Source organism: Monashia sp. HAY1-11D (assembly GCF_056868035.1).
The window spans coordinates 57,138-287,823 of sequence record NZ_CP200320.1 but is presented as its reverse complement, the minus strand read 5'-3'; the positions used below and the strand labels follow the sequence as shown (position 1 = coordinate 287,823).

At 72.8% G+C, this 230,686-nt stretch carries 198 protein-coding genes, 2 tRNA genes, 1 pseudogene and 1 riboswitch (2 of these 202 only partly in view); of the genes and pseudogenes, 122 read left to right on the top strand and 79 right to left on the bottom strand.

Annotation, left to right across the window (positions count from 1 at the left end; genetic code table 11):
• Positions 1-959: the 5' portion of a phosphoenolpyruvate carboxylase gene (ppc, locus tag AC1VM9_RS01250; RefSeq protein ID WP_483120701.1), read on the bottom strand. Its footprint begins 1,879 nt before the window's first position; 959 of the gene's 2,838 nt are visible here — the first part of the coding sequence; it begins with the start codon at positions 957-959; its stop codon lies off the left edge, out of view.
• 135 nt (positions 960-1,094) lie between these two features.
• Between ppc and rsmI the strand changes: the two genes are divergently transcribed.
• Complete coding sequence (gene rsmI / locus AC1VM9_RS01245; protein WP_483120700.1) at positions 1,095-1,925, top strand: 16S rRNA (cytidine(1402)-2'-O)-methyltransferase; 831 nt, start codon at positions 1,095-1,097, stop codon at positions 1,923-1,925.
• 172 nt (positions 1,926-2,097) lie between these two features.
• Positions 2,098-2,526, top strand: a complete 429-nt coding sequence (locus AC1VM9_RS01240) for an OsmC family protein (RefSeq protein WP_481343484.1) — start codon at positions 2,098-2,100, stop codon at positions 2,524-2,526.
• A 98-nt stretch (positions 2,527-2,624) separates the two neighbouring features.
• Here the strand turns inward: AC1VM9_RS01240 and AC1VM9_RS01235 are convergent, their stop codons facing one another.
• Positions 2,625-3,056, bottom strand: coding sequence for an SRPBCC family protein (locus AC1VM9_RS01235; RefSeq protein ID WP_481343485.1), 432 nt, complete (start codon positions 3,054-3,056; stop codon positions 2,625-2,627).
• 89 nt (positions 3,057-3,145) lie between these two features.
• Between AC1VM9_RS01235 and metG the strand changes: the two genes are divergently transcribed.
• From metG to AC1VM9_RS01200, 7 genes are all read left to right on the top strand, one after another.
• Complete coding sequence (gene metG / locus AC1VM9_RS01230; protein WP_483120697.1) at positions 3,146-5,047, top strand: methionine--tRNA ligase; 1,902 nt, start codon at positions 3,146-3,148, stop codon at positions 5,045-5,047.
• Positions 5,044-5,952 carry a TatD family hydrolase gene (locus tag AC1VM9_RS01225; RefSeq protein WP_481343487.1) on the top strand — a complete coding sequence of 303 codons (909 nt, stop codon included), beginning with the start codon at positions 5,044-5,046 and terminating at the stop codon, positions 5,950-5,952. Before metG ends, AC1VM9_RS01225 begins: the two co-directional genes overlap by 4 nt.
• A gap of 185 nt (positions 5,953-6,137) precedes the next feature.
• Entirely contained in the window at positions 6,138-7,271 is a 1,134-nt protein-coding gene (locus AC1VM9_RS01220; protein ID WP_483120695.1) for a transglycosylase family protein, read from the top strand.
• A gap of 102 nt (positions 7,272-7,373) precedes the next feature.
• The gene (gene rsmA, locus AC1VM9_RS01215; protein ID WP_483120693.1) at positions 7,374-8,375 is read left to right on the top strand and encodes a 16S rRNA (adenine(1518)-N(6)/adenine(1519)-N(6))-dimethyltransferase RsmA; all 1,002 of its coding nucleotides are present in this window, start codon (positions 7,374-7,376) and stop codon (positions 8,373-8,375) included.
• Positions 8,376-8,396: 21 nt separating this feature from the next.
• Complete coding sequence (locus AC1VM9_RS01210) at positions 8,397-9,341, top strand: 4-(cytidine 5'-diphospho)-2-C-methyl-D-erythritol kinase (protein WP_483120691.1); 945 nt, start codon at positions 8,397-8,399, stop codon at positions 9,339-9,341.
• A 56-nt stretch (positions 9,342-9,397) separates the two neighbouring features.
• Positions 9,398-11,299, top strand: a complete 1,902-nt coding sequence (locus tag AC1VM9_RS01205; RefSeq protein ID WP_483120690.1) for an ABC-F family ATP-binding cassette domain-containing protein — start codon at positions 9,398-9,400, stop codon at positions 11,297-11,299.
• Positions 11,300-11,355: 56 nt separating this feature from the next.
• The gene (locus AC1VM9_RS01200; protein ID WP_483120688.1) at positions 11,356-11,733 is read left to right on the top strand and encodes a VOC family protein; all 378 of its coding nucleotides are present in this window, start codon (positions 11,356-11,358) and stop codon (positions 11,731-11,733) included.
• A gap of 38 nt (positions 11,734-11,771) precedes the next feature.
• Here AC1VM9_RS01200 and AC1VM9_RS01195 read toward each other — a convergent pair whose 3' ends face one another.
• The gene (locus AC1VM9_RS01195) at positions 11,772-12,311 is read right to left on the bottom strand and encodes a MarR family winged helix-turn-helix transcriptional regulator (RefSeq protein ID WP_481343542.1); all 540 of its coding nucleotides are present in this window, start codon (positions 12,309-12,311) and stop codon (positions 11,772-11,774) included.
• 55 nt (positions 12,312-12,366) lie between these two features.
• Here AC1VM9_RS01195 and AC1VM9_RS01190 point away from each other — a divergent pair, with 55 nt between their 5' ends.
• Together AC1VM9_RS01190 and AC1VM9_RS01185 are read left to right on the top strand one after the other, a co-directional pair.
• Positions 12,367-13,239 (top strand): methyltransferase domain-containing protein, encoded by an 873-nt coding sequence (locus AC1VM9_RS01190; protein WP_483120686.1) that lies wholly within the window; start codon positions 12,367-12,369, stop codon positions 13,237-13,239.
• 356 nt (positions 13,240-13,595) lie between these two features.
• On the top strand, positions 13,596-15,464 hold the full coding sequence (locus AC1VM9_RS01185) for a sigma-70 family RNA polymerase sigma factor (protein ID WP_483120684.1): 1,869 nt from the start codon (positions 13,596-13,598) through the stop codon (positions 15,462-15,464).
• A gap of 45 nt (positions 15,465-15,509) precedes the next feature.
• Here the strand turns inward: AC1VM9_RS01185 and AC1VM9_RS01180 are convergent, their stop codons facing one another.
• Positions 15,510-16,115 (bottom strand): TetR/AcrR family transcriptional regulator, encoded by a 606-nt coding sequence (locus AC1VM9_RS01180; RefSeq protein WP_481342728.1) that lies wholly within the window; start codon positions 16,113-16,115, stop codon positions 15,510-15,512.
• A gap of 289 nt (positions 16,116-16,404) precedes the next feature.
• On the opposite strand from AC1VM9_RS01180, the gene AC1VM9_RS01175 reads away from it, so the two are divergent.
• From AC1VM9_RS01175 to AC1VM9_RS01160, 4 genes are all read left to right on the top strand, one after another.
• Positions 16,405-18,246, top strand: a complete 1,842-nt coding sequence (locus AC1VM9_RS01175; RefSeq protein WP_483120682.1) for a sigma-70 family RNA polymerase sigma factor — start codon at positions 16,405-16,407, stop codon at positions 18,244-18,246.
• Between the two features lie 113 nt (positions 18,247-18,359).
• Positions 18,360-18,438: transfer RNA gene (locus AC1VM9_RS01170), tRNA-Gln, on the top strand.
• 207 nt (positions 18,439-18,645) lie between these two features.
• Positions 18,646-20,154 (top strand): bifunctional UDP-N-acetylglucosamine diphosphorylase/glucosamine-1-phosphate N-acetyltransferase GlmU, encoded by a 1,509-nt coding sequence (gene glmU, locus AC1VM9_RS01165; RefSeq protein ID WP_481344886.1) that lies wholly within the window; start codon positions 18,646-18,648, stop codon positions 20,152-20,154.
• Entirely contained in the window at positions 20,151-21,131 is a 981-nt protein-coding gene (locus tag AC1VM9_RS01160) for a ribose-phosphate diphosphokinase (RefSeq protein WP_481342718.1), read from the top strand. Before glmU ends, AC1VM9_RS01160 begins: the two co-directional genes overlap by 4 nt.
• 79 nt (positions 21,132-21,210) lie before the next feature.
• Here the strand turns inward: AC1VM9_RS01160 and AC1VM9_RS01155 are convergent, their stop codons facing one another.
• The gene (locus tag AC1VM9_RS01155) at positions 21,211-21,783 is read right to left on the bottom strand and encodes a CGNR zinc finger domain-containing protein (protein ID WP_481344885.1); all 573 of its coding nucleotides are present in this window, start codon (positions 21,781-21,783) and stop codon (positions 21,211-21,213) included.
• A gap of 115 nt (positions 21,784-21,898) precedes the next feature.
• Here AC1VM9_RS01155 and AC1VM9_RS01150 point away from each other — a divergent pair, with 115 nt between their 5' ends.
• The 7 genes from AC1VM9_RS01150 to AC1VM9_RS01120 all read left to right on the top strand — a co-directional run bounded on the left by AC1VM9_RS01150 (position 21,899) and on the right by AC1VM9_RS01120 (position 31,166).
• Positions 21,899-22,957: an EamA family transporter gene (locus AC1VM9_RS01150; protein ID WP_481344884.1), complete on the top strand. Its 1,059-nt coding sequence runs from the start codon at positions 21,899-21,901 to the stop codon at positions 22,955-22,957.
• Between the two features lie 9 nt (positions 22,958-22,966).
• On the top strand, positions 22,967-24,103 hold the full coding sequence (locus AC1VM9_RS01145) for a metallophosphoesterase (RefSeq protein WP_481344883.1): 1,137 nt from the start codon (positions 22,967-22,969) through the stop codon (positions 24,101-24,103).
• Between the two features lie 264 nt (positions 24,104-24,367).
• Positions 24,368-25,048, top strand: a complete 681-nt coding sequence (locus tag AC1VM9_RS01140) for a 50S ribosomal protein L25/general stress protein Ctc (RefSeq protein WP_481342722.1) — start codon at positions 24,368-24,370, stop codon at positions 25,046-25,048.
• Positions 25,049-25,115: 67 nt separating this feature from the next.
• Complete coding sequence (gene pth, locus AC1VM9_RS01135; RefSeq protein ID WP_481342723.1) at positions 25,116-25,706, top strand: aminoacyl-tRNA hydrolase; 591 nt, start codon at positions 25,116-25,118, stop codon at positions 25,704-25,706.
• A 137-nt stretch (positions 25,707-25,843) separates the two neighbouring features.
• Positions 25,844-29,518 carry a transcription-repair coupling factor gene (mfd, locus tag AC1VM9_RS01130; protein WP_481344882.1) on the top strand — a complete coding sequence of 1,225 codons (3,675 nt, stop codon included), beginning with the start codon at positions 25,844-25,846 and terminating at the stop codon, positions 29,516-29,518.
• A 32-nt stretch (positions 29,519-29,550) separates the two neighbouring features.
• Positions 29,551-30,138, top strand: a complete 588-nt coding sequence (locus AC1VM9_RS01125; RefSeq protein ID WP_481344881.1) for a SurA N-terminal domain-containing protein — start codon at positions 29,551-29,553, stop codon at positions 30,136-30,138.
• Positions 30,139-30,230: 92 nt separating this feature from the next.
• On the top strand, positions 30,231-31,166 hold the full coding sequence (locus tag AC1VM9_RS01120; protein ID WP_481344880.1) for a nucleoside triphosphate pyrophosphohydrolase: 936 nt from the start codon (positions 30,231-30,233) through the stop codon (positions 31,164-31,166).
• 190 nt (positions 31,167-31,356) lie between these two features.
• Here the strand turns inward: AC1VM9_RS01120 and AC1VM9_RS01115 are convergent, their stop codons facing one another.
• On the bottom strand, positions 31,357-32,838 hold the full coding sequence (locus tag AC1VM9_RS01115) for a sugar transferase (RefSeq protein WP_481344879.1): 1,482 nt from the start codon (positions 32,836-32,838) through the stop codon (positions 31,357-31,359).
• A 357-nt stretch (positions 32,839-33,195) separates the two neighbouring features.
• Here AC1VM9_RS01115 and eno point away from each other — a divergent pair, with 357 nt between their 5' ends.
• The 4 genes from eno (at position 33,196) to AC1VM9_RS01095 (ending at position 36,922) form a co-directional block, all read left to right on the top strand.
• Positions 33,196-34,497: a phosphopyruvate hydratase gene (eno, locus tag AC1VM9_RS01110; protein ID WP_481342248.1), complete on the top strand. Its 1,302-nt coding sequence runs from the start codon at positions 33,196-33,198 to the stop codon at positions 34,495-34,497.
• Between the two features lie 434 nt (positions 34,498-34,931).
• Positions 34,932-35,330, top strand: a complete 399-nt coding sequence (locus tag AC1VM9_RS01105) for an FtsB family cell division protein (RefSeq protein WP_483120676.1) — start codon at positions 34,932-34,934, stop codon at positions 35,328-35,330.
• 46 nt (positions 35,331-35,376) lie between these two features.
• Positions 35,377-35,955 carry a DUF501 domain-containing protein gene (locus AC1VM9_RS01100; protein WP_481347408.1) on the top strand — a complete coding sequence of 193 codons (579 nt, stop codon included), beginning with the start codon at positions 35,377-35,379 and terminating at the stop codon, positions 35,953-35,955.
• A complete protein-coding gene (locus AC1VM9_RS01095) occupies positions 35,948-36,922 on the top strand; it encodes a Ppx/GppA phosphatase family protein (protein WP_481347407.1) in 975 nt (324 codons plus the stop codon). Before AC1VM9_RS01100 ends, AC1VM9_RS01095 begins: the two co-directional genes overlap by 8 nt.
• Before the next feature lie 77 nt (positions 36,923-36,999).
• Here AC1VM9_RS01095 and mptB read toward each other — a convergent pair whose 3' ends face one another.
• Both mptB and AC1VM9_RS01085 read right to left on the bottom strand, forming a co-directional pair.
• Entirely contained in the window at positions 37,000-38,607 is a 1,608-nt protein-coding gene (gene mptB / locus AC1VM9_RS01090) for a polyprenol phosphomannose-dependent alpha 1,6 mannosyltransferase MptB (RefSeq protein ID WP_481347406.1), read from the bottom strand.
• Between the two features lie 218 nt (positions 38,608-38,825).
• A tRNA-Leu gene (locus AC1VM9_RS01085) sits at positions 38,826-38,900 on the bottom strand.
• A 148-nt stretch (positions 38,901-39,048) separates the two neighbouring features.
• On the opposite strand from AC1VM9_RS01085, the gene AC1VM9_RS01080 reads away from it, so the two are divergent.
• Both AC1VM9_RS01080 and AC1VM9_RS01075 read left to right on the top strand, forming a co-directional pair.
• Positions 39,049-39,918, top strand: coding sequence for a Bax inhibitor-1/YccA family protein (locus AC1VM9_RS01080; RefSeq protein WP_481347405.1), 870 nt, complete (start codon positions 39,049-39,051; stop codon positions 39,916-39,918).
• Positions 39,919-39,938: 20 nt separating this feature from the next.
• On the top strand, positions 39,939-40,229 hold the full coding sequence (locus AC1VM9_RS01075) for a hypothetical protein (protein ID WP_481342242.1): 291 nt from the start codon (positions 39,939-39,941) through the stop codon (positions 40,227-40,229).
• A 28-nt stretch (positions 40,230-40,257) separates the two neighbouring features.
• Here the strand turns inward: AC1VM9_RS01075 and AC1VM9_RS01070 are convergent, their stop codons facing one another.
• Positions 40,258-41,481, bottom strand: a complete 1,224-nt coding sequence (locus AC1VM9_RS01070) for an acetyl-CoA C-acetyltransferase (protein WP_481347568.1) — start codon at positions 41,479-41,481, stop codon at positions 40,258-40,260.
• Between the two features lie 263 nt (positions 41,482-41,744).
• On the opposite strand from AC1VM9_RS01070, the gene AC1VM9_RS01065 reads away from it, so the two are divergent.
• Positions 41,745-42,500 carry a hypothetical protein gene (locus AC1VM9_RS01065; RefSeq protein WP_483120672.1) on the top strand — a complete coding sequence of 252 codons (756 nt, stop codon included), beginning with the start codon at positions 41,745-41,747 and terminating at the stop codon, positions 42,498-42,500.
• Positions 42,501-42,569: 69 nt separating this feature from the next.
• On the opposite strand, the gene AC1VM9_RS01060 is transcribed toward AC1VM9_RS01065, so the two are convergent.
• Entirely contained in the window at positions 42,570-43,793 is a 1,224-nt protein-coding gene (locus AC1VM9_RS01060) for an SGNH/GDSL hydrolase family protein (RefSeq protein WP_483120669.1), read from the bottom strand.
• Positions 43,794-44,022: 229 nt separating this feature from the next.
• Between AC1VM9_RS01060 and AC1VM9_RS01055 the strand changes: the two genes are divergently transcribed.
• Positions 44,023-45,393, top strand: coding sequence for a cystathionine beta-synthase (locus AC1VM9_RS01055; protein WP_483120667.1), 1,371 nt, complete (start codon positions 44,023-44,025; stop codon positions 45,391-45,393).
• Between the two features lie 31 nt (positions 45,394-45,424).
• On the opposite strand, the gene AC1VM9_RS01050 is transcribed toward AC1VM9_RS01055, so the two are convergent.
• Positions 45,425-46,015, bottom strand: coding sequence for an HhH-GPD-type base excision DNA repair protein (locus AC1VM9_RS01050; RefSeq protein ID WP_481342237.1), 591 nt, complete (start codon positions 46,013-46,015; stop codon positions 45,425-45,427).
• A gap of 614 nt (positions 46,016-46,629) precedes the next feature.
• Here AC1VM9_RS01050 and AC1VM9_RS01045 point away from each other — a divergent pair.
• Positions 46,630-47,139, top strand: a complete 510-nt coding sequence (locus tag AC1VM9_RS01045; protein ID WP_483120666.1) for a DUF695 domain-containing protein — start codon at positions 46,630-46,632, stop codon at positions 47,137-47,139.
• A gap of 62 nt (positions 47,140-47,201) precedes the next feature.
• On the opposite strand, the gene AC1VM9_RS01040 is transcribed toward AC1VM9_RS01045, so the two are convergent.
• Together AC1VM9_RS01040 and AC1VM9_RS01035 are read right to left on the bottom strand one after the other, a co-directional pair.
• Positions 47,202-47,861 carry an IMPACT family protein gene (locus tag AC1VM9_RS01040; protein WP_483120664.1) on the bottom strand — a complete coding sequence of 220 codons (660 nt, stop codon included), beginning with the start codon at positions 47,859-47,861 and terminating at the stop codon, positions 47,202-47,204.
• Between the two features lie 6 nt (positions 47,862-47,867).
• On the bottom strand, positions 47,868-48,590 hold the full coding sequence (locus AC1VM9_RS01035) for a sirohydrochlorin chelatase (protein WP_483120662.1): 723 nt from the start codon (positions 48,588-48,590) through the stop codon (positions 47,868-47,870).
• Positions 48,591-48,749: 159 nt separating this feature from the next.
• Between AC1VM9_RS01035 and cobA the strand changes: the two genes are divergently transcribed.
• Both cobA and AC1VM9_RS01025 read left to right on the top strand, forming a co-directional pair.
• Positions 48,750-49,802: a uroporphyrinogen-III C-methyltransferase gene (gene cobA / locus AC1VM9_RS01030; protein WP_483120661.1), complete on the top strand. Its 1,053-nt coding sequence runs from the start codon at positions 48,750-48,752 to the stop codon at positions 49,800-49,802.
• Complete coding sequence (locus AC1VM9_RS01025) at positions 49,799-50,983, top strand: uroporphyrinogen-III synthase (protein ID WP_483120659.1); 1,185 nt, start codon at positions 49,799-49,801, stop codon at positions 50,981-50,983. The genes cobA and AC1VM9_RS01025 overlap by 4 nt, the downstream gene beginning before the upstream one ends.
• 214 nt (positions 50,984-51,197) lie before the next feature.
• On the opposite strand, the gene AC1VM9_RS01020 is transcribed toward AC1VM9_RS01025, so the two are convergent.
• A complete protein-coding gene (locus tag AC1VM9_RS01020) occupies positions 51,198-51,587 on the bottom strand; it encodes a winged helix-turn-helix transcriptional regulator (protein WP_481342231.1) in 390 nt (129 codons plus the stop codon).
• Positions 51,588-51,700: 113 nt separating this feature from the next.
• Here AC1VM9_RS01020 and AC1VM9_RS01015 point away from each other — a divergent pair, with 113 nt between their 5' ends.
• Positions 51,701-52,567, top strand: coding sequence for an SDR family oxidoreductase (locus AC1VM9_RS01015; protein ID WP_483120656.1), 867 nt, complete (start codon positions 51,701-51,703; stop codon positions 52,565-52,567).
• 111 nt (positions 52,568-52,678) lie between these two features.
• On the opposite strand, the gene nirD is transcribed toward AC1VM9_RS01015, so the two are convergent.
• The 6 genes from nirD to AC1VM9_RS00985 are packed head-to-tail and all read right to left on the bottom strand — an operon-like array spanning position 52,679 to position 61,072.
• Positions 52,679-53,182, bottom strand: a complete 504-nt coding sequence (gene nirD / locus AC1VM9_RS01010; protein WP_483120654.1) for a nitrite reductase small subunit NirD — start codon at positions 53,180-53,182, stop codon at positions 52,679-52,681.
• A gap of 49 nt (positions 53,183-53,231) precedes the next feature.
• Complete coding sequence (locus tag AC1VM9_RS01005; protein WP_483120652.1) at positions 53,232-54,467, bottom strand: (2Fe-2S)-binding protein; 1,236 nt, start codon at positions 54,465-54,467, stop codon at positions 53,232-53,234.
• Positions 54,464-55,780 (bottom strand): FAD-dependent oxidoreductase, encoded by a 1,317-nt coding sequence (locus AC1VM9_RS01000; RefSeq protein ID WP_483120651.1) that lies wholly within the window; start codon positions 55,778-55,780, stop codon positions 54,464-54,466. Before AC1VM9_RS01000 ends, AC1VM9_RS01005 begins: the two co-directional genes overlap by 4 nt.
• On the bottom strand, positions 55,780-57,423 hold the full coding sequence (locus AC1VM9_RS00995; RefSeq protein ID WP_483120649.1) for an FAD-dependent oxidoreductase: 1,644 nt from the start codon (positions 57,421-57,423) through the stop codon (positions 55,780-55,782). Before AC1VM9_RS00995 ends, AC1VM9_RS01000 begins: the two co-directional genes overlap by 1 nt.
• The gene (locus tag AC1VM9_RS00990) at positions 57,420-59,585 is read right to left on the bottom strand and encodes a molybdopterin oxidoreductase family protein (RefSeq protein WP_483120648.1); all 2,166 of its coding nucleotides are present in this window, start codon (positions 59,583-59,585) and stop codon (positions 57,420-57,422) included. The genes AC1VM9_RS00995 and AC1VM9_RS00990 overlap by 4 nt, the downstream gene beginning before the upstream one ends.
• Positions 59,582-61,072: an MFS transporter gene (locus AC1VM9_RS00985; RefSeq protein ID WP_483120646.1), complete on the bottom strand. Its 1,491-nt coding sequence runs from the start codon at positions 61,070-61,072 to the stop codon at positions 59,582-59,584. The genes AC1VM9_RS00990 and AC1VM9_RS00985 overlap by 4 nt, the downstream gene beginning before the upstream one ends.
• 277 nt (positions 61,073-61,349) lie before the next feature.
• Here AC1VM9_RS00985 and AC1VM9_RS00980 point away from each other — a divergent pair, with 277 nt between their 5' ends.
• Positions 61,350-62,183 carry an alpha/beta fold hydrolase gene (locus tag AC1VM9_RS00980; RefSeq protein ID WP_483120644.1) on the top strand — a complete coding sequence of 278 codons (834 nt, stop codon included), beginning with the start codon at positions 61,350-61,352 and terminating at the stop codon, positions 62,181-62,183.
• Between the two features lie 31 nt (positions 62,184-62,214).
• On the opposite strand, the gene AC1VM9_RS00975 is transcribed toward AC1VM9_RS00980, so the two are convergent.
• On the bottom strand, positions 62,215-62,928 hold the full coding sequence (locus AC1VM9_RS00975) for a LuxR C-terminal-related transcriptional regulator (RefSeq protein WP_481342510.1): 714 nt from the start codon (positions 62,926-62,928) through the stop codon (positions 62,215-62,217).
• Complete coding sequence (locus AC1VM9_RS00970) at positions 62,925-64,619, bottom strand: PspC domain-containing protein (protein WP_483120643.1); 1,695 nt, start codon at positions 64,617-64,619, stop codon at positions 62,925-62,927. Before AC1VM9_RS00970 ends, AC1VM9_RS00975 begins: the two co-directional genes overlap by 4 nt.
• Before the next feature lie 154 nt (positions 64,620-64,773).
• Here AC1VM9_RS00970 and AC1VM9_RS00965 point away from each other — a divergent pair, with 154 nt between their 5' ends.
• The 3 genes from AC1VM9_RS00965 to AC1VM9_RS00955 all read left to right on the top strand — a co-directional run bounded on the left by AC1VM9_RS00965 (position 64,774) and on the right by AC1VM9_RS00955 (position 68,964).
• A complete protein-coding gene (locus AC1VM9_RS00965) occupies positions 64,774-66,135 on the top strand; it encodes a PspC domain-containing protein (RefSeq protein WP_483120641.1) in 1,362 nt (453 codons plus the stop codon).
• Positions 66,132-66,857, top strand: a complete 726-nt coding sequence (locus AC1VM9_RS00960) for a hypothetical protein (RefSeq protein ID WP_483120639.1) — start codon at positions 66,132-66,134, stop codon at positions 66,855-66,857. Before AC1VM9_RS00965 ends, AC1VM9_RS00960 begins: the two co-directional genes overlap by 4 nt.
• 142 nt (positions 66,858-66,999) lie before the next feature.
• Positions 67,000-68,964, top strand: coding sequence for a M13 family metallopeptidase (locus AC1VM9_RS00955; RefSeq protein WP_483120637.1), 1,965 nt, complete (start codon positions 67,000-67,002; stop codon positions 68,962-68,964).
• 69 nt (positions 68,965-69,033) lie between these two features.
• Here AC1VM9_RS00955 and AC1VM9_RS00950 read toward each other — a convergent pair whose 3' ends face one another.
• Together AC1VM9_RS00950 and AC1VM9_RS00945 are read right to left on the bottom strand one after the other, a co-directional pair.
• The gene (locus AC1VM9_RS00950) at positions 69,034-69,507 is read right to left on the bottom strand and encodes an N-acetyltransferase family protein (RefSeq protein ID WP_481346308.1); all 474 of its coding nucleotides are present in this window, start codon (positions 69,505-69,507) and stop codon (positions 69,034-69,036) included.
• Complete coding sequence (locus tag AC1VM9_RS00945) at positions 69,504-69,971, bottom strand: SRPBCC family protein (RefSeq protein ID WP_481342504.1); 468 nt, start codon at positions 69,969-69,971, stop codon at positions 69,504-69,506. Before AC1VM9_RS00945 ends, AC1VM9_RS00950 begins: the two co-directional genes overlap by 4 nt.
• An 81-nt stretch (positions 69,972-70,052) precedes the next feature.
• Between AC1VM9_RS00945 and AC1VM9_RS00940 the strand changes: the two genes are divergently transcribed.
• A complete protein-coding gene (locus AC1VM9_RS00940; protein ID WP_481346306.1) occupies positions 70,053-70,940 on the top strand; it encodes an HAD family hydrolase in 888 nt (295 codons plus the stop codon).
• 18 nt (positions 70,941-70,958) lie between these two features.
• Here the strand turns inward: AC1VM9_RS00940 and msrA are convergent, their stop codons facing one another.
• The gene (gene msrA, locus AC1VM9_RS00935) at positions 70,959-71,636 is read right to left on the bottom strand and encodes a peptide-methionine (S)-S-oxide reductase MsrA (protein ID WP_483120634.1); all 678 of its coding nucleotides are present in this window, start codon (positions 71,634-71,636) and stop codon (positions 70,959-70,961) included.
• Positions 71,637-71,840: 204 nt separating this feature from the next.
• Between msrA and AC1VM9_RS00930 the strand changes: the two genes are divergently transcribed.
• The 6 genes from AC1VM9_RS00930 (at position 71,841) to AC1VM9_RS00905 (ending at position 77,897) form a co-directional block, all read left to right on the top strand.
• Positions 71,841-72,863 carry a GNAT family N-acetyltransferase gene (locus AC1VM9_RS00930; RefSeq protein ID WP_483120632.1) on the top strand — a complete coding sequence of 341 codons (1,023 nt, stop codon included), beginning with the start codon at positions 71,841-71,843 and terminating at the stop codon, positions 72,861-72,863.
• 162 nt (positions 72,864-73,025) lie between these two features.
• Positions 73,026-73,835, top strand: a complete 810-nt coding sequence (locus AC1VM9_RS00925) for an amino acid ABC transporter substrate-binding protein (protein ID WP_483120630.1) — start codon at positions 73,026-73,028, stop codon at positions 73,833-73,835.
• Positions 73,836-73,860: 25 nt separating this feature from the next.
• Positions 73,861-74,529 carry an amino acid ABC transporter permease gene (locus AC1VM9_RS00920; RefSeq protein ID WP_481342499.1) on the top strand — a complete coding sequence of 223 codons (669 nt, stop codon included), beginning with the start codon at positions 73,861-73,863 and terminating at the stop codon, positions 74,527-74,529.
• Positions 74,526-75,323 carry an amino acid ABC transporter ATP-binding protein gene (locus tag AC1VM9_RS00915; RefSeq protein WP_481342498.1) on the top strand — a complete coding sequence of 266 codons (798 nt, stop codon included), beginning with the start codon at positions 74,526-74,528 and terminating at the stop codon, positions 75,321-75,323. The genes AC1VM9_RS00920 and AC1VM9_RS00915 overlap by 4 nt, the downstream gene beginning before the upstream one ends.
• A gap of 42 nt (positions 75,324-75,365) precedes the next feature.
• Positions 75,366-76,544: a cystathionine gamma-synthase gene (locus tag AC1VM9_RS00910; RefSeq protein WP_483120628.1), complete on the top strand. Its 1,179-nt coding sequence runs from the start codon at positions 75,366-75,368 to the stop codon at positions 76,542-76,544.
• A 9-nt stretch (positions 76,545-76,553) separates the two neighbouring features.
• On the top strand, positions 76,554-77,897 hold the full coding sequence (locus AC1VM9_RS00905) for a glutamate mutase L (RefSeq protein WP_483120626.1): 1,344 nt from the start codon (positions 76,554-76,556) through the stop codon (positions 77,895-77,897).
• A gap of 242 nt (positions 77,898-78,139) precedes the next feature.
• Here AC1VM9_RS00905 and greA read toward each other — a convergent pair whose 3' ends face one another.
• Positions 78,140-78,628, bottom strand: a complete 489-nt coding sequence (gene greA / locus AC1VM9_RS00900; protein ID WP_481346571.1) for a transcription elongation factor GreA — start codon at positions 78,626-78,628, stop codon at positions 78,140-78,142.
• 224 nt (positions 78,629-78,852) lie between these two features.
• Complete coding sequence (locus AC1VM9_RS00895) at positions 78,853-79,221, bottom strand: DUF4307 domain-containing protein (protein ID WP_481346572.1); 369 nt, start codon at positions 79,219-79,221, stop codon at positions 78,853-78,855.
• Between the two features lie 247 nt (positions 79,222-79,468).
• Between AC1VM9_RS00895 and mca the strand changes: the two genes are divergently transcribed.
• Both mca and AC1VM9_RS00885 read left to right on the top strand, forming a co-directional pair.
• Positions 79,469-80,575, top strand: a complete 1,107-nt coding sequence (gene mca / locus AC1VM9_RS00890; RefSeq protein ID WP_483120624.1) for a mycothiol conjugate amidase Mca — start codon at positions 79,469-79,471, stop codon at positions 80,573-80,575.
• Complete coding sequence (locus tag AC1VM9_RS00885; RefSeq protein ID WP_481343566.1) at positions 80,575-80,892, top strand: hypothetical protein; 318 nt, start codon at positions 80,575-80,577, stop codon at positions 80,890-80,892. Before mca ends, AC1VM9_RS00885 begins: the two co-directional genes overlap by 1 nt.
• A gap of 80 nt (positions 80,893-80,972) precedes the next feature.
• Here the strand turns inward: AC1VM9_RS00885 and trhA are convergent, their stop codons facing one another.
• Positions 80,973-81,677: a PAQR family membrane homeostasis protein TrhA gene (gene trhA, locus AC1VM9_RS00880; protein WP_481343564.1), complete on the bottom strand. Its 705-nt coding sequence runs from the start codon at positions 81,675-81,677 to the stop codon at positions 80,973-80,975.
• A 242-nt stretch (positions 81,678-81,919) separates the two neighbouring features.
• On the opposite strand from trhA, the gene AC1VM9_RS00875 reads away from it, so the two are divergent.
• The 6 genes from AC1VM9_RS00875 to AC1VM9_RS00850 all read left to right on the top strand — a co-directional run bounded on the left by AC1VM9_RS00875 (position 81,920) and on the right by AC1VM9_RS00850 (position 87,765).
• A complete protein-coding gene (locus AC1VM9_RS00875) occupies positions 81,920-82,681 on the top strand; it encodes an isoprenyl transferase (RefSeq protein ID WP_483120621.1) in 762 nt (253 codons plus the stop codon).
• Positions 82,682-82,779: 98 nt separating this feature from the next.
• On the top strand, positions 82,780-83,742 hold the full coding sequence (locus AC1VM9_RS00870) for a WXG100 family type VII secretion target (RefSeq protein ID WP_483120619.1): 963 nt from the start codon (positions 82,780-82,782) through the stop codon (positions 83,740-83,742).
• Positions 83,743-83,907: 165 nt separating this feature from the next.
• Entirely contained in the window at positions 83,908-84,579 is a 672-nt protein-coding gene (locus AC1VM9_RS00865; RefSeq protein ID WP_483120617.1) for a hypothetical protein, read from the top strand.
• Positions 84,576-84,899 carry a hypothetical protein gene (locus tag AC1VM9_RS00860; RefSeq protein ID WP_483120615.1) on the top strand — a complete coding sequence of 108 codons (324 nt, stop codon included), beginning with the start codon at positions 84,576-84,578 and terminating at the stop codon, positions 84,897-84,899. Before AC1VM9_RS00865 ends, AC1VM9_RS00860 begins: the two co-directional genes overlap by 4 nt.
• A gap of 463 nt (positions 84,900-85,362) precedes the next feature.
• A complete protein-coding gene (phoH2, locus tag AC1VM9_RS00855; protein WP_483123944.1) occupies positions 85,363-86,598 on the top strand; it encodes an RNA 5'-3' helicase PhoH2 in 1,236 nt (411 codons plus the stop codon).
• A gap of 315 nt (positions 86,599-86,913) precedes the next feature.
• Positions 86,914-87,765, top strand: coding sequence for an aggregation-promoting factor C-terminal-like domain-containing protein (locus AC1VM9_RS00850; RefSeq protein ID WP_483120614.1), 852 nt, complete (start codon positions 86,914-86,916; stop codon positions 87,763-87,765).
• A 71-nt stretch (positions 87,766-87,836) separates the two neighbouring features.
• On the opposite strand, the gene coaA is transcribed toward AC1VM9_RS00850, so the two are convergent.
• Positions 87,837-88,835, bottom strand: coding sequence for a type I pantothenate kinase (coaA, locus tag AC1VM9_RS00845; protein ID WP_481346579.1), 999 nt, complete (start codon positions 88,833-88,835; stop codon positions 87,837-87,839).
• Positions 88,836-88,917: 82 nt separating this feature from the next.
• Between coaA and glmS the strand changes: the two genes are divergently transcribed.
• The 9 genes from glmS to tsaD all read left to right on the top strand — a co-directional run bounded on the left by glmS (position 88,918) and on the right by tsaD (position 98,281).
• On the top strand, positions 88,918-90,777 hold the full coding sequence (gene glmS, locus AC1VM9_RS00840; protein WP_481341770.1) for a glutamine--fructose-6-phosphate transaminase (isomerizing): 1,860 nt from the start codon (positions 88,918-88,920) through the stop codon (positions 90,775-90,777).
• 1 nt (position 90,778) lies between these two features.
• A complete protein-coding gene (locus AC1VM9_RS00835; RefSeq protein WP_481341771.1) occupies positions 90,779-91,129 on the top strand; it encodes a holo-ACP synthase in 351 nt (116 codons plus the stop codon).
• Between the two features lie 62 nt (positions 91,130-91,191).
• On the top strand, positions 91,192-92,853 hold the full coding sequence (locus AC1VM9_RS00830) for an NAD(P)H-hydrate dehydratase (RefSeq protein ID WP_483120611.1): 1,662 nt from the start codon (positions 91,192-91,194) through the stop codon (positions 92,851-92,853).
• Between the two features lie 73 nt (positions 92,854-92,926).
• Positions 92,927-94,216, top strand: a complete 1,290-nt coding sequence (gene alr / locus AC1VM9_RS00825; RefSeq protein WP_483120609.1) for an alanine racemase — start codon at positions 92,927-92,929, stop codon at positions 94,214-94,216.
• Positions 94,213-95,499 carry an alpha/beta fold hydrolase gene (locus AC1VM9_RS00820; protein ID WP_483120608.1) on the top strand — a complete coding sequence of 429 codons (1,287 nt, stop codon included), beginning with the start codon at positions 94,213-94,215 and terminating at the stop codon, positions 95,497-95,499. Before alr ends, AC1VM9_RS00820 begins: the two co-directional genes overlap by 4 nt.
• 3 nt (positions 95,500-95,502) lie before the next feature.
• Entirely contained in the window at positions 95,503-95,985 is a 483-nt protein-coding gene (gene tsaE / locus AC1VM9_RS00815; protein ID WP_483120607.1) for a tRNA (adenosine(37)-N6)-threonylcarbamoyltransferase complex ATPase subunit type 1 TsaE, read from the top strand.
• Positions 95,986-96,016: 31 nt separating this feature from the next.
• Positions 96,017-96,742 (top strand): tRNA (adenosine(37)-N6)-threonylcarbamoyltransferase complex dimerization subunit type 1 TsaB, encoded by a 726-nt coding sequence (gene tsaB, locus AC1VM9_RS00810; protein ID WP_481346695.1) that lies wholly within the window; start codon positions 96,017-96,019, stop codon positions 96,740-96,742.
• 5 nt (positions 96,743-96,747) lie between these two features.
• Entirely contained in the window at positions 96,748-97,242 is a 495-nt protein-coding gene (gene rimI, locus AC1VM9_RS00805; protein ID WP_481346696.1) for a ribosomal protein S18-alanine N-acetyltransferase, read from the top strand.
• Positions 97,235-98,281 (top strand): tRNA (adenosine(37)-N6)-threonylcarbamoyltransferase complex transferase subunit TsaD, encoded by a 1,047-nt coding sequence (tsaD, locus tag AC1VM9_RS00800; protein ID WP_481341778.1) that lies wholly within the window; start codon positions 97,235-97,237, stop codon positions 98,279-98,281. Before rimI ends, tsaD begins: the two co-directional genes overlap by 8 nt.
• 18 nt (positions 98,282-98,299) lie before the next feature.
• On the opposite strand, the gene AC1VM9_RS00795 is transcribed toward tsaD, so the two are convergent.
• Positions 98,300-99,322 (bottom strand): glycoside hydrolase family 3 N-terminal domain-containing protein, encoded by a 1,023-nt coding sequence (locus tag AC1VM9_RS00795; RefSeq protein WP_483120604.1) that lies wholly within the window; start codon positions 99,320-99,322, stop codon positions 98,300-98,302.
• A 392-nt stretch (positions 99,323-99,714) separates the two neighbouring features.
• Between AC1VM9_RS00795 and AC1VM9_RS00790 the strand changes: the two genes are divergently transcribed.
• The 4 genes from AC1VM9_RS00790 to AC1VM9_RS00775 are packed head-to-tail and all read left to right on the top strand — an operon-like array spanning position 99,715 to position 102,403.
• A complete protein-coding gene (locus tag AC1VM9_RS00790) occupies positions 99,715-100,716 on the top strand; it encodes a nucleoside hydrolase (RefSeq protein ID WP_481341780.1) in 1,002 nt (333 codons plus the stop codon).
• Complete coding sequence (locus AC1VM9_RS00785; protein WP_483120603.1) at positions 100,713-101,540, top strand: PfkB family carbohydrate kinase; 828 nt, start codon at positions 100,713-100,715, stop codon at positions 101,538-101,540. The genes AC1VM9_RS00790 and AC1VM9_RS00785 overlap by 4 nt, the downstream gene beginning before the upstream one ends.
• A gap of 48 nt (positions 101,541-101,588) precedes the next feature.
• Positions 101,589-101,915: an ArsR/SmtB family transcription factor gene (locus AC1VM9_RS00780; RefSeq protein WP_481341782.1), complete on the top strand. Its 327-nt coding sequence runs from the start codon at positions 101,589-101,591 to the stop codon at positions 101,913-101,915.
• The gene (locus AC1VM9_RS00775; protein ID WP_483120600.1) at positions 101,915-102,403 is read left to right on the top strand and encodes an SRPBCC family protein; all 489 of its coding nucleotides are present in this window, start codon (positions 101,915-101,917) and stop codon (positions 102,401-102,403) included. The genes AC1VM9_RS00780 and AC1VM9_RS00775 overlap by 1 nt, the downstream gene beginning before the upstream one ends.
• Before the next feature lie 233 nt (positions 102,404-102,636).
• Here AC1VM9_RS00775 and AC1VM9_RS00770 read toward each other — a convergent pair whose 3' ends face one another.
• Positions 102,637-103,899: a THUMP-like domain-containing protein gene (locus AC1VM9_RS00770; protein WP_483120598.1), complete on the bottom strand. Its 1,263-nt coding sequence runs from the start codon at positions 103,897-103,899 to the stop codon at positions 102,637-102,639.
• Positions 103,900-104,115: 216 nt separating this feature from the next.
• Here AC1VM9_RS00770 and groES point away from each other — a divergent pair, with 216 nt between their 5' ends.
• Positions 104,116-104,412 (top strand): co-chaperone GroES, encoded by a 297-nt coding sequence (groES, locus tag AC1VM9_RS00765; protein ID WP_481341785.1) that lies wholly within the window; start codon positions 104,116-104,118, stop codon positions 104,410-104,412.
• A 115-nt stretch (positions 104,413-104,527) separates the two neighbouring features.
• Complete coding sequence (gene groL, locus AC1VM9_RS00760; protein WP_481341786.1) at positions 104,528-106,144, top strand: chaperonin GroEL; 1,617 nt, start codon at positions 104,528-104,530, stop codon at positions 106,142-106,144.
• 129 nt (positions 106,145-106,273) lie between these two features.
• Here the strand turns inward: groL and AC1VM9_RS00755 are convergent, their stop codons facing one another.
• Entirely contained in the window at positions 106,274-106,561 is a 288-nt protein-coding gene (locus AC1VM9_RS00755) for a WhiB family transcriptional regulator (RefSeq protein ID WP_481346704.1), read from the bottom strand.
• A 371-nt stretch (positions 106,562-106,932) separates the two neighbouring features.
• On the opposite strand from AC1VM9_RS00755, the gene AC1VM9_RS00750 reads away from it, so the two are divergent.
• From AC1VM9_RS00750 to AC1VM9_RS00725, 6 genes and pseudogenes are all read left to right on the top strand, one after another.
• The gene (locus tag AC1VM9_RS00750; RefSeq protein WP_483123943.1) at positions 106,933-107,508 is read left to right on the top strand and encodes a sigma-70 family RNA polymerase sigma factor; all 576 of its coding nucleotides are present in this window, start codon (positions 106,933-106,935) and stop codon (positions 107,506-107,508) included.
• Positions 107,505-108,584 (top strand): hypothetical protein, encoded by a 1,080-nt coding sequence (locus AC1VM9_RS00745; protein ID WP_483120596.1) that lies wholly within the window; start codon positions 107,505-107,507, stop codon positions 108,582-108,584. The genes AC1VM9_RS00750 and AC1VM9_RS00745 overlap by 4 nt, the downstream gene beginning before the upstream one ends.
• A 154-nt stretch (positions 108,585-108,738) precedes the next feature.
• Positions 108,739-110,259 carry an IMP dehydrogenase gene (gene guaB / locus AC1VM9_RS00740; RefSeq protein ID WP_481341790.1) on the top strand — a complete coding sequence of 507 codons (1,521 nt, stop codon included), beginning with the start codon at positions 108,739-108,741 and terminating at the stop codon, positions 110,257-110,259.
• Positions 110,260-110,341: 82 nt separating this feature from the next.
• Positions 110,342-111,463: a GuaB3 family IMP dehydrogenase-related protein gene (locus AC1VM9_RS00735; protein ID WP_481341791.1), complete on the top strand. Its 1,122-nt coding sequence runs from the start codon at positions 110,342-110,344 to the stop codon at positions 111,461-111,463.
• Positions 111,464-111,776: 313 nt separating this feature from the next.
• Complete coding sequence (locus tag AC1VM9_RS00730; protein ID WP_483120593.1) at positions 111,777-114,425, top strand: bifunctional glycosyltransferase/CDP-glycerol:glycerophosphate glycerophosphotransferase; 2,649 nt, start codon at positions 111,777-111,779, stop codon at positions 114,423-114,425.
• A gap of 133 nt (positions 114,426-114,558) precedes the next feature.
• Positions 114,559-115,290 (top strand): annotated as a pseudogene (locus AC1VM9_RS00725) (glycosyltransferase family 2 protein); the annotation flags it as partial.
• Positions 115,291-115,499: 209 nt separating this feature from the next.
• Here AC1VM9_RS00725 and AC1VM9_RS00720 read toward each other — a convergent pair.
• A complete protein-coding gene (locus AC1VM9_RS00720; protein WP_483120591.1) occupies positions 115,500-115,916 on the bottom strand; it encodes a hypothetical protein in 417 nt (138 codons plus the stop codon).
• Positions 115,917-115,936: 20 nt separating this feature from the next.
• Here AC1VM9_RS00720 and AC1VM9_RS00715 point away from each other — a divergent pair, with 20 nt between their 5' ends.
• Positions 115,937-117,346, top strand: coding sequence for a CDP-glycerol glycerophosphotransferase family protein (locus AC1VM9_RS00715; RefSeq protein WP_483120590.1), 1,410 nt, complete (start codon positions 115,937-115,939; stop codon positions 117,344-117,346).
• On the opposite strand, the gene AC1VM9_RS00710 is transcribed toward AC1VM9_RS00715, so the two are convergent.
• Positions 117,262-118,941, bottom strand: a complete 1,680-nt coding sequence (locus AC1VM9_RS00710; RefSeq protein ID WP_481345250.1) for a glycosyltransferase family 2 protein — start codon at positions 118,939-118,941, stop codon at positions 117,262-117,264. The two genes, AC1VM9_RS00715 and AC1VM9_RS00710, sit on opposite strands and share 85 nt — an antisense overlap.
• A 247-nt stretch (positions 118,942-119,188) precedes the next feature.
• Here AC1VM9_RS00710 and AC1VM9_RS00705 point away from each other — a divergent pair, with 247 nt between their 5' ends.
• Together AC1VM9_RS00705 and AC1VM9_RS00700 are read left to right on the top strand one after the other, a co-directional pair.
• Entirely contained in the window at positions 119,189-121,339 is a 2,151-nt protein-coding gene (locus tag AC1VM9_RS00705; RefSeq protein WP_481345249.1) for an acyltransferase family protein, read from the top strand.
• A gap of 59 nt (positions 121,340-121,398) precedes the next feature.
• The gene (locus tag AC1VM9_RS00700; RefSeq protein ID WP_481345248.1) at positions 121,399-123,147 is read left to right on the top strand and encodes a GMC oxidoreductase; all 1,749 of its coding nucleotides are present in this window, start codon (positions 121,399-121,401) and stop codon (positions 123,145-123,147) included.
• A 244-nt stretch (positions 123,148-123,391) separates the two neighbouring features.
• On the opposite strand, the gene mnhG is transcribed toward AC1VM9_RS00700, so the two are convergent.
• The 7 genes from mnhG to AC1VM9_RS00665 all read right to left on the bottom strand — a co-directional run bounded on the left by mnhG (position 123,392) and on the right by AC1VM9_RS00665 (position 130,880).
• On the bottom strand, positions 123,392-123,769 hold the full coding sequence (gene mnhG, locus AC1VM9_RS00695) for a monovalent cation/H(+) antiporter subunit G (protein ID WP_481342251.1): 378 nt from the start codon (positions 123,767-123,769) through the stop codon (positions 123,392-123,394).
• On the bottom strand, positions 123,766-124,146 hold the full coding sequence (locus AC1VM9_RS00690) for an MrpF/PhaF family protein (RefSeq protein WP_481345247.1): 381 nt from the start codon (positions 124,144-124,146) through the stop codon (positions 123,766-123,768). The genes mnhG and AC1VM9_RS00690 overlap by 4 nt, the downstream gene beginning before the upstream one ends.
• Positions 124,143-124,919 carry a Na+/H+ antiporter subunit E gene (locus tag AC1VM9_RS00685; RefSeq protein WP_481345246.1) on the bottom strand — a complete coding sequence of 259 codons (777 nt, stop codon included), beginning with the start codon at positions 124,917-124,919 and terminating at the stop codon, positions 124,143-124,145. The genes AC1VM9_RS00690 and AC1VM9_RS00685 overlap by 4 nt, the downstream gene beginning before the upstream one ends.
• Complete coding sequence (locus tag AC1VM9_RS00680; RefSeq protein WP_481345245.1) at positions 124,916-126,637, bottom strand: Na+/H+ antiporter subunit D; 1,722 nt, start codon at positions 126,635-126,637, stop codon at positions 124,916-124,918. Before AC1VM9_RS00680 ends, AC1VM9_RS00685 begins: the two co-directional genes overlap by 4 nt.
• Positions 126,630-127,175, bottom strand: coding sequence for a Na(+)/H(+) antiporter subunit C (locus AC1VM9_RS00675; RefSeq protein WP_481345244.1), 546 nt, complete (start codon positions 127,173-127,175; stop codon positions 126,630-126,632). The genes AC1VM9_RS00680 and AC1VM9_RS00675 overlap by 8 nt, the downstream gene beginning before the upstream one ends.
• Positions 127,172-130,105: a Na+/H+ antiporter subunit A gene (locus AC1VM9_RS00670; protein WP_481345243.1), complete on the bottom strand. Its 2,934-nt coding sequence runs from the start codon at positions 130,103-130,105 to the stop codon at positions 127,172-127,174. Before AC1VM9_RS00670 ends, AC1VM9_RS00675 begins: the two co-directional genes overlap by 4 nt.
• Positions 130,106-130,181: 76 nt before the next feature.
• Entirely contained in the window at positions 130,182-130,880 is a 699-nt protein-coding gene (locus tag AC1VM9_RS00665; protein WP_481345242.1) for a hypothetical protein, read from the bottom strand.
• A 126-nt stretch (positions 130,881-131,006) separates the two neighbouring features.
• Between AC1VM9_RS00665 and AC1VM9_RS00660 the strand changes: the two genes are divergently transcribed.
• Genes AC1VM9_RS00660 through AC1VM9_RS00640 form a run of 5 tightly spaced genes read left to right on the top strand, consistent with a single transcriptional unit; the run spans position 131,007 to position 137,215 of the window.
• Positions 131,007-131,906 (top strand): SURF1 family protein, encoded by a 900-nt coding sequence (locus AC1VM9_RS00660; RefSeq protein WP_481345241.1) that lies wholly within the window; start codon positions 131,007-131,009, stop codon positions 131,904-131,906.
• Complete coding sequence (locus tag AC1VM9_RS00655; protein WP_481345240.1) at positions 131,903-132,277, top strand: DUF3817 domain-containing protein; 375 nt, start codon at positions 131,903-131,905, stop codon at positions 132,275-132,277. Before AC1VM9_RS00660 ends, AC1VM9_RS00655 begins: the two co-directional genes overlap by 4 nt.
• 45 nt (positions 132,278-132,322) lie before the next feature.
• A complete protein-coding gene (gene guaA / locus AC1VM9_RS00650; protein ID WP_481345239.1) occupies positions 132,323-133,906 on the top strand; it encodes a glutamine-hydrolyzing GMP synthase in 1,584 nt (527 codons plus the stop codon).
• On the top strand, positions 133,903-134,562 hold the full coding sequence (locus tag AC1VM9_RS00645; RefSeq protein WP_481345238.1) for a phosphatase PAP2 family protein: 660 nt from the start codon (positions 133,903-133,905) through the stop codon (positions 134,560-134,562). The genes guaA and AC1VM9_RS00645 overlap by 4 nt, the downstream gene beginning before the upstream one ends.
• A 10-nt stretch (positions 134,563-134,572) precedes the next feature.
• Complete coding sequence (locus AC1VM9_RS00640) at positions 134,573-137,215, top strand: asparagine synthase-related protein (RefSeq protein WP_483120584.1); 2,643 nt, start codon at positions 134,573-134,575, stop codon at positions 137,213-137,215.
• 50 nt (positions 137,216-137,265) lie between these two features.
• Here the strand turns inward: AC1VM9_RS00640 and AC1VM9_RS00635 are convergent, their stop codons facing one another.
• On the bottom strand, positions 137,266-138,087 hold the full coding sequence (locus AC1VM9_RS00635) for a PIG-L deacetylase family protein (protein WP_483120582.1): 822 nt from the start codon (positions 138,085-138,087) through the stop codon (positions 137,266-137,268).
• 34 nt (positions 138,088-138,121) lie between these two features.
• Between AC1VM9_RS00635 and AC1VM9_RS00630 the strand changes: the two genes are divergently transcribed.
• The 5 genes from AC1VM9_RS00630 to AC1VM9_RS00610 all read left to right on the top strand — a co-directional run bounded on the left by AC1VM9_RS00630 (position 138,122) and on the right by AC1VM9_RS00610 (position 141,703).
• On the top strand, positions 138,122-139,309 hold the full coding sequence (locus AC1VM9_RS00630) for a glycosyltransferase family 4 protein (RefSeq protein ID WP_481345237.1): 1,188 nt from the start codon (positions 138,122-138,124) through the stop codon (positions 139,307-139,309).
• The gene (locus AC1VM9_RS00625) at positions 139,306-140,022 is read left to right on the top strand and encodes an NUDIX domain-containing protein (protein WP_481342265.1); all 717 of its coding nucleotides are present in this window, start codon (positions 139,306-139,308) and stop codon (positions 140,020-140,022) included. The genes AC1VM9_RS00630 and AC1VM9_RS00625 overlap by 4 nt, the downstream gene beginning before the upstream one ends.
• 1 nt (position 140,023) lies before the next feature.
• The gene (locus AC1VM9_RS00620; RefSeq protein WP_481345236.1) at positions 140,024-140,386 is read left to right on the top strand and encodes a hypothetical protein; all 363 of its coding nucleotides are present in this window, start codon (positions 140,024-140,026) and stop codon (positions 140,384-140,386) included.
• Positions 140,387-140,409: 23 nt separating this feature from the next.
• Positions 140,410-140,619, top strand: coding sequence for a hypothetical protein (locus AC1VM9_RS00615; RefSeq protein ID WP_481345235.1), 210 nt, complete (start codon positions 140,410-140,412; stop codon positions 140,617-140,619).
• A 178-nt stretch (positions 140,620-140,797) separates the two neighbouring features.
• Positions 140,798-141,703, top strand: a complete 906-nt coding sequence (locus tag AC1VM9_RS00610; RefSeq protein WP_483120579.1) for a DUF559 domain-containing protein — start codon at positions 140,798-140,800, stop codon at positions 141,701-141,703.
• A 63-nt stretch (positions 141,704-141,766) separates the two neighbouring features.
• Here the strand turns inward: AC1VM9_RS00610 and AC1VM9_RS00605 are convergent, their stop codons facing one another.
• Genes AC1VM9_RS00605 through AC1VM9_RS00595 form a run of 3 tightly spaced genes read right to left on the bottom strand, consistent with a single transcriptional unit; the run spans position 141,767 to position 144,865 of the window.
• On the bottom strand, positions 141,767-143,359 hold the full coding sequence (locus AC1VM9_RS00605) for an amidohydrolase (RefSeq protein WP_483120577.1): 1,593 nt from the start codon (positions 143,357-143,359) through the stop codon (positions 141,767-141,769).
• The gene (locus tag AC1VM9_RS00600; RefSeq protein WP_483120575.1) at positions 143,356-144,348 is read right to left on the bottom strand and encodes a quinone oxidoreductase family protein; all 993 of its coding nucleotides are present in this window, start codon (positions 144,346-144,348) and stop codon (positions 143,356-143,358) included. Before AC1VM9_RS00600 ends, AC1VM9_RS00605 begins: the two co-directional genes overlap by 4 nt.
• 10 nt (positions 144,349-144,358) lie before the next feature.
• The gene (locus AC1VM9_RS00595; protein WP_481343907.1) at positions 144,359-144,865 is read right to left on the bottom strand and encodes an N-acetyltransferase family protein; all 507 of its coding nucleotides are present in this window, start codon (positions 144,863-144,865) and stop codon (positions 144,359-144,361) included.
• A gap of 105 nt (positions 144,866-144,970) precedes the next feature.
• Here AC1VM9_RS00595 and pcrA point away from each other — a divergent pair, with 105 nt between their 5' ends.
• Positions 144,971-147,499 (top strand): DNA helicase PcrA, encoded by a 2,529-nt coding sequence (pcrA, locus tag AC1VM9_RS00590; RefSeq protein ID WP_483120573.1) that lies wholly within the window; start codon positions 144,971-144,973, stop codon positions 147,497-147,499.
• Positions 147,500-147,708: 209 nt separating this feature from the next.
• Here the strand turns inward: pcrA and AC1VM9_RS00585 are convergent, their stop codons facing one another.
• On the bottom strand, positions 147,709-148,548 hold the full coding sequence (locus tag AC1VM9_RS00585; protein WP_483120571.1) for a M23 family metallopeptidase: 840 nt from the start codon (positions 148,546-148,548) through the stop codon (positions 147,709-147,711).
• Positions 148,549-148,675: 127 nt separating this feature from the next.
• Positions 148,676-149,686: a lipase family alpha/beta hydrolase gene (locus AC1VM9_RS00580; RefSeq protein WP_483120569.1), complete on the bottom strand. Its 1,011-nt coding sequence runs from the start codon at positions 149,684-149,686 to the stop codon at positions 148,676-148,678.
• 80 nt (positions 149,687-149,766) lie between these two features.
• Between AC1VM9_RS00580 and icmB the strand changes: the two genes are divergently transcribed.
• From icmB to AC1VM9_RS00555, 5 genes are all read left to right on the top strand, one after another.
• A complete protein-coding gene (icmB, locus tag AC1VM9_RS00575) occupies positions 149,767-150,189 on the top strand; it encodes a coenzyme B12-dependent isobutyryl CoA mutase small subunit (protein WP_481342799.1) in 423 nt (140 codons plus the stop codon).
• 269 nt (positions 150,190-150,458) lie between these two features.
• On the top strand, positions 150,459-151,394 hold the full coding sequence (locus AC1VM9_RS00570) for a type IV toxin-antitoxin system AbiEi family antitoxin domain-containing protein (protein WP_483120567.1): 936 nt from the start codon (positions 150,459-150,461) through the stop codon (positions 151,392-151,394).
• A gap of 375 nt (positions 151,395-151,769) precedes the next feature.
• Positions 151,770-152,945 carry an ADP-forming succinate--CoA ligase subunit beta gene (gene sucC / locus AC1VM9_RS00565; RefSeq protein ID WP_483120565.1) on the top strand — a complete coding sequence of 392 codons (1,176 nt, stop codon included), beginning with the start codon at positions 151,770-151,772 and terminating at the stop codon, positions 152,943-152,945.
• Positions 152,946-152,977: 32 nt separating this feature from the next.
• Positions 152,978-153,865, top strand: coding sequence for a succinate--CoA ligase subunit alpha (sucD, locus tag AC1VM9_RS00560; RefSeq protein WP_483120563.1), 888 nt, complete (start codon positions 152,978-152,980; stop codon positions 153,863-153,865).
• Between the two features lie 366 nt (positions 153,866-154,231).
• On the top strand, positions 154,232-155,455 hold the full coding sequence (locus AC1VM9_RS00555; protein ID WP_483120561.1) for a cell division protein PerM: 1,224 nt from the start codon (positions 154,232-154,234) through the stop codon (positions 155,453-155,455).
• Here AC1VM9_RS00555 and AC1VM9_RS00550 read toward each other — a convergent pair.
• The gene (locus AC1VM9_RS00550) at positions 155,442-155,846 is read right to left on the bottom strand and encodes a hypothetical protein (RefSeq protein WP_481345221.1); all 405 of its coding nucleotides are present in this window, start codon (positions 155,844-155,846) and stop codon (positions 155,442-155,444) included. The two genes, AC1VM9_RS00555 and AC1VM9_RS00550, sit on opposite strands and share 14 nt — an antisense overlap.
• 128 nt (positions 155,847-155,974) lie before the next feature.
• On the opposite strand from AC1VM9_RS00550, the gene purN reads away from it, so the two are divergent.
• Together purN and purH are read left to right on the top strand one after the other, a co-directional pair.
• Positions 155,975-156,640, top strand: coding sequence for a phosphoribosylglycinamide formyltransferase (gene purN, locus AC1VM9_RS00545; RefSeq protein WP_483120559.1), 666 nt, complete (start codon positions 155,975-155,977; stop codon positions 156,638-156,640).
• A 118-nt stretch (positions 156,641-156,758) separates the two neighbouring features.
• Positions 156,759-156,835: riboswitch (ZMP/ZTP riboswitch) on the top strand.
• A gap of 35 nt (positions 156,836-156,870) precedes the next feature.
• The gene (purH, locus tag AC1VM9_RS00540; protein WP_483120557.1) at positions 156,871-158,472 is read left to right on the top strand and encodes a bifunctional phosphoribosylaminoimidazolecarboxamide formyltransferase/IMP cyclohydrolase; all 1,602 of its coding nucleotides are present in this window, start codon (positions 156,871-156,873) and stop codon (positions 158,470-158,472) included.
• A 93-nt stretch (positions 158,473-158,565) separates the two neighbouring features.
• Here the strand turns inward: purH and bar are convergent, their stop codons facing one another.
• Together bar and AC1VM9_RS00530 are read right to left on the bottom strand one after the other, a co-directional pair.
• A complete protein-coding gene (gene bar / locus AC1VM9_RS00535) occupies positions 158,566-159,702 on the bottom strand; it encodes a barbiturase (RefSeq protein WP_483120556.1) in 1,137 nt (378 codons plus the stop codon).
• Positions 159,703-159,720: 18 nt separating this feature from the next.
• A complete protein-coding gene (locus AC1VM9_RS00530) occupies positions 159,721-160,722 on the bottom strand; it encodes a carbamate kinase (protein WP_481342808.1) in 1,002 nt (333 codons plus the stop codon).
• A gap of 227 nt (positions 160,723-160,949) precedes the next feature.
• Here AC1VM9_RS00530 and AC1VM9_RS00525 point away from each other — a divergent pair, with 227 nt between their 5' ends.
• On the top strand, positions 160,950-161,195 hold the full coding sequence (locus tag AC1VM9_RS00525) for a hypothetical protein (protein ID WP_481342809.1): 246 nt from the start codon (positions 160,950-160,952) through the stop codon (positions 161,193-161,195).
• A 33-nt stretch (positions 161,196-161,228) separates the two neighbouring features.
• Here AC1VM9_RS00525 and AC1VM9_RS00520 read toward each other — a convergent pair whose 3' ends face one another.
• The 9 genes from AC1VM9_RS00520 to AC1VM9_RS00480 form a co-directional block, all read right to left on the bottom strand.
• Positions 161,229-163,283, bottom strand: coding sequence for a hydantoinase B/oxoprolinase family protein (locus tag AC1VM9_RS00520; RefSeq protein ID WP_483120554.1), 2,055 nt, complete (start codon positions 163,281-163,283; stop codon positions 161,229-161,231).
• A 1-nt stretch (position 163,284) separates the two neighbouring features.
• The gene (locus AC1VM9_RS00515; protein ID WP_483120552.1) at positions 163,285-165,447 is read right to left on the bottom strand and encodes a hydantoinase/oxoprolinase family protein; all 2,163 of its coding nucleotides are present in this window, start codon (positions 165,445-165,447) and stop codon (positions 163,285-163,287) included.
• 145 nt (positions 165,448-165,592) lie between these two features.
• The gene (locus tag AC1VM9_RS00510; protein ID WP_483120550.1) at positions 165,593-166,516 is read right to left on the bottom strand and encodes a carbon-nitrogen hydrolase family protein; all 924 of its coding nucleotides are present in this window, start codon (positions 166,514-166,516) and stop codon (positions 165,593-165,595) included.
• A 3-nt stretch (positions 166,517-166,519) separates the two neighbouring features.
• On the bottom strand, positions 166,520-167,215 hold the full coding sequence (locus tag AC1VM9_RS00505) for an SRPBCC family protein (RefSeq protein ID WP_483120548.1): 696 nt from the start codon (positions 167,213-167,215) through the stop codon (positions 166,520-166,522).
• A complete protein-coding gene (cutA, locus tag AC1VM9_RS00500) occupies positions 167,212-169,662 on the bottom strand; it encodes an aerobic carbon-monoxide dehydrogenase large subunit (protein ID WP_483120547.1) in 2,451 nt (816 codons plus the stop codon). The genes AC1VM9_RS00505 and cutA overlap by 4 nt, the downstream gene beginning before the upstream one ends.
• The gene (locus AC1VM9_RS00495; protein ID WP_483120545.1) at positions 169,659-170,240 is read right to left on the bottom strand and encodes a (2Fe-2S)-binding protein; all 582 of its coding nucleotides are present in this window, start codon (positions 170,238-170,240) and stop codon (positions 169,659-169,661) included. The genes cutA and AC1VM9_RS00495 overlap by 4 nt, the downstream gene beginning before the upstream one ends.
• Positions 170,237-171,115 carry an FAD binding domain-containing protein gene (locus AC1VM9_RS00490; protein ID WP_481339441.1) on the bottom strand — a complete coding sequence of 293 codons (879 nt, stop codon included), beginning with the start codon at positions 171,113-171,115 and terminating at the stop codon, positions 170,237-170,239. The genes AC1VM9_RS00495 and AC1VM9_RS00490 overlap by 4 nt, the downstream gene beginning before the upstream one ends.
• A gap of 188 nt (positions 171,116-171,303) precedes the next feature.
• Complete coding sequence (locus AC1VM9_RS00485) at positions 171,304-172,788, bottom strand: uracil-xanthine permease family protein (protein WP_481339443.1); 1,485 nt, start codon at positions 172,786-172,788, stop codon at positions 171,304-171,306.
• Positions 172,789-173,007: 219 nt separating this feature from the next.
• Complete coding sequence (locus AC1VM9_RS00480) at positions 173,008-174,795, bottom strand: helix-turn-helix domain-containing protein (RefSeq protein ID WP_483120542.1); 1,788 nt, start codon at positions 174,793-174,795, stop codon at positions 173,008-173,010.
• A gap of 147 nt (positions 174,796-174,942) precedes the next feature.
• On the opposite strand from AC1VM9_RS00480, the gene AC1VM9_RS00475 reads away from it, so the two are divergent.
• The 8 genes from AC1VM9_RS00475 to AC1VM9_RS00440 all read left to right on the top strand — a co-directional run bounded on the left by AC1VM9_RS00475 (position 174,943) and on the right by AC1VM9_RS00440 (position 187,720).
• Positions 174,943-175,863: an oxamate carbamoyltransferase subunit AllH family protein gene (locus tag AC1VM9_RS00475; protein ID WP_483120541.1), complete on the top strand. Its 921-nt coding sequence runs from the start codon at positions 174,943-174,945 to the stop codon at positions 175,861-175,863.
• On the top strand, positions 175,856-178,870 hold the full coding sequence (locus AC1VM9_RS00470; RefSeq protein ID WP_483120539.1) for a bifunctional FdrA/YlbE family protein: 3,015 nt from the start codon (positions 175,856-175,858) through the stop codon (positions 178,868-178,870). The genes AC1VM9_RS00475 and AC1VM9_RS00470 overlap by 8 nt, the downstream gene beginning before the upstream one ends.
• A gap of 125 nt (positions 178,871-178,995) precedes the next feature.
• Positions 178,996-180,735, top strand: a complete 1,740-nt coding sequence (locus AC1VM9_RS00465; protein ID WP_483120537.1) for a sialidase family protein — start codon at positions 178,996-178,998, stop codon at positions 180,733-180,735.
• A 90-nt stretch (positions 180,736-180,825) separates the two neighbouring features.
• Positions 180,826-182,724, top strand: a complete 1,899-nt coding sequence (locus AC1VM9_RS00460) for an ABC transporter ATP-binding protein (RefSeq protein WP_483120535.1) — start codon at positions 180,826-180,828, stop codon at positions 182,722-182,724.
• A complete protein-coding gene (locus AC1VM9_RS00455; RefSeq protein WP_483120533.1) occupies positions 182,721-184,835 on the top strand; it encodes an ABC transporter ATP-binding protein in 2,115 nt (704 codons plus the stop codon). The genes AC1VM9_RS00460 and AC1VM9_RS00455 overlap by 4 nt, the downstream gene beginning before the upstream one ends.
• Positions 184,836-185,189: 354 nt before the next feature.
• Positions 185,190-186,452, top strand: a complete 1,263-nt coding sequence (locus tag AC1VM9_RS00450) for an NAD(P)/FAD-dependent oxidoreductase (RefSeq protein WP_483120531.1) — start codon at positions 185,190-185,192, stop codon at positions 186,450-186,452.
• 83 nt (positions 186,453-186,535) lie between these two features.
• Positions 186,536-187,390: a bifunctional methylenetetrahydrofolate dehydrogenase/methenyltetrahydrofolate cyclohydrolase gene (locus AC1VM9_RS00445; RefSeq protein ID WP_481339463.1), complete on the top strand. Its 855-nt coding sequence runs from the start codon at positions 186,536-186,538 to the stop codon at positions 187,388-187,390.
• Positions 187,391-187,399: 9 nt separating this feature from the next.
• Positions 187,400-187,720: a DUF3017 domain-containing protein gene (locus tag AC1VM9_RS00440; protein WP_483120529.1), complete on the top strand. Its 321-nt coding sequence runs from the start codon at positions 187,400-187,402 to the stop codon at positions 187,718-187,720.
• 289 nt (positions 187,721-188,009) lie between these two features.
• Here the strand turns inward: AC1VM9_RS00440 and AC1VM9_RS00435 are convergent, their stop codons facing one another.
• The 6 genes from AC1VM9_RS00435 to AC1VM9_RS00410 all read right to left on the bottom strand — a co-directional run bounded on the left by AC1VM9_RS00435 (position 188,010) and on the right by AC1VM9_RS00410 (position 193,900).
• Positions 188,010-188,999: a malate dehydrogenase gene (locus AC1VM9_RS00435; protein WP_483120527.1), complete on the bottom strand. Its 990-nt coding sequence runs from the start codon at positions 188,997-188,999 to the stop codon at positions 188,010-188,012.
• Between the two features lie 125 nt (positions 189,000-189,124).
• On the bottom strand, positions 189,125-190,093 hold the full coding sequence (locus AC1VM9_RS00430) for a rhamnan synthesis F family protein (protein ID WP_483120526.1): 969 nt from the start codon (positions 190,091-190,093) through the stop codon (positions 189,125-189,127).
• Between the two features lie 13 nt (positions 190,094-190,106).
• The gene (locus AC1VM9_RS00425; RefSeq protein WP_483120524.1) at positions 190,107-190,955 is read right to left on the bottom strand and encodes a hypothetical protein; all 849 of its coding nucleotides are present in this window, start codon (positions 190,953-190,955) and stop codon (positions 190,107-190,109) included.
• Positions 190,952-191,707 carry a SatD family protein gene (locus tag AC1VM9_RS00420; protein ID WP_483120522.1) on the bottom strand — a complete coding sequence of 252 codons (756 nt, stop codon included), beginning with the start codon at positions 191,705-191,707 and terminating at the stop codon, positions 190,952-190,954. The genes AC1VM9_RS00425 and AC1VM9_RS00420 overlap by 4 nt, the downstream gene beginning before the upstream one ends.
• Positions 191,708-191,741: 34 nt before the next feature.
• Positions 191,742-193,619 (bottom strand): hypothetical protein, encoded by a 1,878-nt coding sequence (locus AC1VM9_RS00415; protein ID WP_483120521.1) that lies wholly within the window; start codon positions 193,617-193,619, stop codon positions 191,742-191,744.
• Positions 193,616-193,900 carry a hypothetical protein gene (locus AC1VM9_RS00410; RefSeq protein WP_481339479.1) on the bottom strand — a complete coding sequence of 95 codons (285 nt, stop codon included), beginning with the start codon at positions 193,898-193,900 and terminating at the stop codon, positions 193,616-193,618. The genes AC1VM9_RS00415 and AC1VM9_RS00410 overlap by 4 nt, the downstream gene beginning before the upstream one ends.
• Positions 193,901-194,162: 262 nt before the next feature.
• Here AC1VM9_RS00410 and AC1VM9_RS00405 point away from each other — a divergent pair, with 262 nt between their 5' ends.
• Genes AC1VM9_RS00405 through AC1VM9_RS00370 form a run of 8 tightly spaced genes read left to right on the top strand, consistent with a single transcriptional unit; the run spans position 194,163 to position 203,158 of the window.
• Positions 194,163-195,983, top strand: a complete 1,821-nt coding sequence (locus AC1VM9_RS00405) for a polysaccharide biosynthesis protein (protein WP_483120518.1) — start codon at positions 194,163-194,165, stop codon at positions 195,981-195,983.
• Complete coding sequence (locus AC1VM9_RS00400) at positions 195,980-197,134, top strand: DegT/DnrJ/EryC1/StrS family aminotransferase (RefSeq protein ID WP_483120516.1); 1,155 nt, start codon at positions 195,980-195,982, stop codon at positions 197,132-197,134. The genes AC1VM9_RS00405 and AC1VM9_RS00400 overlap by 4 nt, the downstream gene beginning before the upstream one ends.
• Complete coding sequence (locus AC1VM9_RS00395; RefSeq protein WP_483120514.1) at positions 197,131-197,754, top strand: sugar transferase; 624 nt, start codon at positions 197,131-197,133, stop codon at positions 197,752-197,754. The genes AC1VM9_RS00400 and AC1VM9_RS00395 overlap by 4 nt, the downstream gene beginning before the upstream one ends.
• Complete coding sequence (locus AC1VM9_RS00390) at positions 197,751-198,986, top strand: glycosyltransferase family 4 protein (RefSeq protein WP_483120512.1); 1,236 nt, start codon at positions 197,751-197,753, stop codon at positions 198,984-198,986. Before AC1VM9_RS00395 ends, AC1VM9_RS00390 begins: the two co-directional genes overlap by 4 nt.
• A complete protein-coding gene (locus AC1VM9_RS00385; RefSeq protein ID WP_483120511.1) occupies positions 198,983-200,044 on the top strand; it encodes a polysaccharide biosynthesis protein in 1,062 nt (353 codons plus the stop codon). The genes AC1VM9_RS00390 and AC1VM9_RS00385 overlap by 4 nt, the downstream gene beginning before the upstream one ends.
• Entirely contained in the window at positions 200,041-201,150 is a 1,110-nt protein-coding gene (locus AC1VM9_RS00380; protein ID WP_483120509.1) for a polysaccharide biosynthesis C-terminal domain-containing protein, read from the top strand. Before AC1VM9_RS00385 ends, AC1VM9_RS00380 begins: the two co-directional genes overlap by 4 nt.
• Positions 201,144-202,277, top strand: a complete 1,134-nt coding sequence (gene wecB / locus AC1VM9_RS00375) for a non-hydrolyzing UDP-N-acetylglucosamine 2-epimerase (protein ID WP_483120507.1) — start codon at positions 201,144-201,146, stop codon at positions 202,275-202,277. Before AC1VM9_RS00380 ends, wecB begins: the two co-directional genes overlap by 7 nt.
• Positions 202,274-203,158 carry a glycosyltransferase family 2 protein gene (locus tag AC1VM9_RS00370; protein WP_483120505.1) on the top strand — a complete coding sequence of 295 codons (885 nt, stop codon included), beginning with the start codon at positions 202,274-202,276 and terminating at the stop codon, positions 203,156-203,158. The genes wecB and AC1VM9_RS00370 overlap by 4 nt, the downstream gene beginning before the upstream one ends.
• Before the next feature lie 36 nt (positions 203,159-203,194).
• On the opposite strand, the gene AC1VM9_RS00365 is transcribed toward AC1VM9_RS00370, so the two are convergent.
• The 9 genes from AC1VM9_RS00365 to rfbB all read right to left on the bottom strand — a co-directional run bounded on the left by AC1VM9_RS00365 (position 203,195) and on the right by rfbB (position 213,658).
• On the bottom strand, positions 203,195-204,532 hold the full coding sequence (locus tag AC1VM9_RS00365) for a lipopolysaccharide biosynthesis protein (RefSeq protein WP_483120503.1): 1,338 nt from the start codon (positions 204,530-204,532) through the stop codon (positions 203,195-203,197).
• Positions 204,529-205,839 (bottom strand): hypothetical protein, encoded by a 1,311-nt coding sequence (locus AC1VM9_RS00360; RefSeq protein WP_483120501.1) that lies wholly within the window; start codon positions 205,837-205,839, stop codon positions 204,529-204,531. Before AC1VM9_RS00360 ends, AC1VM9_RS00365 begins: the two co-directional genes overlap by 4 nt.
• A 4-nt stretch (positions 205,840-205,843) precedes the next feature.
• Positions 205,844-206,827 carry a Gfo/Idh/MocA family protein gene (locus tag AC1VM9_RS00355; protein WP_483120499.1) on the bottom strand — a complete coding sequence of 328 codons (984 nt, stop codon included), beginning with the start codon at positions 206,825-206,827 and terminating at the stop codon, positions 205,844-205,846.
• On the bottom strand, positions 206,827-207,915 hold the full coding sequence (locus AC1VM9_RS00350; RefSeq protein ID WP_483120497.1) for a DegT/DnrJ/EryC1/StrS family aminotransferase: 1,089 nt from the start codon (positions 207,913-207,915) through the stop codon (positions 206,827-206,829). The genes AC1VM9_RS00355 and AC1VM9_RS00350 overlap by 1 nt, the downstream gene beginning before the upstream one ends.
• Positions 207,916-207,964: 49 nt before the next feature.
• Positions 207,965-209,707 (bottom strand): glycosyl hydrolase family 28-related protein, encoded by a 1,743-nt coding sequence (locus AC1VM9_RS00345; protein ID WP_483120495.1) that lies wholly within the window; start codon positions 209,705-209,707, stop codon positions 207,965-207,967.
• A 101-nt stretch (positions 209,708-209,808) separates the two neighbouring features.
• Entirely contained in the window at positions 209,809-211,098 is a 1,290-nt protein-coding gene (locus AC1VM9_RS00340) for a nucleotide sugar dehydrogenase (protein WP_483120493.1), read from the bottom strand.
• Between the two features lie 24 nt (positions 211,099-211,122).
• The gene (locus AC1VM9_RS00335; RefSeq protein WP_483120492.1) at positions 211,123-211,722 is read right to left on the bottom strand and encodes an acyltransferase; all 600 of its coding nucleotides are present in this window, start codon (positions 211,720-211,722) and stop codon (positions 211,123-211,125) included.
• Between the two features lie 53 nt (positions 211,723-211,775).
• Positions 211,776-212,579 (bottom strand): dTDP-4-dehydrorhamnose reductase, encoded by an 804-nt coding sequence (rfbD, locus tag AC1VM9_RS00330; RefSeq protein ID WP_483123941.1) that lies wholly within the window; start codon positions 212,577-212,579, stop codon positions 211,776-211,778.
• A 65-nt stretch (positions 212,580-212,644) separates the two neighbouring features.
• Positions 212,645-213,658 (bottom strand): dTDP-glucose 4,6-dehydratase, encoded by a 1,014-nt coding sequence (rfbB, locus tag AC1VM9_RS00325; protein WP_481347140.1) that lies wholly within the window; start codon positions 213,656-213,658, stop codon positions 212,645-212,647.
• A 349-nt stretch (positions 213,659-214,007) separates the two neighbouring features.
• On the opposite strand from rfbB, the gene AC1VM9_RS00320 reads away from it, so the two are divergent.
• The 3 genes from AC1VM9_RS00320 (at position 214,008) to AC1VM9_RS00310 (ending at position 217,917) form a co-directional block, all read left to right on the top strand.
• Positions 214,008-215,753 (top strand): right-handed parallel beta-helix repeat-containing protein, encoded by a 1,746-nt coding sequence (locus AC1VM9_RS00320; protein ID WP_483120490.1) that lies wholly within the window; start codon positions 214,008-214,010, stop codon positions 215,751-215,753.
• A 78-nt stretch (positions 215,754-215,831) separates the two neighbouring features.
• Entirely contained in the window at positions 215,832-217,175 is a 1,344-nt protein-coding gene (locus tag AC1VM9_RS00315) for a UDP-glucose dehydrogenase family protein (RefSeq protein ID WP_483120488.1), read from the top strand.
• A gap of 130 nt (positions 217,176-217,305) precedes the next feature.
• Positions 217,306-217,917 carry an arsenate reductase/protein-tyrosine-phosphatase family protein gene (locus AC1VM9_RS00310; RefSeq protein ID WP_483120486.1) on the top strand — a complete coding sequence of 204 codons (612 nt, stop codon included), beginning with the start codon at positions 217,306-217,308 and terminating at the stop codon, positions 217,915-217,917.
• Between the two features lie 10 nt (positions 217,918-217,927).
• Here the strand turns inward: AC1VM9_RS00310 and AC1VM9_RS00305 are convergent, their stop codons facing one another.
• Complete coding sequence (locus AC1VM9_RS00305; RefSeq protein ID WP_483120484.1) at positions 217,928-219,523, bottom strand: tyrosine-protein kinase domain-containing protein; 1,596 nt, start codon at positions 219,521-219,523, stop codon at positions 217,928-217,930.
• A gap of 151 nt (positions 219,524-219,674) precedes the next feature.
• Between AC1VM9_RS00305 and AC1VM9_RS00300 the strand changes: the two genes are divergently transcribed.
• Genes AC1VM9_RS00300 through AC1VM9_RS00285 form a run of 4 tightly spaced genes read left to right on the top strand, consistent with a single transcriptional unit; the run spans position 219,675 to position 222,897 of the window.
• Positions 219,675-220,646 (top strand): hypothetical protein, encoded by a 972-nt coding sequence (locus AC1VM9_RS00300; protein WP_483120483.1) that lies wholly within the window; start codon positions 219,675-219,677, stop codon positions 220,644-220,646.
• A gap of 22 nt (positions 220,647-220,668) precedes the next feature.
• Entirely contained in the window at positions 220,669-221,547 is an 879-nt protein-coding gene (gene rfbA, locus AC1VM9_RS00295) for a glucose-1-phosphate thymidylyltransferase RfbA (protein WP_481340972.1), read from the top strand.
• A 58-nt stretch (positions 221,548-221,605) separates the two neighbouring features.
• Positions 221,606-222,214 (top strand): dTDP-4-dehydrorhamnose 3,5-epimerase family protein, encoded by a 609-nt coding sequence (locus AC1VM9_RS00290; RefSeq protein ID WP_483120481.1) that lies wholly within the window; start codon positions 221,606-221,608, stop codon positions 222,212-222,214.
• A gap of 59 nt (positions 222,215-222,273) precedes the next feature.
• Positions 222,274-222,897 (top strand): arsenate reductase/protein-tyrosine-phosphatase family protein, encoded by a 624-nt coding sequence (locus tag AC1VM9_RS00285; RefSeq protein ID WP_483120479.1) that lies wholly within the window; start codon positions 222,274-222,276, stop codon positions 222,895-222,897.
• Positions 222,898-222,914: 17 nt separating this feature from the next.
• On the opposite strand, the gene AC1VM9_RS00280 is transcribed toward AC1VM9_RS00285, so the two are convergent.
• Positions 222,915-224,051 carry an LCP family protein gene (locus AC1VM9_RS00280; RefSeq protein ID WP_481340975.1) on the bottom strand — a complete coding sequence of 379 codons (1,137 nt, stop codon included), beginning with the start codon at positions 224,049-224,051 and terminating at the stop codon, positions 222,915-222,917.
• A gap of 66 nt (positions 224,052-224,117) precedes the next feature.
• On the opposite strand from AC1VM9_RS00280, the gene AC1VM9_RS00275 reads away from it, so the two are divergent.
• Positions 224,118-224,702, top strand: a complete 585-nt coding sequence (locus tag AC1VM9_RS00275; protein WP_483120476.1) for a hypothetical protein — start codon at positions 224,118-224,120, stop codon at positions 224,700-224,702.
• On the opposite strand, the gene AC1VM9_RS00270 is transcribed toward AC1VM9_RS00275, so the two are convergent.
• Together AC1VM9_RS00270 and AC1VM9_RS00265 are read right to left on the bottom strand one after the other, a co-directional pair.
• Positions 224,695-225,810, bottom strand: coding sequence for a glycosyltransferase (locus AC1VM9_RS00270; RefSeq protein ID WP_483120474.1), 1,116 nt, complete (start codon positions 225,808-225,810; stop codon positions 224,695-224,697). The genes AC1VM9_RS00275 and AC1VM9_RS00270 overlap by 8 nt on opposite strands.
• 107 nt (positions 225,811-225,917) lie before the next feature.
• Positions 225,918-227,195, bottom strand: coding sequence for a glycosyltransferase family 4 protein (locus AC1VM9_RS00265; RefSeq protein ID WP_483120472.1), 1,278 nt, complete (start codon positions 227,193-227,195; stop codon positions 225,918-225,920).
• Between the two features lie 80 nt (positions 227,196-227,275).
• Between AC1VM9_RS00265 and AC1VM9_RS00260 the strand changes: the two genes are divergently transcribed.
• Positions 227,276-228,910 carry a lipopolysaccharide biosynthesis protein gene (locus AC1VM9_RS00260; protein WP_483120470.1) on the top strand — a complete coding sequence of 545 codons (1,635 nt, stop codon included), beginning with the start codon at positions 227,276-227,278 and terminating at the stop codon, positions 228,908-228,910.
• Between the two features lie 336 nt (positions 228,911-229,246).
• Here the strand turns inward: AC1VM9_RS00260 and AC1VM9_RS00255 are convergent, their stop codons facing one another.
• Positions 229,247-230,431, bottom strand: coding sequence for a glycosyltransferase family 4 protein (locus AC1VM9_RS00255; RefSeq protein ID WP_483120468.1), 1,185 nt, complete (start codon positions 230,429-230,431; stop codon positions 229,247-229,249).
• A gap of 158 nt (positions 230,432-230,589) precedes the next feature.
• Between AC1VM9_RS00255 and AC1VM9_RS00250 the strand changes: the two genes are divergently transcribed.
• A protein-coding gene (locus AC1VM9_RS00250) for a glycosyltransferase family 4 protein (RefSeq protein WP_483120467.1) crosses the window boundary here: on the top strand, positions 230,590-230,686 show its start. The gene runs 965 nt beyond the window's last position; only the first 97 of its 1,062 coding nucleotides appear in the window; the start codon lies at positions 230,590-230,592; the stop codon falls past the right edge of the window.

The window sequence follows — 230,686 nt, the reverse complement described above, 5'->3', positions numbered from 1 at the left end:
ACGCGGGTCGACGAGGACAGCTCGTGGAGCATGTGGTCGAGCTTGTCGACGAGCTCCTCGAGGCCCACGTCGTGCTGCAGGCCGATGACCTCCAGCGTCACCTCGGGCGTCACGTTGGGGTTGCCGTCGCGGTCACCGCCCGCCCAGGCGCCGAAGCGCAGCGGACGCGCGGACGCGGGCAGCTCGACGCCGATGCCGGCGAGGGTGCGGTCGAGCTCGCCGAGGAGGTCCGGCACGACCTGGGCGGCGAGGAAGCGCAGCGTGTGCATCGCGGTGCGCGCCTCGTCGGTGGGCTCGGGCCGCACGATGCGCAGCTCGTCGGTCTGCCACAGCATGTCGACGAGCTCGGCGAGGCGGCGCTCGGTGCGCGCACTCTCGGTGGCCGGGCGGCGCGGGTCCTCGAGCTCGGTGACGGTGGCCGCGATGCGCCGTAGGAGGTTCAGGACGGTCCGCCGGGTGGCCTCCGTGGGGTGGGCCGTGAAGACCGGCCGGTACTCGAGCCGGGCGAGGACGTCGTCGAGCTGCTCGCGCTCCAGGCTGCCGGACTCGAGCGCCTCCCCGATGCGCCGCACCGTCGCGGCGAGCGGTCCCTCGTCGACGGCGCTCAGCTCCTGCCACCGGTGCAGCTGCTCGGTGACGTTGACGAGCTGGAAGTAGCCGGTGAAGGCCCGGGCGAGCACGACGGCGGTCGGTGCGTCGACCCCCTCGAGGAGCGCACGCAGCTCGTCGTCCTCGGGCTGGCGGGCCAGACCACGGACCTTCTCGACGAGCTCGAGCAGCTCGGGTCCCTCGTGCCGCGTGAGCGCCTCGCCGAGGAGCGTCCCGAGCTGGCGCACCGACGCCCGGAGGGCAGCGTGCTGCTGCGCGGAGGAGACGCCACCGGCGAACGTCGCGACGTTCGGCTCGCGCCGGTCGGCCTCGAGGAGCTGCTCGGTGGTGGCCCGGTCCTGGGTGCTCATGCGTCAGTGGTACCGCGTCGAGGTTTCCGGATGGTTACCGGTCCACGATGGGGGACGGAATCTGGACACCTGGGTCGCCGTCCGTCCGGCCCGCCGTCCCCGGTGGCCGGGCGGTGGCCCTGCGAGGATGACGCCATGAGCACCGGCACCCTCGTCCTCGCGGCCACCCCCATCGGCGACCCGCGCGACGCCGCGCCCCGGCTCGGGGCCGAGCTCGCCGAGGCGGACGTCGTAGCCGCCGAGGACACGAGGCGGCTGCGGCGGCTGCTCACCGAGCTCGACGTCACCCCGCGCGGCACGGTCCTCAGCTACCACGAGCACAACGAGGCGAGCCGGACGCCCGAGCTCGTCGAACGGCTCGTCGCGGGCGAGCGCGTCGTCGTCGTCACGGACGCGGGCATGCCCTCCGTCAGCGACCCGGGCTACCGCCTCGTCGCCGCGTCCGTCGAGGCGGGGGTGCGCGTCACGTGCGTGCCCGGGCCGAGCGCCGTCCTCATGGCGCTCGCCGTGTCGGGCCTGCCCGTCGACCGGTTCTGCTTCGACGGGTTCCTCCCGCGCAAGCCGGGCGAGCGGACCCGGGCCCTCGCCGAGGTGGCCGAGGAACGCCGGACGCTCGTCTTCTTCGAGGCGCCGCACCGCCTCGCCGACACGCTCGCCGCGATGGGCGACGCGTTCGGGGCCGACCGCCGGGCCGCGGTGTGCCGCGAGCTGACGAAGACGTACGAGGAGGTCCGACGCGGCACCCTCGCCGAGCTCGTCGAGTGGGCACAGGCGGGGGTCAAGGGCGAGATCACCGTCGTCGTGGCGGGGGCGGATCGACGCCTCGCCTCGGTGGACGACGCCGTCGAGCAGGTCCGCCGACGCGTCGGGCAGGGGGAGCGGCTCAAGGACGCCGCCGGCATCGTGGCCGCCGAGACCGGCCTGTCGAAGAAGGTGCTCTACGACGCGGCGGTGTCCCGGGGCTGAGGCCGGCGGGCCACGACCGCGGCTCCCCGCGTCCCGTCGGGCGGGTCGGGCTGGTAGGTCTTGAAGGGTGGACGCCCTGGGATCAGGGTGGAACACGGCCGGGACGCGGCGCGTTGCGCCGGCGGGTGCTGCGACCGGCGCCGCATCCAGACACACGAGGCAAGGAGCAGGGATGGCTACGATCCGCAACGCGTCCGCGCACTGGGAGGGCTCGCTCATGGAGGGGTCCGGACAGGTCACCTTCGAGTCGTCGAACCTCGGCACCCACGAGGTCACGTGGGCCTCGCGCGCCGAGCAGCCCGGCGGGCGCACGAGCCCGGAGGAGCTCATCGCGGCGGCACACTCGACCTGCTACTCCATGGCGCTGTCGAACGGGCTCGCCAAGGCCGGGACGCCGCCGGAGAGCATCGACACCAAGGCCGCCGTCACCTTCCAGCCCGGCACCGGCATCACCGGCATCGAGCTGTCCGTCACGGCCAAGGTTCCCGGCCTGACGGCCGAGCAGTTCGAGGAGGCCGCCCAGGCCGCCAAGGAGGGGTGCCCGGTCAGCCAGGCGCTCAAGGCGGTGCCGATCAGCCTCGAGGTGAACTTCACCGAGTGACCCGTCGGCCACGGCCGACCAGGGCGACGACACAGCCGAGCCGGCGTCACCCCGGCCGGGTGGCGCCGGTTCGGCTGTGTCCCAAGGGTCTCGGCCCGTCAGCCTCGTTCGGCGACGGCCTTGAGCCCCTCGAGCATCGACTGCCAGTTCTGCGAGAACTGCTCGGCCTGCGCGGCCGACTCGTTGCCGTCCTGCTCGAGCGACACGGTCGTCGGTCCCTCGCCCGCGCCGTCGAGGGTGTAGGTCACCGTGTGGTAGTTCTCCGGGACGTCGTCCTGGCCCATGAGCGGGCTGTAGTGGGTCACCGACAGGCGTCGGGGCTCGTCGACCTCGAGCACCTCGCCCCTGTCCTCGTAGGCCCGACCCTCGATCTCACCCGCCCAGGTGATGGGTCCGCCCACCGACCAGTCCGTCGTCAGCGTCGTCCCGGCCATCCACTGCGTGACCCGCTCGGGGTCGGTCAGGGTCTGCCACGTCCGCTCGGGTGACGCGTCGACCGTCACCTGTGCCGTCGCCACATGTCCAGTCATGCCTCCGTCATACCCGCCCGGCCGCGTCGGCGCTTGAAGGATTCCGACACCGGCGCGGCCCCATCTGGCGGGTGCCTAGGATTCACCGCATGAGTCATGTCCTGTCAGCCGTCGCCTGGCCGTACACCAACGGCCCGCGCCACATCGGCCACGTGGCCGGTTTCGGCGTGCCCTCCGACGTCTTCAGCAGGTACATGCGGATGGCGGGGCACGAGGTGCTCATGGTCTCCGGCACCGACGAGCACGGCACGCCGATCCTCGTCCTGGCCGAGGAGGAGGGCCTGACGCCGCAGGAGCTCGTCGACAAGTACAACGCGGTCATCGCCCAGGACCTCACGGACCTCGGCCTGTCCTACGACCTCTTCACCCGCACGACGACGCGCAACCACTACGCCGTCGTGCAGGAGCTGTTCCGGCAGGTGCACGCCAACGGCTACATGATCGAGCAGACGACGAAGGGGGCGATCAGCCCTTCGACGGGTCGCACGCTGCCCGACCGCTACATCGAGGGCACCTGCCCGATCTGCGGGTTCCCCGACGCGCGCGGCGACCAGTGCGACAACTGCGGCAACCAGCTCGACGCCGACGAGCTCATCGACCCGCGCAGCAAGATCAACGGTGAGACGCCCGAGTTCGTCGAGACGCAGCACTTCTTCCTCGACCTCCCGGCGCTCGCCGACGCGCTCGGGCAGTGGCTCGACGGCCGGGAGGCGTCGGGCACGTGGCGCCCGAACGTCATCAAGTTCAGCAAGAACCTTCTCAAGGACGTCCGGCCGCGTGCCATGACCCGCGACATCGACTGGGGCATCCCGGTGCCGCTGCCGGGGTGGCAGGACAACCCGAACAAGCGCCTCTACGTCTGGTTCGACGCCGTCATCGGCTACCTCTCGGCCTCGATCGAGTGGGCGCGTCGTCTGGGCCCCGGCCACGAGGACCGCTGGCGCGAGTGGTGGAACGACCCCGAGGCCGTGTCCTACTACTTCCAGGGCAAGGACAACATCACCTTCCACAGCCAGATCTGGCCGGCCGAGCTGCTCGCCTACGCGGGCCACGGTGACAAGGGCGGCGTGCCCGGGCCGTACGGCCAGCTCGACCTGCCGACCGAGGTCGTCGCGTCCGAGTTCATGACGCTCGAGGGCAGGCAGTTCTCGACGAGCCGCAAGCACGTCATCTACGTGCAGGACATCGTCGCCCGGTACGGGCCGGACCCGATCCGGTACTTCATCTGCGCGGCCGGGCCCGAGAACCAGGACGCCGACTTCAGCTGGGCCGAGTTCGTCCAGCGCAACAACAGCGAGCTCGTCGCCGGCTGGGGCAACCTCGTCAACCGCACCGCCGCGATGGTCGCCAAGAGCTTCGGCCAGATCCCGGAGCCCGGCCCGCTCGAGCCCGTCGACGAGGAGCTGCTCGCCACCGTGCGCGGTGCCTTCGAGACCGTCGGGGGCTCCCTCGAGCGGCACCGGCAGAAGGCGGCGCTCGCGGAGGTCATGCGCGTCGTCGGCGAGGCCAACGCGTACGTCTCGAGGACGGAGCCGTTCAAGCTCAAGGGCGATGACCAGCGCGAGCGGCTCGGCACGGTGCTGCACACGCTGACCCAGGCCGTCTCGGACATCAACACGCTCATCGCGCCGTTCCTCCCGCACGCCGCGAACCGGGTCCACGCGGTGCTCGGCGGCGAGGGTGAGCTCATGCCGATGCCTCGCCTCGAGATGGTGCGCGACCTCGACGACGACAGCCGCTGCTACCCCGTCATCACCGGCGACTACTCCGCGACCCCGCGGTGGGAGTCGAGGCCGGTCGTGCCGGGAACGCCGATCGCGAAGCCGACCGGCGTCTTCACCAAGCTCGACGCCGAGGCCGTGATCGAGGCCGAGCGCGGACGTCTCGGCGACGCGTCCACCGATTCCGACGAGCCCGCCGAGTCAGTCGAGTCCGGCGAGTCCGGCGAGTCCGGCGCGGAGCCGGACGCCGACGAGGCCGCGGGCGCATGAGCCCGCACTCGTCGGGACACCACGGTCTGCCGGACCGGCCCGACCCGCTGCCGATCGACGTCGTCGACAACCACGTCCACCTCGACATCACGCGCGAGGGCGACGCTCCCTTCGACGTCGCCGAGGCGGTCGCCTGGGCCAGGTCGGTCGGTGTGACCCGGATGGTGCAGGTGGGCTGCGACCTCGAGGGCATCGCCTTCACCGTCGACGCCATCGACCGTTTCCCCGAGCTGGTCGGCGGGATCGCCTTGCACCCCAACGAGGTTCCGCGTCTCGCGGCGGCCGGTCGGCTCGAGGAGGCCTATGCACAGGTCGAGCGGCACGCCGCCCACGAGCGCGTCCGCGCCATCGGCGAGACCGGGCTCGACTACTTCCGCACCGGCCCCGAGGGCATCCCGGTGCAGCAGGACGGGTTCCGCTGGCACATCGACCTGGCCAAGCGGCTCGGCAAGGCCCTGCAGATCCATGACCGCGACGCCCACGACGACGTCCTGCGCATCCTCGACGAGGAGGGCGCGCCCGAGCGCACCGTGCTGCACTGCTTCTCCGGCGACCTCACGATGGCGCTGCGGTGCGTCGAGCGCGGCTACTACCTGTCCTTCGCCGGCACCGTCACGTTCAAGAACGCCCGGGGGCTGCGCGACGCCCTCGCCGCGACCCCCCTGGACCACCTCCTCGTCGAGACCGACGCGCCCTATCTCGCACCGAGCCCGCACCGGGGCGCGACGAACGCGTCCTACCTCGTCCCGGTGACCCTGCGGGCCATGGCCGGGGTGCTCAACGTCGACGTGCCGTCGCTGTGCCGGGCGGTGTCGGAGAACAGCGAGCGGGTATACGGCTCATGGCGTCCGGCCGGGACGGCGGGCGCGGCCGAGGCTGCGTCCGGACCGGGACGAACCGCCTAGCGCAGGCCCTGTCGGCCCGCCCGTCGACAGGCCGCGTCGTTACCGAAACTTGACCTGACGGCCGGTCGTCGGTCACTGTGGACGACTGTTGGCCGGCTGCAGCCCCGCATCGACCTCGTCCCGACGCCGCGACGAGGGCTGTTCGAGAGCGCGTTGCACCCGGGACGTTCGACGTTCGGAGTGTTTTGGTTTCGCGCAATCTCAAGGTCCTCGCCCTCGCCGGCGCGGCCGTCGTGCTCACCAGTGGCGCGGTCGGCGCAGCGCAGCTCGACAAGGCCGTGACCCTCTCGGTCGACGGCAAGACCACCGCAGCCCACGTGTTCGGCAGCACCGTCGGTGACCTCCTCGACTCCGAGGGCATCACCACCAAGCCCGGCGACGTCGTCGTCCCGGCTGCCGACAGCCCGCTCAGCGACGGCGAGACGGTGACCGTCCGGTACAGCCGCCTGCTGACCCTGACCATCGACGGCAAGCAGCGCCAGATCCGCACGACCGAGACCACGGTCGACGGAGCCCTGCTCGCCCTCGGCCTGCGCAGCGACGGTGCCCGCATCTCGGTGTCCCGCTCGCAGACCATCGGCCGTCAGGGCCTGTCCCTGACGATCGTGACCCCCAAGCCGGTCACCGTCGTCGCCGACGGCCGCACGACGACCAAGACCGTCGCCGCCGCCACCGTCGGCGAGGCCCTCAAGCAGCTCGGCGTCCACCTCGGCTCGACCGACCGGGTCACACCGGCTGCGACGACGCCGCTCACCGCCGGTACGACGATCCGCGTCCAGCGCGTCCAGCAGAAGTCGGCCACCGTCATCGAGACCATCGCCCACGGCACGACCAGGCGCAGCTCCTCGGACCTGTACACCGGCCAGACCAAGGTGCTGCGTGCCGGGAGCGACGGCACCCGCGTCGTCACGGTGCAGCGCACCGTCGTCGACGGCAAGGTCGTCGCCACCAAGCGCCTGTCCGCCAAGGTGACCAAGGCCCCGGTCGACCGCGTCGTCCTCGTCGGGACCAAGGCGCGGCCCACCACCTCGAGCACCTCGAGCACCTCGAGCGGCTCGACGGGTGGCTCCGGGGCCGCGATCAACCTGGCCCGCGCGTCGATGTGGGACTCGATCGCCCAGTGCGAGTCGAGCGGCAACTGGCACATCAACACCGGCAACGGCTACTACGGCGGTCTGCAGTTCCTGACCTCCACGTGGCTCGCCTACGGGGGCGACGACTTCGCCTCGCGCGCCGACCTCGCCTCGCGCGAGGAGCAGATCACGGTGGCCAACCGCGTCTACGCCGACAACGGCACGTCGCAGTGGAGCTGCGGCTGAGCCCACGGGCCGGCCGCGGCACCCGCGCACACGCCCGCTCGACCCCCTCGGGTCGGGCGGGCGTCGCCGTCCGGTGGCCGGGGTGGGCCATAGGGTGAGGCCATGGCGAAGAAGGACGCGACCGGGGCGGCCCAGGTCGACGACTCGGCGCTGCTCGGCCCGGCCCAGGTGCGGCAGCTCGCCGAGCGCCTCGAGGTCCGCCCGACCAAGCAGTGGGGCCAGAACTTCGTCGTCGACCCGAACACCGTGCGCAAGATCGTGCGCGTGGCGGGCGTCGGCCCCGACGACGTCGTCGTCGAGGTCGGTCCGGGGCTCGGTTCGCTGACCCTCGCGCTGCTGCCCGTCGTCCGGCAGGTCACCGCGGTCGAGGTCGACCCGCGCCTCGCCGGCGCCCTGGAGGACACCGTGGCGCGTCTCCAGCCGCAGCACGCCGACCGGTTGCGCCTCGTCGCCGCCGACGCCCTCACCGTGACGAAGCTCCCGAAGCCGCCGCCGACCGCGCTCGTGGCCAACCTGCCATACAACATCTCCGTCCCGGTGGTGCTGTCCTTCCTTCAGCACTTCCCGAGCCTCGAGCGCGTCCTCGTCATGGTCCAGCTCGAGGTCGCCGAGCGGCTCGCGGCCAGGCCGGGCAGCAAGATCTACGGGGTCCCGAGCCTCAAGGCCGCGTGGTACGCGGACGTCGAGCTGGCCGGACGCGTCGGACGAACGGTCTTCTGGCCGGCCCCCAACGTCGACTCCGGGCTCGTGTCGCTGCGCCGACGCACGCCCCCGGTGACGACGGCCACGCGGGAGGAGGTCTTCCGCTGCATCGACGCCGCCTTCCTCCAGCGGCGCAAGGCCCTGCGCGGCGCGCTCGCCTCGTGGGCCGGCTCGCCGGCGCTGGCGGAGGAGGCGCTCCGGGCGGCCGGCGTCGACCCTCGGGCGCGCGGGGAGCAGCTCGACATCGAGACGTTCGCCCGTATCGCCGCGGCGCGGCCGCAGGCCGGCTCGCCGTCGCCCTCGACGTCTCGGTCGACATCTCCCTCGCGGTCGCCGAAGGGTCGGTCGTCGAAGAAGAGCCGGTCGCACGAGTCCTCGACGCCGCCGGCCACGGACGACTGACCGGACCCATAGGGTGGGCGCATGACTGTCGCTCCGACCCTGCCGGGCGCGGTGACCGTGCGGGTCCCGGGCAAGGTCAACCTCGAGCTGCGCGTCGGCCCCTGCCGGGCCGACGGCTACCACTCGCTCGCGACCGTCTACCAGGCCGTCTCCCTGCACGACGAGGTGTCGGTGGCTCGCTGGGACGACTGGCAGGTCGTGCCCGCCGGCACGTACTCGGACCGCATCCCGACCGACGGCGACAACCTCGCCGTCCGCGCCGCCCGACTCGTCGCCGAGCGGTGGTCGGTCGACGAGTCCCTCTCGATCCGCATCGACAAGGACATCCCGGTGGCGGGCGGCATGGCGGGCGGCTCGGCGGACGCCGCCGCCACCCTCCTCGCCTGCGACCACCTGTGGGGCCTCGGCCTCGACCGTGACGAGCTCGCCGAGCTCGCGTCCCTGCTCGGCAGCGACGTCCCGTTCCCGCTCGTGGGCGGCAACGCCATGGGGTCCGGGCGTGGCGAGCAGCTCGCACCGGTCCTGGCCCGCGGCACGTTCCACTGGGTCTTCGCCATCAGCGACACCGGCCTGTCGACGCCGCAGGTCTACGCCGAGTGCGACCGGCTGCGCGAGCGCGACGGCGTGCACGTCCCCGAGCCGCGGGTCAGCCCCGGCCTCATGGCGGCGTTGCGCTCCGGCGACCCCGCGGCGCTCGGGGCCGCGCTGCACAACGACCTCGAGCCGGCCGCATTCTCGCTGCGCCCCCAGCTGCGCGAGCTGCGCGACGCGGGCGTCGAGTTCGGGGCGCTCGGCGGCGTCGTGTCGGGGTCGGGCCCGACCGTCGCGTTCCTCACCGAGAGCCACGAGGCCGCGCTCGACCTGTCGGTCTCACTGGCGGCCTCCGACCTGTGCCGCGACCTGCGTCGCGCCAGGGGCCCGGTCCACGGCGCCCAGGTCGTCACGAGCCCCCGCCCCGCCGACTGACCGCCGGCCGGCCCGCGTTCGCGGGGGCTCGTCGCGAGCGCATAGGGTCTGCTCCGATGGCCAACCTCGTCTCCCTCGAACGCGTCTCCCTCGTCTTCGGCACGACCCACGTCCTCGACGACGTCAGCATCGGTGTCCTCACCGGCGACCGCATCGGCATCGTCGGCGTCAACGGCGGTGGCAAGTCGACGCTGCTGCGCGTCATGGCGGGTCTGCAGGAGCCGGACTCGGGCCGCATCAGCAAGCAGGGCGGCCAGGGCGGCATCCGCGTCGGCATGCTGAGCCAGGACGACGCGCTGGACCCGGCGTGGACGGTCCGGGAGGCCGTCCTCGGCGACCGGCCGGAGCACGTCTGGGCAGGTGACCCCCGCATCCGCGACGTGCTCACCGGGCTGCTGGGTGGCATCGGTGCCGAGGCCATGGGCGGTCTCGACAGCCGGGTCGGCCCCAAGTCCGGCGGGGAGCGGCGGCGGCTGGCCCTGGCGCGCCTCCTCGTCGAGGACCCCGAGCTGCTCCTGCTCGACGAGCCGACCAACCACCTCGACGTCGAGGGCGTCGCCTGGCTCGCCGACCACCTGGCCCACCGTCGACCGCGCCCGGGCAACGCGACCGTCGCGATCACCCACGACCGCTGGTTCCTCGACGCGTACGCGACGGTGACGTGGGAGGTCGAGTCCGGTGGTGTCAGCTCGTTCGAGGGCGGCTACGCGGCCTACGTCCTCGCCAAGGCCGAACGGGACCGCCTCGCCGGCGTCGTGGCCGACCGGCGCGCCAACCTCATGCGCAAGGAGCTGGCCTGGCTGCGCCGCGGCGCGCCGGCCCGCACGAGCAAGCCGAAGTTCCGCATCGAGGCCGCCAACGCCCTCATCGCCGGCGAGCCGGAGCCCCGCAACAGCGTCGAGCTGGCGTCGTTCGCCACGCGTCGCCTCGGCAAGGACGTCATCGACCTCGAGGACGCGACCCTGACGGTCGGCGAGCCGCCGCACGCACGGACCCTGCTCGACCGCGTCACGTGGCGCCTGGCGCCGGGGGAGCGGGTCGGCATCGTCGGTGTCAACGGCGCCGGCAAGTCGACCCTCCTGCGCGCCCTGACCGGCGAGGTCCCGCTGACTGCCGGTCGGCGCCGGGTCGGCAAGACCGTCGCGATCGCGCACCTGACCCAGGAGGTGCGCGAGCTCGAGCGGTTCGAGCAGTGGCGGGTCATCGAGGCCGTCGAGGACGTGCGCCAGTACACGATGCTCGGGGGCAAGGAGGTGAGCGCGGGCCAGCTGGCGACGCGGCTCGGGTTCCCGGGTGGCCGGCAGCAGACGCGCGTCGGCGACCTGTCGGGTGGCGAGCGGCGACGCCTCCAGCTGACGCGGCTGCTGCTCACCGAGCCGAACGTCCTCGTCCTCGACGAGCCGACGAACGACCTCGACATCGAGACCCTCACCTCGCTCGAGGACGTCCTCGACGGGTGGGCCGGCACGCTCGTCGTCGTCTCGCACGACCGGTACCTGCTCGAGCGGGTCTGCGACCACCAGCTGGCCCTGCTCGGTGACGGGCGCGTCCGCGACCTGCCCGGTGGCGTCGACCAGTACCTCGAGCTGCGCGCCGCCGCTGCGTCGCAGGCGGCGACGGGCGGGGGGCCGGCGTCGTCGTCCGGCGCGGCCGGGGCGGCGTCCCGGGGAGCGGCCCCGTCCGGCGCGGCCGGTGCCACCGCCGCAGCGGCGCCGGCGAGCGGGGCGGTCACGACCGCGAGCCCCGGCGAGGTCCGCGAGGCGCGCAAGACGATGGCGCGCGTCGAGAAGCAGCTGTCGCGCCTGGCCGACCGCGAGGAGCGGATCCACGGCGAGATGGCCCAGCAGGCGACCGACCCCGCCGCCCTCGCCGACCTCAACGCCCGCCTCCAGGAGCTCGTCGCCGAGCGCGAGGGGCTCGAGCTCGAGTGGCTCGAGGCCGCCGAGGTCGTCGGCTGAGGGGCGGTCCCGGCGGAGAGTTGCCAAGTATCTTGATGTCAAGATACTTTCGAGGCATGGAGATGACCCTGCACCACGTCCAGGTCTCCGGTCCCGCCGGCTGCGAGGATGCGATGCGCGACTTCTACGCCGGGGTCCTCGGTCTGACCGAGCTGCCCAAGCCCGAGAGGCTGCGCGCCCGCGGCGGTGCCTGGTTCCGGGCGGGTGGCGAGCCCGGCGCGGCGGAGGTGCATGTCGGCATCGAGGAGCCCTTCGCCCCCGCCCGCAAGGCGCACCCCGGGATCGCGGTGGCCGACGTCGACGCGCTCGCGGCCGCGCTCGCCGCGGCCGGTGCCCCGGTCGTCTGGGACGACGCCATCCCCGGCCTGCGCCGCTTCCACACCAGCGACCCCGTCGGCAACCGCCTCGAGTTCCAGCAGCGGAGCGACGCGTGAGCCGGCCGGCGTCCGGCGTCCCGGTGCGGCGCCCCCTGTCAGCCCGTGGGGTCGGTCGGGCGCGCCTCGAGCGGGGCGAGCATCCGGCGCAGCAGCGCGGCGAGGTCGCGGCGCTCGGCCGGGCCGAGCTCGGACAGCAGCGACTTCTCCTGCTCGATGAGGTCGGCCATCGCCGAGTCGACGACATCGCGCCCGGCGGGCGTCAGCCGCACGAGCACGCCGCGGCGGTCGCCCGGGTCGGGGCGCCGCTCGACGAAGCCGCTGCGCTCGAGCCGGTCGACGCGGTTGGTCATCGTGCCCGAGGTCACCAGCGTCTGGTGCACCAACGCCCCGGGCGAGAGCTGGTAGGGCTCCCCGGCACGACGCAGCGCCGACAGCACGTCGAAGGCCCAGCCCTCCAGCAGGTGCTCGGAGAAGGCTCGCCCCCGCGCGAGATCGAGGCGGCGGGCGAGCCGGGACACCCGCGAGAGGACCTCCAGCGGCGACACGTCGAGGTCGGGCCGCTCTCGGCGCCAGGCCGCGACGATCTCGTCGACGTCGTCGCCGCCGACGCGGGCCGGGCTGCGGTCCTGGCTCATGCCGTCAGCGTAGTGGCCATCAAGACTCTTGACATCGAAAGAAAGTGAGGTCGCCGTGTCCGACGCCACACCTCCGACTCCCAGCGACCAGGTTCCGGACGGCTCCGCCTGGGACCCCGGCCAGTACGGGCTCTTCGCCGACCATCGCGGCCGGCCGTTCGCCGACCTCCTCGCCCGGGTCGACGCCCCGAACCCGCGGCTCGTCGTCGACCTCGGCTGCGGCCCGGGCGAGCTGACGCTCGGGCTGGCGCGGCGCTGGCCCGAGGCTCGCGTCATCGGCGTCGACTCCTCGCCCCAGATGCTCGAACGGGCCCGGGCCCTCGACACCGCCGGCCGTGTCGAGTGGGTGGAGGCGACGGCCGAGGACTGGGACCCCACCGGGTGCGGCGGCCCCGTCGACGTCCTCGTCACCAACGCGACGCTCCAGTGGGTCCCGACCCACCTGCGGCTGATCCCGCGCTGGCTCGACGCGCTGACGCCCGGGGGCACCTTCGCCATGCAGGTGCCTGCCAACTTCGACGCCCCGTCGCACCGGCTCATGCGCGAGGTGGCCGCCCGCCATCCGCGCGCCGACGACCTGCGCCCCGGCCTCGACCGGGCCGCTGCCGTCGCCCTGCCGGGCACGTACGCGGCGCTCCTGCTCGACCGCACCCCGGACGTCGACGTGTGGCAGACGACGTACGAGCACGTCCTCGACGCGCCCGCAGCAGGGCCGCACCCGGTGCTCGAGTGGGTCCGGGGCACCGGCCTGCGCCCGGTCCTCGGAGTGCTCGAGGACGCCGCGGAGCGCGAGGCCTTCGAGCAGGAGTACGCGCGCGAGCTCGAGGCGGCCTACCCGCGTCGGCCGTTCGGGGTGCTCTTCCCCTTCACCCGGACCTTCGCCGTCGCCCGCACCCGCCGGCCCGACGGGCAGGCCCCGGCACGGTAAGGCGCCGACCACGACCTGCCCAAGGCCTCGCCAACACGTCCCATGGGCACTGCTGCTACTGACGGGTCGAGGTCAGTTTCTGGCATTTGCCCACATTTGCACCGAAGATGACGTGAAATAGGAAGTGGCACGTCTCACGGTTGACGGCACCGCACGGAGCGTCCCGCTCGGTCAGGGGAGGGAGCGGCTCCGCGCCGGCACCCGTGGTGTCGCCAGGTTTCGTCCTTCCGCGATGGTTTCGTGGAGGGGACCATCCGGAAGGGCGAAACCTGCCAACGCTCCCGCGGTGCGAGTCGACGCGCGCGGCGGGCCGGGGCAGACTGTCCAGCACCGGAAAGTGGCTGGAAGGGCTCGAGGTGTCGGCTGACCTGACCATGTGGTCGAGCGAGGCGTGGTCCTCCGCTGCCGACGTGCAGCTGCTCGCCCGCAGTCGCGAGGGGTCGGCCGAGGCGTTCGGCGAGCTGTGGCGCCGTCACCTGCCCGCGGCCTATGCCGTCGCGCGTCGCTACCGGGGGCGCACCAGCCCCGACGACGTCGTGGCCGAGGCCGCCGCCCGCGTCTTCTCCCTCATCCGCGACGGTCGCGGGCCGGAGGAGCACTTCCGTGCCTACTTCCTGTCGGCGGTGCGCACCGTCGCCCTCGACGCCGGCAGCCGTGACCTGCGGCTCGTGCCGACCGAGGAGGAGGACCTCGACGCGCTCGCCGAGCCCGTCGACCAGCCCGAGCCCGACCTCGGCGACGACGAGACCGTCGCCCTCGTGCGCGAGGCGTTCCGGTCCCTGCCCGAGAGGGACCAGCGGGTGCTGTGGCACACGACCGTCGAGGGCGCCGCACCGCGGGTCGTCGCGCCGAGCCTGGGCATGACGGCGAACGCCGTCAGCGTCCGCGCCATGCGCGCCCGCGAGAACCTGCGCGCCCTCTACCTCGACGCCCGCGCCGAGCGGGGCCTGTCCGAGGCGGACACGGACGAGTGCCGGTGGACCATCACCCACCTCGGCGCCCTCGTGCGCGGTCGGCTCCCCAAGCGGCAGACCGAGCGCGCCCGGGCCCACGTCGCCTCGTGCTCGCACGCCGCCCGCATCGCCGCCGACCTGCGCGTCATCCACGACGGCTTCCCGGCGCTGCTCGTCCCCCTGGTCCTCGCCGCCGGGGTCTCGACCCCGGGCTTCGTCACCGCGGGTGGTCTGGGTCTGGTCGGCGGCGCCGCAGGAGCCGCGGGTGCGGGTGCAGCGGGGGTCGTCGGTGGAGGCGGCGCCGCTGGCGGGGTTGCGGGCGCGGGTGCGCCGCCAGGGTCGTCGGTCGCCGCCGCAGGAGCCTCGGGTGCCTCGGGCGTCGGCCGTCTCGGCTCGGGTGCCGACGCCCTGGCGCAGGTGGCCAGCCGCGTCGCGAGTGTCGTGGCAGGCGTCGCCGTCACGGCTGGGGCCACCGGCCTGCTCGGTGCCCCGGCCTCCACGACGCTTCCCGCCGGCGCGTCGCCCCGACCGTCCGTGTCCGCCTCGCCGAGCCCAGGGACGCCGTCCGTCCCCGGCGCCCCGGGAACAGCGGCGAACGCGGGGGCTGCGGGGGTCGCCACGGCGGTCCCGTCGGTGGCCGCACGCGTGGCCCGGGGTCTCACCGGCACTCCGGCACCGCCGGCACCGAGCGGCGCGGCGACGCCGACACCCGGTGGCGTGGGCGCCGGCAGCACGGACCAGACCGGCGTGACCGTCGCACCGGGGCCGAGTGACCCGGCCGGCTCTGCCGGCTCGACCGGTTCGGGCGGTTCGGGCGGCGACACACCGGCCACGCGCCCCCCTGCCTCGTCGACGCCGCCGGCCGTCTCGAGCCCGCCCGCCCCGCCGCCGACGACGCCTCCCGCGCCGCCCACGACGCCACCGAGCCCGCCGCCGACGACCGATCCGCCGCCCCAGCCCTCGAGCCCGCCGACGATGACGGTCAAGGTCATCGCGACGGGCGACCCGAGCAGGTTCACGCTCTCGGTGCGCACCACCGTCGAGGGACGGCTGCGCATCTCCGTCGCCAACGCCTCCGGCGCCGGGTCGCTGGTGGCGAGCAACAGTGCCTGGACGTGCTCGAACACGTCCGCCTCGCGGGTCACCTGCTCGGGGTCGGCCAGTGCCGGACGCATGCAGCTGACCCAGGGCGGCCTCGGGGGGCTCGGTCCCGTCCTCGTGACCGTCACCGACGGCGCCGGCGACACCTATCGCCGGACCTTCTTCGGCTGACACGCCGGCACGGGGCCCGGAGTGTGCCGGCACGCGCTCCGGGGGTCAGCGACGCCGCAGCGTCACGAGGCGCGGTCTCCGATCGAGCCCGGACAGCCCGTTCCAGGCGAGGTTGACCAGGTGCGCGGCCACCTGGTCCTTCTTGAACTTGCGCTGGTCGAGCCACCACTGGCCGGTGAGGGCCACCATGCCGACGAGCATCTGCGCGTGGATCGGCGCGGACTTCGGGTCGAGCCCGCGGGCCTTGAACTCCGCGGCGAGCAGGTGCTCGACCCGCGTGGCGACGTCGCCGAGGACGCTGGCGAACGAGCCGGTCGACTGGCCGGGTGGGGAGTCCCGGACGAGGATCCGGAACCCGTCGGGGTCGCTCTCGACGTAGTCGAGCAGGGCGAGCGTCGCCCGCTCGAGGAGCATCCGGGCGCCGTCGCCCCCGTCGAGCGCGCGCGTGATGCCGCCGAGCAGGGCCTGGATCTCACGGTCGACGACGACGGCGTACAGGCCCTCCTTGCCGCCGAAGTGCTCGTAGACGACGGGCTTGGACACGTTCGCCTTGGCCGCAACCTCCTCGACCGTGGTCGCTTCGAAGCCCTTCTCGGCGAAGAGCCTCCGACCGACGGCGACGAGCTGCTCGCGCCGCTCGGGCCCGGTCATCCGGGCGCGGGTGCGCGGCCGCTCCCCGCGCTCGGCGCGCACGGGCTCTTCAGCACTGGCTGCCCTCGCTGCCCTGTCTGGGCTGTCCGGCCGGTCGGCGGTCACGCCGTCATGGTGCCACCCGCCGACCCGGCGCGGGCCCGACCGGCCGTCGGCGCGTCGGCTCGGGCATCCCGGGACGCGCGCTCCCGGCAGGGACGCGCGCATCATGTCCGCATTGCACAAACCACGCACGCGACGCCGGGCCATGTCGCACACTTGGGCTCTCTCCACACCCGAAAGGAACCCGGTGTCTGCGAACGCCATCGGTGCGACACCCGACTCCGTCCTGCTCACCGACCTCACGGATGCGGATCTGCTGCACCGCGTCAGGCACGGGGACGACGACGCGTTCGTCGTCCTGTGGCGGCGGCACCTGCCGGCCGCGCACGCCGTCGCGACCCGCTTCCGTGGCCGCGTCGCCCCGGAGGACCTCGTCGCCGAGGCGTCCGCGCGGATGCTGCGGCTGCTGCGCGAGGGCGCCGGACCGCGCGAGAACTTCCGCGCCTACTTCACCTCGACGGTGCGCACCGTGGGGGTCGACGCCGTCCGCCGCGACCTCAGCGTCCTGCCCACCGACGGCGCCGAGCTCGACGGCGTACCCGACGTGGCACCGGCCACGGGCGCAGATGACGTGCTCGGCAGCGACCTCGTCCGCGAGGCGTTCGCGCGCCTGCCCGAGCCTGAGCGCCGTCTGCTGTGGATGACGCTGGTCGACGGGGACGCGCCCCGGGCGGTCGCGCCGCGGCTCGGGGTGTCGGCGAACCTCGTCAGCGTCCGCGTCATGCGCGCCAAGGAGGCGCTGCGGGGCCACTACCTCGATGTCTGGGTGCAGCAGCGCAGCAGCGGGTGCGCGACCCCCGAGTGCCGCTGGACCCTCGACCACCTCTCCGCCCACGTGCGCGGACGCACCACGCCGCGGCGGCGCGCCAAGGTCGAGGCCCACCTCGCCTCGTGCCCCCAGGACGCCGCACTCGCCGACCACCTCCGACGCATCAGCACCGGCTTCGCGGGCCTCGTCATCCCGCTCCTCGTCGCCGGCGCCAGCCAGGCCCTCGGGTCGGGGGCCGGCCATGGTGCTGCCGGCCTGCTCACGACCGGCGGCGCCGGGGCGGGCGCCGCCCTGACCGGAGTGTCCGGCGGTGGCGCCTCTGCGACGGCGAGCGGCACGGCCGTGACCACCGCGTCGGCGACGGCAACCGGAGCGAGCGCTGCCTCGTCCGCTGCCTCGACCGCTGCCTCGACCGCTGCCTCGACCGCTGCCTCGACCGCTGCCTCGACCGCTGCCGTCACGGGCTCGTCCGCGGGCGTCGTCTCCTCCGGTGCGGTGGCGTCGGCTGCCGTCTCCGGGGCGTCGGGTCTCGCGGCCTCGGGTGCTGCGTCGGGTGTCGCCGCGTCAAGCGCTGCGGCCTCCGGCGTCGTGTCCGGCGCGCTCGTCTCGGGTGCTGCCACAGCGGGCGCCTTCGTCCCCGTCGCCGTCGCGGCGGGTGGCGCGACGATCGGGGGCCTGACGATCTCGCCACCGGTCGCCACCGCCGTCGCCGGCCTCGTCATCGGCCTCGGCGTCGCCCCGGCCGTCGTCCTCACCCACGGCAAGCCCGCCGTCGTCCAGCAGCTGCCCTCGCCCGCCTCGACGTCGGCGCGTCCCGGCGGGCTCGGCCCCACGACGCTGCCCGACCTGGGCTCAGCGGTCGGGGGAGCGGTCGCGGGAGCGGTCGGGGTCGTCGCCGGGCCGCTCGTCAGCCCGTCGGCGGTGGCTCTCGACGCCGCGACGGCCGTCGCGCCCATGGACCCCGCGAGCACGTCCTCGTCGCCGACGGCGACCGCTGCCGTCCCGCAGACCGGTTCGCCGGCCCCGACCTCCTCCCCGACGCACCCTGCCGACGGCCTCGAGACCCCGGCGGTGCCGTCGCCCACCGCGCCCACCGCGCTCACCGCGCCCCCGACGTCGACCCCGACCGCCGACGGCGCGGGCGACGCTGCGACGGCGCCCTCGAACGGCTCCACGGCTGCCCCGTCGGATGGCCTCGCGGGAGCCCCGGCGTCCGACGGCCCGGGCGAGGCGGCGCCGGGAGGCCCTTCCGGTCCCTAGCAGCCATCGGTGCGCCGGCCCCGGCAGACCGCGGCCGACGCTGTCGACCTGGGCGACCTGGGCGACGGGCGGGACGCCTCGCTGCACTACCCTGTCCCCGTCCTCGTGGACGTTCCCCGGTTGGTCTGTCGGCAGGGCCCGCCTGACTTTGAATCAGGACTAGCGACGTAGGTTCGACTCCTACCCGGGGAGCGCGGTCGGCAGGGGGCGAGCCGAGGGCGCCCGGCTGCGCCAGGCCCTGTGAGCGGCGTCACGCGTCGCCCACGGACGCGCGGGAGCCCTCCCGGCCCCACGAGTAGAGTGGCCGCGGCGCACCCCCGGTGCCACCGCGTGGGCACGCGCTCCACGGCCGGTCCGGGGCTGCAAGGCACCGCACCCGACGACAAGGAGCTGCGCCCCGTGAGCGATCCGCGGCCGACCGCCGTGATCGTCCTCGCCGCCGGCGAGGGCACACGCATGAAGTCCACGACCCCCAAGGTCCTCCACACGATCGGTGGCCGCAGCCTCGTGGCCCACGCGGTCCGCGCGGCCCGGGGGACTCGGCCGGAGCACCTCGCCGTCGTCGTCCGGCACGAGCGCGACCGCGTCGCCGAGCACGTGGCCCTCGTGGACCCCGACGCCGTCATCGTCGACCAGGACGAGGTCAAGGGCACCGGCCGGGCGGTCGAGTGCGCGCTCGAGGTGCTGCCACCGGGTCTGTCCGGCACCGTCGTCGTCACGTACGGGGACGTCCCGCTGCTGACGACCGAGACGCTCGAGGGACTGGTCGCGGCGCACGCTGCCGGCGGCAGCGCCGTCACCGTTATCACCTCGACCCTGGCCGACCCCACCGGGTACGGCCGCGTCCTGCGCGACGCCGACGGCCGGGTCGAGGCCATCGTCGAGCAGAAGGACGCCACGCCCGAGCAGCGCTCGATCCGCGAGGTCAACAGCGGCCTCTACGCGTTCGACGCGCTCGTGCTGCGCCAGGCGCTGGCCGAGGTGGGCACCGACAACGCGCAGGGCGAGAAGTACCTGACCGACGTCGTCGCCATCGCCCGGTCACGCGGTCTGGGCGTCGACGCCCACCTCGTCGACGACCTCTGGCAGACCGAGGGCGTCAACGACAAGGTGCAGCTGGCCCGGCTCGGCGCCGAGCTCAACCGCCGAATCGTCGAGCAGGCCATGCGCGACGGCGCCATCGTCATCGACCCGGCCACGACGTGGATCGACGCCGACGCCACCGTCGGCGCGGACACCGTGGTGCACCCGAACACCCAGCTGCTCGGGGCGACGAGCGTCGGCCGCGACTGCGTCGTCGGCCCCGACACGACCCTCAAGGACACCGAGGTCGGAGACGGCGCGAGCGTCGTGCGCACCCAGGCCGAGCTGGCCCGGATCGGGCCGGCTGCCACGGTCGGCCCCTTCTCGTTCCTGCGCCCCGGCACGGTCCTCGGCCGCGCTGGCAAGATCGGCGGCTTCGTCGAGACGAAGAACGCCCGGATCGGCGACGGCGCCAAGGTGCCGCACCTGACCTACTGCGGCGACGCGACCATCGGAGAGGGCGCGAACATCGGCGCGGGCACGATCTTCGCCAACTACGACGGCGTGACCAAGGGGCACACGAACGTCGGCCGCTGGAGCTTCGTCGGCAGCAACTCGGTCATCGTCGCGCCGCGCACCATCGGCGACGGGGCGTACGTCGCGGCGGGCTCCGCCGTGGTCAGCGACGTCGCCCCGGGGCAGCTGGCGGTGACCCGGGCCCAGCAGCGCAACATCGACGGCTGGGTGGCGCGCCGCCGGGCCGGCACGAAGACCGACGCGGCGGCACGGACCGCTGTGGAGGCCGAGGCGGCACTGGCCGGCGAGGCAGGAGCCGTGGTCGACAACGACCGGCTCGGGAGCGACGAGAAGGACGCGCACGCATGAGCGGCATCAACAAGACGACCGAGAAGCACCTCATGCTCTTCTCCGGTCGCGCCCACCCGCAGCTGGCCCAGGAGGTCGCCAAGGAGCTCGGCACCGACCTCGTGCCGACGAGCGCCTACGACTTCGCCAACGGCGAGATCTACGTGCGCTACGAGGAGTCGGTGCGGGGTTCGGACGCCTTCGTCATCCAGAGCCACACCTCGCCGATCAACGAGTGGATCATGGAGCAGCTCATCATGATCGACGCGCTCAAGCGTGCCTCGGCCAAGCGGATCACCGTCGTGCTGCCCTTCTACGGCTATGCCCGCCAGGACAAGAAGCACCGCGGTCGCGAGCCCATCTCGGCCCGCCTCATGGCCGACCTGTTCAAGACCGCCGGCGCGAACCGGCTCATGGCCATCGACCTGCACACGGCGCAGATCCAGGGCTTCTTCGACGGCCCCGTCGACCACCTCATGGCCCTGCCGATCCTGTCGGACTACGTCGCGGAGAAGTACGGCCACCTCGACCTCGCCGTCGTCTCGCCGGACGCCGGCCGCATCAAGGTGGCCGAGGACTGGTCGACGCGCCTCGGCGGCGCGCCGCTGGCCTTCATCCACAAGACGCGCGACATCAACCGGCCCAACGAGGTCGTCGCCAACCGCGTCGTCGGTGAGATCAAGGGCCGCGTCTGCATCCTCGTCGACGACATGATCGACACCGCCGGCACCATCACCAAGGCGGCCGACGCCCTCATCGAGGAAGGCGCCCAGCAGGTCGTCATCGCCGCGACCCACGCCATCCTGTCCGGACCGGCCGTCGACCGGCTCAAGGCGTGCAAGGTCGACGAGGTCGTCGTCACGAACACGCTGCCGATCCCCGACGACCGGCGCTTCGACAAGCTGTCCGTGCTGTCCATCGCGCCGCTGGTGTCGATGGCGATCAGGGAGGTCTTCGAGGACGGCTCGGTGACGAGCCTCTTCGACGGCAAGGCCTGACGACGCCGCACCTGCTGCGACGGTCCCGACGCCGGCCCGCCGCCGACGCGCCGCCGACGCGCCCGAGGCCGCCGACGCGTCAGGAGCCGGCCCGCCGGGCCCGGTAGGCGGCCGTGTGCGCGCGGGCCGCGCACCCTCCGTCGCAGTAGACCCGCGACCGGTTGCGCGACAGGTCGACGACGACGTCGTCGCAGTCGTCGGCAGCGCAGACGCGCAGGCGCTCCAGCTCGCCGGCGCGGACGACGTCGACGGCGGCCAGGGCGGCCTCGACGGCCATGCGCCGTGCGAGCGGTGCGTCCGCAGGGGTGGCGTGCACGTGCCAGCCGAGGCCGTCGTGCTCGACGAGCTGGGGCAGCGCGGGTCCCTCCCGGAGCAGCTCGTTGACGAGCGTGACGACGCCGGCCTCGTCGTGCTCCCACATGCCGCGCAGGCGGGGGCGCAGCGCGCGGACCGCGTCGAGCTCGGCGGTGTCGCGGTCGAACCGCCCGGTCCACCGCTGCTCGGCGTAGAGGGCCTCGAGGTCGGCGACGGTGACGAGGGTGTCCGCGTCGGAGTCACCGGGCACGCTGCCCGGCATCGTGTTGACGAGGGCCGCCGCGGCGAGGAGAGCCGCCTCGGTGTCATGGGTGAACACGCTCTTGACTCCTGACATCGCGGGTCGCTACCGTCAGGAGTCTAGTCGCTGACGGTCCTGACAGGATGATGGGGCGGTGACCGCTCCCACCCAGCCCTCCGCCGGCAGTCCCTCGTAGGAGCAGGAGGTCGTCGTGTCCCCACTGACGAGCGCCCCCGCGTCCGGCGTCCTGCCGCCGCCCGGTCCGACGGTGGCCCCGGCGCTCGCCGGTGGACCCAGCCTCGGACCGGCCGCCGCCGGCGGGACGGCGGCGACGCGGCACCCCCTCCTCGGTCTCGGCCTGGCCCTCGCCTCGGCGGCGGCCTTCGCGACCTCCGGCGCGTTCGCCAAGCCGCTCCTGCTCGCCGGCTGGGCGCCGGGCGCGGTCGTCACGCTGCGCATCACCCTCGCCGCGCTCGTCCTGCTGGTGCCCACCGCGCTGTCCCTCCGCGGCCGCTGGGGCGTCCTGCGCCGCAACGCCCGCGCGGTCGTCGGCTACGGCCTGACCGGGGTCGCCGGCTGCCAGCTGGCCTACTTCAACGCGGTGACGCACCTGTCCGTCGGCGTCGCCCTCCTCCTCGAGTACCTCGCCCCGGTCCTCATCGTCGGCTGGCTCTGGGCCCGGCACCGCCGCGCGCCCCGCCGGCTCACCCTCGCCGGCATCGGGCTGGCCCTCGTCGGCCTGCTCCTCGTCCTCGACGTCGTCGGCGGAGCCCACCTCGACGTCGCCGGCACCCTGTGGGGCCTCGGCGCCGCCGTGTGCCTCGTCCTGTACTTCCTCATCGCCGACCACGTCGACGCCGACCTGCCGCCGCTCACGCTCGCCGGGACCGGGCTCCTCGTCGGGGCCGTGGTGCTCTGGGGTGCGGGCCTGGGCGGGCTGATGGACGTCACTCGCGGCGCCGACACCGTGACGCTCGGCGGATCCGCCGTGCCCTGGTGGGTCCCGGTGCTCGTCATCGCCCTCGTCGCAGCCGCGTTCGCCTACGTCGCCGGCATCGCCGCGGTGCGCCTGCTCAAGGCCAAGGTCGCCTCCTTCGTCGCCCTGACCGAGGTCCTCTTCGCGGTCCTCTTCGCCTGGCTGGTGCTCGGCGAGCTGCCCACCGTGCTCCAGCTCGTCGGCGGCGTGCTCATCGTCGGTGGCGTCGTCGCGGTCCGCGCCGACGAGTCCCGGCCGCGTGGCGACGCCGCCGGCAGCGGCCCGGCGACCTAGGCTGGACCGGTGCTGCGGCGACGGGTCCCTCTCGCCGCGACGGCCCTCGCACTCGTCGCGGCCCTCGCGGCCTGCGCGCGCACGTCACCCGCCTCGAGCTCGTCGGGACCGACCACCACGGCGTCCCGGGCGGCCGTCGCCACCGCGGACCGTCCCTCCGGCACCCGGACCGCGTCGCCGCAGGCGAGCGCCGTGACGCAGCCGCCGCGCCTGCGCCCCGCGACGCTCCACGTCACGGCCGCCGGCGACTACGGCTCGACGAGCGCCACCTCCGGCGTGCTGCGGGCCGTCGCTGCCGCGCAGCCCGACCTGCACCTGGCCCTCGGCGACCTGTCCTACGGCTCCGACGGTGGCGAGGCGGCCTGGTGCCGTTTCGTCACGGACCGCGTCGGCCCGAGGCTGCCGTTCGAGCTGCTCTCGGGGAACCACGAGAGCAACGGCCGCAACGGCCGCATCGACGCGTTCACCGGCTGTCTGCCCAACCGGCTGGACGGGCTCGTCGGCCGGTACGGACGGGAGTGGTACGTCGACGAGCCGGCGGTGCAGCCGCTCGTGCGGTTCGTCATGGTCTCCCCGGCACTGACCTTCGCGGACGGCACGTGGAGCTACGCCCGGGGCACGACCCACTACGCGTGGACCGCCTCGGCGATCCGCGGCGCCCGCGCGGCGGGCATCCCGTGGGTCGTCGTCGGCATGCACGAGCCGTGCCTGAGCCTGGGTCGCTACGGCTGCACCGTCGGCGCCGACCTCGTCGACCTGTTCCTCGCCGAGCACGTCGACGTCGTGCTCACCGGCCACGAGCACCTGTACCAGCGCAGCAAGCAGCTGCGGCTCGGCCCGGGCTGTCCCGGGATCACGCCGGGCCGCTACGTCCCGGCCTGCGTCTCCTCGGCCGGCAGCTCGCTCGTCGCGGGAGCCGGCACCGTCTTCGTCACCGTCGGCACCGGCGGCATCCCGTTGCGCGACGTGTCGACGAGCGACGCCGAGGCCGGTTACTTCGCGGCGTCCTCCGGTGCCAACCGCGCCCCGACGCACGGCTTCGCCGACCTCGCCGCGACGCCCTCGACGCTGCGCGTCGGCTTCATCGGCACGTCGGGGGCCGGGTTCGCCGACCGCGTCGTCCTGACGCGTCCGGCGGCACCCTGAGCCGTGCGGTCATCGGATTTCGTCCGTACGGTGATGTCCCCTAAGATCGGGGGGTTGCCTCGGCGAGGGACGACGCACGGCTGCTGCGGCAGCCGGGCCGGGTCCGTGATCGACGCGGCGGACCGGCCACCCGCTTCACGGGTCAGGTCCGCCTCTGCGTGCGGACCCTGCTGACAGGTCTCTCTCCGCTCTCCATCCGCGCGACGTCCCGCGTCGAGGCCGACCACACCGCCAGAGACCCATTCCACGACTCGAGGAGTCCCCGTGTCCTCCGACATCACCAAGCTCGTCGCCAGCAAGCGCACGGAGTTCGGCAAGGGCGCCGCCCGCAAGATCCGCCGCTCCGGCAACATCCCCGCCGTCATCTACGGCCACGGCACCGAGCCCGTCCACATCTCGCTGCCGGGCCACGACACGATGCTCGCGCTCAAGCACGTCAACGCCCTGCTGACGATCGTCGTCGACGGCGACGAGCAGCTCGCGCTCGCCAAGGACGTCCAGCGCGACCCGATCAAGCCGGTCATCGAGCACGTCGACCTCGTCGTCGTGCGCCGTGGCGAGAAGGTCACCGTCGAGGTGCCCGTCCACCTCGAGGGCGAGGCCGCTCCCGACACCGTCGTCACGCTCGACCACGCGGCGCTCCAGCTCCTCGTGGCCGCCACCGACATCCCCGAGAACGTCGTCATCTCCGTCGAGGGCCTCCAGGCCGGCACGCAGGTGCTGGCCGGGCAGCTCGAGCTGCCCGCCGGCGCCGAGCTCGTCACCGACGCCGAGGCCCTCGTCGTCAACGTGACCCAGGCCGTCTCGGCCGAGGCCCTCGAGGCCGAGCTCGCCGAGGCCGAGGCCGAGGCCGGCATCGAGCGCGAGGAGCACGAGGAGCCTGCCGAGGCCCCGGCCGCCGAGAGCGGTTCCGAGACCCCCGTCGCCGAGGGCGCCGAGGCCTGAGCCTCCCGACGAGGCCGCCGGCCCCAGCTGAACCGGGCCGGCGCACCCCACACCACCGAGGAAGGTCATGGACACCTGGCTCGTCGTCGGACTGGGCAACCCCGGTGCGGAGTACGCCGGCAACCGCCACAACGTCGGCGCCATGGCCATCGAGGAGCTGGCCGCCCGCGACGCCGCGGGCGGCCGCGCCTCGTTCAAGGCGCACAAGGCCCGCGCCCGCGTCGCCGAGGTGCGCCTGCGCGTCGGCGGCCCGAAGGTCGTGCTGGCCGTGCCGTCGACGTACATGAACACCTCGGGCGGCCCGGTCGCCGGGCTGCTGCGCTACTACGACGTGCCGGTCGACCGGCTCGTCGTGCTCCACGACGAGCTCGACATCGACGCCGGACTCGTCCGGCTCAAGCGGGGCGGTGGCGAGGGCGGCCACAACGGCCTGCGCTCGATCAGCCAGTCGATCGGCTCGAAGGACTACTACCGCGTCCGCCTCGGCATCGGCCGCCCGCCCGGCCGGCAGGACCCCGCGGACTTCGTCCTGCGCGACTTCGGCAAGGCCGAGCGCGAGGAGCTGCCGTTCCTGCTCGGCGACGCCGCCGACGCCGTCGAGGCCATCATCGAGGTCGGGCTCACCGACGCCCAGCAGCGCTTCCACGCCCCGCGCTGACGCGGGCGCCGGCGTGACCCGCCTGACCCGCGTGACCGGCGGACCGCGGTCCGCCTGCCGCCGGGTCCACGGGCGGGACCTGCCGGGACGGTCGGCGTCCGTGACCGTCACCGGCCCGACCTAGACTGGGAGGTCTGATGCCGCACCCTCTGCTCTCTGCCTTCACGACGCTCCCCGACGTCCGCCACGTGACCGAGCAGGTGGGCCGGGCCCGCCTCGTCGACGTGTCCGCGAGCGACGGCACCCGGCCCTTCCTCGTCGCCGCCCTCGCCGCGCGGGCCGACGACGTCCACGGCGGCCCCGGCGCCGCCCCCGTCGTCGTCGTCACGGCGACGACCCGCGAGGCCGAGGACCTCGCGTCGGCCCTCGGCGCGTTCCTGCCGGCCGACCGGGTCGCCGTCTTCCCCTCGTGGGAGACCCTGCCGCACGAGCGGCTCTCGCCGCGCAGCGACACCGTCGGCCGCCGGCTCGCGGTGCTGCGTCGTCTCGCCCACCCCGACCCCGCCGACGCCACGTACGGCCCGCTGTCGGTCGTCGTCGCGCCGGTCCGCGCGGTCCTGCAGCCGATCACCCGCGGGCTCGGCGAGCTCGAGCCGGTCGCCCTGCGCAGCGGCGACGAGCGCCCGCTCGAGCAGGCCGTCGACGCCCTCGCCGCCGCGGCGTACACGCGCACGGACCTCGTCGAGCGACGCGGCGAGTTCGCCGTGCGTGGCGGCATCCTCGACGTCTTCCCGCCCACCGAGGAGCACCCGGTCCGGGTGGAGTTCTGGGGCGACACCGTCGAGGAGGTGCGCTGGTTCAAGGTCGCCGACCAGCGCTCGCTCGAGGTCGCCGAGCACGGGCTGTGGGCGCCGCCGTGCCGCGAGCTGCTCCTCACCGACGCCGTGCGCGAGCGTGCACGTCTGCTCGCCGACCAGCTGCCCGGCGTCGCCGACATGCTCGGAAAGCTCGCCGAGGGGATCGCCGTCGAGGGCATGGAGTCGCTCGCGCCCGCCCTCGTCGACGGCATGGAGTCGGTCCTCGACGTCCTGCCCCGGGCGTCGACCGTGCTGTTGGCCGACCCCGAGCGCATCCGCCGCCGGGCGCACGACCTCGTCGCCACGAGCGAGGAGTTCCTCGAGGCGAGCTGGGCCAACGCGGCCGCCGGCAACGACGTCCCCGTCGACCTCCAGTCGCTGCTCGGCAGCGCGTCCTACTGGACGCTGGCCCAGGTCCGGGCGCACGCCATCGCGCACGAGCGGCCCTGGTGGACCCTCACCCCGTTCGCCTCCGACGAGGACCTCGTCATCGAGGACGACGACGTCGACCAGCGCCTCGCGGTGCGCACCGTCGACGCCGAGGCCTTCCGCGGCGACACAGAGCGGGCCGTCGAGCACCTGCGCGAGCGCGCCCGCGAGGGCTGGGTCGTCGCCGTCGTCACGGAGGGGCCGGGTCTGGCCAAGCGCGTCGGCGAGGTGCTGCGCGAGCACGAGGTGCCGGTGCGGCCCCTCGACCGCTCCCACGACGCCGGCGCCTCCGGCGCCTCCGGCGCCTCCGAGCAGCTCGAGCCGCTCGAGGCCGGTTTCGTCACCGTCACCTGCATGCCGCTCGGGCGCGGCTTCGTCCACGAGGGTGCCCGCCTCGAGGTCCTCACCGAGACCGACCTCACCGGGCAGGCGGGGTCCACCTCGACCAAGGACATGCGCCGGATGCCGTCCCGTCGGCGCAACCAGGTCGACCCGCTCCAGCTGCGCCCGGGCGACCACGTCGTCCACGAGCAGCACGGCGTCGGCCGCTTCGTCGAGATGATGCAGCGCACCGTCGCCGGCGCGACGCGCGAGTACCTCGTCATCGAGTACGCGGCGAGCAAGCGCGGGCAGCCCGGCGACCGGCTCTACGTCCCCACCGACCAGCTCGACCAGGTGACCAAGTACGTCGGTGGCGAGCAGCCGACCCTCAACAAGATGGGCGGCTCGGACTGGACCAAGACCAAGTCGCGGGCCAAGCGCTACGTCAGGCAGATCGCCGCCGACCTCATCCGGCTCTACAGCGCGCGCCAGGCCACCAGGGGCCACGCGTTCGGGCCCGACACCCCGTGGCAGCGTGAGCTCGAGGAGGCCTTCGCCTACGTCGAGACGCCCGACCAGCTCTCGAGCATCGACGAGGTCAAGGCCGACATGGAGAAGCAGGTGCCGATGGACCGGCTCATCTGCGGCGACGTCGGCTACGGCAAGACCGAGATCGCGGTCCGCGCCGCCTTCAAGGCCATCCAGGAGGGCAAGCAGGCGGCCGTGCTCGTGCCGACGACGCTCCTCGTCAGCCAGCACTTCCAGACCTTCTCCGAGCGGTACGCGCAGTTCCCGGTGGTCGTCAAGGCGCTGTCGCGGTTCCAGTCCGACAAGGAGGCCAGGGCCGTCCTCGACGGTCTGGCGGACGGTGGCGTCGACCTCGTCATCGGCACGCACCGCCTGCTGTCCAAGGAGGTCCGCTTCAAGGACCTCGGCCTCGTCATCGTCGACGAGGAGCAGCGCTTCGGCGTCGAGCACAAGGAGCTGCTCAAGACGATGCGCACGGCCGTCGACGTCCTGTCGATGTCGGCCACGCCGATCCCGCGGACCCTCGAGATGGCCGTCACCGGCATCCGCGAGATGTCGACCCTGGCGACGCCGCCGGAGGAGCGCCACCCGGTCCTGACCTACGTCGGCGCCTACGACGAGAAGCAGATCACCGCGGCGGTCCGCCGCGAGCTGCTCCGCGAGGGCCAGGTCTTCTTCGTCCACAACAAGGTCAGCTCGATCGAGAAGGCGGCGAGCCGGCTGCGCGAGCTCGTCCCGGAGGCGCGCATCGCCACCGCCCACGGCCAGATGGGCGAGCACCGGCTCGAGCAGGTCGTCGAGGACTTCTGGCAGAAGCGCTTCGACGTCCTCGTCTGCACGACGATCGTCGAGACCGGCCTCGACATCAGCAACGCCAACACGCTCATCGTCGAGCGTGCCGACGTCCTCGGCCTGTCCCAGCTGCACCAGCTGCGGGGACGCGTCGGGCGGGGCCGCGAGCGGGCGTACGCCTACTTCCTCTACCCGCCCGAGAAGCCGCTCACCGAGACCGCACACGACCGGCTGCGCACCATCGCCAGCCACACCGACCTCGGTGCCGGCATGCAGGTGGCGATGAAGGACCTCGAGATCCGCGGCGCCGGCAACCTCCTCGGCGGGGAGCAGTCCGGGCACATCGAGGGTGTCGGGTTCGACCTCTACGTGCGCCTCATCGGCGAGGCCGTGGCCGACTTCAAGGGCGAGACGACCGACGTGCCGGCCGAGATCAAGATCGAGCTGCCCGTCGACGCCCACCTGCCGCACGACTACGTGCCGGGGGAGCGGCTGCGCCTCGAGGCCTACCGCAAGCTGGCCACCGTCGAGACCTTCGAGGCCGTCGACGAGATCGAGGCCGAGCTGCGCGACCGCTACGGCGCCCCGCCCGGGCCGGTCGAGAACCTCCTCGAGGTGGCCCGACTCCGGGTCGTGGCGCGGCGGGCGCGCATCGGCGACATCGGCGTCCAGGGCCGGACCATCCGGTTCGGGCCGGTCAGGGACCTCCGCGAGAGCCAGCAGCTGCGGCTCATGCGGCTCTATCCCGGCACCATCGTCAAGGAGGCCCTGGGGACCATCCTCGTGCCGGCCCCGATGACGGCCCGCGTCGGCGGCAAGCCGCTGCGCGACGTCGAGGTCCTGACGTGGGCGCGGCAGCTCGTCACGGCGGTCCTGCTCGACGACATCGCCGCCGGTCACGCGGTGGCGAGCGCCGGTGCCGGCGCGGCGGCGGGTGCCCCGTAGGATGTCTGACGCATCCGCCTGAGGAGGAACCAGTGAAGTCTCTGTCAGCACGGCCCACCCGTACGGGCCGGCGTCTCGTCGCGGCCGTCGTCGCCGGCGCGGCCGCCGCCACGCTCCTCGGTGGGTGCGGCTTCGCGACGCGCCAGGAGGCCGCCGCGGTCGTCAACGGCCACGTCATCTCCGAGGCCGACGTGCAGGAGGCGCACGACCAGCTGCAGACGGCCAAGCTCGACTTCAGCGAGGACGCCATCGTCATGGGTCTCATCGCCGGGCCCCTGCTCGACGAGGCCATGAAGCCCTCCGGCGGCTGGAAGCCCGACCAGACCTACGCCACGGTGCTCGCGACGATCCCGGATGCGACGCAGGCGACGAAGGACTTCGTCGCGGCAGCCGCGCTCATCAACTCCCAGACGATGACGCCCGCCGAGGTCGCGGCCTACCGCAAGGCCCTCGGCAGCGCGGACATCTCCCTCAACCCGAGGTTCGGCAAGCTGACCCCGGTCGACCAGGGTCCCGTCTACTTCAGGTTCGGGTCCACCAACCCGAACTGGATCAAGCCGCAGACGAACGCCCCTGCGTCGGCCGCGACGCCGGCGCCGGGCGGGACGACGGCGCCCTGACCGGCCGGCTGGTCCTGCTCGTCTCGACGCCGCGCATCGCGCCGGGGCTGCTGACGCGCGAGGCGTGGACCACGCTCGAGGGTGCGTCGACCGTGTGGGGCCACCCCGACGAGCCGCAGGTCGCGGCGATCGTCGAGGCGGGGATCGAGGTCGGGGTGCCCGGGGCGCGACCCACGGCCGACGAGCCGGGCGGCCCTCCGGCCCCCGCGGGTGCATCCGATGTCGGGGCGCCGGAGCTGGCGCGGGCGCTCGTCACGGCCACGGCGCACGGTGACGTCGTCTGGGTCGGGTCCTCCGACGGCGACCCCGGACTGAGCGAGGCCGTCGCCGTCGAGGTGAGCCGCCTGCCGGAGCCGCCAGACGTCGAGCTGCTCATCGGCTCGTTCGACGTGCCCGGCTCGCGCCTGCTCGACGTCGTCGCCGTCATGGACCGGCTCCGCTCGCCGGGCGGGTGCCCGTGGGACGCCGAGCAGACCCCGCAGACGCTCGTGCCCTACCTGCTCGAGGAGGCGCACGAGGTGATCGAGGCGATCGAGTCCGGCGACCCGGCGCACGTGCGGGAGGAGCTCGGCGACCTGTTGCTGCAGGTGGCCTTCCAGGCGCGGGTGGCCGAGGAGCACCCGGCCGAGCCGTTCGGCATCGACGACGTCGCCGGCGAGCTCGTCGACAAGCTGGTCCGGCGCCACCCGCACGTGTTCGCCGACGTCGACGCGGACACACCCGACGCCGTCGCCGCGAACTGGGACCGGATCAAGGCGGGGGAGAAGCAGCACCGCACCCATCCCGTCGAGGGGGTGCCGACCTCGCTACCGGCCCTCGCCCGGGCCGAGAAGTACGTCGGCCGGCTCGAGAAGGCCGGGCGCGCGGACCTCGTCGACGCGGCCACGGCGGGCGACGACGTCGGGGCCAGGCTGCTCGCGATCGTCCGTGCGGCCCGGTCGGCCGGGGTGGACGCCGAAGGCGCCCTGCGCGAGACGCTGCGCCACCTTGCCGACGCGAGCGCGTCCGGCGTCTCCGACGCGTCCTGACGGACGCTTCGCGCGCGTCTGTGCCGCACGGGCGGCTCCCGGGTAGGGGTCAGCCGCAGGGATCACGGGGCCATGCCACTCCGGGTGAAGTGGCATGGCCCCGTCCCCACCCCACGGCGGTCAGGGAAGCACCGCGGGACCTTCCCGCCGACCGACGCTCAGGACGGCAGCCGGCGGGAGCATCGGGCCGTCAGTACGCGCCGCGCGAGCGGACGACGGCGTGGATCGTCTTGGCGAGGATGGACAGGTCCTGGACGACGGACCAGTTGTCGACGTAGTAGAGGTCGAGGCGGACGGTGTCGTCCCACGAGAGGTCGCTGCGCCCGGAGACCTGCCAGAGGCCGGTGACACCGGGGCGCACGTGGAGCCGGCGCTGGACGTCCGGCGCGTACCGGCGCACCTCGGCCGGCAGGGCCGGGCGCGGGCCGATGAGGCTCATGTCGCCGTTGATGACGTTGATGAGCTGGGGCAGCTCGTCGATCGAGTAGCGCCGCATGACCGCCCCGACCCGGGTGACCCGTGGGTCGTGCTGGGCCTTGAAGAGCAGGCCGTCGGCGTTGGCGTTGAGGTGTCGGACGGTCCCGAGCCGGGCCTCGGCGTCGACGACCATGCTGCGGAACTTCAGGCACTCGAACAGCTCGCCGTCACGACCGACGCGCGTCTGGCGGAACAGGACCGGCCCACCGTCCTGCAGCCTGGTCGCGAGGGCGAACACGAGCATGACCGGCGAGGCGAGCAGCAGCAGGAAGGTCGCGCCCAGCAGGTCGAAGGCCCGCTTGGACCACCGCGAGGCGCCGAGGCTCCGCGGTGGCTCGACGTGCACGAGCGGCAGGCCGCCGACCGGGCGCATCGCCATCCGGCCCGACGAGATGTCGCTGAGGCTCGGCACGACCGCCATCTGCACGTGGTGGCCCTCGAGGTCCCAGGCGATGCGGCGGAAGTCGACGGCCGAGGGAAAGGCACCCTCGGTGAAGACGATGAGATCGGCCTTCGTCGCGAGGACCGACTCGGCCGCGCGGGTCGTCGTGCCGACGACGGGCACGCCGCCCGGCGTCGAGGGTGTCGGGTGCGAGGACGGGACGAGCGCCCCGACGATCCGGTAGCCGAGCCAGACCTCCCGCTCGAGGACCCGGGCGACGTCGTCGACGTGCGAGGCGGTGCCCGAGATGACGACGCGCGTCAGCAGGTGGCCCCGGACGTGCGCCCGGTGCACGAGCCGGCGAGCGCACCAGCGCCACACGAGCAGCATCGGCACCCCGACGAGGAAGATGAGGACGAAGAACCCGCGCGAGAGATTGAACTTCGTCAGGTAGCTCGCGATGCCGATGCCACCGGCCGTCAGACCCGCCGCCGAGCAGACGCGCGCGTACTCGACGGTGCCGACGCCGAGCGTGCTCGACGCGTACGAGCCGACGAGCAGGTTCGCGACCATCCAGGCGGCGACGATCCACAGACCGACCGACTGGGCGACGACGTTGACGTCGTTCGCGGCGTTGAACACGTCGAGGCTCGTGCGACCGATGGCCGCCAGCGCCGTCGCGATGGTGATGAGGACGAGATCACCCCCACCGATCCCCAGCTGGAGGAGACGCTGTCCCCTCGACCGCTCGGTGAGCGGCTGCGTCGTCGGACGCGCGCTCACGTCGAGCAGGTAGACCCCCGTTTCACGCATGGGTTGACCCATGACTCCCCACCCCACCCCCCGACGCCTGCCGGCGCCGTCTTCAGCTGCCTCCACCCCCCCGGATGGCTTGGTGTGAGTATGCCCGGTATAGGTCAGGTATTGGTAAGGAAACGGTAAAAAAGTGTGTTCCGCTCCGGCGTGGCTCGTCCCGCCCCACCCGGCGGGCCCGTCGTCCGTCCCGGGCGGCGCCCTTGTGCCACGGGGCGATCCGCACGGGCCTCCACCGCGGCTGCCCGGATGCCGGGTCGGTCCGACGGTCGGCCGCACGCACGGGCTACGCTCGGGGGCGACAGCGGCCGCCACCGGCCGCACCCCCGTCTCGAGCACCACAGCACAGGAGAGTCAGTGGCCAGCATTGAGGAGATCGGAGCCCGGGAGATCCTGGACTCGCGCGGCAACCCCACCGTGGAGGTCGAGATCCGTCTCGACGACGGCACGTTCGCGCGCGCGGCGGTCCCGTCGGGTGCCTCCACCGGAGCCTTCGAGGCGTCCGAGCGTCGTGACGGCGACAAGGGCCGGTACCTCGGCAAGGGTGTCGAGCAGGCCGTCGACGCCGTCATCGAGGAGATCAACCCCCGACTGGTCGGGTTCGACGCGAGCGAGCAGCGGCTCATCGACGCCGAGATGCTGACGCTCGACGGGTCCGCCAACAAGGAGACCCTCGGCGCCAACGCCATCCTCGGCGTCTCGCTGGCGGTAGCGCACGCCGCCGCCGAGTCGGCCGGCCTGCCGCTGTTCCGCTACGTCGGTGGGCCCAACGCGCACGTCCTGCCCGTCCCGATGATGAACATCCTCAACGGTGGGTCGCACGCCGACTCCAACGTCGACATCCAGGAGTTCATGATCGCCCCGATCGGGGCGCCGACCTTCCGCGAGGCCCTGCGCTGGGGCGCCGAGGTCTACCACGCGCTGAAGAAGGTGCTCCAGGACCGCGGTCTCGCGACGGGCCTCGGCGACGAGGGCGGCTTCGCCCCGAACCTCGAGTCCAACCGCGCCGCGCTCGACCTCATCCTCGAGGCCATCCGCGCCGCCGGCTACACGCCCGGCACCGACATCGCCCTGGCGCTCGACGTCGCGGCCTCGGAGTTCTTCCAGGACGGCTCCTACGCGTTCGAGGGCGGCAGCAAGTCGGCCGACGAGATGGTCGCCTACTACGCCGGTCTCGTCGACGCCTACCCGCTCGTCTCGATCGAGGACCCGCTCAACGAGGACGACTGGGACGGTTGGAAGTCGATGACCGAGATGCTCGGCGGCAAGGTGCAGATCGTCGGCGACGACCTGTTCGTCACCAACCCCGAGCGGCTCGCCCGCGGCATCGGCTCGGGCACCGCCAACGCGCTGCTCGTCAAGGTCAACCAGATCGGCACGCTCACCGAGACGCTCGACGCCGTGACCCTCGCGCAGACCAACGGCTACCGCTGCATGATGAGCCACCGCTCCGGCGAGACCGAGGACGTCACGATCGCCGACCTCGCCGTCGCGACGAACTGCGGCCAGATCAAGACCGGCGCCCCGGCCCGCTCCGAGCGCGTGGCGAAGTACAACCAGCTGCTGCGCATCGAGGAGGAGCTCGACGACGCGGCGGTCTACGCCGGCGCCGGCGCGTTCCCCCGGTTCGACGCCACCCGCTTCGGCAGCGAGGACTGAGTCCCGTGGCCGACCGCACGCCGCCCCGGCCCGGCCGCTCGTCGTCGTCCTCGGCGTCGGGTCGCCCCGGGAGCGGCGGGCGGTCGGCCGCCTCTCGGCCCACCGGAGGTGGGTCGGACTCGCCGACACCCAGGTCGACGCCCAGATCGACACCGCGGTCGACGCCCCGCTCCACCCCTCCGACGTCCACGCCCCGCCCGGCGCCGGGGGCCGCGCCCCGCGCGTCCGCGGGGCGGCCGGCGCCTGCAGGACGCGGCACGACGCCGCGGGCACCGAGCGGCCGCGGTACGGGATCGCGGTCGGCCGGTACCCGACCCGGCACGCCTCGCGGGTCCGCCCGCCCGAGCCGCCCCGGCCAGGGCAAGGAGCGCCCCGCCCTCGCGGCCCGCGCCCGAACGGCCCCGCCCGCCCCGCCGTCCGCGTCGACGGCCTGGGTGCGCGGCGCGATCCTGCTCGGCATCCTCGTCATGCTGGCCGTGACGATCGTGCCGACCCTCCGCTCGCTCATCCAGCAGCGCGGCGACACCGCCGCCATGCAGGAGCAGGTGCAGCAGCAGCGCCAGGACGTCCAGGACCTCCAGCGCCAGGTGGCGCTGTGGAAGGACCCCGCCTACATCGAGCTGCAGGCGCGCGAGCGGCTCAAGTTCGTCCGCGTCGGCGACCGTGCCTACACGGTCATCGACCCGGACCGGGCCGACCCGGGCACCACCGGCCCGGCCAGGCCGGTCGTGGCCGCTCCGATGGCCAACGACGCCGCGCCGTGGTACGGCAAGGTGTGGCAGTCGGTGCAGATCGCGGACCGTCCCACCGCCGGGCTCGCCCGCAACCAGTGACCCCCGTGCGGCCAGCCCGCCGCCCCCTACCGGAGCACCAGCAGCCGTGAGCCAGACCCCGCGCCAGCCCGTCGACCCCGCCGACCTCGACGCCGTGGAGCGTCAGCTCGGCCGCCGCCCCCGCGGCGTGGCCGAGGTCGCCCACCGGTGCCCGTGCGGCGAGCCGGACGTCCTGCGGACCGAGCCCCGGCTGCCCGACGGCACGCCGTTCCCGACGACGTACTACGCCACCTGCCCGCGCCTCACCGGTGCCGTGAGCACGCTCGAGACCGGCGGGCTGATGAAGGAGATGACGGCCCGGCTCGGTCAGGACGCCGACCTCGCGGCCGCGTACGCCGCCGCGCACGAGCACTACCTGGCCCGACGCGGCGAGCTCGGCCACGTGCCCGAGATCGAGGGCGTCTCCGCCGGAGGCATGCCGACCCGCGTCAAGTGCCTCCACGTCCTCGTCGCGCACTCGCTCGCTGCCGGCCCCGGCGTCAACCCGCTCGGTGACGAGGCGCTCGACCAGCTCGAGGACTGGTGGTCGCCCACCTCGTGCGCGGCGGTCCACGCCGCCGAGGACGCGGCTGCCGCCGGCGTGGCGCAGGACCCGGCGACCCCGGGGCAGCCCTCCGATGGCTGAGGGCCGCGTCCGCGTCGGCGCCGTCGACTGCGGCACCAACTCGATCCGCCTCCTCGTCGCCGACGTCGACCCCGACACCGGGGTCCTCGAGGACGTGCTGCGCCGGATGGAGATCGTGCGCCTCGGGCACGGCGTCGACCGCACCGGGGTCATCGCGCCCGAGTCGATGGAGCGCACCCTTCGCGTCACGCGTGAGTACGCCGCGCAGTGCCACGAGCTCGGCGCCGAGCGCCTCCGGTTCGTCGCGACGTCGGCCTCGCGCGATGCCCGCAACGCCGCGGAGTTCATCGACGGCGTCCACACGGCCTTCCGCGAGCACGTCGGCGTCGCGGTCACGCCCGAGGTGGTCTCCGGCGACGAGGAGGCCGCGCTGTCGTTCGAGGGCGCGACCGGCGGCCTGGCCGCGCGCGGCATCGCCGGGCCCTACCTCGTCGTCGACCTCGGTGGTGGCTCGACCGAGCTCGTCCGCGGCACGGACCACGTCGAGGCGGCGCGGTCCGTCGACGTCGGCTGCGTCCGGATGACCGAGCGCCACCTCGCGAGCGACCCGCCGACGCCGGAGGAGGTGGCCGCCGCGACCCGTGACATCGACGCCGCGCTCGACCTCGCCGAGTCCGTCGTGCCGCTCGACGGCATCGCGACGCTCGTCGGGCTGGCAGGCAGCGTCACGACGATCACCGCACACCTGCTGCGGCTCCCGCAGTACGACGCGAGCCGGATCCACCTGTCGCGCAACCCGGTCCCCGCCGTGCTCGCCGCCTGCGACGACCTGCTGGCCATGACCCGCGCCGAGCGAGCCGCCCTGCCGTACCTGCACCCGGGCCGCGTCGACGTCATCGGTGCGGGGGCCCTGGTGTGGCGGCGCGTCGTCGAGCGCCTCGTCGACCGCTCCGGCATCACGGACGTCGTGACGTCCGAGCACGACATCCTCGACGGCATCGCCCTCAGCGCGGCGCGCCGCTGCTGAGGCCGTCCTTCCCGCGGGGCGCCACGCTGCCTTGCGGTGCCCGGCCGGGCAGGCCGGGCAGGTCGGGTCAGGACGGGTCAGGACGCCGTGCGGGCGGGCACCAGGCCGGGCACCGGGTCCTGCTCCTGCGCGCGGCGCCGGTGGGCGCGCAGGCGGGCCACCATCCACAGCGCGGCCGACACCCCGAGGGCCCACGTGCCGTTGGAGACGGTCGCGTCGACGACGCCGTAGGTGACGAAGAAGAGCGTCACGACGACCATGCCGCGCACCCATCGCTCCGACAGGCGCGTCGCCGCGAGGACGACGCCGCCCCAGAGCAGGTACCACGGGTGGATGACCGGGCCGGACAGGCACAGCACGAGCAGCACCCCGGCCGTCGCGAGGACGGGGTTGCGCACGGCGAGGCGCCACGCGAGCCAGGCCATGACGCCGAGCCCGGCGACGACGCCGATCGTCTGGGCCACCGGCACGGGGGTCTGCACCCAGCTGTGGGGCATGCCACCGATGCGCAGTAGCCACTCGACGGCGCTGCCGAGGAAGGTGGAAGGCGCGAGCAGGGAGCGCAACGACACGGGGACCGAGAGGTTCGGGATCCAGCCCCAACCCAGGCCGGTGGCCGCGGTGATGGCGCAGAACACCGTGGCGAAGACGATGCCCAGCGCGAGGCCGTGTCGTAGCAGCGCGCGGACCTTCGCACGGACACCCGGGGCGAGGTCGCCCGCCTGCACGGCCATGCCGACGACACCGACGAGGGCCAGGACCGCCGTCTGCTTGTACGTGGCCGCGGCGGCGACCGTCGCTGCCGCCGCGACGAGTCGGCCTCGGCTGCCCAGCAGCAGCGCGAGCACGACGAGGGCCACCATGACGGCGTCGCCGTGCGCCCCGCCGATGAGGTGCATGACGACGAGCGGGTTGAGGACGCCGAGCCACAGCGCGTGCCGACCGCTCGAGCCGTACCGCTCGGCGAGGCGCGGCAGGGCGTAGGCCAGCAGTGCGACCGCGGCCAGGGCCGGCACCCGCATGAGGACCGCGGACGCGTACGCGTTGTCCGGTGCGACGGCGACGACGAGGTGCTGGACCTGCAGCGCGAGGGGCCCGTACGGGGCCGGCGTCTGGGCCCACATCGGGTCCACCTGGTCCGCGAAGGGGCCCGGCACCCAGAACGGTCCGACGGCGTACGGGTCCATGCCGCGGGAGACGATCTTGCCCTGGGCGGCATAGCTGTACGCGTCGCGGCTGAACAGCGGGGGCGCGAGGAGCACCGGCACGCTCCACAGCAGCCACGCGAGGGAAGGGGGACGCCGACCCTGCACCGGACGCATCCGCAGCCAGGCGTCGACGAGCAGCCCCATGCCGACGGCGAGCAGCAGCGTGGTGGCGACGCGGCCGACGCCGCTGTCGAGCCACTGCAGGTGCAGCACGGTGATGACGGGCGACTCGCCGGGGTCGAACGCGTCGCGTGGCAGGAACGCCGGCGAGACCGAGCCGGCCGCCACGAGGGCCATGCCGAGCATGCCCCGGCGGACCATGGGGTCGAGCCAGCTGCGCAGGAGCGCGTCGAGGAACCGGTCGCGGAACTCCAGCAGCTGGACGGCCCCGGGTCGGGCGACGGCCACCCCGGTCGCGGCCAGCCGCTGCCCGCGTGGGGACGCGGCGACCGCGTTCGCGCCACGCTCGTCCAGCACCTGGTCCTCCTGAGGGGTGGTGCGCCGCAGCCCGACGTGGTGCGGCGCATCGGTCGCGCAGGGGCATGACGGACCGGCCCCTGGACCCGATGCCGCCCAGTCTAGGAGGAGCCGGGCCCCTGACGACGTGCCACGCCCGGCAGGTGGCCACAAAGCGTGACCGAACCGTGCCCGACGGGGCCGCCGACGCGTCGAACGTCCTGCGTCCTGTCCGGACGTACCCCCGGAGGGACTCGAACCCTCACCGATGGCGATTTTAAGTCGCCTGCCTCTGCCAGTTGGGCCACGGGGGCGGGCCGGTGGCAGGGCCCAGTATGCCGCTGCGACGCGAAACCTCCCTGCCCGTCCGTCCACAGGGGAACCTGCAGGCCGGTGCCGGACGCTTAGTCTGGTGTCAGCTGCCACCGACCGGTGGCACCAGTGCCCAAGGAGCACACTCACATGGCAGGTGGAAACCCGGTCTTCGACCGGCTCAACAAGCAGATCGAGCAGGAGCGGTACGCCGGCTTCGGGTCCCCCCGGCAGGGGCAGCAGGCCACCCAGGGCGCGACCGCCGGCTACGCGACGCAGGCCGCCCTGACGACCGAGCAGCTGAACGAGCTGTACGCGCGTCAGAGCGCCGGCCCGGTCGACACCGGCCGCGTCACGGTCGACGACGTCGTCATGAAGAGCCTGACGCTGTTCGTCATCACCGTCGCGACGGCAGCCGCCGCGTGGTTCGTCTCGAGCGACAACCAGCAGCTCGGCCTGACCTTCTGGATCGGCGGCGCCATCGGCACCCTCGTGCTCGGCTTCGCCATCGCCTTCATGAAGAGGGTCTCGGTCCCGCTGCTCGTCGTCTACGCCGTCGTGCAGGGCGCGTTCGTCGGCGCCTTCAGCCAGTTCATCAACTCGGTGCCGAAGTACGACGGCGTCGTGCTCATGGCCGTGCTCGCGACCCTGTGCGTGTTCGTGGCGATGTACATCGGCTACGCGACCGGCTTCGTCAAGGTCAACGCCAAGACCCGTCGCATGTTCTTCTTCGCCATCGTCGGCTACGGGCTGTTCTCGCTGCTGCAGTTCGTCCTGCTGCTCACGGGCGTCATCGACGGCTGGGGCTTCGGCGGCAGCGGCGGCCTCGGCGTCGTCCTGTCCATCCTCGGCGTCGGCCTCGCGTCGTACTCGCTCGCGATCGACTTCGACTCCATCGACCACGCCGTCCGCGTCGGCGCGCCGCAGAAGTACTCGTGGCTGCTCGCCCACGGCCTCATCGTGTCGATCGTGTGGCTCTACATCGAGTTCGTCCGCCTCTTCGCGCGGCTGCGCGACTGACGCGGGTGGCACCTTCGCGCGTGGGTTCGCCGACCCCGCAGGAGGTGTCGGAGGAGCTCCGGCGCGTGGTCGGGCGGTGGCAGCAGCTACCGCTCGACCACGCGCTCTCGCGTCTGGGCCTCGTGCGGGCCCTCGTCCAGGACCTGGCCGACCACGTCGGGCAGGCGCGCGGCCGGGCACCGGTCGTCGTGCCCGACCTCGGCCCGGCCGTCGTCATGGACCAGCTGGCGGTCATGGTGTGGGACGCGTCCGCCGCGGGGGTCGACGCGGGTCTGCACGAACGCCTCGCCACCCTCCGACGCTCCCTCTGAGCAGCCGAGGGAGCGGCGTCGGGGAGCGTCAGCTGAGCCGCTCGAAGATGACGGCCATGCCCTGGCCGCCGCCGACGCACATCGTCTCGAGGCCGAACTGCTCGTCACGCTCGCGGAGCGCGTTGATGATCGTGCCCGTGATCCGCGCTCCGGTGGCGCCGAACGGGTGACCGATGGCGATGGCACCCCCGTTGACGTTGAGCTTGTCGTAGTCCATCCCGATCTGGTCGGCCGAGCCGATGACCTGCGCGGCGAAGGCCTCGTTGATCTCGTAGAGGTCCATGTCGCCGATCGACATGCCGGCGCGCTTGAGGGCCAGGTTGCTCGCCTCGACCGGGCCGAGGCCCATGATCTCCGGCGACAGGCCCGTGGCGGCGGTCGACACGACCCGGGCGAGCGGCTCGAGGCCGAGCTCCTTGGCCTTGGTGTCGCTCATGACGACGAGGGCTGCGGCGCCGTCGTTGAGCGGGCAGCAGTTACCGGCCGTCACGGTGCCCTGCTGGCGGAAGACCGGGTTGAGCGCCTGGACGGCCTCGAGCGTCACGCCGGCGCGCGGGCCGTCGTCCTTGCCCACGACGGTCCCGTCGGGCGTCGTGACGGGCGTGATCTCCCAGTCGAAGAAGCCGCGACCGATGGCGGCCTCCGCGCGGTTCTGCGACGTGACCCCCCACTCGTCCTGGCGCTGACGGCTGATGCCGTAGGCCGTTGCGACGTTCTCCGCGGTCTGGCCCATGGCGATGTAGATGTCGGGCAGGGCCCCGTGCTCGCGCGGGTCGGTCCAGGTCTCGTTGGTCTCGGCGATCCGCTGCGTACGGGCCTGCGCCTCGGCGAACCGGGGGTTCTGGGCATCCGCCTTGGCGCCGCCGGCGCCGGCCCAGTCGGTGTACTGCGAGACGCACTCGACGCCCGCCGAGACGAAGACGTCGCCCTCACCGGCCTTGATGGCGTGGAAGGCCATCCGGGTCGTCTGGGCCGAGGACGCGCAGAAGCGGTTGACCGTCGCGGCCGGCGTGGTGTCGAGGCCGAGGAGGGTGGCGACGACCCTGGCCATGTTCGACCCGTGCTTGCCGGAGGGTTCGGCGCACCCGAGGTAGAGGTCCTCGACGAGCGTCCTGTCGAGGGCGGGGACCTTGTCGAGCGCCGCCTGGATGACGGTGGCCGCGAGGTCGTCGGGGCGCACCTCCCGGAGTGAGCCCTTGAAGGCCCGGCCGAACGGTGAACGGGCGGTCGAGACGATGACGGCTTCGGTCACGGGGCTACTCCTGGACGACGTGGGCGGCCCGGGCGGTGGCGCGCGGGCGACTAAGCGCTTGCTCAGTCCCTCGATGGTAGGACGTTCGGGCGAGCGCTGACAGTGCCGGCTCCATGACGTGCGTCTCGTCGGGGCCACCCGCCGGCGTCGGTCCCGCTGCGTCCCGCCCGAGGGCGAGGACTAGGGTTGCCGGGTCGCGGCCACGGGCCGCCACCCGCCCGGCCGGTGCCGGGTGACCCGACCACCCAGGGGGCCTCTCACCCATGAAGACCATGACGACCCGCGCCGTCGCGCTCGCCGGCGCCCTCGCGATCAGCCTCGGTGCTGCCGCGTGCTCCAAGGCGGACACCCCGACGGCGGCCTCCACGGGCTCGTCCGCGGCGAGCTCCGCGTCGACCTCCGCGACGTCCACGGCCGCCCAGGCGCCCCAGCCGGCCGACCTGCTCGAGAAGGCCAAGACCAACGCGCTCGCCGCCACGTCGGCCGTGTTCGCCGGCGATGTCGAGCAGGACGGCAAGAAGGTCACCATCGAGTTCAAGGGAACGAGCGACGGCAAGACCTCGGACATCTCCATCGCGATGGAGGGCAGCGGCCGGGCGCGCCTCATCACCGTGCCGGACGCCGTGTACATCCAGGCCGACGAGACCTTCTGGAAGAAGCAGGGCGCTCCGGCGTCGGTGCAGAAGGCCGGGGACAAGTTCATCAAGGCACCCTCGTCCGCGTCCGCGATGGCCGACAGCCTCAGCCTCAAGAGCTTCCTCGAGAAGGCGTTCGCCGAGGTGAGCGCCGACAAGCTGTCGAGCACCGTCGGCGAGGAGTCGGTCAACGGCACCGAGTGCTGGGTCCTCACCGACAAGAAGGGCAAGAGCGAGGGCGCGCTCTACGTCTCCAAGGACGCCTTCCAGGTGGTGCGCTTCAGCGGCTCGTCCAAGAGCCCCGGGCAGCTCGACTTCTCCAGGTGGAACGAGGACCTCGGCATCAAGGCGCCGGACGCGAGCCAGATCATGCCGCTCGGCTGACGCGTCCGAACCGCGAGGGGCCGTCCGCAGTGCGGGCGGCCCCTCGTCGCGCGTGCCCGCACGGCTCGTTCAGCCGGGAGTGACGTTGTCGGGCTCGCGAGAGGAGTCCGGCACAGGTCCGTCGGGCTGGACCGACGCGCCGCGCGCGTCGATGCCGCCGGAGCCGTCGGCCCCGACCGGCGCGTCGACGCCGCCGGAGCCGCCGGAGCCGCCGGAGCCAGCCGTCCCGTCCGGGGGCCGCGGAGCGGTCGGCACCGACGTCGGTGGGCCGGGGACGCGGTCGACCGGGAAGGACCCGACGGGAACGGCCGGCCGGATGCGGTGCAGCAGGACCGCCCAGCGTCCGTGCGCGCCCCGGGCCTGACCGGCGACCTCGGCCGGTGCGACCTCGGTGCCGGGCTGGGCCACGGCCCGGGTGGCGGCGACCGCGACCGGGCCGACGCCCTCGCCACGGCGCAGGTTCGGCTCGGGCGGGGCGCTACGCTCGCCGAAGAGGTCGAGCGCCGCACTGACCGTGGGCAGCAGCGCTGCGGCGACCCGCGCGTAGCCGGCGGGGCTCGGGTGGAACCGGTCCTCGCTGAACATGACCTTCGGGTCGGCGCTGAACGCCTCGCTCAGCATGTCGCCGACCGACACGGCGCGACCTCCGGCCTCGACGACCGCGACGGTCTGGGCGGCCGCGAGGTCGCGCGACCAGCGGCGGGCCAGCAGCCGCAGCGGCTGGGGAACCGGCTCGATGGCACCGAGGTCGGGGCACGTGCCCACGACGACCTCCGCCCCGGCCTCGCGCAGGCTGCGCACCGCCATCTCGAGGTGGCGCACCGCGACCGAGGTGTCGATGCGATGGGTGACGTCGTTGGCCCCGATGAGCACGAGGGCGACGTCGGGGTCCGGAACCGCCTCGAGGGCGCGCTCGACCTGGCCGTCGAGGTCGGGTGACTCGGCTCCGACGACGGCGACGTTCGTCAGGCGCACCGGACGGCCGCTGAAGGCCGCGACCCCGCTCGCGACGATCGCCCCGATGGTCTGGTGCGCGTCCGCCGCCCCCATGCCCGCGCCGGTCGAGTCCCCGAGGACGACGAGCTCGATCGGCTCGCCGGGGCCGAAGCCGTAGCGTCCGTCGTCCTCCGGTGCGCCCTCGAACGGCTGGCCGACGAGGCGCCGGGCCATCGCGGCCTCGGCCTTGATGACGCCGTAGCCGAGCAGGCTGAGCAGGCCGAGGCCGGCGACCCCGACGCCACCGCCGTACGCTGCCTGCTGCGCGATCCTGCGCGCGCGCCGTGCGCGCCCCATCCGGCTCCCCCCTCCGTCATGGTTGCGGTCGTCGTGCCGTCGCGGTCCTGCGACGCGACACCGGCCCGATCGGCCGGCTCACCACGGTAACGCGCGGCACCGACGCGCCGTGCCCGGTTTCGTCCGATGCCGTCCGGGCCGCCCGGCCCGGGACGGCGACGCTGGCGCGGCAGGGCGCGGCGCGCGGCCGCCGTCTCGCGGGCTGGGACGGCGCACCTAGGATGGGTGGGTGAAGTACGCAGAGAACGTGGCCGACCTCGTCGGCAACACGCCCCTGGTCAAGCTGGGCTCCGTCACGGCCGACGCGGGGGTGAGGTGCACCATCCTGGCGAAGGTCGAGTACTTCAACCCGGGAGGCTCGGTCAAGGACCGCATCGCGCTGCGCATGGTCGAGGCCGCCGAGCGCGACGGCCTGCTGAAGCCGGGCGGCACCATCGTCGAGCCCACGAGCGGCAACACCGGCGTCGGGCTCGCGCTCGTGGCCCAGCGCCGTGGCTACAAGTGCGTCTTCGTCTGCCCCGACAAGGTGAGCCAGGACAAGCGCGACGTGCTCAAGGCCTACGGCGCCGAGGTGGTGGTCTGCCCGACCGCCGTCGAGCCGGACCACCCGGACTCCTACTACTCGGTGAGCGACCGCCTCGTCCGCGAGATCGACGGCGCCTGGAAGCCGAACCAGTACTACAACCCGGAGGGCCCCAACAGCCACTACCTGACGACCGGTCCGGAGATCTGGCGCGACACCGACGGCCGGGTCACCCACTTCGTCGCCGGCGCCGGCACCGGCGGCACCATCAGCGGCACGGGCAAGTACCTCAAGGAGGTCAGCGACGGCGAGGTCCGCGTCATCGCCGCCGACCCCGAGGGGTCGGTGTACTCCGGCGGCACCGGCCGCCCCTACCTCGTCGAGGGCGTGGGCGAGGACTTCTGGCCGGGTGCCTACGACCCGTCGGTCGTCGACGAGGTCATCGCCGTCACCGACGCCGAGTCCTTCGAGATGACCCGGCGGCTGGCCCGCGAGGAGGGCCTCCTCGTCGGCGGCTCGTGCGGAATGGCCGTCGTCGCGGCGCTGCGGGCCGCCGAGGACCTGCCCGAGGAGGCCGTCGTCGTGGTGCTGCTGCCGGACTCGGGCCGCGGGTACATGAGCAAGATCTTCAACGACGAGTGGATGCACTCCTACGGGTTCCTCACCGACCACACCGAGCAGACCGTCGGCGACGTCCTGCACACGAAGTCCGGCGACATGCCCGCGCTCGTGCACACCCACCCGAACGAGACCATCCGCGACGCCGTGGCGATCCTCAAGGAGTACGGCGTCTCGCAGATGCCGGTCGTCAAGGCCGAGCCGCCGGTCATGTCCGGCGAGGTGGCCGGCTCGGTCAGCGAGCGGGCCCTGCTCGATGCCCTCTTCACCGGCCGAGCGCACCTGGCCGACGCCGTCGAGAAGCACATCGAGCCCGGCCTGCCGCTCATCGGGGCCGGGTCCCCGGTGTCGGCGGCCCGCAAGGAGCTGCAGACCGCGGACGCCGTGCTCGTCGTCGACGACGGCAAGCCGGTGGGTGTCCTCACCCGCGCCGACCTGCTGGCGTTCCTCGCCGACTGATGCGGCTGCTGGGCCGGGGCCGCCGCCCCGGTCAGGCCTGCTGCTTCGCCTCGGCCTTCTTCGCCTTCTTGTACTCGCGGACCTTGACGCGTGACGCGTCGTCGACGACGTCGGCGATCGACCGGTGGCCGGGTCGACCGTAGTCGCCGGTCGCCTCCTGCCAGCCCTCGGGCGTCACGCCGAACTGCTTGGCGAGCAGGGCGGCGAAGATCCGGGCCTTCTGGTCCCCGAAGCCGGGCAGGCTGCCGATGCGGCGCACCAGCTCGCGGCCCGAGTCGACCCCGGCCCACACGTTGGCCGCGTCGCCACCCCAGTCGTCGACCAGCGCCTGGCACAGCTGCTGCGTACGGGCCGCCATGGAGCCGGGGAAGCGGTGCAGCGCCGGGGGCGTCCGGAAGTGCTCGAGAAGGGTCTCCGGCGGCAGCGCGGCGATGGCGGCCGCGTCGAGGCGTCCGCCGGCCGGCACGCCCAGGCGCTCGGCGAGGACGCTCGGCGACGTGAACGCCTTCTCCATCGGGATCTGCTGGTCCAGCTGCATGCCGAGCAGCAGCGCGAGGGGGTCGTGGGCGAGCAGCTCGTTGGCCGCGTCGGTGGAGCCGAGGTGCAGTGCCTGGGGTGCCATGGACCCATCGTGCCGCATCGGCGCGGGCCCGACGGCCGGGCCCGCCGGCGCCACCGGCTCCCAGCCCGATGGTGCATGATCGCGGCCATGAGGCTGTTCCGCCGGCCGCGTGACGAGCAGGTGCCCCCCGACCCTGTCGCGGCGTTCTGGTCCTGGTGGGTCGAGTCGGGCGCGGCCCTGACCTCGGCCGCGCTCGCGGACCGCGAACCCGTCCGGGTCGCAGACGAGCTGAGCCGACGGGTCGCGGCCATCGCCGACGGCCTGACGTGGGAGCTGTCGGCGGGCAGCACGAGCGCCCACGTGCTCGTCGTCTCGCCGGAGGGTGACCCCGACCTGCGGGCGACGGCCCGCCGCTGGCTGCGTGCCGCGCCCGACCCGACCGCCACGTGGGGCTACGCCGACACGCGCCAGCCCGTCGACGACATCGACGCCGTCGAGCTCGAGACCGACGCGGCGACCGTGGCCTTCCGTGATGTCGTCGTCAGCGCTCGGCGCGAAGGGTTGCGCATCTCGGTGGCGGTGCACCATCCGGCCTTCGCCGACCTCGACGACGCGGCCCGGGCCACGATCGCCTACCTCGCGCTGGACTCGGCCATCGGTGAGTCCGACGTCGAGTGCTGGATCGGCGAGGTGAGCCGGCCCGAGCTCCACCCCTCGATGCCTTCCCGCTGCGCTGGATCCGCACGCTCGTCGCCGACCTCAAGGCCGAGCACACGGCGCCGGACGGGCAGCCGCAGCACGTCGTCTTCCAGGGCCAGGGTGCGGACGGCCCGATCGTCGCGATGGCACAGGTGCCCCTCGCTGCCGCCACCGCGCCCGAGCTCGACACCCACGTCGGCGTCTTCCTCGAGTACCTCGCCACCGACGACGGCCTGCCGACGCCGGGTGCCCTCGACGAGCTGCGTCACTTCGAGGACGCCCTCACGGTGGACCTCGAGGGACGCGGCAGGGTCGTCGCGCACCAGTCCAGCGCCGGGACGCGGGTCCTGCACGTCTTCGTCGACGGCACGACCGACGCCGCCGAGCACGTGCGCACCGCCTCACGCCGCTGGACCCAGGGTGGGGTGGACGTCACCGTGACCCATGACCCGTCGTGGTCGATGGTGGCCCACCTTCGAGGGTGAGCCGCAGCGGCGGCGGTGCCCACGGCCGCGGCGGCCGCCGGCTGGGTCGGCAGCGACCCCCGTCAGCGGGTGCTCCGGCCGACCGGCACCCAGACGTCCGCCCCCGGCGTGACGCGTCCGGCACCCGAGGTCAGGGTCGCGACGGTGCTGCGGAACGCGTCGACCGCGTCCGGCTCGACGGCCACGTGCAGGCGGACGCCCTCCGGCAGGTACTCGGCCGCGGTGACCTCGACGTCCGGTAGCCCGCGAAGAGCGTGCTCGACGCGGGGCCCGTCGCCGTGGCCGACGGCGACGGTGGTCGTCGTGCGCCGCGCCATCGTCACGACGGGTGCGGCATCGAGAGCCGCCGACACCGCGTCGCCGTAGGCCCGGATCAGGCCGCCCGTGCCGAGGAGCGTCCCACCGAACCACCGCGTGACGACCGCGACGACGTCGGTGAGGTCGTGGCCGCGCAGCACCTCGAGCATCGGGGCGCCGGCGGTGCCGGACGGCTCGCCGTCGTCGTTGCCGCGCACCGTCGACGCGTCGGCACCGAGGACGAAGGCCGTGCAGTGGTGGCGCGCGTCCCGGCTCGCCGCCCGGACCCGCTCGATCACCGCCCGCGCGTCGTCCTCCGAGGTCACCGGCGCGACCTCGCAGAGGAAGCGCGAGCGGCGGACCTCGATCTCGGCTCGGGCCGGTCCGCCGAGGGTGCGGTAGGAGCGGGGCTGGCTGGGCGGCACGCGGCCTCAGTCCGGCTCGGTCCGGCCTGCCGCGTCCGCGTAGCGGTCGACGACGATGTCGACGAGCTCCGGCGGCGGCGGCTCGTCGGGCAGCAGCAGGGGAGCGGTGACGACGTCGGCGCCGGAGCGCCCGGCGAGGTCGGCGAAGAACCCGGGAGCGAGCAGGTAGGTGGCCACGACGACGCGGCGACCCGAAACTCGTTGTGCGCCAACGGCGTCGGCGAGGCGGGGCTCGGCGGCCGAGAGGTAGCCGGTGGACACGTCACGGCCGATCAGCACGCCAAGCCGGGCGGCGACGTCCTCGCAGTCACGGAGGGCCGACGGCTCCGACGAGCCAGCGGCGCCCAGCAGGACGACGTCGTCGTCCCGCAGCCCAGCCGCGTCGAGGCGCCGGGCGAGCAGGTCCGCGAGGCGGGCGTCGGGGCCGAGGGCCGGCGCCACGCTCGCGCCGGGATGCCCGACCGCAGCCTCGGTGAGGTCGACGAACACGTGGTACCCCGCCGACAGCAGCAGCGGCACGAGCCGTACGCCCCGGCCGGGCGGCAGCGTCCCGAGGACCGTCGGCGGGTCGGGCTGCTGGACGTCGACGAAGGCCGCGCGCACGTCGACGTCGGGACGTCGCACGGCCACCGCGGCGACGAGCGCCGCCACCGCCGCCTGACCCTGCGGCGAGGCGGTGCCGTGCGAGGCGGCGACGAGGACCGGCTGCTCGGGAGCGGACGTCGTCATGGCAGCACCCTGTCACGCGCGGGACCACGTCGGACGCGCACGTCGGCGGGCGAGACGGGTGAGGGGTGTCTTACCGCGGTGTCGCACGGCCGAAACGCCGACGAAACACGTCGTTCCTACGGTTGACCTTGCGCAGACCGACGGCGAGGGGAGACGCGCGTGCTCATCGACACCGACCTCACCGCGGCGCGCGTGGTGGTCGCCGGACCGGACGGGCTCACCGCCGCGGCCGCCCGCCGGCTCTCGCGCGCCGGGGCCGAGGTCGTCGTCCTCTCCGACGCCGACGCCGTGACCCCGGAGGTCTGCCGCGGCGCGCAGCTCGGCGTCCTCGTCGGACCGGCATCGGGCTGGGACCGCGCCCGGGCGGTGCTCCGTTCCCAGTGCCTCGTCGTCGACGAGCCCGCCACCAGCCCCGACGTCGGGCGGGTCGTCCTCGTGGGAGCCGGCCCGGGAGGCGTCGAGCTGCTGACCGTGGCGGCCGTGCGGGCGCTCGCCGATGCCGACGTCGTCCTCGCCGACCGCCTCGCCGAGGTCGGTGACCTGTCCGCCCTGGCGCCCGGGGCCGAGGTGGTCGACGTCGGCAAGCGCCCCGGCCACCACGCGGTGCCCCAGGACGAGATCGAGCGGATGCTCGTGGACCGCGCCCGCGCCGGGCTCACCGTCGTGCGGCTCAAGGGCGGGGATCCCTACGTCTTCGGCCGCGGCGGCGAGGAGGTCGCGGCCTGCGTCGCGGCCCGCGTGCCGGTCTCGGTCGTGCCCGGCGTCACCTCGGCCATCGGCGTGCCGGGAGCTGCCGGCATCCCCGTCACGCATCGGGGGGTCAGCCACGTCGTCACCGTGCTGTCGGGCCACGTGCCGCTCGACGAGACGCGGGCCCGCGGTCTGGTCGCCGTCGGAGGGTCGATCGTCGTGCTCATGGGCGTGCACAACCTCGTGCCGATCACGGACGCGCTGCGCCGGGCCGGGCTCGACCCGGACATGCCCGCGGCCGTCGTGGAACGTGGTCTGACGTCGAGCCAGCGCAGCGTCGTCGCCACGCTGGCGACGCTGGCCGAACGCGCCGCGAGGCTCGGGATCGCCTCTCCCGCAGTGGTCGTCATCGGCGACGTCGTCGGGCAGGCTCACGTGTGGGCCCGGCGCGTCCACCACCCGGGGGACGCCGGGGCCACGTCGCCCGAGTCCGTCCCCGTCCCCGCGGGGGCACCAGCGTGAGCACGCCGCCCCCACGCACCCATCCGGCCACCCCGTGGTCCGAACAGCTGACCGGGCCGGACCCCGACGCCGGCCCGCCCGAGCCGACCGGTCCGGTCCTCGAGGGGTTCCGGATCGCGGTGACCTCGGACCGGCGCTCCGAGGACCTCGTCGACGCGTTCCGCCGGCGCGGCGCCGACGTGCTGCACGCTCCCGCGGTCCGCATCGCACCGATCGACGAGGACGAGGTCCTCGTCGCCGACACCCGAGCCGTCATCGAGAACCGACCCGACGTCGTCATCGTCACGACGGCCTACGGCTTCCGCCGCTGGATCGAGGGCGCCGACGCGGCCGGCCTGGGGGAGGACCTCGCCGACGTGCTCGACGCGGCACGCATCATCGTGCGCGGCCCCAAGGCGCGCGGGGCGGTCCGGGCTGCGGGCCACGTCGACGATGGCATCGCCGAGGACGAGCGCACCGCCTCGACCGTGACGCTCGCGCTGGCGGCCGGCGTCGACGGCCGACGCGTGGCGGTCCAGCTGCACGGCCACGAGGACGTCGAGCAGCTCGAGCGGCTGCGTGCCGCCGGGGCGGTGGTGCTGACGGTCGCGCCGTACCGCTGGGTGCGGCCCACGGACGAGAGCCGCCTCGGCCGCCTCATCCAGGCCGTCGCCGCCCGGGAGGTCGACGTGGTGACGTTCACGTCGGCGCCGGCCGTCGACGGGCTCGTCTCTGCCGCAGCCCAGCTCGGCATGGACGGCGTCCTCGTCGATGCGATGCGCTGCGGCGTCACGGCCGCTGCGGTCGGTCCGGTGACGGCCGCGCCGCTGCACGACCTCGGAATCACGCCGATCGTGCCGGAACGGTTCCGGATGGGGGCGCTCATCCGCACCGTCGTCGAGCATCTCACCGTCAACGGCATCGCGCAGGTGCAGACCGCCCTCGGTCCGCTCGTCGTGCACGGCCGCACGGTGACGTTCGGTGGTGAGACGGTGACGCTCCCGCGTGGGCCCCGCGCCATGCTCGCCGCGCTGATGGCCGACCCGGGAGCGGTGTGCACCCGCGAACGCCTCCTCGACGAGCTGCCCGACGCCGAGAACGAGCATGCGCTCGACATGGCCGTCAGCCGGCTGCGCGCCGCGCTGCCGGACCGGGACCTCGTGCAGACCGTCGTGCGCCGCGGCTACCGCCTCAACGTCTGATGCCCGGGCGTGGGCCCACGCCGTGCCTCGCCCCGGGCCGAGTGGCCGGACCGACCCGGCCGAACGTGCCGGTCAGGCCCGTTTCGCAGTCCGGATCCGGTCGCTCGGCCCGTCCCTGGGGTGGGTGGTCGGCGCGAGGGTGAGGGCGCGCCTGTGTGAGGCGGCGGCTGGGTGAGGGCGACGCCTGCGGACCGGCAGGCGCGCGACGCGTCGGTCAGGCGGAGGCGTCGGCGCGCGTCGACCGGGCGACGATGTCGGCGGCGTGGTCGGCGATCCAGTCCATGAGCGGCACGAGCCGGGAGGCCAGGTCCTGGCCCTCGTCGGTGAGCGAGTACTCGACGTGCGGCGGCACGACGGGGCGGGCGTCGCGGTGGACGAGGCCGTCGGTCTCCAGCGTGCGCAGGGTCTGGGCGAGCATCTTCTCGCTGACCCCCTCGGCGCGCCGGCGCAGCTCGCTCCAGCGCAGTGGCTCGCCCTCGGCCAGGGCGAGCAGCACGAGCGTCCCCCACTTGCTCGTGACGTGGTCGAGGACGACGCGGGAGGGGCAGTCCGAGGCGAAGACACCGTCGGGGAAGTGGTGGTGCAGCGTCTGACTCACTCTCATGTCAGTACCTTACTTCAAAGTGGGTACTAACTTCTGGGAAGTACCGGTGGCGGCGGCTGGTTGACCCGGACGTCCCGGCGCCTGCGGCGCCTTCCAGCCCGAAAGGACCTCCCATGACCATCCTCGTCACCGCCGCCAGCGGCCACCTCGGCCGTCTCGTCGTCGACGCGCTGCTGCGCCGCGGCGTCGCGCCCTCCGACGTCGTCGCCACGGCACGCCGGCCCGAGGCCCTCGCCGACCTCGCCGACCTCGGCGTGGACGTCCGGCGGGCCGACTACGACGACCCCGCCTCCCTCGACGCCGCCTTCGCCGGTGTCGAGCGGCTCCTGTTCGTCTCGGGCAGCCAGGTGGGCGCTCGGATCCCGCAGCACCGCAACGTCGTCGACGCGGCCGCCCGTGCCGGCGTCGGCCTCGTCGCCTACACGAGCATCACCCGCGCCGCCACGTCCGACATCGCCCTGGCGGCCGAGCACCGCGCCACGGAGGAGATGCTCGAGGCGTCCGGGCTGACCACCGTGCTCCTCCGCAACTCGTGGTACCTCGAGAACTACACCGCGCAGCTGCCGACCTACCTCGAGCACGGGGCCGTTCTCGGGGCCGCCGGCCAGGGACGGGTCAGCGCCGCGACCAGGGCCGACTACGCCGAGGCCGCAGCGGCGGTGCTGGCCGAGGACGGGCACGCGGGGAAGACCTACGAGCTGGGTGGGGCGCCGTTCACCATGGCCGACCTCGCCGCGACCGTGGCCCGCGTCAGCGGCGCCGACGTCGTCTACCGCGACCTCCCGGTCGAGGAGTACGCGGCCGCGCTCGTCGCGGCGGGGCTGCCCGAGGGGTACGCGCAGGTGCTCGCCGACAGCGACCGCGGGATCGCCGAGGGGGCGCTCTTCACCGACTCCGGTGACCTGGAGCGCCTCGTCGGCCGCCCGGCGACCTCCCTCGAGGACGCCGTCCGCTCGGCCCTGCCGGCCCCGGTCCGCTGACCGGCTGACCGGCCGCTTCGAGCGACTGCGGTTCGGGGCACGGACCGCGCGGGCCCGACCCGCGCCTGCCCCGAACCGCGGTGGGTGCCCCGAACCGCGGTGGGTGCCGCGTCAGGTGGGGACGCCGAGGAGGACGACGCCGTGGGCGATGCGGACCGCGTACGTCGGCAGGCGCGTGCCCGGGTCGTCGAGCGCCTCGCCCGTCCGCAGGGAGAAGACCTGCTTGAGCAGGGGTGAGGCGACCGTCGGCTCGCCCGCGCGGTCGCCCGTCAGCCCGCGCGACATGACCGCCGCGCCCGCGTAAGGGTCGAGGTTGCCGACGGCGTAGACCATGCCGGTGCCCAGGAGGAAGAGCGCGGCCTGCTCGCCGCCCGGCAGCAGGACGGCGACCCCGCGCCCCGGGACGAGCGTGTCGACCCGGCAGGCCCGGACCCACGCGGGCACGCCGGGTCGCGGCAGGACGCCGGGACGCACGACGATGCGTCGGCCGGTGGCTGACGGGTCGACAGCCGTGCCCACCTGGGCGGCACCGGCAGCGGCGGCAGCGGCGGCACCGGCGGGCGCGGCGTCGGGGTTCGGGTCAGTGTGGGGGGCGGCGGTGGCCAGGGTGGTCATCGTGGGTTCCTCTCCGGGAGTGGGCGGTGCGAGGGTGGCGAGCCAGGACTCAGTCGGCGCGACGCAGGCTCGGCAGGCCGAGCGTGACCGGCACCTTGCGGACGCCGCTGTCGTCGAAGGCGATCGTGGCGTCGGCCTCCTCGGGCGCGTTGACGAAGGAGACGAAGCGGGCGAGCTTGTCGGGGTCCTGGAGCACGGCGGCCCACTCGTCGCGGTAGCCCTCGACGTGCCGGGTCATGGCCGCCTCGAGGTCGGCGGCGACGCCCAGCGCGTCGTCGCAGACGACCGCCCTCAGGTGGTCCAGGCCGCCGTCGAGTGCCTCGAGCCACGGCGCCGTGCGCTGCAGCCGGTCGGCCGTGCGGACGTAGAACATGAGGAACCGGTCGATGTACCGCACGAGCGTCTCGGCGTCGAGGTCGCTGGCGAGCAGCTGGGCGTGCTTGGGGGTCTGGCCCCCGTTGCCGCACACGTAGAGGTTCCAGCCCTTGTCGGTGGCGATGACGCCGACGTCCTTGCCCCGTGCCTCCGCACACTCCCGCGCGCAGCCGGACACCCCGAGCTTGAGCTTGTGCGGCGATCGCAGTCCCCGGTAGCGCAGCTCCAGCTCGACCGCCATGCCGACCGAGTCCTGCACGCCGTACCGGCACCACGTCGAGCCGACGCACGACTTCACCGTGCGCAGCGACTTGCCGTAGGCGTGCCCGGACTCCATGCCGGCGTCGACGAGCCGGCGCCAGATGAGCGGCAGCTGCTCGACGCGGGCGCCGAAGAGGTCGATGCGCTGGCCGCCGGTCAGCTTGACGTACAGGTCGAAGTCCTTGGCGATGGAGCCGATCTCGATGAGCTGCTCGGCGGTCACCTCCCCGCCCGGCATACGCGGCACGACGGAGTACGTGCCGTTCTTCTGGATGTTGGCCAGGAAGTGGTCGTTGCTGTCCTGCAGCGCCGCCTGCTCGCCGTCGAGGATGTGGTCGCTGCTCGTCGAGGCGAGGATCGAGGCGACGGTCGGCTTGCAGATCTCGCAGCCGGTGCCGCGGCCGTACCGCGCGACGAGCCCCGAGAAGGTGCGGATGCCGGTGGCCGAGACGATCTCGAAGAGCTCGGCGCGGCTCTGGTCGAAGTGCTCGCACAGCGCCGTCGACAGCTCGACGCCGGAGTCGACGAGCAGCTTCTTGACGGTGGGCAGGCAGCCACCACACGTCGTCCCGGCGTTGGTGCAGCCCTTGACGGCGGCGAGGTCGCACGCACCCTCGGCGATGGCCCCGCAGATCGCGCCCTTCGTCACGTTGTTGCACGAGCAGATGACGGCGTCGTCCGGCAGCGCGTCGGCCCGAGCTCGGCCCCGGCGGGGGAGATGAGGGCGGCCGGGTCGCCCGGCACCTCACGGCCGACGTACGCCTTGAGCGTCGTGTAGGCGGTGGCGTCACCGACGAGGATGCCGCCCAGCAGGGTCCGGGCGTCGTCGGAGACCACGACCTTGGCGTAGGTGCCCTTGGTGGCGTCGGTGTGGACGATCTCGAGGGCGCCTGGGGTCGCCCCCATGGCGTCACCGAAGGAGGCGACGTCGACGCCGAGCAGCTTGAGCTTGGTCGACAGGTCGGCGCCGGGGAAGGTGGCCTCGCCGCCGAGGAGACGGTCGGCGACGACCTCGGCCATGGCGTAGCCGGGAGCGACCAGCCCGTAGCAGCGCCCCTCGAGGGCCGCGACCTCGCCGATGGCCCAGACGTTCTCGTCGTTCGTGCGGCACGCCGCGTCGGTGACGACGCCGCCGCGCTCACCGATCTCGAGCCCGGCCGCTCGACCGATCGCGTCGGCCGGTCGGACTCCGGCGGAGAAGACGACGAGGTCGGTGAGCAGCGCTGTGCCGTCGGACAGCTCGACGGCGAGGCGGCCGTCGTCCTGGGCCTCGATCGCGCTCGTGCCGGCACCGGTGTGCACGTGGACGCCGAGCCGGCTGACGAGGCCGGCGAGCACGGCGCCGCCACCCTCGTCGACCTGCAGCGGCATGAGGCGCGGCGCGAACTCGACGACGTGCGGGGTCAGGCCGAGCAGGCGCAGCGCGTTGGCGGCCTCCAGGCCGAGGAGGCCACCGCCGACGACGAGGCCGTTGGCCTCACGTCCCTCGGCGTGGGCCCGCTCGAGGGCGGCCTCGGCCCGGGACCGGATGCCGTCGAGGTCGTCGAGGGTGCGGTAGACGAAGCAGCCGTCGGCGTCGTGGCCGGGCACCGGCGGCACGAAGGGGTAGGAGCCGGTGGCGACGACGAGCGCGTCGTAGCCGATCGTGTCACCGGTGCTGGTCGTCACCGTGCGGGCGACGCGGTCCACCTGCTCGGCGCGGGTGCCGAGGCGTAGGTCGACGAGGGCGTCACCGGGGTAGCCATTGCCCGTGAGCGCCAGCGCGCTGCGGTCCCAGGCGCCGACGTAGGCGGACAGGCCGACGCGGTCGTAGGCCGCCTCGGCCTCCTCGGACAGGACGACGACGCGCCACGTGCCCTCGGAGTCGCGAGAGCGGAGCGCCTCGACGAAGCGGTGGCCGACCATGCCGTGGCCGATGACGACCACCGTCCGGGTGGGCTGGGTCTGCTGCGTGGTGGACATCAGGCGGCTCCTTCTTCGAGGGGCTCGGGCAGGGCGTCGGGTGCGGTTCCGGGGCTGTCGGCGCTGTCGGGGCCGGTGGGGGCGGCCGGGGAGGTGTGGGTCGGTGGGGCGGGTTCGGCAGAGCGCAGCCACGCGCACAGGCCGTCGACGGCTCCCGCGCACGACCCGCACCCGGTGGTGGCGCGGGTGGTCTCGGCGAGAGCCGGCAAGGTGTCGGCGCCGCTGCGGAACGCGTCGACGATGGCACCCTTCGTCACGGTGTTGCAGCGGCAGATGACGGCCGACCGGGGCATCTCGGCGAGGTTGACGCTCTCGGCCCCTCCGCTGCGGGTGACGGCCCGACCCAGCATGAGCGCCAACCGGTCCCGGGGCGCGGCGGCCCCGGTGTCGTACAGCTGGGTCAGCGGCCCGGCCGCGTCCCCGACGCCGAGGAGGATCGCCCCGACGAGCCGGTCGGAGCGCAGCACGAGCTTGGCGTACCGGCCGCGCACGGGGTCGGTGAAGGCGAGCACCTCGTGGCCGGCGTCGTGGACGCCGACGTCGACGCGTCCCATGCTCGTCAGGTCGACGTCGGGCGCCTTGAGCCGGGTGACGACGCTCGTGCCTGCGTAGGTGGCGTCGGGGTCGGCACCGCTCAGCACGTCCGCGAGGACCCGGGCCTGGTCCCAGCCGGGCTGCACGAGCCCGGGCACCTCGCCGCGGTGCTCCGCGCACTCGCCGATGGCGTGGACGTGGGGGTGGGAGGCGCGGAGCCGGTCGTCGACGACCACGCCGCGGCCCACCTCCAGACCGGCGGCCAGGGCGAGGTCGACGCGGGGGCGGACGCCGGCCGCGACGACGACGAGGTCGGCGGCCAGCGTCGTCCCGTCGTCGAGGACCACGGCGGCGGGGTGGTCGGCCGTCGCCGGCCGACGCTCGGTGACCTGCCGACCGAGCGCCAGCCGTGCCCCGAGGCCCTGGACGACCCGGGCGAGGACGCTGCCGCCGTCCGCGTCGAGCTGCCGGTCCATCGGGTGCTCGGCGGGGTGGACGACCGTGACGTGCACGCCGCGCCCGAGCAGGCCCCGCGCGGCCTCGAGGCCGAGCAGCCCGCCGCCGACGACGACGGCGTGGTGCGCGGCACCCGCTGCGGCCACGAGCCGCTCGGCGTCGTCGAGGGTGCGGAACGCGACGACCGACGCGTCCTCCTCGGCACCGCTGATGGGCGGCACGAAGGCGTCGCTGCCGGTGGCCAGCACGAGCTCGTCCCACCCAAGCACCTCCGAACCGCCGGCGGGCCGGGCGTCCGGACGGGTTGACACGAGGGGCGCGGGGGTGAGGGTGGCGGTGCGGGCCTCCAGGTCGAGCGAGCTCACCCGGACGCCGGTGCGGACCACGACGTCGTGCGCCGCCCACCAGCCGTTCGGCTTGAGGCGCGTCTCGCGCGGGCCGATGGTCCCGGCCACGACCGTCGACAGGAGCACGCGGTTGTAGGCGTCGTGCGGCTCCTCGCCGACGACGGTGACCGCGACATCGGGGTCCCGGCGCCGCAGCTCCTCGGCGAAGCGGGCGCCGGCCATGCCGTTGCCGACGACGAGGACGTGGCGACGCCGGGGCGCGGACGTCGTGTCGGCCGGGGCGGGGGTCTCGGGGACGGGGGTCACGAGGCGGCCTCCAGTCGGACGGCGCACGCCTTGAACTCGGGCATGCGGCTCGTGGGGTCGAGGGCGGGGTTGGTCAGGACGTTGGCGCGGGCGTCGCCGCCGTTCGTGGTGCCGCCCCAGTGGAACGGCAGGAAGACGACGTCGGGACGCATGTCCTCGTCGACCCGCACCGTCGCCCGGGTCCGACCACGTCGGCTCACCACGTCGGCGACATCACCGTCCGAAAGTCCGTGTGTCGCAGCGGTGTCCGGGTGCACCTGGACGAACATGTCCCCAGCCGCGGCGGCGAGCTCCGGAACGAGCCGGGTCTGCGCGCCGGACTGGTAGTGCTGCAGGAGCCGCCCGGTCGTCGCGACGAGCGGGTAGTCCGCGTCGTCCGCCTCGCTGGGGCTCCCGGCGGCGACGGGGACGAGGCGGGCGCGTCCGTCCGGGGTGGCGAACCGGTCGAGGAAGAGGCGGGGTGTCCCCTCGGGACGCTCGGTCGGGCACGGCCAGTGGAGGGACTCGCCGGCGTCGAGCCGCTCCCACGTCACCGCGGAGTAGTCGGCGACGCCACCGGCGGAGGCGCGCCGCAGCTCCTCGAAGACCTCGCGCGGGTCGGTCGAGAACGGCACCGGTGCGCCGAGGCGCCGGGCCAGCTCGGACCACACCCACAGCTCGCTGCGGCAGCCCTCGGGTGGGTCGATCGCCTTGCGCCGCCGAAGGATCCGTCCCTCGAGGTTGGTCAGGGTGCCCTCCTCCTCCGCCCACTGGAGCACCGGCAGGACGACGTCGGCGAGGGCGGCGGTCTCGGACAGGACGAAGTCGCACACGACGAGCAGGTCGAGGCCGCGCAACCGCTCCGTGACGCGCGCCGCGTCCGGGGCCGACACGACGGGGTTGGAGCCGTGGACGAGGAGCGTGCGCGGGCCGTCGGTGGAGCCGAGCGCGTCGAGCAGCTCGAAGGCGCTGCGGCCCGGCCCCGGAAGCGAGTCGGGGTCGACGCCCCAGACGGCGGCGACGTGGGCTCGCGCGGCGGGGTCGTCGATCTTGCGGTAGCCCGGCAGCTGGTCGGCCTTCTGGCCGTGCTCACGCCCACCCTGGCCGTTGCCCTGGCCGGTGATCGTGCCGAAGCCGGTGCCGGGGTTGCCCGGCAGCCCGAGGACGAGGGCGAGGGCGATGAACGCGGTGACGGTGTCGGTACCGGTCGCGTGCTGCTCCCCACCGCGGGCGCTCAGCACGTACGCGCCGCGCTCGGTGTCCCGGGCCCGCGCCAGCGTGCGCACGACCGCCCGCATCGACGCCGCCGCGACGCCGGTGACGCGCTCGGTCCGTTCGGGCAGCCACTGGGACGCCACCGTCCACAGGTCGTCGAAGCCCGTGGTGCGGGAGGCGATGTAGTCGCGGTCCGCGTAGCCCTCGGTGACCGCGAGGTGGATCATCCCGAGGGCCAGCGCGGCGTCGGTCCCCGGGCGCAGCTGCAGGTGCAGACCGCCGCCGTCGAGCGCCTTGGCGGCCGTCGGCGTCAGGCGCGGGTCGGCGACCATGAGGCCGCCGTGGTCGGCCGCCCGTACCAGGTGGGTCAGGAAGGGCGGCATCGTCTCCGCCGGGTTGGCGCCGAGCAGCAGGACGGCGTGGGCCGACCCGATGTCGGTGACCGGGAAGGGCAGCCCGCGGTCCAGCCCGAAGCACCGGATGCCCGCGGCCGCGGCCGAGCTCATGCACCACCGGCCGTTGTAGTCGACCTGCGACGTGCCCAGGCCCACCCGGGCGAACCGCCCCAGCTGGTAGGCCTTCTCGTTCGTCAGCCCGCCACCGCCGAAGAGGGCGACGGCGTCACGGCCGTGCGCCGCCTGGGTGGCGGCGATGCCGCGGGCGACGACGTCGAGCGCTGCGTCCCACGTCGTCTCGACGAGCTCCCCACCGCGACGCACGAGCGGAGCGGTCAGCCGCGCAGGCGTCCGCAGCAGCTCGGCGCTCGTCCAGCCCTTCTGGCACAGGCCTCCCCGGTTCGTCGGGAAGCGCCGCGGCGTCACGGCCAGGTCGGCGGCCGATGACCCCGAGAGGGTCATGGCGCACTGGAGCCCGCAGTAGGCGCAGTGCGTCTCCGTCCGGCGCTCTGTGGCGTCCCGGCCGGTGGCCCCGTGGCCGACGCGCGAGGTGGGGGTCGCGAGGCTCGTCATCGGCGGTAGCGCACCTTCGTCACGACGGCAGCCACGACGTAGAAGACGGTGAAGACGACGAACGCGGCGGTGGCCGAGTGGGCCGGCCCGACGTAGGAGGCCCGCAGGCCGAGGTTGATGAGCACTCCACCGAGCGCACCGATCGCGCCGGCGATGCCGATGAGCGCGCCCGACATCGAGCGCGACCACGCGGCCCGCTCGACGGCGTTGCCGACGAGGGCCAGCGACTTGCGCTCGAAGATCGACGGGATCATCTTGTACACCGAGCCGTTGCCGACGCCCGACAGGACGAACAGGGCGATGAACCCGCCGATGATCCCGGCCAGCTGGACGGCCGTCGCGGCCCCCGGCGTCACGTCGTCGGCCCGCGCGGCCAGCGTCACCGCCAGACCCGCCACGGCCATGAGCACGAACGTCACGAAGGTCACCGGGCCCCCGCCGCGTCGGTCGGCGAGGCGCCCGCCCCACACCCGGCTCAGGGAGCCGAGCAGCGGGCCGACGAAGGCGATCTGCGCGGCGTGCAGGCTCGCGGCCGCGGACTGGGCCGGTGTCGGGGCTGCGCCGCCGGTGAGGCCGGCCAGGAAGGTCGCGTTGAGCACCTGGCCGAAGGCGAAGCCGAACCCGATGAACGAGCCGAAGGTGCCGATGTACAGCAAGGAGATGAGCCACGAGTCGGCGTGCCGGGCCAGGTCGCGCATCGCACGCCCGTTGGCGGTCTGGTGGTCGAGGTTGTCCATGAACAGTGCGGCGCCGGTGCTCCCGGCCACGAGCAGCACCAGGTAGACGGCGCAGACGACCTCCGGCCGCCGGTTGCCCAGGGTGGCGATGACGAGCAGGCCGACGAGCTGCACCGCGGGGACGCCGATGTTGCCGCCGCCGGCGTTGAGCCCGAGGGCCCAGCCCTTCATCCGCTGCGGGTAGAAGGCGTTGATGTTCGTCATCGACGACGCGAAGTTGCCGCCGCCGAGGCCGGCGAGGCCTGCGACGACGAGGAAGGTCGTCAGCGAGTGCCCGGGGTTGGCCATGAGCCACCACGTGAGCCCGGCAGGGACGAGGAGCGCGATGCCGCTGAAGACGGCCCAGTTGCGGCCGCCGAAGAGGGCGGTCGCCATCGTGTAGGGCACCCGCAGGACCGCGCCGACGAGCGTCGGGACGGCGACGAGGTAGAACTTGTCGGCCGCGGTGAAGCCGTACACGGCCTGCGGCATGAACAGGACCATGACCGACCAGATCGACCAGACCGAGAAGCCGATGTGCTCAGTGAGGACCGACCACACGAGGTTGCGCCGCGCGACGGCCTTGTTGCCGGCCTCCCACGCGACGGTGTCCTCCGGGTCCCAGCCGGTGATGAGGCGTCGCTTGGGCGTGGTGAGCGCACGCAGGCGGCTCAGCCCGGACGCGTCCGGCGCGGTCTGCGCGGGCGCTGTGGTCGGTACGGGGGTGGGAGCCGGCTGCCCCACCGCGGTGGGGGCGTTGTCGATGCTCACGGGGCGTCCTCCTTGGAGGTTCGGACGAGGTGACGGGGGTGCGCTGCGGTGCGTGCTCGCCACGCTAGGAACCCCGTGTTGCACGCGCTCCGGACGCGTGTGACGCGGCCGTAACGCCTTTCTCACGCCGCCGCCGTGACGCGGTGAGGTCGAGCGGGCCCGGTCCCGTCGGTGGGCTCACGGCCGCCTCAGCCCCGCGTGAGGCGGGGCGAGAGGTCGATGCGACGCGGTCCGAGGCGGGTCCGGCGCGCCGCTCGCCCGCGCGTAGGCTCGGCGCATGAGCTCGACGGCCTCGGCGCACGCGCCGCTCAACACGCTGTCGGTCGGCACCGCCGGGCCGCGGATCGCCTTCCTGCACGGCCTGTTCGGTCAGGGCCGCAACTGGAACCAGATCGCCAAGGCCGTCACCGGCCCCGAGGGCACCGACGCCCGTTGCCTCCTCGTCGACCTGCCCGACCACGGTCGCTCACCGTGGTCGGAGGCGTTCTCGCTCGAGGGGTACGCCGACGCCGTCGCCGCGACACTGCGCTCCGTCGCGCCGGGGGAGACGTGGACCGTCGTCGGTCACTCCCTCGGCGGCAAGACCGCGATGGTGCTCGCGCTGCGCCACCCCGAGCTCGTCGGGCGGCTCGTCGTCGTCGACATCGCACCCAGGGACTACGGCTCGCTCGAGCGGTTCGCCGGCTACATCCGAGAGATGCAGGGCCTGCCCCTCGACACGCTCGCGAACCGGGCGGACGCCGAGGCACGGTTCGACGAGCCGGACGCCGGCGTCAAGGCCTTCCTCCTGCAGAACCTGCGCCGGCACGGGGACGCGTGGCGCTGGCAGGTCAACCTCGACCTCGTCGCGGCCGACGCCGACCTCGGGCGCGGGTCGCGCATCGCCGGCTGGCCCGAGGACGTCGACGCGCTGCCGGCCTTCGAGGGGCCGGTGCTGTGGATCGCGGGCGGCGAGTCGCGCTACGTCCGGCGCGAGGACGGCGCCCACATGCGGCGGCTGTTCCCGCGCACGCGCCTGTTCACGATCAAGGGGGCGGGGCACTGGGTGCACACCGACGCGCCCGATGTCGTCATCGCCGCGCTGCGCCGGTTCCTCCACGCCCCGGCCTGACCCCGAGGACCACGGCGGGGTGTCGGCCCGGTCAGAGGAGTCGGCGGCCCATGGCCCAGGCGGTCAGCTCGTGGCGCGAGGACAGCTGAAGCTTGCGCAGCACCGACGACACGTGCGTCTCGACGGTTTTGACGGAGATGAACAGCTCCTTCGCGACCTCCTTGTACTGGTAGCCGCGGGCGATGAGCCGCATGACCTCGCGCTCGCGGGCCGAGAGCCGGTCGAGCTCCTCGTCGATCTCGGCCACCTCCCCGGCGGCCGCGCCGAAGGCGTCGAGGACGAACCCGGCCAGCCGCGGGCTGAACACGGCATCACCCTCGGCCACCCGCCCGATCGCCGTGAGCAGCTCCTCGGCGCTGATCGTCTTCGTGACGTAGCCCCGGGCGCCGGCACGGATGACGGCGATGACGTCCTCGGCGGCGTCGGAGACCGACAGGGCGAGGAACCGCACCGGCACGTCAGGGGCCGCCTGCACCCCCGCGCACGCCCGGATGACGTCGGCGCCGCCGTGCCCGTCGCCGCCGGGCAGGTGGACGTCGAGCAGGACGACGTCGGGCTTCTCGCGGGTGATGACGTCGGTCGCCGACTCGACGGCTCCGGCCTCTCCGAGGATCTCGAGCCGGAAGGGCGCGCGAGCGGCGAGCGTCGTCAGCTCGGACCGCACGCCGGTGCGGAACATGTGGTGGTCGTCGACGATGACGATGCGGATCGTGCGCCCACCGGTCGCGTCGGTCGGGTCCGTCATGGGTGCTGCTCCTGGGTCTTCGGGCTGGGCTCGGGATCGGGGGTCGCGGGCGGTGCCGACGCCGGGGCGGGCGTCGTGACGGGCGTCGTGGCGGGCGTCGTGACGGGCGTCGTGACGGGCGTCGTGGCGGGCGTCGTGGCGGGCGTCGTGGCGGGAGTCGTGACCGGCAGGCGCAGCTCGATCTCCGTGCCGTCGGCCCGGCGCCGGATGCGGGCCGACCCGCCGTGGCGCTCCATGCGCCCGATGATCGACTCCCGGACCCCGGCCCGGTCGTCCGGCACGTCGTCGAGCTCGAACCCGACGCCGTGGTCGCGGACGAACGCCTCGACGGCGGCGGGCCCGACCTCGACGTAGGCGCTGACCGGGGGCTCGGCGTGCCGCACGGCGTTCCAGGCGGCCTCGCGCACAGCCTTGACGAGGGCCTCGAGGTGCTCGTCCATCGGCCGGTCGCCGGTGACGACGAGCTCGACGGGGACGCCGTGGAGGTCCTCGACCTCGCCGAGGGCAGCGGTCAGCGCGGCGCCGAGGCTGCCGGCGCGCGCGTCCTCGTCGTAGAGATAGCTGCGCAGCTGGCGCTCCTGCGCCCGGGCGAGGCGGGCCACCGTGGCGGAGTCCCCGGCCTGCCGCTGGATGAGGGCGAGCGTCTGGAGCACGGAGTCGTGCAGGTGGGCGGCGATGTCGGCGCGCTCGGTCGCCCGGATGCGCGCGGCCTGCTCGAGGCGCAGGTTGCTCCAGAGGCGCAGCACCCACGGGGCCGACAGCACGGCGACGCCGACGAGGGCAGCGAGCACGGCGCCGGCCACCTGCCACAGCTCCGCGAGGTTGGTGCCCCGGGCGAGGAGGGCGACGAGACCGAGGACCGTCAGGGTCAGGCCGATGACGAGCCAGATCCAGCGGACCGGTCGCCGCGCGCCCAGGACGTCGGTCTCGTCGAGCTGGGACCAGAAGAAGATCGCACCGATGCCGATGGCGACCACGGGCAGGACGACCTCGGCGTGCACGTCGAACCCGGCGCTGCCGAGCCACAGCGCGCCGGCGACGGCGAGCGCCGCGACGCCGAGGACCGCGATGACCACGGCCTGGTTGCCGCTGCGCAGCCAGGTGCGCAGGGAGGCGAGGTCGAGCGGGAACGCGCTCGGGCTGCCCGCCGGTGCCGTCGACCCCACGGTCGCCGCGGCAGGCGCACCGCCGGCCTGCCCGCCGCCGGGGACCTCGGTAGGGGGTGGTGGCGTCGGCGCGGGCGTGGGACCGGCGACAGGTGCTGCGGGGGAGCCCGGTGCAGCGGGGGCGGGCGCCGACGCGGGTGGCACGAGGCCGGTGGCCGGGCCGGTGACCGCGACGGGCGGCAGGTCGTCGCGCCCCTGGCGCATCGTCGCCCAGAGGAAGACGTAGACCGCCAGGCCGGCGCCGAAGGGGATGCTCGTCACGACGAGCGCGATCCGCACGGGCACCACCGGGATGCCGAGGTGCGCCGCGAGCCCCGCCGCAACTCCGGCGACGACGCGCCCCTGCCGGCGACGCTCGAGCGGTGGCCGGGGACGGGTGCGCCACGACGGCACCGCCACGGCGACCGGCACGGCGACCGGCACGGCGGCGGGCGCAGGGACGGCCGGCGTCGACGTGGCGCCCTCGACGGCGGACGCCGGAGAGGCGGACGCCTGCACGTCTGCGGGGTCGTCGGCGGTCGTCACCGGTGCCCCCTCTCGTCTGCCGTCTGCACCGTCCCATCCTGACCCACCCGCGGGGGTACGGGCGACCACCGTGGCGCCCTTTGGGGGTCGCGTCAGGGTCGGTTCAGGGTCGACCCTCATGGCTGCGCGACGGGCGGGCCGGGACTCTGGTGCCATGACGAAGAGCAAGAGCGCCCCGACGCAGGGGCACGGCCTGGACGGGTTCTACGAGGCGTTGCGCCGGCCCGGCATCACGCGGGTCGCCGGCGGCCGCTGGTTCGCCGGGGTGTCGACGGGCCTGGCCCGCTGGCTGGGCGTCGACCCGCTGGTCGTGCGCGCCGGCTTCATCCTCCTGTCGATCTTCTTCGGCATGGGCGTCGCCGTGTACCTCGCACTGTGGCTCGTCATGCCGGACGAGCGTGGCGAGATCCACGTCGAGCGCGCGCTCAAGCACGGCGAGGGCGGTTCGATCTTCCTGCTCGTCGTCACGGTGCTCTCGCTGCTCGGCGGCGGCCCGTGGTGGGGCGGCGACATGCACGGTGTCCGCGTCGGCGGTTTCGTCCTGCTCGTCGTCGCGGCCTGGTGGTTCTTCACCCGCACGGACCAGGGCCGCCGGCTCGTCGGCTGGCCGTGGACCGGACCGGGTTCGGCCGCCTCGAGCCCCGGGATGACAGGGGATGCGGGTGCCCCGCCCGCGACCTCGGCGACCTCGGTGACCGCCGCGCCCACGTCGGGACCCTCCACGGGCAACGCCGCAGCCAACGCCGGTGCCGCCATGGCCGGCGCGCCGGTCCCCGCCCCGCTGCGCCCGGCACCCGTGGTCCGCGCCCCGCGCCAGCGGACGCGCACCATCGGTTTCGCGCCGGGGCTGCTCGTGCTCGGTGCTGCGGTGGTCGCCGGAGCGCTCGTCGCCGAGCTGGCCCGCAGCTCGAGCTGGATGGGCAACTCGCTCGCCGTCGGCATCGCGACCGGCGTCGGGGTCCTGGGACTGGGCATCGTCGCGGCCGGGCTCGCCGGACGCCGTGCGGGAGCCCTCGCGTTCTTCACCGTCCTCGGCGTCCTCGCTGCGCTGTTCACGACGGCGGCCCCGAAGGGCCTGACGCAGCCGTGGCAGGTCGGTGAGGAGTCGCACGTGGTGTCGGTGACCGGCGACCACGACTTCCAGCTGGGGATGGGCGAGATGCGCGTCGACCTCACAGGCCTGACGCCGGCACGCCTCGAGGGCCGGACGAACCCGGTGCCGGTCTCGGCGACCGTGGGCATGGGCCAGGTCGACCTCGTCGTGCCACCCGGTGTCGCGGTCCAGATCCACGCCAAGGCGCGAGCCGGCGCGCTCACCGCGGTCGACTCCAACGAGGGCGACGTCGCGATCAACACCAACGACTCCCGCAACGACCGGGGTCCGTCGATGGCGATGCGCAGCCGCAACGGCGTCAGCGTCGACGAGACGGTGACGTACGGGCCGGCGGGAGCCCCGCAGGTTGTCGTCGACACCGAGGTCGGTCTCGGCGAGATCAGGGTCAGGACCGGGTCATGACCGACCGGCAGAACCGCCGCGACCCCGACCCGGACGACCCGTCCGGCAGGACCCCCGCACCCGACCACCCCGCGACCCGTGACGACCTGGAGACGACGATGACCACGCAGCACCCCGACGACCCGAGCACCGACCGCCCGGATCCGACGCTGTCGAGCCGGCTCGGCTGGCCCGACGCCACGAGCCCCGTGCCGCAGCGGGCGGCGGACGACACGACCGCCCTGCCGCAGGCCGGCACCACCGCCCTGCCGCAGGCCGACACGACCGCCCTGCCGCAGGCCGACACGACCGCCCTGCCGCAGGCCGAGACGACACCCCTGCCGCAGGCGAGCCACTCGGGCGGTCCGGCCGAACCGGCGGCGGCCTCCGGGTCGCCGTTCCGGGTCGAGCCGAGCGCACCGGTGCCCGACGACGCCGTCCGCGGCGACGGGCCGGACCTCTCCCAGCTGCCACCGCCGGCCTGGGCGCCGGCGGGCGAGCCGGTCGACCAGGCTTACGAAGGGCCCCTGGGCCCCGGCGTCACGGTCCGCCGCGGCCCGCGGCCCGGCACCGTCATGTTCGGCCTGCTCGCGATCATCGTCGCCGGCTACGTCCTCGTCGCCAACCTCACCGACGCCGACCTCAGCCTGCGCCTCGTCGGGCCGCCGCTCATCGGTGCCTTCGGCGGCATGCTCCTGCTCGTCGGGCTCGCCGGCGTCGTCGCGGGTCGCCTTCGCCGCTAGTCGCCACGACCGCCCGTCCGGCCCACCCCGGCGGTGGTGCGTGGTTAGGCTGCCCACGGGTGCGGCTCCTCGTCCCGGCGAGGGCCGCGCCCGACCGCAGACCCGACGCGGCACCGACCGCAGCAGCTTCTGGAGGCACGACGTGGCAGTGAAGTCCGGCATCGACCTCGGCGCGCTCGACCGCGCCACGCGTCCCCAGGACGACCTCTTCCGGTTCGTCAACGGCACGTGGCTCGACACGACGGACATCCCCGGCGACAAGGCGCGGTTCGGCACGTTCGACGTGCTGCGGGAGCAGTCCACCGCGCGCGTGCACGCCCTCATCGAGGAGGCGGCGGCCGACACGTCGAGCGAGCTCGGCACGCCCAGGCGCCAGGTGGGCGACCTCTTCGCCAGCTTCATGGACACGGCGCGCGTGGAGGAGCTGGGCCTCGCCCCGCTCGAGGCTGCGCTGTCGGAGGTGGCCACGGTCGACGGCCCGGAGTCGCTGGCGGCTGCACTCGGACGGCTCGTCCGGATCGGCGTCGACGGCGTCATCGGCTACTGGGTGGCGCCCGACCAGCGCTCGCCCGAGGAGTACGTCGTCTACCTGCAGCAGGGCGGGCTGGGGCTTCCCGACGAGTCGTTCTACCGCGAGGAGAAGTACGCCGAGATCCGGGCAGCGTACGTGGCGCACGTCGGGCGCCTCCTGCGACTGGGTGGCATCCCCGACGCCGAGGGCAAGGCGACGCGGATCATGGCGCTCGAGACGCGGCTGGCGGCCGCGCACTGGGACAACGTCGCGAGCCGCGACGCCCTCAAGACCTACAACGCGCGTACGCTGCAGGAGCTGAAAGCCCTTGCGCCACAGTATGCGTGGGATGCCTGGCTGGAGGGGCTGAGCGCGCCCGAGGGCTCCTTCGCCAAGGTGGTCGTGCGTCAGCCGAGCTTCCTCGAGGGCCTCGACGCCGTCCTCGGCGACACCGACGCCACCGACTGGCAGGCGTGGCTGACGTGGCACGTCCTCACCCAGCTGGCCCCACTGCTCCCGGAGGCCTTCGTCGAGGAGGACTTCGACTTCTTCGGCCGGACGCTCTCCGGCCAGCCGGAGAACCGGGAGCGGTGGAAGCGCGGCGTGTCCGTCGTCGAGGACAACATCGGCGAGGCCGTCGGGCAGCTGTACGCCGAGCGCTGGTTCCCGCCGGAGGCCAAGGAGCGCATGCAGCAGCTCGTCGGCAACCTCGTCGAGGCGTTCCGCCGGTCCTTCGCTTCGCTCGAGTGGATGGGCCCGGAGACCCGGGCCGAGGCCGTGGCCAAGCTCGAGGCCTTCACCCCGAAGATCGGCTACCCCGACTCGTGGCGCGACTACTCCTCCATCGCCATCGACTCCGGCGACCTGATCGGGAACGTCTCTCGGGCAACGGAGTTCGAGGTCGACCGTAACCTCGCCAAGATCGGCAACCCGGTCGACCGCGGCGAGTGGTTCATGCTGCCGCAGACCGTCAACGCGTACTACATGCCCTCGATGAACGAGATTGTGTTCCCGGCCGCCATCCTCCAGCCGCCGTTCTTCGACCTGGAGGCCGACGACGCCGTCAACTACGGCGGCATCGGGGCCGTCATCGGCCACGAGATCGGGCACGGCTTCGACGACCAGGGCTCGCGCTACGACGGCACCGGGGCCCTGCGCGACTGGTGGACCGAAGCGGACCGCGAGCGGTTCGACGCCCTGTCCCAGCGGCTCATCGAGCAGTTCAGCACGTACACGCCGGCCGGCCTCGGGGACGAGCACAAGGTCAACGGCGCCCTCACCGTGGGGGAGAACATCGGCGATCTCGGCGGCCTGCAGATCGGCTACGCGGCCTACCGGATCGCGACCGAGAAGCCGGGGATGCCCGAGGTCGAGGGCTTCACCGGCCCGCAGCGGTTCTTCATGGGCTGGGCGCAGGTCTGGCGCGGCAAGGCGCGCGAGGCCGAGGCCATCCGCCTGCTCGCGATCGACCCGCACTCACCGCAGGACGTGCGGGGCAACGCGGTGCGCAACGTCGACGAGTTCCACGAGGCGTTCGCGGTGAAGCCCGAGGACGCGATGTGGCGTCCGCCCGAGGAGCGGGTCCGGATCTTCTGAGCGGCGGGAGGACCACCGCGCGTCACGAGCCCGGCCGCGACCCGCGCGCCACGCGTCCGGCCGGACGGCTCAGAGCAGCTTCTTGAACCCGACGTGCGACTTCTCGAAGCCGAGCCGCTCGTAGAAGCGGTGGGCGTCGAGGCGTGTCGCGTCCGAGGTGAGCTGGACGAGCGAGCAGCCGAGCCGGCGGGACTCCTCGAGCGCCCACTCGACCAGCTGTGTGCCGAGGCCGGACCCACGCTCGGACGACGCGACGCGCACGCCCTCGACGATGGTGCGGGTGGCGCCGCGGCGGGACAGGCCCGGCTGCACGGTGAGCTGGAGGGTGCCCACGACCCGTCCGTCGCGCTCGGCGACGACGAGGTGCTGGCCCGGGTCGGCGGTGACCCGCTCGAAGGCCGCCTCGTACGGCGCGAGGTCCTCCGGGCTCTCGCGGGAGGCGCCGAGGACGTCGTCGGCGAGCATGGCGACGATCGCCGGGACGTCGTCACGCCGCGCCGGCCGGATGACCGGTCCTGCTCCCTCTGGCGGTCGGGCGCTCACCGGGCGGGGGCCTCCGCGGCGGCCTTCAGCCGGGCCAGGCCCTTCTCGAAGTCGGGTCCGACGAGCTTCTCCATCGACCAGAAGCGGCTCATGAGCCGCATGACGGCGTTCTGCGGTCCCGTCATCGCCCACTCGACGGCGGTCGTGTCGCCGGACGGGGTCAGGCTGAGGTCCACGCGGTTCGTCGCCCGCATCGGTGCCGAGAAGACGAGGTCGACGCCGACGTGGTGCGGCGAGGACTCGACGATCTCCATCCGTCCCTGACCCGCCTTGCTGTTGCCGCGCCAGGCGTAGGTCGCGCCGACGCCCGACTGGGGGCCGGCGTAGGTGCGCTCGAGGTGCGGGTCGAGGCCCTCCCACGGGGACCACTTCTGCCACTCGTGCAGGTCGTTGACGAGGGCGTGGACGCGCGCGGGGGGAGCGGCGACGACGATGGAGCGGCTGATGTGGAACTCCTTGGGCATGGCGTGATCCTGCCATCCGGGCGTTGTCCGCGCTGCGGGACGGGAGCGGCCGGTCCCCGCCCGGGACCTAGGCTGGGCGGGATGTCCGCCTCGCCCGCCCCCAGCCCCGTCGCGCCCGCGGCGCCCTCCGCGGCGCGTGGTCCGGGCGCCACCGACGGGTCCGGTCCGGCGGACGTGCGGCTCGTCGTCGCCGACCTCGACGGCACCCTCCTCGACGGCGACGGCCGCCTTCCCGAGGGCACCACCGAGGTCATCCGGGCGCTGCGCGAGCGCGGCGTCGCCTTCGCGCCCGCGAGCGGGCGCCAGCACGCGACGATCGCGCGCCTGTTCGACGAGGTCCTCGACGGGCTCGACGTCATCGCCGAGAACGGCGCCTACGTCACCCGCGACGGCGTCGAGGTGGCGGCGCACACCCTCGACCCCGAGTGGGTGCGCTCGGTGCTGCGGTTCTGCCGCGACCTGTCCGCTCGGGGCGCCGACCTCGGCGTCGTGCTCTGCGGCAAGGAGTCGGCGTGGGTCGAGCGCACCGACGACGTGTTCCTCCGCGAGGCGGAGCGCTACTACGTCCGGCTCGCCACGACGGCCGACCTCACGGCCGTCCGCGACGGCGTCTTCAAGCTCGCGGTCCACGACTTCGGCGACCCGACGGCGTTCACCGCCCCCGCGCTCACCGACTTCTGCCACCCCCAGCCGGTCGTCGTCTCGGGTCGTCACTGGGTCGACGTCATGGGCTCCGGCGTCGACAAGGGACTGGCGGTCCGCGACCTGCAGGGCGCCCTCGGAGTGACGCCGGCGCAGACGATGGCCTTCGGTGACTACCTCAACGACGTCGAGATGCTCGATGCGGCCGAGCACTCGTACGCGATGGCCAACGCCCACCCCGGCGTCCTCGCGAGGGCCCGCCACCGCGCGCCCGCGAACACCGACGGCGGCGTCCTCGCGACGCTGCGGTCGGTGTTCGCGCTGTGAAGAGCCGGGCGGCTCGGCTCAGGCGGTCGGCGGGGCGACGTCCTGCTGTGCGGGCAGCTGGTCCTGGCGCACGATGCCGACCGGGCACGTCATCCCGTTGGGGCCGTGGTTGCAGTAGCCGCCGGGGTTCTTGTGCAGGTAGCCCTGGTGGTAGTCCTCGGCGAGGTAGAAGGGGCCGGCGTCCTCGGCGGAGCGGATCTCGGTCGTGATCCGGCCGTAGCCGTTGTCGTCGAGGACCTTCTGGAACGCCTCCCGCGTGGCCTCCGCCGCCAGCCGCTGTGCCTCGGTCGTCCAGTAGATGGCCGACCGGTAGGCGGTCCCGATGTCGTTGCCCTGCCGGTTGGCGGTCGTCGGGTCGTGGTTCTCCCAGAAGGCCTTGAGCAGCAGCTCGGGCGAGGTCTTCTCGGGGTCGTAGACGACGCGGACCGTCTCGGCGTGGCCGGTGAGGCCCGTGCACGTCTCCTCGTACGTCGGGTTCGGCGTGTAGCCGCCCATGTAGCCGACGGCGGTGCTGACGACGCCGTTCTGGCGCCAGAAGATGCGCTCGACGCCCCAGAAGCAGCCCATCGCGACGTAGAGCACCTCCGACCCCTCGGGCCAGGGTCCCTCGAGCGGCGTGCCGAGGACGACGTGCGTCGGGTTCACCTGGAACGGGCGCGTGTCACGACCGGTGAGGGCCTCCTCGCGCGCGGGCATCTGGGTCTTCCTGCCGAGTCCGAACACCATTCCAGTGTCACATCCTTCGTGTGGGGGGATACGCTCCTGCAACGCCGGCGGAGGCCCCGGTATGCCGGCAGGCGGCCGCGCGGACGCCGGACGAGGGGCCGTCCCGGGCGCAAAGCCGCCGGGCGCGGACAAATCGGTGGCCCGGCCCTGACGCCCCCCGCCAGACTCGGGCTCGTGACCGAGGACCTGGCCATCAGACCGATCAACCTGCTCGACCCCGCCGAGGAGGCGGCCGCACGTGACTGGGTCGCCGTGCACGCCGCGGTCCAGCGCGACCTGTTCGGCGACCGCGGCAGCGCGTGGAGCCTCGAGGAGGTCCAGGGGTTCGTCCGGGGCTCGGACAAGAAGCGCGTCGCCAGGGCGGCCTGGCGGGACGGTGAGCTCGTGGGCGCCGTGGAGGTGCACCTGCCACTGCGCGACAACCTGCACGGTGCGATGCTCTGGCTCTCGGTGCTGCCGGCTGCCCGGGGCCGCGGGGTCGGCTCGGCACTCCTCGCCGACGCCGAACGCATCGCGGCGGACCACGACCGCACGACCCTCCTCGTCGAGACCGAGTGGGCCGAGGGCGACACCGACCGCGCGGAGGCCTTCGCAACGGCGCGCGGTTATGTCGTCGCCCAGACGGTGCTGCGCAGCGAGCAGGCGCTGCCGGCCGACCGCGATGCGCTGATGGCGGTCCTGGCCCAGCCCGGCGCCGAGGACTACACCCTCGAGTCGTACGTCGACGACATGCCGGACTCCTGGCTCGAGGACCGGGCGGTCCTGCAGCAGCGGATGAGCACCGACGCCCCCGCCGACGACCTCGACGTCGAGGAGGAGGACTGGGACGCCGAGCGGCTCCGGGCGAGCAACGCCCGCACCCGCGCGTCGGGCCGCCGCGTCGTAGAGACGGCCGCGCGCCACGTCCCCTCCGGCCGGCTGGTCGGGTTCACGACGGTCTCGGTGTCGAGGCACGAGCCCGACCTCGCCTACCAGCAGGACACGCTCGTGCTGCGGGAGCACCGCGGGCACGCGCTCGGCCTGCGGCTCAAGGCGGCCAACGCCGTGCTCCTCATGGAGGAGCTGCCGGCGGTCACCGCGGTCCGCACGTGGAACGCCGCCTCCAACGACCACATGCTCGCCGTCAACCGGCGCCTCGGGTACCGCGTCGACGGCTACAGCCGGGAGTGGCAGAAGCAGACCGGGGTTCCCCGCTGACCCGGCTGCGGTGGGCCGGCGCGGGAGCGGGAATGTCCGCCCCCCGGAACGGGTTGTCGCCTGTCGGATGACCGACACCACCGATTATGTCGATCCAAACGCGGCGTTATAACGTTCGCCGTCGTCCCAGTCGCACCCCGAGACCCGAGGAAGTCCCCACCCATGCGCACGAGGTCCGCCCTCACCGTCCTGATCGTCACGCTCCTCGCCGCGGTTCTCGCCGCGTGCAGCTCCACCTCGGGCGGTGGCAGCGACCTGCAGTCCGTCAAGGACGCCAAGGTCCTCCGCGTCGGGACCGAGGGCACGTACTCCCCGTTCTCCTTCCACGACCCGACGACGAATGCCCTGACCGGCTACGACGTCGAGGTCGCCAAGGCCGTCGCGGACAAGCTCGGCGTCAAGGTCGAGTACGTCGAGACGCCGTGGGACGCCATCTTCGCCGGCCTGGCCTCCAAGCGGTTCGACGTCGTCGTCAACCAGGTGACGAGGAACAAGGAGCGCGCCGGACTCTACGGCCTGTCCTCGACGTACACGTGGTCCGAGGGTGTCATCGCCACCCGCGCCGACGACTCCTCCATCACCTCTCTCGCCGGCCTCAAGGGCAAGAAGTCGGCCCAGAGCCTGACGAGCAACTGGGCACAGGTCGCCAAGGACGCCGGTGCCCAGGTGGAGTCGGTCGAGGGCTTCACCCAGGCGATCACGCTGCTCAAGCAGTCGCGCGTCGACGCCACGGTCAACGACAGCCTCGCGGTCCTGGACTACCAGAAGTCGACCGGCGACCACGGCGTCAAGATCGCCGCCAAGACCGGTGACGTGTCCGAGCAGGTCATCGCCGCCCGCAAGGACTCCGACCTCGTCGCGGCCATCGACAAGGCCCTGGCCGACCTCGAGGCCGACGGCACCCTGAAGAAGCTCTCCGAGAAGTACTTCGGCACGGACGTGTCGGTCAAGCCGGCCACCTCGGCCTCCTGAGCCGGGGCCCGGTGAGGTCCGCGCCGTGAACGACCAGACCGTCCACCTCATCCTCGACTCGCTCGGACCGCTGCTGCGGGCGACCGTCACCTCGACGGTTCCGCTGACGGTCGTCAGCTTCGGCCTCGGGCTCGTCGTGGCGCTCGCCGTGGCGCTCATGCGCCTGTCCAGGGTGCCGGTCGTGTCCGGCGCGGCGCGGGTCTTCGTCTCCCTCATCCGGGGTACGCCGCTGCTGCTGCAGCTGTTCATCATCTACTACGGCCTGCCGGCCCTCGGCGTCCGCTTCGACCCGTTCCCTGCGGCGGTGCTCGCCTTTACCCTCAACGTCGGCGGGTACGCGGCGGAGATCATCCGCTCGGCGATCCTCTCGATCCCCAAGGGCCAGTGGGAGGCCGCGTCGACGGTCGGGATGGGGTACGCGACCGCGCTGCGCCGCATCGTGCTGCCGCAGGCGGCCCGGACCGCCATCCCCCCGCTGTCCAACACGCTCATCTCCCTCGTCAAGGACACGTCGCTCGCCTCGACCATCCAGGTGACCGAGCTGCTGCGGGTCGCCCAGGAGGCCGCGGCCCCGACGTACCAGTTCTTCGCGCTGTACGGCGTCGCGGCCGTCTACTACTGGGTGGTCTGCCTGGCCCTGTCGTTCGGGCAGGCGCGCCTCGAGGAACGACAGAACAGGTACGTGGCCGCATGACCCGACAGCCCACCAGCCCCACCGCTCCCGACCCGACGCGTCCGCTCGTGTCCGTGAGGGGCCTCGCCAAGGCGTTCGGCGACCACGAGGTGCTGCGGTCGGTCGACTTCGAGGTGCCCGCCGGCACCGTCACCGTCGTCATCGGCCCCTCCGGCTCAGGCAAGACGACGCTGCTGCGCTCGCTCAACGCGCTCGACGTCGCCGACGCGGGGCTCGTGCGCATCGGCGACGTCGAGGTCGACTTCGCCCGGCGCCCGCTCGCCAAGCGTCGGGTGGCAGGGCTGCGGGCCCGCAGCGGCATGGTCTTCCAGGCCCACAACCTGTTCCCGCACCTGACCGTCCTGCAGAACGTCACCTCCGGGCCGGTGCTCGTCCAACGGCGGGACCGGGCCGGGGCCGAGGCGGAGGCACGCGAGCTGCTCGGTCTCGTCGGGCTCGCCGAGAAGGCCGACGCCTACCCGTACCAGCTCTCGGGCGGCCAGCAGCAGCGGGTCGGCATCGCTCGCGCGCTCGCCATCCGCCCCCAACTGATGCTCTTCGACGAGCCCACGTCGGCCCTCGACCCGGAGCTCGTCGGCGAGGTGTTGTCCGTCATGAAGGACCTTGCGGCACAAGGGTGGACGATGGTCGTCGTGACCCACGAGATCCGGTTCGCGCAGCAGGTCGCCGACCAGGTGCTCTTCATGGACGGCGGCGTCGTCGTCGAGCGTGGAACTCCGGCAGAGGTGCTGACGCGTCCGTCGACCGACCGCGCCCGTCAGTTCCTGCACCGCATCCTCGACCCGATCGACTGAGGCCCCGGGGAGTGGCAGAGGGCGTGGCATAGGCTCGGCACCATGTCTGACGAGCACGGCTTCTCGACCCGCGCCATCCACGCCGGCCAGGAGGCCGATGCCTCCACCGGGGCGGTCATCACCCCGATCTACCAGGTGTCGACGTACAAGCAGGACGGCATCGGCGGCTTCCGGGGCGGGTACGAGTACAGCCGCTCGGCCAACCCGACGCGCACGGCCCTCGAGGAGTGCATCGCCGCCCTCGAGGGGGGCAGCCGCGGGTTCGCGTTCGCGTCCGGGCTCGCCGGCCAGGACACCGTCGTCCGGGCCCTCCTCGTGCCGGGCGACCACGTCGTCGTGCCGAACGACGCGTACGGCGGCACGTACCGCTACTTCAACAAGGTCGCCGGCCCGCAGGGCATCGAGCACTCGATCGCCGACATGAGCGATCTCGATGCGGTGCGCTCCGCCGTCCGTCCCGGGCGCACGAAGATGGTGTGGGTCGAGAGCCCGACCAACCCGCTGCTCGGCATCGCCGACATCGAGGCCGTGGCCCGGGTCGCCCACGAGGCCGGTGCCCTCCTCGTCGTCGACAACACCTTCGCGACCGCCTACCTGCAGAGCCCCATCGCGCTCGGCGCCGACATCGTCACGCACTCGACGACGAAGTACTCCGGCGGCCACAGCGACGTGGTCGGGGGCGCCGTCATCACCCGCGCCGACATCACGGTGCCCGGCATGACCGACGCCGAGGACCGGATCGCCTTCCACCAGAACAGCATCGGCGGCGTCGCCGGTCCCTTCGACTCGTGGCTGACGCTGCGCGGGCTCAAGACCCTCGCGGTCCGCATGGAGCGCCACTGCGACAACGCCGAGAGGGTCGTCGAGTTCCTCCAGGGCCATGACGGCGTCTCCCAGGTGCTCTACCCGGGTCTGGCCGGCCACGCCAACCACGAGGTCGCGGCCCGGCAGATGAAGCGCTTCGGCGGCATGGTCAGCTTCCGGATGCGCCGGGGCGAGGACGCCGCGGTCAAGGTGTGTGCGGCCGTGCGCCTGTGGACCCTGGGGGAGTCCCTCGGGGGCGTGGAGTCGCTCATCGAGCACCCGGGCCGGATGACCCACGCGAGCGTCGCCGGCACCGAGCTCGAGGTCCCGGACGACCTCATCCGCCTCTCGGTCGGCATCGAGGACGTCGACGACCTCATCGCCGACCTCCGCGAGGCGCTCGACATCCACGGCTGACCGGCGGGCGTGACCGTTCTCGCGGTCGACTTCGGGTCGACCTTCACCAAGGGCGCGCTGCTCGGCGACGACGGCGAGGTCGTCGCCACCGGTGCGACGCCGACGACGGGGACCCTCGGCCGCGGCGACGTGCTCGACGGCTACCGAGCCCTGCGTTCGATGCTCGACGTGCCCGACGACGCGTCGGTCCGCGCCTGCTCGAGCGCCGGGGGAGGCCTGCGGCTCGCCGTCGTCGGCTACGAGGCCACGGTCACCGCGCAGGCCGGCCGGCGGGTCGGGTTGTCGGCCGGTGCCAAGGTCGTCCACGTCGCCGCCGGCGCCCTGACGACCGATGCGGCCGCCGCCCTGCGCGCGTCCCGGCCCGACATCGTCCTGCTCGTCGGCGGCACCGACGGCGGTAACGCCGACGTGCTGCTGCACAACGCGGACCGGCTCGCCCGCCTCGCCATCGGGGGCCACGGGGCACATGCCACGCCCGTCGTCGTCGCCGGCAACGTCGAGGCCCGCGAGGACGCCATGGCCAGGCTCGCCGCCACCGACCGGCCGGCGGTGGCGGCCGACAACGTGCTGCCGCGGATCGGCGTCATCGCCCCGGAGTCCGCGCGGGCCGCGATCCGGCAGGCGTTCCTGCAGCACGTCATCGGCGGCAAGGGCCTCTCGCGCGACCCCGCGTTCGCGGCGATGGTGCAGGCCCCGACGCCCGACGCCGTGCTGCGTGGCGTCGAGGCGCTCGCTGGGCTCGGCGGTGGCGATGTGCTCGTCGTGGACGTCGGGGGCGCGACGACCGACGTCTACTCGTGCCTGACCCCGGAGGGGGAGGACGCGTCCCTGCGCAAGGACGTCGTGGCACCGCTGTGGCACGCCCGGACGGTCGAGGGCGACCTCGGGCTGCGATGGAACGCGCTGCACGTCGTCCGGGCCGCCGAGGAGGAGCACGTGCTCGACGGTGCCGGCCGTCCCTCCGCGGCCGACCTGCGGTCGTGGGCTGCCCGCGTCCACAGGCAGCCCGGGCTGCTGCCGACCGATGCCGAGGAGCGCGCGCTCGACCTGGAGCTGGCCCGCCTGGCCGCCCTCGTCGCGGTCCGGCGCCATGCACGTGCGGCCCAGCCGACCGAGTCGCCCCGGCCGCTCGCGAACGTCACGACCCTCGTCGGTTCCGGCGGGGTGCTGCGGCACGCCGACGCGTCGGGGCGCGAGCACGTCCTCGGTGCCGTGCTCAGGGACCACGCCGGCGGGTGGAAGGTGCCGCGCGAGGCCCGCGCCCACGTCGACGAGCGGTACCTGCTCTTCGCCGCGGGACTGCTCGCCGCCGACGCCCCCCACCTCGCCCGCGCCGTCGCCGCCCAGGCCTGACCGCCCGACAACCTGACCCCGAGCCTGACCGCCCGACAGCCTGACCCCGCAACACACCGAGCAGCTGCCAACCCCGGCTGGAGTACGAAGGGCGACCTGGCAGCTGCTCGGTGTGTTGCGGGTGGGGCGGGCGGTGGGGGCGGGCGGTCCGGTCCACCGGCCTGCGCGGGCTGACGCAGTGCGGTCGGGCAGGCGAACGGGCCGGACCCCGCGAGGGGGACCGGCCCGTCCGGGTCTGGGGGTCAGGCCGTGTAGGGCTTGGCCGCGAGGATCTTCACCTCGACGGTCTTGCCGTTCGGCGCCTCGTAGGACGTGCTGTCGCCGACGCTCTTGCCGTTGATCGCCGCGCCCATCGCGGACTTCTCGGAGAACACCTGCAGGTCCGAGCCGTCCGCGATCTCGCGGTTGCCGAGGAGGAACGTCTCCTCGTCACCGAAGATCTCCACGGTGACGACCATGCCGGGCTCGACGACGCCGTCGTCGGCCGGGGTCTCGCCGATCTTCGCGTTGTGCAGCAGCTCGGTGAGCTGGCGGATCCGGGCCTCCATCTTGCCCTGCTCCTCGCGCGCGGCGTGGTAGCCACCGTTCTCCTTGAGGTCGCCCTCCTCACGGGCCTCCTCGATCTTCTGCGCGATCTCGATGCGACCCTCGCCGGACAGGTGGTCCAGCTCCGCCTTGAGGCGGTCGTAGGCCTCCTGCGTCAGGAAACCACCAGCAGCAGTCTCGGTCACTTGTGTCACTCCTCGATGAACCGACGCCCACGCGGGTCCGCGTGGGCGTCTCACATGTACGAAGGGCCCGACCGTGGCTGTCGCCTGCTGGCACGTGCCTGCGTGGGTGACCGGTCCGGACCCTGGGTGAAAGACCAAGCGTAGCAAAGGGCTCGTCGCACACGCAGGTCATGGCGTGCAGCGGGCGTCCGTACCGCGGTGGTTCGTCCCGGTTCGACGGGCGGTCAGGAGCAGTCGCGCACCTGCCCGGTGACGGCCCGAGAGGTGGTGCGCAGGGTGGTCGTCGTCGTCACGGTGTCGGGCCCGGCGGGCACGTCGACCCGTGCGGTGCCGACGGGGGAGAAGTCCCGGGCCAGCGCCTCGACGGTGCACGTCATGGCCCGCCCCTCCGGACGCGTCAGGGTGAAGGTGACGCGGACGGTGCGGTCGTCGACGACCTTGTAGCCGAGGGTCTCGAACGCGGGACGCCCGAGCGTCGCGGCCAGGCCGAACCACACGGCGACGGCCGACATGGCGAGGACACCGAGGGTCCCGATGACCCACCACTTCGCCGTGCCGGGGGCGGGACGGGGGAGCGTCGGTCGCGACGGCATGCGAAGGGTCCTGACGGTCGTGGCCCGGGCGGAAGGCGCCACGGGGAGTGAGAGGATGTCGGTCGGGTCCAGTGTCCCCCACGGGACGCCGGCGCCCGACGGCGGTCCGGCAGCAGTCCACGCGGTCCATGCGGTCCATTCGGTCCACGCGGTCCAGCAGCGGCCGGTCGCCCCGTGACGACGGCGCGCCCACCCGGCGGCCTCGCACGAACCCAACCACCGATCAGGGACGACAGCAGGGAGCCACGTGGCCGAGGGCATGAGGTTGATGGCGGTGCACGCGCACCCGGACGACGAGTCGAGCAAGGGGGCCGCGACCACCGCGAAGTACGTCGCCGAGGGCGCGTCCGTCATGGTCGTCTCGTGCACCGGGGGCGAGCGCGGCGACATCCTCAACGAGAAGCTGAAGAACGACCCCCACATCCTGCGCGACATCGTCCAGGTGCGCCGCGACGAGATGAAGGCGGCCCAGGAGGTCCTCGGCTGCGAGCACACGTGGCTCGGCTTCGTCGACTCCGGCCTGCCCGAAGGGGACCCGCTCCCGCCGCTGCCCGACGGCTGCTTCGGCCTCGAGGACCTCGAGGTGACGACCGAGGCGCTCGTGCGCGTCATCCGGGCCTGGCGCCCGCACGTCATGACGACCTACGACGAGAAGGGCGGCTACCCGCACCCGGACCACATCATGTGTCACCGGGTCGCGATGGCCGCCTTCGAGGCGGCCGGTGATCCCGAGCGCTTCCCCCACGCCGGGGCACCGTGGCAGCCGCTCAAGATCTACTACAACGGCGGCTGGAGCAAGGAGCGGCTGACGCTCATCCACGAGGCGATGGTCGCCGAGGGACTCGAGAGCCCGTACGCCGAGTGGCTCGCCAACTGGAAGCCCCGCCGCGACGGTCGTCCGACGACGACCATCCGGTGCGGCGACTACTTCGACGTGCGTGACCGGGCGCTCCTGGCCCACGCGACGCAGGTCGACCCGGACGGGTTCTGGTTCCAGGTGCCGCTGTCGATCCAGCAGCGGGTGTGGCCCGTCGAGGAGTTCGAGGCCGCCCTGTCCTACGTGCCGGTCATCGAGGGCGAGGACGACCTCTTCGCCGGGCTCGGGACGCCGGAGCAGGCGGACGCGCTCGCGACCCGCCGCGACCTGTCCGTCGTCTACGACGGCCGCCAGCCCGAGGCGCCGGAGCCGCAGGAGGGCGCGCACGAGGCGACGTCGCCCGGCGGGGTCGTCCATGGGGACAGTGCGGAGACGCACACCGACGAGCACACCGACCAGCAGGCCGACCAGCAGACCGACGAGCACACCGAGGAACGGGCCGGCGCGGACGCGTCCGGCGAGGAGGTGGACGACTGATGGCCGACGGCGGCAACCTGCCCATCGGGCCCGGGATCTGGGGCTTCATCGCCTTCTTCGTCCTGGCGGTGGCGCTGTGGTTCCTCGTGCGCAACATGAACTCGCGGCTGCGCCGGATGGCCTACCGCGACCGTGAGCGCGCCGAGGTCGAGGACAACGCCCTCACCGACGCGGACGCCCCCGCCGACGCCGAGGGTCTGCGGACGCGTCGGGCCGACGCGGCGTCGGGGTCGGGCGACCCGTTCGCCGGCGACGGGCCCGATGAGACCGACGCGTCGGGCGGCGCGGGAACCGACCCGGGGCGCCCGCGGCGCTGAGGGCCCACAGCCCGGGACGGACCACGCGGCGAGGCCCCCGGCATGCCGGGGGCCTCGCCGCGTCGACGAGAGGGGAAGCCTCAGCTCACGGCCTGGTAGCCGACGACCGCGAGGGCGACGGCGGCGAAGTGCGAGGCGAAGCCGCCGAGGGTGAAGGCGTGGAAGACCTCGTGGAAGCCGAACCAGCGCGGCGAGGGGTTGGGCCGCTTCGTGCCGTAGACCACCCCGCCGAGGGTGTAGAGGATGCCGCCGAGGCCGATGAGCGAGCCGATGAGCGGGCCGCCCGCCCTCCAGAACGGCACGACGTAGAAGACCGCGGTCCACCCGAGCGCGATGTAGAGGCCGGTGTAGAGCCATCGCGGCGCACTGACCCACACGACGCGGAAGGCGACGCCGGCGATGGCGGCGCCCCAGATGATCGACAGGAGGATCCGGGCCTGCGTGCCGGGCAGGAGCGTGACGGCGAACGGCGTGTACGTGCCGGCGATGATGAGGTAGATGTTGGAGTGGTCCAGGCGTTTGAGCAGCCCACTGGCCCGGGGACCCCAAGTGCCGCGGTGGTACACCGCCGACACCCCGAAGAGCAGCGCGGCGGTGACGGTGAAGACCAGGGAGGCCGTCCGCACGGCCCCGGGATCGGACAGGAGCACGAGGACGAGCCCGCCGACGACGGACACGGGGAACATGCCGAGATGCAGCCAGCCACGCAGACGCGGCTTGACGGCGGCGACGACCTCGGCGACGGGGCCAGCCTCCTCAGAGGCGCGGTGCTGCTCTCTGGTCATGGCGGGGAGTCTAACCTACGCAACCGTAGGTTACGGACCAGTAGGTGCTCAGCAGCTCCTGTGAAGGTCGTGTGAACGACGTGGGTCGAGCCACCCTGCAGCGGCGGGACGCGACAGGGCGAGGGGTACGGTGGGAGCCGTGGCCCACCGGGGCTGCCCGAGCATCGACCGGCACGATCGACCGGAAGGTCCGACGCCCCGGCGTCCGACACCGGCACGTCCGACACCGACGAGGAGGCCCCGTGGGGTGGCGCGATGTGGTCTACGGCGCGTACGAGCGCCGGGTCCTCAAGGACCTGCCCCGCGAGTTGCTGCCACGCCACGTCGCCGTCATGCTCGACGGCAACCGCCGCTGGGCCAAGGCCCGCGGCGAGGGCACCGCCACCGGCCACCAGGCCGGCGCCGACAAGATCGAGGAGCTGCTCGAGTGGTGCCGCGAGGCCGGCGTCGAGTACGTGACCCTCTGGCTGCTGTCGACCGACAACCTGCGCCGCCCCCCGGAGGAGCTCGAGCCGCTCCTGCGCATCATCGAGACGGCCGTCTCCGACCTCGCCGACACCGGCAACTGGCACGTCCGCATCGTCGGCGCGCTCGACCTGCTGCCCGCGCCGACGGCCGAGAGCCTGCGCACCTCGGCCGAGCGCACCGCCGCCGTCACCGGCATGACCGTCAACGTCGCCGTCGGCTACGGCGGACGCCGCGAGATCGCCGACGCGGTCCGCGACCTCCTCCTCGAACGCGCGGCGCGCGGCGAGTCGATCGAGCAGATCGCGGCCGGCATCACCGTCGAGGACATCGCCGGGCACCTCTACACCAAGGGCCAGCCCGACCCGGACCTCGTCATCCGGACCTCGGGGGAGCAGCGCCTCGGCGGGTTCCTCCTCTGGCAGAGCGCGACGTCGGAGTTCTACTTCTGCGAGGCCTACTGGCCCGACTTCCGGCACGTCGACTTCCTCCGGGCCCTGCGCGCCTACGCCGGACGGCACCGGCGGTTCGGCACGTGAGCACGGGCGGCCGGCGGCTGCGACGGGGACCGCTCCCCATTGCAGCCCGGCGAGCCGGTGCATAGGTTGCGGACGTCGTCCATCACAGGGGAGAGCCAATGGCCATCTACAAGAAGGGTGCCGACCCGGTCGCGCTGCGTTCGGCGGCCGAGCGGATCACGGCGCACGCCCGCGAGTGCGAGACCGTTCGGGGCGAGGCCACCCGCGCGGTCAACTCGATCAGGGGCAACTGGGGTGGTGGCGACCTCGAGCACCTGATGAGCCGCTGGCCCCCGCTCGACGCCCAGCTGACGCAGTTCGGCACCGACCTCGGCCGGCTCGCGGAGGCCCTGCGCCGCAACGCCGGTCAGCAGGACACGACGAGCGGCCCGGGCGCCGGCGGGGCGGGGCCCCTCGGCCCCGGCGGGCGCGACGGCAGCGACGACGGCGGCATCCCCGGCTACGACCTCCTCAAGGGCATCTGGACGCCCATCAAGGGCATCGGCACCGCGGTGGGCCTGCTCGGGACCGGCATGAAGATCCGCAACTTCCTGTCCAACCTCGGTAGCTGGGACCGCGACCTCGGCGTCTTCAAGAACCTGTCGCAGGCGTGGAAGACCGGCCGTCTCGCGGAGTTCGGCGATGCGCTCAACCCGAAGAACTGGAGCACCCTGTCCCGGTTCCTGCCCTCGCTCGCCGAGGGGGGTGCGCTCGCGCGCACGGTCGGCACGGTCGGCAAGGCGCTCGGCCCGGTGGGCGTCGCCTTCGGCGGCTTCACCGTCGCCAACGACATCGCCGACGGCAACTACGGCCGCGCCGGCTACGACTCGGTCATGACGGGCCTCGGCGCCGCCGCCCTCATGACGCCGCCGCCGGTCGACGTCGTCTGCGGCATCGCCGCGGGCGGCATGGCGGTGGGCCAGCTCGTCTACGACAACTGGGACACCATCTCCGACTTCACGTCCGAGGCCGTCGACGCCGTGGGCGACGTCGCCTCCGACGCCGTCGACGCGGTCGGTGACGTGGCCGGCGACGCCGTCGACGCGGTCGGCGACGTCGCCGAGAAGGTCTGGCCCTTCTGACGGGCGGTCCGCGCCGTCGCCACCCAGACTGGCACCATCACGACCGCCGACCGACCGACATCCGTGCCGCCGACCGGCATGACCCATCGCACGACCGCACGACCGCACGACTGGCACGACTGGCACGACTGCACGACCCGACGCACGAGGACGACGAGGAGCACCATGTCCGACCCGATGAAGGGCACGCCGCTGGCGGCCTTCGACCTGCCCGACGAGGTCTTCGGCCTCGGCGCCGGCGAGCTGGCCTACCTGCTGTCCCGGCACGAGACCCCGGCCGGGGAACGCTCGCGCCACATCCTCATGCTCGACCCACGCGTCGCGGACGAGGGCGCCCTCCTCGCCGGCGCGTCCGGCCTGGCCTCGCGCGGCTGGTTCCGGCTCGCGGACGACGGCACCGGCGAGACCCTCTCGAACGCGGCGCTCGTCGAGTACGTCACCGGCGCGGCGACGCGGTGGACCCGGATCGGCCTCGTCGGCGAGGACGTCAGCCAGCTCGACGTCGCCGTCTTCCTCGAGTCCGACGCCGTGACGGCGCTCATGCAGCCCCGGCAGCTCGCGTCGTGGTTCGTCCGCCTCGGCGAGCCGGACGTCGACCGCGCAGCCCTCGTCACGTCGCTCGTCCGCGAGCGGTTCGCGGCCAACCCGGCCGTCGGCGTGTTCCTCGAGGTGCAGACCCTCGGGGGCGCGAGCAACCTCGCGATCCGCCGGTCCGGTTCCGGCTACGAGGCGCTGCGCGACGTCGCGGGCCCCGGCACCGGCGCCGGTGGCGTCGTCGACGAGGCCGGCCTCCTCGAGGCGGTCGGCGGCCTCTACGCCGAGGGGGTGCCCGCGTGAGCACCCCGCACACCGGTGGCCCGACGCCGCCGAAGGAGCCGTTCTCCTACGTCAGCCAGGACCGCGGACTGCTCACGCTCAAGATCCGCGAGCCGGCGCTCATGGCCCTGTTCTTCCTCGCCTTCATCGTCCTCGGCATCGTCTTCTTCCTCATGGTCAAGAAGGGCGCCGACCAGGGGGCCGAGGGTGCGATGGGCGTCGCCTACCTCATCCTGGCGATCTTCGGTGGCCTCGGGCTCGTCGGGTTCGGCATCGCCGTTCGGCGGTGGGCGTGGAAGCGGGAGTACGTGCGGGTCATGGGCCGCTCGCCCTGGTCCTGACGCCGGCTGCCGCGGCGCGCCACCGCCGCCGCGACGCATCACCGACGCCGCGGTGCCGGGGCCGGGGCGGTGACCGCAGGGTGAACACTCGGGCGACACGACGACTCCCGGCCGCTCAATGCGCCCCGCCGTCGGTCCCGGGTCGTACCGTCGTGCCAACGGCCGACACCCGTCGGACGTTGCCAGGAGGCCCACCCATGGAGCGATCGCTCAGGACGGAGGGCCGGGCCCAGCGCCACCCTCTGGTGGTCACCGCCCGGCATCTCGGGAGCGAGTAGGCGCGCGACGCGCGCCGCGTAGGGAGTGGGACATGGCACGCACGACACGTCCGGTCACGACGGACTACGCCAGCACGACCACCAAGCCGGCCGCGGACTCCACACGCGCCACCACCCGCAAGCGACGTCCTCCGCACAAGACGTACGTCCTCGACACGTCGGTGCTCCTGTCCGACCCTCGGGCGATGCTCCGGTTCGCCGAGCACGAGGTGGTCCTGCCCGTCGTCGTCGTCACCGAGCTCGAGGGCAAGCGACACCATCCCGAGCTCGGCTACTTCGCCCGCCAGGCCCTGCGTCTCCTCGACGACCTGCGCATCAGCGCCGGGCGCCTCGACGAGCCGGTCCGCGTCGGCGACGCCGGCGGGACCCTTCGCGTCGAGCTCAACCACACCGATCCCATGTCGCTGCCGGCCGGGTTCCGCCTCGGCGACAACGACACCCGCATCCTGTCGGTGGCCAAGAACCTGTCGAACGAGGGCTCCGACGTCACGATCGTCAGCAAGGACCTCCCGATGCGGGTCAAGGCCTCGGCGTGCGGTCTCGAGGCGGAGGAGTACCGCCACGAGCAGGGCGTCGACTCCGGCTGGACCGGCCTCATGGAGCTCGAGGTCACGACCGACGAGCTCGACCAGCTATACGACCGGGGCCGCATCGAGCACGCTGGTGCGGCCGAGCTGCCCTGCCACACCGGTCTCGTCCTGCTCTCGCCGCGGGGAAGCGGTCTGGGGCGGGTCGGGGCGGACAAGCAGATCCGGCTCGTGCGAGGCGACCGTGACGCGTTCGGCCTCCACGGCCGCAGCGCCGAGCAGCGCATCGCCCTCGACCTGCTGCTCGACCCCGACATCGGCATCGTCAGCCTCGGCGGCCGTGCGGGCACGGGCAAGTCGGCGCTCGCCCTCTGCGCCGGCCTCGAGTCGGTCATGGAGCGGCGGGCGCAGCGCAAGGTCATCGTCTTCCGCCCGCTGTTCGCGGTCGGCGGCCAGGAGCTCGGGTACCTGCCCGGCACCGAGCAGGAGAAGATGAACCCGTGGGGCCAGGCGGTCTTCGACACCCTCGGGGCGCTCGTGTCGACCGAGGTCGTCGAGGAGGTCATGGACCGCGGGCTGCTCGAGGTGCTGCCGCTGACGCACATCCGCGGTCGCTCCCTGCACGACGCGTTCGTCGTCGTCGACGAGGCCCAGTCGCTCGAGCGCAACGTCCTGCTGACGGTCCTGTCCCGCATCGGGCAGAACAGCAAGGTCGTGCTGACCCACGACGTCGCCCAGCGCGACAACCTCAGGGTCGGCCGGCACGACGGCGTCGCGGCGGTCATCGAGAAGCTCAAGGGCCACCCGCTCTTCGCCCACGTGACGCTGACCCGCAGCGAGCGCAGCCCCATCGCCGCCCTGGTCACCGACCTGCTCGAGGGCATCGAGATGTGACCCTGGTCATACGCAGGACAGGGTCCCCGAGCGCGTCGCTCGGGGACCCTTCCCGTGCGGCCACCCGGGTGCACCGTGGCGCTGCTGTGGATGCCGACTTGCCTCGAGGTGGGGTCGGCTGGCACGGTGGGGCCCTGAAGATCTCGGAACGGTAACGGCCTGGCTGCGGGGAGCGGGCCGTCACCCGCCCGAGAACACCGCCCCTCCACCCCGTCGACCACCGCCGCCAGGTGCGCTGCCCTGCGCCCTGCGCGGGTCCCGACCCGCGCAGACGGTCGACGTGTCCCACACCGCAGGAAGGCTGACCCCACCTCCATGGCACGGTACGAAGGCCGCCACCGCAACGCGTCGACCCCCGCACCCCGCCCCGGCGTCCCCGCGCGTCCCGAGCCGGACCGGCACCACGCCGACCGCCTCGCCCCGGACGCCGCCGTGTCCGAGGACACCCAGGTCCTCTCCCGCCGCCGGGACCGCCGAGCCCCGAAGCGCAAGCGCCGCGCCGCCCGGCCCGTCCTCGCGGGCGCCCTCGCCCTCGGCCTCGGCGCCTCCGGCTTCGCCTACGCCCGGTCCGCCAACCTCATCGGCGCCGACCCGGCCGCGTTCGTCGTCGGCTCGGGCGTCGTCGCCCAGACCGACGAGCTGGCGCGCGCGTCGACCGTCGACACGACCTACCGCGCTGCCGCGTCGGTGTCTCGCAACGAGCGCCGCACCGCCATCGCCGCCACCGGCCTGCGTGACGCCGCCGCCCTCGAGGCGCGCCAGAAGAAGGAGGCGGCCCGCGCGGCCGCCGAGGCCAAGGCGGCCGCCGAGCGCGCCCAGGCCGAGCGCGAGCGGCAGCAGGCCATCGCCCACGCCAAGGACGACCCGAAGGGCGCGGCTCGCGTCCTCATGGCCGACTACGGGTGGACGAGCGACGCCCAGTACAACTGCCTCGTCAACCTGTGGACCGGCGAGAGCGACTGGCGCTGGTTCGCCGAGAACCCCTCCTCGGGGGCCTACGGCATCCCACAGTCGCTGCCGGGCCGCAAGATGGCCCAGTTCGGGGGCGACTGGCGCACCAACCCGCTGACCCAGATCAAGTGGGGGCTCTGGTACATCGACATGTCCTACGGCAACCCCTGCAACGCGTGGTCGACCTGGCAGGCCCGCTCCCCGCACTGGTACTGAGCCATTCGTACCGAGCCAGACTGGCCGGACTCCACCGGCCGCGACGAGCGGCCCGCCCACCGGTGGACGCGTCAGATCTTGCGCAGCCGGACGCGGCGGACGCCGTGGTCGGCCCCCTTGGTCAGCACGAGCGTCGCCCGCGAGCGCGTCGGCTGGATGTTCTCGACGAGGTTGGGGCCGTTGATCTCGCGCCAGATCCTGTTGGCCGTCGCGACGGCTTCGGCGTCGGACAGCACGGCGTAGCGGTGGAAGTAGGAGTGCGGGTCCGAGAACGCGGTCTCGCGCAGCCGAAGGAACCGCTCGACGTACCAGTTGCGGATGTCGTCGACCCAGGCGTCGACGTAGACCGAGAAGTCGAAGAAGTCGCTGACGGCCAGGCCCGTGCCCCTCACCGGGTGCACCTCGGGCGCCTGGAGCACGTTGAGGCCCTCGATGATGAGCACGTCCGGCTGGCGCACGACGATCCGCTCGCCGGGCACGATGTCGTAGGTCAGGTGGCTGTACACGGGGGCCGACACCTCCGCGCGGCCCGACTTGATGTCGGCGACGAACCGGAGCAGGGCGCGCCGGTCGTAGGACTCGGGGAAGCCCTTGCGTCCGAGCAGCCCCCGCTCCTCGAGGGTCGCGTTCGGGAAGAGGAACCCGTCGGTCGTCACGAGCGCGACCTCCGGGGTGTCGGGCCAGCGCGCGAGCATCTCGCGAAGGACGCGGGCCGTCGTCGACTTGCCGACCGCCACCGAGCCGGCGACGCCGATGACGAAGGGTGTCCTGGCCGGCCGTTCGCCGAGGAACTCGCTCGTGACCTGGTGCAGGTGGCGGGTCGCCCCGACGTAGAAGTTGAGCAGGCGCGACAGGGGGAGGTACACCTCCTCGACCTCGTTGAGGTCGACGCGGTCACCGAGGCCCTGCAGCCGCGCGAGGTCGGTGTCGTCGAGGTTGAGCGGGTGGTTCTCGCGCAGCCGCGACCACGCGGCGCGGTCGAGCTCGACGTACGGTGAGGGGACCGGAGAGCTCGGGCCCCCGGCGCCCGGGCCGGGCACGAGCGACGGCCGGCTGGTTGGCTGCGACACGCCGCCATTGTGTCGGACGTGCCCGGGTGCCGCCGCGCGGGCGAGGCAGTGGCGTGCCGACCCGTCCCCTAGGCTGGTCCCCATGTGCGGAATCGTGGGGTACGTCGGACGCGCGAACGACGGGACGGCGCTCGACGTCGTCATGGAGGGACTCGCCCGGCTCGAGTACCGCGGCTACGACTCCGCCGGCGTCGCACTCATCGACGGCGACCACGTCGAGACCCGCAAGAAGTCGGGCAAGCTGGCCAGCCTCGCCGCCGAGATCGGGGAGCACCCGCTGCCCACGTCGACGACCGGCATCGGGCACACCCGCTGGGCCACGCACGGCGGCCCGACCGACGAGAACGCGCACCCGCACCGCGGCGGGCGCGACGGCAAGCTGGCCCTCATCCACAACGGCATCATCGAGAACTTCCACGCGCTGAAGAAGGGGCTGCTCGACGACGGGGTCACCTTCGCCAGCGAGACCGACACCGAGGTCGTCGCCCACCTCGTCGCCCGCGCCTACGACGCCGAGGGTGACCTCACGGCGGCGATGCGCACGGTGGTCGCCGACCTCGAGGGGGCGTTCACGCTCCTGGCCATCCACGCCGACCAGCCGGACGTCGTCGTCGGCGCACGCCGCAACAGCCCGCTCGTCGTGGGGCTGGGAGAGGACGCCAACTACCTCGGCTCCGACGTCGCGGCCTTCATCGGCCACACCCGCCATGCCCTCGAGCTGGCCCAGGACCAGATCGTCACGATCACCCCGGAGGGCGCGACCGTCGTCAACTTCGACGGGACCCCCGCCGAGGGCAAGGCCTACGAGGTCACGTGGGACGCCGCCGCCGCCGAGAAGGGCGGCTACGCGACCTTCATGGAGAAGGAGATCAACGACCAGCCCCATGCCGTGCGCGACACGCTCCTCGGGCGCACCGACCCCGAGGGCCGGCTCATCCTCGATGAGCTGCGGATCTCCGAGGAGCAGCTCAAGCGCGTCGACCGGATCACGATCGTCGCCTGCGGCACCGCGGCCTACGCCGGCATGACGGCGAAGTACGCCATCGAGCACTGGACGCGCATCCCGGTCGAGGTCGCCCTCGCCCACGAGTTCCGCTACTGCGACCCGATCGTCAACGAGCGCACGCTCGTCGTCTCGATCAGCCAGTCCGGCGAGACGATGGACACCCTCATGGCCGTCAAGCACGCCCGGGACCTCGGTGCCCTGACCATCTCGATCTGCAACACCCACGGGTCGACGATCCCGCGCGAGTCCGACGCCGTGCTCTACACGCACGCCGGGCCCGAGATCGCCGTGGCCTCGACCAAGGCCTTCCTCGCCCAGATCACGGCGAGCTACGTGCTCGGGCTCTACCTCGCGCAGCTGCGTGGCGGCTCGTTCGCCGACGACGCGGCCGCGGTCATGAAGGAGCTGGCCGAGGTCCCGCCCAAGATCGAGGCGCTGCTCGCGCAGATGGGCCGGGTCAAGGAGATCGCCGGCTTCATGGCCGACACCCGCTCGGTGCTCTTCCTGGGGCGCCACGTCGGCTATCCCGTCGCCATGGAGGGGGCGCTGAAGCTCAAGGAGCTCGCCTACATCCACGCCGAGGGCTTCGCGGCGGGCGAGCTCAAGCACGGCCCGATCGCGCTCATCGAACCGGGGCAACCGGTCTTCGTCGTCGTGCCCTCGCCGACGAGCGAGCACGGCCTGCACGGCAAGGTCGTCAGCAACATCCAGGAGATCCGCGCCCGCGGCGCCCGCACCCTCGTCATCGCCGAGGAGGGCGACGACGCCGTCGAGCCGTTCGCCGACGAGGTGATCCGGGTCCCTGCCACCTCGCCGCTGCTCGCCCCGCTGCTCACCGTCGTGCCGCTGCAGGTCTTCGCGCTGTGGCTGTCCACCGCCAAGGGCCTCGACGTCGACCAGCCACGCAACCTCGCCAAGTCCGTCACGGTCGAGTGACGTGATCGTCGGGGTCGGCATCGACGTCGTCGACATCGCGCGCTTCGAGCAGACGCTCGAGCGCACGCCGGCGCTGCGCGAGCGGCTCTTCACGCCGGAGGAGCGTGGGCTCGGCATCGCCTCGCTCGCCGCGCGGTTCGCGGCCAAGGAGGCCCTGGCCAAGGCGCTCGGTGCGCCCGTCGGATTGCACTGGACCGACGCGCGCATCGTGACGAACGACGACGGCAGGCCCTCGCTCGAGATCGGCGGCACCGTGCAGGCCCGCGCGAGCGACCTCGGCGTCGACAGCTTCCACGTGTCCCTGTCCCACGACGCCGGCGTCGCGTCCGCGGTCGTCGTCGCCGAGGGCTGACCGCCCGACCGAGTCGCACAGCCGGCGGCGGCGCGCCGACCGACCTGCACCGAGGAGAGCCGATGATCCGTGCCTACGACGTGAAGACCATCCGCGCCGCCGAGCGGGCAGCCATGGCCGAGCTGCCCGAGGGCGAGCTGATGCAGCGTGCGGCGCGGGGGCTGGCCGAGGTCGCGGCCGCTCGGCTCGCCGACCACGACGGCGCCACCGTCGTCGGCCTCGTCGGCGCCGGCGCGAACGGCGGCGACACCCTTTTCGCCGTGGCCCACCTGGCCGAGGCCGGGTATCCCGCGGCCGTCGTCCTGCTGCCGTCCGGCGGCCGCGACGGCGTCCACGCCGCCGGACTGGCGGCCGCCGAGGACGCCGGCACCGTGGTCCATGTCGTGGCGCAGGACCCGGCGGGCTCCGAGCGGGCCGTGGCCGAGGCGGACGTCGTGCTCGACGGCATCGTGGGCATCGGTGGCCGGCCGGGTCTGCGGCCCGACGCCGCACGGCTCGTCGACGCCGTGGACGACGACGCCTGGGTGCTGGCCGTCGACGTCGCGAGCGGTCTCGACCCCGACGGAGGGTGGGCCGAGCCGTCGGCCACCGCCGACGCCGGCGCTGTCGATGCCGTTGACACCGACGACGCCGACGACGCCGTGTGGGCCGACGAGACGGTGACGTTCGGCGCGCCCAAGCCGGTGCACCTGCTCCCGCCCGGCGAGGCCGCGTCGGGCCGGCTCACCGTCGTCGACATCGGCCTGGACCTCGACGGCATCGACCCGGCCGTCGAGCGGCTGACCCACGCCGACGTCGCTCGGCTGTGGCCGGTCCCGCGACAGTCCGACGACAAGTACTCGCGCGGCGTCCTCGGCGTCGTCGCGGGCGGCGAGTCCTACACCGGTGCGGCGGTGCTGTGCACGACGGCGGCCGCCGAGGCGGGCGTCGGAATGCTCCGGTACGTCGGCACCCCGACCCCGACCGCCCTCGTGCGCCAGGCCGTGCCCGAGGCGGTCACCGGCGACGGGCGCGTCCAGGCGTGGGTCCTCGGACCCGGGCTCGACGCGTCGAGCGCCGACGGCGTCACGGACGCCGCTGCGGACGCCGCGGCCCAGCTCGCCGTGGCCCGTGCGGCCCTCGCGAGCGACCTGCCCGTCCTCGTCGACGCCGGTGGCCTCGACCTCGTCGCCGGCCGGCGGGAGGCCCCCACGGTGCTGACGCCGCACGCGGGCGAGCTCGCCCGGCTGCTCACCCGCCTCGAGCGTCGCTCCGCCGGGACCGATGACGGAGGTTCGGACGTCGCGGCGCAACCGCCGAGCGTGGACGGTGGCGGAAGGTCCGTCACCGGCCCCGCGTCGGACGCGCCCGACGTGACGCCCGACGCGGTCCGTGCCCAGCCACTGCACCACGCACGCCGCCTCGCCGCCCTGACCGGCGCCACCGTCCTGCTCAAGGGCGCGACGACGCTCGTCGTGACGCCGGGCCGGCCGGTGCGCTCGCAGGCCGACGCCCCGCCGTGGCTCGCGACCGCCGGCGCGGGGGACGTGCTCTCCGGGATCATCGGCACGCTCCTCGCCTCCGGCCTGCGACCGCATGACGCCGCCGCGCTCGGGGCGCTCGTGCACGGCGTCACGGCCGACCGGGTGGCCCGGGGCGGCCCCCTGCGGGCGCTGGCCGTCGCACACGGCATCCGGCCCACGGTGCGCGACCTGCTCCACCGGGGCCGCTCCGCCCCGGAGTGACGCCGGGCGTCCGGCGCGACGCCCGGTGACCCGCCGACCCGAACCGGGTGCCGAACCTGCGAGACTGCACCCGATGAGCACGACCGACACCACCGGACCCGGCGCGCCCACCGCGCCCGCCGCGCCCGCAGCGCCCACCGCGACGCCGACGACCGCCGACCCCCTCGCATCGACCCACGGCACCACCGTGTGGGCCGAGGTCGACCTCGACGCGCTCGCCGCCAACGTCGCCACCCTGCGCGCGCTCGCGCCCTCCTCGGAGTTCATGGCCGTCGTCAAGGCCGACGCCTACGGTCACGGCCTGCTGCCCGTGGCCCGGACCGCGGTCGCCGCCGGTGCGACCTGGCTCGGGGCCGCCCAGTTCGCCGAGGCCTTCGCCCTGCGCGACGCCGGCCTCACGGCTCGGATGCTGACCTGGCTCAGCGTGCCGGGCAGCGACTTCGCCGGGGCCATCGCCCGCGACATCGACCTGTCCGCGTCCGCCCCGTGGGTGCTCGACGAGGTCGCGGCGGCGGCGCGGTCCCTGGGACGCGCGGCGCGGGTGCACCTCAAGGTCGACAGCGGCCTGGGCCGCGGCGGTGCGTACGGCGCCGACTGGACCACGCTCGTCGACCACGCCCGACGCCTCGAGGCCGAGGGCGCCGTCAGCGTCGTCGGCATCTGGACCCACTTCGCGCACGCGGACGCCCCCGAGCACCCGACCGTCCTCGCCCAGCAGGAGCGCTTCTTCGAGGCCGTGGCCGAGGGGGAGCGCGCCGGTCTGCGCCCCGAGGTGCGACACCTGGCCAACTCGGCCGCCACGCTCGTGCACCCCTCCGCCCACGCCGACCTCGTGCGTCCCGGGATCGCCATGTACGGCCTGACGCCGGTGCCGCAGGTCGACGACGACTTCGGCCTGCGCCCGGTCATGACGGTCCGGGCCCGGCTCGCCCTGGTCAAGCGGCTGCCCGCGGGCCAGGGCATCAGCTACGGGCACGCGTACACCCCCACGGTCGACACCGTCGTCGGCCTGGTGCCCGCCGGGTACGCCGACGGCATCCCGCGCAACGCGACGAACGTCGGTCCGGTGCAGGCCGGTGACCTTCGCACGACGATCGCCGGACGCGTCTGCATGGACCAGTTCGTCCTCGACCTCGGTCCCGACGCCCGGGCGCAGGCCGGTGACGTCGTGACGCTGTTCGGCGGCGGGCCGGACGAGCCGACCGCCCAGGACTGGGCCGACGCGACGGACACCATCAGCTACGAGATCGTCACCCGGCTCGGTCCACGTGTGCCCCGGATCCATGTGGGCGGACGCCATGACGCGGGTACGTCCCCCGCCGACGGCGCGCCCGGCGCCGCAGCGACGAAGGGCGAGGCATGACCGAAGGGCAGAGGCGAAACCCGGTGCTCGGGATCGCCGCCGCCGGCCTCGGCGTGGCCGCGGGCGTCGCGGCCGGCGTCGCCGCGGGGATCGCCGCCGACCGGGCGGGCAAGCACCGTGCCGCGATGGCCGCCCTCGAGACGCCCGAGCTGCTCGACATCACCCCCGACGAGGAGCACATCGTCCTGACGAGCGACGGTGTCGCGCTGCACGTCGAGGTCGACGTGCCGGACCCGGAGGTCGCCGCCGCGGCCGCTCGCGGCACGACGCGCCACGGACGCGCCGACGAGCTGCCGACCGTCGTGCTGACGCACGGCTACTGCCTCAGCCTGCGCTGCTGGGTCTACCAGCGGCGCGCCCTCCGGGCGGCCGGCTTCCGGGTCGTCAGCTGGGACCAGCGCGGCCACGGGCGCTCGGCCGGCGGCGAGAAGGACAGCTACACCATCGACCGCATCGGGGCCGACCTGCACCAGGTCATCGCCGAGCAGGCCCCGACCGGTGACCTCGTCCTCGTCGGCCACTCGATGGGCGGCATGACGATGATGGCCCTCGCCGAGCAGGACCCGGCGCTCGTCAGCGAACGCGTCGTCGGGGCGGCCTTCGTGGCCACGAGCGCCGGCGGCCTGACGCTGGCCGCGGGCGGCCGGATGGCGACCTTCGGCCGCCTCATGCTCGAGCGGCTCGGCCCGAGCGTCCTGACGCCGCTCAGCGCCCGGCCCGAGCTGTTCTCACGGATCCGGCGGGTCGGCCGCGACCTCGAGCACTTCCTCGTCGAGCAGAACTCGTTCCACTCGCCGGTGCCGCGCTCGGTCGTGCGCTACACGGCGGACATGCTCCTCGGCACGCCGCTCGACGTCGTCAACGACTACATCAAGACCTTCGACGGGTTCGACAAGCGTCCGGCCCTCGCCGCCTTCCGGCACGCCATCGTGCTCGTCTTCAACGGCCGCGAGGACATCCTGACGCCGCCCTCGCACAGCGAGCTCATCGTCGAGGCGATCCCGGGTGCCGAGCACGTCGTCGTCAACGACGCCGGCCACGTCATCATGCTCGAGCACCCCGACCTGCTGAACGCGCAGCTCGTCGCCCTCGTCGAGCAGTCGGCGCGCGCCCGCGCCGAGGAGCTCCCCGTGGAGCGCCAGCCCCGGGTGCGCCGCATCGTCACCGACGTCGCCAAGACGCGCCGGCAGCGTCGCCTCGAACAGCAGGCCGACGACCTCGTCCGCCTGCAGCGCCGACGCGGCAGGCGCGGCCGGGCGGCTCGCCCGGCGCGCGAGGGCTGAGTCGTGGCGGCCACGGCGACGCTGACCTGGCGGTCGACCGAGGACACCCAGGCGTTCGGACGCCGGCTCGGGCGCCTCCTGTGCGGCGGTGACCTCCTCGTCCTCACCGGCGACCTCGGCGCCGGCAAGACGACCCTGACCCAGGGCATCGCCGAGGGGCTGGGGGTGCGCGGCCCGATCACCTCGCCGACGTTCGTCATCGCCCGGGTCCATCCCTCGCTCGTCGGTGGCCCGGCCCTCGTGCACGTCGACGCCTACCGTCTCGGCAGCGCGATCGAGCTGGACGACCTCGACCTCGACGCGGACCTCGAGGCGAGCGTCACCGTCGTCGAGTGGGGAGCCGGCCTGGCCGAGCAGCTGAACGACGAGCGGCTCGAGCTGACGCTGACCGGTGACGACGTGCGCACGGTGCGCATCGACGGCGTCGGGTCGCGCTGGGACGCGGTGCTCGAGGACCTCGCCCACGACCCCACCGCCTCGTCATGAGTGCGGGCACGCCTCGGATAGCCTGACGCGCGTGCTCCTGCTCGCCATCGACACCTCGACGACGGCCATCACCGTCGCCCTGCACGACGGGTCGTCGGTCCTGGCCCGGGCCACGACCCTCGACGCGCGAGCCCACGCCGAGCACCTCGCCCCCGGGATCCGGTCGGTCCTCGCCGACGTGGACGCCGCACCGGCCGACGTCACGCACGTCGTCGTCGGCATCGGCCCGGGCCCGTTCACCGGGCTGCGCGTCGGGATCGTCACCGGGCGCACCTTCGGCTTCGCGCTCGGGCTGCCGGTGCGCGGACTGACGAGCCTCGACGCCATCGCGCACGAGGCGTGGCTCGGCGGGCGTCGTGGCGACCTGCTCGTCGCGACCGACGCCCGCCGCAAGGAGGTCTACGCCGCGCGGTACGCGCTGGACGACGCCGGTGCCATCCGCGTCCTCGACCCGGTCGTCGCTCGCGCGGGAGACCTCGAGCCCGACCTGCGCGACCTGCCGGCGGCCGGACGCGGTCCGCTGCTCTACCCCGACGCGCTCCCCGGCGCCGTCGAGCCGCTCGACGTCGATGCCGGCGCGCTCGCCGACCTCGCGGTGCGACGCCTCGGAGCCGGTGGCGCGACGACGCCCGCGTCCGGTGCAGCCACCCTGCAGCTCGTCGACCCCGGGGACGGCTTCGACGGTCTCGAGCCGCTCTACCTGCGCCGTCCCGACGCCGCTCCGGCCGCCCCCTCGACCAAGTCGACGCTCGGGTGAGCGCCGTGGCGACACCGGGCCCGGTCCCCGCCCAGGGCGTCATCCTGCGCGAGCTCGAGTGGACCGACCTGCCGACGCTGGCCGCGCTGGAGGAGCAGCTGTTCGCCGACGACGCGTGGTCCCCGCAGACGTGGTGGTCCGAGCTCGCCGCCCGGCCGCGCCGCGAGTACGTCGTCGCGCTCGATGCCGGTGGCGCCGTCGCCGGGTACGCCGGCCTCGACCTCGCCGGCGAGACCGCCGATGTCATGACCGTCGCCACGGCGCCGACCCACCAGGCGCGCGGCGTCGGCCGGCTCCTGCTCGAGGAGCTGCTCCGACGCGCCCGCGCCCACGGCGTCGAGGCGGTCCTGCTCGAGGTGCGCGCCGACAACGACGCCGCCCGCCGCCTCTACGACCGCGCCGGGTTCGAGGTCATCTCGGTCCGCCGCCGCTACTACCAGCCCGGAGGCGTCGACGCCCTCGTCATGCGCCTCCTGCTCGGGAAGGAGACCCATGGCTGACGAGCCGCTCGTCCTCGGCATCGAGACGTCCTGCGACGAGACCGGGGTCGGGATCGTCCACGGCCAGACGCTGCTCGTCGACACCGTCGCCAGCAGCGTCGACGAGCACGCGCGCTTCGGCGGTGTCGTACCGGAGGTCGCGAGCCGCGCGCACCTCGAGGCGATGGTCCCGACGATCGAGCGCGCGTGCCGCGAGGCGGGCGTCACGCTGCGCGACCTCGACGCCATCGCGGTCACCAGCGGGCCCGGCCTCGCCGGTGCGCTCCTCGTCGGCGTCGCGTCGGCCAAGGCGCTGGCCGTCGCCCTCGACAGGCCGATCTACGGCGTCAACCACCTCGCCTCGCACGTCGCCGTCGACATCGTCGAGCACGGCCCGCTGCCCGAGCCGACGATGGCGATGCTCGTCTCGGGCGGGCACTCCTCCCTGCTGCTCGTGCCCGACGTCACGGGTGACGTCCGCTCGCTGGGTGCGACGATGGACGACGCTGCGGGGGAGGCCTTCGACAAGGTGGCCCGCGTCCTCGGGCTGCCGTTCCCGGGCGGACCGCACGTCGACCGGGTCGCGCGCGAGGGCAACCGCGTCGCCATCGACTTCCCGCGCGGACTGACGACCGGGCGCGACCTCGAGCGGCACCGGTTCGACTTCTCCTTCTCGGGCCTCAAGACCGCCGTCGCACGGTGGGTCGAGACGCGTCAGCGCGCGGGGGAGGCGATACCCGTGGCCGACGTCGCGGCCAGCTTCCAGGAGGCCGTCGTCGACGTCCTGACCCGCAAGGCGCTGCTCGCGTGCAAGGACAACGACGTCGACCACCTCCTCATCGGCGGCGGCGTCGCCGCCAACTCGCGCCTGCGGGCCCTCGCTGAGGAGCGCTGCGCCAGGGCCGGGGTGACGCTGCGGGTGCCGCGTCCGGGCCTGTGCACCGACAACGGCGCGATGGTCGCAGCGCTCGGGGCGCAGATGGTGGCCAAGGGACGTGCGCCGAGCGACCTCGGGCTGCCGACCGACTCCTCGATGCCCGTCGAGGCGGTCAGCGCCTGAGAGCGGCCGCGCGCCTCGTCAGTTGCAGCGGGCCAGCCCCATCCGGACCTTGAGGTCGACGACCCGGGTCGCGGCGGCCTGCACCTTCGCCGCGAACCCGGGGTCCGCCGCGATGGCCGCCTTGAGGGCCCGGTGCATCGCGCCGACCGTCGAGGGTCGTGCGGTGAGGACGATGTCGCCGCCGGCTGCGACGAAACGCGTCGCACGCTCGCCGGTCGGCACGGCGGCGACGGCCTTCGCGGCGCCGACGTCGTCGGTGATGACGACGCCGTCGTAGCCGAGGCGGCCCCGCAACAGGTCGGTGATCACGGCCCGGGAGAACATGGCGTTCGTCCCGGGGTCGATGCGGCTGTAGATCGCCGAGCCGACCATGACGAGGTCGGCGCCGGCGCGGATGCCCGACTCGAACGGCTCGAGGTAGGGGTCGTCCGTGGTCGTCGTGCCGTCGGTGATACCGGTGGCGGTCACGTCGGTGTTGCCGGTGATGCGGCCGAGGCCGGGAAAGTGCTTGACGGTGGCGGCGACGTCCCCGGCCCGCATGCCGCGCACGAACGCGGCGACCATCCGCGCGTTGGTGGCCGGGTCGTCCGAGAACTCGCGCCCGTACCGGCCGATCGGCTGGTTGGCGCGGCCGACCGAGTCGGGCACGGTGTCGGCGACCGGGGCGAGGTTGACGTTGACGCCGGCGGCGGCCAGCTGCCGGGCCCAGCGCGCGGCGTCGGCCTCGAGGCCCGTGGCGCCGTCCCGGGTCTGGTCGAGGGCCGAGGGGATGGTGCTGAAGCCCTCGCCCTGCAGCTGCTGCACGGCGCCGCCCTCCTGGTCGGCGGCGACGAGCAGGCCCAGCCCGGCCGTGGCGGGTCCGGCGAGCGAGGCGAGGTGGCGGGTCGTGGCCTCGACGTGGGCGGCCCCGGCGTGCCACCCGCCGAGGAGGATGACGCCGCCGAGGTGGCGGGCCTGGACGAGCGCGTCGAGGCTCGTGCGGTCCGCATCGGCGTCGAGTCCGACCATGATGAGCTGTCCGGCGCGCTGGGTCGCGCTCATCCCGTCCACGATGCGCTCGGCGCAGGACCGGGTCGGCGTCGGGGTGGCGGGAGTCGTGGGGGACGTCGTGGCCGGTGAGGTGGCCGGAGCGGTGGACGTGGGTGGCTGCGTCGACGCGCCGGCGGTCGTCCCTGGCGGCGTCGTGCCGGCCGGGGAGGAGGTGGCGGTCGGCCCGGGGGTCGACGAGCACGCCGCGAGGAGGCCCACCGCGGTCACCGCCACGAGGGCGCCGAGCCGTGCCCGGCCGCCTCCACGGGGTCGGCCGCGGCGGGGACGTCGGGGCGCGCGCTCGTTCACCACCCGACCCTAACGCCGACGTCCCACCGGACCCGCGTGGTGTGCGCCCACTCGCCGACGCCGGGTGGCGCCGGCGCGGACGGTACGGTGCCGACGTGACCACCAGCCCCATCCCACCCGTGCCGGTCGTGCTCGACGTCGACACGGGCGTCGACGACGCCTGCGCCCTGCTGCTGGCCGCGCTGCACCCCGCCCTCGAGCTGCGGGCGGTCTCGTGCGTCGGCGGGAACGCACCGGTCGACGACGTCGTGCGCAACACGCTGCTGGTCCTGCAGACCGCGGGGCGGACCGACGTGCCGGTGGCCAGGGGTGCCGACCGGCCGCTGCTCGAGCCGGCCCTGCACGCGCGACACGTGCACGGTGAGGACGGGATGGCCGACCTCGGCTGGCCGGCCCCGACGACACGGCCCGACCCGCGGCACGGCGTCGAGCTGCTGCGCGACGTGTGCCGGGACGCTGCGGCGCAGGGACGTCCGGTGACACTCGTGCCGCTGGCACCCCTGACGAACATCGCGCTGCTGCTGCGCACCTACCCCGACGTCGTGAGCGGCATCGCCGAGATCGTCTTCATGGGCGGCGCGGCCGACGTCGGCAACGCGACGGCCTCGGCCGAGTTCAACGTCTTCCACGACCCGGAGGCCGCCGCGATCGTCCTCGACGCCGCCGCCGAGCTCGGCATCCGCGTCACCATGTACGGCCTCGACGTGTTCTACGCGCCCGTCGTGGGCCGTGCGGACTCGGCCCGGCTCGTCGCCGTGGGTGGCCGGGGCCCTGCCGAGCTCGGCGGCCGGCTCATGGAGCACCAGCGCGTCCGGCTCGGTGACGCCTCGACGATCGGCGACGCCGGGGCCGTCTGCGCCGTCATCGACCGCGGCGCCCTGCGCACCCGCACGCTCCCGATGCGGGTCGAGCTCGCCGGGACCTGGTCGCGGGGCCGCACCATCGTCGACCGCCGTGAGTGGGAGGATGCCCGCGCGCACGACCCCCACGGCGAGGCACCCGTCCGCGTCGACGTGGCGCTCGGGGTCGACGGCGAGCGCTACGCGCGCCTCTGGGTCGAGACGCTCCTCGCAGCCGAGCAGGTGGAGCAGCCGTGACGGGCCGCGTGGTCGTCCTCGGGTCGCTCAACGCCGACGTCGTGACCCGCGTCGAGCGCCACCCGCTGCCCGGCGAGACGCTGCTCGGCGAGGCCGCGGGTCGGTTCGCCGGGGGCAAGGGCGGCAACCAGGCCCTGGCGGCCAGACGGGCGGGTGCCCGAGTCGTCATGGTCGGCGCGGTCGGGGCCGACGAGGCCGGCGAGGCCTACGTGGCGCGCCTGTCCGCGGCCGGTGTCGAGCCGGCCGTGACCCGGGTGCCCGACGCGCCGACCGGCACCGCGTACATCACCGTCGACGAGGCCGGCGAGAACACGATCGTCGTCGTGCCGGGCGCCAACGAACGGGTGGCGGACGCGGCGCTCGAGGCGGTGCGGCTGGTCCCGGGCGACGTGCTGCTCTGCTCGCTCGAGGTACCTCTCGACCTCGTCGCCCGGGCTGCGCTCGCAGCGCACCGGGCGGGGGCCCGGGTCGTGCTCAACCTCGCCCCGTACGCCCCGGTGCTGCCCGATGCGGTCGCCGTCGGCGACCCCGTCGTCGTCAACGAGTCGGAGATGCGCCAGCTCGCCGACTCCGACCTCGTGCCCGGCTCGCTGCTCGTCACCTTCGGCGCGGCGGGAGCCCGGTGGGGGCTCGAGCAGGTCGACGGCCTGACCGTGCCGGCCGGGGAGGTGGTCGACACCGTCGGGGCGGGCGACGCGTTCTGCGGCGCCCTCGCCGCGGCGCTCGCGGCCGGGGCGGACGACCGTTCGGCGCTCGAGGCGGCCAACCGGGCCGGCGCCGACGCGGTGCGGTGGTCGGGGGCCCAGCCGGACGGGGCGCTCTGACCGCTTCGTACCCTTCCGGTTACGTAACCGGAGTGTTACGCTCATCGGGTGAACCGGACGTGGGAGGCGCTGACCGACCCGACGCGTCGGACCATCGTCGAGAACCTCGCGCGGGCCGAGCTGACGGCCGGTGAGGTGGCGGCGCTGTTCGACGTCGCTCGGCCCGGCGTCTCACGGCACCTGCGGGTGCTGCGCGAGGCAGGCGTCGTCGAGGCGCGGCCGGACGGCCAGCGGCGCGTCTACCGGCTCGTGCCCGGTGCGCTCGACGAGGTCGAGCAGTGGTGCCGCGACGTCCGCGCGTTCTGGGGGCAGCGGCTCGACGCCCTCGACACCGAGGTGGCCCGCGGGCAGCGGGCAGCGACGAAGGAGACGTGATGACCGAGCTGACCCGCGTGCTGGGCCGCATCGAGCAGGCGGGCGACACCGTGACCGTGGTGTTCGACCGGCACTACGCGACGACGCCCGCCGACCTGTGGCAGGCGTGCACCGACCCCGCCCGCCTGGCCCGGTGGTTCGCCCCGGTCAGCGGCGACCCGCGCGAGGGCGGCTTCTTCACGATCCACTTCGACGACGCCGACACCCCGCACTGCCGCGTCGTCTCGTGCGAGGCCCCGACGCGCCTGGTCTGGGAGTGGCCGGTCGGCGAGGTCGCCACCCTCGTCACGGTCGCGGTGACGCCGGACGGGGACGGCGCGCGCCTCGTGCTGCGCCACGCCCGCCTCGACGCCGCCCGCGTCGCGGGGTACGCCGCCGGCTGGGACACCTACGTGCGGCGCCTCGCGGCCGACCTCTCGGGCGAGGACCTGCCCGAGTGGGACGCCACCTGGACCGCCCTTCACGCCCGGTACCGGGCAGGCACCTGACGCCGACGGGTCCGTCGACCGCCGAGCTCGGCCCTGCGCTCCCTCCCCGGTCGCATCGGACGGCGCCCGCGCGATCTGCAACGACACGCCTCCGGCCGCGCGTGGACGTCTTCTCTTCGTACGCACTCCGGCGCCTCGTCGGCGTCAGGTCTCCTGGTCCGTGGCAGACCACCGACGAGGAGGCGCCAGAGGCACGGACGAACCGGGCGTGGACGCCCGTGGGATCGGGGCCGTCAGGCGGGGGTGACGACGAGCGCGACCTGGCCGCCGGCCACCCGGGTCACGACGAGCGTCGCCTCGGAGCCGCCCTTGCCGCGCCCCGTCATCTTCAGCTGCCGACGCAGCCGGTCCGCGTCGAGGGTGACGCCGCGCTTCTTGATGGTGACCCGGTCGAACCCCTGGTCGCGCAGCCACCGTGCGAGGTGCTTGGTCGACAGCGGCATCGCGGCGTCGACCCGGAAGCGGCGGGCCCACGGCACGTCGACCGCATGGTCGGCACCGACGTAGCCGACGCCCGTCGCGAGCTCCCGCCCGTCGGTCGCGGCGACGAGCGCACCGGTCAGGTCGGCGCGGATGACCGCCCGGTCGGGCTCGTAGAGCCAGGCTCCCACGCGCGATACCGAGGCGACGGGCTCGACGCCCGCCCCGGCCGCCGCGTCGGCCTCGGTGACGACGTGGGTCGACGTCGTGCTGCTCACCGACGCGGTCCGGCCCGGGTGCTGGACGAGCGGCCCCCACCACACGGCGCACTCGAGAACTTCGCCGTGCCAGGAGGTCCACTGGGCCTCGGCCCCGACGGGCAGGGCCCCGTGCGGGAACCCCGGCGACAGCTTCGCACCCGTGGCCGGGACCGCCTCGGCCACGGCGAGCACCTGCTGCCACGAGGGCGAGATGGCATCGAGGGAGAAGACCCGACGCGTCCGGCCGCGGACGTCCGCCACTCCGGTGACGCGTCGGGCTGGGTCGAGCCACACGCCGACCCGCGACGCGTCGGCCACCGTGGGCCTACCGCCGGGGGAGCCGAGCAGGGCGACGTCCTCCGCGCGGCCGACCTCGACGCGCGCGGCGGGCCAGTGGCGGAGGTTGACCGCGGCGATCCGCGCGGTGGTCTCGTCGGCCTCGACCCCGCGGACCCGCAGGTCCAGGCTGGCGAACGCCATCGCGTCGGCGCCCAGCCCGCACCCGAGGTCCCAGACCTCCTCGAGGCCCGCCGCGACGTACCGGTGGGCGTGCCGGGCCGCGACGCCGAGGCGGGTGGACTGCTCCAGCCCGTCGGCGGTGAAGAGCATCCCCGCCGCGAAGTCGCCGAACTTCTCCGTGCCCCGGGCCCGCAGCCGTGACTGGTTGAGCGCCGCGGCGACGAGGTCGGCGTCGTAACCGGCCTCGCGGAGGCGGGTCTGCAGGTGCAGGGCGGAGGCCTCGTCGTACGGCGGCAGCGACCGGAGCAGGGCCCAACCCTGGCCGGTCGCGAGGCGGTCGACCATCGCCGGGTCCATGCCGCCATCCTGCCAGCCGAGGACACGACACCCGAGTTCTGGCACTCGACTTGACCGAGTGCTAACGGCAAACCTAGATTTGCTCGTGCTGGCACTCTCGGCCTGAAAGTGCCAACGCCCTCCTCGAGGGAGGTCGACCCCCGCGACGGCGGCCAGCCTCGAAGAGCCCACAGTCCGCAAGTCAACTCCGACTGTCCCGAAGGGAAGGTCACCACCGTGTCGGTTTCCATCAAGCCGCTCGAGGACCGCATCGTCGTCAAGTCCCTCGAGGCCGAGCAGACCACCGCGTCCGGCCTCGTCATCCCCGACACCGCCAAGGAGAAGCCGCAGGAGGGCGAGGTCCTCGCCGTCGGCCCCGGCCGCTTCAACGACAACGGCACCGAGCGCGTCCCGCTCGACGTCAAGGTCGGCGACAAGGTCATCTACAGCAAGTACGGCGGCACCGAGGTCAAGTACGGCGGCGAGGAGTACCTCATCCTCTCCGCGCGCGACGTGCTCGCCGTCGTCGGCTGACCCGACACCCTCAGCCGTGACCGCACCCCGGTGAGCCCCGACCGGGGACTCCCGGGGTGCGTCCGGTTCCCGGCCCCACCAACGCCACCGCAACACCCGAGCCAGAAGGAACACCATGGCCAAGATGCTGGAGTTCGACGACTCCGCCCGTAAGTCCCTCGAGCGCGGCGTCGACGCGCTCGCCAACGCCGTCAAGGTGACGCTCGGCCCCAAGGGCCGCAACGTCGTCATCGACAAGAAGTGGGGCGCTCCCACCATCACCAACGACGGTGTGACGATCGCCCGCGAGGTCGAGCTCGAGGACGCGTACGAGAACCTCGGCGCGCAGCTCGCCAAGGAGGTCGCGACCAAGACCAACGACATCGCCGGTGACGGCACGACGACGGCGACCGTCCTCGCCCAGGCCATGGTCAAGGAGGGCCTGCGCAACGTCACCGCCGGTGCCGCACCGGCCGCCCTGAAGCGCGGTATGGACAAGGCCGTCAGCGCCGTCAACGACGAGCTGCTCAAGCACGCCCGCGACGTCGACGGCAAGGACGAGATCGCCTCCGTCGCGACCCTCTCGGCCCAGGACGCCACCCTCGGCGGCCTCATCGGCGAGGCCTTCGACAAGGTCGGCAAGGACGGCGTCATCACCGTCGAGGAGTCCTCGACGACCGCCACCGAGCTCGAGTTCACCGAGGGCATGCAGTTCGACAAGGGCTACCTCTCGGCGTACTTCGTCACCGACGCCGAGCGCATGGAGACCGTCCTCGAGGACGCCTACGTCCTCATCAACCAGGGCAAGATCTCCGCGGTCGCCGAGGTCCTGCCGGTCCTCGAGAAGGTCGTGCAGTCCGGCAAGCCGCTGCTCATCATCGCCGAGGACGTCGAGGGCGAAGCCCTCTCGACGCTCGTCGTCAACAAGATCCGCGGCACGTTCAACGTCGCCGCCGTCAAGGCCCCCGGCTTCGGCGACCGCCGCAAGGCGATGCTCCAGGACATCGCCGTGCTCACCGGCGGCCAGGTCATCGCCCCCGAGGTCGGGCTCTCGCTCGACCAGGCCGACCTGACCGTCCTCGGCCAGGCCCGCCGCGTCGTCATCACCAAGGACGACACGACCATCATCGACGGTGCGGGCGAGGAGTCCGAGGTCGTCGGCCGCGTCAACCAGATCAAGGCCGAGATCGAGCGCACCGACTCCGACTGGGACCGCGAGAAGCTCCAGGAGCGCCTCGCCAAGCTCGCCGGTGGCGTCTGCGTCATCAAGGTCGGCGCGCACACCGAGGTCGAGCTCAAGGAGAAGAAGCACCGCATCGAGGACGCGATCTCCGCGACGCGTGCCGCGATCGAGGAGGGCATCGTCGCCGGTGGCGGCACCGCCCTCATCCACGCCTCGACCGTCATCGACGGGCTCGGCCTGTCCGGCGACGAGGCCACCGGTGCCGCGATCGTCAAGAAGGCGGTCCAGGAGCCGCTGCGCTGGATCGCCGAGAACGCCGGCCTGCAGGGCTACGTCGTCACCTCCAAGGTGGCCGAGATGGCGATCGGTCAGGGCCTCAACGCCGCGACCGGCGAGTACGGCGACCTCATCGGCGCCGGCGTCATCGACCCGGTCAAGGTGACGCGTTCCGCGCTGCGCAACGCCGCGTCGATCGCCTCGATGATCCTGACGACCGACACGCTCGTCGTCGAGAAGCCCGAGGAGGAGCCGGAGGGCGTCGGCGGCCACGGCCACGGCCACGGTCACTGACCTCACACGCACAGAGAGAGGGCCGCTCCCCTGGGGGAGCGGCCCTCTCCGCGTTCCGGTAGGTCCGGTGGTTCTGTGTGTCCGGTGGTCCTGCCGGCCCCGGCACGCCGCCTGTCGTGGGGCGGTGCGTCAGGACGCCGCCTGCACCGTGTCGTAGAGCAGCTCGCGCTCACCCTCGGTCAGCCCGCCCCAGACCCCGTAGGGCTCGCGCACCTCGAGGGCGTGCGAGCGGCAGGCCTCCACGACGGGGCAGCCCGCGCAGACGGCCTTGGCCTCGGCGTCGCGGTTGCGCCGGCGCGGACCGCGTTCGCCCTCGGGGTGGAAGAACACGTCGGGGCTGACCCCGCGGCACGCTCCGTCGAGCTGCCAGTCCCAGAGGTCGGCAACCGGTCCCGGCAGGCGGGTGATCTCAGCCATGAACTCGTCTTTCGGGTCGGGCGGGTGGGGCCGCCGGGTCCAACGGGCGGCCGGAGGTTTCCCCATGCAGGGCCGCGCCATCGACGCTAACCGGGCCCGCGACCACGGTTAAAGAGCAGAATCTTCAAGACTTGTTCAAGACTTGCCAACCAGATGGCATGCTCGTCGGGGGACCTCCGCGGCCCCCGGGGCGACGGCCTCTCGAGCGTCCCGGGCGCGGTCCGACCCACTACCATGAGGGCGCTCTGCAGGAGCGCGGACGGGCACGACGACGGCCTCGCGGCCACGACACACGACCATCGGGGGAACGAGGTGCAATGGGTCCGGGACGCTCCCCGTCGGCGCGCGTAACACCGAGCGGCGTCGACGCGATGGACCGGGTGGACGCACGGCCCCTCCGTGACCTCGCGGCGCTCTCCGGCCGCGATCCCCGCGCCCACGAGCTGCTGCTGGCCCGGGTGCGGGAGCTGGCCCTGAAGTACGCCCGTGTCCGCCTCGGCCGGTTCGGTGCCGAGGACACCGCGCAGGACGTCGCCCAGGAGGTGTGCATGGCTGTCATGACGGCCCTGCCGACCTACGAGGAGCGCGGCCTGCCGTTCGAGGCGTTCGTCTACACGATCACCTCGCGCAAGCTGGCCGACGCCCAGCGTGCCGCGATGCGCGGTCCGGCGCCGGTGCCGGAGGTGCCGGACGGCCCCGACGAGGCGCCGACGCCCGAGTCGGTCGCCGTGATGCGCGACCAGGCCGCTGTCGCGATGGAGCTCATGCAGCGGCTGCCGGCCCAGCAGCGCGAGATCCTCATCCTCCGGGTCGCTGTCGGGCTCTCGGCGGACGAGACCGCGGCCGCCCTGGGGATGTCCGCCGGCGCCGTCCGCGTCGCCCAGCACCGGGCGCTCGGCAAGCTGCGCACCCTCGTCGCCGAGGCCGAGGCGGGTGACGTGGCATGACCGACCTGTACCCCATCGACGACCTCGTCGCCGACGACCTGCTCCTCGACCGCATCGGCGCGCGCGGTGCCGACCCCGGCGAGCCCCTGGCCGTCCTGCTCGGTGCCCTCGCGGCGCACGCCGACACCGCGCTGCCCGGGCGCACGGCGCACCGAGGCCGACGCACCCGGCACCGCTACCTCGGCGCCTTCGCCGCGCTCGCCATCGCCGCGTCCGGCGCGGGTGTCGCGGCAGCGGTCTCGCTGCCGGACCGCGGCCCGAGCCACGCCGACCACGTCCGGGTCCTGCAGGAGATGGAGGACAGCGCGCGCAGCTCCGCGCCGAGCGGCCTGTTCTCGAGGCTCGGTCTGCCGCAAACGGCCGGCACGACCGCGGCCCGCAACCTCGTCCTGGTCCGGCGGGCGGACGGTGCCATCGTCCTGCTCCCGCCCGCTCAGGCCGCGGCGATCGAGGCAGCCGGGGTCCCGGGCGCTCCCGGTGCGGCCTCGCGCCGCACCGGCAACCCGGGTGACGCGGTCCGCGCCGATGCCGCGGGCGGCGCCCAGGGCGGCGCCGGTGCCGGTGGTACGAGCGGCGCCGGCGTCGGCCAGCCGGGTGCCCCGGACGGCCAGGGCGACACCGCCGAGGACGAGAGCCAGGACCCGGCCCAGACCTCGACCGGCGAGGCCACGAAGGCCACGAAGACCACGAAGGCCCCCAAGGGCAAGCCGGGGCCCAAGGGCGGCGCCACGGGGACGCCCACCCCCGCGACGTCATCGACCCCGCCGTCCCCGCTGGCCCAGCCGCTGAGCGGCCCGGCACCGAGCGGAACGAGCGGAGCGAGCGGGACGAGCGCAGGCGGCACCGGTGGTGCGGCGCGACCCTCGGCCGTGCCGACGGCGCCCGTCCCGCCGGCCACGCCCCTCACCGGCCGCCCGAGCCCGACCGGTCGCGGCACGGGCTCCGGGTCCGGCACGGACGCCTCGGCCGCAGCGGTGGCCGGCGCCGGCGAGGCGCTGGCCCTCGTCGACGAGACGGTGACCGCGCTCCGCGACCTGCTCGGAGCCGACGCGGCCCCCGCGGCGCCGGCTCTCTGACCGCCGGCGCGCCCCCCGCTCGGGGTGGGGGTGGAACCCGTCATCGCGTCAGGCGAGGTGTCCGGGAGGGCGTACAGGAGGGCGACCGGGAGACGGCCGGGAGACGGCCGGGAGGGCGTCCGGAGGGGCCTGTCGCAGCCTTTAGACTTGGCCAATGAGTCTCGGATCGTCTGATGTGCCGGCCCCGTTCGCCCAGATGGGCCTGACCTACGACGACGTGCTCCTGCTGCCGGGGTACAGCGACCTCGCCCCCACCGACATCGACACGACGACCCGCCTGACGCGCGAGCTGTCCATCCGCACGCCCCTCATCTCCGCCGCGATGGACACCGTCACCGAGTCGCGGATGGCCATCGCCATGGCACGCCAGGGCGGCATCGGCGTCCTGCACCGCAACCTCTCGATCCAGGACCAGGCCTACCAGGTCGACCTCGTCAAGCGGACCCAGACCGGCATGATCGCCAACCCGGTCACCATCGGCCCGGACCGCACCCTCGAGGAGCTCGACCAGATCTGCGGCGAGTACCGCATCTCGGGCCTGCCCGTCGTCGACGGCGACAAGAAGCTCATCGGCATGGTCACCAACCGCGACCTGCGCTTCACGCCCGTCGCCGAGTGGGCCACCACGCGGGTGCGGGACGTCATGACCCCGATGCCGCTCATCACCGGCCACGAGGGCATCAGCCGCGACGACGCCACGGCCCTGCTGCGCCAGCACAAGCGCGAGCGGCTGCCGATCGTCGACGCCGAGGGCCACCTCGCCGGCCTCATCACCGTCAAGGACTTCGTCAAGAGCGAGCAGTTCCCCGACGCCAGCAAGGACGACGCCGGCCGGCTCATGGTCGGCGCGGCCATCGGCTACTTCGGTGACGCGTGGGAGCGCGCGACGACGCTCATCGAGGCCGGCGTGGACGTCCTCGTCGCCGACACCGCGCACGGCCACGTGCGGATGCTCCTCGAGATGGTCGAGCGGCTCAAGTCCGACCCGGCCACGCGCCACGTCCAGGTCATCGGCGGCAACGTCGCCACCACCGACGGGGCCCAGGCGTTCGTCGACGCCGGAGCCGACGCCGTCAAGGTGGGTGTCGGCCCCGGCTCGATCTGCACGACCCGCATCGTCACCGGTGTCGGCGCGCCGCAGGTCACCGCCGTGCACGCCGCCGCCCAGGCCTGCAAGCCCGCGGGCGTGCCCGTCATCGCCGACGGCGGCCTCCAGTTCTCCGGCGACATCGCCAAGGCCATCGTCGCCGGCGCCGACTCGGTCATGATCGGGTCGCTCCTCGCCGGCTGCGAGGAGAGCCCGGGCGAGCTGATCTTCGTCAACGGCAAGCAGTTCAAGAGCTACCGGGGCATGGGGTCGCTCGGCGCGATGAGCAGCCGCGGCAAGAAGTCCTTCTCCAAGGACCGCTACTTCCAGGCCGAGGTCGAGTCCGACGACAAGATCGTGCCCGAGGGCATCGAGGGACGCGTCGCCTACCGCGGGCCGCTGTCGGCCGTCGCGCACCAGATGGTCGGCGGCCTGCGCCAGTCGATGTTCTACGTCGGCGCGCGCACCGTCCCCGAGCTGCAGGACAAGGGTCGCTTCGTGCGCATCACCTCCGCCTCGCTCAAGGAGAGCCACCCCCACGACATCCAGGGCATCGTCGAGGCGCCGAACTACTCGACGAGCGGCTGACGGTCCGCAGCCACCTCGGACCCTGCCTCGCGCCCGCGAACGGGCGTCCGGGAGGGCCGTGCGGGGTCGGTAGGATCGGCCGGTGACCGAGATCGAGATTGGCCGAGGCAAGCGCGGACGCCGCGCGTACTCCTTCGACGACATCGCGGTCGTGCCCTCGCGGCGCACCCGTGACCCCGAGGAGGTCTCGGTCGCCTGGCAGATCGACGCCTACCACTTCGACATCCCGGTCATGGCCGCGCCGATGGACTCGGTCGTCTCGCCCGAGACGGCCATCGCGCTCGGCAAGCTCGGCGCCCTGCCGGTCCTCGACCTCGAGGGGCTGTGGACCCGCTACGAGGACCCGACGGCCCAGCTGCGCGAGATCGCGGCGATCGAGCCGGAGGCGGCGACGAGCCGGATGCAGGAGATGTACGCCGAGCCGATCAAGCCCGAGCTCATCACCGAGCGGTTGCGCCAGCTGCGCGAGGCCGGTGTCACCGTCGCGGGGGCCCTGTCGCCGCAGCGCACGCAGCAGCACTGGAAGACCGTCGTCGACGCCGGCGTCGACCTGTTCGTCATCCGCGGCACGACGGTGTCCGCGGAGCACGTGTCGGGGCGCGCCGAGCCGCTCAACCTCAAGCGCTTCATCTACGAGCTCGACGTGCCGGTCATCGTCGGCGGGGCCGCGTCGTACACCGCGGCCCTGCACCTCATGCGCACCGGCGCGGCCGGCGTCCTCGTCGGTTTCGGCGGCGGCGCGGCGCACACGACCCGCACGGCCCTGGGCATCCACGCACCGATGGCCTCGGCCGTCGCCGACGTCGCGGCCGCCCGCCGCGACTACCTCGACGAGTCCGGTGGCCGGTACGTCCACGTCATCGCCGACGGCGGCGTCGGGACCTCCGGTGACATCGTCAAGGCGATCGCGTGCGGCGCGGACGCCGTCATGCTCGGCGCGGCCCTCGCCCGCGCCACCGACGCCCCGGGTGGTGGCTACCACTGGGGACCCGAGGCCCACCACGCCGAGCTGCCGCGCGGGGAGCGCATCGAGCTCGGCAGGCAGGCCTCCCTCGAGGAGATCCTCTTCGGTCCGGGCCGCCGGGCCGACGGGACGACGAACATCGTCGGTGCCCTGCGGCGCGCCATGGCCACCACCGGCTACTCCGACGTCAAGGAGTTCCAGCGCGTCGAGGTCGTCGTCTCGCCGTACCTCGGCAACTGACCGACATCCCGACGTCCCGGGTCCCGACGTCCTCGGTCCCGATGCACCGCAGCCGGCTGACCGCGTCACGGCTGCGGCACCCGCCCGCGGCGGTGCGCGTCGTCGTCCGCGCGCATACGCCCCTTTGATGGGTGTGCGATGGGTACGGCATGGGTGCCGGGTGGGCGTCAGACGCATCGGTGGTTAGGATCGGTCGATCGCGTTCCGCCAGGGGGTGGCCAGGAACGCGTTCGTGCGGTCCTGCCTGCCGCACCCTCCGCCGACGACGACAGCAGCGCAGGATGCCCTCCTGCGCGGGAAGGCCCGTTGACCCATGACCGACCCCACCCCCGAGACGACGCCGAGCTCCACCACGTCCCCCACCTCGGGTGCGCCGGGTAGGCCACTGTTCAGCATCGTCACCGCGGTGTACGACGTGTCGCGGTACCTGCCGGAGTTCTTCGCCTCGATCGAGGCGCAGACCTTCGACCTGTCCCGCCTGCAGGTCGTCCTCGTCGACGACGGGTCCACCGACGACAGCCTCGAGGTGGCCCGCGCCTGGGCCGAACGGGTGTCGTTCGAGGTCGTCGTGCTGACCCAGGAGAACGCCGGCCAGGCCGCGGCGCGCAACGCCGGCCTCGAGGTGGCGACGGGCGAGTGGGTGACGTTCACCGACCCGGACGACACCGTCAACCCGGCGTACCTGTCCTCGATGGCGACCTTCGCCACGCAGCACCCTGACGTCCAGTTCCTGTCCAGCAACGTCGTCCTGCGGATGGAGGCCACGGGCGAGGAGCGCAAGCACCCACGCTGGCGGATGTACGGCAGCAACCTGCTCGTCGACCTCGACGTGGCCACCTCGTTCATCCCGGGCAGCTCGACCACGTCGGCGATGCGTCGCGACGTCATCGGCGACCTGCGGTTCAACCCGGGACTGCGTCCGAACTTCGAGGACGGCGACTTCGCGGTCCGCTACCTGCTGCGCGCGCCGAACCGGCGCACCGGCTTCCTCGCCTCGGCGAAGTACTTCTACCGCAAGCGGGCGGACCAGTCCTCGACGCTGCAGACGGGCATCTCTGCGCTCGGCCGGTATGCCACCGTCCCGCGGGACGGGTACCTGGCGCTGCTGCGCGAGGCCACCGAGCAGTTCGGCCGCGCCCCGATGTGGGTCCAGCACGTCGTCCTCTACGAGCTGTCGTGGTACTTCTCGGCCGAGGACGCCATGGGCGCGTCGGCCGCTGCCATCGAGGGTGAGCTCGCGGCGTCGTTCCGCGAGGTCCTTGCGCGGATCGCCCAGCTCCTCGACGCCGACGTCGTCGACTCCTTCGACATCCGCAAGCTGCAGCCGCACTGGCGCGACATCCTCCTGCACGGCCTCGGCACCGAGCCGTGGCACACCCCGTACGTCGTCACCGACCGGTACGACCGGGTCAAGCGCCAGGTGCGCGTCCGGTACCGCTACGTCGGCGAGCCGCCGACCGAAGAGGTCTACACGCGCGGGTCCGTCGCGACCCCGCGCCACGCCAAGCTGCGCGCCATCGAGTTCTTCGGCGACACGCTCATGTGGGAGCGGGTGCTCTGGGTCGACGCCCGCGGCACCCTCGAGGTCCGTCTCGACGGGAAGCGTGTCGAGCTGTACGGCGACTGGCCGGGGCAGCGAACGCGCGCCCTCGGCGCCAAGGCCATCGCCCGTCGCTTCCGTCCCGTGCCCAAGCGGCGCAAGGAGGTGCTCGCGCAGCTCAAGGTCGACCCGGTGCGGCTCCTGGCGGCGCGGCCGCAGGTGCGCAAGGTCTTCGGGGACGCGTGGGTGCTCATGGACCGGATCCACGACGCGAACGACTCGGGCGAGATCCTGTTCCGGTACCTGCGCGATCACCGTCCGGAGATCAACGCCTGGTTCGTCGTGGAGAAGGACACGGCGGACTGGAAGCGCCTCAGGGCCGACGGGTACGGCAGCAGGCTGGTCGCGCACGGGTCGCTGCGGTGGAAGCTGCTCATGATCAACGCCGCCCACCTCGTCTCCTCGCACATCGACAAGCCGGTGCAGGAGCCGCCGGCCGTCATGCGGCACGTGCCGATGCCGCGCTGGCGCTTCACGTTCCTGCAGCACGGCGTCATCAAGGACGACCTGTCGCGTTGGCTCAACCCCAAGCGCATCGACGTGTTCGTGACGTCGACGCCGGGGGAGTACGAGTCCATCGCGGGCGAGGGGTCGCCGTACGTGTTCACCGACAAGGAGACGGTGCTGACCGGGCTGCCGCGTTTCGACCGGCTGCACGAGAAGGCGCAGCAGTTCACCGGTGAGGGCTGTGACCTGATCCTCGTGGCGCCGACGTGGCGCAACTGGCTGGTGCCGCCGCTGAAGCCGGGCAGCCAGCGTCGGGTCATCGACGCGCGGTTCTTCCAGACCGAGTACGCGCAGGCGTGGACGGCGTTCCTGACCAGCCCCGAGCTGGCCGAGCTGGCGCAGCGGACCGGTCGGCGCGTGGCGTTCCTGCCGCACCCGAACATCCAGCCGGTGCTGGCCAAGATGGACCTGCCGGGGCACGTGCTGCCGCTGTCGTTCGAGGGTGCCGACGTGCAGGAGTACTTCGCGCGGGCGGCGGTGCTGGTGACGGACTACTCGTCGATGGCGTTCAACACCGCGTACATGGACCGGCCGGTGGTGTACTTCCAGTTCGACGAGGCGCGGGTCATGGCCGGGGGGCACGTGGGGCGGGCGGGGTACTTCCAGTACCGGCGGGACGGTTTCGGGCCGGTCGTGGACAAGGCCGAGGACGCGGTGCGCGCGGTCGTGCAGATCGCCGAGCACGGGTATGCGGCGACGCCGGAGTACCAGGCGCGGATCGAGGCGACGTTCCCGATGCGTGACGGGCGGTGCTGCGAGCGGGTCACCGCCGCCATCGAGGCCCTCGACGGCGTCACGGCCGAGCCCAAGGGGGCCGTGGTCGCGGACGCAGCGGAGCTGAGCCCGGCGGGCTGACCACACCCGCCGGGCCGCACCCGCGCTACGCGTCACGCGGTCCGCATCCGGCGCTCCGCCCGTTCGACCCGGTCCTGCGCCCGGCGCGCCCGGGGCCGTTCCTCCGGGCGGCCACGGGGGCCCGGTCTACCATGTGGCGGGTACGGCCGCGGCTCGGGACGCGCGCCCCGCACCTGCCTGCGGGACCGTCTCCGGTGGTGGCTCGCCTCATGGTCGAAAGGGACGGGACGTGGTCGCAGCGAGGGCAACGGGAGCGGAGCGACCGGCAGGGGTCGATGGATCCCCCGGACCGACCTTCTCGGTCGTCTCGGCCGTCTACGACGTCGCCCGCTACCTGCCCGAGTTCTTCGAGTCGCTCGAGAAGCAGGACTACGACCCGTCGCGCCTGCAGGTCGTCGCGGTCGACGACGGCTCGACCGACGACAGTCTCGGAGTCCTCCGCGCGTGGGCTGGGCGCGCCCCGTTCGAGGTCGTCGTGCTGACCCAGGAGAACGGCGGGCAGGCCGCGGCACGCAACGCGGGCCTCGAGCGTGCCACCGGCGACTGGGTCACCTTCACCGACCCGGACGACACCCTCGACGCGGGTTTCTTCTCCGCGGTCGCCGCGTTCGTCGGGCGCCACCCCGAGGTGTGCTTCGTCTCGGCGAACATGGTGCTGCACCTGGAGTCCACGGGCACCCTCGCCAAGCATCCGCGGGCCAAGATGTTCGCGGCGGGCGACACGCTCGTCGACCTCGACACCGCCACCTCCTACATCCCGAACAGCGCCACGTCCTCGGTCCTGCGGCGCGACCTCGTGGGGGACCTCCGGTTCAACCACCGGCTGCGTCCGAACTTCGAGGACGGCGACTTCGCGGCCCGCTACCTCATGGCGGCTCCGACGCGTCGCACCGGCTTCCTCGCGTCGGCGAGGTACGTCTACCGCAAACGCGCCGACCAGTCCTCGACGCTGCAGACCGGGATCTCGGCCACGGGCCGCTACGGCGTCGTACCACGCGAGGGCTACCTCGCGTTGCTCGTCGACGCCAGGGAGCAGTGGGGCGCCGTCCCCATGTGGCTGCAGAACACCATCCTCTACGACCTGTCCTGGTACTTCTCGTCCGAGGACGCCATGGCCAGCTCGGCGTCGGCCATCGACGGCGAGCTCGGCGCCGAGTTCCGCCACACCCTGCGCGAGATCGCCGACCTGCTCACTCCCGACGTCGTCGACTCCTTCGGCATCCGCAAGCTGCAGCCGCACTGGCGCGACATCCTCCTGCACGGCCTCGCGGACACCTCCTGGCACACCCCGTACGCCGTGACGGACCGGTTCGACCGCGCCACCAGGGTCGTGCGGCTGCGGTACCGGTACGTCGGTGAGGCGCCGTCGGAGCAGTTCCGCTTCCAGGGCGTGCCGACGGCTCCGTTGCACGCGAAGACCCGCCGGATGGACTTCTTCGGCGCGACCGTGATGTGGGAGCGGGTGCTCTGGGTCCCGGCCGGCGGCACCATCGAGCTTCCTGGTCGACGGCGTGCGGCTCGACCTCGCCGAGGAGTGGGAGGGTGTCCACGTCCGCGCGCTGGGAGCCAAGGCGCTCGCCGACCGGTTCCGCAAGGCGCAGCAGGGCAGGCGTCCGAGCAAGCGCGAGGCGGCTCGCCGGCTCAAGGTCGACCCGGTGCGGCTCCTGGCGGCGCGGCCGCAGGTGCGCAAGGTCTTCGCGGACGCGTGGGTGCTCATGGACCGGATCCACGACGCGAACGACTCGGGCGAGATCCTGTTCCGGTACCTGCGCGATCACCGCCCGGAGATCAACGCCTGGTTCGTCGTGGAGAAGGACACGGCGGACTGGAAGCGCCTCAGGGCCGACGGGTACGGCAGCAGGCTGGTCGCGCACGGGTCGCTGCGGTGGAAGCTGCTCATGATCAACGCCGCCCACCTCGTCTCCTCGCACATCGACGTGCCCGTCCAGCGCCCACCGGCGGTGGTCGCGCACCTTCCACACCCGAGGTGGAAGTTCACGTTCCTGCAGCACGGCGTCATCAAGGACGACCTGTCGCGTTGGCTCAACGAGAAGCAGGTCGACGTGTTCGTGACGTCGACGCCGGGGGAGTACGAGTCCATCGCGGGCGAGGGGTCGCCGTACGTGTTCACCGACAAGGAGACGGTGCTGACCGGGCTGCCGCGTTTCGACCGGCTGCACGAGAAGGCGCAGCAGTTCACCGGTGAGGGCTGTGACCTGATCCTCGTGGCGCCGACGTGGCGCAACTGGCTGGTGCCGCCGCTGAAGCCGGGCAGCCAGCGTCGGGTCATCGACGCGCGGTTCTTCCAGACCGAGTACGCGCAGGCGTGGACGGCGTTCCTGACCAGCCCCGAGCTGGCCGAGCTGGCGCAGCGGACCGGTCGGCGCGTGGCGTTCCTGCCGCACCCGAACATCCAGCCGGTGCTGGCGAAGATGGACCTGCCGGGGCACGTGCTGCCGCTGTCGTTCGAGGGTGCCGACGTGCAGGAGTACTTCGCGCGGGCGGCGGTGCTGGTGACGGACTACTCGTCGATGGCGTTCAATACCGCGTACATGGACCGGCCGGTGGTGTACTTCCAGTTCGACGAGGCGCGGGTCATGGCCGGGGGGCACGTGGGGCGGGCGGGGTACTTTCAGTACCGGCGGGACGGTTTCGGGCCGGTCGTGGACAAGGCCGAGGACGCGGTGCGCGCGGTCGTGCAGATCGCCGAGCACGGGTATGCGGCGACGCCGGAGTACCAGGCGCGGATCGAGGCGACGTTCCCGATGCGTGACGGGCGGTGCTGCGAGCGGGTCACCGCCGCCATCGAGGCCCTGAACCGTCCGTCGGTGCGTTCTCAGTCCGAGGGCCTCGACGGGTCCGCGAACGTCGCACCCGCGACGAGGGGCCTCAGGGCCAGGTTGCCGTTGCGCGTCCGGTAGGCGTGCCACGGCCCGTCGCGTCCGGGCACGTCGAGCGTCGGCAGGTCGGAGCCTGCCGGCACCTCGACGGGTTGCGCGGCCCCGGCACGCACGACCCGCAGGGCCGCGAGCGCCCGCGCGGCGAGGCCGCGGCGGGCGAAGGACGCCTTGACGTCGAAGGCCTTCGGGACCGGGCGGCCGGGCCGCCCGTCGGGCAGGACGAGCGCGCCGGAGAACCGGCCGTCGTGGACCCGGACGGCACAGTCCGCGACGACGGCCGACGAGTCGCGGTCGACGAGCTCGAGTCGCAGGGCCGCCGTCGGACCGAGGGTGCGGGCGCCGTCGACGACGACGCCCTCGACGGTCAGCCGGGCACCCGCGCCGCCGACCGAGAGGGCCGTGACGGTGACCAAGTGCCGGCCCCGGACCGCCCGGGAGCGGACGACGTCGGTGAGGTCGTGCTCCGGACCGCTGTCCTCCGGCGTCCGGTACGGCCACCACCAGCGGTCCGCACGGCAGTCCAGGGGCCGGTCGAGGTGCTGGCGCCGGTAGGCGAAGAGGCAGGCCGCCACCGCAGCCTCGGGCGTGCCGTCGACGAGCTCGCGGACCGCGAGCCGGTAGGGCTGCTCGAGCCCTGCCCGCAGGTCGGCGGGCACGTCGGCGAGGTAGCCGCGGGCGGCGGCGACGAACTCCGAGCGGTACGCCGCGTCGCGGGCGTCGAGGTCCTTGCCGTAGAGGGCGAGGTCGTGACGGACGAACTTGTCCAGCTTCGCCGCGGTGAGGTCCGGGCGGCCCTCGAGGTAGCCGTCGATGGCTCGGTTGGCGGTGATCCGGTCGCGGAAGTTGGCGATCTCGTGGCGGCGGGCCGTGATCGACTCCTCGCCGGCGACGTTGTTGACGTACCAGAGGTACACCGTCTCCGGCATCGTGGCGATCCGGCGGGCCCGGGCCCAGAGCGCGACGGTGAAGGGCTGGTCCTCGTAGAGGATCCGCTCGGGGAAGCGGATGCCCTCCTCGGCCAGGAACGCCCGCCGGACGACCTTGGCCACGGCGATGGTGTCGTGCCAGAGCGGTGATCCCGGCGCGAGCGGCTCGACCGGGCCGGACACGTAGGCCGTGGCCGGCAGCGGCGTCGTGCGACCGGTGCGCTCGTTGAAGCGCGCGACCCCGCCGGCCGCGACGTCGGCGTCGAGGGCCACGGCGAGGTCCACGAGCCGGCGGAGCGTGCCCGGCAGGTACTCGTCGTCGCTGTCGCAGAACGCGACGTACGTGCCGCGGGCCTCGGCGATGCCGAGGTTGCGCGGGGCTCCGGGGGCCCCGTCGTTCTCCCCGCGGTGCACGACCCGGACCCGGCGGTCGGACGCCGCGAGGCGGTCGGCGACCTCGCCCGTGCCGTCGGTGGACCCGTCGTCGACGACGAGGACCTCGATGCCCGGCCCGTCCCAGGCCGCGAGCACCGAGGCGACCGCCCGCGGCAGGCGCTCCGCGTCGTCGAAGACGTTCGAGATGACGGTGAGCAGCGGGGCCGGTGCCGCGTCCCCGGCCGCGTCCGAGGCGGCGGGTGCGCCGTCGGTGGGGTCGTCGGCCGTGCCGTCGAGGGCCGCGTCCTGGGGCACGTCGGGGCCTTCCGTGGGGAGGGGGCGAACCGCCCGGGCGAGGGCGGCGCGGCGCCCATCCTAACGACGCGTTCGGGCGCACCGGCCGCCCCGCGGCGGCTTCGAGGCGCCCACGGCGCGCGGTTGGGTGGGCCCAAGGTTGGTGCGTTAGGTTGTCGAGGTCCATCCCGGCCCGGACGGCGCCTCGTCGCGCCGCCGCGCCCGCGTACGCACCGGCCGCGAGCCGGCCGAGAGCACGGAGCAGTCCTTGGCAGCACCCGACGCAGCGAGCCCCGCGATCGTCGGCGGGGTCACCGAGGCGACCCCGCGCGAGCAGCCCGGCCCCTCCGCCCCGCAGCGCGCCGTCCCGGCCGGCCCGCGCAAGGACATCCAGGCGCTTCGCGCCATCGCGGTCGCCCTCGTCGTCCTCTACCACTTCTGGCCCAAGCGGCTCACGGGCGGCTACATCGGTGTCGACGTCTTCTTCGTCATCTCCGGCTTCCTCATCACCCTGCACCTGCTCGAACGGCCGATCCGGCGGGTCTCCGACCTCTTCGCCTTCTGGGCCCGCCGGGTGCGGCGGCTCATCCCGGCCGCCACCCTCGTGCTCGTCGTCACGCTCGGCGCGAGCTTGCTGTGGCTGCCGCAGACGGTCCACGAGCGGGTGGCCAACGAGGTCATCGCCTCGGCGCTCTACGTCGAGAACTGGTTCCTCGCCCTCACCTCGACCGACTACCTCGCCACCGACCAGCTGCACTCGGCGACCCAGCACTACTGGTCGCTGTCGGTCGAGGAGCAGTTCTACATCATGTGGCCGGTCCTCATCGGCCTCGCGTTCCTCGTCTGCCGCCGCCTCGGCCGGTCCTTCCGCTTCGCGCCGCTCGCCGTCATCGCGGTCGTCAGCGGCGCCTCACTCGCGTTCTCCGCCTGGTTCACGCAGGAGGACGCCGCCCAGGCCTACTTCGTCTCGACGACGCGCATCTGGGAGCTCGGCGTCGGGGCCGCCCTCGCCGCGGCGGTGCACGCGGGGCTGCGGCTGCGCGGCAGGCTGGGCCGGTCCGTGCTGCTGTGGGGTGGCCTGGTCGCCATCGGCTGGTCGGCGTGGACCTTCACCGGCGCCACTCCTTTCCCCGGCGTCGCGGCTCTCCTGCCGACGCTCGGCACCGCCGCCGTCATCGCGGCCCGGTCCGACGACCTGCGCCCCGGGCCGTACGCGTTGTGGTCGCGGCGCCCGGTCCAGTGGCTCGGCGACGTCTCCTACTCGGTGTACCTCTGGCACTGGCCGGCCATCGTCATCGCCCCGTTCGTCCTCGACGACGACAACGTCCGCTGGTGGCAGAAGATGCTCCTGCTCGGCCTCGTGCTCGTCCTGTCGGGTCTGACCAAGCGCTGGGTCGAGGACCTCATGCGGTTCACGCCGAGCATCGCCCGCAGCACGAGGCGCTCGTTCGTCCTGCTCGCCGTCTGCCTGGCGGCCTCCCTCGGCGTGGCGGGAGCCGCCCACGTCGCCATCGCGCGGGCCGAGGCGCAGACCGCCGGCCCGATCGACACCGCTGCCGCCTGCGTCGGCGCCGACTACTACCGCAACGCCGCCTGCGCGGGGCGTGAGGTGGCGATGCTGACCAACCCGGTCCGCGCCGCCGACGACAAGCCGCAGGTGTACGCCGACGACTGCTGGAACAACCGTCCCTTCACGCGTCGGAAGGTGTGCAGCTACGGCCCGAAGAACGCCACGGTCAGGGTGGCGCTCTACGGCAACTCGCACGCCGGCCAGTGGTTCCCGCCGATCCTGCGCACGGCGAAGGACCGTGGCTGGCGGGTCGACACCTACATCGCCTCCGAGTGCTACTCCGTCGACATTCCGGTCTCCTTCGGCACGAAGGCTCTCGAGGACAACTGCATGGCTTACAACCAGTGGGCCCGCGACCGCATCTCCTCTGGCGGCTACGACCTCGTCGTGATGTCGGACCGCACGTTCCAGCCGCTCGCCGGGGTGCCCGCAGTGAAGAAGGTGCAGACCGCGAAGGCCGCCTACAACCGGGTCATGGACACCTTCGTCCGGGCCGGGGCGCGCGTCCTCGTCATCCGCGACACGCCGGGTGCGGCCTCGAGCGTGCCCGACTGCGTGGCCCGCTACCCCGACGACGTGGCCCGGTGCGCGACCACGGAGAAGGTCGGCCCCGGAACCGGCCTCGAGCCCGACCCGCTCGCCGACGCAGCGGCGGAGCGATCGGGCCCCGCGGTGACCCGTCTCGAGGTCACCGACCTGCTCTGCCGTGACGGCACGTGCCCGGCGGTCCTCGGTGGCCTCATCACGTACTTCGACCACGGCCACATGACGACCTCGTTCTCCATGACCCTCTACCCGGAGGTGTCCGAGGCGCTGCGCCGCGCGCTGGCGGGGGTCCCCGGCGCCTGACGCGTGAGGCAGGTTACTGTCGGTAGCCTGCGACCCCTCGGCTGGCTAGGGTCGGTGCCATGAGCACCGAGGCGAGCCCCGACGGCGTGGCGCAGGACGCACCGGACGAGCCGAGCGAGCCCGCTGGGCGCGCCCGTCGGCACACCCGGGCCGGCCGGTGGGACCATGACGTCGTCGTCATCGGCTCGGGGTTCGGCGGCTCCGTGGCGGCCCTGCGCCTGGCGGAGAAGGGCTACCGCGTCCACGTGTACGAGGCGGGCCGGCGCTTCGAGGACGAGGACTTCGCACGCACCAGCTGGGACGTGCGCCGGTACCTCTGGGCGCCCCGGCTCGGCTGCTTCGGGGTGCAGCGCATCCACCGGCTGCCCGACTGCCTCGTCCTCGCCGGCGCCGGCGTCGGTGGTGGGTCGCTCAACTACGCCAACACCCTGTACGTGCCACCCGAGGCGTTCTTCCGCGACGCCCAGTGGGCCCACATCACCGACTGGCGGGCCGAGCTCGCCCCGCACTACGCGACGGCCCAGCGGATGCTCGGGGTCACGGTCAACCCGTGCGAGGGACCGGTCGAGCAGGTCATGCGTCACGTCGCCGCCGACCTCGGTGTCGCCGACACCTTCCGCAAGACGCCCGTCGGCGTCTTCTTCGGTGAGCCCGGGCGGCGGGTCCCCGACCCGTACTTCGGCGGCGAGGGGCCCGAGCGCACGGGCTGCACCGAGTGCGGCAACTGCATGGTCGGCTGCCGGGTCGGCGCCAAGAACACCCTCGTCAAGAACTACCTCGCCCTCGCCGAGCGGCGCGGGGTCACGGTCGAGCCGCTGCGCACGGTCACGCGGCTGCGGCCGCTGGACGCCGCGCGCCCGGAGGCCGGCTACGCCGTGACGACCGTGCGGTCGGGCGCGTGGGGCCCCCGGCGCTCGGGCGCCCGGACCGTGACCGCGGGCCAGGTCGTCGTCGCGGCGGGCGCCTGGGGGACCGCCCAGCTGCTCCAGGCGATGCGGGTCGACGGGCTGCCGCACCTGTCGGACCGGCTGGGGCACCTGACGCGGACCAACTCCGAAGCCCTCGGCGGGGCCATGACGCAGCGGGTGCCACGCGGGGCCGACCTGACGAAGGGTGTCGCGATCACGTCGAGCTTCCACGTGTCCGACTCGACGCACGTCGAGAACGTCCGCTATGGAAGGGGCTCCAACCTCATGGGCGCGCTCGCCGTCATGCAGGTCGACGGCGGCGGGCGCGTGCCGCGCTGGGTGCGCTTCGCCGGGCAGGCGCTGCGACACCCGACGATCTTCGCCCGCTCGCTGTCGAGCCGGCGCTGGAGCGAGCGCACCGTCATCGCGCTCGTCATGCAGTCGCGCGACAACTCGATCACGGTTCGCCGTCGGCGGGGGCTGTTCGGCTGGCACCTCACCTCGATGCAGGGGCACGGTGAGCCGAACCCGACCTACATCCCCGAGGGCAACGAGGCGGTCCGTGCCATGGCGCGGCGGCTCGAGCAGGGCACGGGCGAGCGCGCCTGGCCCGGCTCGTCGATCGGCGAGATCCTCGACATCCCGATGACGGCGCACTTCCTCGGCGGTGCGGTCATCTCCGACTCGCCCGGGACCGGTGTCGTCGACCCGTACCACCGGGTCTGGGGCTACCCCGGGCTGCACGTCGTCGACGGCGCCGCGGTGTCGGCCAACCTCGGGGTCAACCCCAGCCTGACGATCACCGCCCAGGCCGAGCGGGCGATGTCGCTGTGGCCGGCGGCCGGTGAGCCGGACCGGCGCCCCGCCCAGGGGGAGCCGTACCGACTCGTGCCCGCCTGACGACCGCAGCGCGACGGGAGCGGGGTCGCGGGCCCGCTGGGGTGGATGGTGCGGGCCCGCGACCGTGGCGGGTGGAGCCGTCACCCCTCAGAGACGGCCCCACCCCTGGCGCACGGGCTGGCAACCGGTCGAGAAACAGCCCTGCACCGCGCTGACCAACGACGGCGAAGTCCCGGGGTTACGGGCTCGGCTCGCCAATCTCCGACGCGTTCGCCGACGTGGACCTTCGGCGTCGGGGCCGGCCTCAACGGGTGGGGTCCCAGCCCGAGCGCTCGAGAGCCTCGGAGAGCTCGTCGACGACGAGCGTTTCGCGGTCGACGCTGCCGTTGCGGTACGAGGCGCGGCCCACGAGGTGAGCGGAGACGGGGGCGGTGAGGAACTGTGTCGCGCCGACGAGCAGGAGCGTCGTCACGGCCGCCCACGTCCGAAGCGTCAGGGCCAGACCGAGCAGGACGAGGAACAGGCCGAGGCTCTGCGGCTTGGTCGCGGCGTGCAGCCGCGAGAGCGTGTCGGGGAACCGCGCGAGCCCGATGGCGCCGGCGAGACACAGGAGGGCGCCGAGCAGCAGGCACACGCCGCCGAGCGCGTCGAGGGTGGACAGCACCCACTGCGGCCCGCTCACGGCGCCTCCTCCGGGTCCTGGGTCGGGGGTGGCGTCGGCCGGACGCGGCCGACGGCTTCGGCCGTGTCGGTGGTGTAGGTGGTCTCGCGGGTGTCGGCGGGACCGCCGACGGCGTCGTCGTCGCGGTCCCGCGACAGGAACCGCGTGATCGCCACACCGCCCACGAAGGCGACGAGCCCGAGCACGACGAGCAGCGGCAGGTACGTGGCGGTGCGCTGACGCACCGACTCCAGCGCCACCCCCGCGATGACGACGACGAGGAGGATGTCGGTGGCCACGATGCGGTCGAGGTTGCTCGGCCCGCGCGCGATGCGGACGAGGACGATGACGGCGGCGACGCCGAGCATCGCGAGGGCGGCGAGGGCGATGGTGCTCACGCGTCCTCCCTTCCGGGGGTGAGGTCGGGGCGCTGGTCGGGGGGCTCGTCCGGGCCTTCGACGTCTCTTCCGACAGGGGGTTCGGCGGGTTCGGCCCGTCCTTGGACGGGGCGTTCGGCGGGGACGCGTCCGGTGCCCTCGGGATCGGCGGCGGCTGCGGTCTCGAGCGCCGCGATCTCGGCGTCCGAGCCGAAGGCGCGGACCACCCGCGCCTCGACGGCGAGCACGTGCCGGCGGCCCGCGTCGACGGCGCCCTCGCTGCCGACGTCGAGCAGGTGCAGGTACAGCACCGAGCTGGAGCGCCTCGCGTCGATGACGACCGACCCGGGGACCAGCGCGACGAGCTCGGCGGTGATCGTCAGGTAGAGGTCGGAGCGTGATCGCAGCTGCACCCCGACGACAGCGTTGCGGGGACGGCCGGGTCGCAGGGCGAGGCGCAGCACCTGCCAGGACGCCACGACGAGGTCCCCGATGAAGCGCGCCCCGAGCCAGGCGACGCGCAGGGGCCGGACGCGCCCGGCGAAGACGATGGAGGGCAGCGGGAACGCCCAGGTGACGAGGAGCCCGACGAGCAGGCCGTTGACGAGGTTGCCGAGGGAGACCCGGTCCCAGAGCAGCACCCAGACGACCGCGATGGCGGCGACGGCGCGCGGTTGGAACGCCCGGCGGCGACGGCGAGGCCCCTCGCCGCTGCCGGTCGCACCGGTGGCGCGGGCAGCGTCGGCAGCGTCGGCAGCGTCGGCGCCGTCGGTGGGTGGTGGGGGTGGTGTCATCGGCGCACCTCGGGCGGCAGGACCGTCGTCACGTAGGGCCGGCGGCTGTGCAGGTCCTCGGCCGCGCGCTGCGTGTAGCCGAAGAGCGGACCGGCGACGACCGTGATGAGCAGCCCGACGGCCGTCATCGCGGCGGTCGCCCCGACCATGAGCCGCGGGAGCGGCCTCGGGGCTCGGACGTGACCACCCACCTCGGAGGCCACCGCGACGCTGCCGCGGGTGGCGGCGGCCACCGGGCCGGGTGCCGAGCCGCCCGGACGGATCGTCGGCCGGACCGCGCCCGGCTCGTCCGAGGCGTCCGGCTCGTCCGAGGCGTCCGAGGCGTCCGACGCCTCAGAGGCCTCCGGCCGGGAGCGCCAGAACGCCTGGCTCCACGCCTTCGTCAGCGCGTAGAGCGTCAGCAGGCTCGTGACGACGCCGCCGACGACGAGCACCCAGGCCAGCGGCGTACCGAGCTCGATCCCGGCGTCGAGCAGCCCGACCTTGGCGAGGAACCCCGACAGCGGGGGGATGCCCGACAGGTTCATCGCCGACGCGAAGAAGAGCACGGCCAGGACCGGGGCCGATGCGGCGAGACCGCCGAGGCGGTCGAGGGAGGTGGTTCCCGCGTGTCGCTCGACGAGACCGGCGACGAGGAAGAGGGCGGTCTGGACGGTGATGTGGTGCGTGACGTAGAAGATCGCGCCGGCGGTCCCGTGCGGGCCCGCGAGGGCGATGCCGAAGACCATGTAGCCGATGTGGCTGACGAGGGTGAAGGACAGGATCCGCTTGAGGCCGGTCTGCGACACCGCGCCGAGGATGCCCACCATCATGGTCAGGAGCGCGGCCCACATGAGCAGGTCCTGCAGCGGAGAGGCCGGGAAGAGGAGGGTCTGTACCCGGATCATCGCGTAGACGCCGACCTTGGTCAGCAGGCCGGCGAACACCGCGGTGACCGGTGCCGGCGCGGTGGGGTAGCTGTCGGGCAGCCACGCCGACATCGGGAAGACGGCCGCCTTGATGCCGAACGCCGTCAACAGCGTCAGCTGCAGGACGAGGGCGACGCCGGGGGCCAGGCCCTCGACCCGGATCGCGAGCTGGGCGAGGTTGACGGTGCCGGTCGCGGCGTAGACGGCGGCGATCCCGACGAGGAAGAGGGCCGAGCTGATGAGGCTGACGACGACGTACGTCGTGCCGGCGTGGATGCGCGCGGCCGAGCCGCCGAGCGTCAGCAGGACGTAGGAGCTGAAGAGCAGGATCTCGAAGCCGACGAAGAGGTTGAAGAGGTCACCGGCGAGGAACGCGTTGGCGACGCCGGCCGACAGGACGAGGTAGGTCGGGTGGAAGATCGACAGCGGTGGGCTGTCGTCGTCCTCCTCCTCGTCGGCGTGACCCTGGCCGATGGCGAAGAGCAGGACGAGCAGGGTCACGACGCCGGACACGAGGAGCATCAGGGCGCTGAGGCGGTCCGCGACGAGGGAGATGCCGAGCGGCTCCTGCCATGCACCGAGCCAGAGCACCTGGGGGCCGTGGGCGTCGGTCTGCCACACGAGGACGCCGGCGACCGCGACGGTCGCGGTGAGCACGGCGATGCTCGTCGCCCGCTGCAGCCAGGGCGTGCGGCGGACCGCGAGGGTCAGGGCCGCCCCGAGCAGCGGCAGCAGGACCGGCAGCGGCAGCAGGTCGGGCACGAGGTCCGCACCGACGAGGGCCACGCTCGCGAGGCCCGGTTCAGCCACGCCCGCCACCCCCTCTGGTCGGGACGTCCTCGTGGGCGTCCTGGTGGGCGTCCTCGTGGGCGTGCTCGTGGACGTCCTCGCGGGCGTCCTCGTCGGAGGTCGTCGTCGGAGCCTCGGACGGGTCGTAGGTCTCCGAGGTCGAGTCCTCCTCGGCGAGGCGCAGGATGCGGGCGTCCTCGGCGTCGTCCGGCACGTCGTCGGCACCGGAGATCTGCCAGAGCCGGTAGGACAGCGCGAGGAGGAAGCCGACGGTCGCCAGGCTGATGACGATGGCCGTGAGCACCATCGCCTGGGGGAGCGGGTCGCTGATCGACGCCGCGTCCTCGCCGACGAACGGCGCGCGCCCCGCTCGCCCGCTGGCGACGAGGTAGAGCACCGCGACGCCGTTGCCGATGAGGACGACGCCGAGCAGGACGCGCACGAGGCTGCGGTCCAGGACGAGCGCGGTGCCGATGGCGACGAGGCCGGCCGTGACGAGGACGAGGGTGAGGTTCGGCTCGAGCGTCCGCTCGATGAGCAGGGGTGCGAGCGCGGTCATGGCTGCACCCGCGGGTTGGTGGGCGCGGCAGGCGCGGCAGGCGCGACGGCCGGGAGGGGCTCGGCGTCGGTCTCCTCGGCGATCTGCCGGTCGATGCCGGTGCCGAGGCTGCGCACGATGTCGAGCATCATCCCGACGACGATGAGGTAGACGCCGACGTCGAAGAGCAGCGACGTGACGAGGTGGACCTCGCCCCACGGCCAGAGCGTGACGTCGATAGCCGTGGTCTCGAGGACGGTGCCGCCGAAGGCCAGCGGCGCGAGCGCCGAGCCGACCACGACGAGCAGGCCGAGGCCGACGACGAGTCCGGCGTCGAACGGCGCCGCCTCGTCGAGCTCGTACCGGCCGCCGGCGAGGTAGCGCACGACGAGGGCCAGACCCGCGACGAGCCCACCGGCGAACCCGCCGCCGGGCTGGTTGTGGCCGGAGAAGAGGAGGAACAGCGACGCGGCGAGCATGACGTGGAAGACGAGCCGGGTCACCACCTCGAAGATCACCGACCGCTTCTCCTTGCGCAGCGTCCGCCCGCCCTGCAGCCACGTGCCACGCGTCGGGTTGCTCGCCGGCAGGTCCTTGGCGCTCGCGCGCGACAGGCGGGTGTTGCGCGTCCGGACGAAGATGAGGCTCGCGACTCCGGTGGCGGCCGCGACGAGCACCGACACCTCGCCGAGGGTGTCCCACGCGCGGATGTCGACGAGGGTGACGTTGACGATGTTCTTGCCGTGGCCGAACGCATAGGCCTGCGTGGGGAACCCCGCCGACACCGGGTCGGTGGAGCGACCGCCGGCGGCGACGAGCGTGATGGCCCCGACCGAGCAGCCGACGGCGGCCCCGAGCGCGAGGCGCCAGGTCCGGGCGGGCGAGTGCCGGTGCCGCGTGAACTTGGTCGGCAGCCGCCGCAGCGCGAGGACGAACACGACGAGCGACACGGTCTCGACGAGCATCTGGGTGATCGCGAGGTCCGGCGCGCCGTGGACGATGAAGAGCGTCGAGACGCCGTAGCCGGTGACCCCGACGAGCATGACGGCCGTGAGCCGGCGGCGCGTCACGAGGACGAGGACCGCCGCCGCGAGGATGACGAGACCCACGACGGCCTGGCCGGCGTTGTCCCACCAGCGGACCCGTGGCAGGTGTCCCTGGGTGACCGCGGCCAGCCCGGGCAGCAGGACGAACACGAGCAGGATGCCGGTCAGGTAGATGGGCAGCGACCCGCGCTGGGTCACGGCGGTGGTCTCGACGGCGCCCCGGTCGACCCACCGCAGCGTGCGGGCGAAGGCGCGCTCACCGTCGACGAGCGCGGGCACACCGGCCTGCGCGCGCGACACGGCGTCGCGGCGCCAGAAGAGCACGAGCCCCGCGGCGATCGAGACGAGCGACAGGACCAGCGGCACGGTCAGCCCGTGCCAGAGGGCGAGGGGCGCGGGCGGCGGTCCCAGCGGCAGCTCCTCCGCGTACGGCACGAGCCACGCGGACTCGAGTGGTGCGAGGAGACCGAGCAGGAGGCTGCCGGTGCCGAGCAGGAGCGGCGCGAGGACGAAGCCCGGGTGGGGCACCCGCACCGGCGTCGGCGCCCGGCCCGGCTTCGTGGCGAAGGCGCCCCAGAGGAACCGCGCCGTGTACGCCGTCGTCAGCGCCGACCCGACGACGGCGCCGGCGACGGCGAGCCACCCGTACGCCGGGGGCAGCGGCACCCCGGTCTCGACGTCCTGCCACAGCGACTCGAGCGCGCTCTCCTTCGACACGAAGCCGGCGAGGGGGATGACGCCGGCCATCGACAGCGCCGCGAGCGAGGCCGGCACCGACACCGGCAGCAGCCGACGACCGACGCCGGACAGCAGCCGCAGGTCGCGCGTGCCGGTGGCCTTGTCGACGACCCCGACGGTGAGGAACAGCGTCGACTTGAAGAGGGCGTGCGCGATGACGAGGGCGAGGGCGGCGAGCCCGGCGGCGCGGGTCCCGAGCCCGGTCACGGCGACGATGAAGCCGAGCTGGCTGACGGTGCCGTAGGCGAGGAGCAGCTTGATGTCGTGCTGGCGCAGGGCCCGCCAGCCACCGACCGACATCGTCAGCAGGCCCAGACCCAGGGTCAGGACGTGCCAGGCCGGCGCGCCCGCGAACGCCGGGGCGAGGAGGGCCACGAGGTAGATGCCGGCCTTGACCATGGCGGCCGCGTGCAGGTAGGCGCTGACCGGTGTCGGCGCGGCCATGGCGCCGGGGAGCCAGAAGTGGAACGGCACGAGGGCCGACTTCGACAGCGCCCCGACGAGGAGGAGCACGACGGCGGCGACGGTGACGGTGTCGAGGCGCGGTGGGTCGGCGAGCAACCCCGAGATCGAGTACGTGTGGTGCACGCCGAGGGCGATGATGCCGACGAGCATGGCCAGGCCGCCGAAGGTCGTGACGACGAGGGCCTGCATCGCCGCGCGGCGGTTGGTCGAGCTGGCGGGGTTGTGCCCGATGAGCAGGTAGGAGAAGACGGTCGTCAGCTCCCAGAAGACGTAGAGCAGGAGGAAGTTGTCGGTCAGGACGAGCCCGAGCATCGCGCCGGCGAACGCCGTGAAGACCGAGGTGAACCGCCACAGGGTCGGGTCGTCGTCGGTGAAGTACCACGTGCAGTAGAGCAGGACGAGGGCACCGACTCCGGTCACGAGCAGCGCGAGCACCCACTGCAGGGTCGAGAGCCGGAAGTCGAGGTCGAGGCCGAGGCCCGGTACCCACGGCACCCGCTCCACCGGGCCGTGGCCGTCGCGGACGTCTGCCCCCACCGAGACGAGCCAGCCGAACGACACCGCCGGGACGAGGGCCAGCACCGCGAACGCCCGGGTCCGCAGCGACCTCGCGAGAAGGGGTGCGACGAGGGCCGCGGCGAGGTGGAGGATGAGCAGGTGCGCCACGGCGGCCCCTCGGTCGTCGGTCGGCAGGTCGTCCACGCGCGTCCGGCGGCCCGGAGGTCGTGAGCCCCAATCCTACGTGCCACCCGCGGGTGGGCCGAGCCCCGAGGCCGGCTCAGAAGGTGACGAACGTCCGGCGGGCGAGGAAGAACCCGTGCCGGCCGGCCCGGTCCACGCACGTGACGCCCGCCTCCTCGCTGAGGCACTGCACGGGCCCGGGCGCAGACGTCCGCGCGCCGTAGCCGAGCGTGGGCACGTCGGCGTGCGCCACCGCGTCGGTGTTGCAGACCGGGACCGCGCCGCGCGCGGTCAGCTCGATGCGGCCGATGTCGGGGGCGCCGCCCGGCGGGCACAGCCCGGCCTGGGGCGGCGCGACGCGGCCCTCGACCACCTCGCAGGCGGGCGCCGACGAGCCCCCGGTGACGACGCAGCGCAGGTTGCCGCTCGGGCTGACGAAGGCCGACGTGACGCCGGCGGCCGGCTTCGCGCCGGCGACGCGCGCGGCCGCCTCGGCGAAGGAGTGGGGAGCGCCGCGCTGGGGCCCGGCGGCCAGGGCGGTCGGCACGGCCGTCGTCGTCGCGGTCTGCGTCGGCACGGGCGTCGTGCCGGGTGAGGCCGAGCCGGTCGTGCCCGGCCCCGACGCCGGCGGGTCCACGACGACCGTGACGGTCGTGGTCGGGGCGGGGATGTCGGTGGCGCCGCAGCCCGAGACCGCGACCGCCACGAGGGCGACGACGGCACCGAGGACGGCGACGGGCACCGGGCGCGCGCGGACCGCGGCACCGCGGGCGGGAGGGGTCGTCCGGCCGTGCATGGGCCCCGAGTCTGGCACGACCGCAACGGGACCGCGCGACCACGTCCACCGCCACGAGCCTCCGGGTTGCCTCGACCGCCTCGACCGCCTCGACCGACCCGCTCGGGGGTGACCTACGCTGGGGACGTGCTCCGCCGACTGCTCACGCCGCGCTGGGTGGCCTTTCTCGCGGGGCTGCTCGTCGTCGTCGCGGCCTGCGTCCTGCTCGGCATGTGGCAGCTCGGGGTCGCGCGTGACCACGGCCGTGAGGACGCCGTCTCGGCCGCCGCGCAGCTGGGCCGCGCGCCGCTCTCGCAGGTCACGGCGCCGCACCGGCCCTTCGCGCCCGAGCTGTCGAACCGTCGCGTGAGCGTCACGGGCACCTACGACGCGTCGCGGTCGTTCCTCGTCGTCGACCGTCGCCTCGGCGCTCGCAGCGGGTCGTGGGTCGTCACCCCGCTCGACACGGGGTCGGGGACCGTCGCGGTGCTCCGTGGCTTCGTTCCGGGCACCCCGGCCTCCGCTCCCGCGCCCCCCGCCGGACCCGTCACCGTCCTCGGCACCCTGGGCCCCGGGGAGTCGCCGCGCACCGGCGACCCGCTCCAGGGACGGCAGCGCCGGTCCATCGACCTCGCCGCGCTCGTCAACGAGTGGCCCGGCGACCTCTACAACGCCGTCGTCTTCGCCTCGGCCGAGCACGTCGGCACCGACGCGTCCGACGCGTCCGGCACGACCGTGACGGCCCCGGGCCTGACCCGGGTGCCGCCCCCGACGCTCGACGCACCGCTCAACCTCCGCAACGCGGCCTATGCCGTGCAGTGGTGGGTCTTCGGCGTCTTCGCCATCTGGATGGCGTGGAAGATGTTCCGCGCCGAGCACGAGGCCGAGCACGGCACCGAGCACGACACCGAGCACGAGACCGGACCACCGGCCCAGCGCGAAGCGACGCCGGAGGAGGGCGGGCAGACGCCGGACGGCGTGTCCGCCGCGTCCGCGTCCGAAGCCCGCCGTCCCAGTGAAAGCCCGAGAGAGAGCGCCACGACGTGAGCACGTACCCCCAGACCCTGGCCAAGCCCCGGCAGATCCGCTCGGCCCTGTCCGCCTACCGCGTCCTCGCGATCGTCGCGGGCATCGCGCTCTTCGTGCTCCTGCTCGAGATGGTCATGAAGTACGCGCTCCACCAGACCAACGTCCTGACGCAGTACTGGAGCCCCATCCACGGCGTCATCTACATGGGGTACGCGGCGTCGGTGGCCAACCTCGGCCTCAAGGCCGGCTGGGGGCCGGTCCGCATCGTCAAGAACCTCCTCGCCGGCTTCGTGCCCGTCGTGCCGTGGGTCGCCGAGCGGCGCAACACCGCCGAGACCGAGGCCCTCCTCGCCCGCGCCTACGTCGCCGGCGAGGGCACGGGCGCCTGACCGGCGGCGTCCGGACCGCCCAACGCCAGCCACTAGGCTGTCCGGGTGACCGACGCGCACGACCTGCAGAGCCATCCCGTCCTCGTCGTCGACTTCGGCGCCCAGTACGCCCAGCTGATCGCCCGCCGGGTGCGCGAGGCGAACGTCTACAGCGAGGTCGTGCCGCACTCGACGACCGTCGCTGACCTGCTGGCGAGGAAGCCTGCCGCGATCATCCTGTCCGGCGGCCCGAGCTCGGTGTACGAGGAGGGCGCGCCGCGTCTGGACCCGGCGCTGCTCGAGGCCGGCGTGCCGGTCTTCGGCATGTGCTACGGGTTCCAGTCGATGGCCCAGGCGCTCGGCGGCGTCGTCGCCCGCACCGGCTCGCGCGAGTACGGCAAGACGGCCGCGACGATCACAGGCACCGGCTCCACGCTCTTCGACGGCCAGCCCGCCGACCAGGTCGTGTGGATGTCGCACGGCGACTCCGTGACCGAGGCGCCGCAGGGCTCGGTCGTCACCGCGTCCACCGCGGGGACGCCGGTGGCGGCCATCGAGGACGACGCCCGACGCCTCTACGGTGTCCAGTGGCACCCCGAGGTGCTGCACTCCGAGCAGGGCCAGCGGGTCCTCGAGAACTTCCTCTGGAAGGGCGCGGGCATCGCGCCGGAGTGGACCGCCTCGAACGTCGTCGACGACCTCGTGGAGTCGATCCGCGAGCAGGTGGGCGAGGACCGCGTCCTGTGCGCCCTGTCCGGCGGCGTCGACTCCTCCGTCGCGGCGGCGCTCGTGCAGAAGGCCGTCGGCGACCAGCTGACGTGCGTCTTCGTCGACCATGGCCTGCTGCGTGAGGGCGAGGCCGAGCAGGTCGAGAAGGACTTCGTCGAGGCCACCGGCGTCGACCTCGTCGTCGTCGACGCCCGTGAGCGTTTCCTCGACGCGCTCGCCGGGGTCACCGACCCCGAGACGAAGCGCAAGATCATCGGCGAGCAGTTCATCCGGGTCTTCGAGCAGGCGGCCCGCGACGTCGTCCACGACCGCGGCGACGAGGAGCACCCCGTCAAGTGGCTCGTCCAGGGCACGCTCTACCCCGACGTCGTCGAGTCCGGCGGCGGCGAGGGCGCGGCCAACATCAAGAGCCACCACAACGTCGGGGGCCTGCCCGACGACCTGCAGTTCTCGCTCATCGAGCCGCTGCGCACGCTCTTCAAGGACGAGGTGCGCCAGGTCGGGCTCGAGCTGGGCGTGCCCGAGGTCATCGTGTGGCGCCAGCCGTTCCCGGGCCCCGGCCTCGGCATCCGGATCATCGGTGCCGTCGACGCCGAGCGTCTCGCCGTGCTGCGCCGCGCCGACGCCATCGCCCGCGAGGAGCTGACGAAGGCCGGTCTCGACCGCGACATCTGGCAGTGCCCCGTCGTGCTGCTCGCCGACGTCCGCTCGGTCGGCGTCCAGGGCGACGGCCGCACGTACGGTCACCCGGTCGTGCTGCGCCCGGTCGCCTCCGAGGACGCCATGACCGCCGACTGGGCCCGCGTGCCCTACGACGTCCTCGCGACGATCTCGACGCGCATCACCAACGAGGTCGAGGAGGTCAACCGGGTCGTCCTCGACGTCACGAGCAAGCCGCCGGGCACCATCGAGTGGGAGTGAGCGGCTCGGCCCGTGACCGCCCACGGCGAAACCCGTGGGCGCGGACGGTGCCGCTGCTGCTCCTCGTCGCGCTCGTGGCGCTGACGGTCGGTGTCGTGCGGGAGGGGCGGGTCTACCGCCTCGACGACGCCGTCCTGGCCCTGACCCCGGGGGAGACCGGAGGCCCCACGCTGCTGCACGCGCTGGCCTACCTCGTCGTCGACCTCGCGACCCCCGCTCTCGGTGTCGCCGTCGTCCTGCTCGTCGCCGGGTGGCTCTCGTGGCGGTGTCGGGACCCGGGTCCCCTCGTGGTCGCGACTCCCGCGATCGTGCTGCTCACGACCACCGTGCTCGTCGGCAAGGCCGTCATCGACCGCGCGGCACCGGGCTTCGACGCCGTCGTCGCGCACGACGGGTCCTACCCGTCCGGTCACACGGCGACGGCCCTCGTGTGCGCGGGCGTGCTGGCCGAGATCGTGTCGCGACTGCGGCCGCACCGGCGTCGGGCGGCGTGGGGTGCGGCGACCTGCTGGACGCTCCTCGTCGTCCTCGGGCTGCTCTGGCTGCACTTCCACTGGCTCAGCGACGTCGTCGGGTCGGTCCTGCTCGCCGCGCTCCTGCTCTGGCTGCTGCTGCGCTGGCCGTGGCGCCTCGGCGAGCGGATCAGCCGACACTAGGGTGGAGCCCATGTGTGGAATCAGCGGTCATCTCGGGGCTGACGGCGACGGCGACCTCGTCCGGCGGATGGCCGACTGCGGTCACGGCACCACGAGCACGGACCCGACCGCCCTCACCTCGCCGGGAGTCGTGCTCGCCGTGCGGCCTCTGGGCGGTGGACCGGCCGACGCGTCGGTGGCCCGGACGCCGACCGGCCGCCACACGCTCGTGCTCGACGGCGATCTGGTCGACACCGCGGACGTCCGGTCCGAGCTGACCACCCTCGGGCACGAGCTCGCGTCCGGCTCGGACGCCGAGGTCGCCGTCGCCGCGTGGGTCGAGTGGGGACCCTCCGGGCTCGACCGGCTGCGCGGCGAGTTCGCCCTGGTCGTGTGGGACGCCGAGACCAGCACGCTGTCGGCCGCGCGCGACCCCTTCGGCACGCGTCCGCTGCACGTGTGCCGCGTCGACGGCGGCTGGCTCGTCTCGAGCGACATCCGCGGCATCCTGGCCAGCGGCCGCTACGACCGGCGCCCCAACGACCGCACCATCTACCGCTACCTGCGCTTCCGCGTCCACGACGACGGTGCGGACACGTTCTTCGCCGGCATCGAGCGCGTCCTGCCCGGCGAGGTCGTGACGCTGCGGGCGGACGCCACCACGACCGAGCGCACCGTCTGGTCCACGCTGCGGGCCGAGCTCGAGGACGCCGCCCGCTCACCTCGTCCGTGGTCGCCCGAGCTCGCGACCCAGCTGCGCGAGCACCTCGCCACCGCCGTGCGCCGCCGCGTCGGCTCCGACGGACGGGTCGGTGCGACCCTGTCCGGCGGCATCGGCTCGGCCGCGCTCACCGCCCTGCTCGCCGGCACCGACCGCCGCACCGGTCTCGCGCCGGACGGCATCGACGCGTGGACCGCCGCCTACCCGGGCACCGCCGCCGACGAGACCCCGCACGTCGAGGCCGTCCTCGCGTCGGTGGGGGGACGCGTCGACCCGCACCGCGTCGAGCCGACGTCGGCCGAGTTCAAGAAGGACATGCGCGAGCTCGTCCGGGCCCAGGAGGAGCCGATCGGCTCGAGCGGCGCGTACACCCAGTACCGCCTCCTGCGCGAGGCGGCCGCCGTCGACGGCGTCGTCCTCGACGGGACCGGCACCGACGAGCTGCTCGCGGGCTTCGGTGCCCACCACCTCGTTCACCTGCGCGAGCTGCGCGGGCAGGACACCCGGCGCGCGGCGTCCGAGCTCGGGCACTCCGTGGACGTCCTGCTGCGCCGCGGGCGCCCGCTCGTCACCGACCGGCTCCGCCGGCGTCGCAAGGTGCCCGTCGAGTCGCTCCTGGCGCGGTCGTTCGTCGCTGCCCACGCCGCGGAGCGGTACGCCCCGGAGCGGTCGAACCTGCGCGCGCGGCTGGTCGAGGACCTCCTGCGCGGCTCGCTGCCGGCCCGCCTGCGCGTCGCCGACCGCAACGCCCGCGCGACGGGGGTGCCGGTCCGGATGCCGTTCGTCGACCGTGACCTCGCGCGGTTCGTCTTCTCGCTGCCCGACGAGGCGTTCGTCGCCGACGGCGTCGGCAAGCGCGTCCTGCGCGAGTCGGTGCGCGGCCTCGTCCCCGACTCCGTCGTCGACCGCCGCGACAGGGTGGGGGCGGTGACGCCGCAGAGCGAGTGGTTCATGGTCCTGAAGAACCACATCTACGGCGAGTTCCTCTCCGAGTCCTTCGCGAACCGCCCCTACGTCGACCAGACCGCCGTCCTCGAGGCGTTCGAGGGGTGGATCAAGGGCACGAACACCGTCGACTCCTCGACGATCTGGCGGCTGCTCAACCTCGAGCTGTGGCTCCAGGAGTTCTTCGACGAGCGGGAGCCGGAGCCCGAGGGCGAGCCCCGGGCCAAGACCGACTACGAGCCGAACGCCCGCAAGCAGCTCGACCTCACGACCGACGACGGCACCCGAGTGCGGCGCTACCCGCTGCGCACGGACCTGTTCACCCGTGAGGACCCGCTCGTCGACAAGGCGCTGTCCTACGTCACGCGGTTCTTCGACGGCCTTCCGGCCGCGGGGCAGGAGCACGCCGCCGCGACGGCGGGCCGCTGGTACTACTTCATCTCCGAGAAGATCGTCGCGATCACCCAGGGGCGCTCGTTCTTCATCTGGGACATCAAGGTCGGCCGGCCGGCCCGGGTGCTGTCCCGGTACGTGACGCGCACGCCGGCCGGCATCGGTCTCGGCTCGCCCTTCACGATGCAGCTGGCCATCGAGGAGGCCGGCCTGCCGCGCGTCGTCTTCGCGGCCGCGGGCGGTTTCGTCGGCAAGCTCGTCGGGCGCAAGGGCCTGTTCTACGAGCTCGTCGGAGGCGACATCCGGGCCATCGACGGTCCGACGGAGTACTCGGTCTACCCGGCCAACGTCTCGGCCAAGCTCGGGCCCAAGGACCCCGACGAGGTTGCCGCGCGCATCTCGGCGGCGATCCGCGAGCGGGTGCCCGAGCCATGGCGCTCGACGTTCGGCGGGACCGTCGTCATGGACGCCAACGACATCGGACGCAACGTGCTCGGCACGGACGCCCCGGGGTCCAAGGAGCGGTACGAGCTGATGTTCGCCGACAACCCGCTGGGCCAGGGGTCCGAGCAGACGCCGATGGCCGTCGTCTTCGAGCTGCCCGGCGACGCCTGACCCTGCGGGGCTCGGGGTGGTGCCCCGCAGGGTCAGGCGCCGCATCCGGCTCAGCCCAGGCCGTCGAAGACGTCCCGGCGGATCGGGCTGCCCGGCGGGAGCGAGCGGTCGACGAACCACTCCCGCCCGAACACGAGGTCGAAGAGCGGTCGCGGGATGCGCAGGAACGCGGCGAGCGTCCGGTCCGCGCCGCCGTCGGCACTGGCCTGCGACGCGTGCGCCCGCATCGAGGCACGCTTGGCGGCGATGTGCCGCCGGACGCTGATGCGGTGGGTGATCTCGCTGCGGGCCGAGAACGCGCGGTCGAAGCTCGCACGGTCGAACTCCGGCGGGAACCTGTAGACCTTCGCGGCGAGGTCGATGGCCCGGCAGATCGTGTCGCGCGGCACGGTCGCCTCGAGCACCTTCGGGGTCGCGGCGAGCTCGGCGGCCCGGACTCCGACCTCGTGCACCTTGCGGTGGTCCGGGTGCCCGTAGCCCCCGTTCGGCTCGTAGTGGACCAGGACGTCGGCGTCCTCCTCGCGCAGGACCGCCGCCAGGCGTGCCGCGGCCTCCTCGACGCCGGCGCGCACGAACCGGGTCGCGCCGGGCGGGTCGGGCTCGACGACGGGGCCGAGCCCGCTGTCGGCGTAGCCGAGGTGCTCGACGCGGGCCACCCCGAGGGCCCGGGCGCTCGCCCGCAGCTCGTCCATGCGGCGCTCACCGAGGTGCCCGTCGTCGGCGTACTCGCCTGCGGCAAGCCCGAGGGCGCCGTCGGTGGCCACGACGACCACCACCCGGTGGCCCTCGGCGGCTGCGCGCGCCATGGTGCCCGACGTGAGCAGGGCCTCGTCGTCGGGGTGGGCGTGGAAGGCGACCAAAGTGTGCGGCATCGGGCCCATCTTGGCCCATGACAGAGTGTCGCCTGTGAAGGTGGCCCTGCTGTCCGACTGTTACCTGCCGCGCCTGGGCGGCATCGAGGTGCAGACCCACGACCTCGCGCAGCAGCTGCTCCTCCTCGGCCACGAGGTCGAGGTGTTCACCGCCACACGAGGCCCCGAGGGCCAGCTGCACGGGGCCGTCACGGTCCTCGACGGCGTCCCCGTCCACCGCCTCGCGGCCCGGGTGCCGGGGGAGCTGCCCGTCAACCCCTGGGCACCCCGGGTGCTGCGCCGCCGGCTCGTCGAGGGCGGCTTCGACGTCGCGCACGTGCAGACCGGTGTCGTCTCACCCTTCGCCTGGGACTGCACGCGCGTCACCCTCGGCCTCGGGCTGCCCACGGCGATGACGTGGCACTGCATGCTCGCGGGCGTCGCGCCGCTGTTCGGCGTGGCCGGGTTCGTGCGGCGGTGGGCGGCGCGCGGCGTCGCCATGTCGGCGGTGTCGGACGTCGCCGCCCAGCCGCTGCGCCGCCTGGTCGGCGACGCCGTCGAGGTGGGTGTCCTGCCCAACGGCATCGACGTCGGCCGGTGGGCGACGCGGCCGGCCGAGCCGACGGGCGGGCCGACCGAGCCGACGGGCGGGCCGACCGAGCGGACGGGCGGGCGCGACGACCCCGAGCCGGGCCCGCTGCGCCTCGTCACGGCCATGCGCCTGGCCGCTCGCAAGCGCCCGGCCGCGCTCGTCGCGCTCGTCGAGCGAGCAGCGGCACTGGCCGGGCCGGCCTCGCTCGACCTCACGATCCTCGGCGAGGGGCCCGAGCGACGACGCGTCGAGCGGCACGTGCGCGAACGGGGCCTCGACTGGGTGCACCTGCCCGGACGCGTCAGCCGCGACGAGCTGCGCGAGCGCTATGCCGCCTCCGACGTCTACCTGTCGCCCGCGCGTCTCGAGTCGTTCGGCATCGCGGCGCTGGAGGCGCGCACGGTGGGGCTGCCCGTCATCGGCCGGCAGGGCTCGGGGGTGGGCGAGTTCGTCGCGGACGGGGTCAACGGACGCGTCGTCGACAGCGACGACGCCATGGCGCGCGCGATCGCCGACCTGGCCCGTGACCGCCGTGAGGTGGCGCGCATGCGCGCCCGCAACGTCGCCGAGCCGCCGGCGCAGGAGTGGCCGCGGGTCGCCCGGCTCGCCGTCGGCGAGTACGAGCGCGCCCTGGGGCTGGTGCGCCGGTGAGGACGAACGTGCCGGGCGGCATCCGCGTCGTCGGGCTCGCGGCGTCGGGGGAGCGGGTGGCCGCGCTGCCGCTCGAGCACGGTGCCGACCCCGTGCACGTCCTCGCGCTCGCGGGGTGGGCGGTGGAGGCGCCGGCGACGTCGGCGACCGGTGCGGACGGGGCACTCGAGATCGCCTACCGCACCAGGCCGCTCGACGGGACGGTGCCGAGCCCGGAGGCGGTCTTCCGCGACCTCGACATCGACCCCGCCGACGCGGCCGAGCCGCACCAGCGCGTCGCCGCCTATGCCCTCGTCACCAGCACCCGCGGCGTCCTGCTCACGCAGTTCACCGGGCTGACCAACGTCGAGGGGGAGTGGGGCCTGCCCGGCGGCGGGCTCGACCCGGGGGAGTCGCCGGTCGAGGGCGTCCACCGCGAGGTGTGGGAGGAGACCGGCCAGCGGGTCCGGCTCGGCGAGCTCGTCGCCGTGCAGTCCTCCCACTGGGTGGGCCGGGCGCCGTCGGGCGTCGTCGAGGACTTCCACGCGGTCCGCATCGTCTACGCGGCCACGTGCGCATCGCCGGGCGACCCCGTCGTCCACGACGTCGGTGGCACGACCGCCGACGCGCGGTGGTTCGCCCCGCACGAGCTCGGCAGCCTGCCGCTCACGCGGTCGACGCGCCGGCTGGAGGCGTTGCAGGCCCTCGCGCGGCGCGACTACGACGCTCCGTAGGATGACCGGCATGGACCTCGTCTACGACCTCCTCGTCGTGCTCCACCTCCTCGGCATGGCTGCCATCGTCGGCGGCTGGATCGCCGTCCGCTCCGGGCGAACGGTCATCGCGCCGATCGTGTGGGGGGCGCGGGCCCAGATCGTCACCGGCGTGCTGCTCGTCGGCATCGCCGAGGCCCTCAAGGACGAGGAGCACCACATCAACAACGCGAAGATCGCCGTCAAGCTCGTCGTCGCCCTCGTCGTCGCGGCCACCGCCGAGATCGGCCACGCCCGCTCCAAGCGCGGCGAGGACGCCGGCACGCTGCTCGACGTCGCCGGTGGCGCCGCAGTCGTCAACGTCGGCGTCGCGGCGCTCTGGTGACCGGCCGATCCTGAGGCCGCGAGATGCACTGGGACACAGGCGTCCTCGCGGGCGTCCTCATCGGGCTCGTGTGGCTCGCCGTCGGCACCGTGCTCGTCGTCGTCGGGCGGCGGCGGCAGCGGGCGTCCGACGCCGAGGGCGCCGGCAACGTCGCCATCATCGGCATCTTCCTCCTCGTCGTCGGAGCCCTGACCTGGTTCGCGACGCTCCTGCTGTCCGTCGTCCCCCGCTGACCGTCCAGGATGACGACCACCATCGGGCGGTGAAGCCCGGTGTTGTGCTCGTGCGTCGTCCACGACCGCCGTTGTGGTCGTCTTCCTACACGCACCGGCGGCTGTGGATGACGCGCTCGAGCGCCTGACGGAGTGGGCCAGAGTCAGCGCCATGCCGAGCCCAGGCCCCGTTCCCGTCGTGAGGTTCGTGACTGCGCGTGGTGGTCTGGCCCGGCGAGCGGAGCTGACGCCGCAGTTCACGGGCCGACAGATCGCGGCCGCCGTCGGCAGCGGACTCCTCGTGCGCGACGCTCCCGGCCACTACGCGCTCCCGACGGCGGACGCGGCCCGCCGTGCCGTGCGCCGGGTCAACGGGGTGGCAGTCGGTCGGAGCGCCGCGGCGATGTGGCGTCTCCCGCTCAAGACCCAGCCGACGCGGCCGGAGGTCGCAGTGCCACGGGGTCGACGCGTCCGCCCCGAGGACCAGCACGTGTGCCAGGTGCACTGGCGCACGCTGGAGCCCGAGGACGTGCACCGCGGGGAGGTGACGACGCCGCTGCGCACCGTCGTCGACTGCGCCAGGACGTTGCCCTTCGACGAGGCCCTGGCGGTGGCCGACTCGGCTCTGCGCAGCGGGCGCGTCGGCCGTGACCAGCTCGTCGCGGCAGCCCAGGCCGTTCCTCGTTCGGGTCGCGCGGCCGCTCTTCGCGTGGCGCGGGAGGCCGACGGCCGTGCGGCCAACCCGTTCGAGTCGGTGCTCCGGGCGATCTCGCTCGACGTGCCCGGTCTGCGCCTCGTCCCACAGGCCCCCGTGGTCAGTGCCGGGCGGGTCATCCACCCGGACCTCAGCGACGCCTCCCTGCGCATCGTCGTCGAGGGGGACAGCCACGAGTTCCACACCAACCGGCGCCAGATCGACATCGACTGCGAGCGCTACGACGAGCTGACCCTCGACGGATGGCTGGTTCTGCGGTTCTCGCACCACCAGGCGATGGCCCGGCAGGACTGGGTGCGCGCCACCATGGCTCGAGCGACGGCGTCGAGGATGACGACCACCATCCCCGGTCTCGCCCCAGGTCCTGCACCGCCGCGTCGCACTGGGTGAATGGTGGTCGTCATCCTGAACGTCGGCGAAGGTGCGAGCGGGGTGCCGTGGGAGGGAAGGGGCTCAGGAGGCGTCGTGGACGAGTGCGCCGCCGATGCGGGTCTGCAGCACCCGGGTGTCGCGGATCGCGGCGGGGTCGGAGTGCTCGAGCTCCCACGGGTCGCGGTCGAGGCAGACGAGGTCCGCGAGCTGCCCGGGCGCGAGCTGCCCGACGTCGGTGCGCCCGACGGCAGCGTGCGCCGCGACGGTGAAGGCGTGCACCGCCTCGTCGAGGGTCACGCGCTCCTCCGGCCGCCATCCGCCCCGCGGACGCCCGTCGGCCCGCTGTCGGGTGACGGCGGCGTGCAGGCCCCAGAACGGGTTGGGGTCCTCGACGGGGGCGTCGGACCCGAAGGCGACGGCCACCCCGGCGTCGAGGAAGGTGCGCCAGGCGTACGACGCGAGCCGGCGCGGTCCGATGATGGCGTCGGCGAGGTCGAGGTCGGCCGTGCAGTGGCTCGGCTGCATCGAGGCCACGACGCCGAGGGTCCGGAAACGCGGCACGTCGACGGGCCGGACGTGCTGGGCGTGCTCGACCCGCAGCAGGGCCCGGGCGCCCGCGACGCCGGAGGCACGGACCGCCTCGAAGCAGTCGAGGACGAGCCGGTTCGCCTCGTCGCCGATGGCGTGGGTCGCGACGTCGAGACCCGAGCGCACCGCGAGCAGCGTCCGCTCGAGGAGCACGTCGTACGGCATGGCGGCCATGCCACAGCCCTCGTGGCCCAGGAACGGCTCGGTCATGTGCGCGGTGTGCGAGCCGAGCGCGCCGTCGCTGAAGAACTTGACGGGACCGACGCGGAACACGTCGTCGCCCTGGCCCGAGCGGCGGCCCTGCTCGATCGCGGCCTCGAGGTCGCCGTCACGCGTGCACTTGGTGACGCGGATCCGCAGCGCACCGTCCGCGTGCATGGCGGCGTAGGCGTCGCGGGCGGGCTCGCCGTCGATGTCGGTGATGCTCGTCAGCCCGACCGACAGCAGCCGCTGCTGGCACCGTTCGAGCCAGGGGCGCAGCGGCCCCTCGTCGTGGTCGAGCGCGAGGAGCAGCTCCTGCGCCTTCTCGCGCAGGATGCCGGTGGGTTCGCCGTCGGCGTCGCGGTCGATCTCGCCACCGACGGGGTCGGGGGTGTCTCGGGTGATCCCGGCGGCCCGGAGCGTCGCGGTGTTGGCCCAGAGGGTGTGGCCGTCGACGCTGGCGAGGGCGGCGAGGCGGTCGCCGGTGACGCGGTCGAGCGCGTGCCGGTCCGGCTGGACGGGGACGTCCCAGACGTTGTGGTTCCAGCGGCCGCTGTGCAGGGCGGCGCCGGGCGGCAGCGTGGCCGCGTGGGCCGCGACCCGCGAGAGCGCCTCGTCGAGCGACGTGGCGTCGCGAAGGTCGACCGACGCCATGTCCCGCGAGAGCCACTCGGTGTGCACGTGGGCGTCGTGCAGTCCGGGCATGACGACGACGCCGGGCAGGTCGACGACCTCGCACGAGGCGCCCGCCCCCGCCTCGCGGGCGTCTGCGCCGGCGGCGACGACGCGCCCGTCCTCGACGAGGAGGGCGTCGGTCCACGGGGTCGTCCCCGCGGGCGCGACACCGGTCCAGATGCGGTCGTGCCGGAGGAGGACGCGGCTCACCGGCCGGGCACCAGGACGAGCTTGCCCGTGGTCCGCCGCCCCTCGAGGGCCTCGTAGGCGTCGGCGACCTCCGCGAAGGGGTAGCGCCCGCCGACCTCGAGCCGCAGCGACCCGTCGGCGATGGCGCCGAGCACCTCGCCGGCCCGCCACTCGTACTCCTCGCGCGTGGCCACGTAGTGCCCGAGCATCGGGCGGGTGAGGAACAGCGACCCGCCGGCGTTGAGCCGCTGGATGTCGAACGGCGGCACCTGGCCGCTCGCGCCGCCGAAGAGGACCATCATCCCGCGGGGGCGCAGGGACGCGAGCGACGCATCGAAGGTGGCCTTTCCGACGCCGTCGTACACGACGTCGACGCCGCGGCCTGCGGCATCGCGCACGGCGGCGGCGAGGTCCTCGGGCGCAGAGAACCGGGAGTAGTTGATGACGTGCTGGGCGCCGAGGTCGCGCGCGATCCGGAGCTTCTCGTCGGTGCCGGCCGTGGCGACGACCGTGCCGCCGCGGGCGACGACCAGCTGGACGAGCAGCTGCCCGACGCCGCCGGCGGCCGCGTGCACGAGCGCGACGTCGCCCTCGGAGACGGCGTACGTGCTCGTGACGAGGTAGTGCGCGGTGATGCCCTGGAGCATGGCCGCGGCGGCCACCTCGAGGTCGACGCCCTCGGGGACCCGCACGAGCGCGGAGGCGGGCTTGTTGACGAGCGTCGACTCGCTGCCGGCCGACTGGCACCAGGCGACGCGGTCGCCCACGGCCACGGCGTCGACGCCCGGGCCCAGCGCGACGACGGTGCCCGCGCCCTCGTCCCCGAGGACGAACGGCGTCGGTACCGGGTAGAGGCCCTGCCGCTTGTAGACGTCGATGAAGTTGACGCCCGCGGCGGCGACCTCGACCTGCACCTCGCCGGCGCCCGGCTGCGGCACGTCGTGCTCGCGCAGCTCGAGGACGCTGCGGTCGCCCGGTTCGGTGACGAAGACGCTCGTGGCAGTGGTCATGTCCGTCACCCTACGACCGGGCGGCGGCCCCGGCGGAGGCGAGGCGTCCGAGCGCGTCCCCGTCGACGCGGAAGGTCGTCCAGTCCTCGAGGGGCCGCGCGCCGTGGGAGCGGTAGAAGGCGATCGAGGGTTCGTTCCAGTCCAGGACGGCCCACTCCAGACGCGTCCAGCCCCGCTCGACGCACGTGGCCGCCAGGCCGGACAGCAGCGCGGTGCCGATGCCGCCGCCGCGCGTGGCGGGGTCGACGAACAGGTCCTCCAGCCAGATGCCCGGCTGGCCGGTCCACGTCGAGAACGTCGTGAACCACAGCGCCATGCCGACGACCCGGCCGTCCTGCTCGGCCACGTGCGCGAAGGCCACGGGTGCGGCGTCGGCGGGGAAGAGCGCCCGGGTGAACTGCTCGGGCGTCGCCACCGCGGCATCGGGCTCCTTCTCGTAGGCGGCGAGGGCCCGGACGAGCCGGATGAGGTCGGGCACGTCGGCGGGGGTGGCGGGGCGCGTCGCGAAGTCGGTCACGCGGCCCATCCTGCGCCATCGCGCGTGCGCCCGGACAGCGCCGCCCGCGCCGCCGGACCGGCCCGACGGGCGCTGTGGGCGCGGAGACGTAGGCTTGGCCCCATCATGAGCACGCTCTTCGACGACCTCCCCATGCCCGGATTCGAGCGCGGCGGGGCCGGTGCCGCAGCAGGGTCCGGGCGCGCCGGCGAGGTCACCGAGGTCACCGAGGTCACCGAGGTCACCGAGCGCGGCGTGCCGACCTGGGCCGAGGCCGCCACCCGGGCCGGCATCGCCACCCCCGGTGGCGCGCCCGCTCAGGTCGACACCGAGGCGCTGCTGCACGGCCTCAACCCGCAGCAGCGTGAGGCCGTCGTCCACGAGGGTGCGCCGCTGCTCATCGTCGCCGGTGCCGGTTCGGGCAAGACGCGGGTGCTGACCCACCGCATCGCGTGGCTGCTCGGCGAGCGCGCCGTCCAGCCGGGTCAGGTCCTCGCCATCACCTTCACGAACAAGGCCGCGGCCGAGATGCGTGAGCGCGTCGAGGCCATCGTCGGCCCGCGGGCGCGCGCCATGTGGGTCATGACCTTCCACTCCGCGTGCGTCCGCATCCTGCGCCGCGAGGCTGCGAAGGTCGGCATGCGATCGACGTTCTCGATCTACGACGCCGCCGACAGCCAGCGCCTCATGGGGCTGGTGATCCGCGACCTCGACCTCGACCCGAAGCGCTACCAGCCGCGCAGCTTCTCGGCCCAGGTGAGCAACCTCAAGAACGAGCTCGTCGACGAGGAGTCGTACGCGGCGCAGGTGGCCGAGGGCAACCACTACGACCGCACGGTGTCGCAGGCCTACACCCAGTACCAGCGTCGGCTCCGGCAGGCCAACGCGCTCGACTTCGACGACATCATCATGATGACCGTCAACATCCTGCAGGCCTTCCCCGACGTCGCCGAGTACTACCGGCGCCGGTTCCGGCACGTGCTCGTCGACGAGTACCAGGACACCAACCAGGCGCAGTACCAGCTGATCCGCGAGCTCGTCGGCGAGGTCAAGGGACCCGAGGGCTCGTGGACCGTGCCCCCGGCCGAGCTGTGCGTCGTCGGCGACTCCGACCAGTCGATCTACGCCTTCCGCGGCGCGACGATCCGCAACATCCTCGAGTTCGAGAAGGACTACCCGGACGCGCGCACCATCCTCCTCGAGCAGAACTACCGCTCGACGCAGAGGATCCTGCGCGCCGCCAACGCCGTCATCGCCCGCAACGAGGGTCGGCGGGCGAAGAACCTGTGGACCGACTCCGGCGACGGCGCGATGATCGTCGGCTACGTCGCCGACAACGAGCACGACGAGGCGGCCTTCGTCGCCAAGCAGATCGACGACCTCGCCGACGCGGGGGTTCGCCCGGGCGACGTCGCCGTGTTCTACCGGACCAACGCGCAGAGCCGGGCCATCGAGGAGGTCCTCGTGCGAACCGGCCTGCCGTACAAGGTCGTCGGCGGCACCCGGTTCTACGAGCGGCGCGAGATCAAGGACGCCCTCGCCTACCTGCGCGTCGTGTCCAACCCGACCGACACGGTCAACCTGCGCCGCATCCTCAACGTGCCCAAGCGCGGCATCGGCGACCGCGCGGAGGCGTGCGTCGCGGCCCTCGCCGAGCGCGAGCGCGTCCCGTTCGTCGCGGCCCTCGGTCGCGCCGAGGACGCTCCGGGCATCGCCACCCGTTCGGTCGCGGCGATCAAGGGCTTCACCGAGATGCTCGAGCAGCTGCGCCTCGTCTACGAGAGCGGCGGCGGCATCGCCACGCTCCTCGAGGCGGTCCTCGACCAGAGCGGGTACCTGGCCGAGCTGCGCGCGAGCCACGACCCTCAGGACGAGACCCGCGTCGAGAACCTCGCCGAGCTCGTCGCCGTCGCCCAGGAGTACGACGAGCGCCGGGCCCGCGACTCGGCCGAGGCGGACGCCACGGGGGCACCTGCGTCGACGCCGGGGCAGCCCGACGCCGAGCCCGAGGACGTCGCGCCCGCGGGCGCGCTGGAGGAGTTCCTCGAGCAGGTCTCGCTCGTCGCCGACGCCGACGAGATCCCCGACGAGCCGGAGGCGCAGGCCCAGGGCGTCGTCACCCTCATGACGTTGCACACGGCCAAGGGCCTGGAGTTCCCCGTGGTCTTCCTCACCGGGATGGAGGACGGCACCTTCCCGCACCTGCGGGCCCTCGGCGACCCGAAGGAGCTCGAGGAGGAGCGCCGGCTCGCCTACGTCGGCATCACCCGGGCGCGCGAGCGGCTCTACCTGACGCGGGCCGCCGTGCGGTCGGCGTGGGGGGCGCCGCAGTACAACCCGCCGTCGCGCTTCCTCGACGAGATCCCCGGTGACCTGCTCGACTGGCAGCGGCTCGGGCCCTCGTTCAGCGGCGCCCGTGGCGCGGACCGCCCCGCGGTCGCGACGCTCGCGGCCCGGCCCGGAGTCCGCAGCCCCGGCAAGCGACCGGTCATCTCGCTCAACGCCGGCGACCGCGTCAGCCACGACGCGTTCGGTCTCGGCACCGTCGTGCGGGTCGAGGGCGAGGGCGACAAGTCCATGGCCCACGTCGACTTCGGCACCGACACGGGCACCAAGCGTCTGCTGCTGCGCTACGCGCCGCTCGTCAAGCTCTGAGGAACGCCGGGCTCGAAGGGCGAATCCGCCGGATCAGCGACGAGGCCTGCCCCGCCCGGGTGGGCCTCGTCGCGCGTCGCCGTGGTGCCCGGCCCGGGCTCGGTGGGCTGGATCAGCGGCTCAGGTGTGGCTCGGCGTCTCCCGAGCTCTGCCGGGGTTGCTCGGGGTTGCTCGGGGTTCCTCGGGGGTCTGCAGAGGACCCCGGGGTGTCACAGGTAGACGCCGTGGTCGGCGAGCCAGGTGCGCGGGGCCACGGCCGCGCCGTCGCCCGGGTGGATCTCCAGGTGCACGTGGGGGCCGGTGGAGTTGCCCGTCGAGCCGCTGTAGGAGACGAGCTGGCCCGGCTCGACCTCGTCGCCGACGGCGACGACGAGGCGGCTGTTGTGGGCCATCCAGGACACGCTGCCGTCCCAGTAGCGGATCTTGACCATGTAGCCGTAGCCCTCGGTGGACCAGCCCGAGAAGACGACGGTGCCGCTCGAGAGGGCGTGGACCGGGGTGCCGGTGGGGACCGCGAGGTCCTGGGCCGGGTGCATCTTGCCCCAGCGCCAGCCGAAGCCGGAGGTCAGCGTGTAGCCCGCGACGGGGACCACCCAGCGGTGGGCGCGGGCGACGGCCCGGGCCTTGGCGGCCATCGCCGCCTTGCGTGCGGCGGCGGCCCTGGCCTGCGTTCGGGCGCGCTCCGCGGCGGCGGCCTGGTCGGCGGCGTCCTGGGCGTCGGCCGCGGCCTGTTCGGCGGACGTCGTCGCGCTGGCGATGAGGGCGCTCGCGTCGCGCGCCATGTCGCGCGAGGAGCGCGCGCCCGCGCGTCCCGCGGCGGCCGCGGCCACGGCGTCCGGGTCGGCCGCGAGACCGAGTCCGGCCACGGAGTTCGACACGTTCTTCATCGCGGCGGCCTCTGGGCTCAGCTCCTGGGCGCCGGCCTGCCGGATGACCAGGCCCCCGGCGACGGTGGAGGACAGGATCGCGACGGGCACGACGAGCTGTCGACCCCGGGACGACGTCGAGGGTGGCCGGTGCCGGCCGACGTAACTGCTGATGGTGGGCACGAAGAGCTGACCTATCGGGATCCGGTTGCGGGCGCTCAGCGTAACGTGACCATTTCGTGATGTACAAAACGGTCTGAAGCGCGGAGCAGCCCGACGTCGCGGTGGAGGGTACGCGACTGGCCCGACCCTAGGGCATCCGCGGCGCCCGTGGCGGTTTCGCACCGCGCGGGTTCGGCGCCCGCACCGCGTCGTCGGCGGCCGGGACCCGCCGGGTGCGCAGGGGGCTGACGCCGGGCGTCAGCGTCGCGCCCGTCGCGTCGAGGTGCGCCAGCGCCGTGGAGATGCCGTGCACGACGCTGCTCGTGATCGGGATGCTCATGTGGCCGACACCGTGCAGGGCGATGTTGTGCACGTTGAGGTCGGGGTGGTGCAGGGCCGCGTTGCGCTGGGGCACGACCACCTGGTCGAGGTCGGACCAGTAGGCGATGAACCGGGTCTGGCACTCCGGGACCGGGCGCGCCAGCTCGGCGAGGAGCCGGCTGCCGGGGCGCAGCTGACGGGTCAGGCCGTTGTCCCACACGTAGGCCAGGTAGCTGCCTCGGTGCGGGGTCCCGAGCGTGACGAGCGTGTGCACGTGCGCGTCCCCGCCCAGACGCGTCACGTAGTAGCGGGCGATGAGCCCGCCCATCGAGTGGCCGATGACGTGGATGCGCTCGTACCCGGTCTCCTCGACGATCCGCTCGACCTCGGCGCCGAGGTCGGCGGCGGCGGCGCGGACGTCACCGGTGAACATGGAGTAGTTGATGGCATCGATCCGCCCGAAGCCGCGGCGCGCCAGCCCCCGGCGCAGGACGGTGAAGATCGAGCGGTTGTCGACCATGCCGTGCACGAGCAGGATCGGGGTGCCGGCCGCCTCGACGTCGCTCACGATGAGTCCCCGCTGGCTCGGTGGCAGGTGCCCGACGCGGTAGCCGTCGCGACGGTCCGACGCCCGGGGGCCGAGGTGCCCGAGCGGCCACAGCGCCAGGTGCAGGCCGATCCAGGTGGCCTCGAGCGCCGCCCCGGCCAGACCGGTCGGCGTCAGGAGGGCAGCGGCGACGTCCCCGGCCGCGGAAAGGGCGCTCGAGGCGCCACCTGTCCGTCGGGCCGGGGCGGACTCGAGCCGCGACGTCGTCGTCACGCGTGCAGAGGCGCCCACGACGGTGACGTTACCCCGGGTAATGGGCGATGGCTCACTTTCGTGCTGCGGCCTCGGCGGGTCTGGTTAGAGTGCGGCCCATGAGCGAGACCCCCGGCGCCGTGACCTCCGACGTCATCCGAGTGGTCGTGGCCAAGCCCGGCCTCGACGGGCACGACCGCGGCGCCAAGGTGGTCGCCCGGGCCCTGCGCGACGCCGGCATGGAGGTCATCTACACCGGGCTGCACCAGACGCCCGAGCAGATCGTCGAGGCGGCCATCCAGGAGGACGCCGACGTCGTCGGCCTGTCGGTGCTCTCCGGTGCCCACCTGACGCTCTTCGCCCGGGTCGTCGAGCTGCTGCGCGAGCGCGACGCGAGCGACATCGTCGTCTTCGGCGGCGGGATCATCCCGGACGACGACATCCCCGAGCTCGAGCGGCTCGGCGTCGCCAAGGTGTTCACGCCAGGCGCGACGACGCACGAGATCGTCGACTGGGTGCACGCCAACGTCCACCCCGCCTGACGCGTCCACCTCCGCCTCCCGCCGGCGGACAGCCACCCGACCGCCCCGCCGGGACCCCGCCCGCCCCGCCCCGCCTCCCCCTCCGCCCGATGTTTCGCGCGCTGCTGAACGAAGCGCGCGAAACCTGGTTTCAGCGCGCAAAATCTGGCGCGCCGGAACCCTGGATCGCGCGCTCGTGTCGATCCACACCCGGGTGACGGCCCCCGGCGTCGTCCACAGGCTCACACCGGGCCGCAGCTCTGGTGAAGGCAGCACGGCACCGTGAGGGCATGGACCTGCTCGACATCGCCCATCGCGGCGTCTTCAAGGCGGCCGACGCGCTCCGGGCCGGCATCGACGGCCAACAGCTGACCCGGCTCCTCGCCCAGGGGGCCTGCACCCGACTCACCCACGGGTGGTACTCACTCGGCCGGCCCCGCGACGACGTCGAACGGCATCGGCTGACTGCCTTCGCCCTCGCCACCCAGTACACCGACCGGGCGCTTCCGAGCCACCACACTGCGGTCCTGCTCTCCGGCCTTCCCATCCATGGGGTGGGGCTCGACGTCGTCCACCTCACGCGGCTGGAAAGCACTGGGCGCCAAGTCACCTCGGGCCAGTCGGGGCGGCGCACCGACCTCAGGCTGCATCGGTCGATGCCAGGCGTCGAGGCGGCACGGGCGGTGCGGCACGGTGACGGACCGGACCTCGTGCCGATCGAGCACGCGATCGTGGGAGCGGGGATCGTGGGGTCGCCGCTGACCGCCCTGGTGGCCGCCGACGCGGCGCTCTCACGCGGGCTCGTCACCGCGGCGGGGCTCGGCAGTGCTTTGTGCGACTTCCGTGAACGTCACGGCGTGGGGGTGGTCCGCGCCGTCCTGCCGTTCGCGGACGGGCGGCACGAGTCACCGGCCGAGACCGTCACCGCCCACGTCCTACGGAGGCTCGGCTACGTCACGGAGCCCCAGTTCGCGGTCGCGACGGAGGGCAGGGTCTACCGGGCCGACCTCCGCATCGTGGGCACGCGGGTCCTGGTCGAGTTCGACGGCCGGGTGAAGTACCGCGAGGGCGACGTCACGACGCTCTTCGACGAGAAGCGCCGAGAGGACGCGCTGCGCAGAGCCGGTTGGGTCGTGGTGCGTCTGGTCTGGCAGGACCTTCGGTCGGCCGACGTGGTGCGTCAGCGCATCGAGGCAGCACTCCGCCTCGCGACGCAGGTGGCCTGAGGCCGCCACGGACGGTCGGAGCGCGCGACCTCCTGTCTACGCGCGTGATGTTTCCCGCGCGCCACGCCACCCACGTATCGCGCGCTCCAGACAGAAGCGCGCGAAACGTGCGAAGTGGGCCAGGGGTGGTGGGCAGGAGTGGGGGCGGGGTGCGGCCCGCCCGGCGACCGGGTCTGGCACCGAGCGATGTGATCTATGTCCGGTCGGCCGCACCCGATGACGTCGGCACTGGTCAGGGGCACTAGAGTCCGGGGGTCAGCCTTCTTTCGGTTGCGCCCTGGCGCGAGGACCGACCGCGTGCATGCGTGGGTGGCCCGGCAGACGCCTCCTCGGCGCAGGCGAGCACCCCATCGACGACGAGGACGGACCCCACCCGTGGATCTCTTCGAGTACCAAGCCCGCGACATGTTCGAAGCGCACGGAGTACCCGTGCTCGCAGGCGCCACCGCGACGACGCCGGAGGAGGCGCGCGCGGCCGCCGAGCAGATCGGCGAGGCGTCGGGCGGCGTCACCGTCGTCAAGGCGCAGGTCAAGACCGGTGGCCGCGGCAAGGCCGGCGGCGTCAAGGTCGCCAAGAGCGCGGACGAGGCCAGGGCGCACGCGGAGCAGATCCTCGGCATGGACATCAAGGGCCACACCGTCCACAAGGTCATGGTGGCCGCCGGGGCCCGCATCGCCGAGGAGTACTACTTCTCGATCCTGCTCGACCGCGCCAACCGCAGCTACCTCGCCATGTGCTCCAAGGAGGGCGGCATGGAGATCGAGCAGCTCGCCGTCGAGCGCCCGGAGGCGCTGGCCCGGATCGAGGTCGACCCCAATGTCGGCATCGACGCGGCCAAGGCGCAGGAGATCGTCGACGCGGCCGGCTTCGACGAGGCCGACAAGGCCACGATCGCCGGCGTCGTCCAGAAGCTGTGGGAGGTCTACCGCGACGAGGACGCGACGCTCGTCGAGGTCAACCCGCTCGTCAAGACCGAGGACGGCGCCATCATCGCCCTCGACGGCAAGGTGTCCCTCGACACCAACGCCGACTTCCGCCACCCGGACCACGCGGCGCTCGAGGACAAGTCGGCCACCGACCCGCTCGAGGCCGCGGCCAAGGAGAAGGACCTCAACTACGTCAAGCTCGACGGCTCCGTCGGCATCATCGGCAACGGTGCGGGCCTCGTCATGAGCACCCTCGACGTCGTCGCCTACGCCGGCGAGGAGTTCGGCGGCCAGAAGCCGGCGAACTTCCTCGACATCGGCGGCGGTGCCAGCGCCGAGGTCATGGCCAACGGCCTGCACATCATCCTGTCCGACCCGCAGGTCAAGAGCGTGTTCGTCAACGTCTTCGGCGGCATCACCGCCTGCGACGCCGTCGCCAACGGCATCGTCGGCGCGCTCGACGCGCTCGGCGACGAGGAGAACCGGCCGCTCGTCGTGCGCCTCGACGGCAACAACGTCGAGGAGGGCCGTCGCATCCTCCAGGAGCGCAACCACCCGCTGGTGACGATCGAGCCGACGATGGACGGCGCCGCGCGCCGCGCCGCCGAGCTCGCCGCCAAGTAAGACCCGAGTCGACAGAAGAGAGAACGCGAACCATGGCCATCTTCCTCAACGCTGACTCGAAGGTCATCGTCCAGGGCATGACCGGCTCCGAGGGCATGAAGCACACGCAGCGCATGCTCAAGTCCGGCACGAACATCGTCGGCGGCGTCAACCCGCGCAAGGCCGGCACCACCGTCGACTTCGAGGGCGGCGTCAGCGTCTTCGGCTCGGTCGCCGACGCCGTCGCCCAGACCGGCGCCAACGTCAGCGTCATCTTCGTCCCGGCCGCCTTCACCAAGGCCGCCGCCGTCGAGGCCGTCGACGCGGAGGTGCCCCTCGTCGTCGTCATCACCGAGGGCGTCGCCGTCAAGGACACCGCCGAGTTCTACAACTACGCCAAGGCCAAGGGCACGACGCGCATCGTCGGCCCGAACTGCCCGGGCCTCATCACGCCGGGCATCAGCAACGCCGGCATCATCCCCGCCGACATCTCGGGCGGCGGCCGCATCGGCCTGGTCAGCAAGTCGGGCACGCTGACGTACCAGATGATGTACGAGCTGCGTGACTTCGGCTTCAGCTCGGCCGTCGGCATCGGTGGCGACCCGATCATCGGCACGACACACATCGACTGCCTCGAGGCCTTCCAGAACGACCCCGACACCGATGCGATCGTCATGATCGGCGAGATCGGTGGCGACGCCGAGGAGCGCGCGGCCGCCTACATCAAGGAGCACGTGACCAAGCCCGTCGTCGGCTACGTCGCCGGCTTCACCGCACCCGAAGGCAAGACGATGGGCCACGCGGGCGCCATCGTGTCCGGCTCGTCCGGAACCGCGCAGGCCAAGAAGGAGGCCCTCGAGGCCGCCGGCGTCAAGGTCGGCAAGACGCCGAGCGAGACCGCGCAGCTGATGCGCGAGATCATGCAGGAGCTCGCCGGCTGACGGCCCAGCCGGCAACCGGCAACGTCGTGCGGGCGGTCACCCACAGGGTGGCCGCCCGTCGGCGTCCGGCCCGAGCGGGGCCCGGGTGCGGCCCGTGCGAGTTCATCCGTGCTGGGCCGAGTTCAGCAGTGTCCGGCGTGGGGGCTCGCCCGGGCGGGGACGAGCGTCGACGATGGACGCGACCGCACGCCGGCCCGTCAGGAGTGAGTTCCGTGCCCGCCTCGACCGCCACCCCGTCGTCCGCCGTCCCGGCGGCCCTGCGCGCCGGCCTGCTCGCCGCCGTGGGCACCTGGTCGGTCGTCGGCCTGCCGGCCCTCGTCGGCTGGGTCGCGGCGCCGGAGAAGCTCCGTCGGGTGGTTCTCGGCGGTGTCGGTGGGCAGCGCCGTCTGGTTCCTCGGCCAGGGCCAGTCGGTCGGCACGACCGGGGGCGTGACCCTGTCGGTGACGCCGCTGCTGCTCCTGCTCGTCTTCGTCCACGTCGCCTTCCGGTTCGCGCGGCGCCTCGCCGGCACCCAGCGGCTGCGCGTCGGGACCGACGCCTGGAGCCAGGTCGCACGCTGGGGTGTCGTACCCGGGTTCGTCGTCGGCTACGGCGCCGGCTCGGCGGTCTTCGCTCTGTTCACCCTCGGCGGTCCCGCGACTCCGGGCGCGGCGGCGGTCCTCGGCTCGCTGCTTGTGCCGCTCGCGGCCCTCGGGTTCGTGCTCCTGCGTCCCGACGACGAGGCTGCGCCGGCGTTCGTCAAGGCCTGGTTCCGACGCGGCCCGACGTGGCTGCCGATGGTGTGGCGCTCCGGGTGGCGCGGTGTCGGCACGCTGCTCGCCGTCGGCGCGGCGCTCGTCGTGCTGCGGCTCGTCGTGGCCTGGAGCGAGGTGATGGCGGTCCAGGCCGAGTACGGCGCCAACGCGGGAGCCGCGGTCGTCCTGGGCCTGGCGCAGGTCGCGCTGCTCGGCAACGCGGCGACGTGGGCACTGGGCTTCCTCGCCGGGCCGGGCTTCCAGCTCGCGCTCGGCTCGAGCGTCACGCCCGGCGCCGCGCAGCCGGGGCTCCTGCCGCTCGTGCCGGTCCTGGGCGCCCTGCCCCGCGCGGCCGACTACCCGGCGGCGACGTACCTCGTCCTCCTCGTGCCCGTGGCCGTCGGTGCGGTCCAGGCCCGACGCGTCGACCGGGAGCTCGAGTTCTTCGGCAACGTCCGCGCCCGGCTTTCGGCGACCGTCGTGGCGTCCCTGCTTCCGGTCGCCGTCGTCGTGGCCCTGACGGCGCTCGCCAACGGCTCGGTGGGTGTGGACCGGCTCTCCCGCGTGGGGGTCCCGCTCGCGCCGTTCGCCGGCTTCCTCGCTGCGGAGGTCCTCGCCGGGGCCCTGCTGTGGCTCGCCGGGCTGCTCGTGCGCGAGCGGCGCTCGGATGCCTCGGGCGCCCCGGGTGCCTCCGACGCGTCCGACGCGTCCGACGCGTCCGGTCGGTCGAAGGCAGGTCAGTCGGAGGCGGCGGGTCCCGATGCTGGCGGCGGAACCGCCACGAACGCGGACACCGGCACGAGCACTCACACGGACACCGACCCGGCCGACACCGGGCGGGTCAGCCGGAGATGAACCCGAGCGGGCTCACGTCCCGGAGCTGCTCGCACTGTCCGCGCGCCACCGACGTCTGGGCGCCGGCGACGCACTCCTCGTAGCGGCTCACCGGTCCGTACATCAGGGCCTGCAGCAGCAGCGAGATGACCGGCAGGGTCAGCACGGCGAGCGAGACGGCGGCCCAGACCTTCTCGCGACCCGGCCGCGGCGTCAGGAAGCGCAGCAGCCGCACGGCCAGGACCATCGCGATGACGAGCGGCAGCAGGGCGACGAACCGCTGCGGCAGCGGCAGGTACATCCCGGCGATCCCGACGAGCGCGAAGAGCGGGACGGGCAGCGAGTAGCGCGCCTTCTCGCGGGCGTAGGCGATCTCGGCCTCGCGCTGCGGGTCCCGGGGCGACTGGCTCATGCGTCCCATCCTCACGCATGCCCGGGGCCGGAGCAGCACGGGCCCGGTCGGTCGTCGCGCTCCGCCGGTCGGTCTGCCGGCGCCGGGCGTCGGGAGCGGACGGGTGTGCCGTCGCTAGACTCCGGGCCGTGACGACCGAGGCCTCCGCCAGCCAGCCCGTCGCCGACGGGTCGCCCGCACCACAGGGTCGCGCGACCGGGCCGGTCGACGTCGTCGTCCTCGTCTCGGGTTCCGGGACGCTGCTTCAGGCGCTCCTCGACGCCTCGCGCGACCCTGCCCTCGGCGTCCGGGTGGCCCTGGTCCTCGCCGACCGGCCGTGCGCCGGGCTCGAACGGGCCGAGCGGGCAGGCGTCCCGACGGCTCTCGTCCGTCCGGGTGACCACCCGGACCGGGCGGCCTGGGACGCCGCGCTCGCCGCCCGGATCGCCGAGGCGTCCCCGGCGTTCGCCGTCAGCGCCGGGTTCATGCGGATCCTGGGGCCCGATGTCCTCGCCGCGGTCACCGTCGTCAACACGCACCCGGCGTTGCTGCCGAGCTTCCCCGGCGGCCACGGCGTCCGCGACGCGCTGGCCTACGGGGTCAAGGTGACGGGCACGACGTGCCACGTCGTCGACGCCGGCGTCGACACCGGGCCGATCATCGAGCAGCGCGTCGTCGGGGTCGAGGACGGCGACACGGAGGAGACGCTGCACGAGCGGATCAAGGTGCAGGAGCGCGCGATGCTCGTCGACGTCGTCGGGCGGATGGCACGGAACGGGTTCACGGTGCAGGGGCGCCGGGTCCGCATCGGCTGAGGCGGTGACCCTCCGGCGTCCAAGCTGGCGCACGGGTCGCACGGGTCGCACGGGTCGCACCGGTCGCACGAGTCGCACGGGTCGCCGAATTTTCATCGGCGCCGCAGGGGCCGCTACGCTGGCCGTACACGACTGGCGCAGGTGGGGAACCACCAGGGAGTGACCGTCGGAGCATCGCCCGCCTGGGTGCTCCCGCTGACCGACACCGCCACCCACCGCCAGGAGCATCGATGTCCGACGGCCGCCGCCCCATCTCGCGCGCTCTCATCTCCGTCTACGACAAGACCGGTCTCGAGGACCTCGCCCGAGCGCTCGACGCGGCCGGGGTGTCCATCGTCTCGACCGGCTCGACCGCCAGGACCATCGCCGGGCTCGGCATCGCCGTCACGCCCGTCGAGGAGCTGACCGGCTTCCCGGAGTGCCTCGAGGGCCGCGTCAAGACGCTGCACCCGAAGGTCCATGCCGGCATCCTCGCCGACACGCGCAAGCCCGAGCACCTCGAGCAGCTGGCCGACCTCGGCGTCGAGGCGTTCGAGCTGGTCGTCGTCAACCTCTACCCGTTCCGCGAGACGGTCGCCTCCGGCGCGACGCCGGACGAGTGCATCGAGCAGATCGACATCGGCGGCCCCTCGATGGTGCGCGCCGCGGCCAAGAACCACCCGAGCGTCGCCATCGTCACGAGCCCGGCCCTGTACGGCGCGGTGCAGGAGTCGCTCGACGCCGGTGGCTTCACGCTCGAGCAGCGCAAGCGCCTCGCGGCCGAGGCGTTCGTGCACACGGCCTCCTACGACAACGCGGTCGCCAACTGGATGGGCAACGCCTACGCCGACACCTCCGACGGCACCGGCTTCCCGGCCTGGACCGGCGCGACCTTCGACCGCCACGCCGCCCTGCGCTACGGCGAGAACCCGCACCAGCGCGCGGCGCTCTACACCCACTGGCGCCCCGGCGTCGCGTCGGCCGAGCAGCTGCACGGCAAGGAGATGTCGTACAACAACTACGTCGACACCGACGCGGCAGTGCGGGCCGCCCACGACCAGGGCGACCAGCCGACCGTGGCGATCATCAAGCACGCCAACCCGTGCGGCATCGCCGTGGGCGCCACCATCGAGCAGGCCTACGAGCGGGCCCACGCCACGGACCCGGTCAGTGCGTACGGCGGCATCATCGCGGCCAACCGCACCGTGACCGCGGCGATGGCCACGGCCGCCAAGCCGGTCTTCACCGAGGTCATCATCGCGCCGGACTACGAGCCCGAGGCGCTCGAGATCCTGACGGCGAAGAAGAACCTGCGGGTCCTGCGCCTCCCGGCGGACCTCGCGCGCTTCGCCGACCCCATCGAGACCCGGCCCATCAGCGGCGGCCTCCTCGTGCAGACCGTCGACAGGGTCGACGCGGTCGTGCGCGGTGACGACGACGCCGTGACCGGGGGCGACGACGCGGCGAACTGGCGCCTCGTGTCGGGCGAGGCCGCCGATGCCGCGACGCTGGCCGACCTGCAGTTCGCGTGGCGGGCGGTGCGCTCGGTCAAGTCGAACGCGATCCTGCTCGCCAAGGACGGCGCCGCGGTCGGCGTCGGGATGGGCCAGGTCAACCGCGTCGACTCCTGCTACCTCGCGGTGCGCCGCGCCGGCGAGGAGCGGGCGCGCGGCTCCGTCGCGGCGTCGGACGCGTTCTTCCCCTTCGCCGACGGGCTGCAGATCCTGCTCGATGCCGGGGTCCGCGCGGTCGTCGCGCCGGGCGGGTCGATCCGCGACGAGGAGGTCGTCGCGGCGGCCGAGGCCGCCGGCGTGACGATGTACTTCACCGGCACCCGCCACTTCGCCCACTGACCTTCGACCCGCAACACACCGAGCAGTCGCCAACGGCCGCGGGAGTACCCCGCGCGGGTTGGCGACTGCTCGGTGTGTTGCGTCGTCGGATGGTCAGCGGGTCCAGCGGTAGCCGGTGGGCGGGTCCTCGCCGAGGTCGACGATCGCCGCGACCGGGCCACCGCCGTCGGGTCCCTGGTGGGCGGCGGACACCGACACGAACACGGCGGGGTCGCCGGTGACCGACGCCGTCACGCCGCCGACCGCCGACTTGATCTGACGGTGCCAGTGCACGTCGGAGTCGTCGAGCATCGCGTTGCGGCGCCCGTGCACCTGGCCGTCCTGGCTCACCTCGCACTTGAGGAAGACGTTGACGAGGCGACCCTGCAGGTCGGTCCAGTGCGGGCGCTCGGGCAGGTCGAGGCCGGCATCCTTGATCGCCGCCCAGATGCCGTCGGCGTCGAGGGCGTCCTGCATGACGGAGTGCCCGATGCGGTACCGGCCACCGACACCGCGCGCGTTGCCGACGACGACGACCTGTGCCTGGTCCAGCTCGACGCCCGAGCTGCACGAGGCCACGGACGAGAACAGCGACCGGTCGTGCATGACGTCGGCGTCGGTCGGCATCTCGATCTCGCCGAGGGCCACGGCGATGCCGAGGGCCGTCGTGCCGTTGGACAGGTCCATCGACTCGTGGGTGTGCTCGGTCCAGACCCCGTGGCCGCGCTCCTTGGCGTCGCGGATCGTGTGGATGGTGAGCAGCGGGGTCTTCGTCTGCACGTAGTGGACGTCGGCGGGGTCGGTGATGCCGGCACGCTCCATGGCGACCTTCACGGCGTCGGCGACCTTCGACACCATGGCGACGTAGCCGATCTCCTCCGGCTTGATCGGCTCGCTCATGGCGAACCCGACGGTGAGCCGCAGGTCGTCGGAGGCCTCGGCCCGCTCGGCCGGGACGGTCGCGAAGATCGTCGCGTGCGGGCTGATGACGCCGTCGGTGCCCCCGGACCACACGATCGGGACCTGCCTGACCCGGTCGGCCGGGGCGCCCTTGGCGACGAGCACCTCGCGGAAGGCCCGGTCGGCGATGATGCGCGTGTAGTCGTTCACGCCGCCGTTGCCCTCGGTCTTGCCGATGATGGCGACGACTCGGCTCGCCTCCATGACGCCGTCGTCGATGAGCGCGGCGAGCTCGGACGCGTCCGCGACGGAGTGGATCGGCACCTTGCGCACCTCGATGGCTTCAGGCACGGGGAATCACCTTTCTTCTCAATGGTTCTCGACGACGGTTCCGAACCGGCCCTCGACGGCGTCGGTGATCCGTGCGAGGTCGGTGATGACGCAGCGGCGGCCGCCGCTGCGGACGAAGCGCAGCGCGGCCTCGACCTTCGGCCCCATCGAGCCGGACGCGAAGTGCCCGGCCTCGGCGTACGCGGTGAGCTCCGCGGGCGTGACGCGTCCGATGGGGCGGGCGTCGCGCGTGCCCCAGCCGGCGACGGCGTGGTCGACGTCGGTGGCGATGACGAGGACCTGCGCGTCGAGGGCGTGGGCGAGCAGCGCCGCCGTGAGGTCCTTGTCGATGACCGCCTCGACGCCGCGGACGCGGCCGTCACCGCCGCGCACGACGGGGATGCCGCCTCCACCGGCCGCGACGACGACGTAGCCGGCGTCGAGGAGCGTGGCCACCGCTGGGGTCTCGAGCACCTCGAGCGGTTCGGGGGAGGCGACGACGCGCCGCCAGCCGCGCTCGCCACGGTCCTCCCACGTCTCGCCGTGGTCGATGAGCGTCCGGGCCTGCTCACGTGGCAGGTAGCGCCCGACCGGCTTGGTCGGGCGCGCGAAGCCCGGGTCGCCGGCGTCGACGCGGGTGCGGGTGACAAGCGCCGCGACCGGCCGGTCGACGCCGCGGACGGCGAGCGAGGCCTCGAGCGTGTCGAGGACCGTGAAGCCGATGGTGCCCTGCGTCTGCGCCCCGCACCAGTCGAGGGGGACCGGCGGCACGACGTGGGCCGCGAGCGCGTTCTTGACGAGGAGGTTGCCGACCTGCGGCCCGTTGCCGTGGGTGATGACGACCTCGACTCCGCGGGCCACGAGGTCGGCCACGTGCTCCATCGCTGCCGCGATGGCCGAACGCTGGGCGTGCGGCGTGGCACTGCCGTCGGGCCCGGTCATCGCGTTCCCGCCGAGCGCGACGACGACCCGCAGCCGTGCGGCGCCGGCCGAGTCGCCCGGGCCGGCCGCGGCGGCTTCGGGCGGCGTCGGCTCCTCCATGCGGCGAGCCTAGGAGCGGGGGCCCGGGCACGCCTTGGCACGTCCTGCCAGAGGCACGCGTGCGGATTGGCACATCTGTGCCGTGCGAGGAGGCGGTCGCGGACCGCTCCGGCGCCTCCCACCGCGCGGGGTGGGCCGTGCCACGGCTGGGTCAGCGGCGATACAGTTTCGGGTAAAGGGGCAGTACCGGGCCGCCCCTCCGGCCCGGTGGGAAGGGGTCGCACATCGTGGGCGTCGGAGTCCTGCTCGCCGTTCTCGGCGCGATCCTCACCTTCGCCATCCGCGCGAACACGTCGGTCGTCAACCTGCCCGTCGTCGGGATCATCCTCATGATCGCCGGCGGGGGCCTCATCTGGCACGGCAGCAAGGGCACGCGCCGCAAGAGGATCGTGACGCGCGAGGAGCGCCCGGGCGGCTCGACGCTGCCGACGAGTACCGTGCGCCAGACGATCGAGGAGCGCGACGTCGACTAGGTGATGCACGGTCGCCGGCGACGGACGCCGGCGTCAGAGCCAGTCGACGTCGGCCGCGGACCGTCCCGCGGCGAGCCGCGCGTAGCCGGGTCCGCGGTCGAAGAACGGCTGCGCGCCGCGGTCGGCGCGCCGCTGCTCGCGCAGGGCGTCGGACCCCGCGACGTCGACGACCGGATCGTCGCGGTCACCGGAGGCGACGACCCCGTAGTCGCGCAGGGCGCCCTCGAAGGAGACCTTGCCCCAGCGCAGGTCGCGCTCGACCTCGTCGTACGGCCGCTCGAGCGGGTCACCCCAACCGCCGCCACCGGTCGTGCGGATGCGGATGACCTGGCCGGCGCGGACCGGCTCGGCGTCGGCCAGGGCGTCGACGGTGCGCTCCTCGGGGCCGCCGAGGTCGACCGTCACCTCGAAGGGCCGGCCGGCCCGGCCGCCCTTGACCCCCCAGCAGGCGAGGATCGAGCGGTCCGCGATGGACATGAAGTGCGCGTCCTCGAGCATCCGGATGTGCTTCTCGTAGCCGAGGCCGCCGCGATGCCGGCCGGCGCCGCCCGAGTCGACCGCCAGGCCGAGCCGCTCCACGACGAAGGGGAACCGGCTCTCGGTGAACTCGGTGGGCAGGTTGCGGCTGTCGGGCACGACGTGGATCGTGTCCTCGCCGTCGGCGTAGTAGCGGCCGCCCGAGCCGCCGCCGAGCACCTCGCGCATGAGGTAGTCGTTGCCGTCGCGGTCCTTGCCGTACACGCCGGTGTAGCGGATCGTCTCCTGGTCGGCCGGCATCCGGCCGTCGACGGCCTTGGCGACCGCGCCGGCCAGGACGCCGAGCAGGCGCAGGATGACGAAGGTGCGGGCGTTCGTGGGGGCCGGGTAGATCGGCGTCAGCAGCGTCCCCTTGTCGGGGAAGCGCATCTCGATGAGGGGCACGACGCCCTCGTTGACGTCGAGCTCGGCCATCCGCTCGGGGGTGTCGGCGAGGTTGCGCAGGATCGGCGCCAGCCACTTCTTGAGGAAGTTGCCGCCGACGTAGTCGCCGCAGTGGTTGATCGGGCCCTTGGCCTGCGGACCCGTGCCGGTGAAGTCGATGACGAGCCGTGGGCCGCCTTCGGGGTAGAGGTCGGAGCGGCCGGGCCCGCCCGTGGACTCCTTCGTCAGGGTGATCCGCTGCGTGTGGAGCATCGGCTCGTCGACGCCGTCGTGCTCGGCGTAGTCCTCCCAGACGTACGTGCCGTCGGGGATCTTGCCGAGGATCTCGCGGCGGTACGTCTCGGTCGTCCTGTCGAGGATGGCGTCGAACGCGGCCTCGATGCTGTCGCGGCCGTACCGCTGGAACAGCTCGGCCAGCCGGCGCGCGCCCATGAGGCAGGCCGAGCACTCGGCGTCGAGGTCGGCGGCGAGGCTGTCGGGCATCCGGCTGTTCCGGGTCATGATGCGCAGCGCTGCCTGGTTGGGGACGCCCTTGTCCCACAGCCTGATCGGCGGGACGGACAGGCCCTCCTCGAACACGGTCCGCGCGTTGCTCGGCATCGACCCGGGGACCGCCCCGCCGATGTCGTCGTGGTGGCCGAACGCCTGGACGAACGCGACGACCTCGCCGCCGGAGAAGACCGGGACCGTGACGCAGAGGTCGGGCAGGTGGCCGATGCCGCCCTCGGACTCGTACACGTCGTTGTGGAAGAAGACGTCGCCCTCGCTCATCTGCTCGATCGGGAAGTCGCGGACGACCGGGTGGACGAGGGCGCTGTACGAGCGGCCGGTCAGCTTGCGCAGCTGCCGGTCGTGGATACCCGCGCGGAAGTCGTGGGCGTCACGGATCATCGGGCTGCGGCTGGTGCGCGCGATCGCGGTCTCGACCTCCAGCTCGACGCTGGCCAGCGTGCCCTCGACGATCTCGACGAGGACCGGGTCGACGCTCGTGCCCTCCGGCGTCAACCGGTTGCCGTGCTCGTACGCCGTGGGCAGCCCCGCGGCGTTGACCGGGGCCGGTGACGCGTCGGTGGGGGAGCCCGTGGGGGAACCGGAGGGGGAGCGGCCGCCGACGGCGGCGTCGGCGGGGGCGAGCCGGGTCCGAGCGGTCTGGCAGGAGAAGCACATGTCAGGCCTCCTTGGTCATGACGAGGTTGCCGAACGCGTCGACTCGGACGGCGAACCCCGGGTGCACGGGCACGGTCGAGCCGAACTCCTCGACGACGGCCGGTCCGCGGATCACGTCACCGGCCCGCAGGTCGGGGCGCCACCACACGTCGGTCCGGACGTAGCCGGTGTCGGCGTCGAAGCACACCGGACGCGACCCGGTGCGTGCCCGGACCTCGAGGGCAGCCGGTTCGCTTGCAGCGGAGCCGATCTCGCGCAGCTCTGGACGGGTGATGGGCCCGATGCCGGTGACGCGGAGGTTGACCCACTCGACGCGCTGGCGGGGGTCCGCGCGGAAGTCGTAGCCGTAGAGGGCGCGGTGCCCGGCATGGAAGGCGTCGGCGACGGCGTCGGCCCACTCCGCGGTCACGTCGCCCTCGGGGGCGGGGACGCGCACCTCGAAGGCCTGCCCGAAGTAGCGCAGGTCGACGGTGCGGGCGTACCTGTGGTCGGCTCGGTCGAAGCCCTCTGCGTCGAGCGCCGACGCGGCCCGGGCGGTGAGCTCGTCGAACGTCCCGCGGACGGCGGCGAGGTCGAGGGCGTCGTGGCGGGCGACCGAGGTCTGGACGTAGTCGTTCCTCACGTCGACGGTGAGCAGCCCGAACGCCGACACGTTGCCGGGGTTCTGCGGCACGACGACGCCGGCGAGGTCGAGGATGTCGACGAGGCGGCAGGCGAGCAGCGAGCCGGACCCGCCGAACGTCGCGAGCATGAAGTCGCGCACGTCGAGGCCGCGCTTGACGCTGACCTGCCGCAGCGCGTTGGCCTGGTTCCACGCCGAGATCTCGAGGATGCCCGTGGCGCAGCGGTCGGCGTCGAGCCCGAGGCGCTCGGCGAGGGCCTCGAGGCCGGTCCGGGCGGCGTCGACGTCCAGGGGGATCTCCCCGCCGAGCAGGTGCGGCGGGATGCGTCCGAGGACGACGTGCGCGTCGGTGATCGTCGGCTCGGTGCCGCCCTTGGCGTAGCACAGCGGTCCGGGGTCGGCGCCGGCCGACTGCGGTCCGACCTTGAGCGAGCCCTCGGGACTGACCCACGCGATGGAGCCGCCGCCAGCGCCGACCGTGACGACGTCGATCATCGGGATCTTGCTCGGGTACGCGCCCACCAATCCCTCTGTCGTCAGGGCCGGTTCGCCGTCGAGCACGACCGACACGTCGGTCGAGGTACCGCCGCCGTCGCAGGTGAGCACCTTGCCGTACCCGGCACGGCTCGCGATGAGACCCGCGCCGAGCGCGCCGGCCGCCGGGCCGGACAGGACGGTCGTGATCGGCTGGTTGACGACCTCGTCGGCCGACAGCACGCCGCCGTTGGACTTCATGATGTAGAAGGGGATCCGCTCGCGGGCCGGTCCGTCGGGGCCGGCCGCGCCGGTGAACTCGTCGAGGCGGCGGTGGATGTTCGTGACGTAGCGCGACACCCGCGGCTTGACCGCGGCGTCGACGAGCGTCGTCATCGACCGCTCGTACTCGCGGTACTCGCGCAGCACCTCGCTCGAGATCGACACCACCGCGTCGGGGTGCTCGGCGGCGAGCACGTCGCGCATGCGGCGCTCGTGGTCGTCGTTGGCGTAGGCGTGCAGGAGGCAGACGCCGACGGTCGAGATGCCGCGGTCCTGGAAGAACCGTGCGGCACGGACGGCCGACTCCTCGTCAAACGGCCGGATCTCCTTGCCCTCGAAGCTCATCCGGCCACCCACGGTGCGCACGAGGTCGGCCGGGACGATGCGCGGCGGCTTGACCCAGAAGTAGGAGTTGCCGTACCCATCCGGAACCGCCTGGCGCGCGATCTCCAGGACGAACTCGTAGCCCGCGGTGGTGATGAACCCGAGCCGCTCGACCTTTCCCTCGAGCAGCTGGTTGGTGGCGACCGTCGTGCCGTGGCTGACCGCCGTGACGTCGGCCCCCGTCGCACCGAGCAGGCCGAGGACCTTGTGCACACCCGTGATGAACCCGTCGGCCGGGTCGCTCGGCGTCGAGGGTGTCTTCGTCGTGACGACCTCGCCGGAGTCCTCGTCGAGGGCGACGACGTCGGTGAAGGTCCCACCCGTGTCGATGCCGATGCGGATGCGTCGCCCGGGCGCCGTGGAGACCGTGGAGACCGTGGACTCGGGGGTGCCTGCTGCCATGGTCAGGATTCAACCGGGGGGCGGGGGCGAGGGCGTCGGCACATGCTGCCAACAGGAGGGTGTGCCGGCGGCAACCCTCGACAGCGGTCCGTGGCGGACCCGGCAGGACCCGCGCCACGGTCCACCGCAGGGAGGACCGCTGCCGTCAGCCGGCCTCGCCGCGGTGGATCGGGGCGTGCGGGAACGACGTCGCCGCCGGCCGCTCAAGGTCGTCGCGATGGTTGCGGATCAGGTCGAGGTTGCGGTCGCGCAGGTGGTCGAAGGACTGCCCGACGTTCGACCCCGGCGTCAGCGACGCGAGGGCCTCGGCCGGGTCGAGGCGCGCGGTCACCCAGCCCTCCTGGGTCGCGGCCTTGGCCACGATGTGGCCCACCGGCGTCACGACGTGGCTGTTGCCGAAGTAGAGGACGCCCGCCGGATCCGTGCCGACGGCGTTGGCGCCGATGACGTAGACGTGGTTGTCGTAGGCACGGGCCCGCGACGTGAGGTCCCAGATGTCGGCCGAGCGCAGCAGGGCGGACGGGCGGCAGATCACCTCCGCCCCCTGCACCGCCTGGATCCGCGAGAGCTCGGGGTAGTCGCCGTCGAAGCAGATGATCATGCCGATGCGCCCGAGGTCGGTGTCGCAGACGGTGACGGTGTCGCCGGGCGTCACCCAGCCGCCGCCGCTGACGATCTCGGAGCAGAACGGGTGCGTCTTGCGGTAGACCCCGAGCACCTCGCCGGCCGGGTCGATGAGCACCGACGAGTTGTGGACGACGCCCCGCTCCCGGCCCCGCTCGTAGGTGCCGAGGCACACGTGCACCTCGAGCTCGCGGGCCACGGCCTGGACGGGCTCGGTCAAGGGGCCGGGGATCTCGGCGACGAGGTCCCACAGCTCCTCCTTCGAGCAGCCCGGGGTGAACCCCGTGGTGGCGGTCTCGGGCAGCACGACGAGCTCGGCGCCGGTGGCCTCGACGCACCGTCGGGTCATCTGGACGCAGTGTTCGACGTTGGCGCGGATCGTGTCGGCGCGGAGCGGTGCCGGGACGGGGGCGACCTGCACGGCCGCGGCGGTGAACGCGCGCATGTCTCATCCTCTCCCGATGGCCCAGCCCACGACGACCCCGACGATGGCGATCGCGCCCCCTGCCAGAGCGCCGAGCGCGAACTCGCGGCTCGGTGCCCTCCGCGTGGGTGCGCCGGACGCCGCAGGCCGGCCCGCGTACACGGCCCCGGTGCCGCTCGTGCGAGCGGCGGCCGATGACTCCTTGCCGCCCATGACCCGGGAGGGAGACGGGCCCGCCGGCGCCCCAGCCGGGGCAGACGCCTCGGCGGCGGACGAGGGACCACCGGCCAGGTCGGCGTCGACCGCGCTGAAGAACTGGCCGGCCATCTTCTTGGCGACGCCGGCGAGCATCCGCTGCCCGACGCCGCCGATCGGGCCACCGACGGACGCGTCGGCGTCGTAGGTGAGGTCGGTGCCGCCCGTGCTCGAGGCGGCCAGACGCACGACGACGTCGGCGTCGACGGTACCCGGGGCTCCGGCCCCCTTGGCGCGCAGCGTGAACGAGTCGGGCGCGGCCGGGTCGTCGAGGCGGACCTCGCCGTCGTACGTCCCGCGGATGGCGGCGACGCCGGCCGTGACGGTCATGGCGTAGCGGTCGGCACCGAGCTCGACGAGGCGGTCGCAGCCGGGCAGGCACCGGGCGAGGACCGCCGGGTCGTGGAAGGCGTCCCACACCTGCTGCGGTGGCGCGGAGAGGGTGGCGGCTCCGGAGATCTTCATGCGTTCGGCTCCTTGGCGGGCGCGCCGGCGTCGGTGACGGTGCGGGTCGTACGGTGCAGGGAGGGGAGGTCGCCGGCGGCGTGCCGGCGGCGCAGCTCCCAGAGGTCGTTGGGGGACAGCGGCATCCGGCGGATCGGGAAGCCCTCGGCGTCCTCGACGGCCGAGGCGATGACGGCGGAGACCGGGATGCAGCCCGCCTCTCCGGCACCCTTGAGGCCGAGCGGGTTGAGCGGTGAGGGCGTCTCGAGGTGGTCGGTCTCGATGGTCGGGACCTCGGACGCGTACGGGACGAGGAAGTCCATGAAGGAGGCGTTGAGCAGCTGCCCCGACTCGTCGTAGACCATCCGCTCGTAGAGCGCGCCGCCGACACCCTGCGCGACGCCGCCGTGCACCTGGCCCTCGACGATCATCGGGTTGATCATCGTGCCGCAGTCGTGGACGACGCAGTACCGCAGGATGCGGATCTCGGCGGTGACCGGGTCGGTCTCGACGACGGCCGCGTGCATGCCGTTGGCGAACGTCGCCTGCGTCGGGGAGTAGAAGTCCTTGCCCTCGAGGCCGGGCTCGTCGTCCTCGGCGACCGGCGGCTTGTCGGGGTGGAAGGTGCCGGCGAACTGGGTCGCCGCCTTGGCCGCCTCGTCGAAGGCGTAGCGCAGCGGGTTCGACAGCACGGACACGGTGCCGAGCGACATCGACGTGCCCGGCGCGCCCTTGACCCGGACGGTGCCCTCGACGATCTCGAGGTCGTCGGGCGACACCTCGAGCGCGTCGGCCGCGATGCGCAGCGCCTTGGCGCGGACGTTGCGGGCGGCCAGGGCGATGGCGCTGCCGCTCATGACGGCTGCGCGCGACGCGAACGTGCCGACCGCGTAGGCCATCCGGCGGGTGTCACCGGTGGTGACGTGGACGTCCTCGAGGCGCACGCCGAGCTCCTCGGCGACGATCTGCGCGAAGACGGTCTCGTGGCCCTGCCCCTGCGACGTCAGGCCGGTGGAGACGTTGACCCGCCCGCTGGTCTCGATCTGGATGTGGCCGCCCTCGTAGGGCCCGACGCCGGTGCCCTCCACGTAGCAGCCGATCCCGATCCCGACCGTGCGGCCCTCGGCCTGCGCCCGTGCGCGGTAGCCGGCGAAGTCGTCCCAGCCGACGAGAGCCTTGAGCGCGGCCAGGCTCGCCGGGAAGTCGCCGGAGTCGTACTTGAGCGGCCGGCCGTCCTGGAAGAGCAGGCCGTGGTCGTAGGGCATCTCCTCGGGGAGGATGAAGTTGCGCGAGCGCACCTCCGCGCGGTCGAGGCCGAGCTCGTCGGCGATGGCATCCATCGTGCGCTCCATCGCGAAGCAGCCCTGCGGGCGCCCCGCCCCGCGGTACGGCGTGACCATCACGGTGTTGGTGTAGAGCGACCAGAACTCGACGCGGTAGGCGCCGGGCTTGTAGGGCCCGAGCAGCTGGGTGGAGGTGATGATCGGGACGATGATCCCGTACGGGGTGTAGGCGCCGTTGTCGTGCCAGATCTTGACGTCGAGGGCGAGCAGCGTTCCGGCGTCGTCGAACCCGACCTCGACGCGCTGCACCTGGCCGCGCTCGTGCGCCGCCCCGACGAAGTGCTCGCGGCGGTCCTCGGTCCACTTGACCGGCCGGTTCAGCAGCCGCGCGGCCCAGGGGACGAGGACCTCTTCGGGCCAGGGGTGGACGATCTTGACGCCGAACCCGCCGCCCACGTCGGGCGCGATGCACTCGACCTTGGCCAGGGGCAGGTCGAGCTTGGCGGCCACCGCGGCGCGCACACCGGTCGACGTCTGGGTCGAGGAGTACATCCGCAGCTCGCCCTTCTCGTCGTCCCAGCGCGCGTAGACGCCCTTGCCCTCCATCGGCGTGCACGCGCTGCGCTCGATGTCGAGGTCGAGGGTCAGCCGGTGCGGCGACGCCGCCATGGCGGCGTCGACGTCGCCCACGGTCTGCAGCATGTTCGCTGCCACGTTGCCGGGCACGTCGTCGTGCACGAGCAGGTCGCCGTCGCGGGCGTTCTCGATGCCGACGACGGCCGGACGCTGCTCGTAGCCCACACGGATGCGTGCGCACGCGTCCTCGGCGAGGTACCGGTCGGTGGCCACGACCATGACGACCGGCTCGCCGACGTGGTTGACCTCGTCGCGGGCGAGCGCATGACCGGTGCGCCCATGGGTCAGCGTCGGGTGCGGGATGAGCAGCGGCAGCGGCTCGGCGACGCGTCCGGGCAGGTCCTCCCACGTGTAGATGCCGACGAGGCCGTCGATGTCGACGGCGTCCGACGCGTCGACGTCGAGCACCCGCGCGTGGGCGTAGGGGCTGCGGACGAACGCCGCCGCGAGGGCGTCGTGGCCCAGGTCGTCGAGGTAGCGGCCGCCACCGGTGAGGAGGCGCGGGTCCTCCTTGCGGCGCACCGGGGCCCCGAACATCTGCGTCGTCATGTGTGCGCGACCCCCTCGGCGTCCGGCCGGGCCGCGTCCTCCGCGGTGCGCTCGGCCTTGATCTCGGCGGCCCGAAGCACGCTCCTGACGATGTTCTGGTAGCCGGTGCAGCGACACAGGTTGCCCGAGATCGCCTCTCGCGCCTGCTCGCTCGTCGGCGCGAGGTTCTCCTCGAGGTACGCGGTGATGGTCGTCAGGAAGCCGGGCGTGCAGAACCCGCACTGCAGGCCGTGGCACTCGGCGAAGGCCTGCTGCACCGGGTTCATCGGCTCCCCGGTGGGGGCGGGTCGGGCGTCGGGGGCCTCGCACAGGCCCTCGACCGTGGTCACCGCGTGGGCCTGCGCGGTGACGGCGAACATCAGGCACGAGCGCATCGGTTCGCCGTCGACGAGCACGGTGCAGGCGCCGCACACGCCGTGCTCGCAGCCGACGTGCGTGCCGGTCAGGCGAAGGTCGTGCCGAAGGAAGTCGGACAGGAGGCGTCGCGCCGGCACCGACGCCGTGCGTCGCACCCCGTTGACCACGACCGTGACGTCGTGCAGCCGCTCACCCGCGGACGCGCTGGTGGGATCGGTCATCGGCCGGTCTCCTCGCTCACGGCGGTGGTCAGGGTGCGGCGGGTCAGCTCGGCCGCGAGCATCCGCCGGTACTCGGCGGTGGCGTGGATGTCGCCGTCGGGGTCGACGTGCTGGCGGACAGCCTCGGCGGACGCCTCGAGGCCGGCCGCCCACGCGTCGGTACCGGGCTCGAGCCCACCGATGACCTCCGAGAGGTCGAGGACCGACGGGACCGGTGTCACCGAGACGAACGACGCGCGCGCCGACGCGACTGTGCCGTCCGTCAGCGTCACCGCGACACCGACGCCGGCCACGGCGTAGTCGCCGTGCCGTCGTGCCGACTCGGCGAACGCGGTACGCGTCCCCTCGGGGAGCCGCCCGAACCGCGCTGCGACGGCGAGCTCGTCGTGCGCGAGGGAGGTCTCGAGCGGGCCGAGGAAGAAGGAGTCCCAGGCGATCTCGCGCGTCCCGCCCGGTCCGACCACCTCGATGACGCCGTCGGTCAGGGCCAGCACCGAGGGCATCTCGCCGGCCGGGTCGGCGTGCGCGAGAGAGCCGACCGTGGTCCCGCGGTTGCGGATGGCCGGGTGGGCGACGTTGACGACCGCCTGGCGCAGCAGCGGCAGCACGGCTGCTGCCGCGGTGGACCGCTCGAGGCCGCGGTGGCGCACCAGCGCACCGACGCGGACGGCCTCCGGCAGCACCTCGATGCCGTCCAGCCCCTCGACGCCGTTGACGTCGACGAGGTGTGCGGGGGAGGCGAGGCGCATGTTGAGCAGAGGCACGAGGCTCTGCCCGCCGGCGAGGACCTTGCCGTCGTGGCCGACCCGCGCGAGCACGGCGACGGCCTCGTCGACGGTGCGCGGTGCGTGGTGCACGAAGGGTGCGGGCTTCACCGAACCGATCCTGCCTCTCGACGACGGGTGGGGCCAGAGATTCGCGGTGCCTCGGTGCGCCGCCGGTTTTGGCACGTTCTGCCGAAGGACGTGCGTGGGGCGCATCCAGGGGGCCGCTCGTGCCGGGAAGGGGAGTGGCCCCCGACGACGTCGGGGGCCACGCGGGTCCTGCCGAGCGGCGGGACGCCTCAGCGTCGACGGTCGGGGCGGTCCGGCGCGTCCTGGTAGAGGTCGTCGACGCCGTCGGCGTCGCCGTAGTCACCCTCGCGCTCGCCGAGGGAGATCATCGTCCCGCCCGGTTCGTCCGCCCTGGCCCGCAGGTCGGCCGGCGCCATGGCACGCGCGACGTGGAAGGCGACCACGGCGACGATGGTGCCGAGCGCGATGCCGCCCAGCGTGAAGCTCTCCGTGAACTTCAGCGAGACGTTGCCGATGCCGATGACGATGCCGGCGGCCACCGGGACGAGGTTGATCGGGTTGCCGAAGTCGACGCCGTTCTCCTTCCAGATCTTCGCGCCGAGCAGGCCGATCATGCCGTAGAGCACCACGGTGATGCCGCCGAGGACGCCACCGGGGACCGAGGACACGAGTGCCCCGAACTTCGGTGAAAGGCCGAAGATGATGGCCACGGCGGCGGCGACGTAGTACGCCGCCGTCGAGTAGACGCGGGTCGCCGCCATGACGCCGATGTTCTCGGCGTACGTCGTGGTCGGCGAACCGCCGACCGAGCTCGCGATCGCCGTGCCGATGCCGTCGGCGGCGATGGCCCGGCCCATGTACGGGTCGAGGTCGGTCTTCGTCATCTCGGCGACCGCCTTGACGTGACCGGTGTTCTCGGCGATGAGGGCGATGACGGCCGGCAGGACGAGGAGGATCGCCGCGACCGAGAACGACGGCGCGTGGATGCCGACCATGGCCTTACCGTCCGGGCCGGGCGTACCGGTCGTCGGCGGCAGGCCGAACCACTGCGAGCTGGCGATGGTGTCGAAGTTCGTGCGGAAGTGCGTCGAGACCTTCCCGGCGCCGTCAGGGGCCGTGATCTGACCGAAGATCCGGTCGAAGAGCCAGGAGATGACGTAGCCGAAGACGAGCGCGAGGAACACCGCGATGCGCGAGATGAAGCCCTTGAAGGCCACCGCGCAGACGATGGTGAAGGCCATGACGAGCAAGGCCACCCACTGGTCCTGCGGCCAGTAGACCGTGGCGACCACCGGAGCGAGGTTGAAGCCGATGAGCATGACGACCGCACCGGTGACCACCGGCGGGAGCACCCGGTGCAGCACCGACGAGCCGAGGAAGTGGATGAGCACCCCGACGATCGCCAGGACGACGCCGGCCACGAGGATGGCGCCGGTGACCTGCTGCGAGGTGCCGCCCTGGGCCCGGATGGCCGCCACGGCGCCGACGAAGCTGGCCGACGTGCCGAGGTAGCTCGGCACCTTGCCGTTGACGATGAGCAGGAAGCAGATCGTCGCGATGCCGCTCATCATGATCGCGAGCTGTGCGTTGAGGCCCATGATCAGCGGGAAGACGAACGTCGCGCCGAACATCGCCACGACGTGCTGCGCGCCGAGGCCCACGGTCTTGCCCCACGAGAGCCGCTCGTCCGGGGCGACGACGTCATCGGGACCCATCGTCTTGCCGTCGCCGTGCAGTTTCCAGCCCAAAGCCATGCCGACTCCTCTTGACGCGTCCTGCCGCGCCCTGCGCGATGAGTGGGCCGCGACACCGAAGTCCGACCCCGCGGATGGGCGAAACCTACTCCGCCGCGGGGCGGTCCCGTTCGTCAAAAGGTGATACACGCCGGGGGAGCCCGTCTGGCAGTTCGTGACGTCCCGGCCCGGATGACGCCCCGGGCGGTGGCGTCGCTCGGTGGGGATGTGGGCGGGTCGTCAGATGCCGCGCATCGCGTGGATCTTCAGGGCGAGGGCGAGGGTGAGGCGCAGGTCGGGATCCGTGGTGAACGGTCCGAGCATCTTCTCGAGCTTGCCGATGCGGTACCGCAGGGTGTTGTAGTGGAAGAAGAGGATCCGCGCGGTCTCGGCGACGTTGAGGTTGGTGTCGAGCAGCACGCGGAGCGTCTCGCGCAGGCCGGCGTTCTCGGCCGAGTCGTCGGTGGCCAGCTCGCGCAGCGACTCGTGGACGAACCGCCGCAGGTCGGTGCCGTCGGGCACGAGCGCGAGCAGCCGGTAGATGCCGAGGCCGTCGACGTGCGCGAGGGCGCCGTCGCCGTGCATCTGCCGGCCGACGGTCACCGCCGACAGCGCCTCCTCGTAGGCCTGGGCCAGGCCGGCCGCCGACGTGATCGGCCGTGAGACGCCGGCGGAGAAGCTGCGGCGTCCGCCACCGCCGTCGCCCCGGACGACGCGCACGAGGTCGCCGACGAGGCGCATGACGCGGTCGGTGTCGGCCGAGGCCGGCACCGGCATCAGCGTCACCACCTCGCGGCTGAACCCCATGACCGGGGTGCACGGGTCGCGGACCGCGACCGCGTGCGTCCACGCCCGGGCGAAGCGCTGCTGGAGGAAGCGCACCTCCTCCGGGTCGCGCGTCGTGCGGTCGTCGTCCTCGTCGGTCTCCGCGACGACGACGACGAGCGGCCGGTCGATGTCCCACCCGAGCGAGGCCGCGTGCGCGACCGCGTCGGCGGGGCTGCCCGCGCGCCCGGCGAGGGCGTCGCGGAGGAACTCGGCGCGGTACTTGCCCTCGACCGCCGAGACCGCCTGGTCCTTCGTGATGGCCAGGGCCGCGACCGTCGCCGCACGCTCGAGCAGCCGGACGTCGTCGGCGGTCAGGTGCCGGTGGCTGCAGAAGGCGACGAGCACGCCGTGGTCGAGGTGCCCGGCGACGATGCGCACGGCGGCGCGGTCGGCGCCGGGGCCCTCCGGCCGGGGACCCATCGGCTCGGCCTCGGTGAGCAGCCGCCCGGTGCGGTCGAAGCAGTCGAGCGACTCGGCGTGCTCGAGCTCGCGCTGCGATCCCGCCCTGGCGATGACGCGTCCGTCGGTCGTGGTCACCATGGCCGCGCCGTCGAGGAACCCGACGACCTGCTGGCAGAGGTCGGTGAGCGAGCCTCCCGCCAGGACGATCTGGACGAGGGCGCGGTCGGCGTCCTCCAGCCGCCGCAGGGTCGCGGTCTGGTGGGCCAGGATCGCGCTCAGCACCTCGGTCGTGAACGTCGCGACCGCCTCGAGCGGCACGTCGATGACGGCCAGGCCGACGCGTCGGGCGGCTTCGTGGAGGGCGACGGACGCCGGGGCGTCGACGCCGGACAGCACGAGGGCGGCCGCGCCCGCCGCGGCGAGGACGTGCACGGCCTCGGTCACGCCGGGGGTGGAGGTGCGCGTGGAGGTGTGGGCGGAGGTCTGGGTCGGGGTGTGCGCCGAGGCGGACGCCGTCGTCCACTCGGCGAGAGCGGCGGCATCGGCCAGCACCAGCTGGTGCGTCAGCGCGTCCCCCAGGGCGGCGGCCTGGAGTGCGGCGCGCAACGGCGTCGTGCTGTCGACCGACCCGTCGAGCAGGGGCCCGGAGGCGTGCACGGTCCCGTTGACGCCGGCGGCGAGGCCGGCGATGAGGCGCAGCGAGATGCCGGACACCTCGATGTCGCCGGCGACCCGCGACCCTGCGGGCGCTGGCAAGTCACCGTCGCGCAGGGCCGGATCGTTGGCAACTTTCACCATGAGCGCACCCTACCCAGCCTCGGTAGCGTCGCGGTCAGGTTCGCGACCGGTGACGGTGCGGCCCGGCGCCGGCAGGCCCTCGCGGTCGGCGGGCCGATGGCTGCGGACGCGTCGCCCGGTCGCCTCGGCGATGGGTCGGAGGTGGCGGTGACGGACGCGTCCGACGTGCTCGTGCCCGCCTCGGTGTCGCCGCTCGTGGCCGGCGCGGTGGCCCGGGCGGTGCGCCCGTGCCCGGTGCTCGCGGCCTTCCCCACCTGCCTCTACGTCGGGGTCGGCGCGCACGAGGAGGTCCTGGCCGTGCTGACCCCGGACGCCCTGTTCCTGCCCGTCGGGCTCAGGCTCGCCGACCCGTCGGGGCGCGTGCGGTGGGGCGTCGTGCCGGGTGACGCGGTGCTCGTGGGTGGCGGACGCGTGCTGCTGGCCGACGTCGAGATCGTGGCGTCCCGGCTCGCCCGGCCCGCGCGCGTGCGGCCGGGGATGCCACGTGCCGGGGCGGCCGCGTCGCTGCCGGAGCCGGGCGTCCTCGGCCAGCTCGTCCACGAGGTCGTGGCCGACGCGCTCGCCGGACGCCCGGTCGGTGCCGGGGTCCGCGGGCTCGTCGGCGCGGGCCGCGGGCTGACGCCGAGCGGGGACGATGCGCTGTGCGGTGCGCTGCTCGCCCTCGTGGCCGCCGGCTCGGCCACCGGCGCTCGTGACGGAGGCGTCGGCGCCGGGCGCGCCCTGTCGGCCCTGCGCACCGCCGTCCGACAGGACCTGGGTCGCACGACGAGCCTGTCCGCCGCGCTGCTCGTCGCGGCGGGTGACGGCTATGCGGTGCCGGAGGTCGTGCGGCTGGTGTCGGCCCTGCACGGTGGCTCAGGCGGGGCCACGGCGCCGGGGGCCGTTGCCGCGGTGGCGGACTGCCTCGCGCCGGTCCTGGCCATCGGGCACTCGTCGGGGCACGACCTCGTCTCCGGCCTCGCCGGAGCGCTGCTCGCCCTCGATGCAGCTGCCCCGCCTGTCTCGCAGGGCAGGTCGGATGCCGACCACCGGGAATCCAACACCGAGAAGGGACCCCGCAGTGCCTGACCACGTCGAGCTGAGGACCGGCGCCTACCACGACTCCGTCAGCCTCATGCAGGTGTCGCGCACGGTCGCGGCCACACCCGGTGTCGAGGCCGCCCAGGTGGCGATGGCCACCGACCTCAACCTCGAGGTCATCCGCGCCATGGGTTTCGAGGTGCCCGACGCGTCGCCCAACGACCTCGTCGTCGCCGTCCGCGGCAGCGACGAGGCCGTGGCGGCGGCCCGCGTCGCCGTCGACGAGGCCCTGGCCGGGCTCCGTCCGGTGCCCTCCGGTGGCGGGTTCGGTGAGGCGCCCCCGAGCCGCACGCTCGGCGGTGCCATCACCGCCTCCGGCGCCGGCCTGGCCCTCGTCTCGGTCCCCGGGCCGAACGCGGCGGTCGAGGCCTTCGACGCGGTCCGCGCCGGTGTCTCGGTCATGGTGTTCTCCGACAACGTGCCGGTGGCCGACGAGGTGCGGCTCAAGGACGCCGCCGCCGAGGCGGGCGTGCTCGTCATGGGTCCGGACTGCGGCACCGCGGTCGTCGGTGGAGTCGCCCTCGGCTTCGCCAACGTCGTGCGGCCCGGTCCGGTGGGGCTCGTCGCGGCATCGGGCACCGGCGCGCAGCAGGTCATGTGCCTCCTCGACGCGGCCGGTGTCGGCGTCAGCCACTGCCTCGGTGTCGGCGGCCGTGACCTGTCGGCCGCGGTGGGCGGCCGCTCGACGCGCCAGGCGCTCGCCGCGCTCGCCGCGGACCCGACCACCGACCGCGTCGTCGTCGTCTCGAAACCGCCGGACCCCGAGGTGCTCGCCGACCTGGAGGCCTTCGCGGCGGGTCTGGGCAAGCCGGTGCACTGGGCGACGCTGGGGCAGGGGCGCGAGGACCTCACGGCGTCGGTCGAGGCCGTGGTCACGGCCGCCGGTGGTGCCTCGTCCGTGCCACCCGTGCCACCCGTGCTGCCGCGATGGCCGGTGTGGCAGGGGGCCTCGTCGAGCGAGCAGGCCACCGGACCCTCGCTGCGCGGCCTGTTCTGCGGGGGCACGCTGGCCGACGAGGCGATGCTCGTGGCCGCTGCGTCGCTCGGCGACATCCGGTCCAACATCCCCCTGCGCCCGGACCTCGCCCTCGGGCCCGACCTGCGCGACCCCGGCCACGTCGTCGTCGACTTCGGTGACGACACGCTGACGCGCGGCCGGGCCCACCCGATGATCGACCCGTCGCTGCGGCTGCAGCGCATCGCCACCGAGGCCGTGGACCCGACGTGCGGGGTCCTGCTCCTCGACCTCGTCCTGGGCCACGGCGCCCATGCCGACCCCGCCCCCGAGCTGGCCGACGCGGTGCGGGCCGCACGCACCACCGCGGCGGAGGCCGGACGTACCCTGCCCGTCGTCGTGTCGGTGACCGGCACCGCGTCGGACCCGCAGGACCTCGAGGCGTCCGTCGCGGCGCTCGTCGAGGCGGGTGCCACCGTCCTGCTGTCCAACGCCGCCGCCGCCCGCGAGGCCGTCCGCCTCCTCGGCCGCCAGGCGCCCGCACTCTCCACGCCCACGGACCGCGCGAGGGTTCCCGCAGCAGCCGGGCCGGAGGGTGCCTCGGTCGACGGAGCCCCTCCGCTGAGCGGGCTCCTCGAGTCCGACGTCACCGTGGCGACCGCCGGCATCCCGCTGCTCGCCGAGTCGTTGCGGGCCCAGGCGGTCCGGGTGTCCGAGGTGGCGTGGCAACCGCCCATGCCCGGCACGGAGGGTCATCTGGCATCGGTCCTCGCCGACCCGCGTCGCGACGCCGCCAACGCCGAGGCGCTGCGCCGCATGGTCGCCGCGGGCGCCGACCTCGTCGACGTCCGAACGGCGTCGGACGCGCTCGGCCTCGAGCCGGGCACCTTTTTGCACGCCGGGCCGCCGATCGAGTTCGCCCGCGCGTCCGGGCCGCTCAGGGGTGCGCTCATCGGCGCGATGCTCTTCGAGGGGTTGGCCGACACCGCGGAGGAGGCGGAGGCCAGGCTAGAGAAGGGCGATGGCATCACGCTCGAGCCGTGCCACCACCGCGACGCCGTCGGGCCGATGGCCGGGGTCGTGAGCCCGTCGATGTGGCTCTACGAGCTGCGCGACGACGTCCACGGCAACACGTCGTGGTGCTCCCTCAACGAGGGCCTCGGCAAGGTGCTGCGCTACGGCGCCTACGGGCCCGAGGTCATCGACCGGCTGCACTGGATGAGCTCGGTGCTCGGACCGATCCTCCGGCAGGCCGTGCGCGCCCGGGTCGACGCCTCCGGGCCGGTCGACGTGAAGGCGGTCATCGCGCAGATGCTCCAGATGGGCGACGAGGGGCACAACCGCAACCGTGCCGGCTCCCTCATGCTCCTGCGCGAGCTGCTGCCGACGATGATCACGGCCGACGCGTCGTCGACCGACATCGCCGAGGCGGTGCGCTTCTCCGGGGCCAACGAGCACTTCTTCCTAAACCTCGGGATGCCGGCATGCAAGTTGAGCACCCTTGCCGCACATGGCATCCCGGGCTCGAGCGTCGTGACGACCATGGCACGCAACGGGACCGACTTCGGTATCCGCGTCTCCGGCACGGGCGACGCCTGGTTCACGGGCCCGGCCAACACACCGGAGGGGCTGTTCCTCGGCGCCTACGGGCCGGCTGACGCCAACCCCGACATCGGCGACTCCGCGATCACCGAGACGGCCGGCATCGGCGGGTTCGCCATGGCGGCAGCGCCGGCCATCGTCAGGTTCGTCGGCGGCGACGTGCCGTTCGCGCTGCGGGCCACCCAGACGATGTACGAGATCACCGTCGGCGAGCACCAGGCCTTCCAGGTGCCGATCCTCGAGTTCCGCGGCACCCCGACAGGCATCGACGTCGCCGCCGTGGCGCGCACCGGGATCCTGCCGCAGATCAACACCGGCATGGCCGGACGCGTCGCGGGCACGGGCCAGGTCGGCGCGGGCCTCGTGACGCCGCCGGAGCAGTGCTTCACCCAGGCCCTCGCGGCCCTCGCGACGCTGGCGGGTGAGGCCACCACCTGACCCCTCGGACTTCGCCGCTCGGACGTCTTGTCGACACGTCCGGCCGGGAGCACTCTTGGAGGTGGCCGCCATCGGGCGCCGACGCTGACGACCGTCCATCTTTCCGACCACCGAACGGAGCAGTCATGCGTCGACCACGCATCGTGACCGCTGCCCTGGCATCCCTGGCCACCGCCCTCGCGGGTGCCGCAGTGGCGGTCGCCGCGCCGTCGGACGTCCTCGTGACGAACGGCAGCCCGGTGACACCCTTCTCGCAGAACAAGCAGAACGAACCGGCAGTCGCCATCGACGCGCACGCGCCCTCGGTCGTGGCCGCGGGCTCCAACGACGAGATCGACCTCGAGTCGTGTGCCGCGGGCGACCCCACCACGTGTCCCTTCACCGCCGGTGTCGGACTGTCCGGCATCTACTTCTCCTCGACCGGTGGCGCGTCCTGGACGCAGCCGACCTACACCGGGTTGACGGCCCGCGACTGCCTCGGCCCGGCACCGTGCCAGACGCACGTCGGCCCTATCGGGACGCTGCCCCGGTACTACGAGGCCGGCCTCTCCTCCGACGGCGACCCCGGGCTGGCGTTCGGACCGCGTCCTGACAGATCCGGCCGATTCTCGTGGGCCAACGGCTCGCGCCTCTACTACGCCAACCTGACGGCGAACATCGGCGCGACCAGGCAGGACCAGACGTTCAAGGGCTTCGAGGCGATCGCGGTCTCCCACACCGACGACATCGCCGGCGCGACGGCAGGGCACAACGCGGCGTGGTCCGCTCCGGTGCTCGTGTCGAAGCAGTCCTCGACGACGTTCTCGGACAAGGAGCAGATCTGGTCCGACAACGCGGCGAGCAGCCCCCACTTCGGCACCACGTACCTGTGCTGGGCCTCCTTCCGCAGCCAGGAGAAGGGGCGCGCGCTCCCGACGCCGCTCATCATCGGGCGGTCGACCGACGGCGGCGTGACGTGGACCTCGAGGCAGGTCGGCCCGGCCACCAACAACGGCATCAGCGGCCAGCCCGACGGCTGCACGGTCCGCACCGACAGCCACGGCGTCGTCTACGTCTTCGGCGTCGGCGTCCGGAGGGGCATCAGCTGGGAGATGATGTACCGCTCGACCGACGGCGGCGTGCACTTCACCGGCCCGAGGCTCATCGCCAGCGTCGTGAAGCCCGGCGTCTTCGACCCGGTCCAGGGTCGCCCGGTCATGGACGGCCTCGGCGGTGCTCGCGTCGACCTGGCGCCCGCGCCCAGCGTCGACATCGCCAACGGCGCCCCCACCGGGACGGGCGCGACGAACCAGATCGTCATGACCTGGGTCGACGGCAAGAACGGCCTGAACCACGAGCGTCTCATGGTCGCGACGTCCCGCACCGGTGGCACGTCGTGGACCGGTCCGACGGCCGTGGCCATCACCTCGGGCGACCGGCCGTTCTACTCGGCACCGGCGATCTCCCCGAACGGCACGGACGTCTACGTCGTGTACAACGCGTTCACGACGCCCTACCGCAACGACACGACGTCGCCACGCGGGCTCGTCGGGGCGGTGTGGCACACGGACGTCGCGGCGGGCGGTGCGCTGGCCGGCTGGGCGGAGCTGCACCGCGGTGTGGTCGGTGACCCGCGCGGCTCGTCGGCCAACGCCCTGACCGACGAGTTCCTCGGCGACTACGTCTACGCCGCGGCCTCGCGCACCGGCGTGGTGGCGGTGTGGAACGACACCCGCGACGCCGCCGACTGCCCGGCGATCGACGCCTATCGCGCGGCGCTCTACACCAACCCGGCCGCTCCGCGCCCGAACGTCATCCGGGACTGCCCGGCCACCTTCGGCAACAGCGACATCCGCTCGTCGATGCTGCTGGACCCGACGCCGTGAGCTGACCCGACACCGCCCCGCCGGCAGCCGCCGGTGCACCCGGAAAACCGGTGGGGCGGTGTCGGTCGTCCGGCCTAGGGTGGACGGGCCATGCGAGACTTCCCGCCCCACACCCGCGCCTACACCGAGCGCGGTGCCGCCGAGCCCGACACCCGCAGCCCGCGCCGCCTCCTGCGGTGGATGGTGCGGCAGAACGGCGTGCTCTTCCTCGCCGGCCTCACCGCCGCCCTCGTGTGGATGGTGCCCCAGACCGTCGGCCCGTGGATGGTCGGGCGCGCCATCGACACCGGCATCGTCGCCGGCGACGGCAGCACGACGCTGCGGTGGGTGCTCGCGCTGGCGGCCGTCACCGTCGTCGGTGCGAGCAGCGGCGTCGTCTACCACACGATCATCGTCCGCGAGTGGCTCATCGCCCTCTACGGCACGACGAAGCTCGTCACCCGCAAGGCGCTCCAGCTGGGCCACGTCCTGACCCGTCGTACGCCCACCGGCGAGGTCCTGTCGGTCTCCGGCAGCGACGGCGACCAGTTCGGGGCGCTCATGGAGATCTCGACCCGGGCGTTCTCGCAGCTGGCGGCCTACCTCGTCGTGGCCGGCATCGTCCTCACGACGTCGGTGCGCATGGGGGTCCTCGTCCTCGTGTCGGCGCCGCTGCTCGTCGTGCTGGGCTCGCCGTTGCTGCGGCCGATGCAGCGCTGGCAGGGTGTCGAGCGGTCCCGCAACTCCGAGCTGACCTCGATGGCCACCGACATCGTCGCCGGCCTGAGGATCCTGCGCGGCATCGGCGGCGAGGACACCTTCGGTGGCAACTACGCGGCCCAGTCGCAGCGGGTCCGGCGCTCCGGGGTCGCGGCCGGCCGCTGGCTGGCCGCCGTCGAGTCCGTCGGCGTGCTCCTGTCGGGCGGCTTCGTCGTGGCCCTCATGTGGGTCGGCACGCGCGAGGTCGCCCAGGGACGCCTCACCGTGGGCCAGCTCGTCAGCTTCCTCGGCTACGGCCTGTTCCTCATCCAGCCGATGCGCACGTTCGTCGAGTTCGCCCAGAAGTGGACGCGCTCGGTCGTCTCGGCACGCAAGGCCGTCGCCGTGCTCGCCCAGCGCCCGCCGTGGGTCCACCCCGACGACCCGCAGCCCCTGCCGCACCGCGCCGCCATCGTCGACGAGCGGTCCGGTGCCACGTTCGAGCCCGGCCGCCTGACCATGGTGGTGAGCGCCGTGCCCGACGACTCGGCCGCGCTGGCCGACCGCATCGGTCGGTACCTGCCCCGCGACGAGGGCGCGCTCGTCAGCGACGAGATCCCCGAGGACCTCAAGGGTCGCGCGGCCCGACGCGAGCGCTCCGCCCGCACGCGGGCACGGGAGGAGCAGGCGCGCCGCGACGAGGAACAGGCCCGGCGTCCGTGGGGCGTCACCGTCGGCGGCGTCGACCTCTCGCGGGTCGAGCTCGACGACGTCCGCGACACCATCCTCGTCAGTGACACGGCGCCGCAGGTCTTCGCCGGCACGCTGCGCCGCGTCGTCGACCCGCTCGGACGCCTCACGCGCGACGAGGCCGAGCGTGCCCTGCACACCGCGTCGGCCGAGGACGTCTTCGACGCGCTGCCCGGCGGCTGGCAGGGCGAGCTGGAGGAGCGTGGACGCGGTCTGTCCGGTGGCCAGCGCCAGCGCCTCGTCCTCATGCGGGCGCTCGCCGCCGACCCCGAGGTCCTCGTCCTCGTCGAGCCGACGTCGGCCGTCGACGCCCACACCGAGGCGCGCATCGCCGAACGGCTCGGACCGCACCGCGCCGGCCGCACGACGATCGTCATGACCGCGTCGCCGCTGCTGCTGCACCACGCCGACGAGGTCGTCCTCCTCGAGGAGGGGCGCGCCACCGAGCGCGGCCGCCACGCCGACCTGCTCGCGCGTTCCGACGCCTACCGCGCCGTCGTCGCGCGCGGCGACGCCGACCCGTCCGTCCTCGCCCGCCACGGTGCGGAGGAGAGCCGATGAGCCACACCGACCAGCTCGACGAGCTCGACCGGCCCGACCGGGCCGACGGGGCCGACGGGGCCGACCGGGCCGACCGGGCCGACCGGGCCGACCGGGCCGACGGGGCCGACCAGCACGACCTGCTCGAGCGGAACGAGCACCGCGCCGGTTCGACCGTGCCCGCCGCCCTGCTACCGGCCGAGCTCGCCGCCGAGTCGGCACGCACGTGGGACGCCGCCCACGAGGCGCCGGCCGTGCCGGCCGAGCTGCGCCCGCCGGCGTCCGCGTCGGTGGGGGAGCGGCTGGCGGCGCTGCGGCGTCGCCACCTGCTGCGCGAGCGGCGGGCCCGGGAGTTCGTCGCCGACACGATGAACGCCCGGACCGGCCTGCCCATCGCGACCACCCGCGACGTCGTCCGGTTCATGCGTGGCCTGTTGTCCGACGAGAAGGTGCTGGTCGTCACCGTCGTCCTGGCCAACGCCCTCGCTGCCGGTGCCGGCCTGCTCGTGCCGCGGCTGCTCGGCCGGCTCGTCGACTCCACCGTGGCCGACGTGCAGGCCGGACGCGTCGACGCCGCGATGGCGGGGGCCGGCTCGGCCGCGCTCGTCGTCGCGGCCCTCGTCGTCGTGCAGGGCCTGTTCACGTTCGCGGCGCAGCTGTCGGCGACGTACCTGGGGCAGGGCGTCCTCGCCACCGCCCGCGAGTACGTCGTGCGCGCCATCCTCCGGCTGCCCCTGTCACGCGTCGAGAGCGCGAGCACCGGCGACCTCGTGACCCGGGTGACCCGCGACGTCGGCACCATGAGCGAGAGCGTGCGCTGGGCGCTGCCCCAGTCGCTCTTCGCCGGTATCACCGTCGTGCTGACGCTCGTGGCGATGGTGACCAACTCGCTCTGGCTGTCGCTGCCCTCGCTCGTGCTCATGACCGTCGCGCTCGCACAGGTGCGCCGGTACCTGCGCCGCGCCGCCCGGGGCTACCTCACTGAAGGCGGCACCTACTCGCGGATCAACACGACGCTCACCGAGACCGTCGAGGGTGCCCGCACCGTCGAAGCCCTGGGGCTCGCGCGGCACCGGATGCGCCGCGGCGACGACGACATCGAGGTGTCGGGGCAGGCCGAGCGCTACACGATGACGCTGCGCAACCTGCTCTTCGCCGTCATGGACGTCGCGTTCAGCCTCCCGCGGGTCCTCGTGCTCTTCCTCGGGGCGCTCGGCTTCGCGCAGGGGTGGGCGACGCTCGGGCAGATCACCACGGCGATCCTCTACGCCGAGGCGCTCTGGGCGCCGTTCGACATGCTCGTGCACACCGTCGACCGGGTGCAGGTCGGCGTCGCGTCGACGACCCGCCTGCTCGGCATCGCCACCGTGCCGCCCGACCGCACGCCGGGCACCGCGCGACCCGCGGGCCCCGACCTCGAGGGCCGCGACCTGCGCTATGCCTACCGCAGCGGTCACGACGTCCTGCACGGCATCGACCTGACGATGGCGACCGGGGAGCGGCTGGCCATCGTCGGTCCGAGCGGTTCGGGCAAGTCGACCCTCGGACGGTTGCTGGCGGGCATCCATGGGCCACGCACCGGCTCGGTGACCGTCGGCGGCGTCGAGCTGGTGGAGCTGCCTCTGGACGTCCTGCGCCGGGAGGTCGCCCTCGTCACCCAGGAGCACCACGTCTTCATCGGCTCGGTCCGCGACAACGTCGTGCTCGCCCGCGAGGGCGCGAGCGACGACGCGGTGCGCGAGGCGCTGCGGGCCGTCGATGCGCTGGACTGGGTCGAGCGGCTGCCCGAGGGGCTCGACACGAAGCTCGGCTCGGGACACCAGGCGCTGACGCCGGGGCAGGCCCAGCAGGTCGCGCTCGCCCGGCTCATCCTCGCCGACCCGCACACCATCGTCCTCGACGAGGCCACCTCGCTCATCGACCCGCGGACGGCGCGCCACCTCGAGGGTTCGATGAACGCGCTGCTCACGGGGCGGACGGTCGTCGCCATCGCGCACCGGCTGCACACGGCACACGACGCCGACCGCATCGCCGTCGTCATCGACGGGCGGGTCGCCGAGCTCGGCAGCCACGACGAGCTCGTCGCGCTCGACGGCGAGTACGCCGCGCTCTGGCGCGCCTGGACCTCCTGAGGCGCCCGCGCTTCCGGCGGCACACGCGAGAGCCCGCCCCGGGAGGAGGGCGGGCTCTCGTCCACGTCGCGGCAACCCCTGACCGCCACGGCGTGGGTGCGCGGTCGCGACAGGGCGGGTGGGTGGTGTGTCGTGACCGGCTGTCCCACGATAGGCAGAAAACTTCCATCTCCTACGGGAATCGCGTGGGATTGCTTCGTTCCCGGGGCGCCGAGTCGCCTCGAGGCGTCGCGGGCCGGGAGACCCACGGGATGCGCCCGGGACGCGCCCGGGACGCGCCCGGCGGGACCCGGGTCTCGACGGGGAGACGCTGCCATGTTTGGCTGGCGCCATGACCCAGGGTATGAGGCACCGATGAGCGACCCGACGACGCAGCACGCCGACCGAGCCACGTACGTCATCGTCGGCGGTGGTCTGGCCGCCGCCAGGGCCGTCGAAGGCATCCGCGAGAGCGACCGGGAGGGCAGCATCGTCCTCGTCACCGAGGAGCCGCGGCTGCCCTACGAGCGTCCGCCACTGTCCAAGAGCGTCCTCAAGGGTGACGAGGAGCCGGCGTCGGCGTTCACCCACGACGAGGGTTGGTACGCGGAACAGGGCGTGGAGCTGCGGCTCGGCACGGCGGCCACCTCTCTCGACCCGGCCGCACGGACCGTGACGCTCGAGGACGGCTCCGTCGTCGGGTACGACAAGATCCTCCTCGCGACCGGGTCCTCGCCGCGGGCGCTCGACGTGCCGGGCGCCGACCTCGAGGGTGTCCTCTACCTGCGCGAGATGCCGGAGTCCGAGGCGCTCAAGGCGCGCCTGGGCAAGGACGCGCGGATCGTCATCGTCGGCGCCGGCTGGATCGGCCTCGAGGTCGCGGCCGCGGCGGCCGAGGCCGGTGCCTCCGTCACGATCGTCGAGCCGCAGCCGACGCCGCTCAACGCGGTCATGGGCGAGACGGTCGGTTCGTGGTTCGCGGGCCTGCACCGCAGCCACGGTGTCGAGTTCCGCTTCGGCGAGGGCGTCGACCGGATCGAGGGGGACGGGCGTGTCGAGGCCGTCGTCACCCGCTCGGGTGACCGCCTGCCGGCCGACGCCGTCGTCGTCGGGGTGGGGATCACGCCGAACACCGGTCTCGCCGAGAAGGCGGGCATCGAGGTCGACAACGGCATCGTCACCGACGCCGCGCTGCGCACGTCCGCCGACGGCGTCTGGGCCGCGGGCGACGTCGCGAGCTGGCGCAGCACGACGCTCGACCGCAACATCCGCGTCGAGCACTGGGCAAACGCGAACGACGGCGGCCTCGCGGCCGGCCGCTCCATGGCGACCGGTGAGCAGACGTACGACCCGGTGCCGTTCTTCTTCTCCGACCAGTACGACGTCGGACTCGAGTACGCCGGGTACGTGCCGCGGGACTCCGGCGCCGAGGTCGTCCTGCGCGGGAAGCCGGAGAGCAACGAGTTCATGGCGTTCTGGGTCGTCCCGGAGGCCGACGGCGTGCGGGTTCTCGCCGGTATGCACGTCAACGTGTGGGACACCATCGACGCGGTGCAGGAGCTCGTGCGCAACGGCACGGTCGTCGACCGTGACCGGCTGGCCGATCCCGACGTCCCCCTCGAGGACCTCACCACCTGAGCGACGCTCGCCCGGCTGACCGGCTGACCGGCTGCCCGGACGGCCGCGGGGACGGCCCCCGCGGCCGTGGCAGGATGTCCCCCGTGACGGCACGCATCCTCGACGGCAAGGCGACCCTCAAGACCATCAAGGCCGAGCTGGCCCAGCGGGTCGCACGGCTGGCCGAGCAGGGGGTCGTCCCCGGGCTCGGCACGGTTCTCGTCGGCGAGGACCCGGCGAGCCAGTGGTACGTCAACGCCAAGCACCGGGACTGCGCCGAGATCGGCATCACGAGCATCCGCCGCGACCTGCCGGCCTCCGCCACGCAGGCCGAGGTCGAGGCCGTCATCGACGAGCTCAACGCCGACGCGGCGTGCACCGGCTTCCTCGTCCAGCAGCCGACCGGCCTCGACGAGATGGCGCTGCTGTCGCGCGTCGACCCGCGCAAGGACGTCGACGGCCTGCACCCGACCAACCTCGGGTGGCTCGTCCTCGGCAAGCCGGCCCCGCTGCCGTGCACGCCGATGGGATGCATCGAGCTGCTGCGCCGCCACGACGTGCCGATCGCCGGCGCGAAGGTCGTCGTCGTCGGGCGCGGCCTCACCGTCGGTCGACCGCTCGGGCTGATCCTGACCCGCAGGAGCGAGAACGCCACCGTGACCCTGTGTCACACCGGCACCAAGGACCTCGCCGGGGAGGTGCGCCAGGCCGACATCGTCATCGCCGCCGCCGGCGTGCCCGGCATCGTCACGGCCGACATGGTCAAGCCGGGTGCCGCGGTGCTCGACGTCGGCGTGAGCCGGGTCGAGGGCAGGGTGGCCGGTGACGTCGCCCCCGACGTCGCGGAGGTGGCCGCTTGGATCAGCCCCAACCCGGGTGGCGTCGGCCCGATGACTCGCGCGCTCCTGCTGACGAACATCGTCACTGCCGCCGAGACGTCGGCCGCAGCGGGAGCCTGAGCCGCCCCGATGCAGTGGCGGGGTAGCGGGTTCGTCGTCCTCAGCTGGTGGTACCTCGTGGCCGCCGTCGCCGCTGCCGGCGTGCTGACGATGGGCTTCTACGACGTCCGGTGGGGTGGGCGGATCATGGCCGCGGCGTTCGGCGTGGGTGCCGTCATCCGCCTCGTCGCCCGGCCGGCGCGCAAGGCGGGCGGCCTCAACGTCCGCTCGCGCGCCTTCGATGTCATCGTCCTGCTGACGCTCGGCATCGGTGTGCTCATCGCGTCGGCCACCGTCAACGTCTCGACCGACGGCCCGACCCACACCACGGTCGACCGCACCACCCGCTGAGCCGACGCCTCCCGCGTTCTCGTCGGTCGAGGTGATTCCTCGCGGTCGGCCGCGACGTATCACCTCGACTGGGTCGTGGCCCGCGTCCGTCGAGGTGATGCCTCGCCGTCGGCCGCGACCGATCACGTCGACCGGGTCGTGGCCCGCGTCGGTCGAGGTGATTCCTCGCGGTCGGTCGCGACGTATCACCTCGACGCCGTCGCCTCCGCGAACCGCACGTGCCGGAAACGGCGACGGGCGCCGGTCACCCGCGGTGATCGGCGCCCGTCGCTGGCTGAGGCGAGCCGGCCTAGATGAGGCCGAGGCCCTTGACGGCGTCGCGCTCCTCAGCGAGCTCGGCCACCGAGGCGTCGATCTTGCCGCGCGAGAAGTCGTCGATGTCGAGGCCCTGGACGATCGACCAGCGGCCGTCCTGCACCGTGACGGGGAAGGAGGAGACGAGGCCCTCCTCGACACCGTAGGAGCCGTCCGAGCGGACCGCCATCGAGACCCAGTCACCGTCGGGCGTGCCCTGGACCCAGGTGCGCGCGTGGTCGATGGTCGCCGATGCCGCGGAGGCGGCCGAGGAGGCACCGCGCGCCTCGATGATGGCCGCGCCTCGCTTGGCGACGGTCGGGATGAAGGTGTTCTCGAGCCAGTCCTGGTCGCCCACGGCCTCGGCGGCGTTCTTGCCCGAGACCTCGGCGTGGAAGAGGTCGGGGTACTGGGTTGCCGAGTGGTTGCCCCAGATCGTCATCCTCGTGATCTCGGTGACCGGCACATCGAGCTTGGCGGCGAGCTGGCTGATGGCGCGGTTGTGGTCCAGGCGCGTCAGGGCCGAGAAGCGTTCGGTGGGGATGTCGGGGGCGTTGCTCATGGCGATGAGCGCGTTGGTGTTGGCCGGGTTGCCGGTGACGGTGACGCGGATGTCGTCCGCCGCGACCTCGTTCAGGGCCTTGCCCTGCGGGGCGAAGATGCCGCCGTTGGCCTCGAGGAGGTCGCCGCGCTCCATGCCTGGACCGCGGGGGCGGGCCCCGACGAGGAGGGCGTGGTTGACGCCGTCGAAGACCTTCGTGGCGTCGTCGCCGATCTCGACCTTGGCGAGCGTCGGGAAGGCGCAGTCGTCCAGCTCCATGACGACACCCTCGAGCGCCTTGAGCGCCGGCGTGATCTCGAGCAGTCGCAGCTCGACCGGGGTGTCGGGACCGAGGAGCGCACCGCTCGCGATGCGGAACAAGAGGCTGTAGCCGATCTGGCCGGCGGCGCCGGTGACGGCGACCTTGACAGGGGTTGTGCTCACGTGAGGGCCCTTCACATCGGTGTGGCGCTTGGACGCTCCGACGCTACCAGCGTGCGCGGCGCACCCCCTCGCCGCCTGCGTGCGGCCTTGGTCACCGAGCCGTGCAGGCGCGCGGCTCGATGGGTTCAGTCGGCCAGGTCGGCGGCCGGCAGCCGGGAGGCCGCGCGTTCCTGCTCCCACGCGCGGCGGGCCGACTCGCGGTACCAGTCCGGAACGGGTGCTGCGGTGCGGGCCCGCGCCCGGACGACAAACCCGTCGCACTCGTGGATCGACCGGTCCTGAAGCGCGGGGAGGACGCAGAAGGCGCGCTCGAGGGCGTGGGCTAGCGTGCCGTCCTTGGGTGTCGGCTCGCGAACGTAGGCCCGGGTGGGCTCAGCGAGGAGGGGGGCGATGGCGTCGAGCCGGGCCCAGAACATCGTTCCCGCGAAGAACCCGAGCTCCTCGGGTCGGTCCAGGTGACCGAGCGCCTCGACGGAGACGTGGGGCGCCAGCAGCCGGCGGACCGTGGTGGCGTTGCCGCTCCAGTAGGTGGAGAGCGGGAAGTAGGTGCCGCTCGGGCCGACGACGCCGGTGTCGGGACGCCGCAGGATCCGCAGGATGTCCTCGACCGTCTGCTCCTCGGCCGGGAGCAGCTGCTCGAGCATCGTGTCGCGCCAGGTGTCGCCGGAGTCGGAGTGCAGTGAGCGCTTGGCGTGGATCTTGAGGACCCCGACGTAGCCGAGGCGTTGCAGGGCAGCGGCGACGAGGGTGAACGGCAGGACATCGCGTCCACGGTTGGGCACGACGAGGCAGCGGGCTCCGGGGTAGCGCGCCCGGATCGTCGCCGCCAGCGACCCGTGACCGCTCGGGAGCGTGACGAACAGGTCGACACGTCCGGAGCCCACCCTGTCGAGGTAGGTCACGAGCCCTGGCCACAGCTCGGGGTAGTAGAGGTGCAGCGCGATGGCCAGGTCGTGCCGGCGCCCTCGCCACAGCCTGGTCCGCGCGCGGCTCAGGGCGGCGTCGCGCACGTCGGGCAGGTCGGCGCGCAGTCGGGTCAGGCGGGATCGCATCCTGCGGGCGACTCGGCGTGCTCGTCGTGGGGTGGGGACCATGCGGGCCAGTGTGTCAGTGTGCGAAGGCGAGGGTCGTCAGGGCGATGAGCCAGCTGACGAAGCTACCGACGAGGAAGTACTCGGTGACGTCGTCGATGCCGGCCGGTCCGCCGCCGTAGCTGCCCCCGGGACCGGAGGTGCGCGCCGCGGCCTGGACCTCCGGGAAGCGGAGCAGGCCCTTGGCGGCGATGACGATGCCGGCGGCGCCCAGCTCGCCGGCGAGCCCCAGACCGAGGATGACGAGTCGCTCCATGGGCCCGAGGAGGCGACCGCCCTTGAGACGGTCGGCCGGGCCGATCGACGGGCCGGCCGACCCACCTGCCGTCGGAGCACCACCGGGTACCCCGACGGGCACGGAGGCGGCCGCGGACCCCTGGGCCGTGCGGGCGCCGGGAGGGAGGGCGCCGATGACGACGAGGACGAGGCGCACGATGACGTTGGCCGTGGCGACGTTGAAGGACACGAGGCCGGCGATGAGCAGGACGCGGGCGGGTGAGTGGGACGTGCCGCCCGGCAGGTCGGCCCAGTGCAGCCACGTCTCGAGGAGCCCGCCCGGTCGGCTGGCCGCTCCGGAGAAGAGGAGCAGCCCCACGACGACGGCGCCGAAGACGGTGAGCGCGGCGAGCGAACGGCGTCCGGTGAGCTGGGCGTGGTGCGACAGCTGCATCCAGGCGGCGCACGCCACGAGGGCGAGGGCGAGAGCGACGACGTCCGGCCACGAGCGCAGGCCCGCGACGACCGCCACGACGAGGACGACCAGCGGGCCGGCGACGTGCGCTACGAGCCGTGAGTGCCGCCATGACGAGGAGCGCACGAGGTCGGCGACGCCGAGCCCGACGAGGACGACCGACAGCCAGGTCACGACAGCCGCCCCAGCACCGCCATGGCGTCGAGGGCCACGCCGACGCCGTCGCGCCGCACCCGCTGCGACACGGCGGACGGGCTGACGCCGAGCCGCGCGGCGACGTCGAGCTGGCTCTGGCCGTCCATGAGTCCTCCGAGGATGTCGCGGGTCGTCGTCGACATGGAGCCAACCACGAAGTCCAGACAGTCGAGGGCGGCGCGCAGCGCCGTCGCCGTGTCAGCGGTGTCCGACGCGTCCGACGCGTCCGACGCGTCGGCCTCCGACGCGTCGGCAGCGTCCGTCGTGCCGGCGGCCGCCGCGGTCGCGCCGGCACCGCGGGCTCGTCCTGGGGCCGGGCCGGGGGAGTAGGCGGTGCGCGCCGTGCGCGACTGCGGACGGCTCGCGCGCTCCTCGATCTCGACGATGGCGTCGCGGGCGGCCCAGTAGCCGGGGCCGTCGTGGACACCACGCACCGGGTCGAGCGTCGAGACGGCTCCCCGGCCGAGTCCGAAGCGGACGTCGGCGTCGGGGTGCAACCGGGCGCGCACGCGAAAGCTGGCCGTGAGGGCGTCCCCGAGCGTGGCGAAGACGCCCTGGAACTCGTCGCCCAGCGTGATGACGAGCGGGTCGAGCGGCGTGACCGCTCGGTTCGCGGACGCGATTGCCTCCTCGATGGAGTCGTGGAGCCGCTGCCGGTCGGGGTGCAGCCGGGAGTCGACGATGTCGCCGATGAGGACGACAGGTGAAGATTCAGCCTTCATCGAGCCCATATGAAGATCATAACTTCTTTTATGACCGATGAAGCTATTGGCTGCATTGTTGCGGAGGCCCGGTTTTTCGAGGTCGGTACACCATGACGGTCTCCGCCAGGTGGGCGCCCGCGGAGGACGCACGCACACGAGGAAACTCGCCCGCTGGCTCGTAATCCCGTTCCAGGGCCAGCCCGGCTGCTGCCAATACCCGCACCGAGACCGCCCTGGGAGCCGAGGGTGACACGAGTAGAAGAGCGTTCCGAACGCTGCACCGGTCGTTCTCGATGGCGAGCCGCGCGGCCGGCTCGCTCCCGCGGTACCCGCCGATGATCCATCCTTCGCCTACAGCTCGGGCGCCCAGGATGAAGATCGAACCTGGAGAGTCACCGGTGAGATCCAGCACGCGAGTCTGCTCGTCGATGTGGAGCCGTTGGGCAAGGGCTCCGAGCGCCGTCACGGCTTGGTGATCTTCGCCCGTCAGGCGGATCGTGCCCCCTCCGACTCGAGTCTCGATCGTGGCGGTAGAAAGAGGCGCGTAACGGTACGGAGCGGCGGCCGCGGTAACCAGTGTGGCAATGAGCAGCGTGGTTGCGGCGATCGTGGGCGCCACCCATACCAAGCGCAGGCGTCCTGTGCCGAAGAATCGGACGAGCAGGACGCCGAGCGCGAGGAGCCAGAAGCAGGCGGCGCGACCCTGAGCGGCCCACAGATTCACGTTGGTGCCGAAAGCGTAGGCAGGGGGCATGCACAGCAGCGCCCCGACCGTCGTGACCTGGAGGCGGTCAATGCGGCCCAGCAAGGGCACCAAGCCTGTTCGGGTGCGGTCTCGCGAGAAGAGTGACCACGTCACAACGGCGACCGCCCCGATGCCCGTGGCTGTGGCGAGCAGCAGGTTGGACGCGGCATCGGTCGCCGCGAGCGGCGTGCTGGCGGGCCGCTGCTCCCAGCGCCACACCAGGGAGTACGCGATCACCCCGAGGCCGGCCATCAGAGTCAGGAAGGCGAATCCTTCTCCGAGGTGGCGTCTCCAGCTCTTGGGGGACAGGCGGGTGGCTCGGGTGGCGACATATACGGCTCCGAGAGCGACGGCCACAGCGAGAAGCAGGAGGACCAGCGTCAGCGGCTGTCCAAGGAACGGGTCGCGCCTCACGAGGCTGTCATGGCCGCCCAGAGCCTGGGAGGTGGCGAATCCGGCAGACAGCACTCGAGCGAGTTCGGACGGCGACAAGCCGTACATGATCAACGTGATGCCAGCGGAAGCGCAGGTGGCGAGAGGAGCGATCCACAGCGACCGTCGCGATGGTCCCGGGAACGCGAGAATGCAGCCGACGACTATGGCCGAGAGGGCGGCGGCCGTTGTCGGTTTGCCCATGAAGGTCAGCCAGCCGCCGACACCCAGGAGGGCCGCTCCCAGCGATCGGGGCGTCCCATCGCGTGTCCCCACGACCACAAGCCCAGTCATGGCGACGGCGAGGCCTTGTAGAGCAAGAGCGTTGTACCCGGGTGTCATGGGCATCTGCGCCACCGTGGCCAAGGTTGTGGCACCCAGTCCTGCGCTCGCTCCGGCCCGCAGGAGGCGGGGCAGCCTACGGTTGCCGGTCAGAGCCGGTGTGCCGAGAACCACCCAGGCGAGTGACGCCACTGCAAGAAAGGAGAGCCCCATGCCGATCCACCGAAGCAGGACGACGTCCCCGCCTACGAGAACGTAGAGGGGGTGATAGACGTAGCCGAACAGCAGCATGGTGGAGCGATCATCAGCGGGATGGCTGATGGTGTTGAGATAGAAGCCTTCGTCCGTGAGGTCCAGACCACGCGTGGCCAACCACGCCGCCCGGCCGGCGGCGACAATTGCCGCAGTTGTCAGCCCGAGCGAAAGTGCGACGGGACAGGAGTAACGCGCAGGGCGAGAGCCGAGACTCAGCCCGCTCAACGGACCAACACCGCGCGGCCCTGGGGATCGCGAACCGCGTTCTCCACGTCGCCGGTCGCCCCCTCGATGTCGAGGTGGGCCCGGTACTCACCGGTGAGCCATTCGCACTTCGCACCTGCGATGAGGGCACCAACCGCCGGCGCGAGCCAGAGGGCCCCCAGCTGGGTGAGGCAGAACCTACCCAGGTCTTCGACGGCGAGTCGCGAGCGCAGTTTGCGGGTGTGCATCGTGCTCCTCCAGCGGACCTCGACGTCGGAATCCCCGCGCGCGGACGGGGTCATCGCAGGGTAGTGCCGGCCAGTCCGCGGCAGGGAGAAGGCCAGGTGCCGGTCGGGCCGCTGCATTGCTTCGTCCAGATGTCCGAATCGTGTAGAAGAAGGTAAATTCGCCGTTTGTACTGTTCGCGCAGGTAGCATGGGCTCGCGTCGAATGACCGCTTTCGGCTGACCCGCTCCAGGTCAGTCGGGTGGCGTCGCCCCGAAAGGAGCGGCCCGACGCCTTTCGGGGACTGCAGGGAACCAGGGGTACCAGGGTGATGAGACGGTGACGGCGAAGACTCGCAGGGCCCGCTGGGTTCGACTGGCCTGGGCGGGTGTCGACGCCGTCCTCTGGGTCGTCATGATCTTCGTCGCCCTGTGGATCCGCCTCGACTTCAGCCTCAACAACCCCTTCGTCCAGGGCGCGGCCTGGTTCGCGCTCGCGGCCATGGTCGGACAGCTGGTCCTCGGCTACGTCGTCGGGCCGTACTCGATCAGCCACCTGCTCGGCTCGTTCGAGGAGGTCGTCGAGCTGACCACGACGACCGCCGTCGTCGGCGCGCTGCTGTTCCTCGTCGGCCTCCTCGTGGAGCCGCCGGTGGTCCCGCGTGGCGTGCCGCTGACCGCCGCGGCGCTGGCGCTCGCGGCCATGTTCGCGCTGCGGTTCGTCGTGCGGACGGTTCGCTCGCACCGCGCCACGCAGTCGGTCGCGGAGCGCAAGGCGATCGTCTTCGGCGCCGGCGAGGCCGGTCGCCGGCTCGTGCGCAGCATGAAGTACGACGACGCGAGCGGCTTCGTCCCCGTTGCCCTGCTCGACGACGACAAGGGCAAGCACCGCCTGCGCCTCGAGGGTGTCCGAGTGCGGGGGACACGATCCGACCTCACCGAGGTCGCCGAGCGCTTCGACGCCGACACGCTCGTCGTCGCCCTGCCGAACGCCGAGGCCGCCACCCTGCGCGACCTCGCCGCCCGCGCCGCCGACGCCGGGCTCGAGGTCGTGAGCCTCCCGCCGCTCAAGGACATCATCGGTGGGCGTCCCACCTCGCACGACCTGCGCGACCTCGACGTCGCCGACCTGCTCGGCAGGCGCCCCGTCGAGCTCGACACCACCGCGATCGCCGAGCAGATCTCCGGTCGACGCATCCTCGTCACCGGTGCCGGTGGGTCTATCGGCTCCGAGCTGTGCCGGCAGATCGCCCGGTTCGGCCCGGCGCGCCTCTTCATGCTCGACCGCGACGAGTCCGGTCTGCAGGCAACCCAGATGAGCCTCTCCGGGCACGGCCTGCTCGACTCCGACGACCTCGTCCTGGCCGACATCCGCGACACCGCCGCCCTCGCGGAGGCCTTCGACCGGACCCGGCCCGAGGTCGTGTTCCACGCCGCCGCCCTCAAGCACCTGCCGCTGCTCGAGGCCCACCCGCTCGAGGCCTGGAAGAGCAACGTCGTCGGTACCCTCAACGTCCTCACAGCGGCCGAGCGCGTCGGGGTCTCGACGTTCGTCAACATCTCCACCGACAAGGCCGCCAACCCCACGTGCGTTCTCGGCTACAGCAAGCGTCTTGCCGAGCGCCTCACCGCCGACTTCGCCCGGCGAGCCGACGGCCGCTACGTGTCGGTGCGGTTCGGCAACGTGCTCGGCTCCCGCGGATCGGTCGTCCACGCGTTCACGGCCCAGATCGAGATGGGCGGCCCGGTGACGGTGACCCACCCAGAGGTGCGCCGCTACTTCATGCTCATCCCCGAGGCCTGCCAGCTCGTCCTCGAGGCCGCCTCGATCGGCACCGACGGCGAGGTCATGGTCCTCGAGATGGGCGAGCAGGTGAAGATCCTCGAGGTGGCCCAGACGCTCATCCGGATGAGCGGGCGCCGCGACGTCGAGGTCGTCTTCACCGGCCTGCGACCGGGCGAGAAGCTCGGCGAGGAGCTGTTCTCCCCGACGGAGGAGCGGCACCCGACCAACCACGCGCTCGTCGACAGCGTCGGCGTCCCACCGATCAGCGTCGAGGAGGTCCGGGCGGCCACGTTCGCCGGGATCACGGACGGCCGCGACTGGATGCGGGGCGAAGCGCTCGTCAGCCACGCCGAGGTAGGAGTGAGTCAGTCATGACCCGAATCCATCTGTCCAAGGCCGACGTCGGCGAGGCGGAGGAGCGGTACGTCCTCGACGCGCTGCGTTCCGGGTGGATCGCGCCGCTCGGTCCGCACGTCGACGCCTTCGAGGCCGAGGTCGCCGCCCGTTGCGGGGTGGCCGGGGCCCTCGCCCTGTCCTCCGGCACCGCGGCGCTGCACCTGGCCCTGCTCGACGCCGGTGCGGGCCCCGGCACCGTGGTCCCGGTGTCGACGCTGACCTTCGCGGCGTCCGTCAACGCCGTCGCCTACACCGGCGCCGAGCCCGTGCTCGTCGACGCGGAGGAGTCCGACGGCAACCTCGACGTCGACCTCGTCCTCGACGCCGTCGACACCCTCCGCGCCGAGGGCGCCGTCGTGCCCGCCGTGGTCGCCGTCGACCTGTTCGGTCGGTGCGTCGACTACGGCCGTCTCGAGCCCGGGCTCGCCGAGCGCGGGGTCCACCTCGTCGAGGACGCGGCGGAGGCGCTCGGCGCCTTCCACGGCGGGCGCGGTGCGGGGTCCTTCGGGCGCAGCGCGGCCCTGTCGTTCAACGGCAACAAGATCCTCACGACCTCCGGCGGCGGCATGCTGCTCAGCGACGACGAGGAGCTCCTCGCGCGGGCCCGGTACCTGTCGACGCAGGCGCGCCACCCCGTGCCGTGGTACGAGCACAGCGAGGTCGGCTTCAACTACCGGATGTCGAACATCCTCGCGGCGCTCGGGCGCGGCCAGCTCGAGCGGCTCGACGACATGATCGCCCGGCGCCGCGAGATCCGTGACCTCTACGACAAGCACTTGTCGGGCATCTCGGGCATCCGGGTCCTCGGTCGCAGCGGCGCCGACCGCGACCACGACGACAACTGCTGGCTCACGACCATCGCCGTGGACGGTCCCGGCGCCCGCCGCGACGAGGGCGAGACCGTCGCCGACGGCCTCGTCGCGGCCCTCAACGCCGCCGACATCGAGGCCCGCCACGTGTGGAAGCCGATGCACTTGCAGCCGCTGCACCGCGGCCAGCGGGCCTTCCTCACCGGTGCGTCCGAGCGGCTCTTCGAGCGCGGCGTCACGCTGCCGTCCGGCGTCGGTCTCAGCGACGCCGACGTGCTGCGCGTCATCGACGCCGTGACGGCCCACCTGGAGGGCCGGTGAGGCGTCGCGTCCTCAAGCGCACCGTCGACCTGCTCGTCGCGGTGCCGCTGCTCGTCCTCACCCTGCCCGTCCAGGCCGTCGTCGCCGTGCTGGTGCGGCGAGGTCTGGGGTCGCCGGTCCTGTTCCGGCAGCAGCGGCCGGGACGGGACGGGCGCCCGTTCACCCTGGTCAAGTTCCGCACGATGCTCGACGTCAACCCCCAGCTCGGTCTCGTCGACGACGCCAACCGGATGACCGACCTCGGACGCGTTCTGCGGGCCACGAGCCTCGACGAGCTGCCGACCCTGTGGAACGTCGTCCGCGGTGACATGTCGCTCGTCGGTCCCCGGCCCCTGCTCATGCACTACCTCCCGCTGTACTCGCCGGTGCAGGCGCGCCGGCACGAGGTTCGCCCGGGCCTGACGGGACTGGCCCAGGTCCGCGGACGCAACGCCCTCTCCTGGGAGGAGAAGCTCCGCCTCGACGTCGAGTACGTCGACCGCAGCTCGTTTCTCCTCGACGCCAGAATCCTGTTGGCAACTGCAGCGACAGTCGTTCGTCGTGAGGGCATCAGCGCACCCGGTACGGTGACGATGCCAGAGTTCCAAGGCTCTGGAATGGAAGGGCGTGGAGCGGCGTGAGGGTTGCATACGTCTCTCAGTGGTTCCCGCCGGAACCCGCCCACATCGCTCTTCAGATCGCTGAGGGTCTGCAAGAGCGGGGACATGAGGTGACGGTAGTCACCGGCTTCCCGAACTACCCCCATGGACGGATCTACTCCGGATACAAGCAGCGCTTCGGTTCGAGGGAAACGGTTCGCGGCATGCACGTGCACCGCACCCCCCTGATCGCGAACCACGGCTCCTCAGTCGTGGGTCGGTTGGCTAACTACGGGAGCTTCGCCGCCTCTGCATCCTTGGCGGCACGGAAGGTCGTCAGACCGGATGTCTGGCTGACCTACTCCTCACCGGCCCTTGCCGGCATCCCAGCCCTGGTCAACGGCATACGTCGTGCACCGCGCGCCATGATTCTTCAAGACCTGTGGCCGGACTCCATCACAGAGAGCAGCCTGCTGCCCGCGTCGTTGCAACGCGTCGTCGACGCGACGGTCGGCCCGGTCTCGCGGACCACATATCGCGACGCGGCCGCGATCGGGGTCATCTCCCCGGGTATGCGAGAGGTCCTGGCAGAGCGCGGCGTCCGGCCCGACCGAATTCACTACACGCCCAACTGGGTGGAGGAGGCACCCTCCACGGCCACCTGCGACGATGTCGCTGCGCTCCGCCGCACCCTGCAGCTTCCCGAGGGCCCGCGCATCTTCATGTACGCCGGCAACCTCGGTGACTTCCAGGCGCTCGACCTTCTGATCCGCGGCTTCGCGGGCGTGACGGGCGCCCATTTGGTCCTCATCGGCAGCGGTTCGAGCGAGACCGGGCTTCGCTCCTTGGCCGAGGCGATTCCGGCTCCGAACGTGCAGTTCGTCGAGCGTCAGTCGCAGGCTGCGCTTGAACGCTACGTAGCCGCAAGCGATGTGCAGGTCGTGTCGCTGGCCGACCGGCCGCTCATGAGAGTGACGATGCCGAGCAAGGTGCAGGCATGCCTGGCAACGGGCAAGCCGATCCTGGCCCACGCGGTCGGTGATGCCGCGTCCCTGATCCGGGAGGCCGACGCAGGAGTGGCGGTGGCACCCGGTTCTGCCGAGGTCGGCGAGATCCTCAAGTCCTTCGTCACGATGCCGGCTGAGGAGCTCGCGAGGCTCGGGAGGAATGCGCGTTCAGCGTTCGAGGCCGAGTTCTCCCGCGAGGTCGGTATCACGCGCGTCGAGCGGATGCTGATGGCCGCCGTGGAATCTTCAAAGGAAAGTAGACGATGAGTTCAAACAGCCACCCCCGAGCGGGCACTGCCGACCCCTTCTCGGGCGCCAGCGTGATGATCACCGGAGGGACGGGTTCCTTCGGTTCCACCATGGTGCGGCACCTCCTCGGGCGCGATGTCGCCGCCATCCATGTGCTCTCACGGGACGAGGCGAAGCAGGACGAGATGCGTCGGCGCGTCGACGACGCTCGCCTCAAGCTCTTCGTCGGCGACGTGCGCGATCTCGACAGCGTCCGGGCCGCAACGGTGGGCGTCGACTTCGTGTTCCACGCGGCTGCATTGAAGCAGGTCCCTTCGTGCGAGTTCTTTCCCGAGCAAGCTGTCAAGACGAATGTCATCGGTAGTCGGAATGTCATTGAGGCGGCGGCGGCGTCCGGGGTCCGGAGTGTTGTTTGCCTCAGCACGGACAAGGCGGTTTACCCGGTCAACGCGATGGGCATGTCCAAGGCGTTGATGGAGAAGACGGCACAGGCGTTCGCAAGAAACCACCCCGGGTCCTCCACCACGGTGTCGGTGACCCGGTACGGCAATGTCATGTACAGCCGAGGCTCGGTGATCCCGCTCTTCGTGCAGCAGGTCCTTGAGAGCCGACCTCTCACCGTTACCGAGCCGAGCATGACCAGGTTCCTGATGTCGCTGGAGGAGTCCGTTGACCTCGTCCAGCACGCATTCCTGTACGCAGAACCCGGCGACCTCTTCGTGCGCAAGGCGCCCGCGACGACGGTGGAGACTTTGGCGCGTGCCGTTGCCGAGGTGCTTGGGGAGGCCTCACCGAGCATCACCCGTCTTGGGGTACGGCACGGCGAGAAGATGCACGAGACGTTGTTGAGCCGCGAGGAGATCGCCAAAGCTCAAGACCAAGGAGACTACTTCCGGGTGCCCCTCGACGCGCGTTCGTTGCAGTACGAGCTCTACTTCGAGGAGGGTGAGGACCTGCCGGCTCGCCTGGAGGACTATACAAGCGAGAACACCGATCGACTCGACGTTGAGGGCACGAAACAACTTCTGCTCCGCCTCCCAGAGTTCGAGCGGTTGATGGCTGGTGCCTCAGCGTGAAGGTCGTCGTCACAGGTAGTGATGGATTCCTCGGGTGGCACCTTCGTGTCCGCGCCCGGGCACAAGGCATCCACGAGGTGCTCCCTGTCTCGCGTGCGAACTGGGATGATCTGCCTGGGCTCCTTGGCACTGCTGACGCAGTCATCCATCTCGCTGGTGTCAATCGTGGAGATCCTTCGGACGTCGAAATGGGCAACCTCGAACTGGCCCGCGCTCTCGCGCGAGCGGTCGAGGCAGACGGCAAACCGCGCCGCATCGTTTTCGCGAACTCGATCCAGAGCGGCAACGGGACGCCCTACGGAACCGGCAAGGCCGCCGCCGCGGACCTCCTCCGAACCGCCGCCGATCGCACCGGCGGCGCGTTCATCGACGTGCAGCTCCCAAATCTCTTCGGGGAGCACGGACGCGCCAACTACAACTCTTTCGTGGCGACGTTCGTGGACCTCGTGGCCACGGGAGGAAGGCCCGACCTCATCGACCGCCCGGTACCGCTCCTGCACGTCCAAGCCGCCGCCGCGACGCTGCTGGATGCCCTGGCTAGCCCTTCAGGCGTGCTGTCGCCACCCGCGACCGAGGCCTCGGTGAGGCAGGTGTGGGACCTGCTCTGCACGTTCTCACGGACATATGCCAACGGCGACATCCCGCGGTTGACCTCCCGGCTTGAGATCGACCTCTTCAACACGCTGCGGGCCAGGCTGTTTCCGGCGCGATATCCGATCGCACCCACCACCCATGCGGACGACCGAGGACGACTCGTGGAGATGGTGCGGTCGCATGGCGGGGAGGGGCAGACGTTCGTCTCGACGACAGGCCCCGGCGTAACTCGCGGCGAGCACTTCCACCTCCGCAAGTTCGAACGCTTCGTCGTCGTCTCAGGGCATGCGAGGATCAGCCTTCGACGCGTGCTCGCGGACGAGGTCGTGCACTTCGATGTGTCCGGAGATCGGCCGTCGATCATCGACATGCCGACGATGTGGGCACACAACATCACCAACATCGGTGACGAGGAACTCGTAACCCTCTTCTGGACCAACGAGCTCTTCGACGCCGCGGACCCTGACACGTACCGGGAGCCGGTGCTCCTCGAAAAGGTTGATGCATGCTGAAGGTGATGACGATCGTCGGGACGAGGCCGGAATTGATCCGGCTCTCCCAGGTGATCAAGCGTCTGGACGAGACCCTTGAGCACGTCCTCGTTCACACCGGTCAGAACTACGATTACACGCTGAACGAGGTCTTCTTCCGAGACCTCGGGCTTCGTGAGCCTGACTACATGCTCGGGGTTGACACCAGCTCGCTGGGGCGAGTGCTGGGCGAGACGCTCATCAAGACCGAGGAAGTCTTGGTCGCAGAGCGACCTGACGCGGTTGTGGTGCTCGGCGACACGAACAGCTGCGTAGCGGCGATCATGGCCAAGCGCATGCGAATTCCCGTGTACCACATGGAAGCTGGTAACCGCTGCTTCGATGAGAACGTGCCAGAGGAGACGAACCGACGGCTCGTGGATCATGTCGCGGACTTCAACCTTGTCTACACCGAACACGCTCGCCGAAACCTCTTGGCAGAGGGTCTGCACCCTAGGAGGATTCTTCTCACTGGCTCACCGATGCGCGAGGTCCTGAACTCCTACAGGAGCCAGATCGAGTCTTCGACCGTGCTGGACCGGCTTGGCTTGGGTCGTGGCGAGTACTTCTTGGTCAGTGCGCATCGCGAGGAGAATGTGGACTCCCCAGAGCGTCTCTCTGCCCTCTTGGACTGCCTTGTGGCCGTGAGAAATCGATGGGGGCTACCTGTTCTTGTCTCGACGCACCCGCGCACGCGCAAGCGTCTCGAGGCGCTAGGCGGCTGGGATCAGCGAGAGGGCGTCATCTTTCACGAGCCGTTCGGGTTCCATGACTACAACCATCTGCAACTAAGGGCTGCTTGCGTGCTTTCGGACTCCGGGACCATCGCCGAGGAGTCGACGCTCCTGGGCTTTCCAGCAGTGACCCTGCGCGACTCGATCGAACGTCCCGAGGCGCTCGACACCGGTGGAATCGTCATGACGGGGCTATGCCCCGACAACGTTCTGGAGGCCGTTGATCTCGTGCGAGCTGGTCTTATGGCTCGCGGCGAACCACACCGTGCGCCGGAGGACTACGCAATCAACGATGCGTCGGACCGGACCGTGCGGTTCATCGTCTCAACGGCGCGCCGGCACGCAGCGTGGGCCGGAATCAGGGGTATTAGGTGAAGGTTTCGATTCTCTCGGCCGTGCACAACGAGGAAGAGCACCTGCCGGCAATGATCGAGAGCGTGAAGTGCCAGTCGCACGCAGACTGGGAGCTGCTACTGGTGGACGACGGCTCTACAGACGGGACCGGAGGAGTCATTGCCGATGCCGCGGCCGGCGACGCGCGCGTCAAAGGGGTTCGTGGAGGCGCCAAGGTCGGGAAGGTGGCCGCGTTCAACGCCGCATATCGAGCGGCATCAGGCGACATCGTTGTTCTGCTTGCCGGCGACGACCTGCTGCCACAGGATTCGCTGCGTATCCGCGTCAACGCAATCCAGGGTAGCGAGTCCGAGGCCTTGGTCGTGGCCCGGTTCAAGATGCGCACCCTGTCGGCAGATCCAAAAATGGATGGCATCATCCTGCCCCGTGGCGAGAAGACAAGTACGTCCGGTGGGGTCATAGCACTGTCTCGAAAGCTGGCGGACCTCGTATTCCCCGTCCCGGAAGACTTGATATCGGAGGACATCTGGATTGGCGAAGCGGCTATGGGCGTCGCGACCACGGTGGTCGATGTGCCTCAGGTCGTCCTCCTCTATCGCATCCACGAAGGTAATTCCAACCCGCGTCACAAGGGCTTCGAGCAGATGTCGGCAGCGATGGCGCGCCGGCATCTGGCCTGGGCGAGGCTCGTAGACTCTCCGCTTCCGCTGAGCCAAGACGCCAGGGACAGGCTGCGCCGCCTGGCGAAGCTCGAGCGACTTCGGTTGCGCGGGCGGACGTGGCAGATCGCCATGAGTCGTGGACCCAACGTCGTCGAGAAGATGGCCTTCTGCTCGATGTCATCGAGCCGTCTGTACTCCATCAGAACCAGGTTCTACATGTTCTTCTCAGGCCGCCGCTGAGCGACGTGGCTGGCTGGCTCGCCGCAGCCGACTGCCTCACTGTTGGCCTTGGGCCGCGGATGAACTCAAGGATGAACCGTCCCTAGGTGCGTCCTGACTGACCTGCCCGGAAGCAAGCTTCCTGATCAGAGTCCGTGACTGGACCCAGCTGATCGAGTAGCTGAGGGCCATGAGCGAACTCGCGAGCAACAGTGTTGACGTCAGTCCCCAGCCCAGTCGGTACCCGCACACGAAGGCAGCCGTGACGCCGGACAGTCGCATGCAGTCCACAAGGAGCAGCACGAGCTTTCTGTCCATGAGAATCATCGTCTGAGCCACTGGGACGGCGATGAGTTGGGCGGCGACGCCGATCATGAGCACTCTGGCGTAGTCGCCACTGATCTCCCACTGGGGGCCAAGGAGGAGGGCGAAGCCCCACGGACCTGCGACACCGATCGCGATTCCGAACGCAGCCGCCGCAAGCGCGCTGGTCCTGCTGGTCCTTCGGAAGATGGCTGTTGCTGCACCGCCGCGCTCCCGAATGTCGTGGCCCAACTGGCTGACGAAGACCTGCCCAGCCGACATGGCGAAGACCGCCAAGGGAAGGCTAAGCACCCGCGTCGCCATGCTGAGTCTGCCGGTTTCCTCCCCGGTGAAGAATGCAGAGCATAAGAGCACCGGCGCCTGAACGCTCAAGGTGCTGACGAGGCCCTGTGGCGCCAAGACTGCGGGATAGGTCCAATAGGCCCTGATGATTCTTCCTCGCAGGATGTCCTGCCCAAAGCGGTTGGTCGAGAACGCCTGCCTCAGCTCCTGTGCGCAGGCGAGAACTGCCACGACGTATGCGAGGGCCAGGCCGGCGACCAGCCCGCCCACCCCACTCCTGAGACTCGCTAGCGAGAGTTGCAGCAGCGGCGGGAGGCCCGTGATGATCAGTGTGCGCAGAGCCACACGTCCGAAACGTTGCTGACGAATAGCCAACTGGTTGCAGACCATCACGCAGCCGAGCGCCGCCGACAGACCGGCAATTGACCAAACCGAATTCGCCAGGGAGAAACTGTCTGGTGTTGCCAGCGTCGAACCTGCCCACACCAGTAGGGCCGCGGCCGCCGCGGCACAGAAACCGTAGACGACCGAGCACCTCACGATGCGGAGGGCCTCGACTTCTGTCGACGCGGCGTTCACGGCCAGATCTAGACGGAGGGTGACCAGCACGCCAACCACAGCGGAAACCGAGTAGATGACGCTGTACTCCCCGAACTCCTGCGCAGGGTAGGCCCTGGCAATTCCTGGGATGGCTAAGCCGGCGACCCCCTGGGCCGCCAAGTTCGCAACGCTCAAGAGGGCGAGTGCCGATGCGCCACCTCGACCCAGAAACCGAACCCAGCGGCTCATGCGCGGACTCGTTCAACATATTGCACGGAGGTTTGTAAGTCGGAACCGTCCCCTTCGCCCTGCTGACGCGTTCCGAGCCACATCATGAAGGCGTAGGCAACGAAACCTTGATTCAGGACTGTCAGCGGCGAGCCTGCGATCCATGCACCTGATGAGACGGCAATCCCGGCGAGTCCCAAGCATTGAAGGTAGTTGAGATGCGACCGCGCCTTCTCGTAGATTTTCCGCGAAAAAGCGACGTAGCAAACGGCAATGATTATAGTGATCAGTACCGAGAGGGGGAGCTCGAAGTTATAGTTAAGACTTCCCCAGAGGGAAGGCGGTGCGGTGCCCCGCCGAGAGCCATACATTGTCTCGAAAACCCGGTTGGAGAGGTCGCTGCCCCTGACGCCGGGGAGAATTCCTGCCAGTTCGGCTCCCCAATCGCTTCCCCACGCTGTAGGCATCGACTCGGTGTAATGGAAGGCGGCCAGCCCAGACATGGGATTTTCCAGCACGACGCGACTCGCCATGCCCTCCGCCAAGATGCCCATCTTGTCCATGACATCCGCGGACTGTTGCAACTCTTGGGCCTGGCGCTGGAGCGCAGTGGTCAGGACGGCAAAGGCCGCGAAGGCGCCTCCTCCGATACCTATTGCCCGTCGAGCGCTTAACGCTCCAGAAATGCGTGCCGCCACCAAGAGAACAATGATGGCGATCATCGTCGGGGCTCTCTGTCCTGTCCCGGCGAGAGCCACAACCGCGACGGATGCAAGGACTGCAGAGATCGGAAGTCGGAAGGCCGCCTTGATATGCCAGAGCCGATGGATGATTGCCACCGTCAACACCGGCAGCATCGCGTTCTTGAACTGATTGGCATAACCAGGCAGAAAGGACTGATCGCCAGCGTACGAGGCCAGCCGCGCTGAGGCTGCATCATATCCATCGCTTGCCAGCGAATCGATGAAGGTCACATGCCCAACTGCCTTGTAGTAGGCGGCCGTCACGACTAGGCAAAAAATATACGCAACAACAACCGGCTTTGTGATTCTGAGACTCGAGACTTGGGGCGCTGCCGCCGGAAGGGGCCTACGGGAAACCCTCATCAGGGCAATCGCGACGGTCAGCACAGACGTCAGGAGGAGAACCATGAAGGCGTATTTTTCGTCCACAGGGTCCGCAGGATTACAAACCAGCACGGTGCCGACGAGTGCGACTGCGTTGAAGAAGACCAATAGGCTGTCAGGCCTCGTGAGGCTGCCGCTTCTCCGTGTCAATGCAAGAAATGCCACAAAGATCGGCGCATAAAGGAACAGGAGCCAGGTCATGCCATCAACGCTGGAGAGTTGGTCTGCTAGCGGACTCGATCATCTCCGTTGCGACTGCCACGGTCTTCAGCCCCTGCCTGAGCTCTACGATGTCACGGCTCAGCCCCATGACAGCGTCGCGAAAGGCCTCGTGCTCCACCCGTAATGGTTCGGGCTTGGGGATTGCGTACCGGATCATGTCGCCTTCGGAGACGCCTCGAAACTGAGCTATGTCGTCCCGGACGACAGGAATCGATCCATTGGCGAAGAATGTGAGGTCCGCGGTGAGGGTGTCCGCGACGAAGGCGCCGCGCTCGCCGGTCACGGTCGTGACTCGCTCCTTCATGGGTGAAAGCCAGTTGACCAGGTGGTTGGTCACGGTCCCGTCGCGGAGTACTCCGGTCGCGGCGACAAGGTCCTCATATGCCCGGCCACTACGGAAAGCCGTGTTAGCTCTTACAGATTCATAATCCTGCTGGGTGACCCACGCGGTCAGGTCAATATCATGAGTAGCAAGGTCCATGATGACGCCGACGTCCGCGATCCGCGCGGGGAAAGGTCCCTGTCTTCGGGTGGTCACCTGATAGACCCGCCCCAGCTCGCCTGCTTCGATCCGGGTGCGGGCGCTCTGCAGCGCTGGGTTGTAGCGTTCGATGTGTCCGACAGCGCCGATCAGGCCGGCGCTCTCAAAGGCCGAGGCAAGTCGCTCGGCCCCGTCGACATCGGGGGCGAGCGGCTTCTCGATGAGCGCATGCACACCTGCGGACGCCAAGGCCATACCCATCTCTTCGTGATAGATGGTGGGAACCGCCACCACGCAGTAGTCGACGCCCGTCCGGATGATGTCGTCGATGCCTGCGAGCACCGGACGGCCCCGAGCGGCGCCATGCGGGTCACCGCACGGGTCCGCGACAGCGACGAGGTCAACTCCGTCCAATGAGCCGAGGACCCGGGCATGGTGTCGACCCATCATCCCAAGCCCGATGAGACCTGCGCGCAGCCGGGCCATTAGACACCAGCCCTCACGAGAGAGTTGACTGCCACGATGACGCGCTCGAGGTCATCTTGGGACAGGGAAGGGTGCACGGGAAGGGAGAGACATTCGGCCGCTGCCTTCTCTGTCTCGGGTAGGTCCACGTCGGCGTCGAACGGTCGTAGGCGATGGTTGGGCACCGGATAGAACATTCCCGAGCCCACTTGATGCTCGTCCTTCAGCGCCGCTGCGAAGCCATTCCGATCGTCGGGAACACGCACGGTGTACTGGTGGAAGACATGGACCGCCCCCTCGGCTACTGCGGGGGTGATCACGCCCTCGAGGTTCTCGGTCAAGAAGGAGGCGTTGCGCCGCCGCTGCTCGTTCCAGGCGTCCACCTTGGCCAGCTGCGCCCGCCCGATCGCCGCATGGATGTCCGTCATGCGGTTGTTCAGACCAACGACTTCATTGTGGTATTGCCTTTCCATTCCTTGGTTTCGGTAGAGGCGCAAGAGGCGCTCGATGTCGTGGTCCGCCACCGAGACCATGCCCCCCTCACCGGAGGTCATGTTCTTTGTGGGGTAGAGCGAGAACATGCCGAAGGCTCCGAAGGCGCCCACCGGCGTTCCGTTCAGCGAGGCACCGTGTGCTTGGGCCGCGTCCTCGAACACCTGGATACCGTGCCGTTCGGCCACCTTCAGCATCCGGTCCATCTTGGCCGGGTGCCCGTACAGGTGAACCGGCATGACCCCCACGGTGCGCTCGGTGATCGCCGCCTCGGCGGCCGCAGGGGAGAGGCAGAAGTCGTCGGCATCGATGTCGGCAAAGACCGGAGTTGCTCCGGTGAGCGCAACTGAGTTGGCGGTGGCAGCGAACGTGAAGGAGGGAACGATGACCTCGTCGCCGGGACCGACTCCGCAAGCGAGCAGGCCTAGGTGTTGCCCGGAAGTCCCGGAGTTGACAGCTACGCACGCCCGTCCCAAGGAAAAGTGCTCGGCGAACTCGCGCTCGAAGGCTGCCACCTCGGGGCCTTGCGCGAGCATCCCGGAACGCATCACCCGATCGACGGCCTGACGCTCCTCCTCGCCGATGATCGGCTTGGCCGGGGGGATGAAGGGTTGCATGGTTCTCCTGCGCTGGTACGGACATTGATAGGTGGTGAGTGTGAATGGGTCAACTGAGGGCGACCCAGGCGTCACGCGCCGTGCCCGTTGACACCCACAACGTGGTCCCAGGTCCGCCATTGCGCTGCGTATAGCGCACACCCACTTCGCCCGGTGCTACGATACCTTTCGGTGAATTGACGGATGCAACATCACCAGTCACTGAGTCGATGTCTGACCATACAAAGATGGGTGGGCGATCTTGAACAAAGAAGTTGGATCCATCCGCGTGGAGGCGCTTCAGGTGTTGCGCGCCGGAAGCCCGAGCCGTGTATGGATATGAGAGGCCGGTGAAGCTGTTCCCCGTGAGGACAGCCGACTGCACGCCGGCGAGGATGATGCCGTAGTAGCCAGGCGCGTCCTGTTGTATTTCGTTTCCCCGTATGTGCAACTGCGCATCCTGCATCCCCGCAGAGAATGTGAGGCCGTGGTTCACTCGGTTCGAGATCTTGTTGTTCGATATTGAGAGTCGCCCGAAAGAGTTGTCGACCCGGACCGCGCCAGAGGTCGCCAGCGGGCTGACATCTCGCCCCGTGATGATGTTGTCCGTAAAAGTCAGCTCAGTCGCGTACGTAGCAGTGAATGCGGTGCCACAGCCGTCAATCACGTTGTCCGCAACCACGACTCGACGCGCCACAGACGTAGCTGAGCCAAAGACCGCGATGCCGTTGGAGGGCTGGGTCGCGGTACCGCCTGGGTTTGAAATGATGTTCCCAGAGATGACGGCCCGCGGATTGCTGTTCGCGTTTGCCAAGTACGATGGAGCATACGTGATGGCCCCCTCGTTTGGAGTGTTCCTGTCTCCGATCGCGCCGTCGCAGATGACATTATCGCTGCAAACGAAGTTGGCGACGCTCTTTGCAGATACGGCTGCGCAGCCGCACCCCTCGAAGTAGTTGCCTACCACTCTCACTCCGCTTGCGGCGGGGTAAGTGTGGAGCGGCGATATGGTATTTCCCCCGAGGTTCTGGCCGTAGCCCCAGAACCAGTTTCCAAGCGCCTCGAAAGTGGCCCCGGACCCCGTCCCTCCGCCGAGTCCCGGCGCAAAGAACACACCGCCCGGGGCACCTCCTGCCAAGGCAGGTGTCATCGTTCCGGTCGCCCGATTGAAATTGAAGGAAAGATGTCCGCGAGTTCCTGGTTCAGCGTTGACCACGGCAACTATCGCGGTGTAGTGGCCAGGAGTCCCGTCGTGCTCGGCCTGCTCGCTGAAGGAGCATGAAGTGATGGACACGTGGCCACCGAAGTCGCGCGCATAGACGGCTGCTTTGACGGAATTGACGATCCCAACGCCGTCGAGAATGATTGCTTTACCGCTTTGGACGGCTCCGGCCACCAGTGTGGTGCGTCCGGTCTGCTGCGCCTTGTTGCCGTCCAGTACGCCGCCGCGAATCCGCAGGAACGTGGACGCGAAGCCGAGCATGTAGTCGTCGGGTCCCGCGGGTAGGTGGCGCAACCTGGCTCCGACGCCGAGCAACAGGTCAGACGGCTTGGTGATGGTCACGTTGTTGAGCAGGTAAGTACCGGCTGGAAAGTACACGAGGTCCCCGGCGGCTGCGTTGATTGCCCGCTGGACGGCCGCAGTGTCGTCCGTGCTGCCGTCGCCCAAGGCGCCGAAGTCGCGCACGTTGATCCCAGCAGGAGTCGAAGGCGCGGCTTGCGCAGCACCTGCACCGGCCGTCGCGAAGAGCGCCGCGCCGGCTCCCGCCAGCCCGGCCCGGCCGAGCCACTGTCGCCTTGCGTAGTCCGTCATTACTGCACCCCCTGCACGACCGTTATATCCCACTCATGGTATTTGTCATACCCACGGATATCGAAGGAAACGGCTCTGCGCCTCTGCCGTCGCCGCAGTCGTCAGCTCCGGCCGATGGTCAGCACTGTTGCCTCGGGGAACGCCTCAGGGTCGAGCACGTTCCGGCCGTCGACGACCACCGTTGCGCCCGGCAGATCCGCTGAGGTGAGCTGCCGGTACTCCGCGTGGTCGGTCTGCAGGATGGCGACGCCGACTGCCCGGCCGAGCGTGTGAGGGGCGAAACCGAGGGCGGCCAACTCGTCGGCGGAATACATGGGATCGTGCACCGTTACGTCGGCGCCTTCTGCCAGGAGCGCGTCGACCGTGGCGAAGACTCCGGAGAACGCGGTCTCCTTCACCCCCCCGCGATAGCTCGCGCCGAGCACTACGACCGAGGCGCCCGACAGGTCTCCGAAGGCTCCGCGAGCCAGACCGACGGCATAGGCCGGCATAGCCGCATTGGCTTCGCGCGCGGCGCGCACCACCGTGGCATCCACGTCCTTCCACAGGTAGAGCCGTGGGTAGATCGGTATGCAGTGACCGCCGACGGCTATCCCAGGTTGGTGGATATGGCTGTACGGCTGAGAGTTGCTCGCCTCGATCACTTGATACACGTCGATTCCCGCCTTCTGGGCGAACACCGCGAACTGGTTGGCGAGCCCGATATTGACGTCGCGGTACGTGGTCTCGGCGAGTTTGGCCATCTCCGCCGCCTCGGCGGACCCGAGGTCCCACACGCCGTTGCCGCGCTCGAGGTCGGGTCGCTCGTCGAACTCCAACACGGACTCGTAGAAGGCGGTCGCGGCCTTGGCGCCTTCAGGACTCAGCGCACCGACGAGCTTGGGGTACTTGCGCAGGTCGGCGAACACGCGACCCGTGAGGACGCGCTCGGGCGAGAAGACAACGTGGAAGTCGGTACCCTCGATGAGGCCTGAGTCCTTCTCGAGCATCGGCTTCCAGCGCGTGCGGGTGGTTCCGACAGGCAGCGTGGTCTCGTAGGCGACGAGGGTGCCGGGGCGAAGACCCCGCGCGATATCGCGCGTCGCGGAGTCCATCCAGGCGAAGTCCGGGACGCCGTCACCGTCCACGAACAGCGGCACGACAACCACGACGGCGTCGCTCTGGCTGACCGCCCACGCCGTGTCGGTCGTTGCGATGAGTCGTCCGGCGCGCACGACCTCGGCGAGAGTGTCCGCGAGCTGCGCCTCGCCGGGGAACGGCTCCACCCCGGCGTTGACCGTGGCGACGGTGGCGGGGCTGACGTCCGCGCCTAGGACGTCATGGCCCATCGTGGCGAACTGGACGGCCAGCGGTAGGCCGATCTTGCCGAGTCCGACGGTCGTGATCTTCACGTGATGTCCTTCTGCTGTTCGTGCTCAGGAATGGGTGGGGGACAGGACCCCGTCGGTCTCGCGGTAGGTCTCCCCGGTCCTCGGGCAACGCCAAACGTCCGCATCCTGCTCGAGAGGCACACCGGCGCGGCCCACCCACCGGATCCGGCGGGCGGGGACGCCGGCAACGAGCGCGAAGTCGGGGACGTCCCTCGTCACCACGGCCCCCGCCGCGACCATGGCCCATCGACCGATGGTGACCGGAGCGACGCAGACGGCGCGGGCGCCGATGGAGGCGCCTTCACCGACGGTGACACCGACTGGCGTCCAGTCATCTGCTGACTTCAGGCGACCGTCCGGCTCGATGGCACGCGGGAAGTGGTCGTTGGTGAAGACGACGGCCGGTCCGATGAAGACACCATTCGCGACGACGGCCGGCTCGTACACGAGCGCGTGGTTCTGCACCTTGCAGTTGTCGCCGAGTCGGACGCCCGACCCGATGTACGCCCCGCGTCCGACTACGCAGTTCTGCCCCAGTACTGCGTGCTCTCGAACCTGTGCGTGGTGCCAGACCTTCGAGCCGTCACCCACCACTGCGTCGGCATCGACGTCTGCGCTGTCGTGCACGAACATCCGAAACCTCATCTACCTCGTCGACGGCACCAAGAGTCTACGTGCACATCGCCATGAAGCGGACATTACGGCCGGAAGGCGCGCAACCGCTCCTGCCAATCGCCGATCGGCGCGATGCCCGCCGCGTCGAGCGACGCGTGGGACAGGACGCTCCAGGCGGGTCGAGGGGCAGGGCGCGGGAAGGCGTCGGTGGTCGTCGGCAGCACCCGCTCGGGGTCCAGACCAGCCAGCTCGAAGACGGCGCGAGCCAGCCCGAACCACGTCGTCTGCCCACTCGACGTGCCGTGGTGGGTGCCGAACGGCGCAGCTGCGTCGACCAAGCGCACGACGAGGTCGGCGAGGTCCACGGTCCACGTCGGCTGGCCCACCTGGTCATCGACCACACTGACCGTGTCCCGCTCCGACGCGAGCCGCAGCATCGTCGAGACGAAGTTCGGACCACCCTCGCCGTAGAGCCAAGCCGTGCGAACAACCCACGACTGGGGGCACAGCGCTCGTACGGCCCACTCGCCGGCGGCCTTGGTCCGCCCGTACGCGGATCGGGGCGCCACGGGGTGGTCGACCGTGTACGGCTCGGGGGCGCTGCCGTCGAACACGTAGTCGGTGGAGACGTGCACGAGGCGGGCACCGCCGCGGGCGCAGGCCCGCGCGACGTTCGCCGCGCCGACAGCGTTGACGGCGAAGGCGCGCGGCTCGTCCGTCTCGGCGGCGTCGACCGCCGTGTACGCCGCGGTGTTGACGACGAGGTCGTGGCCCTCGACGGCGGCCAGGCACTGGGCGGGGTCCGTGACGTCGAGGTCCGCCCGGCCGAGGGCCGTGACGACCCAGCCCGCGGACCGCAGCGCCGGGACGAGGTCGTGGGCGAGCATGCCCCCGGCGCCGGTCACGAGCGCGCGCCCCGAACCGGACACCTCTGCCGCGTGGGGCGGGGTGCTCACCGGCCGAGCCTGGCGTAGGTGCGCTCGGCCTCGACCTTGGCGGCCCGCCACCAGTCGGGGTTGCCGCGGTACCACTCGACGGTCTGTTCGAGGCCCGCGCGGATGTCGGCGTACCGCGGCCGCCAGTCCGTCTCGAGGCGCAGCTTCGTCGCGTCGATGGCGTAGCGCAGGTCGTGACCGGGCCGGTCGTCTACGTGCTCGAACCAGTCGGCCGGCCGGCCCATGATCTCCAGGAGCATCCGGACGATGTCGAGGTTGTCGCGCTCGCCGTCGGCACCGATGAGGTAGGTCTCGCCGAGCCGGCCCTGCTCGAGGATCGCGATGACCGCGTCGTTGTGGTCGTCGACGTGGATCCAGTCGCGCACGTTGAGGCCCGACCCGTACACCTTGGGTCGGACGCCTTCGAGGATGTTGGTCACCTGGCGCGGGATGAACTTCTCGACGTGCTGGCGGGGTCCGTAGTTGTTCGAGCAGTTCGAGACCGTCGCCTTGATGCCGAAGGAGCGGATCCAGGCACGCACGAGCAGGTCGGCGCCGGCCTTGGTGGCCGAGTAGGGGGACGACGGGTTGACCGGGGTCCTCTCGGTGAACCGCTCGTGGTCGTCGAGTTTGAGGTCGCCGTACACCTCGTCGGTCGAGATGTGGTGCAGCCGCCGGTCGTGCCGACGGATCGCCTCGAGCAGCGTGAAGGTGCCGACGACGTTCGACTCGACGAAGGGCCACGGGGAGTCGAGCGAGTTGTCGTTGTGCGACTCGGCCGCGAAGTGGACGACGACGTCGTGGTCGGCCACGAGCCGGTCCACGAGCGGCGCGTCGGCCACCGAGCCCTCGACGAGCTGCACCGACCCGTCTCCGCCGAGGTCGGCCAGCACCGGGGCGAGGGAGCGCCGGTTGGCCGCGTAGGTCATGGCGTCGAGCACGGACACGGTCCAGTCCGGACGCGTCTCGCGCGCCCGAAGGACGAAGTTCGAGCCGATGAAGCCGGCACCACCGGTGACGAGGACGCGCATGGGGCGAGGGTAACGAAGCATGGAACCACCCGTGGCTTCCGCCAAGCCTGAGCCAGGGAGACAGCCGAGCGAAAACTCGCTCAAGGCGACGGCGCCATGTCCAAGAGCCATCCCAAATGTCCGATTGTTGGATGTTTAGGCACTTGGTGCGGGTTCATGACGTGGTGATAGCGGACATTCCAGACATGCCGGCATTCCGTTGCGACGCAACGGAATTCAAGATTCCTGCAAGACGCTCAAGATTTCTGCTTTGTGGCAGACGGCGGCGTAAACCGGACCTACCGTTGCAACACGTCGAGTCGCTGGGGGGCGAGTTCTCGACGGGTCATCGGGAGGGGAGGGACCCGCCATGTCTGCACGCCGTCTTTTTGCCGCGGGGGCCGCCGCGCTGACCTTTCTGGCCGCGGGGGCCCACGGAGCCCAGATCCAGGCAATCGACACGACGAGCTCGGAATCGATCGACACTGCCGTAGCTGCCGCCGTCAGCACTTCCGGCACCGCCACGCAATCGGCCCTTGACACCTACGTCTCCGCGAAGGTCGATCCTCGAGCCCACCTCGTCACGCCGAACGGGACAGCGATCGAGAACGTCAAGGCGCTCCAGCAGGCAGTCGACGGCGCAGCGGCCGCCGGCGTGCCACTCGTCGTACGTGGCGACTTCCAACTCAGCGGGTACGTGACCGTCCCCTCCGGCAGCGACATCGACTTTGCAGGGTCAAGTCTTACGCAGACCGCCAGCCTGACCCCTTTGCTGGTAATCAACAACGTCAGCAATGTGCGCCTCCGCAACCTTCGCGCCCTGGGAAGGACCAGCGACTACCTCAACAGCTCTGCCGTCTATGGTGCGGCCGCGGTCCGGATTACCGGAACCTCGTCTGACGTCCAGATCAGCGACGGCGTGTTCCTCGGTATGGCCGGTCTGGGTGTCTTCATCGGTGGAGCGACCACTGATGTCACGGTTCGGGGCTGCCGCATGACCGGTGCCGGTCCCGCTTACATCACCTCGAAGACGTTCAACTACTCGGCCGGAATCGCAGTCGACGCAGGGGCGACTCGCTGGGCAGCGTTGTACAACGACATCAGTGGGTTCTCTCAGGGGATCGTCACGGGCGACAACATGTCGGATGTCCGCATTGTCGGCAACCTCATCCACGACATCCCCGGACAACACGGCCTCTACCTCGAGACCATGGCGGGTGGCGTCATCACCGACAACGTCGTCCGTGACACAGGCCTGCTGGGGATGAAGATCCAGATAGGGACGAGCAGTGCCACAGATGCAACTGACATCGTCATAACAGGAAACACAGTCCGCTCCGCCGGGGCTCAAGGCATCCTGCTCGCCAACCCTCTCGGCGGTACGCCCCGGTTCCGCCGCATCACCATCTCCGACAATGTGATCCAGGCTTCGGCGGGCCACGGCATTGAGGCGCGGTATGCGGTCGGGCTGCACATCACCGACAACCTCATCAATGGTGTCAGCGGTGGCGCCGGCATCCGGATTGCATCGAGCAGCCAGTTCTCCGTTGTGGACAACCGGATCAGCTCGGTTGCGCAGATGGGTATCGATATCAGCTCGACTCAGGACTACGAGGTGCGCGGCAACCGCATCATCAACCCCGCCACTGCCAACGGCCCGTCGTCCGAATGGGGCATCGGCCTCGATGGCTCGACGACCTCCAGGGGCGTCATCGAGGACAACCGGATCAGCGACGCGCTCGGGAACATGCGTTACGGCATCGCAGCGTTCGGATCGCCGACCGCTGCGCCCGACCTGGCGACCCACACGTTCCGCGACAACTACGTCTCTGGCGCGTCTGATTACGGATACCGCGGCAAGGCTTCTACGACGGTCCGAGAGTGGACGGACAACGACCTCTCCGGCAGATTGGGGCGAACCCTCAATGCGCCCATCTCGGGCGCCGGACGTCTTGCACCTCAGGCCTTCGGCAGGGGGGCGCCCAGCGTTGGTACCCACGTCCTAGGCGAGGTGGTGTGGAACACCGCCCCTGTGCCGAGGGGCGCGATCGGCTGGGTGTGCGTCAGGGCCGGGACCCCCGGTACGTGGAAGGCGTTCGGAGCCATCAGCTCGTGACGGCGCTGCGTGAGCAGACCAAGGGGCCGAAACCTTGCGGCCACCTGCCGTTTCCCACCCCTCGATATGCTGCCCGGCGTGAAGATCTCGGTCATCGGATGCGGATACCTCGGCGCGGTCCACGCCGCGTGCATGGCCGACTTCGGCCACGACGTCGTCGGGGTCGACGTCGAGCCCGAGAAGATCGACAGGCTCGCCGCGGGCATCCCGTCCTTCCACGAGCCGGGCCTGGCGCCGCTGCTGCGCCGGGGCGTCGACGCCGGCACGCTCGTCTTCACCACCGACACGTCGCTCCTGGCGGACGCGCGCGTCCACTTCATCGCGGTCGGTACGCCGCAGCGCGGGGGCAGCTACGCCGCGGACATGAGCTACGTGTGGTCCGCCGTAGAGGACATCATCGCCAACGCCCAGCCGCACCCGGAGGGCCCGATCGTCGTCGTCGGCAAGTCGACGGTCCCCGTCGGCACCGCCCAGGCCATGGCCGACCGCTTCGCCGCCGCGGGCCTCGACGCCGTCGTCGTGTGGAACCCCGAGTTCCTCCGCGAGGGCTTCGCCGTCAAGGACACCCAGCACCCCGACCGCGTCGTCTACGGCCTGCCCGACGACGTGGAGCGGGGTGAGCTCGGCCGCACCGTCCTCGACGAGGTGTACGCACCGATCATCGCCGCCGAGACGCCGCGGCTGCTGCTCAACTACCCGACGGCAGAGCTCGTCAAGGTCGCCGCCAACTCCTTCCTCGCGACGAAGATCTCGTTCATCAACTCGATGGCCGAGCTGTGCGACGTCGCCGGTGCCGACGTGTCCAAGCTCGCCGAGGCCATCGGCCACGACGACCGCATCGGCGCGAAGTTCCTCCAGGCCGGCATCGGCTTCGGCGGCGGGTGCCTGCCCAAGGACATCCGCGCCTTCATGGCCCGCGCCGGCGAGCTCGGCGTCGACCAGTCGCTGACGTTCCTGCGCGAGGTCGACTCGATCAACATGCGCCGCCGCGACCATGCCGTCGAGCTCGCCTCGGAGATGGCCGGCGGCCGCCTCGTCGGCGTCAAGGTCGCCGTGCTCGGCCTGACCTTCAAGCCCGACAGCGACGACGTGCGCGACTCGCCGGCCCTCGACATCGCCGGACGCCTCTGGGGCCGCGGCGCGAACGTCGTGGCCACCGACCCCGCAGCGTCGGGCATCGTGCGCCGGATGCGTCCGGACCTGCACATCGTCGACACCGCCGAGGAGGCGCTCGGCGGCGCCGAGCTCGTCATCCTGCTCACCGCGTGGCAGGACTACGTCGAGCTCGACCCGGCCCGCGCCAAGACGCTCGTGGCCGTGCCGCGTGTCATCGACGGACGCAACGTCCTCGACCCGCAGGCGTGGTCCGACGCGGGCTGGGACTACCGCGGCATGGGCAGGCGCGCCAGTACCGCCTGGTGAGGGCGGGCGGCTTGCCGCTGACCCGGACGGCCGGCCCGGACGCGTGCGACTCGCCGGACATTCCGGGTGAACCACACGAAACGCACAGGATCCGCCCCTAGTCTCGGAGTCACGAACTGACACCGACACCTTGGGGGCACAGATGCTCGGGGCCACCCCTCAGACCCGCGGCATCCTCTTCGTCTGCACCGGCAACATCTGTCGATCGCCGTACGCCGAGCGTCGGCTCCGACAGCTGCTGCCCGATGCGGGCGTGCGGATCGAGAGCGCAGGAACCGGTGCCGTGGTCGGCTCCGGCATCGAGGACGAGACACGGGAGCAGCTGCGTCGGCTCGGGGCCGACGTCACCGACTTCCGCGCCCGTCAGGTCACGCCACAGCTGCTCGAGGGCGCCGACCTCGTCCTGACGATGACGCGGGTCCAACGCGGCGAGGTGGCCCGCCTGCGCCCCGCGTCGATGCGACGGTGCTTCGCCCTCGGCGACTTCGCGGACCTGTGCCGGGGATCCAACTCCTGGCGGCCCATCGTGCCGGCGCAGCCATGGTTGGACCAGGTCGTCGCCGAGGCCGCGGCCGCCCGCGGGACCGTCGCCCCGCGCGCCCCGGGCGACGTCGACGTCGTCGACCCCTACGGCCGCTCCGCCCGCACCCACGAGGAGGCCTTCGCCCGCATCGAGGAGCACCTCGACGCGGTGCTCATCACGCTGGCCGCGGTCGTCGGATCGTCGCGGGCCGTCGGCTGACTGGCCGACCTCAGCGGTAGATCGAGTCGGCCGGACGGGCCGGCGCGTCCGTCGGGTACTGCTGCGGGGCCCCGGCCTGCGGGTCGGACCCCGGGACGGCCTGGCCGGGCGGCGAGCCCACGGCGGCCGGGCGGGCCGGCGCGGCGCCGCTCGTCGGGCGCGGGGTCACCAGGCCGACCGTCTCCTCGTCGGTGGCGACCGGGCGGCGGAACCGACGCGGTCCCGAGCGGTCCTTGGCGCGCTGGCGCTCGCTCTCGGGCCGGTAGTCGTACTCGTAGGTGCCGTAGCCGGCGCCGCCGTCCTTGGCGCGGACGCGGTTGAGGATGAGGCCGAGGATCGAGCCGTTGACGGCCTCGAGCGACTCGAGGGCGCGGCGCACGTGCTCGCGCTGGGCCACGCCCGCTCCGACGACGACGATGGCGCCGTCGACGATGGTGCTCAGCACCGCTGCGTCGGTGACCGGCAGCAGCGGGGGAGCGTCGATGAGGACGTAGTCGAACCGCTCGCTGAGGTCCTCGACGAGCCGCTCCATGTTCGCCGAGCCGAGCAGCTCGGCCGGGTTGGGCGGGATGGGGCCGGCGCCGAGCAGGCGCAGCCCCGTGCGGCCGAACGGCTGGAGCACGTCGTCGACCTCGACGCGTCCGACGAGGACGTCGGTGAGGCCCACCGAGCCCTCGAAGCCGAGGTAGTCGAGCAGGCGGGGCCGGCGCAGGTCGCCCTCGATGACGACGACCGACAGGCCCGTCTCGGCGAGGCTGAGGGCGAGGTTCGCGGTCGTCGTCGACTTGCCCTCGCCCGGCAGGGACGACGTGACGACGATCGACTTCGGCGGGTCCGCGACGTCGATGAACTGCAGGTTCGTGCGCAGCGACCGGAAGGCCTCCGCCCGCTGGCTGCGCGGGTCGACCTGGACGATGAGCGGGTGCTCGGAGGCGTCGGTGTCGAAGGCGATCGCGCCGAGGAGCGTGCGGTCGGTGACGGTCTCGAGGTCGCGCTGGGACTTGACCGACTTGTCGAGGACGTCGCGCAGCAGCGCCAGGCCGAAGCCGAGCAGCAGGCCCAGGACGAGGCCGAGCGCGAGGTTGCGCGTCGGCCGCGGACTGACCGGGGTCGGGTCGGCCTGGGCCGGGGTCGTCAGGGTCACCTTGACGGGGCTCTCCTGCCCCGGCTTGCGCTCGATCTCGGCGACGGTCTGGGGGAACACGTCGGCGATGCCGGTCGCGATGCGCTGGGCGGCCGCCGGGCTGCTCGCCGTGACCGTCACGTCGATGAGGACCGTGTCGAGCGGGATGGCCGAGGCGACCTGGGCGGAGAGCCGGTCGGACGTCGTGTCGAGGCCGACCTTCTTGATGACCGGGTCGAGGACCTTCGGCGTCTCGAGCAGCTGGGCGTACGTCTTGACGCGTGCCTGGGTGAACGTGTTGCCCTGCTGGAGCGAGGTGGCGGTGTCGTCCCCGGAGGTCGACACGAAGAACTGGGTCGTGGCGGCGTACGTGCGCGGCGACAGCGCCGTGTAGGCCGCCGACAGGCCGAGGGTCACGAGCGTGACGGCGACGATGATCATCCACCGCTTCCGGATCACGTTCAGGTAGTCCTGGAGCTCCACAAGTCTCGTCTCTCTCCGTCGGTCGGCCTCCGGGACGTAGCCGTAGGTCGATCCCCCGGGTGCATCCGACACGTTCGCTCTGCGCCGCATCCTAGTGCCGCCGTGCCCGACTTGCTCTGGTTCGTCCCGGCGGGTCCGTAGAGTGAGGGCCGTGACCCGCTGGATGCGCTCCTCGACAGGGCGGCTGGCCCTCATGGGCCTGCTCGTCCTCCTCGTCGCCGACGCCGCCCTCGTCGCGCTCGCCTTCCGCCCCGACGCGGTGGGTGCCGAGCCTGCCGCGCCGGCCCCGCGCTCGACCCCGGTGACGTCGACCGCGACCCCGGCCCGCAGCCCGCAGACGCGTCCGGTCCCGCTGCGCCAGGTCGTCGTCGCCCTCGACGACCGCCGGGCGTGGCGCGCCGTGCTCGGCACCTGCGACACGGGGGGTGCAGCCCTCGAGGTGACCGCCGACGGGGGACGCACCTGGGGCTCGCGCGTCGTGCCGGCCAGGGCCCTCGGACGCGTCCAGCCCGTGTCGGCCGACAACGCCTTCGTCATCGGCGCCGACGCGTCGTGCAGCGCCGAGGAGTACGTCACCGAGGACGGCGCGCGGTCCTGGAAGGCGCCACGGGCGCTCGACGGGACGTGGTCGCGCACGCCCGGTGGGGCGACGTCCACGGCGGTGACCCCCGAGCGCCCGTCCGCCCGCCCCTGCGGAGCGGGCGCGCTCGTCGACCTCGCGCGGGTCTCGGCGCGCAGCGCCCGCGCCCTCTGCGCCGACGGCACCGTCATGACCTCCTCGGACGGCGGCGCCGCGTGGTCCCGGCTCACGCGCGTCGGGGGCGCCCTCGCGCTGTCGGTCCGGCAGGAGCAGGGTTCGGCCCGCGCGTACGTCGCGCGGGTCGCCGACGGCTGCGACGGCATCGAGGTGGCCCGCGTGACCGGCGCCTCGACCGGCACCTCGGCGGGCTCGACCGGCTCGGCTTCGGGCTCGACCACGAGCATCGCCTGCGTCGCCGCGCCCGACGGGGTGCCCCAGGGGCGCGTGTCGATCTCCGTCGTCGAGGAGGCCGGCTGGCTCGCGGTCGGCGACACGACGTGGCGGGCGGGCTCGGACCTGCGGGCGTGGACGCGGACCGCGTGACCGCCCCCTACGCTGGCTCACCATGAAGGGGATCGTGCTCGCCGGCGGTACCGGCACCCGGCTGCACCCGATCACGCGGGGGATCAGCAAGCAGCTGATGCCCGTGTACGACAAGCCGATGGTCTACTACCCGCTCTCGACGCTCATGATGGCCGGCATCCGTGACGTGCTCGTCATCACGACGCCGTGGGACGCCGAGCAGTTCGTCCGGCTCCTCGGTGACGGTTCGCAGTGGGGCATGTCCATCACGTACACCGTGCAGCCGAGTCCCGACGGCCTGGCCCAGGCCTTCGTCCTCGGGGCCGACTTCATCGGCGGCGACAGCGTCGCCCTCGTCCTCGGCGACAACATCTTCTTCGGTCCCGGCCTCGGCACACGCCTGTCCGAGAACACGACCCTGACCGGCGGCCACGTCTTCGCCTACCGCGTCGCCGACCCGACCGCCTACGGCGTCGTCGAGTTCGACGAGACCGGGCGCGTCGTGTCGATCGAGGAGAAGCCGGAGAAGCCCCGCAGCAGCTTCGCGGTGCCCGGCCTCTACTTCTACGACAACGAGGTCGTCGAGATCGCCGCGGGGCTCACCCCGAGCGACCGCGGCGAGCTCGAGATCACGGCCGTCAACGACATCTACCTCCGGCGCGGCACCCTGTCGGTCAGCGTCCTGCCGCGCGGCACGGCGTGGTTCGACACCGGCACCTTCGAGGGACTCATCGAGGCCAGCGCGTTCGTCCGGGTCGTCGAGGCCCGCCAGGGCCTGAAGATCGGCTGCGTCGAGGAGATCGCCTGGCGCAACGGCTGGCTCGACGACGAGGGGCTGCAGGTGCACGCCGACGCGCAAGTCAAGAGCGGCTACGGTCGCTACCTGCAGGCGCTGCTCGACGAGGGCAGGGGCACCCCGTGAGCCGGCTCGCCCGCCGCTGCACCCGTACCGACCGACCCGGACCGGAGGACGCCCGCTGATGGACATCCGACCGCTGCGCATCTCCGGTGCCTTCGAGGTGACACCGCGCCAGCTCGCCGACGAGCGGGGCGTCTTCGCCGAGGGCTTCCGCGTCGACCACCTCGCCGCGGTGCTCGGCCACGAGATGGCCGTGCGGCAGACGAACATCTCCGTGTCGCGGGCCGGCGCGCTGCGCGGCATCCACTTCGCCGACGTGCCGCCGTCGCAGGCCAAGTATGTCACGGCCACCGGGGGCGTCTTCGTCGACTACGTCGTCGACCTGCGGGTGGGGTCACCGACCTTCGGCGAGTGGGACTCCGTCCTCCTCGACACCGTCGACCGGCGCGCCGTCTACCTCGCCGAAGGGCTGGGGCACGCCCTCGCGTGCGTCGAGGACGGCACGGCGGTCTACCTCTGCTCGGAGGTCTTCAACCCCGTGGCCGAGCGCGGCGTCAACCCGCTCGACCCGCGCGTGGGCCTGGACCTGCCGGACGGTTTCGAGCCGGTCCTGTCGCCGAAGGACGCTGCTGCGCCCACCCTCGAGGAGGCCGCGAGCGGCGGCCTGCTGCCGACGTGGGAGGCATGCCTCGCGTGGTCGCGCGAGCTCGCCGCCCAGGCGGCCCGGTGAGCTCGGCGAGCTCGGTCAGTCCCATGGACCCGGCGTCCGGCGTGGGGAGGGAGCACCCGGTGGCGGCAGCCGGTGCGGCGCGCGCGGGACGCGTCCTCGTCGTCTGCACCGGGAACGTCTGCCGCTCGCCGTACGTCGAGCGCCGCCTCGCCCAGCTGCTCGCCGGCACCGGGCTCGAGGTGAGCAGCGCCGGTACACGGGCCCTCGTCGGTGCGCCCATCGAGCCGGGGTCGGTGGCCCTCCTCGAGCAGCTCGGCGCCGACACGGCCGGTTTCGCGTCCCGACAGCTGACGCCTGCCGTGCTCGCCGACGCCGACCTCGTCGTCACGGCCACCCAACGGCACCGCTCCGACGCGGTCGCGCTCAACCCCCGGGTCCTGCGGCACACCTTCACCCTCGGTGAGCTGGCCGACCTGCTCGCCGACACCGACCTGCGGGCCGTCGCGGAGGAGGCACGCGCTGCCGGGTCCGGAACCACGCCGGGGGAGGACCCGACGCCGTGGGTGCTCCGGGTCGCGCAGGCCGCCCGCGACCGCCGCGGGTTCGTCCGGGCCCGCGCCGCCGGCGAGTCGGACATCCCCGACCCCTACGGGCGCGGCACCGAGGCCTACGCGCTGATGGGACGCGCCATCGAGGAGCTCCTGCCCGTCGTGGCGCACGCGCTGCGGCCGCCGACGGTCTGAGGCCTGCGCCGTGCGCGTCAGTCCCGGTAGGCGTTGAGCTCGTCGTTGCGGATGGCCTCGCCGAGGTCCTTCATCTTGACCTCGTCGACGATGTCGATCGACGCGCCGGCCGGGCTCGTGCCGAAGCCGGTGAACGGCGCGGTGATGAACCGGATGTCGCCGCCCCGGATGTCGCGCAGCGCGAGGGCCTCCGAGCGCATGGTGCCCACGTCGAGGTTCTGGTCGACGGTGAGGTTCTTGGTCGCCGCGTCGACGAACTGGCCCAGCCTGACCGGGTTGAGCAGGACGTCCTTGTTCAGCGTCTTGAGCATGAGCGCCTTGATGAACGCCAGCTGCCGGCGGCCGCGCGAGATGTCGCCCTCGGACAGCTGCTTGCGCTCGCGGACGAAGGCGAGGGCCATGTCGCCGTCCATGTGCATCCGGCCGACCCGGAAGTCGTAGCCGTCGTCCTTGCTCGGCTCCTCGACGTCGACGTCGACCCCGCCGACGGCGTCGGTCATGCTCTTGAACTGCTCGAAGCCGAGCATGGCGACGTGGTCGATACGGACCCCGAGCAGGTCCTGCATCGTGCGCACGAGCAGCGGCCCGCCACCGAAGGCGTACGCGGCGTTGAGCTTGTTCTTGCCCCTGCCGGGGATCGAGACGTAGAGGTCGCGGGGGAAGTGGATGAGGGTGACGCGCGAGTGGTCGGCCGGCACGTGCACGAGGACCATGACGTCGGAGCGGGCACCGACGCGGTCGGGGCCGGCGTCGTTGCCGATGATGAGGTAGTTGGTGCCGCTGCCGGCCGGCTGCTGGACGACCGTGCCGTCGGGCAGCGTCGGCAGCCCGCCCGGGCCGGCGGCATCGGGCAGGAGCAGCTCCTGCTTGACGTTGTCGGTGACGACGTGGTTCAGCCAGGCGAGGTAGCCGCCGACCGCGAGCACCGGTACGAGCAGGAGCACGAGGGCGGTGACGAGCACCGTCCGGTTGCGGCGCCTCTCGCGCCGACCACCGTCGTCGCCGCGACGGGCGCGGCGACCACCGCCGGAACCGCCCGAACCGGAACCGCCCGAGCCGTGGGACCCGGCGGACCCCGAGCCCCCGGCCACGAGCGCGTCGTCGTCGACCCGGTCGGGGTCGAACAGGTCGGTGCCGGTCTCGCGGGTGCTCACGCGGTCAGTCTAGGTGGCGGGCGCGGACGGATCCGGACTTTCCGGGTGCTGCCTACACTGGGCGCCATGCCCGGAGCCGGAACCCGTCGGCGCTCCGAGGTCCCCGTCCTCCTGCTCGGAGTCCTCGCCTTCGCCGGCTACGTGTGGCTCCTGGCGCAGGCCACGCCGGTCGTCGTCACCGTCTTCGGCTTCGCCTCGGACAACCGCCCCAAGCTCTACGCCGCCTACCTCGCCGTGCTCACGGGTCTGCCCGGGCTGCTGTGGACGCTGCCGCGGGCCCTGACGCGCCCGGCGCCGCACGTCCCGGCCGCGCCCCGGTCCCGGCGCGAGAACGCGGTCGAGCGGCCCCACCACGTCGCCACCGACCTGCTCGGGATCGCCCTCATCCTCCTGGCCCAGGTGCCCCTGCCGGCGCCGTGGGGACCCGCGGGCAAGGCGGCCACCATCGCCAACATCACCCGGTCGCCCGAGATCGTCGAGCTGAGCGCGGAGTTCGCGACGTACTCGCTCGGCGTGTTCGCGGTCGGGGTGGTGGCCGCGGTCCTCGCCAAGGTCTACGCGCACGCGGCCGCGCAGCGCGTCATCGCGATCATCCTCGCGGTGGGCGCGCCGGTCGTCGCGTGGGTCCTCGTGCTGCGCGCCCTCAGCTGACCGCGAGCAGCCGGTCCACCTCGGCGCGCATCCGCACGTGGAACCGCTCCTCGGAGAAGAGCGAGGCGTGCGCGCGCACGGCGTCGGCGTCCCAGCGTCGGTCCCGCGCGTCGAGGACCGCGGAACGCACGGCCTCCACGGTGGGGGTGTCGAAGAAGGCACCGTTGGCCGACGCGTCGATGGTGTCGAGGTAGCCGCCGCCGCGCAGGGCCAGGGTCGGCACCCCGAAGGCTGCGGCCTCGAGCGGCGTCAGCCCGAAGTCCTCGAGGCTGGGGGCGAGCAGCCGCGACGCGTGGGCGTACGTCCAGCGCAGCTGCGCGTCGGTGAGCCCGGTGACGAGGCGCACGTTGGCCGGCGCCTCGGCCCGCAGCCGTCCCTCCAGCGGTCCGGAGCCGACGACGACGAGGCGCTCGGGCAGGCCGCGCACGGCGTCGACCGCGATGTCGACGTTCTTGTAGGGCAGCAGCCGCGACACGACGAGCAGGTAGCCCTCGCCCGCCCAGTCGGTGAGCGCGGGCACGGGCCGGCGCGGGCCCTCGGCGTCGATGCCGTAGGGCGGAGCCACGACCTCGGCCTCGATGCCGTAGGCCTCGCGGACCCGGTCCCGCACGACGCTCGAGTTGACGACGTAGCGGTCGGCCGACGCCGCGGCTGCGCGGTCCCAGCCGCGCAGCCGGCTGCCCAGGGCGAGCAGCGCGCGCCCGCGCAGCGACCTCGAGGCCGGCCCGCCGAGGTAGGCGTCGGGCTGGTAGAGCCACCGCGCCGGGGCGTGGCAGTAGACGAGCTTTCGCCCGGTGGTCGGCACGCCGTGCGCCCACCCGGAGCTCGACGCGACGACGACGTCGGCGTCGACCGGCAGGCGGGCCACCGCCCACGGCAGCACGGGCAGCGCGGCCCGGTGCTCACGGCGCAGCAGGGCGACGCGGTCGATCGGTGAGGTGATGACGTGCGCGTCGCGGAACTCGGGGTACGTGGCGTCGGGGTCGTAGAGCGTCGTGTGGATCGCGGCGTCCGGGAACGCCCGGTGCAGGGCGAGGACGACGCGCTCGGCCCCGCCGCGCTGGGTGAGGTAGTCGTGCGCGATGGCGACGCGCGGGCGGTGGGTCACTCGCGGCTCCCGGTGCTCGACGGGGTGCGTGCGCGTCGCCCGGCTCGCCATGCCGACGCGGCGCTCACGTCAGCGCCAGCATACGGAGCAGCGGGGTGTGGGCGTGCTCATGACGGCTCCCGGCCGGGATGGCGGGCAGGTCGGTCCCGGGCGGCGTGCTCCCAGACCCGGGTCAGGGCCTGCGCCGAACCGGTGGCCAGGAAGCGCGTCGTCACGTCGGCGTGGGCGCGGGCCGCCCGCGCGAGGGCGGCCTCGGGCTGGTCGAGCACGTCGAGGACCGCCTCCGCCAGGGCGTCCGCGTCGCTGGGTGGGACGAGCAGGCCGGTGTCGAGGCCGACCGCCCCGGTGCGGACGATCTCGTCGACGCCGCCGCCGCGCGTGGCGACGACCGGCACGCCCGCGGCCATGGCCTCCGTGACGACCTGTCCGAACGGCTCGGGGACGGTCGCCGCGTGGACCGCCACCGCGGCCCGGTCGAGCTCGGCCCGGGGGTCGTCGGTGAAGCCCACCAGCTCGACGGCGTCCGCGAGCCCCAGCGCGTGGACCTCCTCCAGCACGTTCGCCGCGTAGGCGTCGGCCCCGAAGGCCGCGGCACCGACGATGCGGACGCGGGCGTCCGGGCGCACGTCGACGACGCGACGGGCCGCTCGGACGAGCACCAGCTGACCCTTCGTCGGGCCGATGCGCCCGACCATGAGGACGACGGGTGGTCCGTCGGGCTGGCGGGTGCGCGGCATGGGAGCCACCTGGGCGAGGGCCAGCCCGGGGTGGACCACCGCGAGGCCTCGGGCACCGGGCAGCGTGGCCGCGGTCGCCGCGGAGTTGGCGACGACCGCCTGCGGGACTCTCCGGGCGAGGGTCTGCAGCAGGCGGGCCGTGCGCCCGGGCAGGTAGTCCTCGGCCAGCCGGTCGTGCACGTGCCAGACGAGCGGTCGACGGACCAGGGGAGCGGCCAGCGCACCGGCGAGGTCCGCCTTCAGGGAGGTCGTGTGCACGACGTCCACGTCGAGGCGTCGCAGCGTCGAGACGAGGCGACCCAGGAACGCCACGCCGCCGACGAGCCGGCGCGGGTCGAGCGCGGCCGAGGCGCCGGCGCGCCGGTCGGTGCCGGCGACGTCCTCGGCGAGCGGCACGACGACGACGTCGTGGCCGGCGGCGCGTACTCGCTTGGCGAGCGGCCCGTCCGAGAACAGCACGACGACCGGGGTCACCCGCCCCGGCTCGAGCGCCTCGATGACCCGGACGAGGGCCAGCTCGGCGCCACCGAGCTCGGCCGTGTGGTCGAGCAGGGCGACGCGGACGGGCCGCCGCGCGGCTGGGCGCCGCGCGTCGTGCTGCCCCTCGTGCTGGGCAGCCTCGCGGATCGGCGTCTCTCGTCCGGACACGGTGCGAGGTTACGATGCGAAACGGCTGGAAACGGACGGATCGACCGCATCCGGCCGACCCGGCTGACATACTGCCGCTCATGCCGGCCTCATCGCCCGGTGACGAGACCGGTTCCGGCGCCAGGCCGCTCGTGCCCGATGCCGCAGCGGGCCGCGATGTCGGCGACGACCCGTCGGCGATGAGCGCCGGCCACCTGCAGGAGCGCGCCGTGCGCGGCGCGGCGTGGACGGTCGTGCACACGTTCGTCGCGATCCCTGTCGCATTCCTCGTCAACCTCGTCGTGGCCCGGGTCCTCGGCTCCGCCGACTACGGCCGGCTCGCGCTCCTCACGGCGATCATGGAGTTCGTCTCGGGGCTGCTGACGACGGGGTTCGCCACGGCCGTCATCCAGTTCGGGGCCAAGGCCCACGCGGCCGGGCGGACTGCCGACGTGGCCCGGCTGCTGTCGCAGTGGCAGGGCTTCCGCCTCGTCGTGGCGATGCCCGTGCTGCTCGTCGTCGTGCTCGTCATGGCGGACGTCCCGCCGTGGGCCATGGGCACCGCCCTGCTGTTCGGGGTCGTCCTGCCGTCCCTGCTCGACGGCGGTGCGACGAGCCTCGGCATCGAGAACAAGACCGCGGACGGCGCGAAGATCGCGCTCGTCACGACGCTGCTGACGCAGGCGGTGGTGGTCGTCGTGGCGCTCGCGGTGCGTACGCCCGATGCCGTGTGGGCCACGCGCCTGGTCGTCACGGGGCTTGCCGTCGGCCTCTGCCTGCTGCGGATCGCGCCGCAGTACCGCGGTGCGGTGCTGCGGCCGGCGCTGCCGCGCGGGCTGCCCGTCGGCTTCTGGCGATTCGCCGTGCCGATGGGGCTGGCCGGCGTCGTCAGCGGGCTCGTGTCCTCGCGCAGCGAGGTCTTCGTCATGAGCTGGCTCGCGACGCCGGAGGCTCTCGGCATCTATGCCCTCTCGTTCGGGCTGGCCGTGCACGCCTTCGCCCCGGCGCAGGCCATCGTCGGTCCGCTCATCCCGGCGATCTCGGGCCTCCGGGAGATCGACGAGACCGCCGTCGCGCCGGCGTTCCGGCGGGTCGTGCGCAGCGGCGCGACCGTCGTCGCCCTCGTGGACGCGGCGGCCGTTGCACCGCTGGCCCTGCTCGTGCCGGTGCTGTACGGACACCAGTTCGCCGACGCGTCGCCGGTCGTGCTCGTGCTCGCGGTGACGTCCGGCGTCGCGACGGCAGGTGGGCCCGTCTTCGCCTTCGTGACCGCACGGCTGTCCGGGCGGCCCATCCTCGTGGCCTACCTCGTGGCGCTCGTCGTCGACCTCGGCCTGGCCGTGGCCCTCGTGCCCTCCCTCGGCGTGTGGGGCGCGGTCGTCGCGAACGCCGGCGGCGCCCTCACCAGCCTGGGCATCCTGGCCGGACGCGAGCTGAGGGCGCTCCGGCTGCCCCTGCGTGTCGTGCTCCACGACGCCGTGCCGCTGGCCGTCGGATCCCTCTCGGCGGTCGGCGCCTACCTCGTGGGCGCCGCGATGCCCGGTCCGGTGCTGCTGAGGGCGGTTGCGGCCGGCGTGGTGGGCACGGCGGTCTGCGTCGGGGTGCTGCGCCTCGTCGGCGCGGGGCTCACCGTCGACGACCGCGGCGCGGTGGACCGGGTCGTGCCCGCGCGCGTCCGCCGCCCGACCTCGAAGCTGCTCGATGTCCTCCTCGGCGGCGCCACGCGAACGACCTGAGGGGCCCTCCACGCGGGGCACCCGCACCTGGTCCGTGGACCGCCCACTGACCGTGGCCTCGCCGGTCCCTGGCCCTCGCCGGTCCGCGGCCGTGTTCCCCATTCGCCTCACCACCTGCCCCGGTATTCGGGGCAGGTGGTGAGGGTGCTGGTGGGTGGAGGGTGGCTCCTTGCTGCTGCTCCGGTTTTCGGGGCAGGTGGTGAGGGTGCTGGTGGGTGGCGGGTGGCTCCTTGCTGCTGCTCCGGTTTTCGGGGCAGGTGGTGAGGGTGCTGGTGGGTGGAGGGTGGCTCCTTGCTGCTGCTCCGGTTGTCGGGGCAGGTGGTGAGGGTGCTGGGGTCAGGAACCCGCCGGCCGGGCTGCCGCGAGGACATCCACGTGGATCCGGGCGTAGGCGGCGGCGACCGTGGACCAGTCGTAGGCGGCGACGCGTTCCAGCCCGGCGGAGGCGAGCCGGTGGGCGCGGCCGGGGTCGCCGAGCACGGTCGCGACGGCGTCGGCGAGGGCCCGGGTGTCGATGGGGTCGACGAGGAGGCCGTCGGTCCCGTCGGCGACGAACTCGGCCGGCCCGCCGAGGCTCGTGGCGACGAGCGGCGCCCCCGCCCGCCACGCCTCGAGCGCGACGATCCCGAACGCCTCGACCCGGCTCGGCACGACGACGACGGCCGCTCGCCGCAGCCAGGCGTCGACGCCCGCCTCGTCGAGCGCACCGGTCAGCTCGAGCCGGTCACCGACGCCGAGCGATGCTGCGCGCTCCCGCAGGGCGGCCTCCTGCGACCCGCTGCCGACGAGGACGAGCCGGGCCCCGGCGTCGCGCCCGTCGGCGGCCAGGCGTCCCATCGCCTCGACGAGCAGGTCGAAGCCCTTGTTGTGCTCGAGGCGCCCGACACCGAGGACCACCGGCGCGCCGTCGACGGGTGCCGGCCCGGCCGGGCCCGGCGGATGCGCCTCGAGGTCGACGCCGTTGGGCACGACGACACCGCCCTCGAGGCCGAACCGCCTGCGCAGGTCCGCGAGCACGGCCTCCGAGCACCCGGTCGTCACCGCGGCCTCCGCGGCCGCCCGACGCAGCGCCCGACGCAGCAGCGCCGACCCGCCGAACGCGTCGTGGTCGTCGGCCACCGTCTCGCCATGGCTCGACACGACGAGCGGCGTGCCGGTCCGACGCGCGAGGGCGAGGGCCCACGCCCCGTTCGGGCCGAAGCACTGCACGTGGAGGACGTCGGGGGAGAAGGCCCGGTGCGCCCTGCGCCAGCGACGCCACGCGCCGGGGGCTGCGAGGAGGAAGTCGGTCAGGGCCCGTACCCGGCGCGCCGGCATCGGCGTCGGCAGGTCGCGGACCACGACGTCGTCGACGACCCGGTCGCCGAGGTGCTCGCCGCGGTCGACGGTCCACACCTGCACCTGCGTGCCCTGGCGCCGCAGCTCTCGGGCCACGTGCCGGACGTGCGACTCGACGCCGCCGACGTGCGGGTCGTACGACGACGCCACGAGGGCGACGCGTGTCGGTCGGCCACCGGTCACGCCGCCTCCTCGGGGGTCGAGCGGCCCGGGTCCCGGTCCGGGCGGCGGGACTCACCCTACGATGCGGGCACGACCCGACACGGCGGAACCGGACCAGCCGGACGGACGTGACCGGGGACCGACACACCCGGACGCCTGCGGACACCAGAGGAGGACGCGTGCCCCGTCTCACCATCGCGACGACGGCGACCGCCGTGCCCATGGGCGCGCAGGCCTATGAGGGGCACGTGGCCTCGCGGGCGGCCGGGGCGCTCG

Excerpts from the sequence above, each read along its gene's own strand:
- rfbB (WP_481347140.1), bottom strand. The coding sequence starts at position 213,658 with ATGCGCGTCCTCGTCACCGGTGGTGCCGGCTTCATCGGCTCGAACTTC.
- AC1VM9_RS00870 (WP_483120619.1), top strand. The coding sequence starts at position 82,780 with ATGGCCATCTACAAGAAGGGTGCCGACCCGGTCGCGCTGCGTTCGGCG.
- AC1VM9_RS00910 (WP_483120628.1), top strand. The coding sequence starts at position 75,366 with ATGTCTGACGAGCACGGCTTCTCGACCCGCGCCATCCACGCCGGCCAG.
- AC1VM9_RS00355 (WP_483120499.1), bottom strand. The coding sequence starts at position 206,827 with ATGGCCCGGCTGCGCGCAGGTCTCATCGGGCTTGGGATGATGGGTCGA.
- AC1VM9_RS00495 (WP_483120545.1), bottom strand. The coding sequence starts at position 170,240 with ATGACCGATCCCACCAGCGCGTCCGCGGGTGAGCGGCTGCACGACGTC.
- AC1VM9_RS01080 (WP_481347405.1), top strand. The coding sequence starts at position 39,049 with ATGGCAGGTGGAAACCCGGTCTTCGACCGGCTCAACAAGCAGATCGAG.
- rsmI (WP_483120700.1), top strand. The coding sequence starts at position 1,095 with ATGAGCACCGGCACCCTCGTCCTCGCGGCCACCCCCATCGGCGACCCG.
- alr (WP_483120609.1), top strand. The coding sequence starts at position 92,927 with ATGAGCACGACCGACACCACCGGACCCGGCGCGCCCACCGCGCCCGCC.
- AC1VM9_RS00465 (WP_483120537.1), top strand. The coding sequence starts at position 178,996 with ATGCGTCGACCACGCATCGTGACCGCTGCCCTGGCATCCCTGGCCACC.
- AC1VM9_RS00515 (WP_483120552.1), bottom strand. The coding sequence starts at position 165,447 with ATGGCAGCAGGCACCCCCGAGTCCACGGTCTCCACGGTCTCCACGGCG.
- wecB (WP_483120507.1), top strand. The coding sequence starts at position 201,144 with ATGCTGAAGGTGATGACGATCGTCGGGACGAGGCCGGAATTGATCCGG.
- AC1VM9_RS00830 (WP_483120611.1), top strand. The coding sequence starts at position 91,192 with ATGATCCGTGCCTACGACGTGAAGACCATCCGCGCCGCCGAGCGGGCA.
- AC1VM9_RS00745 (WP_483120596.1), top strand. The coding sequence starts at position 107,505 with ATGACCGACCTGTACCCCATCGACGACCTCGTCGCCGACGACCTGCTC.
- rsmA (WP_483120693.1), top strand. The coding sequence starts at position 7,374 with ATGGCGAAGAAGGACGCGACCGGGGCGGCCCAGGTCGACGACTCGGCG.
- AC1VM9_RS01235 (WP_481343485.1), bottom strand. The coding sequence starts at position 3,056 with ATGACTGGACATGTGGCGACGGCACAGGTGACGGTCGACGCGTCACCC.
- phoH2 (WP_483123944.1), top strand. The coding sequence starts at position 85,363 with ATGCTCCGGTTCGCCGAGCACGAGGTGGTCCTGCCCGTCGTCGTCGTC.
- icmB (WP_481342799.1), top strand. The coding sequence starts at position 149,767 with ATGAGCGAGACCCCCGGCGCCGTGACCTCCGACGTCATCCGAGTGGTC.
- AC1VM9_RS00975 (WP_481342510.1), bottom strand. The coding sequence starts at position 62,928 with ATGACGGACCCGACCGACGCGACCGGTGGGCGCACGATCCGCATCGTC.
- AC1VM9_RS00410 (WP_481339479.1), bottom strand. The coding sequence starts at position 193,900 with ATGACCCCGTCCGCGCGCGGGGATTCCGACGTCGAGGTCCGCTGGAGG.
- AC1VM9_RS00365 (WP_483120503.1), bottom strand. The coding sequence starts at position 204,532 with ATGAGCCGCTGGGTTCGGTTTCTGGGTCGAGGTGGCGCATCGGCACTC.
- AC1VM9_RS00420 (WP_483120522.1), bottom strand. The coding sequence starts at position 191,707 with ATGGGCTCGATGAAGGCTGAATCTTCACCTGTCGTCCTCATCGGCGAC.
- AC1VM9_RS00505 (WP_483120548.1), bottom strand. The coding sequence starts at position 167,215 with ATGAAGATCTCCGGAGCCGCCACCCTCTCCGCGCCACCGCAGCAGGTG.
- AC1VM9_RS00530 (WP_481342808.1), bottom strand. The coding sequence starts at position 160,722 with ATGGAGGAGCCGACGCCGCCCGAAGCCGCCGCGGCCGGCCCGGGCGAC.
- AC1VM9_RS01180 (WP_481342728.1), bottom strand. The coding sequence starts at position 16,115 with ATGACCGGGCCCGAGCGGCGCGAGCAGCTCGTCGCCGTCGGTCGGAGG.
- AC1VM9_RS00455 (WP_483120533.1), top strand. The coding sequence starts at position 182,721 with ATGAGCCACACCGACCAGCTCGACGAGCTCGACCGGCCCGACCGGGCC.
- AC1VM9_RS01020 (WP_481342231.1), bottom strand. The coding sequence starts at position 51,587 with ATGAGAGTGAGTCAGACGCTGCACCACCACTTCCCCGACGGTGTCTTC.
- AC1VM9_RS01050 (WP_481342237.1), bottom strand. The coding sequence starts at position 46,015 with ATGGCACCCCAGGCACTGCACCTCGGCTCCACCGACGCGGCCAACGAG.
- AC1VM9_RS00480 (WP_483120542.1), bottom strand. The coding sequence starts at position 174,795 with ATGGTGAAAGTTGCCAACGATCCGGCCCTGCGCGACGGTGACTTGCCA.
- AC1VM9_RS01115 (WP_481344879.1), bottom strand. The coding sequence starts at position 32,838 with ATGCGTGAAACGGGGGTCTACCTGCTCGACGTGAGCGCGCGTCCGACG.
- rfbA (WP_481340972.1), top strand. The coding sequence starts at position 220,669 with ATGAAGGGGATCGTGCTCGCCGGCGGTACCGGCACCCGGCTGCACCCG.
- msrA (WP_483120634.1), bottom strand. The coding sequence starts at position 71,636 with ATGCCCGCGCGCGAGGAGGCCCTCACCGGTCGTGACACGCGCCCGTTC.
- AC1VM9_RS00570 (WP_483120567.1), top strand. The coding sequence starts at position 150,459 with ATGGACCTGCTCGACATCGCCCATCGCGGCGTCTTCAAGGCGGCCGAC.
- AC1VM9_RS00895 (WP_481346572.1), bottom strand. The coding sequence starts at position 79,221 with ATGCCGTCGCGACCGACGCTCCCCCGTCCCGCCCCCGGCACGGCGAAG.
- AC1VM9_RS00485 (WP_481339443.1), bottom strand. The coding sequence starts at position 172,788 with ATGGCTTTGGGCTGGAAACTGCACGGCGACGGCAAGACGATGGGTCCC.
- AC1VM9_RS00400 (WP_483120516.1), top strand. The coding sequence starts at position 195,980 with ATGACCCGAATCCATCTGTCCAAGGCCGACGTCGGCGAGGCGGAGGAG.
- AC1VM9_RS00700 (WP_481345248.1), top strand. The coding sequence starts at position 121,399 with ATGAGCACCGAGGCGAGCCCCGACGGCGTGGCGCAGGACGCACCGGAC.
- metG (WP_483120697.1), top strand. The coding sequence starts at position 3,146 with ATGAGTCATGTCCTGTCAGCCGTCGCCTGGCCGTACACCAACGGCCCG.
- AC1VM9_RS00360 (WP_483120501.1), bottom strand. The coding sequence starts at position 205,839 with ATGACCTGGCTCCTGTTCCTTTATGCGCCGATCTTTGTGGCATTTCTT.
- pcrA (WP_483120573.1), top strand. The coding sequence starts at position 144,971 with ATGAGCACGCTCTTCGACGACCTCCCCATGCCCGGATTCGAGCGCGGC.
- AC1VM9_RS01035 (WP_483120662.1), bottom strand. The coding sequence starts at position 48,590 with ATGACGACGTCCGCTCCCGAGCAGCCGGTCCTCGTCGCCGCCTCGCAC.
- nirD (WP_483120654.1), bottom strand. The coding sequence starts at position 53,182 with ATGACCACCCTGGCCACCGCCGCCCCCCACACTGACCCGAACCCCGAC.
- AC1VM9_RS00600 (WP_483120575.1), bottom strand. The coding sequence starts at position 144,348 with ATGACCACTGCCACGAGCGTCTTCGTCACCGAACCGGGCGACCGCAGC.
- AC1VM9_RS00275 (WP_483120476.1), top strand. The coding sequence starts at position 224,118 with ATGCCCGGAGCCGGAACCCGTCGGCGCTCCGAGGTCCCCGTCCTCCTG.
- AC1VM9_RS00915 (WP_481342498.1), top strand. The coding sequence starts at position 74,526 with ATGACCCGACAGCCCACCAGCCCCACCGCTCCCGACCCGACGCGTCCG.
- AC1VM9_RS00685 (WP_481345246.1), bottom strand. The coding sequence starts at position 124,919 with ATGACACCACCCCCACCACCCACCGACGGCGCCGACGCTGCCGACGCT.
- AC1VM9_RS01240 (WP_481343484.1), top strand. The coding sequence starts at position 2,098 with ATGGCTACGATCCGCAACGCGTCCGCGCACTGGGAGGGCTCGCTCATG.
- AC1VM9_RS01015 (WP_483120656.1), top strand. The coding sequence starts at position 51,701 with ATGACCATCCTCGTCACCGCCGCCAGCGGCCACCTCGGCCGTCTCGTC.
- AC1VM9_RS00730 (WP_483120593.1), top strand. The coding sequence starts at position 111,777 with ATGACCGACCCCACCCCCGAGACGACGCCGAGCTCCACCACGTCCCCC.
- AC1VM9_RS00260 (WP_483120470.1), top strand. The coding sequence starts at position 227,276 with ATGCCGGCCTCATCGCCCGGTGACGAGACCGGTTCCGGCGCCAGGCCG.
- AC1VM9_RS00925 (WP_483120630.1), top strand. The coding sequence starts at position 73,026 with ATGCGCACGAGGTCCGCCCTCACCGTCCTGATCGTCACGCTCCTCGCC.
- AC1VM9_RS00795 (WP_483120604.1), bottom strand. The coding sequence starts at position 99,322 with ATGAGCGCGACCCAGCGCGCCGGACAGCTCATCATGGTCGGACTCGAC.
- AC1VM9_RS01225 (WP_481343487.1), top strand. The coding sequence starts at position 5,044 with ATGAGCCCGCACTCGTCGGGACACCACGGTCTGCCGGACCGGCCCGAC.
- pth (WP_481342723.1), top strand. The coding sequence starts at position 25,116 with ATGGACACCTGGCTCGTCGTCGGACTGGGCAACCCCGGTGCGGAGTAC.
- AC1VM9_RS00720 (WP_483120591.1), bottom strand. The coding sequence starts at position 115,916 with ATGGTGCCGCCGGCCGGGACCCAGAGCACCCGCTCCCACATCACGGTC.
- AC1VM9_RS01000 (WP_483120651.1), bottom strand. The coding sequence starts at position 55,780 with ATGTCCACCACGCAGCAGACCCAGCCCACCCGGACGGTGGTCGTCATC.
- AC1VM9_RS00960 (WP_483120639.1), top strand. The coding sequence starts at position 66,132 with ATGACCGACCGGCAGAACCGCCGCGACCCCGACCCGGACGACCCGTCC.
- AC1VM9_RS00450 (WP_483120531.1), top strand. The coding sequence starts at position 185,190 with ATGAGCGACCCGACGACGCAGCACGCCGACCGAGCCACGTACGTCATC.
- purH (WP_483120557.1), top strand. The coding sequence starts at position 156,871 with ATGTCCGACGGCCGCCGCCCCATCTCGCGCGCTCTCATCTCCGTCTAC.
- AC1VM9_RS01195 (WP_481343542.1), bottom strand. The coding sequence starts at position 12,311 with ATGAGCCAGGACCGCAGCCCGGCCCGCGTCGGCGGCGACGACGTCGAC.
- AC1VM9_RS00290 (WP_483120481.1), top strand. The coding sequence starts at position 221,606 with ATGGACATCCGACCGCTGCGCATCTCCGGTGCCTTCGAGGTGACACCG.
- AC1VM9_RS00385 (WP_483120511.1), top strand. The coding sequence starts at position 198,983 with ATGAGTTCAAACAGCCACCCCCGAGCGGGCACTGCCGACCCCTTCTCG.
- AC1VM9_RS00990 (WP_483120648.1), bottom strand. The coding sequence starts at position 59,585 with ATGACGAGCCTCGCGACCCCCACCTCGCGCGTCGGCCACGGGGCCACC.
- AC1VM9_RS00550 (WP_481345221.1), bottom strand. The coding sequence starts at position 155,846 with ATGAGCCAGTCGCCCCGGGACCCGCAGCGCGAGGCCGAGATCGCCTAC.
- AC1VM9_RS00635 (WP_483120582.1), bottom strand. The coding sequence starts at position 138,087 with ATGCCGCACACTTTGGTCGCCTTCCACGCCCACCCCGACGACGAGGCC.
- AC1VM9_RS00335 (WP_483120492.1), bottom strand. The coding sequence starts at position 211,722 with ATGAGGTTTCGGATGTTCGTGCACGACAGCGCAGACGTCGATGCCGAC.
- AC1VM9_RS01200 (WP_483120688.1), top strand. The coding sequence starts at position 11,356 with ATGGAGATGACCCTGCACCACGTCCAGGTCTCCGGTCCCGCCGGCTGC.
- AC1VM9_RS01155 (WP_481344885.1), bottom strand. The coding sequence starts at position 21,783 with ATGTCAGGAGTCAAGAGCGTGTTCACCCATGACACCGAGGCGGCTCTC.
- AC1VM9_RS00750 (WP_483123943.1), top strand. The coding sequence starts at position 106,933 with ATGGACCGGGTGGACGCACGGCCCCTCCGTGACCTCGCGGCGCTCTCC.
- AC1VM9_RS01060 (WP_483120669.1), bottom strand. The coding sequence starts at position 43,793 with ATGGGGCGCGCACGGCGCGCGCGCAGGATCGCGCAGCAGGCAGCGTAC.
- trhA (WP_481343564.1), bottom strand. The coding sequence starts at position 81,677 with ATGACCAGAGAGCAGCACCGCGCCTCTGAGGAGGCTGGCCCCGTCGCC.
- AC1VM9_RS00345 (WP_483120495.1), bottom strand. The coding sequence starts at position 209,707 with ATGACGGACTACGCAAGGCGACAGTGGCTCGGCCGGGCCGGGCTGGCG.
- rfbD (WP_483123941.1), bottom strand. The coding sequence starts at position 212,579 with ATGCTCGCCCACGACCTCGTCCCGGCGCTGCGGTCCGCGGGCTGGGTC.
- tsaD (WP_481341778.1), top strand. The coding sequence starts at position 97,235 with ATGGCTGACGAGCCGCTCGTCCTCGGCATCGAGACGTCCTGCGACGAG.
- AC1VM9_RS00755 (WP_481346704.1), bottom strand. The coding sequence starts at position 106,561 with ATGGCTGAGATCACCCGCCTGCCGGGACCGGTTGCCGACCTCTGGGAC.
- AC1VM9_RS00675 (WP_481345244.1), bottom strand. The coding sequence starts at position 127,175 with ATGACCGCGCTCGCACCCCTGCTCATCGAGCGGACGCTCGAGCCGAAC.
- AC1VM9_RS00980 (WP_483120644.1), top strand. The coding sequence starts at position 61,350 with ATGAGCTCGACGGCCTCGGCGCACGCGCCGCTCAACACGCTGTCGGTC.
- cutA (WP_483120547.1), bottom strand. The coding sequence starts at position 169,662 with ATGACGACGCAGATGTTCGGGGCCCCGGTGCGCCGCAAGGAGGACCCG.
- AC1VM9_RS01095 (WP_481347407.1), top strand. The coding sequence starts at position 35,948 with ATGGCTGAGGGCCGCGTCCGCGTCGGCGCCGTCGACTGCGGCACCAAC.
- AC1VM9_RS00885 (WP_481343566.1), top strand. The coding sequence starts at position 80,575 with ATGGCCGACGGCGGCAACCTGCCCATCGGGCCCGGGATCTGGGGCTTC.
- AC1VM9_RS00460 (WP_483120535.1), top strand. The coding sequence starts at position 180,826 with ATGCGAGACTTCCCGCCCCACACCCGCGCCTACACCGAGCGCGGTGCC.
- AC1VM9_RS00440 (WP_483120529.1), top strand. The coding sequence starts at position 187,400 with ATGCAGTGGCGGGGTAGCGGGTTCGTCGTCCTCAGCTGGTGGTACCTC.
- groL (WP_481341786.1), top strand. The coding sequence starts at position 104,528 with ATGGCCAAGATGCTGGAGTTCGACGACTCCGCCCGTAAGTCCCTCGAG.
- AC1VM9_RS00430 (WP_483120526.1), bottom strand. The coding sequence starts at position 190,093 with ATGGTCCCCACCCCACGACGAGCACGCCGAGTCGCCCGCAGGATGCGA.
- AC1VM9_RS01205 (WP_483120690.1), top strand. The coding sequence starts at position 9,398 with ATGGCCAACCTCGTCTCCCTCGAACGCGTCTCCCTCGTCTTCGGCACG.
- mfd (WP_481344882.1), top strand. The coding sequence starts at position 25,844 with ATGCCGCACCCTCTGCTCTCTGCCTTCACGACGCTCCCCGACGTCCGC.
- AC1VM9_RS00770 (WP_483120598.1), bottom strand. The coding sequence starts at position 103,899 with ATGGACCCGGCGATGGTCGACCGCCTCGCGACCGGCCAGGGTTGGGCC.
- AC1VM9_RS00620 (WP_481345236.1), top strand. The coding sequence starts at position 140,024 with ATGACCGGCATGGACCTCGTCTACGACCTCCTCGTCGTGCTCCACCTC.
- AC1VM9_RS00820 (WP_483120608.1), top strand. The coding sequence starts at position 94,213 with ATGACCGAAGGGCAGAGGCGAAACCCGGTGCTCGGGATCGCCGCCGCC.
- AC1VM9_RS00665 (WP_481345242.1), bottom strand. The coding sequence starts at position 130,880 with ATGCACGGCCGGACGACCCCTCCCGCCCGCGGTGCCGCGGTCCGCGCG.
- AC1VM9_RS00510 (WP_483120550.1), bottom strand. The coding sequence starts at position 166,516 with ATGCGCGCGTTCACCGCCGCGGCCGTGCAGGTCGCCCCCGTCCCGGCA.
- glmS (WP_481341770.1), top strand. The coding sequence starts at position 88,918 with ATGTGCGGAATCGTGGGGTACGTCGGACGCGCGAACGACGGGACGGCG.
- AC1VM9_RS01160 (WP_481342718.1), top strand. The coding sequence starts at position 20,151 with ATGAGCGGCATCAACAAGACGACCGAGAAGCACCTCATGCTCTTCTCC.
- AC1VM9_RS00775 (WP_483120600.1), top strand. The coding sequence starts at position 101,915 with ATGACCGAGCTGACCCGCGTGCTGGGCCGCATCGAGCAGGCGGGCGAC.
- AC1VM9_RS00850 (WP_483120614.1), top strand. The coding sequence starts at position 86,914 with ATGGCACGGTACGAAGGCCGCCACCGCAACGCGTCGACCCCCGCACCC.
- sucD (WP_483120563.1), top strand. The coding sequence starts at position 152,978 with ATGGCCATCTTCCTCAACGCTGACTCGAAGGTCATCGTCCAGGGCATG.
- AC1VM9_RS00640 (WP_483120584.1), top strand. The coding sequence starts at position 134,573 with ATGTGTGGAATCAGCGGTCATCTCGGGGCTGACGGCGACGGCGACCTC.
- AC1VM9_RS00965 (WP_483120641.1), top strand. The coding sequence starts at position 64,774 with ATGACGAAGAGCAAGAGCGCCCCGACGCAGGGGCACGGCCTGGACGGG.
- AC1VM9_RS00865 (WP_483120617.1), top strand. The coding sequence starts at position 83,908 with ATGTCCGACCCGATGAAGGGCACGCCGCTGGCGGCCTTCGACCTGCCC.
- AC1VM9_RS00320 (WP_483120490.1), top strand. The coding sequence starts at position 214,008 with ATGTCTGCACGCCGTCTTTTTGCCGCGGGGGCCGCCGCGCTGACCTTT.
- AC1VM9_RS00615 (WP_481345235.1), top strand. The coding sequence starts at position 140,410 with ATGCACTGGGACACAGGCGTCCTCGCGGGCGTCCTCATCGGGCTCGTG.
- AC1VM9_RS00520 (WP_483120554.1), bottom strand. The coding sequence starts at position 163,283 with ATGTGCTTCTCCTGCCAGACCGCTCGGACCCGGCTCGCCCCCGCCGAC.
- AC1VM9_RS00940 (WP_481346306.1), top strand. The coding sequence starts at position 70,053 with ATGTCCGCCTCGCCCGCCCCCAGCCCCGTCGCGCCCGCGGCGCCCTCC.
- AC1VM9_RS01065 (WP_483120672.1), top strand. The coding sequence starts at position 41,745 with ATGAAGACCATGACGACCCGCGCCGTCGCGCTCGCCGGCGCCCTCGCG.
- AC1VM9_RS01210 (WP_483120691.1), top strand. The coding sequence starts at position 8,397 with ATGACTGTCGCTCCGACCCTGCCGGGCGCGGTGACCGTGCGGGTCCCG.
- AC1VM9_RS00350 (WP_483120497.1), bottom strand. The coding sequence starts at position 207,915 with ATGCAACCCTTCATCCCCCCGGCCAAGCCGATCATCGGCGAGGAGGAG.
- guaB (WP_481341790.1), top strand. The coding sequence starts at position 108,739 with ATGAGTCTCGGATCGTCTGATGTGCCGGCCCCGTTCGCCCAGATGGGC.
- AC1VM9_RS00945 (WP_481342504.1), bottom strand. The coding sequence starts at position 69,971 with ATGCCCAAGGAGTTCCACATCAGCCGCTCCATCGTCGTCGCCGCTCCC.